Origin of the sequence: Rhodococcus sp. 05-340-2 (genome assembly GCF_002258915.1) — a bacterium.
In the GTDB taxonomy this organism is placed as follows: domain Bacteria; phylum Actinomycetota; class Actinomycetes; order Mycobacteriales; family Mycobacteriaceae; genus Rhodococcoides.
In genome coordinates, this window is record NZ_NOYU01000038.1 from 1 (window position 1) to 219901 (window position 219901).

General features: G+C 65.0%; 223 protein-coding genes, 1 tRNA gene, 3 pseudogenes and 1 riboswitch. Of the genes and pseudogenes, 98 read left to right on the forward strand and 129 right to left on the reverse strand.

The window, feature by feature from the left end:
• The 9 genes from CH271_RS22565 to CH271_RS22605 all read right to left on the reverse strand — a co-directional run.
• A partial coding sequence (locus CH271_RS22565) for a TerD family protein (RefSeq protein ID WP_256986508.1) occupies positions 1–546 on the reverse strand: 546 nt, incomplete at its 3' end.
• 90 nt (positions 547–636) lie between these two features.
• Positions 637–864 (reverse strand): helix-turn-helix domain-containing protein, encoded by a 228-nt coding sequence (locus CH271_RS22570; protein ID WP_032378705.1) that lies wholly within the window; start codon positions 862–864, stop codon positions 637–639.
• Complete coding sequence (locus tag CH271_RS22575) at positions 864–1463, reverse strand: hypothetical protein (protein ID WP_256986509.1); 600 nt, start codon at positions 1461–1463, stop codon at positions 864–866. Before CH271_RS22575 ends, CH271_RS22570 begins: the two co-directional genes overlap by 1 nt.
• An 84-nt stretch (positions 1464–1547) precedes the next feature.
• Positions 1548–2279: an ESX secretion-associated protein EspG gene (locus tag CH271_RS22580; protein WP_179274774.1), complete on the reverse strand. Its 732-nt coding sequence runs from the start codon at positions 2277–2279 to the stop codon at positions 1548–1550.
• A 17-nt stretch (positions 2280–2296) separates the two neighbouring features.
• A complete protein-coding gene (locus CH271_RS22585) occupies positions 2297–3679 on the reverse strand; it encodes a PPE domain-containing protein (protein WP_094634936.1) in 1383 nt (460 codons plus the stop codon).
• A 39-nt stretch (positions 3680–3718) separates the two neighbouring features.
• Positions 3719–4522: an HAD family hydrolase gene (locus CH271_RS22590; protein WP_179274775.1), complete on the reverse strand. Its 804-nt coding sequence runs from the start codon at positions 4520–4522 to the stop codon at positions 3719–3721.
• Positions 4519–6852, reverse strand: coding sequence for a phosphoribosyltransferase (locus CH271_RS22595; protein ID WP_094634937.1), 2334 nt, complete (start codon positions 6850–6852; stop codon positions 4519–4521). The genes CH271_RS22590 and CH271_RS22595 overlap by 4 nt, the downstream gene beginning before the upstream one ends.
• Entirely contained in the window at positions 6849–7997 is a 1149-nt protein-coding gene (locus CH271_RS22600) for an HpcH/HpaI aldolase/citrate lyase family protein (RefSeq protein ID WP_094635079.1), read from the reverse strand. The genes CH271_RS22595 and CH271_RS22600 overlap by 4 nt, the downstream gene beginning before the upstream one ends.
• A 23-nt stretch (positions 7998–8020) precedes the next feature.
• Positions 8021–9106 (reverse strand): hypothetical protein, encoded by a 1086-nt coding sequence (locus CH271_RS22605; RefSeq protein ID WP_037195637.1) that lies wholly within the window; start codon positions 9104–9106, stop codon positions 8021–8023.
• A gap of 220 nt (positions 9107–9326) precedes the next feature.
• Between CH271_RS22605 and CH271_RS22610 the strand changes: the two genes are divergently transcribed.
• Positions 9327–9902: a TerD family protein gene (locus CH271_RS22610; protein WP_027495074.1), complete on the forward strand. Its 576-nt coding sequence runs from the start codon at positions 9327–9329 to the stop codon at positions 9900–9902.
• Between the two features lie 92 nt (positions 9903–9994).
• Positions 9995–11092 (forward strand): DUF475 domain-containing protein, encoded by a 1098-nt coding sequence (locus tag CH271_RS22615; RefSeq protein WP_037195213.1) that lies wholly within the window; start codon positions 9995–9997, stop codon positions 11090–11092.
• A 9-nt stretch (positions 11093–11101) separates the two neighbouring features.
• Here the strand turns inward: CH271_RS22615 and CH271_RS22620 are convergent, their stop codons facing one another.
• The 3 genes from CH271_RS22620 to CH271_RS22630 all read right to left on the reverse strand — a co-directional run bounded on the left by CH271_RS22620 (position 11102) and on the right by CH271_RS22630 (position 13762).
• Complete coding sequence (locus CH271_RS22620) at positions 11102–11467, reverse strand: helix-turn-helix transcriptional regulator (protein WP_094634938.1); 366 nt, start codon at positions 11465–11467, stop codon at positions 11102–11104.
• 171 nt (positions 11468–11638) lie between these two features.
• The gene (locus CH271_RS22625) at positions 11639–12337 is read right to left on the reverse strand and encodes a response regulator transcription factor (protein WP_094634939.1); all 699 of its coding nucleotides are present in this window, start codon (positions 12335–12337) and stop codon (positions 11639–11641) included.
• A gap of 21 nt (positions 12338–12358) precedes the next feature.
• Positions 12359–13762, reverse strand: a complete 1404-nt coding sequence (locus CH271_RS22630; RefSeq protein WP_094634940.1) for a glycosyltransferase family 87 protein — start codon at positions 13760–13762, stop codon at positions 12359–12361.
• 161 nt (positions 13763–13923) lie between these two features.
• Between CH271_RS22630 and rpsF the strand changes: the two genes are divergently transcribed.
• The 7 genes from rpsF (at position 13924) to CH271_RS22665 (ending at position 21584) form a co-directional block, all read left to right on the forward strand.
• A complete protein-coding gene (rpsF, locus tag CH271_RS22635) occupies positions 13924–14211 on the forward strand; it encodes a 30S ribosomal protein S6 (protein ID WP_008711385.1) in 288 nt (95 codons plus the stop codon).
• Between the two features lie 57 nt (positions 14212–14268).
• Positions 14269–14820 carry a single-stranded DNA-binding protein gene (locus tag CH271_RS22640; RefSeq protein WP_037195207.1) on the forward strand — a complete coding sequence of 184 codons (552 nt, stop codon included), beginning with the start codon at positions 14269–14271 and terminating at the stop codon, positions 14818–14820.
• A 42-nt stretch (positions 14821–14862) separates the two neighbouring features.
• Positions 14863–15105, forward strand: coding sequence for a 30S ribosomal protein S18 (gene rpsR / locus CH271_RS22645; protein ID WP_032396926.1), 243 nt, complete (start codon positions 14863–14865; stop codon positions 15103–15105).
• Between the two features lie 15 nt (positions 15106–15120).
• Entirely contained in the window at positions 15121–15576 is a 456-nt protein-coding gene (rplI, locus tag CH271_RS22650; RefSeq protein ID WP_032378698.1) for a 50S ribosomal protein L9, read from the forward strand.
• A gap of 231 nt (positions 15577–15807) precedes the next feature.
• On the forward strand, positions 15808–18087 hold the full coding sequence (locus tag CH271_RS22655) for a SulP family inorganic anion transporter (RefSeq protein WP_094634941.1): 2280 nt from the start codon (positions 15808–15810) through the stop codon (positions 18085–18087).
• 616 nt (positions 18088–18703) lie between these two features.
• Complete coding sequence (gene dnaB / locus CH271_RS22660) at positions 18704–21250, forward strand: replicative DNA helicase (RefSeq protein WP_373453597.1); 2547 nt, start codon at positions 18704–18706, stop codon at positions 21248–21250.
• 76 nt (positions 21251–21326) lie between these two features.
• Entirely contained in the window at positions 21327–21584 is a 258-nt protein-coding gene (locus tag CH271_RS22665; RefSeq protein WP_037195199.1) for a DUF3297 family protein, read from the forward strand.
• Here the strand turns inward: CH271_RS22665 and CH271_RS22670 are convergent.
• The 4 genes from CH271_RS22670 to CH271_RS22685 form a co-directional block, all read right to left on the reverse strand.
• Entirely contained in the window at positions 21544–22083 is a 540-nt protein-coding gene (locus CH271_RS22670; protein WP_170945827.1) for a cysteine hydrolase family protein, read from the reverse strand. The two genes, CH271_RS22665 and CH271_RS22670, sit on opposite strands and share 41 nt — an antisense overlap.
• Before the next feature lies 1 nt (position 22084).
• A complete protein-coding gene (locus tag CH271_RS22675; protein WP_094634944.1) occupies positions 22085–23077 on the reverse strand; it encodes an aldo/keto reductase in 993 nt (330 codons plus the stop codon).
• Positions 23058–23543, reverse strand: coding sequence for a MerR family transcriptional regulator (locus CH271_RS22680; protein WP_094634945.1), 486 nt, complete (start codon positions 23541–23543; stop codon positions 23058–23060). The genes CH271_RS22675 and CH271_RS22680 overlap by 20 nt, the downstream gene beginning before the upstream one ends.
• Positions 23544–23658: 115 nt before the next feature.
• On the reverse strand, positions 23659–24216 hold the full coding sequence (locus CH271_RS22685; protein ID WP_094634946.1) for a TetR/AcrR family transcriptional regulator: 558 nt from the start codon (positions 24214–24216) through the stop codon (positions 23659–23661).
• Positions 24217–24247: 31 nt separating this feature from the next.
• Here CH271_RS22685 and CH271_RS22690 point away from each other — a divergent pair, with 31 nt between their 5' ends.
• On the forward strand, positions 24248–25498 hold the full coding sequence (locus tag CH271_RS22690) for a KasA/KasB family beta-ketoacyl-ACP synthase (protein WP_373453594.1): 1251 nt from the start codon (positions 24248–24250) through the stop codon (positions 25496–25498).
• Here CH271_RS22690 and CH271_RS22695 read toward each other — a convergent pair whose 3' ends face one another.
• The 9 genes from CH271_RS22695 to CH271_RS22735 all read right to left on the reverse strand — a co-directional run bounded on the left by CH271_RS22695 (position 25499) and on the right by CH271_RS22735 (position 31998).
• Positions 25499–27679 carry a heavy metal translocating P-type ATPase gene (locus CH271_RS22695; protein WP_094634947.1) on the reverse strand — a complete coding sequence of 727 codons (2181 nt, stop codon included), beginning with the start codon at positions 27677–27679 and terminating at the stop codon, positions 25499–25501.
• Between the two features lie 19 nt (positions 27680–27698).
• Complete coding sequence (locus tag CH271_RS22700) at positions 27699–27983, reverse strand: DUF1490 family protein (protein WP_037195626.1); 285 nt, start codon at positions 27981–27983, stop codon at positions 27699–27701.
• Positions 27984–28073: 90 nt separating this feature from the next.
• Positions 28074–28829, reverse strand: a complete 756-nt coding sequence (locus CH271_RS22705; RefSeq protein WP_094634948.1) for a class I SAM-dependent methyltransferase — start codon at positions 28827–28829, stop codon at positions 28074–28076.
• Between the two features lie 23 nt (positions 28830–28852).
• Entirely contained in the window at positions 28853–29326 is a 474-nt protein-coding gene (locus CH271_RS22710; protein ID WP_094634949.1) for a GNAT family N-acetyltransferase, read from the reverse strand.
• A gap of 14 nt (positions 29327–29340) precedes the next feature.
• Positions 29341–29676, reverse strand: a complete 336-nt coding sequence (locus tag CH271_RS22715) for a hypothetical protein (RefSeq protein ID WP_094634950.1) — start codon at positions 29674–29676, stop codon at positions 29341–29343.
• A 39-nt stretch (positions 29677–29715) separates the two neighbouring features.
• Positions 29716–30225 (reverse strand): putative immunity protein, encoded by a 510-nt coding sequence (locus CH271_RS22720; RefSeq protein WP_094634951.1) that lies wholly within the window; start codon positions 30223–30225, stop codon positions 29716–29718.
• 1 nt (position 30226) lies between these two features.
• Positions 30227–30547 carry a hypothetical protein gene (locus CH271_RS22725; RefSeq protein ID WP_143546101.1) on the reverse strand — a complete coding sequence of 107 codons (321 nt, stop codon included), beginning with the start codon at positions 30545–30547 and terminating at the stop codon, positions 30227–30229.
• Between the two features lie 21 nt (positions 30548–30568).
• Positions 30569–30940, reverse strand: coding sequence for a VOC family protein (locus tag CH271_RS22730; RefSeq protein WP_094634953.1), 372 nt, complete (start codon positions 30938–30940; stop codon positions 30569–30571).
• Between the two features lie 125 nt (positions 30941–31065).
• Positions 31066–31998 carry a helix-turn-helix transcriptional regulator gene (locus CH271_RS22735; RefSeq protein ID WP_094634954.1) on the reverse strand — a complete coding sequence of 311 codons (933 nt, stop codon included), beginning with the start codon at positions 31996–31998 and terminating at the stop codon, positions 31066–31068.
• Between the two features lie 102 nt (positions 31999–32100).
• Between CH271_RS22735 and CH271_RS22740 the strand changes: the two genes are divergently transcribed.
• Genes CH271_RS22740 through CH271_RS22750 form a run of 3 tightly spaced genes read left to right on the forward strand, consistent with a single transcriptional unit; the run spans position 32101 to position 34319 of the window.
• Positions 32101–32694, forward strand: a complete 594-nt coding sequence (locus CH271_RS22740; RefSeq protein ID WP_179274776.1) for a TIGR03086 family metal-binding protein — start codon at positions 32101–32103, stop codon at positions 32692–32694.
• A 45-nt stretch (positions 32695–32739) separates the two neighbouring features.
• The gene (locus CH271_RS22745) at positions 32740–33420 is read left to right on the forward strand and encodes a thiamine pyrophosphate-dependent enzyme (protein WP_094634955.1); all 681 of its coding nucleotides are present in this window, start codon (positions 32740–32742) and stop codon (positions 33418–33420) included.
• A complete protein-coding gene (locus CH271_RS22750; RefSeq protein ID WP_094634956.1) occupies positions 33420–34319 on the forward strand; it encodes a transketolase family protein in 900 nt (299 codons plus the stop codon). Before CH271_RS22745 ends, CH271_RS22750 begins: the two co-directional genes overlap by 1 nt.
• On the opposite strand, the gene CH271_RS22755 is transcribed toward CH271_RS22750, so the two are convergent.
• Positions 34320–34778: a DUF6194 family protein gene (locus CH271_RS22755; protein ID WP_094634957.1), complete on the reverse strand. Its 459-nt coding sequence runs from the start codon at positions 34776–34778 to the stop codon at positions 34320–34322.
• 39 nt (positions 34779–34817) lie between these two features.
• Positions 34818–35249: a PaaI family thioesterase gene (locus CH271_RS22760; RefSeq protein ID WP_094635082.1), complete on the reverse strand. Its 432-nt coding sequence runs from the start codon at positions 35247–35249 to the stop codon at positions 34818–34820.
• 24 nt (positions 35250–35273) lie between these two features.
• Here CH271_RS22760 and CH271_RS22765 point away from each other — a divergent pair, with 24 nt between their 5' ends.
• Both CH271_RS22765 and CH271_RS22770 read left to right on the forward strand, forming a co-directional pair.
• Entirely contained in the window at positions 35274–35783 is a 510-nt protein-coding gene (locus CH271_RS22765; RefSeq protein ID WP_256986510.1) for a TetR/AcrR family transcriptional regulator, read from the forward strand.
• 170 nt (positions 35784–35953) lie between these two features.
• A complete protein-coding gene (locus CH271_RS22770) occupies positions 35954–36229 on the forward strand; it encodes a PLD nuclease N-terminal domain-containing protein (protein WP_094634959.1) in 276 nt (91 codons plus the stop codon).
• Here CH271_RS22770 and CH271_RS22775 read toward each other — a convergent pair.
• Positions 36222–37616: an aminotransferase-like domain-containing protein gene (locus CH271_RS22775; RefSeq protein ID WP_094634960.1), complete on the reverse strand. Its 1395-nt coding sequence runs from the start codon at positions 37614–37616 to the stop codon at positions 36222–36224. The genes CH271_RS22770 and CH271_RS22775 overlap by 8 nt on opposite strands.
• Here CH271_RS22775 and CH271_RS22780 point away from each other — a divergent pair.
• Together CH271_RS22780 and CH271_RS22785 are read left to right on the forward strand one after the other, a co-directional pair.
• Entirely contained in the window at positions 37615–38556 is a 942-nt protein-coding gene (locus CH271_RS22780) for a DMT family transporter (protein ID WP_094634961.1), read from the forward strand. The genes CH271_RS22775 and CH271_RS22780 overlap by 2 nt on opposite strands.
• Positions 38553–39773, forward strand: coding sequence for a pyridoxal phosphate-dependent aminotransferase (locus tag CH271_RS22785; RefSeq protein WP_094634962.1), 1221 nt, complete (start codon positions 38553–38555; stop codon positions 39771–39773). The genes CH271_RS22780 and CH271_RS22785 overlap by 4 nt, the downstream gene beginning before the upstream one ends.
• A 3-nt stretch (positions 39774–39776) precedes the next feature.
• On the opposite strand, the gene CH271_RS22790 is transcribed toward CH271_RS22785, so the two are convergent.
• Together CH271_RS22790 and CH271_RS22795 are read right to left on the reverse strand one after the other, a co-directional pair.
• Positions 39777–39974 (reverse strand): helix-turn-helix transcriptional regulator, encoded by a 198-nt coding sequence (locus tag CH271_RS22790; protein WP_094634963.1) that lies wholly within the window; start codon positions 39972–39974, stop codon positions 39777–39779.
• Complete coding sequence (locus CH271_RS22795) at positions 39971–40378, reverse strand: hypothetical protein (RefSeq protein ID WP_094634964.1); 408 nt, start codon at positions 40376–40378, stop codon at positions 39971–39973. The genes CH271_RS22790 and CH271_RS22795 overlap by 4 nt, the downstream gene beginning before the upstream one ends.
• 174 nt (positions 40379–40552) lie before the next feature.
• Between CH271_RS22795 and CH271_RS22800 the strand changes: the two genes are divergently transcribed.
• A complete protein-coding gene (locus CH271_RS22800; RefSeq protein ID WP_094635083.1) occupies positions 40553–41716 on the forward strand; it encodes an NADH:flavin oxidoreductase/NADH oxidase in 1164 nt (387 codons plus the stop codon).
• A gap of 112 nt (positions 41717–41828) precedes the next feature.
• Positions 41829–42770: a DUF808 domain-containing protein gene (locus tag CH271_RS22805; RefSeq protein WP_037195149.1), complete on the forward strand. Its 942-nt coding sequence runs from the start codon at positions 41829–41831 to the stop codon at positions 42768–42770.
• A 12-nt stretch (positions 42771–42782) separates the two neighbouring features.
• On the opposite strand, the gene CH271_RS22810 is transcribed toward CH271_RS22805, so the two are convergent.
• From CH271_RS22810 to CH271_RS22820, 3 genes are read right to left on the reverse strand one after another with little or no spacing between them, the layout of a single operon-like run.
• Positions 42783–42995 carry a hypothetical protein gene (locus tag CH271_RS22810; protein WP_094634965.1) on the reverse strand — a complete coding sequence of 71 codons (213 nt, stop codon included), beginning with the start codon at positions 42993–42995 and terminating at the stop codon, positions 42783–42785.
• Positions 42996–43003: 8 nt separating this feature from the next.
• Positions 43004–43591, reverse strand: a complete 588-nt coding sequence (locus CH271_RS22815) for a winged helix-turn-helix domain-containing protein (protein WP_256986511.1) — start codon at positions 43589–43591, stop codon at positions 43004–43006.
• A 48-nt stretch (positions 43592–43639) separates the two neighbouring features.
• A complete protein-coding gene (locus CH271_RS22820; protein ID WP_094634966.1) occupies positions 43640–44011 on the reverse strand; it encodes a VOC family protein in 372 nt (123 codons plus the stop codon).
• A gap of 62 nt (positions 44012–44073) precedes the next feature.
• Between CH271_RS22820 and CH271_RS22825 the strand changes: the two genes are divergently transcribed.
• On the forward strand, positions 44074–44508 hold the full coding sequence (locus CH271_RS22825; protein ID WP_037195145.1) for a MarR family winged helix-turn-helix transcriptional regulator: 435 nt from the start codon (positions 44074–44076) through the stop codon (positions 44506–44508).
• A 2-nt stretch (positions 44509–44510) separates the two neighbouring features.
• Here CH271_RS22825 and CH271_RS22830 read toward each other — a convergent pair whose 3' ends face one another.
• Genes CH271_RS22830 through CH271_RS22840 form a run of 3 tightly spaced genes read right to left on the reverse strand, consistent with a single transcriptional unit; the run spans position 44511 to position 46013 of the window.
• A complete protein-coding gene (locus tag CH271_RS22830; RefSeq protein WP_094634967.1) occupies positions 44511–44828 on the reverse strand; it encodes an alpha/beta fold hydrolase in 318 nt (105 codons plus the stop codon).
• Between the two features lie 13 nt (positions 44829–44841).
• Positions 44842–45564: a pirin family protein gene (locus CH271_RS22835; RefSeq protein ID WP_094634968.1), complete on the reverse strand. Its 723-nt coding sequence runs from the start codon at positions 45562–45564 to the stop codon at positions 44842–44844.
• Positions 45561–46013 (reverse strand): MarR family winged helix-turn-helix transcriptional regulator, encoded by a 453-nt coding sequence (locus tag CH271_RS22840; protein ID WP_094634969.1) that lies wholly within the window; start codon positions 46011–46013, stop codon positions 45561–45563. Before CH271_RS22840 ends, CH271_RS22835 begins: the two co-directional genes overlap by 4 nt.
• 85 nt (positions 46014–46098) lie before the next feature.
• Here CH271_RS22840 and CH271_RS22845 point away from each other — a divergent pair, with 85 nt between their 5' ends.
• Both CH271_RS22845 and CH271_RS22850 read left to right on the forward strand, forming a co-directional pair.
• The gene (locus CH271_RS22845) at positions 46099–46590 is read left to right on the forward strand and encodes a VOC family protein (RefSeq protein WP_094634970.1); all 492 of its coding nucleotides are present in this window, start codon (positions 46099–46101) and stop codon (positions 46588–46590) included.
• A 35-nt stretch (positions 46591–46625) separates the two neighbouring features.
• Positions 46626–47408: a pirin family protein gene (locus CH271_RS22850; protein ID WP_094634971.1), complete on the forward strand. Its 783-nt coding sequence runs from the start codon at positions 46626–46628 to the stop codon at positions 47406–47408.
• 6 nt (positions 47409–47414) lie between these two features.
• Here CH271_RS22850 and CH271_RS22855 read toward each other — a convergent pair whose 3' ends face one another.
• Complete coding sequence (locus tag CH271_RS22855) at positions 47415–48218, reverse strand: SDR family oxidoreductase (RefSeq protein ID WP_094634972.1); 804 nt, start codon at positions 48216–48218, stop codon at positions 47415–47417.
• Between the two features lie 35 nt (positions 48219–48253).
• Here CH271_RS22855 and CH271_RS22860 point away from each other — a divergent pair, with 35 nt between their 5' ends.
• Together CH271_RS22860 and CH271_RS22865 are read left to right on the forward strand one after the other, a co-directional pair.
• Complete coding sequence (locus tag CH271_RS22860) at positions 48254–49054, forward strand: ABC transporter ATP-binding protein (protein ID WP_052048061.1); 801 nt, start codon at positions 48254–48256, stop codon at positions 49052–49054.
• Positions 49051–50634, forward strand: a complete 1584-nt coding sequence (locus tag CH271_RS22865) for an ABC transporter permease (protein WP_094634973.1) — start codon at positions 49051–49053, stop codon at positions 50632–50634. Before CH271_RS22860 ends, CH271_RS22865 begins: the two co-directional genes overlap by 4 nt.
• Here the strand turns inward: CH271_RS22865 and CH271_RS29135 are convergent.
• Together CH271_RS29135 and CH271_RS29430 are read right to left on the reverse strand one after the other, a co-directional pair.
• Positions 50626–51186 (reverse strand): sugar O-acetyltransferase, encoded by a 561-nt coding sequence (locus CH271_RS29135; RefSeq protein WP_218828529.1) that lies wholly within the window; start codon positions 51184–51186, stop codon positions 50626–50628. The two genes, CH271_RS22865 and CH271_RS29135, sit on opposite strands and share 9 nt — an antisense overlap.
• A gap of 162 nt (positions 51187–51348) precedes the next feature.
• Positions 51349–51702: pseudogene (locus tag CH271_RS29430) on the reverse strand (GNAT family N-acetyltransferase); the annotation flags it as partial.
• A gap of 32 nt (positions 51703–51734) precedes the next feature.
• On the opposite strand from CH271_RS29430, the gene CH271_RS22875 reads away from it, so the two are divergent.
• Both CH271_RS22875 and CH271_RS22880 read left to right on the forward strand, forming a co-directional pair.
• The gene (locus CH271_RS22875; RefSeq protein WP_143546102.1) at positions 51735–52685 is read left to right on the forward strand and encodes a D-2-hydroxyacid dehydrogenase; all 951 of its coding nucleotides are present in this window, start codon (positions 51735–51737) and stop codon (positions 52683–52685) included.
• A 53-nt stretch (positions 52686–52738) separates the two neighbouring features.
• Positions 52739–53182 carry an SRPBCC family protein gene (locus CH271_RS22880; protein ID WP_037195120.1) on the forward strand — a complete coding sequence of 148 codons (444 nt, stop codon included), beginning with the start codon at positions 52739–52741 and terminating at the stop codon, positions 53180–53182.
• Here CH271_RS22880 and CH271_RS22885 read toward each other — a convergent pair.
• From CH271_RS22885 to CH271_RS28535, 5 genes are all read right to left on the reverse strand, one after another.
• On the reverse strand, positions 53179–54429 hold the full coding sequence (locus CH271_RS22885) for an Nramp family divalent metal transporter (RefSeq protein ID WP_094634976.1): 1251 nt from the start codon (positions 54427–54429) through the stop codon (positions 53179–53181). The two genes, CH271_RS22880 and CH271_RS22885, sit on opposite strands and share 4 nt — an antisense overlap.
• A gap of 87 nt (positions 54430–54516) precedes the next feature.
• The gene (lppU, locus tag CH271_RS22890) at positions 54517–55119 is read right to left on the reverse strand and encodes an LppU family putative lipoprotein (protein ID WP_441347154.1); all 603 of its coding nucleotides are present in this window, start codon (positions 55117–55119) and stop codon (positions 54517–54519) included.
• 118 nt (positions 55120–55237) lie between these two features.
• Positions 55238–56482: a molybdopterin-dependent oxidoreductase gene (locus CH271_RS22895; RefSeq protein WP_094635085.1), complete on the reverse strand. Its 1245-nt coding sequence runs from the start codon at positions 56480–56482 to the stop codon at positions 55238–55240.
• 311 nt (positions 56483–56793) lie between these two features.
• Entirely contained in the window at positions 56794–57633 is an 840-nt protein-coding gene (locus CH271_RS22900) for a DUF692 domain-containing protein (RefSeq protein ID WP_094635086.1), read from the reverse strand.
• Complete coding sequence (locus CH271_RS28535; protein WP_143546103.1) at positions 57630–58526, reverse strand: TIGR04222 domain-containing membrane protein; 897 nt, start codon at positions 58524–58526, stop codon at positions 57630–57632. The genes CH271_RS22900 and CH271_RS28535 overlap by 4 nt, the downstream gene beginning before the upstream one ends.
• A 171-nt stretch (positions 58527–58697) precedes the next feature.
• Here CH271_RS28535 and CH271_RS22910 point away from each other — a divergent pair, with 171 nt between their 5' ends.
• The 3 genes from CH271_RS22910 to CH271_RS22920 are packed head-to-tail and all read left to right on the forward strand — an operon-like array spanning position 58698 to position 62338.
• Positions 58698–59981: an HNH endonuclease signature motif containing protein gene (locus CH271_RS22910; RefSeq protein WP_179274777.1), complete on the forward strand. Its 1284-nt coding sequence runs from the start codon at positions 58698–58700 to the stop codon at positions 59979–59981.
• A gap of 60 nt (positions 59982–60041) precedes the next feature.
• Positions 60042–61340, forward strand: a complete 1299-nt coding sequence (locus tag CH271_RS22915) for a lipase family protein (RefSeq protein ID WP_094634979.1) — start codon at positions 60042–60044, stop codon at positions 61338–61340.
• Between the two features lie 14 nt (positions 61341–61354).
• Entirely contained in the window at positions 61355–62338 is a 984-nt protein-coding gene (locus tag CH271_RS22920) for an endonuclease/exonuclease/phosphatase family protein (protein ID WP_094634980.1), read from the forward strand.
• On the opposite strand, the gene CH271_RS22925 is transcribed toward CH271_RS22920, so the two are convergent.
• The 7 genes from CH271_RS22925 to CH271_RS22955 are packed head-to-tail and all read right to left on the reverse strand — an operon-like array spanning position 62331 to position 65080.
• Positions 62331–62909, reverse strand: coding sequence for a hypothetical protein (locus CH271_RS22925; RefSeq protein WP_052048059.1), 579 nt, complete (start codon positions 62907–62909; stop codon positions 62331–62333). The two genes, CH271_RS22920 and CH271_RS22925, sit on opposite strands and share 8 nt — an antisense overlap.
• Positions 62906–63448: a DUF6286 domain-containing protein gene (locus CH271_RS22930; RefSeq protein ID WP_094634981.1), complete on the reverse strand. Its 543-nt coding sequence runs from the start codon at positions 63446–63448 to the stop codon at positions 62906–62908. Before CH271_RS22930 ends, CH271_RS22925 begins: the two co-directional genes overlap by 4 nt.
• A complete protein-coding gene (locus CH271_RS22935; protein WP_037195612.1) occupies positions 63445–63825 on the reverse strand; it encodes an Asp23/Gls24 family envelope stress response protein in 381 nt (126 codons plus the stop codon). Before CH271_RS22935 ends, CH271_RS22930 begins: the two co-directional genes overlap by 4 nt.
• Positions 63818–63997, reverse strand: a complete 180-nt coding sequence (locus tag CH271_RS22940) for a hypothetical protein (protein WP_027495126.1) — start codon at positions 63995–63997, stop codon at positions 63818–63820. Before CH271_RS22940 ends, CH271_RS22935 begins: the two co-directional genes overlap by 8 nt.
• A 15-nt stretch (positions 63998–64012) precedes the next feature.
• Complete coding sequence (locus CH271_RS22945) at positions 64013–64297, reverse strand: hypothetical protein (RefSeq protein WP_094634982.1); 285 nt, start codon at positions 64295–64297, stop codon at positions 64013–64015.
• Between the two features lie 4 nt (positions 64298–64301).
• Positions 64302–64577 carry an Asp23/Gls24 family envelope stress response protein gene (locus CH271_RS22950; RefSeq protein WP_094635088.1) on the reverse strand — a complete coding sequence of 92 codons (276 nt, stop codon included), beginning with the start codon at positions 64575–64577 and terminating at the stop codon, positions 64302–64304.
• A gap of 11 nt (positions 64578–64588) precedes the next feature.
• The gene (locus CH271_RS22955; RefSeq protein WP_037195609.1) at positions 64589–65080 is read right to left on the reverse strand and encodes an Asp23/Gls24 family envelope stress response protein; all 492 of its coding nucleotides are present in this window, start codon (positions 65078–65080) and stop codon (positions 64589–64591) included.
• Positions 65081–65199: 119 nt separating this feature from the next.
• Here CH271_RS22955 and CH271_RS22960 point away from each other — a divergent pair, with 119 nt between their 5' ends.
• The 4 genes from CH271_RS22960 to CH271_RS22975 are packed head-to-tail and all read left to right on the forward strand — an operon-like array spanning position 65200 to position 69356.
• Positions 65200–65757 (forward strand): RNA polymerase sigma factor, encoded by a 558-nt coding sequence (locus CH271_RS22960; protein WP_052064936.1) that lies wholly within the window; start codon positions 65200–65202, stop codon positions 65755–65757.
• Positions 65742–66200, forward strand: coding sequence for a hypothetical protein (locus tag CH271_RS22965; protein WP_037195107.1), 459 nt, complete (start codon positions 65742–65744; stop codon positions 66198–66200). The genes CH271_RS22960 and CH271_RS22965 overlap by 16 nt, the downstream gene beginning before the upstream one ends.
• A 28-nt stretch (positions 66201–66228) precedes the next feature.
• The gene (locus tag CH271_RS22970; RefSeq protein ID WP_094634983.1) at positions 66229–68682 is read left to right on the forward strand and encodes a sensor histidine kinase; all 2454 of its coding nucleotides are present in this window, start codon (positions 66229–66231) and stop codon (positions 68680–68682) included.
• Positions 68679–69356, forward strand: coding sequence for a response regulator (locus CH271_RS22975; RefSeq protein ID WP_094634984.1), 678 nt, complete (start codon positions 68679–68681; stop codon positions 69354–69356). Before CH271_RS22970 ends, CH271_RS22975 begins: the two co-directional genes overlap by 4 nt.
• A 19-nt stretch (positions 69357–69375) precedes the next feature.
• Here the strand turns inward: CH271_RS22975 and ggt are convergent, their stop codons facing one another.
• Together ggt and CH271_RS22985 are read right to left on the reverse strand one after the other, a co-directional pair.
• Positions 69376–71307, reverse strand: coding sequence for a gamma-glutamyltransferase (gene ggt / locus CH271_RS22980; RefSeq protein ID WP_094634985.1), 1932 nt, complete (start codon positions 71305–71307; stop codon positions 69376–69378).
• A 21-nt stretch (positions 71308–71328) separates the two neighbouring features.
• Positions 71329–73560 (reverse strand): putative bifunctional diguanylate cyclase/phosphodiesterase, encoded by a 2232-nt coding sequence (locus tag CH271_RS22985; RefSeq protein WP_094634986.1) that lies wholly within the window; start codon positions 73558–73560, stop codon positions 71329–71331.
• A 198-nt stretch (positions 73561–73758) separates the two neighbouring features.
• On the opposite strand from CH271_RS22985, the gene CH271_RS22990 reads away from it, so the two are divergent.
• Positions 73759–74469: a Clp protease N-terminal domain-containing protein gene (locus tag CH271_RS22990; protein WP_179274778.1), complete on the forward strand. Its 711-nt coding sequence runs from the start codon at positions 73759–73761 to the stop codon at positions 74467–74469.
• Here the strand turns inward: CH271_RS22990 and CH271_RS22995 are convergent.
• Entirely contained in the window at positions 74466–75440 is a 975-nt protein-coding gene (locus tag CH271_RS22995; protein ID WP_094634987.1) for an NAD(P)/FAD-dependent oxidoreductase, read from the reverse strand. The two genes, CH271_RS22990 and CH271_RS22995, sit on opposite strands and share 4 nt — an antisense overlap.
• A gap of 237 nt (positions 75441–75677) precedes the next feature.
• On the opposite strand from CH271_RS22995, the gene CH271_RS23000 reads away from it, so the two are divergent.
• Positions 75678–75920: a hypothetical protein gene (locus tag CH271_RS23000; protein ID WP_256986512.1), complete on the forward strand. Its 243-nt coding sequence runs from the start codon at positions 75678–75680 to the stop codon at positions 75918–75920.
• Here the strand turns inward: CH271_RS23000 and CH271_RS29000 are convergent.
• Positions 75917–76084: a hypothetical protein gene (locus tag CH271_RS29000; RefSeq protein WP_176460679.1), complete on the reverse strand. Its 168-nt coding sequence runs from the start codon at positions 76082–76084 to the stop codon at positions 75917–75919. The two genes, CH271_RS23000 and CH271_RS29000, sit on opposite strands and share 4 nt — an antisense overlap.
• A 253-nt stretch (positions 76085–76337) precedes the next feature.
• On the opposite strand from CH271_RS29000, the gene CH271_RS23005 reads away from it, so the two are divergent.
• Together CH271_RS23005 and CH271_RS23010 are read left to right on the forward strand one after the other, a co-directional pair.
• Positions 76338–77228 (forward strand): SGNH/GDSL hydrolase family protein, encoded by an 891-nt coding sequence (locus CH271_RS23005; protein ID WP_256986513.1) that lies wholly within the window; start codon positions 76338–76340, stop codon positions 77226–77228.
• A gap of 62 nt (positions 77229–77290) precedes the next feature.
• Positions 77291–77932, forward strand: coding sequence for a LysE family translocator (locus CH271_RS23010; RefSeq protein ID WP_094634989.1), 642 nt, complete (start codon positions 77291–77293; stop codon positions 77930–77932).
• On the opposite strand, the gene atzF is transcribed toward CH271_RS23010, so the two are convergent.
• Genes atzF through CH271_RS23035 form a run of 5 tightly spaced genes read right to left on the reverse strand, consistent with a single transcriptional unit; the run spans position 77882 to position 84561 of the window.
• The gene (gene atzF / locus CH271_RS23015) at positions 77882–79615 is read right to left on the reverse strand and encodes an allophanate hydrolase (RefSeq protein ID WP_094634990.1); all 1734 of its coding nucleotides are present in this window, start codon (positions 79613–79615) and stop codon (positions 77882–77884) included. The genes CH271_RS23010 and atzF overlap by 51 nt on opposite strands.
• Positions 79605–81617, reverse strand: coding sequence for a 5-oxoprolinase/urea amidolyase family protein (locus tag CH271_RS23020; protein ID WP_094634991.1), 2013 nt, complete (start codon positions 81615–81617; stop codon positions 79605–79607). The genes atzF and CH271_RS23020 overlap by 11 nt, the downstream gene beginning before the upstream one ends.
• Positions 81614–82246, reverse strand: coding sequence for an urea amidolyase associated protein UAAP2 (locus CH271_RS23025; protein ID WP_170945820.1), 633 nt, complete (start codon positions 82244–82246; stop codon positions 81614–81616). The genes CH271_RS23020 and CH271_RS23025 overlap by 4 nt, the downstream gene beginning before the upstream one ends.
• Entirely contained in the window at positions 82228–83010 is a 783-nt protein-coding gene (locus CH271_RS23030) for an urea amidolyase associated protein UAAP1 (RefSeq protein ID WP_094634993.1), read from the reverse strand. Before CH271_RS23030 ends, CH271_RS23025 begins: the two co-directional genes overlap by 19 nt.
• 3 nt (positions 83011–83013) lie before the next feature.
• Positions 83014–84561 carry an amino acid permease gene (locus CH271_RS23035; RefSeq protein WP_094634994.1) on the reverse strand — a complete coding sequence of 516 codons (1548 nt, stop codon included), beginning with the start codon at positions 84559–84561 and terminating at the stop codon, positions 83014–83016.
• A 187-nt stretch (positions 84562–84748) separates the two neighbouring features.
• On the opposite strand from CH271_RS23035, the gene CH271_RS23040 reads away from it, so the two are divergent.
• From CH271_RS23040 to CH271_RS23055, 4 genes are read left to right on the forward strand one after another with little or no spacing between them, the layout of a single operon-like run.
• A complete protein-coding gene (locus CH271_RS23040; protein WP_094634995.1) occupies positions 84749–85450 on the forward strand; it encodes a TetR/AcrR family transcriptional regulator in 702 nt (233 codons plus the stop codon).
• Positions 85447–86112: an SDR family NAD(P)-dependent oxidoreductase gene (locus tag CH271_RS23045; protein ID WP_094634996.1), complete on the forward strand. Its 666-nt coding sequence runs from the start codon at positions 85447–85449 to the stop codon at positions 86110–86112. The genes CH271_RS23040 and CH271_RS23045 overlap by 4 nt, the downstream gene beginning before the upstream one ends.
• A gap of 14 nt (positions 86113–86126) precedes the next feature.
• Positions 86127–86567: a cupin domain-containing protein gene (locus CH271_RS23050; protein WP_094634997.1), complete on the forward strand. Its 441-nt coding sequence runs from the start codon at positions 86127–86129 to the stop codon at positions 86565–86567.
• Positions 86560–87378, forward strand: a complete 819-nt coding sequence (locus CH271_RS23055; protein ID WP_094634998.1) for a spermidine synthase — start codon at positions 86560–86562, stop codon at positions 87376–87378. Before CH271_RS23050 ends, CH271_RS23055 begins: the two co-directional genes overlap by 8 nt.
• Here CH271_RS23055 and CH271_RS23060 read toward each other — a convergent pair.
• Genes CH271_RS23060 through uraD form a run of 5 tightly spaced genes read right to left on the reverse strand, consistent with a single transcriptional unit; the run spans position 87375 to position 91318 of the window.
• Entirely contained in the window at positions 87375–88151 is a 777-nt protein-coding gene (locus tag CH271_RS23060; protein WP_179274779.1) for an IclR family transcriptional regulator, read from the reverse strand. The two genes, CH271_RS23055 and CH271_RS23060, sit on opposite strands and share 4 nt — an antisense overlap.
• A 31-nt stretch (positions 88152–88182) precedes the next feature.
• Positions 88183–89586: a nucleobase:cation symporter-2 family protein gene (locus CH271_RS23065; RefSeq protein ID WP_256986514.1), complete on the reverse strand. Its 1404-nt coding sequence runs from the start codon at positions 89584–89586 to the stop codon at positions 88183–88185.
• Between the two features lie 10 nt (positions 89587–89596).
• Positions 89597–90487, reverse strand: a complete 891-nt coding sequence (gene pucL / locus CH271_RS23070; protein ID WP_094635000.1) for a factor-independent urate hydroxylase — start codon at positions 90485–90487, stop codon at positions 89597–89599.
• Positions 90488–90492: 5 nt separating this feature from the next.
• Positions 90493–90831, reverse strand: a complete 339-nt coding sequence (gene uraH, locus CH271_RS23075) for a hydroxyisourate hydrolase (protein ID WP_094635001.1) — start codon at positions 90829–90831, stop codon at positions 90493–90495.
• The gene (gene uraD, locus CH271_RS23080; RefSeq protein WP_256986515.1) at positions 90824–91318 is read right to left on the reverse strand and encodes a 2-oxo-4-hydroxy-4-carboxy-5-ureidoimidazoline decarboxylase; all 495 of its coding nucleotides are present in this window, start codon (positions 91316–91318) and stop codon (positions 90824–90826) included. Before uraD ends, uraH begins: the two co-directional genes overlap by 8 nt.
• 278 nt (positions 91319–91596) lie before the next feature.
• Here uraD and CH271_RS23085 point away from each other — a divergent pair, with 278 nt between their 5' ends.
• From CH271_RS23085 to allB, 7 genes are read left to right on the forward strand one after another with little or no spacing between them, the layout of a single operon-like run.
• Positions 91597–91992, forward strand: coding sequence for an allophanate hydrolase-related protein (locus tag CH271_RS23085; protein ID WP_094635095.1), 396 nt, complete (start codon positions 91597–91599; stop codon positions 91990–91992).
• A gap of 12 nt (positions 91993–92004) precedes the next feature.
• A complete protein-coding gene (locus CH271_RS23090; protein WP_094635003.1) occupies positions 92005–92829 on the forward strand; it encodes a hydroxypyruvate isomerase family protein in 825 nt (274 codons plus the stop codon).
• 9 nt (positions 92830–92838) lie between these two features.
• Complete coding sequence (locus tag CH271_RS23095) at positions 92839–93735, forward strand: 2-hydroxy-3-oxopropionate reductase (RefSeq protein ID WP_037195075.1); 897 nt, start codon at positions 92839–92841, stop codon at positions 93733–93735.
• Between the two features lies 1 nt (position 93736).
• Positions 93737–95536 carry a glyoxylate carboligase gene (gcl, locus tag CH271_RS23100; protein WP_094635004.1) on the forward strand — a complete coding sequence of 600 codons (1800 nt, stop codon included), beginning with the start codon at positions 93737–93739 and terminating at the stop codon, positions 95534–95536.
• A 2-nt stretch (positions 95537–95538) separates the two neighbouring features.
• A complete protein-coding gene (locus tag CH271_RS23105; RefSeq protein WP_094635005.1) occupies positions 95539–96690 on the forward strand; it encodes a glycerate kinase in 1152 nt (383 codons plus the stop codon).
• On the forward strand, positions 96687–97730 hold the full coding sequence (gene alc, locus CH271_RS23110) for an allantoicase (RefSeq protein ID WP_094635006.1): 1044 nt from the start codon (positions 96687–96689) through the stop codon (positions 97728–97730). The genes CH271_RS23105 and alc overlap by 4 nt, the downstream gene beginning before the upstream one ends.
• The gene (gene allB, locus CH271_RS23115) at positions 97681–99036 is read left to right on the forward strand and encodes an allantoinase AllB (RefSeq protein ID WP_094635007.1); all 1356 of its coding nucleotides are present in this window, start codon (positions 97681–97683) and stop codon (positions 99034–99036) included. Before alc ends, allB begins: the two co-directional genes overlap by 50 nt.
• Here allB and CH271_RS23120 read toward each other — a convergent pair.
• The 8 genes from CH271_RS23120 to CH271_RS23155 all read right to left on the reverse strand — a co-directional run bounded on the left by CH271_RS23120 (position 99033) and on the right by CH271_RS23155 (position 110543).
• On the reverse strand, positions 99033–101444 hold the full coding sequence (locus CH271_RS23120) for an HNH endonuclease signature motif containing protein (protein WP_094635008.1): 2412 nt from the start codon (positions 101442–101444) through the stop codon (positions 99033–99035). The two genes, allB and CH271_RS23120, sit on opposite strands and share 4 nt — an antisense overlap.
• A gap of 998 nt (positions 101445–102442) precedes the next feature.
• Positions 102443–102772, reverse strand: a complete 330-nt coding sequence (locus tag CH271_RS23125) for a hypothetical protein (RefSeq protein WP_143546104.1) — start codon at positions 102770–102772, stop codon at positions 102443–102445.
• 85 nt (positions 102773–102857) lie between these two features.
• Positions 102858–103934, reverse strand: a complete 1077-nt coding sequence (locus CH271_RS23130) for an XdhC family protein (RefSeq protein WP_094635010.1) — start codon at positions 103932–103934, stop codon at positions 102858–102860.
• Between the two features lies 1 nt (position 103935).
• A complete protein-coding gene (locus CH271_RS23135; RefSeq protein ID WP_094635011.1) occupies positions 103936–105378 on the reverse strand; it encodes an NCS2 family permease in 1443 nt (480 codons plus the stop codon).
• A 122-nt stretch (positions 105379–105500) separates the two neighbouring features.
• The gene (locus CH271_RS23140) at positions 105501–107825 is read right to left on the reverse strand and encodes a xanthine dehydrogenase family protein molybdopterin-binding subunit (RefSeq protein ID WP_256986517.1); all 2325 of its coding nucleotides are present in this window, start codon (positions 107823–107825) and stop codon (positions 105501–105503) included.
• Positions 107822–109174, reverse strand: coding sequence for an 8-oxoguanine deaminase (locus CH271_RS23145; protein ID WP_170945817.1), 1353 nt, complete (start codon positions 109172–109174; stop codon positions 107822–107824). Before CH271_RS23145 ends, CH271_RS23140 begins: the two co-directional genes overlap by 4 nt.
• Positions 109171–109644: a (2Fe-2S)-binding protein gene (locus tag CH271_RS23150; protein WP_094635012.1), complete on the reverse strand. Its 474-nt coding sequence runs from the start codon at positions 109642–109644 to the stop codon at positions 109171–109173. Before CH271_RS23150 ends, CH271_RS23145 begins: the two co-directional genes overlap by 4 nt.
• A 2-nt stretch (positions 109645–109646) precedes the next feature.
• Entirely contained in the window at positions 109647–110543 is an 897-nt protein-coding gene (locus CH271_RS23155) for an FAD binding domain-containing protein (protein WP_230596455.1), read from the reverse strand.
• A gap of 149 nt (positions 110544–110692) precedes the next feature.
• Here CH271_RS23155 and CH271_RS23160 point away from each other — a divergent pair, with 149 nt between their 5' ends.
• Both CH271_RS23160 and CH271_RS23165 read left to right on the forward strand, forming a co-directional pair.
• Positions 110693–112198 carry a PucR family transcriptional regulator gene (locus tag CH271_RS23160; protein ID WP_256986518.1) on the forward strand — a complete coding sequence of 502 codons (1506 nt, stop codon included), beginning with the start codon at positions 110693–110695 and terminating at the stop codon, positions 112196–112198.
• A gap of 13 nt (positions 112199–112211) precedes the next feature.
• Positions 112212–112508: a putative quinol monooxygenase gene (locus CH271_RS23165; protein WP_094635013.1), complete on the forward strand. Its 297-nt coding sequence runs from the start codon at positions 112212–112214 to the stop codon at positions 112506–112508.
• A gap of 27 nt (positions 112509–112535) precedes the next feature.
• Here CH271_RS23165 and CH271_RS23170 read toward each other — a convergent pair whose 3' ends face one another.
• From CH271_RS23170 to CH271_RS23185, 4 genes are all read right to left on the reverse strand, one after another.
• The gene (locus tag CH271_RS23170) at positions 112536–114380 is read right to left on the reverse strand and encodes a bifunctional diguanylate cyclase/phosphodiesterase (protein ID WP_256986519.1); all 1845 of its coding nucleotides are present in this window, start codon (positions 114378–114380) and stop codon (positions 112536–112538) included.
• 92 nt (positions 114381–114472) lie between these two features.
• Positions 114473–116842, reverse strand: coding sequence for a lysylphosphatidylglycerol synthase transmembrane domain-containing protein (locus CH271_RS23175; protein WP_037194916.1), 2370 nt, complete (start codon positions 116840–116842; stop codon positions 114473–114475).
• 9 nt (positions 116843–116851) lie between these two features.
• On the reverse strand, positions 116852–117439 hold the full coding sequence (locus tag CH271_RS23180; protein WP_094635014.1) for a GNAT family N-acetyltransferase: 588 nt from the start codon (positions 117437–117439) through the stop codon (positions 116852–116854).
• Positions 117408–118691: an MFS transporter gene (locus CH271_RS23185; RefSeq protein WP_094635015.1), complete on the reverse strand. Its 1284-nt coding sequence runs from the start codon at positions 118689–118691 to the stop codon at positions 117408–117410. Before CH271_RS23185 ends, CH271_RS23180 begins: the two co-directional genes overlap by 32 nt.
• 91 nt (positions 118692–118782) lie before the next feature.
• On the opposite strand from CH271_RS23185, the gene CH271_RS23190 reads away from it, so the two are divergent.
• A complete protein-coding gene (locus tag CH271_RS23190; protein ID WP_037194912.1) occupies positions 118783–119097 on the forward strand; it encodes an ArsR/SmtB family transcription factor in 315 nt (104 codons plus the stop codon).
• A 34-nt stretch (positions 119098–119131) separates the two neighbouring features.
• The gene (locus CH271_RS23195) at positions 119132–120280 is read left to right on the forward strand and encodes a macrolide family glycosyltransferase (protein WP_094635102.1); all 1149 of its coding nucleotides are present in this window, start codon (positions 119132–119134) and stop codon (positions 120278–120280) included.
• On the opposite strand, the gene CH271_RS23200 is transcribed toward CH271_RS23195, so the two are convergent.
• From CH271_RS23200 to CH271_RS23225, 6 genes are all read right to left on the reverse strand, one after another.
• A complete protein-coding gene (locus tag CH271_RS23200) occupies positions 120281–120802 on the reverse strand; it encodes a hypothetical protein (RefSeq protein WP_037194911.1) in 522 nt (173 codons plus the stop codon).
• 257 nt (positions 120803–121059) lie between these two features.
• Positions 121060–121386 (reverse strand): hypothetical protein, encoded by a 327-nt coding sequence (locus CH271_RS23205; RefSeq protein WP_037194906.1) that lies wholly within the window; start codon positions 121384–121386, stop codon positions 121060–121062.
• Between the two features lie 85 nt (positions 121387–121471).
• Entirely contained in the window at positions 121472–122215 is a 744-nt protein-coding gene (locus CH271_RS23210; RefSeq protein ID WP_094635016.1) for an AIM24 family protein, read from the reverse strand.
• 12 nt (positions 122216–122227) lie between these two features.
• Positions 122228–122905 carry an AIM24 family protein gene (locus tag CH271_RS23215; RefSeq protein ID WP_037194904.1) on the reverse strand — a complete coding sequence of 226 codons (678 nt, stop codon included), beginning with the start codon at positions 122903–122905 and terminating at the stop codon, positions 122228–122230.
• 1 nt (position 122906) lies between these two features.
• The gene (locus CH271_RS23220) at positions 122907–123515 is read right to left on the reverse strand and encodes an AIM24 family protein (RefSeq protein ID WP_037194903.1); all 609 of its coding nucleotides are present in this window, start codon (positions 123513–123515) and stop codon (positions 122907–122909) included.
• Between the two features lie 67 nt (positions 123516–123582).
• The gene (locus tag CH271_RS23225; RefSeq protein WP_179274782.1) at positions 123583–124560 is read right to left on the reverse strand and encodes an LLM class F420-dependent oxidoreductase; all 978 of its coding nucleotides are present in this window, start codon (positions 124558–124560) and stop codon (positions 123583–123585) included.
• A gap of 59 nt (positions 124561–124619) precedes the next feature.
• On the opposite strand from CH271_RS23225, the gene CH271_RS23230 reads away from it, so the two are divergent.
• Entirely contained in the window at positions 124620–125000 is a 381-nt protein-coding gene (locus CH271_RS23230; RefSeq protein ID WP_094635017.1) for a VOC family protein, read from the forward strand.
• Between the two features lie 6 nt (positions 125001–125006).
• Here CH271_RS23230 and CH271_RS23235 read toward each other — a convergent pair whose 3' ends face one another.
• Complete coding sequence (locus tag CH271_RS23235) at positions 125007–126107, reverse strand: S1C family serine protease (RefSeq protein WP_094635018.1); 1101 nt, start codon at positions 126105–126107, stop codon at positions 125007–125009.
• A gap of 95 nt (positions 126108–126202) precedes the next feature.
• Between CH271_RS23235 and CH271_RS23240 the strand changes: the two genes are divergently transcribed.
• Positions 126203–127036 (forward strand): DUF72 domain-containing protein, encoded by an 834-nt coding sequence (locus CH271_RS23240; protein ID WP_037195523.1) that lies wholly within the window; start codon positions 126203–126205, stop codon positions 127034–127036.
• A 41-nt stretch (positions 127037–127077) separates the two neighbouring features.
• Here CH271_RS23240 and CH271_RS23245 read toward each other — a convergent pair whose 3' ends face one another.
• A complete protein-coding gene (locus CH271_RS23245) occupies positions 127078–127884 on the reverse strand; it encodes an IclR family transcriptional regulator (RefSeq protein ID WP_037195521.1) in 807 nt (268 codons plus the stop codon).
• A 109-nt stretch (positions 127885–127993) separates the two neighbouring features.
• Between CH271_RS23245 and CH271_RS23250 the strand changes: the two genes are divergently transcribed.
• The 5 genes from CH271_RS23250 (at position 127994) to CH271_RS23270 (ending at position 133063) form a co-directional block, all read left to right on the forward strand.
• Positions 127994–128869, forward strand: a complete 876-nt coding sequence (locus CH271_RS23250; protein WP_037194900.1) for an isocitrate lyase/PEP mutase family protein — start codon at positions 127994–127996, stop codon at positions 128867–128869.
• Positions 128870–128874: 5 nt separating this feature from the next.
• Positions 128875–130140, forward strand: a complete 1266-nt coding sequence (locus CH271_RS23255; RefSeq protein ID WP_371828458.1) for a 3-isopropylmalate dehydratase large subunit — start codon at positions 128875–128877, stop codon at positions 130138–130140.
• A complete protein-coding gene (locus tag CH271_RS23260; protein ID WP_094635020.1) occupies positions 130137–130685 on the forward strand; it encodes a 3-isopropylmalate dehydratase in 549 nt (182 codons plus the stop codon). Before CH271_RS23255 ends, CH271_RS23260 begins: the two co-directional genes overlap by 4 nt.
• Positions 130682–132001 carry an MFS transporter gene (locus CH271_RS23265; protein ID WP_094635021.1) on the forward strand — a complete coding sequence of 440 codons (1320 nt, stop codon included), beginning with the start codon at positions 130682–130684 and terminating at the stop codon, positions 131999–132001. Before CH271_RS23260 ends, CH271_RS23265 begins: the two co-directional genes overlap by 4 nt.
• Positions 132002–132082: 81 nt before the next feature.
• On the forward strand, positions 132083–133063 hold the full coding sequence (locus CH271_RS23270; protein WP_094635022.1) for an NAD-dependent epimerase/dehydratase family protein: 981 nt from the start codon (positions 132083–132085) through the stop codon (positions 133061–133063).
• Positions 133064–133244: 181 nt separating this feature from the next.
• Here CH271_RS23270 and CH271_RS23275 read toward each other — a convergent pair whose 3' ends face one another.
• Positions 133245–133811: a TetR family transcriptional regulator gene (locus CH271_RS23275; protein ID WP_143546105.1), complete on the reverse strand. Its 567-nt coding sequence runs from the start codon at positions 133809–133811 to the stop codon at positions 133245–133247.
• 81 nt (positions 133812–133892) lie between these two features.
• Between CH271_RS23275 and CH271_RS23280 the strand changes: the two genes are divergently transcribed.
• Complete coding sequence (locus CH271_RS23280) at positions 133893–135512, forward strand: MFS transporter (protein ID WP_256986521.1); 1620 nt, start codon at positions 133893–133895, stop codon at positions 135510–135512.
• Positions 135513–135578: 66 nt separating this feature from the next.
• Here the strand turns inward: CH271_RS23280 and CH271_RS23285 are convergent, their stop codons facing one another.
• The 3 genes from CH271_RS23285 to CH271_RS23295 form a co-directional block, all read right to left on the reverse strand.
• Complete coding sequence (locus CH271_RS23285; protein WP_052048086.1) at positions 135579–136343, reverse strand: GTP pyrophosphokinase; 765 nt, start codon at positions 136341–136343, stop codon at positions 135579–135581.
• Positions 136344–136758: 415 nt separating this feature from the next.
• Positions 136759–136914, reverse strand: coding sequence for a DUF6131 family protein (locus CH271_RS29005; RefSeq protein WP_094608853.1), 156 nt, complete (start codon positions 136912–136914; stop codon positions 136759–136761).
• Positions 136915–137007: 93 nt separating this feature from the next.
• Positions 137008–138957, reverse strand: coding sequence for a helicase-related protein (locus CH271_RS23295; RefSeq protein ID WP_256986522.1), 1950 nt, complete (start codon positions 138955–138957; stop codon positions 137008–137010).
• Positions 138958–139005: 48 nt separating this feature from the next.
• Between CH271_RS23295 and CH271_RS23300 the strand changes: the two genes are divergently transcribed.
• The 3 genes from CH271_RS23300 to CH271_RS23310 are packed head-to-tail and all read left to right on the forward strand — an operon-like array spanning position 139006 to position 142202.
• Entirely contained in the window at positions 139006–139719 is a 714-nt protein-coding gene (locus CH271_RS23300; protein ID WP_094635109.1) for a type 1 glutamine amidotransferase, read from the forward strand.
• 9 nt (positions 139720–139728) lie between these two features.
• Entirely contained in the window at positions 139729–140907 is a 1179-nt protein-coding gene (locus CH271_RS23305; protein ID WP_094635024.1) for an alpha-hydroxy-acid oxidizing protein, read from the forward strand.
• Positions 140907–142202: an alpha-amylase family protein gene (locus tag CH271_RS23310; protein ID WP_094635025.1), complete on the forward strand. Its 1296-nt coding sequence runs from the start codon at positions 140907–140909 to the stop codon at positions 142200–142202. The genes CH271_RS23305 and CH271_RS23310 overlap by 1 nt, the downstream gene beginning before the upstream one ends.
• Here CH271_RS23310 and CH271_RS23315 read toward each other — a convergent pair.
• Positions 142195–142506: a hypothetical protein gene (locus CH271_RS23315; RefSeq protein ID WP_094635026.1), complete on the reverse strand. Its 312-nt coding sequence runs from the start codon at positions 142504–142506 to the stop codon at positions 142195–142197. The genes CH271_RS23310 and CH271_RS23315 overlap by 8 nt on opposite strands.
• A 105-nt stretch (positions 142507–142611) precedes the next feature.
• Positions 142612–142704, forward strand: a riboswitch (TPP riboswitch).
• Positions 142705–142752: 48 nt separating this feature from the next.
• Here CH271_RS23315 and CH271_RS23320 point away from each other — a divergent pair.
• Together CH271_RS23320 and CH271_RS23325 are read left to right on the forward strand one after the other, a co-directional pair.
• Entirely contained in the window at positions 142753–143514 is a 762-nt protein-coding gene (locus CH271_RS23320) for a 3-oxoacyl-ACP reductase (RefSeq protein WP_094635027.1), read from the forward strand.
• A 1-nt stretch (position 143515) separates the two neighbouring features.
• Positions 143516–144784 carry an LLM class flavin-dependent oxidoreductase gene (locus tag CH271_RS23325; protein ID WP_094635028.1) on the forward strand — a complete coding sequence of 423 codons (1269 nt, stop codon included), beginning with the start codon at positions 143516–143518 and terminating at the stop codon, positions 144782–144784.
• Here CH271_RS23325 and CH271_RS23330 read toward each other — a convergent pair.
• Positions 144778–145365, reverse strand: coding sequence for a TetR/AcrR family transcriptional regulator (locus CH271_RS23330; protein WP_094635029.1), 588 nt, complete (start codon positions 145363–145365; stop codon positions 144778–144780). The genes CH271_RS23325 and CH271_RS23330 overlap by 7 nt on opposite strands.
• A gap of 87 nt (positions 145366–145452) precedes the next feature.
• Between CH271_RS23330 and CH271_RS23335 the strand changes: the two genes are divergently transcribed.
• Positions 145453–146388, forward strand: coding sequence for a quinone oxidoreductase family protein (locus tag CH271_RS23335; RefSeq protein ID WP_094635030.1), 936 nt, complete (start codon positions 145453–145455; stop codon positions 146386–146388).
• On the opposite strand, the gene CH271_RS23340 is transcribed toward CH271_RS23335, so the two are convergent.
• The 3 genes from CH271_RS23340 to CH271_RS23350 all read right to left on the reverse strand — a co-directional run bounded on the left by CH271_RS23340 (position 146377) and on the right by CH271_RS23350 (position 149303).
• Positions 146377–147288, reverse strand: a complete 912-nt coding sequence (locus CH271_RS23340) for an alpha/beta fold hydrolase (protein ID WP_094635031.1) — start codon at positions 147286–147288, stop codon at positions 146377–146379. The genes CH271_RS23335 and CH271_RS23340 overlap by 12 nt on opposite strands.
• 12 nt (positions 147289–147300) lie before the next feature.
• Positions 147301–148320, reverse strand: coding sequence for a PDR/VanB family oxidoreductase (locus CH271_RS23345; protein ID WP_252341973.1), 1020 nt, complete (start codon positions 148318–148320; stop codon positions 147301–147303).
• A gap of 83 nt (positions 148321–148403) precedes the next feature.
• Positions 148404–149303: a metal-dependent hydrolase gene (locus tag CH271_RS23350; RefSeq protein ID WP_037195510.1), complete on the reverse strand. Its 900-nt coding sequence runs from the start codon at positions 149301–149303 to the stop codon at positions 148404–148406.
• Positions 149304–149418: 115 nt separating this feature from the next.
• Here CH271_RS23350 and CH271_RS23355 point away from each other — a divergent pair, with 115 nt between their 5' ends.
• Positions 149419–149934, forward strand: coding sequence for a hypothetical protein (locus tag CH271_RS23355; protein ID WP_094635033.1), 516 nt, complete (start codon positions 149419–149421; stop codon positions 149932–149934).
• A gap of 140 nt (positions 149935–150074) precedes the next feature.
• Here the strand turns inward: CH271_RS23355 and CH271_RS23360 are convergent, their stop codons facing one another.
• Entirely contained in the window at positions 150075–150542 is a 468-nt protein-coding gene (locus CH271_RS23360) for an alpha-isopropylmalate synthase regulatory domain-containing protein (RefSeq protein ID WP_094635034.1), read from the reverse strand.
• A 228-nt stretch (positions 150543–150770) separates the two neighbouring features.
• On the opposite strand from CH271_RS23360, the gene CH271_RS23365 reads away from it, so the two are divergent.
• Complete coding sequence (locus tag CH271_RS23365) at positions 150771–151973, forward strand: ATP-binding protein (protein ID WP_094635035.1); 1203 nt, start codon at positions 150771–150773, stop codon at positions 151971–151973.
• A gap of 7 nt (positions 151974–151980) precedes the next feature.
• Here the strand turns inward: CH271_RS23365 and CH271_RS23370 are convergent, their stop codons facing one another.
• Positions 151981–153165 (reverse strand): alkane 1-monooxygenase, encoded by a 1185-nt coding sequence (locus tag CH271_RS23370; RefSeq protein WP_094635036.1) that lies wholly within the window; start codon positions 153163–153165, stop codon positions 151981–151983.
• 166 nt (positions 153166–153331) lie between these two features.
• On the opposite strand from CH271_RS23370, the gene CH271_RS23375 reads away from it, so the two are divergent.
• Positions 153332–154186, forward strand: coding sequence for an alpha/beta hydrolase (locus CH271_RS23375; protein WP_094635037.1), 855 nt, complete (start codon positions 153332–153334; stop codon positions 154184–154186).
• Positions 154187–154214: 28 nt separating this feature from the next.
• On the forward strand, positions 154215–155063 hold the full coding sequence (locus CH271_RS23380) for a patatin-like phospholipase family protein (RefSeq protein ID WP_094635038.1): 849 nt from the start codon (positions 154215–154217) through the stop codon (positions 155061–155063).
• Positions 155064–155072: 9 nt separating this feature from the next.
• On the opposite strand, the gene CH271_RS23385 is transcribed toward CH271_RS23380, so the two are convergent.
• Both CH271_RS23385 and CH271_RS23390 read right to left on the reverse strand, forming a co-directional pair.
• On the reverse strand, positions 155073–155981 hold the full coding sequence (locus CH271_RS23385) for an amidohydrolase family protein (RefSeq protein ID WP_094635039.1): 909 nt from the start codon (positions 155979–155981) through the stop codon (positions 155073–155075).
• Positions 155968–156651 (reverse strand): dienelactone hydrolase family protein, encoded by a 684-nt coding sequence (locus CH271_RS23390; protein ID WP_094635040.1) that lies wholly within the window; start codon positions 156649–156651, stop codon positions 155968–155970. The genes CH271_RS23385 and CH271_RS23390 overlap by 14 nt, the downstream gene beginning before the upstream one ends.
• A 105-nt stretch (positions 156652–156756) precedes the next feature.
• On the opposite strand from CH271_RS23390, the gene CH271_RS23395 reads away from it, so the two are divergent.
• Entirely contained in the window at positions 156757–157734 is a 978-nt protein-coding gene (locus CH271_RS23395; protein ID WP_037194869.1) for an NADPH:quinone oxidoreductase family protein, read from the forward strand.
• Between the two features lie 35 nt (positions 157735–157769).
• Here the strand turns inward: CH271_RS23395 and CH271_RS23400 are convergent, their stop codons facing one another.
• Together CH271_RS23400 and CH271_RS23405 are read right to left on the reverse strand one after the other, a co-directional pair.
• Entirely contained in the window at positions 157770–159110 is a 1341-nt protein-coding gene (locus CH271_RS23400; protein ID WP_094635041.1) for an ABC1 kinase family protein, read from the reverse strand.
• Positions 159107–159670, reverse strand: a complete 564-nt coding sequence (locus tag CH271_RS23405) for a TetR/AcrR family transcriptional regulator (protein WP_179274783.1) — start codon at positions 159668–159670, stop codon at positions 159107–159109. The genes CH271_RS23400 and CH271_RS23405 overlap by 4 nt, the downstream gene beginning before the upstream one ends.
• 65 nt (positions 159671–159735) lie before the next feature.
• Between CH271_RS23405 and CH271_RS23410 the strand changes: the two genes are divergently transcribed.
• Positions 159736–160392 (forward strand): DUF998 domain-containing protein, encoded by a 657-nt coding sequence (locus tag CH271_RS23410; RefSeq protein WP_094635042.1) that lies wholly within the window; start codon positions 159736–159738, stop codon positions 160390–160392.
• Here CH271_RS23410 and CH271_RS23415 read toward each other — a convergent pair.
• A complete protein-coding gene (locus CH271_RS23415; protein WP_094635043.1) occupies positions 160375–161154 on the reverse strand; it encodes an enoyl-CoA hydratase/isomerase family protein in 780 nt (259 codons plus the stop codon). The genes CH271_RS23410 and CH271_RS23415 overlap by 18 nt on opposite strands.
• Positions 161155–161233: 79 nt before the next feature.
• On the opposite strand from CH271_RS23415, the gene CH271_RS23420 reads away from it, so the two are divergent.
• Positions 161234–161307: transfer RNA gene (locus tag CH271_RS23420), tRNA-Met, on the forward strand.
• 52 nt (positions 161308–161359) lie between these two features.
• Here CH271_RS23420 and CH271_RS23425 read toward each other — a convergent pair.
• From CH271_RS23425 to CH271_RS23445, 5 genes are all read right to left on the reverse strand, one after another.
• The gene (locus CH271_RS23425) at positions 161360–161998 is read right to left on the reverse strand and encodes an LON peptidase substrate-binding domain-containing protein (protein WP_037194867.1); all 639 of its coding nucleotides are present in this window, start codon (positions 161996–161998) and stop codon (positions 161360–161362) included.
• The gene (locus CH271_RS23430) at positions 161995–162909 is read right to left on the reverse strand and encodes an alpha/beta fold hydrolase (RefSeq protein WP_094635044.1); all 915 of its coding nucleotides are present in this window, start codon (positions 162907–162909) and stop codon (positions 161995–161997) included. The genes CH271_RS23425 and CH271_RS23430 overlap by 4 nt, the downstream gene beginning before the upstream one ends.
• Before the next feature lie 99 nt (positions 162910–163008).
• On the reverse strand, positions 163009–165582 hold the full coding sequence (locus CH271_RS23435) for an alpha/beta fold hydrolase (RefSeq protein ID WP_094635045.1): 2574 nt from the start codon (positions 165580–165582) through the stop codon (positions 163009–163011).
• A 183-nt stretch (positions 165583–165765) separates the two neighbouring features.
• Positions 165766–168288 carry an ABC transporter permease gene (locus CH271_RS23440; protein ID WP_094635112.1) on the reverse strand — a complete coding sequence of 841 codons (2523 nt, stop codon included), beginning with the start codon at positions 168286–168288 and terminating at the stop codon, positions 165766–165768.
• Positions 168289–168356: 68 nt separating this feature from the next.
• Positions 168357–169091: an ABC transporter ATP-binding protein gene (locus CH271_RS23445; protein WP_037194862.1), complete on the reverse strand. Its 735-nt coding sequence runs from the start codon at positions 169089–169091 to the stop codon at positions 168357–168359.
• Between the two features lie 75 nt (positions 169092–169166).
• On the opposite strand from CH271_RS23445, the gene CH271_RS23450 reads away from it, so the two are divergent.
• Positions 169167–169931, forward strand: a complete 765-nt coding sequence (locus CH271_RS23450; RefSeq protein WP_037195492.1) for a deoxyribonuclease IV — start codon at positions 169167–169169, stop codon at positions 169929–169931.
• Here the strand turns inward: CH271_RS23450 and CH271_RS23455 are convergent.
• From CH271_RS23455 to CH271_RS23475, 5 genes are all read right to left on the reverse strand, one after another.
• Entirely contained in the window at positions 169909–170604 is a 696-nt protein-coding gene (locus CH271_RS23455; protein WP_141216979.1) for a hypothetical protein, read from the reverse strand. The two genes, CH271_RS23450 and CH271_RS23455, sit on opposite strands and share 23 nt — an antisense overlap.
• Positions 170605–170710: 106 nt before the next feature.
• The gene (locus CH271_RS23460) at positions 170711–171187 is read right to left on the reverse strand and encodes a DUF309 domain-containing protein (RefSeq protein ID WP_094635047.1); all 477 of its coding nucleotides are present in this window, start codon (positions 171185–171187) and stop codon (positions 170711–170713) included.
• Positions 171188–171223: 36 nt separating this feature from the next.
• Complete coding sequence (locus tag CH271_RS23465; RefSeq protein WP_052048028.1) at positions 171224–172489, reverse strand: multidrug effflux MFS transporter; 1266 nt, start codon at positions 172487–172489, stop codon at positions 171224–171226.
• Positions 172490–172550: 61 nt separating this feature from the next.
• Positions 172551–173495, reverse strand: a complete 945-nt coding sequence (locus tag CH271_RS23470) for an aldo/keto reductase (protein ID WP_094635048.1) — start codon at positions 173493–173495, stop codon at positions 172551–172553.
• 51 nt (positions 173496–173546) lie between these two features.
• Positions 173547–174479 carry a DNA-3-methyladenine glycosylase family protein gene (locus CH271_RS23475; protein ID WP_094635049.1) on the reverse strand — a complete coding sequence of 311 codons (933 nt, stop codon included), beginning with the start codon at positions 174477–174479 and terminating at the stop codon, positions 173547–173549.
• A gap of 175 nt (positions 174480–174654) precedes the next feature.
• Here CH271_RS23475 and CH271_RS23480 point away from each other — a divergent pair, with 175 nt between their 5' ends.
• The gene (locus tag CH271_RS23480) at positions 174655–175848 is read left to right on the forward strand and encodes an MFS transporter (protein WP_037195488.1); all 1194 of its coding nucleotides are present in this window, start codon (positions 174655–174657) and stop codon (positions 175846–175848) included.
• A pseudogene (locus tag CH271_RS29655) lies at positions 175731–176369 on the forward strand (ribonuclease H family protein); the annotation flags it as partial. The gene CH271_RS23480 and the pseudogene CH271_RS29655, both read left to right, overlap by 118 nt.
• Here CH271_RS29655 and CH271_RS29660 read toward each other — a convergent pair.
• Positions 176339–176584: a pentapeptide repeat-containing protein gene (locus tag CH271_RS29660; RefSeq protein WP_373453595.1), complete on the reverse strand. Its 246-nt coding sequence runs from the start codon at positions 176582–176584 to the stop codon at positions 176339–176341. The pseudogene CH271_RS29655 and the gene CH271_RS29660 sit on opposite strands and share 31 nt — an antisense overlap.
• A 184-nt stretch (positions 176585–176768) precedes the next feature.
• Here CH271_RS29660 and CH271_RS23490 point away from each other — a divergent pair, with 184 nt between their 5' ends.
• Both CH271_RS23490 and CH271_RS23495 read left to right on the forward strand, forming a co-directional pair.
• Positions 176769–178175 (forward strand): hemolysin family protein, encoded by a 1407-nt coding sequence (locus CH271_RS23490; RefSeq protein WP_094635116.1) that lies wholly within the window; start codon positions 176769–176771, stop codon positions 178173–178175.
• Positions 178172–179185: a hemolysin family protein gene (locus CH271_RS23495; RefSeq protein ID WP_037194853.1), complete on the forward strand. Its 1014-nt coding sequence runs from the start codon at positions 178172–178174 to the stop codon at positions 179183–179185. Before CH271_RS23490 ends, CH271_RS23495 begins: the two co-directional genes overlap by 4 nt.
• A gap of 9 nt (positions 179186–179194) precedes the next feature.
• On the opposite strand, the gene CH271_RS23500 is transcribed toward CH271_RS23495, so the two are convergent.
• The 4 genes from CH271_RS23500 to CH271_RS23515 form a co-directional block, all read right to left on the reverse strand.
• Positions 179195–180082, reverse strand: a complete 888-nt coding sequence (locus CH271_RS23500) for a pirin family protein (protein ID WP_094635051.1) — start codon at positions 180080–180082, stop codon at positions 179195–179197.
• Positions 180079–180552: a MarR family winged helix-turn-helix transcriptional regulator gene (locus tag CH271_RS23505; RefSeq protein ID WP_256986523.1), complete on the reverse strand. Its 474-nt coding sequence runs from the start codon at positions 180550–180552 to the stop codon at positions 180079–180081. The genes CH271_RS23500 and CH271_RS23505 overlap by 4 nt, the downstream gene beginning before the upstream one ends.
• Complete coding sequence (locus CH271_RS23510) at positions 180539–181630, reverse strand: LLM class flavin-dependent oxidoreductase (RefSeq protein WP_037194848.1); 1092 nt, start codon at positions 181628–181630, stop codon at positions 180539–180541. The genes CH271_RS23505 and CH271_RS23510 overlap by 14 nt, the downstream gene beginning before the upstream one ends.
• Before the next feature lie 85 nt (positions 181631–181715).
• Positions 181716–182090: a hypothetical protein gene (locus tag CH271_RS23515; RefSeq protein ID WP_094635053.1), complete on the reverse strand. Its 375-nt coding sequence runs from the start codon at positions 182088–182090 to the stop codon at positions 181716–181718.
• A gap of 538 nt (positions 182091–182628) precedes the next feature.
• Here CH271_RS23515 and CH271_RS23520 point away from each other — a divergent pair.
• Positions 182629–183666, forward strand: coding sequence for a GGDEF domain-containing protein (locus CH271_RS23520; protein WP_176460674.1), 1038 nt, complete (start codon positions 182629–182631; stop codon positions 183664–183666).
• A 4-nt stretch (positions 183667–183670) separates the two neighbouring features.
• Positions 183671–183886, forward strand: a pseudogene (locus tag CH271_RS29435) (glycerophosphodiester phosphodiesterase); the annotation flags it as partial.
• A 10-nt stretch (positions 183887–183896) separates the two neighbouring features.
• Here CH271_RS29435 and CH271_RS23530 read toward each other — a convergent pair.
• On the reverse strand, positions 183897–184784 hold the full coding sequence (locus CH271_RS23530) for an oxidoreductase (RefSeq protein ID WP_094635056.1): 888 nt from the start codon (positions 184782–184784) through the stop codon (positions 183897–183899).
• 35 nt (positions 184785–184819) lie between these two features.
• Here CH271_RS23530 and CH271_RS23535 point away from each other — a divergent pair, with 35 nt between their 5' ends.
• Positions 184820–185029, forward strand: coding sequence for a DNA-binding protein (locus CH271_RS23535; RefSeq protein ID WP_094635057.1), 210 nt, complete (start codon positions 184820–184822; stop codon positions 185027–185029).
• 12 nt (positions 185030–185041) lie between these two features.
• Here the strand turns inward: CH271_RS23535 and CH271_RS23540 are convergent, their stop codons facing one another.
• Positions 185042–185848, reverse strand: coding sequence for a pentapeptide repeat-containing protein (locus tag CH271_RS23540; RefSeq protein WP_094635058.1), 807 nt, complete (start codon positions 185846–185848; stop codon positions 185042–185044).
• A gap of 32 nt (positions 185849–185880) precedes the next feature.
• Positions 185881–187518, reverse strand: coding sequence for a 2-isopropylmalate synthase (locus CH271_RS23545; protein WP_094635059.1), 1638 nt, complete (start codon positions 187516–187518; stop codon positions 185881–185883).
• Between the two features lie 222 nt (positions 187519–187740).
• Here CH271_RS23545 and CH271_RS23550 point away from each other — a divergent pair, with 222 nt between their 5' ends.
• From CH271_RS23550 to CH271_RS23570, 5 genes are all read left to right on the forward strand, one after another.
• Entirely contained in the window at positions 187741–188394 is a 654-nt protein-coding gene (locus CH271_RS23550; protein WP_037195483.1) for a FadR/GntR family transcriptional regulator, read from the forward strand.
• 95 nt (positions 188395–188489) lie between these two features.
• On the forward strand, positions 188490–189272 hold the full coding sequence (locus CH271_RS23555) for a putative protein N(5)-glutamine methyltransferase (protein WP_094635060.1): 783 nt from the start codon (positions 188490–188492) through the stop codon (positions 189270–189272).
• Positions 189273–189317: 45 nt separating this feature from the next.
• Complete coding sequence (locus tag CH271_RS23560; RefSeq protein WP_094635061.1) at positions 189318–190019, forward strand: type 1 glutamine amidotransferase domain-containing protein; 702 nt, start codon at positions 189318–189320, stop codon at positions 190017–190019.
• Positions 190020–190127: 108 nt separating this feature from the next.
• The gene (gene lon / locus CH271_RS23565) at positions 190128–192455 is read left to right on the forward strand and encodes an endopeptidase La (RefSeq protein WP_094635062.1); all 2328 of its coding nucleotides are present in this window, start codon (positions 190128–190130) and stop codon (positions 192453–192455) included.
• A 111-nt stretch (positions 192456–192566) separates the two neighbouring features.
• The gene (locus CH271_RS23570) at positions 192567–194432 is read left to right on the forward strand and encodes an ABC transporter ATP-binding protein (RefSeq protein WP_094635063.1); all 1866 of its coding nucleotides are present in this window, start codon (positions 192567–192569) and stop codon (positions 194430–194432) included.
• 37 nt (positions 194433–194469) lie between these two features.
• Here CH271_RS23570 and CH271_RS23575 read toward each other — a convergent pair whose 3' ends face one another.
• From CH271_RS23575 to CH271_RS23585, 3 genes are all read right to left on the reverse strand, one after another.
• Complete coding sequence (locus CH271_RS23575) at positions 194470–195462, reverse strand: iron-siderophore ABC transporter substrate-binding protein (protein WP_094635064.1); 993 nt, start codon at positions 195460–195462, stop codon at positions 194470–194472.
• Positions 195463–195548: 86 nt separating this feature from the next.
• Entirely contained in the window at positions 195549–196763 is a 1215-nt protein-coding gene (locus tag CH271_RS23580) for a lipase family protein (RefSeq protein ID WP_037194829.1), read from the reverse strand.
• A gap of 225 nt (positions 196764–196988) precedes the next feature.
• On the reverse strand, positions 196989–199292 hold the full coding sequence (locus tag CH271_RS23585; RefSeq protein ID WP_094635065.1) for an ATP-dependent DNA ligase: 2304 nt from the start codon (positions 199290–199292) through the stop codon (positions 196989–196991).
• Between the two features lie 59 nt (positions 199293–199351).
• Between CH271_RS23585 and CH271_RS23590 the strand changes: the two genes are divergently transcribed.
• Positions 199352–199780, forward strand: coding sequence for a type II toxin-antitoxin system Rv0910 family toxin (locus tag CH271_RS23590; protein WP_032396781.1), 429 nt, complete (start codon positions 199352–199354; stop codon positions 199778–199780).
• Positions 199781–199865: 85 nt separating this feature from the next.
• Here CH271_RS23590 and CH271_RS23595 read toward each other — a convergent pair whose 3' ends face one another.
• The 3 genes from CH271_RS23595 to CH271_RS23605 all read right to left on the reverse strand — a co-directional run bounded on the left by CH271_RS23595 (position 199866) and on the right by CH271_RS23605 (position 202506).
• Positions 199866–201266, reverse strand: coding sequence for an HNH endonuclease signature motif containing protein (locus CH271_RS23595; protein ID WP_094635066.1), 1401 nt, complete (start codon positions 201264–201266; stop codon positions 199866–199868).
• 462 nt (positions 201267–201728) lie between these two features.
• Positions 201729–202133: a hypothetical protein gene (locus CH271_RS23600; protein ID WP_037194821.1), complete on the reverse strand. Its 405-nt coding sequence runs from the start codon at positions 202131–202133 to the stop codon at positions 201729–201731.
• Entirely contained in the window at positions 202126–202506 is a 381-nt protein-coding gene (locus tag CH271_RS23605) for a hypothetical protein (RefSeq protein ID WP_094635067.1), read from the reverse strand. The genes CH271_RS23600 and CH271_RS23605 overlap by 8 nt, the downstream gene beginning before the upstream one ends.
• Before the next feature lie 272 nt (positions 202507–202778).
• Here CH271_RS23605 and CH271_RS23610 point away from each other — a divergent pair, with 272 nt between their 5' ends.
• Genes CH271_RS23610 through CH271_RS23645 form a run of 8 tightly spaced genes read left to right on the forward strand, consistent with a single transcriptional unit; the run spans position 202779 to position 210179 of the window.
• The gene (locus CH271_RS23610; protein ID WP_027495238.1) at positions 202779–203303 is read left to right on the forward strand and encodes an MSMEG_0572/Sll0783 family nitrogen starvation response protein; all 525 of its coding nucleotides are present in this window, start codon (positions 202779–202781) and stop codon (positions 203301–203303) included.
• A gap of 9 nt (positions 203304–203312) precedes the next feature.
• The gene (locus CH271_RS23615) at positions 203313–204368 is read left to right on the forward strand and encodes an MSMEG_0568 family radical SAM protein (RefSeq protein ID WP_094635068.1); all 1056 of its coding nucleotides are present in this window, start codon (positions 203313–203315) and stop codon (positions 204366–204368) included.
• 1 nt (position 204369) lies between these two features.
• On the forward strand, positions 204370–205785 hold the full coding sequence (locus CH271_RS23620; protein ID WP_094635118.1) for an MSMEG_0567/sll0787 family protein: 1416 nt from the start codon (positions 204370–204372) through the stop codon (positions 205783–205785).
• Positions 205782–206675 carry a carbon-nitrogen hydrolase family protein gene (locus CH271_RS23625; RefSeq protein ID WP_094635069.1) on the forward strand — a complete coding sequence of 298 codons (894 nt, stop codon included), beginning with the start codon at positions 205782–205784 and terminating at the stop codon, positions 206673–206675. The genes CH271_RS23620 and CH271_RS23625 overlap by 4 nt, the downstream gene beginning before the upstream one ends.
• Positions 206668–206958, forward strand: a complete 291-nt coding sequence (locus CH271_RS23630; protein WP_094635070.1) for an MSMEG_0570 family nitrogen starvation response protein — start codon at positions 206668–206670, stop codon at positions 206956–206958. Before CH271_RS23625 ends, CH271_RS23630 begins: the two co-directional genes overlap by 8 nt.
• Before the next feature lie 11 nt (positions 206959–206969).
• Complete coding sequence (locus CH271_RS23635; RefSeq protein WP_256986525.1) at positions 206970–208262, forward strand: MSMEG_0569 family flavin-dependent oxidoreductase; 1293 nt, start codon at positions 206970–206972, stop codon at positions 208260–208262.
• Positions 208263–208269: 7 nt separating this feature from the next.
• The gene (locus CH271_RS23640; RefSeq protein WP_094635072.1) at positions 208270–209121 is read left to right on the forward strand and encodes a carbon-nitrogen hydrolase family protein; all 852 of its coding nucleotides are present in this window, start codon (positions 208270–208272) and stop codon (positions 209119–209121) included.
• On the forward strand, positions 209118–210179 hold the full coding sequence (locus CH271_RS23645; protein WP_094635073.1) for an MSMEG_0565 family glycosyltransferase: 1062 nt from the start codon (positions 209118–209120) through the stop codon (positions 210177–210179). Before CH271_RS23640 ends, CH271_RS23645 begins: the two co-directional genes overlap by 4 nt.
• On the opposite strand, the gene CH271_RS23650 is transcribed toward CH271_RS23645, so the two are convergent.
• From CH271_RS23650 to CH271_RS23660, 3 genes are read right to left on the reverse strand one after another with little or no spacing between them, the layout of a single operon-like run.
• Positions 210161–211192 (reverse strand): adenylate/guanylate cyclase domain-containing protein, encoded by a 1032-nt coding sequence (locus CH271_RS23650; protein WP_094635074.1) that lies wholly within the window; start codon positions 211190–211192, stop codon positions 210161–210163. The genes CH271_RS23645 and CH271_RS23650 overlap by 19 nt on opposite strands.
• Positions 211185–212612, reverse strand: a complete 1428-nt coding sequence (locus CH271_RS23655) for an HAD-IB family hydrolase (protein WP_037194802.1) — start codon at positions 212610–212612, stop codon at positions 211185–211187. The genes CH271_RS23650 and CH271_RS23655 overlap by 8 nt, the downstream gene beginning before the upstream one ends.
• Positions 212609–214906 (reverse strand): glycerol-3-phosphate 1-O-acyltransferase, encoded by a 2298-nt coding sequence (locus tag CH271_RS23660; protein WP_094635075.1) that lies wholly within the window; start codon positions 214904–214906, stop codon positions 212609–212611. Before CH271_RS23660 ends, CH271_RS23655 begins: the two co-directional genes overlap by 4 nt.
• Before the next feature lie 397 nt (positions 214907–215303).
• Between CH271_RS23660 and CH271_RS23665 the strand changes: the two genes are divergently transcribed.
• On the forward strand, positions 215304–216050 hold the full coding sequence (locus tag CH271_RS23665) for a DUF6319 family protein (RefSeq protein WP_037194797.1): 747 nt from the start codon (positions 215304–215306) through the stop codon (positions 216048–216050).
• Between the two features lie 66 nt (positions 216051–216116).
• Positions 216117–216773 (forward strand): hypothetical protein, encoded by a 657-nt coding sequence (locus CH271_RS23670; RefSeq protein ID WP_037194795.1) that lies wholly within the window; start codon positions 216117–216119, stop codon positions 216771–216773.
• An 85-nt stretch (positions 216774–216858) separates the two neighbouring features.
• Here CH271_RS23670 and CH271_RS23675 read toward each other — a convergent pair whose 3' ends face one another.
• Positions 216859–217476, reverse strand: coding sequence for a TetR/AcrR family transcriptional regulator (locus tag CH271_RS23675; protein WP_037194793.1), 618 nt, complete (start codon positions 217474–217476; stop codon positions 216859–216861).
• Between the two features lie 192 nt (positions 217477–217668).
• Here CH271_RS23675 and CH271_RS23680 point away from each other — a divergent pair, with 192 nt between their 5' ends.
• On the forward strand, positions 217669–219792 hold the full coding sequence (locus tag CH271_RS23680; protein ID WP_094635076.1) for an MFS transporter: 2124 nt from the start codon (positions 217669–217671) through the stop codon (positions 219790–219792).
• Positions 219793–219901 lie beyond the last annotated feature (109 nt).

The following is a 219901-nucleotide window of genomic DNA, read 5'->3' on the forward strand; positions in this document are numbered from 1 at the left end:
GGCGGGAGGTGGTGTCGGGGCAGGAGCAGGAGCGTCGTCCACGGACACACCGTGGTCGGTCACCAACGCGGCGAACCCGCCCGCGTAACCCTGCCCCACGGCTCGCACCTTCCAGCTTCCCTGTCGGCGGTAGATCTCCAGCGCGATCACGATCGACTCCGAGCTCAAACCGTCGATCGTGTACTCGTACAGCACATTTCCGCTTGCGTCGCTCACTCGCGCGACGGGAGCGGCGGATCGACCGAAGTTGCTCGACGCGTCGTCGAGGGTGATGACGGCGCGGATCTGCTCGATGTCGGCGGGAACTGCAGCGAGCGATACGGCGAGCCGGGCCGGTCCGCCCTGACCGGGCTCGAGGCGCACGCCGGGGCCGGTGGGCTGGTTGAAGAACACGAAATCGGCGTCGGTGCGTACTTTTCCGGCGTCGGTGACCAGCAGCGCAGACAGGTCCGCAGGTACGGCCAATGCGATGGAGACGACGACGTCACCGACGGTGAGGGGGCCGTTCTGACCCTTGGACAACGGTTGACCGGCCGGAGCAGACAATGTGGTGGACTCTCTCTCGAAGTGCTGGTTACCGTCATCCAATGTACTTGTTCGATTTGTCCGACTGGTGTGGCTGCGATTCGGTGGCGGTCAGATCTGGCGGAGCGTGAACAGGTCGCCCGGTGTGCAGCCGAGGACGCGACAGACGGCGGTGAGTGTCGAGAATCGGATGGCCTTGGCGCGGTCGTTCTTGAGCACCGACAGATTGACGACGCTGACCCCGGCGAGACGCGAGAGCTCGGCGAGCGTCATTCCGCGGGCGTCGAGAATCTCGCCCAGATGGCAGACGACGAGGTGGTCGACGAATTCCTCCGCCATCAGACCAAACCATCGGCATCGCGCGCGAGCTTGGTGCCTTGGGTGATGGCGGCGTAGGCGAACTGCAGGAAGGTCGACACGGCGATTGCGATCCAGAGACCGGTGACAGGCCGCGCAGTGTCGATGGTCGTGCTCAGCTCGAGCGCACCGACGACGCTGTTGGTGCCGAGCATGTTCATGAACCCAGTGATGATGGGGTACGCGAGAATGCACACGCCGATCAGCACGACGTCGGTGCGCGCGGCGTTGGTGAAGGGATTCCCCGCAATCACGCGGTTGCAGAAGCGGTAGAAGAACAGCAGACCCACCAGGATGATGACCAGACCGACGACGGTTGCGCCGTAGCGCATCACGTCGATGAAGCCCAGCAGCCGCGTGATCTCGGCCTTCGGAACACTGAGCTCGACCGAGTTTCCCGGTTGCAACTGGCCCCCGAACAACTCGACGGGCGGTGTGTTCGATTCGGGTTCGACCGTGGCGACGACGTAGTCCGAGGAGTGGTATTTCCACATTTTCCAGCCGGACCAGCCCACGGCCAGTGCCGCATAGAACACCATCGACCATTTGTTCGTCCGCATCGAGCTCAGTCCGTATGCCATCCCGCCGCCTCCATATCGATAGTCGATAACAACGAATATCGATAACCTATCGCTTATCGATAGGGTGTCAAGGGCCGGCCGTGTTCACCGCCTCAGAGCAGCCGCCACATGTCGCTCGATTTCCGACGCCAGGCCGGCGGTATCGGCCGGCGCAATGTCGATCGTCGGTGCGGAGTGCACGATGTACCGGCCGTCCTGCTCGAAGTCCATCCAGAAGAACGAGACGGCATCGGTGTCGCGGCGGTTGTCGTAGGTCTTGCCACGCGCGACGATGATCTCGCCGACTGCAGACCGTGGGCGGTCGAAGAACGACCGGAACTGCTCGTCCGCCGTCGCACCCCGGGTCGCGGTGGACAGATGCGATCCGCCCGAAGTCGCTGCAGCAGTGGCACGTTCGAGTCGCTCGGCCGGTCGGTGGCCGGCAGTGACAGTGGGTACGGATCCGAGAGCTACGGCGGGGGCGTGGGCGGGTTCGGTCAGTTCGATGGTGACGGCACCGCCGGAGGAGGCGTCGGGCCCCGGCTCCTGGGTGAGTACCGCGGCCGTGTCGTGACGAATCGCTGCGTGGCTGCGGACGATTCCGTAGCGGGAATCGGTTGTCTCGCCTCGACATTCGATACGAACGATCGGGTCGACGATGGTCCGAACAGCTGCGCCGAGCTTCTCGTCCATCATCGCGTCGATCCTCGCCGACGCCTCCCGCCGCAGTTGTCGGAGTTCGTCCACGGTCTCGACGTCGATGGTGACCGCCAGGGGATACGGCAGTCGGTCGCGTCCGAATCGACTGCACAGCAGCATGAAGTCGATGCCGGGCATGGTCCAGCTCGTCATCGTCAGCCGCCGAGTACCGGAGGTGCAACCAGAGGCAGATCGCCGATCAATTCGCTGCCGTTGCTCACGTCGACGAGGTAACCGGGAGTTGCGTGTTCGCCGTCGTTGTCGCCGGCACCGCGCGCACCGCCCATGGCACCCATTCCCGGCATGCCGTGCGCTCCCGCGCGCCCGGCCGCCGCAGCTGCGCTGCCGGGACCACCGGTACCGCCTGCCCCGCCGCCCGCCCCGCCACCGATCGGAGGGCCGAGAACCGATCCGCCGTAACCCGATCCGGCACCGGAACTGCCTCCGGATCCGACTCCGTATCCCGCACCGCCGCCGTAGCCCGATCCATTGGATCCGGCGAAGCCGCTGCCGCCCGGTCCTGTTCCGCCGTAGCCGCCGCCGGGACCAGCGCCGACCCCGGAACCCGTACCACCGCCGGAAGCACCCGGCCCGGTGGCCGCTGCGGCACGTGTTTCACCGGAGTTGTCGGCCGGAGGCAGGGAACCCGAACCGCTCGACCCGGGCTGCTCCGACGCAGCAGTACCGCTCCGACCCGCTTCGGTAGCCTCGGCGGAGCCGGCCTGCGCCTGTGTTGCAGCCGTCCGGGCCGCCGAATCTCCTCCGTCCGCGCCGGTGGTGCCGGAGGTCGACCCGACACCGCCACCTCCGCCTCCGGCGGAGGTGCCGAGTCCCCAGCCTCCGCTGGAACCGCCACCGTCAGCGACCGGGTTGTGCGCCGCCGGTAGCACGGGGACCTGGGAATCGGACTGCAATACCCCTGGTACGTAGACCGAGCGCATGATTCGGCGTGCTTCTTCCTGCTGCTCCTCTCGGGCCGACACTGCATCCTTCGCGGCGAAGGGAATGGGCAGAAGGGCATCGATCATGCTGCTTCCGGGCGCAACCACCGGTGGCATCCGCGACTGTGTCTGCGTGAAGCCGGAGTGCGCCTCGAGCAATTTGTTGCTGATCAAGCTCATCGAGGTGGACAGCGCGGTCGCGGACGAGACGTAGTTGCCCACACCGCCGCGGACGGCGTCGGCTGTCGGTCCCGACCAGCCCGACGTCATGGCCGCCTCGATGCCGGAACGGAATCCGTCGGATCCGGTGGTTGCGGCAGCGGACAAGTCGTTCCAGTTCTTGGACGAGTTCACGATGGTGGCGGTTCCCAGCGATTCGACCATGGTCACGATCTGCTCGTGCGGCATCACCTCGAACGCCTCGGTGATGACCACTTCGGTCGGCTCGAACTCGCCGCGGTAGTCGAGGGCCACGTTCGCCTTCTCGAATGCCGCGTCCAGAACGGAGTCGAGAAATTCGGGACCCACCGGCGTCACGAACGTACTGGTGACGATCTTGTCGATCGTCGCTGCGAGTTCCTCGTACGGATCCGTCATACCCACCCCTTGCCCCGCGTCTGTCTCCCCGACGAACAGTTAGACGCGGCGCACGGCGGTTCGGTTCCGCAGCCACTCGAGGATTTCCTCGGTGGCCCGGACGCCGGAGGAGTCGGTGACGGTCAACCCGGGCCGGGTGAAGCCGAGCAGCTCCAGTTCACCGTGCCGAGGACGGATCGCAGCGTCGGCCGCGATGAGCATCTCGGCGTCGAGCGCCCCGTCACCGGCGGCGAAGACTCGGGCATCGGCGTCGAGGGTGCCGTCCTGAATCAGCCTGGTCCGAACCTCGGCCACCGCAGAGCTCTTGCACACCGCGTTGGGCATCGTGTAGATCTTGCGCCCCTGTTGCGAGACGTTCCAGTCCCGAGCGGCGCACCACTGCGACCACTCCGCGACGAAGCCCTCGGGCACAGCGGCCGTGTTCACCACCAGGTAGCAGAACAGGCCGTCGGCCTCGCGGTACTTGAGGACCCAGTCCTCGGAGACCCGCGATCTCAACTCTGCACCGATGCCCGCCAGATCCAACGCGAACCCGTTGCGCCAATGCATGTCCGGCTCACCGTCGACGAGGATGTTGCCGCCGTTGCTGGTGATGGCGTATCGCCAGGGTGCGCCGGGCAGCGCGATCCGTCGAAACTGTTCGATGGTTCGCGTGGTGGTCGGCACCACGATCACGGTCTCGCTCAACTCTCGAAGAAGTGCAATCGAGCGAGAGCTCATGTAGGACAGTGGCTTTCCCTCGTACATCTCCACGCACTCGAACGAATCGTCCAGGGGGACACCGAGTGCGCCCTCGGAGAAGATCATCGTACGGTCGAGATCCACCGCGACGAGAGAGCTCACGACGCGTCCGCGTTCGAGACGTTCTTGATCAGCCCCATGCAGGAGTAGGCGAGGTCGGGAACCACGTCCACCGGTACTCCCCTGGCCGCGGCGAGCATCCGAATGTGTTCGTGCTCGGGCGCATCGGCGTCCCGCACCAGCACCCGCCACGGGACACGGCGCAGCAGCACCCGAGTGGTCTCGCCGACGCCGGGTTTGACGAAATTGACGTGCGAGATGCCGTACTCCTCGCGGACCTTCTCCACCGATGCCCATCCCGTCCAGGTGGGGGTTCGGTCGGAGGCGAGCACGGCGGTCACCGAGGCGGCGACCTCCTCCCGGACGTCTTCGAAACGTGCAGCGACGGTGTCGAGCAGGTGACGCGAGACGTCGTCGGGCGCGAGATCGGCGTAGTACTTCGCGCCGTGGAAGTCACCGGGGCGAATCAGTTCGTCGTTGAGCACGGTACGTGAAACCAGGCCCGACACAGTCGAATTGAGGCAGGCCGACGCAATCAGGAAGTCGTCACGGGTGCCGTACGTGCGCGCGCAGTTGCCCGGATCGGCGAGCACGGCGAGGTCGTCGTCGAACTCGGCTCCGGGAAAGTCGCGGAGTGCGGCGGTGAGTTCGCGGGCGATCGCACCCTTGCCGGTCCAGCCGTCGACGAACACCACCGAGCGTGAGTCGTGGTGCTCGGCAAGGTAGCGCAGTGCGACGGCGTCGATACCTCGATCGCGCACGATCGAGACGGCGTAGTGCGGAATTTCGATGCCGTGGGCTGCGAAGGCCCAGCGGCGCATGAGAATTCCGACGGGGGTGCCCGCGCGGGCCAGCGAGGCTAGTGCGATGTCGTGGCCGCGCTCGGCCAGCACGACCTCGGTGACGGTTCCGACCGCGACCGCCAGCCGCGATGCACTGTCCTGCAGCACCTTCTCGAACAGTTCGCGGTAGGCGAGATCCGGTTGGTACTCGACCGGGAGCGATTCGGCGTAGTGGGCGTCACCGGCCTGAATGCGCTTCTCCCGCTCTTCGATTCCTGCTTCGAGCGAGACCGACGAGAGGTCCTTGAGCAGCCAGGTGACTTCGTCCGCTGCGTAGGAGCCGAACTCGGGTCCGCGGAGTGGTTGTGCCCGCCGCGAGACCTCGAGCGCCACCGGGTCGGCTCCGGTCACGACCACGAGGAGCACGTCGGTGCCCGACGCGGCGAGAGTCTCGGCGGCTGCCGCGAGGGCGTCGGTGTCGGCGGGGGCGTCGGCGACGAGCACCAGTGTCGCCTCGTGCGGCCCGGACGCGTTGTAGAGGTAGCGCAGTCCCGATTCGTCCTCGGGCGCGGCGAATTCGAAGCCGCGGCGCAGGGGGTAGTCGGGCACGTCGAGAACGTATGCCGGTGACCGGGTGGTGGTCTGGAACAGGGCACGGTGTCCCCGCTTCTGCAGTGCCGCCGCGAGTCGAAGCGGCAGATACATCAGCTCCTCGTGGCCGATGACGACCACCGGTGCCGATTCGGGGAGCGCTGCAGCGACGGTGGCCGACAGATCGTCGATCGCGGAGTCGAAACCTGCCGCGTCGGATCGGAGGAATCCGTGGCGGCCGCCGTCGGGCAGGGTCGCCGGCCAGTGGGCGTCGACTCGACGAACCGAACCAGGCTGTGCAGCAGTGGGATTGAACACCGGATCGGGTAGGTCCAGCACCGTCTCCACCAGACCCTGCTCCAGCTCGACCGATCCCTGCGCCAGGCTCACGTTGTCGATTCGAACGCCGAGTTCCGTTGCCACCGCAGCGGCAGCAGCGAGATGCTCGGCGGTGCGCATGTCCACCAGGGAGGCGATGACGTAGTGCGCGCGCTCGGCCGACGCGTGAATCTGTCGCAACGCATCCAACGCGGTCGCTCCGGTCGAGATCTCGTCGTCGACGAGTATCAACGGCAGGTCGCCGGCGAGCAGGTCGGCCGATGTGGGCATCAGCAGGTGGTCGGTGGCGTGCGAGTGACCCTCCTCGAACTCGCCGTGCACGGTCATGCCGGGAACGGGGCGACGCGTCGAGTGCAGGTAGCAGTGTGCGCCCAGAGCCGTCGCAACCGTATGGCCCAATCCCGTTGCCGTTTCTGCGAATCCGAGAACGTCGACATCGGAACCGTTCACCGCGGTGCGCACCAGAGCGGCCAGTTCGTTGCCGGCGGCGATCACGACGTCCGGGTCGACGGGTATGTGTTTGCCGAGCACCGTCGAGACCAGCAGGTGGGCGCGGCGGGGGTTGCGACGCAGACCGGGACGCACCAATTGTGTTGCCGTCCAGGACGACGACGAGCCGGTGTCGGTGAGCACGATGCCGTCGGCCGGATTCGCGTTCATCGCTGTGCCAGTGCGGTCAGTAGATCCACGAACGTGATCCCCTCGTTGGTGACGCCGAACGCCTTGGCGCGCACCATCGTCTGCTTCGCCCAATTGCGGTGCGGGCCCAGTTCGTTCATCTTGTTGCGGTAGCCGGATGCCTGGACGCCGCCCTGGTCGGACGAGAGAATGTCGAGTGCGTCGTGGTACTCCTCGTGCGTCACTGCGGACAGTGCGTGCACCGCAGGCACGTGCGAGGGGTGGATGACGGTCTTGCCCTGAATGCCGTTCGCACGGTCGAGTGCCACCTCGCGCAGGAGGGCGTCGAGGTCGCTGCTGACCAATTGCTGGCGGAAGCGTACGGCCTCTTGGTCGACGAACGGCGTCTGACGCAGCAGGGGGCGGAACATGCGTTCGTGGTCTGCGAAGTACTCCCACACCGGTCCGGTGATGACGAATCCCGATCCGTCGTACCGGCCCAGGTGATTGACGATCGCGCTGATGACGTCGGCGACGACGCGGACGTCGTAGATCGTCAGGTCGCGGTCGCGGCGGATGCCGAAGGTCCCGCACATGTCGGTCGCCCCGATGCGCACCGCCAGCACCGTGTCGCGATAGCGGCCGAGGAGTTCACGGATGGCAACGAGTTCCGCGTCGCGCGTCTCCCGGTGCACCACCTCCGTGGATTCGAGGACGGGCATGGCGAACAGACGGGTGCCGTGTGCCTTCGATGCGGCGACGATCTCGTCGAGGGACTCGGCTCCGCGTGCTGCCGTGAACTTCGGTACGACGAATCCCGCGAGCCCGGCGGCACCGTGGTCGAGGCCGGCGCAGATGCTGCGGATGTGCGCGGCGGTACGAGCCCGAACGAACACGAGCGATCTCGAACCCGAGAGTTCGTTCAGAGTTCGCACGGTGTTGGCCAGCGCTTCTTCCAGATTATGGTCCGCCACAGCGTCTTCGAGATCGATGACGATGGACCGCACACCCTCGTCGGTGCGTTTGTTCACCGTCGCGGTCAGGTCGGGACGCGTCGCCGGGATGTACAGCGTTGCGCCGAGAGCCGTTGCCACGAGGTCGTTTCCGTCGCTCGTCTCGATGTCCTCCGGCTGCAGGAAGAACACTCGGTCACGGGTGTCTGCGTCGAGATGGCGAAAGTGTTGCACCACTGTCCTTCGTGTGAATGTGATCAGTGCGAGGTACGCATGCGGTCGATCACGCCTGCGATGAAGTCCGAAATGGTATCCAGATCCTGCAGATATGACCAGTAGTCGGGATGGGTACCCGTCAGCGCCGTGCTCGCCCTGTCGATCCGGGCGAGCTGAGCATCCAACACCGAGCCCCATTCGGCAACCAGACCGCGATTGATCGCGAGTTGTTGAGCGTCACGAAGTTTGAACCGCACTTTGTTCTCGGTCTCTTTCGGATCGGCCTTGACCGCGCGCAGTAGCCGAACTCGGTCGGTGACCGCGTCGACCAGCTGTTCGGCATCGCTCAGGTGTTGGCGCGCCTGGGTCACCAGATCCAGTGCGTGTTCGGGATTGCCCGCACCGAGTGCCGAACGCGCCGCGCTCAGATCCTCGTCGGCCTGCTCGATGTGACGCGCACTCGACCGTTCGTTGCGAGACAGGTCTGCCGAGCTCTTGGCGTTGAACTCCCGAAGCAGACTCGAGAATGCCGGGGCAATGCCCTCGGATCTCGTTCGCACGGCTTCGATTCGGGTGCGCACCGAGGCCAGTGCCGTCTTGGCCTCCTGAAGACGTCCCGGGGCCGAGTCCACGGCAGCCCGCAGTGCGGCGGCTCGGTCACGGACCAGGGCGGCGTGCTCTCGGGCACGCAGGGGGTCACGCTGGTCGGCCTGTAATTGCGTTGTTGCCGAATCGAGTTCGCGCCACGCCTGCCGGAGTGATGGGTAGCCGGCAAACTGTTCGTCGACGGTGGATCGGGCTGCGTCGGCCTCGGCCAAGGCGTCCTGGACCAGGCGCGGGGTGGCGGCGAACTGAGCGGAGGCCTGCTCGAGGGTGCCTCGATGAGCGTCGTAGAACCGGTCCACGGCAGTGCTGGCATCGTGCAGAAGCGCGGTCGCTCGGTCGAAGGCCGATCTGGCGGCCGGGGTGGTGATTCCGTCGAACTGCTCGACGGCAGCGAGGTAGGCGGCTCCGGCGTCGAAACACTGCTTCTCGGTGTCGGTCCATCGGCCCGCGAGTCGATCCTGGGGGCGCAGTGCGGTGGAGGCCTCGACGCCCGCCGAGGCGATGGACTGACGCTTGTCCATGTCGAGAAACGCGGCGACAGCGTTGTCCTGGGAACGACGCGCGGCGGCGTCCGCTTCGGCACCCCGGCGGAACACCCCAGGCCAGCGACTTGTCACCTGTTCGATAGTACTGACGGGAACCCTGGCGATGTCGTACTCGTTGGCGGAGTACGTCCAAGAACCGGACATTCCCACTACGGTTGAACCCGTAACGGGAAACCAATTGCGAAAGGACCTCTCCATGGGCGTCAGCCTCAGCAAGGGTGGCAATGTCTCGCTCACCAAGGCAGCTCCGAACCTGACCGCGGTTGTGGTCGGTCTCGGATGGGACATCCGCACGACGACCGGCACCGACTTCGATCTCGACGCCAGCGCCATCGCTCTGAACTCGACGAAGAAGGCCCTGAGCGACGGGCACTTCGTGTTCTTCAACAACCTGAAGTCTCCCGACGGCTCCATCGAGCACACCGGCGACAACACCACGGGTGAGGGCGACGGAGACGACGAGCAGATCAAGGTCGATCTCGCCGCTGTGCCGCCGGAGATCGAGACCATCACTTTCCCCGTATCGATCTACGATGCGGACGCACGCTCGCAGTCGTTCGGTCAGGTGCGCAACGCGTTCATCCGCGTCATCAACCAGGCCGACAACTCCGAGCTCGCTCGCTACGACCTCAGCGAGGATGCCTCCACCGAGACCGCGATGGTCTTCGGTGAGCTGTACCGCAACGGCGCGGAGTGGAAGTTCCGCGCAGTCGGTCAGGGATACGCGTCCGGACTCGCAGGAATCGCACGCGATTTCGGAGTAAACGTGTAGTAAAGACCCTCTCAAGATTGGGAGTACCCCCGCCTCGTCATTCATGATGGGCGGGGGTTTTTCCGTCTTTAGTCTCGAGAAGGGCCACGACTGTGGTTGTGAAGATCTTCGGATGGTCGATCGCGGTCACCATCGTGTCCGTCATCGTGGCTTTCCTGTACGGCGGGATCGAGGCGATGATCCTCGTCCTCATCCTCGGTGTGCTCGAGGTGTCGCTGTCCTTCGACAATGCCGTCATCAATGCCACCGTGCTGCGACGCATGAGCGAGTTCTGGCAGAAGATCTTCCTCACCATCGGCATCATCATCGCCGTGTTCGGTATGCGGCTGCTGTTCCCGCTGGTCATCGTCTGGGCTGCGTCGGGCCTCGGTCCGGTCGCCGCCATCGATCTGGCGCTGAATCCGCCGGCAGACGGCGCCGCGACCTTCCCGGACGGTTCGCCCAGCTACGAGACGCTCCTCACCGACGCGCATCCGCAGATCGCTGCATTCGGCGGCATGTTCCTGCTCATGCTCTTCCTCGGCTTCATCTTCGAGGACCGCGACATCACCTGGCTGAGCTGGCTCGAGAAGCCCCTCGCTCGCATCGGCCGGCTCGATCAGCTGTCCGTGGTCGTCGCAGGCCTGCTGCTGGTACTGAGCGCCGAATTCCTCGCCGACGACGACAAGATCTCCACCGTCATGGTCTCCGGCGTGCTCGGCATGATCACGTACATCGCGGTCAACGGACTCGGTGAGCTCTTCCACGTCGAAGAAGAGGGCGAGGAGTCCTCGAACGGTCCGAGCGAATTGGCGAAGGCGACGGGTAAGGCCGGGTTCTTCCTGTTCCTCTACCTCGAGGTGCTCGACGCGTCCTTCTCGTTCGACGGTGTCATCGGTGCCTTCGCCATCACCGCGGACCCCATCATCATCGCGCTCGGCCTCGGCTTCATCGGCGCGATGTTCGTCCGCTCGATCACGGTCTTCCTGGTTCGCAAGGGAACGTTGTCCGACTACGTGTACCTCGAGCACGGTGCGCACTGGGCGATCGGTGCGTTGTCCATCATCCTGCTGGTCTCGATCGGTGTGCACATCAACGAGCTGATCACCGGTTTCGTGGGAATCCTGTTCATCGGAGCCGCTCTGCTGAGCAGCATCCGACGCAACAAGCGTCTCGAGAAGGAAGGCGTGGAGACCGCCGTCAGCGTCTGACCGGCGGTCTCACAGCTCCGAGATATCCACCAGTCCGTCTTGGAGGGCCCGTGCCACCAGCCCTGCCTTGGTCGGTGCCGGGCGCCCGACAGAGGTGTACTTGGCCCGAATGCGGGTGAGGTGGGTGTTGACGGTGCCGAGCGAGAGAAACAGTGCTTTCGCCACTTCGGTCTTCGAATCGTGTCGAATCCAGCAGAGCAGGACCTCGATCTCGCGGTCGGTCAGATCCGGTCGGGGCGGGAACGGGCTCGCGGCGGCGGGAACGGGGTGTATCTGCATGGGGGGTGGAACCAGGCTGATGGGGCCACGTGAGCGAAGCGGTACCGGGAGCGATGAGCCGCTCTCGGAGGGCATGGGGTCGAGCAGAGCGGACATCAGATCTCCCGGGCGCCGAAGTGGGTTGAGACCAACTAAACCAATGAGAACGATTCTCACAGGTAATTGGCAGGTTTTCTGCCCTGACTATTAGGGGCATTGAACCGTCAACCATGCGTTCCCTCGTGCCGAGACTGTGGGATGAACCACAGCAGGGCCGCCGTCGTCGAGTCAATCCTGCGGAGGTAGCTCGGGCATCGGGAGCCAGCCGTCCTCGACCGCTCGCTTGTACAGATCGGTTTTCGTCGGTGCCGGACGCCCCGCCTCGGCGTATTTGTTGCGGATCCGAACCAGATAGTCGTTGACGGTCTGCTCGGACAGTCCGGCCAGGCGGGCGACGCGTCCGGCCTTCTCGCCCGACGCGTAGAGGGCGAGTACCTCGCGCTGGCGTGGACTGAGTCCGACGTCGGGGAGCTGCGGATCGCCGTCGATCGCGGCAGCCCAGTCCGTCGTCACGACCTGCCCGCCGCTCGCTGCGCGTCGGATCGCGGAGACGATCGCCGCTGCGGGTGCGGACTTTCGGACCACGCCCAGCACGCCTGCACGGGCTGCCGAGCGAACCAGGAAGGCGTTCTCGGCACCGGTGTAGACGAGGACGCGCGCGCCTGCATTGTGCAACTGCTCCACGTTCGAGCGGGGTGACGAACCGTCACCGAGACGAAGATCGAGCACGACCAGATCGAATGTCTGCTGCTGGGCGAGCAACTCAGAGACCGTGGCGGCGGTGGACACCAGTTCCAGATCGGGTTCGTCCGCGAGCATTGCCTTGAGTCCGAGCGCTACCGATTCGTGGTCCTCGACGAGGCCGACGCGTCGTACTTCGGTGATCTGCTCCCCGGTGTTCCCCTGCGATCGTGACGCCTGCGTCATGTCCCCGCCCCACTGTGCGTCCTACTGCCCCGATGATGTCGTCAACGATGTCGATGCCGGCCGGCGAGACGTTACCGACTCGGGGTCGGTTTCGTCGCTCGACGGGATCCGCGCGTGCGCTCGGATGAACAAGACGAACAGCACGATCAGCAGCAGCGCTCGTCCCCACACCCCGACGAGAACGAAGAACTCCTCGTCGTTGGCATCGGCACCCGAGGCCAACGCGGCGAAGTACTTGAAGACGCCGATTCCCATCGACAGATCGACGAGCAGATACGCGGCGACGAGTCCCCACGGGACGCGAAGCAGCACCAGGAAGGGCAGCAGCCACAGCGTGTACTGCGGCGAGTGCACCTTGTGCAGCAGCATGAACCCGCACAGCATCGATCCGCTCACAGCGACCCACGGGTACGTCCCGTCGACCTTTGCGCGACGCCAGCCGAGCCACAGCGCAAGAGCGAACGCGGCGAACACCAGCAGCGGCGACGCGACGTCGACCACGTCCTGGAAGGATGCCTCGGCCTCGGCGTAGGCATCGGGAGTCATCTGGTCGCTGATGTAGAAGTGGCGCAGCCCCCAGTACCAGATGGAGTTGGTCGTCAGGTCTGCCTGCCGCAGCGACTGGAATGTGAAGGATGCGCGCCACCCCTCGTAACCGAGCACTGCGAACGGCAGATTCACTGCGACGACGGTGCCGATCGCAGCGCCGGCAACCATCAGGCCGCCGCGGATGTCCCAGCGACCTTCGGCGGTGTCGGCGGACTCGCGCCCGTCGATGCCGCCGGTGACCACGTACGCGATCAGGGGCAACACGAATGCTCCCGGATAGAGCTTGAGGCAGAAGCCGACGGCCAGCAGCACCGACGCGAGAATCGCTCTGCGCCGCAGTGGCATCGGCAGCGTCATGACGAAGATCGCGCCGACGGCGGTGGCCACGACGGGAAGCTCCCAGTTGTGGAAGGCGTACATCACCAGCGGCGGTCCGATCGACCACAGCAAGGCGGACCAGCCCGCCATTCGGCCGAGCATCCAGGCGGTGAGCAGACCGAACGGCGCAAGAATCAACGCCGAGGTCAACAGGAACTGTGCATCGGTGTGGGCGGGAATGGCTCCGAGCCACATCAGCAACCCGCTGAGGACGGGGTACTCCACCGTCCCGCCCGTGAGGATCCCGTCGCTGGTGATGGCCCCGTGGATGTAGGGAAAGATGTGATTGTCGATGTCTCGGCCGAGCCACAGGAACTGGATGTCGGAGTAGCAGACCGAGGAATCCTTGATGGCGTCGAACACCGTGCTGCGGCCGGAGGCGTCGAACGGCGCGACCGCGCATCGGGCCTTGTTCAGATACCCCAGAATCAATCCCACCGCAGCCATCGCGACGACCACGACGACCGTCATCGGATTGGCGCGGACCCCGGATCGCATGGTGCAAGACTATGACGCGCGAACGCCGGACCGTGCGCCCGACGCGAATTAGCAGGTCAGGGCCCTGTCGTGTATCTTCGAGGGGTTGCTGACGCAACGACCCTCCTGCCACGGACAGTCCGTGGCCGTTTTCACTAGTCCACAGGAGGTGATGAGGTCTTATGCGTCATTACGAATTGATGGTCATTCTCGACCCCAATCTGGACGAGCGCACTGTCGCTCCGTCGCTCGATACGTTCCTCAACGTCGTTCGCAAGGATGGCGGCACCGTCGACAAGGTCGATGTGTGGGGCAAGCGTCGTCTGGCCTACGAAATCCTCAAGCATGCCGAGGGCATCTACGCCGTTGTGAACCTCAACGCCGAGCCTGCCACCGTCAGCGAGCTGGATCGTCAGCTCGGACTCAACGAGTCCGTTCTGCGTACGAAGGTCCTGCGACAGGGCAAGTAATTGTCGTTGCCCGCCTCTAGGCTGGCATCTACAACGCTTACTACTGAAAGAGGAACCATGGCAGGCGAGACCGTCATCACCGTCATCGGAAACTTGACGGCTGATCCAGAACTTCGATTCACCCCCGCCGGTGCGGCGGTTGCCAACTTCACGGTTGCATCGACCCCGCGCACATTCGATCGTCAGACGAACGAGTGGAAAGACGGCGACGCGCTCTTCATGCGCTGCAACATCTGGCGCGAGGCAGCGGAGAACGTTGCCGAGAGCTTGACCCGAGGCTCGCGAGTGATCGTGAGCGGACGGCTGCGGCAGCGCTCGTACGAGACGCGTGAAGGTGAGAAGCGGACAGTCGTCGAGCTCGAAGTCGACGAGATCGGACCTTCACTTCGCTACGCCACCGCAAAGGTCAACAAGGCCAATCGCGGTGGAGGTGGCGGCGGAGGCGGCTTCAACTCCGGCTCCGGCTCCGGTTCCTCCGGCGGATCGGGCGGCGGCCGCTCGAACTCCTCGTCCAACTCCGGTTCCGGTGGAGACGATCCCTGGGGCAGTGCCCCGGCGGCGTCGGGCTCCTTCGGCGGACGTGGCGGAGACGAAGAGCCACCGTTCTAGATCCTTCGATCGAGAACAACCAGATGTAACGGAGAAAGACCCATGCCCAAACCGCCATTGCGCGACAAGGTGCTCAAGAAGAAAGCGTGTTCCTTCTGCAAGGAAAAGAACACGTCGATCGATTACAAGGACACGACGTTGCTGCGTAAGTACGTCAGCGATCGCGGAAAGATCCGCGCTCGCCGTGTCACCGGCAACTGCGTCCAGCATCAGCGTGACGTGGCCGTTGCCGTGAAGAACTCGCGTGAGGTAGCACTGCTGCCTTACGCCGCGACGGCTCGATAGAAAGGGGCGATTGGTATGAAACTGATCCTCACCGCTGATGTGGACAACCTCGGTGCGCCTGGCGACACCGTAGAGGTCAAGGACGGCTACGGCCGTAACTTCCTGCTGCCCCGCGGACTGGCCATCCAGGCCACCCGTGGAGCTCAGAAGCAGGTCGACGGCATCCGCCGCGCTCAGGAAGCTCGTGCCGTCCGCGGCCTCGAGCACGCCAACGAGCTCAAGCAGGCCATCGAAGGCCTCGAGGCCGTCACGCTCTCCGTGAAGACCGCGGGCGACTCGGGCAAGCTGTTCGGCTCGGTCACCGCGTCGGACGTCGCTTCTGCTCTGAAGGCTGCCGGTGGCCCGGTCGTCGACAAGCGCAGCATCGATCTGCCGAAGGCTCACGTCAAGAGCACGGGCAAGCACGACATCGTCGTGAACCTGCACCCCGACGTGACCGCCAAGTTCAAGCTGGAGGTCGTCGGAAGCTGATTTCAGCTTTCGGCCCGTTACGGCACCGGAAAGCCCCACGAACCAAGGGTTCGTGGGGCTTTTTCGTGTCTTCTCACAAAATTCAACTGCCGCAACGGTTTCCGAATTGTGAAGGATCTCTCTCTAGGAGCCTATGGGCAGAGCTTTGCGTAACCTTTGCTGAGGGGCGACACAACAGCAGGACCAGCTCGACGAATCACCTGACGCCTAGACGCCCGGAGGAACGCCGCCGTGACCACGACCGTGGAACCCGATTCCGACCCCAGTCCCGAGACCCGATCCGAGTCGCAGTCTCGCTTCGGGTCGATCCTGAAATACGACGTACCGGCCTCGCTGGTCGTTTTCCTTGTTGCAGTGCCACTTTCGATCGGTATCGCCGTCGCATCGGGTGCGCCGATCATGGCCGGTCTCATTGCCGCGGTGGTCGGCGGAATCCTCGCCGGGATCCTCGGCGGATCACCGCTGCAGGTCAGCGGCCCGGCAGCAGGCCTGACCGTCGTCGTTGCCGAGCTGGTCAACCAATTCGGTTGGGGCGTAACGTGCGCCATCACGGTCCTGGCCGGTGCTGTGCAGATTCTTCTGGGAATGAGCCGGATTGCGCGCAGTGCGCTGGCCATCTCGCCGGTCGTGGTGCATGCGATGCTCGCCGGAATCGGTATAACCATTGCACTGCAACAGATTCACGTACTCCTCGGAGGAGAATCCGAAAGTTCGGCGGTCCAGAACATTCTGGCCATCCCCACGTCCGTCGCGAACGGTCAGTGGCCGTCGATCATCGTCGGCGGAATCGTCGTCGTGCTGATGTTCGCTTGGCCACGGTTGGGCGGGTTGTCCGGCGTGCTGGCCAAGGTCACCAAGGTGCCGGCCGCACTGGTCGCGGTGGTCACCGCCACCGCGGTCTCGATCTTCTTCTCCCTCGATGTCGAACGAATCGAGTTGCCCGGCAACCTGATCGAATCGCTGAGCTTCCCGATCATGCCCGACGGGCAGTGGAGTGCTTTCGCGACCGGCGTCATCACTATCGCGTTGATCGCCAGTGTCGAGAGTTTGCTCTCCGCGGTGGCCGTCGACAAGATGCACAGCGGTGAGCGCACCAACTTCGACCGGGAACTGATGGCTCAGGGCGCAGGCAACATGGCCTCCGGTGCCATCGGCGGTCTGCCGATCACCGGCGTGATCGTGCGCAGTGCCACCAACGTCAAGGTCGGTGCCAAGTCTCGTGCATCGGCGATTCTGCACGGCGTGTGGATTCTGATCTTCTCGGTACTGTTCATCTCGATCGTCGAACTGGTTCCGTTCGCCGCTCTGGCCGGACTGCTGGTGATGATCGGTGTGCAGCTGATCAAGCTGGCGGACATCAAGATTGCCAACAAGACCGGAGACATCGCGGTCTACGCGGTCACGGTCGTCGGAGTGGTGGCGCTCAACCTGCTCGAGGGTGTGTTGATCGGTTTGGCACTGTCGATCATCCTCGTGCTGCGCCGTGTCGTGTGGGCAAAGGTCAGGGCCGAGGAAACGGTCGACGGCACCTGGCGCGTCACCACCGAGGGTTCGTTGAGCTTCCTTGCGCTCCCTCGATTGACGCACGTGCTCTCCACAGTGCCCGCAGGCACCGCCGTCACCGTGCATCTGGGCGTCGACTTCCTCGATCACGCCGTGCACGACGCCCTGAACGAGTGGATGCGTCAGCACGAACTCGGCGGCGGCACCGTGAAGGTCGAAGAGGTGGGCACCGCCTCGATGGCGGCTGCTGCGCAGGGTCCGCCCAAGCGCGGATCCGCGACGGTACGCAGCTCGTTGGCGCCGTGGCGCGCATGGCAGCTCAAGAGCGATGTTGCGCAGGAAGATTCGCCTGCTGCTCTGCGGCCGGTGTTGAGCGGGGTGGCGGAGTACCACCGCACGCACGCCCCCAACATACGTCCGCACCTCGAGGGTCTGACCGACAACCAGGATCCCGACACTCTCTTTCTGTGCTGTGTGGATTCGCGCGTCATGCCGAACACGATCACCAGCAGCGGCCCAGGAGATCTGTTCACCGTCCGAAACATGGGCAACCTCGTGCCCACTCAGGGGCAGGACTGCTCGGTGGAGGCGGCGCTGGCCTTCGGTGTCGATCAGCTGGGCACCTCGTCGGTTGTGGTGTGCGGGCACTCGGGCTGCGGTGCCATGAAGGCGGTGCTGAGTGGGCCGGAGAACGCTGCGGACGCGTCCGTCGCGGAATGGTTGGGGTACGGGATGGCAAGCCTCGACGCGTACCGCAGCGGGCATGTGGTGGGTCGTCAGGCGGCGGAGCTCGGCTTCGGTGAGGCGGATCAACTCGCGATGGTGAACGTGGCGGTGCAGTTGCAGACGCTCACTCGTCATCGCGTCGTAGGCCGAGCCAACGCCGAGGGGCGGTTGCGAATCACCGGACTGTTCTTCGACATTCCCTCGGCACGAGTGCTTCAGATCGGTACCAAGGAGGTCACCGTGCTGGACCCGGCGAAGTGCCCGCAGGAGACGGTCGGCTGAGTTTCGTCGGCAGTATCGAGAGGCCCGATTCCAAGCCCGGAATCGGGCCCCTCGGGCTTGAACGGGACGTTGGTCTGTTTCTGTGAGGCTTCCCAGTCGCTGTGACCCAGTTCACCCTCGGGTTCACCTGGTATTTACTCAACACGCCCGAGCTGTCAATTCGGCCGACACGCCGATCCAGAATCGATGCACAGGAAGAAAACTTTATGTACACGCTCTGACCTGCCGAAAAGGGAGAAACTCGGAAAGTTATACCCAGGTTATCCCCAGACGGTCAACACGGTTGTTCAACACCATCCACATTTCATGCACAGATTCGTCCACAAGCCATGTTGTGACTCCTGCCGATAGCGCTTAACGTCCGTGCAGCGTCTCTCTCGATGCCGTGCAGCGGCGACGGGACAGTGCGAATCCGGTGCCGAGAAAGCTTGTCGGTGCCCGGGGGTAGAACTTGCTACACCGCACCGCCGGGTGATATCCGACGATGCCGACGACAATGGGGAGAGGACGGCCGGTTCGCGTGGCAGTTGTGGACGATCGAGGACAGTCCGACTACTCCGGCCCCTCGTCCAGCGAGGGACCCGGCGAGGATTTCGGTCGCCAGCCCCCGCAGGACATGGCCGCGGAGCAGTCCGTGCTGGGCGGCATGCTGTTGAGCAAGGACGCCATCGCCGACGTGCTCGAGGTGCTTCGTCCCGGCGATTTCTATCGGCCGGCTCACCAGAACGTGTACGACGCGATCCTCGACCTCTACAGCCGCGGTGAGCCTGCCGACCCGGTGACCGTATCGGCCGAGCTGGATCGTCGCGGTGAGCTCAAGCGCATCGGCGGCCCCCCGTACTTGATCACCCTCACACAGACGACGCCGACGGCAGCCAATGCCGGGTACTACGCCGAGATCGTCGCGGAGAAGTCGATTCTGCGCCGCCTCGTTCAGGCCGGGACTCGCATCGTGCAGTTCGGTTACGCCGGAGCAGACGGACAGGACGTCGCCGAGGTCGTGGACCGCGCGCAGGCCGAGGTGTACGAGGTCACCGAACGCCGCACCTCCGAGGACTTCCTCCCCCTCGAGGAACTGCTGCAGCCCACGATGGACGAAATCGACTCCATCGCCAGCCGTGGCGGCATATCCCTCGGTGTACCAACAGGATTCGCCGAACTCGACGAAATCACCAACGGCCTGCACCCGGGTCAGATGATCATCGTGGCGGCTAGACCTGGCGTTGGTAAGGCGCTCGCCCTCGACACGCCGCTTCCGACGCCCGACGGCTGGACCACGATGGGCGAGGTGGCGGTGGGTGACCACCTCATCGATGCCCACGGCATGCCGACCAGAGTCGTGGCGGCCACGGACGTCATGCTCGATCGACCGTGCTACGAAGTCGAATTCTCCGACGGCACAGTCATCGTCGCCGACGCTGAGCATCAGTGGTTGACCGAGACCAGGGCGTCACGCAAGTCGGCACAAGCTGCGGCGGTCAACTACAACCGGACTCGTAATCAGAAAACCTTCGCTGCTGTGCGCACCACCGAAGAAATCGCGAACTCGGTGCGCTGTCCGACGAAAGATGCACGCATCAATCACTCGGTCACCAATACCGAGGCCGTTCAGCTGCCCGAGCGTGAGCTTCTGGTGCCGCCGTACACCATAGGTGCATGGCTGGGAGATGGAACGTCGGCCTGCGCGCAGATCACCAGCGCTGACCCTGAAATCATCGCCCGAATAGAGGGCGAAGGTCTGCACGTGGTGGCGTCGGAGAAAGCCGCACTCCGATACTCGATCAAACTTCCTGCCGAGGTCGTAGAGGCAAAGGACTGTGTCGTCTGCGGCAAGCAGTTCGTGCCGTTTCCGCTCAATGTGCGTACCTGCGGCCAATCGTGCGGAGGCAAAGCGCGCTTCATGTCCGCTCCGGTCGCTGCACCGACATGCATCGACTGCGGCAAGGTGACGACCGGTTTGCACCGCTGCCAGGCATGCCGCAGCTCGATCGGGACCGTGCAGGCGCGACTACGGACGATCGGCGTACTGGGCGACAAGCATGTACCCATCGACTACCTCCGTGGTTCCGAGGCCCAACGACGTGCGTTGTTGGCGGGACTCCTCGACACCGACGGCACGGTGACCGCGGGCGGATCGGTTCAGTTCTCGGTGACCAGTGAACGACTCGTTCGTGGCGTGCGGGAGCTGATCGTCAGTTTGGGCTATCGCGTGCAATTGTCGACCAAGAGGGTCCGAGGTCGGAGCGAAGCGTCGTCGACGGCGTTCACTCTGACGTTCGCGACGGACGATGTGGTGTTCGGTCTGCACCGGAAGCAGATACTGCACAAGGAACGTCGCGCTGCCGGATCTACCGTGAGGTCGGGATCCCGATTCATCGTCGACGTTCGCCGAGTCGATTCGGTTCCGGTTCGCTGTGTCGAGGTCGACAACGCAGAGCATCTGTATCTCGCCAGCGAGTCGATGATTCCGACTCACAACTCCACGCTGTCTATGGACTTCATGCGTTCGTGCTCCATCAAGCACGGCATGCCCAGTGTCATCTTCTCTCTGGAGATGAGTCGTACCGAGATCGTCATGCGACTGTTGTCCGCCGAGGCGAAGATCAAGCTCGGCGACATGCGTTCGGGAAAGATGACCGACGACGACTGGACCAAGCTGGCCCGTCGAATGAGCGAGATCAGCGAAGCGCCGTTGTTCGTCGACGATTCTCCGAACCTGACGATGATGGAAATCCGCGCCAAGGCCCGTCGCCTCAAGCAGCGCAACGGCCTGAAACTCATTGTGGTGGACTACCTTCAGCTGATGTCGTCGGGCAAGAAGGTTGAGTCGCGTCAGCAGGAGGTCTCGGACTTCTCCCGTCAGCTCAAGCTGTTGGCGAAGGAACTCGAATGCCCGGTGGTCGCGGTCTGCCAGCTCAACCGTGGCCCGGAGCAGCGAACCGACAAGAAGCCGATGGTCTCGGACCTTCGTGAGTCCGGCTCACTGGAGCAGGACGCCGACATGGTCATTCTGCTGCACCGCCCCGACGCAATCGAGCGCGACGACCCCCGTGGCGGTGAGGCCGACTTGATTCTCGGCAAGCACCGTAACGGTCCGACCGCGACAATCACTGTGGCGCACCAGCTTCACCTGTCGAGATTCGTGGACATGGCGCGGGGCTAGGGCCGACAGCGCTGGGTCGCGTATTCTCTCTGTGGATCCAACCAAGCACCCAACGCAGCAATCGAAGAAAGTAATCATGCCCGAGGACCAGAACGCAGACGTTCCACCGAATCACCTCGCGATCGATCCGCGGAGCCCCTTCTACAACGAAGAGGTTCTTCGCCGGGACGTGGGTATTCGCTTCAATGGCGTCGAGAAGACCAGTGTTCGCGAGTACAACGTGACCGAGGGTTGGGTGCGAGTCGAAGTCCCCACCGCGAAGGATCGCTACGGCAATCCCATGCTCGTCAAGCTCAAGGGCACTGTCGAACCGTACTTCCGCGACGCGAAGTAGCGGGCTTCGCCGGGGTCCCGTCGAGGGTAGCCCCGGCTGCCGCTATGGATTCGAGGGCCCGCTGATGCTCGTCTTCGGACGATCCCGCGCAGGCAGCGGAGTGCACCGTGACGCGGTAGCCCAATGAACACGCGCGTTCGGCGGCAATCCGAACCCCGAAATCTGTGAGGTACCCGGTGATCATCAGGTGCTGCACTCCGACAAGTCTCAGCTGAGCGTCCAGATCCGGGTTGGACCAGATGTCGCGGTCGAACTTCGTTGCGATGAGGTCTCCCGGCAGAGGCGTCATCGACGGGTGAAAGCGGGCACCGTCGCTCGCCGGGTCGGAACGCAGCGGATCGGCAGCATCGCGGCTCAGATATCGAGTACACACCACCAGTGCGCCCGCCGCACGCTGAGCGTCACGGACCGATCCGGCGCGAGCCAATGCGCCGGGGTCGTGTCCGAGCTCTATGATCCAGGGCTGAAAGTCGATCTCCAACAGCGCCGTTCGCGTCATGTCAGTAGCGAGATCCGACTGCGGTGGGTGCATCGTCGAGCGCGATGAGATCCTGCGCGGTGAGCTGAAGCTCGAGTGCCGCGAGGTTGGCGTCGAAGTGTCCGATATCGGTGGTTCCGGGAATAGGAATCACATGGGGACCTTGGGCGAGTACCCAGGCCAATGCCACAGCGGCAGGGGTGGAGTCGTGTGTCGATGCAACCGCGGAAACCACCTGGACGATCGATCGGTTCTGTTCGGCCGCAACTCCGGAGAATCGGGGAAGCGCCAACCGCATGTCGGTCGCCGGAAGTGCGGCGGTGTCGAGTGAACCGGTGAGGAATCCTCGACCCAGAGGCGAGAACGGCACGAACACCGCGTCGTTCTCACCCGTCCACTCCACGATGTTTCCCACGGGGTCACCGTCGTGTGTAGTGCCCTGCCCCAATGCGTTTCGAGTCCACAAAGATAGTTCGGACTGCACCGCAGCGACCGGATGAATACTGTGGGCCACCCGTGCTTGCTCGACGGTGACCTCGCTGAGACCGAGGGTGCGCACCTTGCCCGCCGCCACCAATTCGGACAGGGCTCCCCAGGAGTCCTCGATCGGCACCTGGTCGTCGACGCGGTGGAGGTAGTACAGATCGATGGTGTCCACACCGAGGTTCCGCAGGCTCGAGTCGCAGGCCTGCGTGAGGTGTTCCGGCGTCCCGTTTCGGGTGAGGACAGGCGCACCGCCGTCGGTGTTCCCGACCAATCCGGCTTTCGTGGCGATCACTGCATTCGTCCCGGCCAGAGCGCGGCCGACGACCCTCTCGTTGTGTCCGGCGGCGTAGGCGTCGCTGGTGTCGAAGAAGTCGATACCCGACGCGAGGGCGTGCGCCAGGATCGGTGCACCGGCAGTGTCCGAGGAGGTATCGGCACCGGTATAGGCCCAGCTGATACCCATGCAACCGAGGCCGATGGCACCGACATTGCGTCCGAGTGCCGGGACGTTACGAGTGGGAATCGACATGAATGCTCCTGTGCTCGTTGACTGATGGGGGTATGACCGCAAGACCATTACAGTCGCGACCCTGTGCGATCAGGTCCTCGTAGTGCGAGATCTTCGTTTCCAGCGCGGACCGCGCTTCGGCGAGCCGACGTTGCTTCTCGTCGACCCGTACCCGGTGCGCGCTCAGAATGTCGATCCTTTCCTGATGCGTGGACGCGCCAAGGTTCACCAGAATCACGAATCGGCGCATATCGGCCGTGGGCATCCCAGTCGACCGAAGACGAACCAGAAGTTGCACGAGTGCGACCAGTCGCGGGCTGAACGCGCGTCTACCCATCGCCGTGCGAGGGATCTCGGGTATCAGGCCCTCCCGCTCGTACCAACGCAGCGTGTCCTGCGTCAGCCCCGAGGACTCGGCCATCTCGGCGATTCCGATACTCACGTCCTCGGTATCGGTCGCGGCCGGTGAATGCGGTGCTGCGGTCATGGACCAGACGCTACGTCTTCGAGTGCACTCCAACGCAAGCCGAAATCGGCAACGATCACACACTTGTCCGGTGGATCGAGTCGTACTTTTCTCGCGAGAGCTGCCTCGTCCACGCTCAGGTGTGCCCGCGAAAGAGCATGGCGGCGGCCGCATCGGTGCGTTCGGAATCCCCCGTGGTGAAACGGTCGAGCAGCAGCCCTCGGAATCCGGCCCCCACGGTTGTCGCCTGCACTGAGGCCGTGGACGAGTCCATCCCACAACGGGCCATCGCTGCGGCCAAAGCGTCGGTCAGTGCCCGAACGCTGTCGCGCGCGACGTCCGCGAGTACGCCGGACTTGATGGACGCAATGCCGATGACCTGCATCAGGATTCGTGAGCTGACCTCGTCGCCACCGTCGGACATGGACTTCCACAACTCGAGCAATCGTGTCTCGAGCTGGTCGGCAGTGTCGACGTCGCCGAACATTTCGGCGAACGCCGGTCGCTGGCTGGTCAATGCCTGCACGATCAAGTTCTCACGAGAATCGAAGTAGTAGATCAGCATTCGAGAGCTGGTACCGAGTTCGGCGGCGAGCGGGCGAAGTGTCAAGTCGTCGAGACCATGGGTGCCGATGTAGTCGACGACGCGGCCGAGCAGCTCGGCACGCTTGTCATGATCGAGGGGACGGGCCATGAGTTGACTGTACCGGTCGCTACATGTATTCATGAACACCATGAGTGAACCGATCGCTACACAAACGCGGCGCAACGTAGTCATCACCGGGTACGTTGCGACGACGGCGCTGGCGGACGACGCCGACACCACCTGGGAGTGCTTGCTCGACGGTCGCAGCGGGATCGGCCCCCTCGAGAGTGCGTTCGTCTCGGATTACGACCTTCCTGTTCGCATCGGCGGGGTGTTGCAGATGGCACTGGCCGATCATCTGACCCGCGTGGAGCAGCGGAGACTGTCCTTCGTCGAGCAGCTGGCGGTAGTGCTCGGACGACGACTCTGGCGTGATGCAGGGCTGAAGGATATGGATCCGGATCGACTCGCCGTGGCAGTGGGCACCGGGTTGGGTGGCGGTGACGCGTTGATCGGGGCCGTCGATGCGATGCGGGCAGGTGGATACCGAAAGGTGTCGCCGATGTCGGTGCCGATGGTGATGCCGAATGGGCCTGCAGCTCACATCGGGCTCGAGGTCGGAGCCCGTGCGGGGGTGTTCACGCCGGTATCGGCGTGTTCGTCGGGTTCGGAAGCTCTGGCTCACGCGTGGCGGTTGGTTGCAACAGGCGAAGCGGACGTCGTGATCGCGGGCGGCGTCGAGGGGAATATCGATGCCGTACCGATCGCGAGCTTTTCGATGATGCGTGCCATGAGCACTCGCAACGACGAACCGACTCGCGCGTCGAGGCCCTTCGATCGTGATCGCGACGGGTTTGTGTTCGGGGAGGCCGGAGCGCTGTTGATCGTCGAGTCGGAACAGCATGCCGTGGCTCGTGGTGCACAGATTCAGGGCCGGCTGCTGGGTGCCGGCCTCACCTCGGACGGGTTTCATATCGTGGCACCCGATCCGGAGGGTCGGGGAATTCGCAAGGCAATGGAAAAAGCAATCAGCGCAGCGGGTTTGAGTGCTCGGGACATCGGTCACGTGAATGCACATGCAACCGCGACTCCGATAGGTGATCTGTCGGAGGCCAAGGCCATTGCCGCCACTGTCGGCCATGCGTGTGTCTACGCACCGAAGTCCGCACTCGGTCATTCCATCGGTGCAGTCGGCGCACTGGAGGCGATTCTCACGATGCTGTCGATCCGTGATTCGGTGGTACCGCCCACGCTGAACCTTGACAATCAGGACCCTGCAATCGATCTCGATGTCGTTCGTTCGAGGCGCAGCAAGAAGATCGACTACGCGTTGAGCACGTCGATCGGGTTCGGCGGGCACAACGTCGCCCTTGCCTTCGGACGTTACTGATCAGATTCGGTATCGGATCAGTCGTGAGCTGTTGCCGACCACCGCGACCGAGGATGCGTTGTGCAGAATCGCGGCGAGCACCGGAGACAGTGCTCCACCGGCGCTGACCACGAGGCCCAGCGCGTTCACTGCGATCGACATTCCGTAGTTCTGTCGGATGACGGACACCGAGTGTCGGCCGAGATCGCGAACGTCGAGCAACCGTGTCAGATCATCGCTGGCCAAAGCTACATCGGCCGTTTCGACGGCAACATCGGTGCCCGCCAATCCCATTGCGATTCCGATGTCGGCGACGGCCAGGGCGGGAGCGTCGTTGGTGCCGTCTCCGACCATGGCGACGACGTATCCCTCTTCTTGGAGCTTGCGGACGGCCTCGAGTTTGTCATCGGGCATCACCTCGGCTCGCCACTCGGCGATGCCCAGTTCGGCGGCTACGGCCGCAGCGGTCTCGGGGTGATCTCCGGTGAGCATGACGATGCGTTCCACACCGTCGGCGCGGAGCGCATTCAACACTTCCAGAGCATTCGACCGGACCTCGTCGCGCAGGCTGATCAACCCGACCAACACCCCGTCGACTGCGAGCAGCAATGGGGTCTCGGCCTGCCGCTGAAGTCGCGAAACCCAGTCGGCCGCATACTCGGACACGTCCACACTTTCGCCGCGCAGTAGAGAAGGACTGCCCAGCAGCAAGGTCCGGCCATCTGCGACCGTGCGCATCCCGAGCCCCACGAGCACCTCACACTCCTCGTGCGGAGGGATGACGATGTGGCGTTCCTCGGTACTGCGAATTACGGCCTCGGCCAGCGGATGCCGTGAGTGGATCTCGGAACTGGCGGCGTACGCCAGCACCTGTTCCGGCTCCCAGTCGTCCTGGAAGGACACGACATTGGTGACGACGGGGCGTCCGACTGTGAGAGTTCCGGTCTTGTCGAACACGAAGGCGTCGACCCTGCCTGCTTGTTCCAGATGCGATCCACCCTTGATGAGAATCCCTCGGCGAGCACCGTTTCCGATGGCGGCGCTGATGGCCGTCGGAGTCGACAGGCCTACCGCGCACGGGCATGCGACGAGCAGCATGGTCATCGCTCGTCGGACATCGCGGGTGACAAGAAGGGTGAGGGCCGACAGGATGAACGACGCGGGCACGAAGCGACGCGAGAAGTTCTCTCCTACAGTCTGAATCGGAGCGCGGTCTTCCTGTGCCTCCTCGACGCGGGAGATGATGCGGCCGATCGTCGTATCTCGGCCTACCGCAGACGCGCGGATGACTATGCGGCCCCTGACGACAACGGATCCGGCATGGATGCGGTCGCCTGCGACGATCGCCACCGGCAATGTCTCGCCGGTGATCGCCGACTGGTCGACCACCGCGTCCCCGTCGACGACGGTCCCGTCCACCGGAACGCCGACGTGATCGTGCACGACGACCTCGTCGCCGATCTCCAACCGATCGACATCGACGGAGATCTCGGAACCGTCGGGAAGCCGAATCCACGCGGTGTCCTGCGTGCCGGTCAGAAGATCCGAGATGGCGCGGCGAGTGCGCTTGAGCGTCAGCTCCTGCAGGTACTCGCCGATGTTGAGCAGCCACAGCACAGTCAGGGCAACGACATTCTCGCGGAGTACGAGACTGGCCACGGTCGCCGCACTGACGAGCGCGTCGGTGCCGGCCGATCGGCTTCCGGCCAGCGAGCGGAGTGCTCCTCTCAGGAACGGATAGCCGGTGAAGATGGTGGCTCCGGTGGCCACGACACGGCTGGTGGGGCCGAGGATGGGTGGTCGCCGGAAGGCGTAGCGACGGAAGCCGAGCAGGACCAGGGCCGCCCCGCCTATAGTCATTCGCAGGACGTCGCCGCTGGTGACGTCCGCAGACCGTGGGCTACGTACGGGTACCAATCCCCAGTCGGTCGTGCGACCCGCGTTCACCGCGTCGAACAGCTCGGCCCGGTCGATGCGGGAGCGGGAGTACCAGACGACAACCGACGCGGTGCGGGGGTACGCGTGGACGGCCCGCACGCCGCGAATCTTGTCCACATGGTCTTCGACGGCGACCGCGCGGCCTGGACTCGACCTCAGCCAGTCGACGCGAATCCGCATCCGGCCGGCAGCGTCGGACAAGACTTCGATGCCGTCCGCGCGGTCGGGAGCCACACGGAGCGGGTGTTCGACGAGCGTCGTCATAGTCGGTCGACTGCCGTGGTCAGTGCGAGTGACCGTGGCCGACTTCGGTGGCCGAGGGCGGCGGTACTTCTTCGCCGAGCCGGTCGCGTGCCTCGGCGACGACATCCGACACGGCCAAACGTGCGGACTCGGCGTGGATCTCGGCCTTCCGTGCGGCGCGAAGTCCGAGTTCGGTTGCCGATACCGCAGCCTTGCGGACGGGAGTCTTCTCGTACAGCTTCTTGGCACCGTTGTACGCGGCGACGCCGACTGCGCCTGTCACGACCGTCGATACTGCCTTCGCGACGATGATCGGAAACGCCATGTTGTAGCTCCTCGAACTCGAACCGATACCCACTTATTGGGAATCATATTCGTTTTGCTCGGCTGTGGCGACTCCGGAGTGGGGGAAGAATTATCGGATCGGCCGTGTGGCGCGGAACGCCCTTGTTGCATAGGGCAGTTCGATCGTCGTCGATCCCGTCAACCCCACATCGTCGAACAGTGCGGTGAGATTCCGATCGATGCCGTTGCGCTCATCGGTGGTCGCGGTGATGTAGAAGCTGCGCGACTTGACCAGGTCGGTCAACTGGGACCGGGTCACCGTGCGCGACCACGTCCACCGCTCTTCGTCGAGCTGATGGAAGGGTTCTGCGACCGGTGGTGGACCGTCGTCGAACATGGCCAGCGCTCCACCGCGCGAGACCACCGAGTTCAGTCGCCGAACCCACGGCACCGATTCGTCTCGAATATTCCAGATCAGTCCCAGGGTGCCGCCCGGGCGGAGGACCCGGCCGATCTCGGCTGACGCGGCCACTGGCTCGACCCAGTGCCAGGCCTGTCCGAGCAGAACGGCATCGACGCTCCCGTCGTCCAGCGGGAGGGATTCGCCAGTGCCGACGTGGGCGGGAACGCCGGGCACCGCGTCGCGCAAGGCGTCGAGCATGGCGGGATCAGGGTCGATGGCGACGGCATCGCACCCGGCGGCGGTGATGATGCGGGTGAGCTTGCCGGTCCCGGCTCCGACATCGGCGACAAGAGGACGCTCGCCGGCCTCGAGAACGGATTCCAGCAGCCATTCGACCGCGGCCGACGAGTAGTCGGGGCGAGCAGATTCGTACACGTCGGCGACGGCCCCGAACGACGTCGAGCTGTTATCTCGGCTAACCATATGACCAGGCTACATCTCCTGCGTCAGTCCAGTTCGAGTTCGTAGTACAGAGCCTTGGGTCCCTTGTTCTGGCCTTCGTGACAGTCGAAGCCACGCTTTTCGTACACGTGTCGCGCCGCCTCGTCGTCCTCGGAGGTGTTGAGGTCCATGTAGGTGGCACCCCTGCCGCGCGCGTGCTCGATGACGGCGTCGAGAAAGATTGTGCCGTAACCCTTCCCGCGCAGACCGGGCTGGACGTAGAACTCGGCGAGATAGGCCTCCAGGTCTGCGCTCAGCGTACCGATCCGAAATCGCAGCACGGCCACCCCGATGGCGGGAGCCCCGAATGTCAGCACGCTGGTGTCGCCGGACTTCACCAGAGTGTCGAGATGTGTGGCAAGCCAATCAGTTTCGGGCACCGGGTAGTCGTATTCACGATTGAAATCGATCAACAGAGTTGCGGCCTCGATGAATTCGGCGGGATCCTGCACTGCACGTGTGCCGCTGGCCGATGTCATCGCCTTGTCCTCCGTCAGTGGTCCGGTTGGACGAGATTCTTCGCATCGAGCAGACCGAGACCGGGATGCATCTCTCGCAGCGCTTTGATGGCGTGGACAGTTCTGCCGGACTCTGCGACCACTGCCTCGACATCCCCGGCGGGTACAGCTTCGGGTCCGATCTTCTCGGGCATCAGCCAGGCCCGGCCGTGTCGGTGCCAGAGCCACGGGGCGGCAATCGCCAGCACTGCCAGCTTTGTCCAGTTCCACAATGATGGTTCCGTCACGATGTCGGCGATCGTCGAGAACACGAGCAAGGTCAGCCAGATACCGAGCAGATATCGAGTCCACCGACGTTGACGGTCGTTCATCTTCCCATGCTGTCACCGCACCCCGATATGGGCAACGGCTCAGCGTCGCAATTCGGTATCGAGTCGAACCATGGCGATGCCGAAACTCGAGCGCCCGGCAAGCGGTGGCGGAAATCTTCCCAGAACCGCTCGAACGGCGGGGTCGGCGTGGTTGCGAACCCATTCGATTTGCTCTGCAGCAGCTTTGGGGTCGGCGAGCACCAGATGCACGGCAGATCCGAGAATGTGTTTGACCTGATGTGGGCTGTACAGCGGATGGAGAAAGGCAGCACCGGCGGCGTGCATTGCGGACAGTGCGGCGTCCGTGGCCGCAGATGCCGGCACTTCGCGGGCAGCTTTGTGTGCTGCCCAGGCGAGTTGGCGTAGTGCTGCCGTGCGCTGGCCGGTTTCGGCAAACGTCTCGGCACCGTCGATCGCCGCGCGTGGACGCACATCGTCGGGGTGGACAATCTCGTAGATCGGCAATGCCCGTCGGGCGCAGGTAGCTGCGAAGGCCGTCACGCGGCGAATGTCGTCGAGGCTCAGTTCGACTTCTGCAGTCCCTGCCACCTCAGACCTCTCTAGTTCGTCTGCGGGTGAGCGCGAATCCGAACTTTCCGAGAACGATTCCGGTCAGCGCACCGAGAGCTGCGGTAGCAATGGGGACTACATACAGCCACGTGGAAGACACTCCTTGCGACCGGCAGGGGAACTGTCTATTCAACTTGTCCATGGCTTGATCGCTCATCGTGGCTCCGTACAGCGGCTCGTAGCTTCCGTAGTAAACGACGTCGCTCGGGTCCGTCGTCATTTCGCCGATCAGGTACCAGCCCAACGGCACCAATCCGACTATGAATCCGAACAGGAGCAGAACGACGACGAGATTGCGCACCATCTCAGGCTATTGCCCCCGTCAACTGTCGTACACCTCCGTGGTGATGCAGAAAGGGTGGCCGGCGGGGTCGAGGAGAACTCGCCATCGGGGGTCCGGCTGCTCTGCAGCTTCCCTGGCACCGCATTCGACTGCGTAGGCGACGGATCCGGCAAGGTCCCCTCCCGCATACACGTCGAAATGCACGATGGAAGTCGAGGGCCATACGGGCGGGATGTAGTTCTCAACTTTCTGCGCAACGATGCACAGGCCGGATTGTGTGCGAAGCCCAACGCTCTCGGAGTTCTCCCACAACAACTCACCGCCGAGTAGCGCGAGATAGAAGTGCGCGAGTTGCACCGGATCGGCGCAGTCGATGGACGTCCCCGCTACAGCGAGGTGTGTTCGCGGCATGTCATGAGAATACGGTCGGCGGTGACCTCAGTGTCCACAACTCGGCTCGAGAATCGGAAAAGCGTATCGGCGTAGAAATAGTGGACACCGATCGCACATACCGAGAAGAGCCCGGCCGCGAAATGTCAGCAGTACAACTGCGCAGTAGCCCTCGCGTGTTGGGCCAGTTCGTCTCGAAGTGAATTCGGCTGCAACACAGTGACGCCGGGCCCGCAGTGCCACAGCGCTCCCGTCGCGTGATCGTGTCCGGAGAACTCGATGACTGCGAGGTGCCGTCCGTCGTCCTGCATGTCGTCGCTGATCACTCGAACCACGTTCTTCGTCAACGATATCCACTGCGAATCGTCCACGAGGCAGGTGATTTCGATGTGGGCCAAACTCGCGCGAAAGGATTTCCAGTGTGCTGTGAACGCCGCTTCCAGATCCACGACATCACTGCGGTCAGCGAACTCGTCGAGCATGTCCAGACTGTCGATTCGTGATACTCGATAGACACGTTCGGTGCCGTCGCGCGCGGCGAGCAGGTACCAATGATCACCGGCGTACACGAGTCCGATGGGGTCCAGGATTCTCTCGGCTACCGCACCGACACGATTGCGGTACGACACGCGTATCCGCTTACCGTCGACGACGACACGCTGCAATTCCGGCAGATGGTCCTCGGGTTCGTGGGGGTAGGCAAACCCGTCGGGCCGGACCAGAATCCGTTGTGATGCAGTGCTTGCCGCTGCTCGGTGCGCCTCGGGTATCGCGGCGGCGACTTTGCGCATCGCGCGCGCGAACGCCGGGGTCGCCACTCGTCCGGAGCCGGAGGCCAGCAATGCCGTTGCCTCCTCGGCGGTCAGTCCGGTCAGCTCGGTCCGGTAGCCGGGCAGCAGACTGATGCCGCCACCGCGACCGCGATCGGTGTAGACCGGGATGCCCGCCGAGGACAACGCTTCGATGTCGCGCAATACGGTCCGCGTCGATACCTCGAGCTCCGCTGCGATGTCGGCAGCATTCAGTCTGCCCCGGTGTTGGAGCAGCATGACGATGGACAACAAGCGGTCTGCGCGCACCCGAAAAGTCTCTCACCAAAACATGACAGAAGGTGTCATGTTCACCCGATTTACTTCTGTCCAGGAGGCCGCAACGGCGGCCGCGGAACGGAAGGCCGAACAATGAACACCATCGAGACCACGCAACAGACAGATCCGCGCGAGGTGTATTTCACGTCCGCCGCATGGGTGAGCGGGCTACTCGGTGCGGTGCGAGCCGAACAGCTCGACCTTCCCACCCCGTGCGACGAGTTCGACGTCCGGACGCTGGCAGGTCACCTCGTCGCGACGGTGGCGAGGCTGATCGCGATCGCCGAACTGGGTAGCCCGGACTCGGTGTCGCCGTACTCCGCCGATCACGATGTGACAGCGTTCGACCGGCTTGTGGTCGAGGCGCGCGCGGCGTGGGCCGACGACGCAAGGCTCGACGCCCCCGTCGTGGTTCCGTGGGGCGCGGTGCCGGGTCGATCTGCGGTGTGGGGGTACGCCCGGGAGCTGTTGCTGCACGGATGGGATCTTGCGGTGGCAACAGGCCAGTCGGCCCAAGTCGATGCCGCTCTCGTCCATCCGGTGGCCGAAGAATTCAGAACGATGCTGCCGGCGGAGGCCCGGGTTCCGGGAGTGCCGTTCGGACCTATCGTGGAGTCGCGCCCGGACGCAGGGCCTTTGGAGCGCCTTGCGAACTTCTCGGGCCGCTCCTCGGAGGGTTGGGTGTAACCGAAAGCTTGACCTCGAGTGCGCTCGAGGTTGCAGGGTGGGGTCATGCAGATGACTTTCGACGAGTTGCCGCAACTCATGACACTGATGACGGGCGACGAGAAGCACAGCACCAGTGCCACTTCGACACTGGATGTGCTGTGGGTGCTGTACTCCGACATTCTGCGGCTCGACCCAGCGAATCCCGACGACCCGGACCGTGATCGGTTCTATCTGTCCAAAGGGCATGGCCCGATGGCGTACTACGCCGTGCTTGCGGCGCGCGGATTCTTGACGCCGAACGAGCTCTCGTCGTTCGGCAGCTATCACTCTCCGCTGGGCAATCATCCGGATCGCACGTTGGTTCGCGGGGTCGATATCGGTTCGGGATCGCTCGGACACGGTTTGGCACTGGCCGCAGGAACTGCTGTCGCGCTGCGTATTCAGAAGAGAAGGGCCCGGGTCTTCGTACTGATCGGAGACGCGGAACTCGACGAGGGCAGCAATATGGAGGCCATTCAATTCGCGGCGCGCTCGAACTTGGGCAATCTGACGGCCGTGGTGATCGACAACGACTCTGCCGGGCTGGGGTGGCCCGGCGGCATCGCGTCGCGGTTCGCGGTCGAGGGGTGGTCCACATCCGACGTCGACGGTCGAGATCACGATGCTCTCCGCGAGGACTTTCGCACCGATCACACAGACCGGCCGCACGTGATGGTCGCTCACGTCGAAAAGAAGGAGAGCTGATGAGCGCATCGCTGGACCAACGTGAGTACTTCTACCGTCTGCTGCCCCCACTGTTGGCGCAGAACGAGCGAACAGCGTTGGTGTTGGCCGAGATCGGGGTCGGATATCTCGAACCGCACCTCACTCCCGACATCAGATCGCGGGTGATCAACGTCGGGATTCGAGAGCAGGCGATGATCGGTGTTGCGGGTGGTCTGGCCCTGGCCGGAATGCGTCCGATAGTGCACACCTTCCCGCCGTTCCTGATCGAGCGGCCCTTCGAACAGGTGAAACTCGATCTGGGGCATCAGGACGTCGGAGCGATCCTGGTGAGCTCCGGCGGGTCCTACGGGTGGCCGCAGGGCGGCGAGACTCATTTCGGTCAGCAAGATGTCGCTCTCCTCGACACCCTGGGCGGGTGGACGGTCCACGTTCCTGGGCACGTAGACGAGGTCGAGTGGATGATGCGCAGCGCGGCGTTCACCGACGATCGCGTCTACATCAGGCTCGACGGGGTGTCCAACGATCGTCCGTACGGACAGCCCGATGGGACGTTCACCGTTCTGCAGCGGGGACATTCGGGAACGGTGATCTCCGTCGGTCCGATGACGGACCGGGTTCTGGCCGCAGCCTCGGGGCGCGACGTGACGGTGCTGCAGGCGTCGACGATCAGGCCGTTCGACAGTGCCACTCTACGAGAGACGCTGACGGCGCCGGACATCATGATCGTCGAGCCGTATCTCGCGGGAACGTCAGTGCTGCAGGTCGATCGGGCCTTGGCCGATGTGCGGCATCGCGTGCTGGGAATCGGGGTGGAGGCGGGAGAGCGCCGCAAGTACGGCACAGTGGCCGAACACGATCGGGCCAACGGCCTGGATGTCGATGGGCTGTCCCGATCGATGGACGACTTCTTCGCCTGATCAGCCTCGGCGTCGCTCGTATCTGCTCTTGGCAACGTTGTAGGCGGAGTCCAGTAGTTCCCGAACATGTGTCTCGGTGTGCGAAGACGGGTTGACCACCGACAGCCAGCCGGCAGTGCCGTACTGAGGGTGGGCGGCGATGGCGTCGTCGCGGTCTGCCTGGGGTGCGTCGGCCGCCTCGCGGGGCGTCACTCCCAGGATCTCCTCGAATTCCTGCTTTCCTGCAACGATATTGACGCGGAACGCGCCTGGCCTGTTCAGTTGGGACATCTCGTCACCCGGGTAGTTCTTGGTCACGATCGTTGCGAACGGCTGAGTGGTCGGGATCGTCCCGTCGGGTGAGTAGTAGAAGAACGCATCGCCCCAAGCGAGTTCGGGAGTTCCATCACCCTCTCGAGGGCGCTGCGTCACGGTGCCCTCGAAGCTGCCGACCAAGTTCACGATGTCGTCGAGTGTCATTCATCGATCGTCACATGTTCGGGAGCTTCTGCCCAGAGTTCAGCCCACTTTGTAGGTTCCCGTACCGGTTGCGACGAGGCGGCCGGATTCGGTCCCGACGATGTCGACTCGACACGTCTTCAGGCTCCGGCCCGCGTGTATCCTAGTACCGACGATGTCGACACCCTCGGCATACACCGGCTCCATGAACTGCACAGACATGGAGACCGTGACGCCCCGAAGCTTTTCGGGCACTGCGGGTCCGGCCCATGCGGCGGTCATGATCCCGATATCGATGCAGCCGGCGATCACGCCACCGTGCAGCATCCGGCCGACGGTGGACAGCTCGTCGCGGTACGGCAGCCGCAGTCGAGCTGTGCCCTCGTCGATGTCGACCAGCTCGATGCCCAGTTGCTGCACGAACGGTGACTGCGGAAGCGTCGAACGCACAACGCTGTGCTCGACGCCGGTCGGACGCTCTTCCTTCGGCACGGCTATCGCGGAACGACGATCGAGATGCTCACTGCAACAGCAGATGTGGCAGTGAGTTCGATCTACGCCAACTTCGGGGCAGGCAAGGTCGACGTCTACGCGGCTTTGGCGTGGCGAACGGCGCTCACTCACGTCGAGCAGATGTCTGCACCCGTCGACGCGGTCGACCCCGTCCGTGTGGTTGCCGAGTTCCTCGATCGGTACATCGCGTTCCACCGCGAGAATCCACTTGCGCTGCGACTGCTGGCGCTGACGGATGTGGACAAGTCCGAGTCCGCATCGGTCGGCGAGGCGAAGAAAAGGATCGACACAGCACTCGGAGAACTCATCGATTCGGTGACGCGAGCGGTGGAGGACGCCGGTACCGACGTCGTCCCCCGGGCATTGGTTCTGAATGCCTGGGCGGCAATGAACGGCGCTGTGTCACTGCGGCAGCGACGCATCGTCGATCAACCGATGCTCGACGCGATGCTCGCCATCACGCGGGCAGATATGCTCCGTCACCTGACAGGCGCGTCCGATGAAAACCGGTGACCGCCCGCCCGGGCGGAGAGTCAGGCCCTCGCGGTGGAGACCGCGCGTCGGTCCGACCACGTGTACATCTCGAGATGTACGAGGAGATACTCACGCAGACCGATGTGGCGCGACCTGCTGATTCGTAAAGTTGTTCAGGTCAACGACACAGCGATATCGGAGGAACCGTCATGCACGCCGCAACACTTCTGTCTCAGCAACCGTCCACCACCGAACAGGTGCTGGGGTGGGGGTTGGGAACCGTCGTTCTGGTGGCGGTGCTCGGCGCGGTCGTTCTGTTCGTTGCTGCGCTGGTCAGCATCATCGGCTCGCCCAACTACACGGTCGCAGGCCGGGCCGTGTGGATCTTCGTCGTACTGGCGTTCCCGTTCCTCGGTCCCCTGGTCTGGTTCGTGTGGGGTCGGAAGTCGACGTTTGCCGTCGATGCCTCGAACGCTCTCAGATGATCGACCCGATCGTGCGTGCCGCATCGGCGAACTCTCCGGGGTCGGGGCCCGCGTAGTTGAGTCGAAGATATTTTCCGGCGGGTTCGGCGGGAAAGTAGTCGTCGCCGGCCCCGACGATCACACCCGCCGACTTACATTCCTGCACAACATGTTCCAGATCGGAGTCGTCGCGCAGGCGCATCCAGAGATTGAGTCCACCGCGCGGCACCGCATCGAGATGGCCTCGGGGTGCGAACTCGATGAGGCTGTTCGCCAACAGGTCTCGCCGTGAAGCCAACTGAGTGCGCAGCCGCCGCAGATGAGTACGCCAGGCGGGTTGAGTGACGACGTCCAAGGCGACGGACTGCAGAATCCCGCTGACATACATCGATTCGGCTCCCGTATCGGCAAGGATGCGCTCGTGTGCGGGCCCGCGAGCGATCAGGCCTGCCAGGCGAACCGAGGGCGACACCGTCTTGGTGAGTGAGCGAAGGTACACGACATGCCCGGCGTCGTCTCGTGCAGCCAGCGGACTCGGCTCCGAGGTGATGCCGAAATCGTGGGCCGAGTCGTCCTCGATCAGAAACGCGCCGTGGCGTCGAACAGTGGCGAGGACCTGCTCGGACAATGCGGGCGACCACTGTGCACCGGTGGGGCTGGCGAATGTCGGTTGGGCATAGAACGCCCGAGCTCCGGTGTGCGCGAATGCCCGGGCGAGCGCGTCGGGGTCCGGACCGTCGACGCCGCTGGGTATCGGTACGACGCGGACACCTGCCTGGGTGGCGGCAAGGATCGCGCCCCAGTACGTCGGGGACTCCATGAGCAACGGCCGACCGGCACCGACGAGCGCCCGAAATGCAGTGCTGAGTCCGGTCTGGCTGCCGGGAATGATGACGACGTCACTGGCCGACGGTGGCGTGATACCCAACGGTGTCGACGCCCCCAACTCGGCTGCGAACCATGCCCGTAATTCCGGCAGTCCGGCGGTGGGTGGCCGAGCGATCACCGCGTCGGTGCGGGACGCCCGAGTGAATGCCGCGTGAACGAGCCGCTCCGGCAACAACTCCCGAGCCGGATAGCCCGAGTGCAGTGCAATCACGTCGCTCGATGTCGACTGCAGAGCCGCCGGAAGTTGCAGGCGATTGTCCGGCGCTCCCAGCGCTGCAGTCTGCCACCCGTAATCGTTGGGGCGGGCCGTACGCACCGTCCTGACGAATGTGCCGACGCCAGGCCTGCTTTCGATGACGCCTTGCGCGATGAGCGTGCGGAGAGCCTTCTGTACCGTGACCGGGCTTGCCGAATGCTCGGCGACCAGGGCGCGGGTGGACGGCAGCCGGGCTTCCGGTGGCGCGGTCGCAATCCAGGTTCTCAGTGCAGACACGATCCGGGAACTGCTATCGTCGGACATGACACAGCATAGTAGCGCTACTCGGTCTGGGCCGGGTCTGCTATCCCGCGCCGGACTGCTCTGGGGCCTGGCGGGCGTCACCGCGTTCTCGTTCACGGTGCCGCTGACCCGCGTCGCCGTCACCGGAGGCCTGTCCCCGCTCTTCGTCGGCTGTGGTCGCGCTGTGGTCGCCGCCGCACTGGCTGCTGTAGCGCTCGCCGCCACCGGGCAACGACTCCCGCAGGGGCGGCAGTGGATTCGGCTCGCGGTGATCGCAGCCGGTGTTGTCATCGGCTTCCCGGTGCTCACCTCGTACGCCCTCACCACTGCATCGGCGGGACACAGCGCCGTCGTCATCGCATTGCTCCCGGCCGCCACCGCCGCCACTGCGATCATCCGCGAACGGCAACCGGTCCGGCCGATGTTCTGGGTGGTCGCAGGCGTGGGTGCCGCCGTCGCGGTCGGGTTCGCTGCCGTGCAGGGCGGGCAGTCGACGGGTTTGCAGTGGTCGGATCTGTTGCTGCTCGGAGCAGTGGTCGCCGCAGCGGTGGGATATGCCGAGGGCGGCCTGTTGTCCCGCGAACTCGGCGCGTGGCAGACGGTGTCGTGGGCGCTGGTCGTGTCCGTACCGGTCACCGGCGCGTTGGCCGCGTTCGCGTGGTGGCAGCAGCCGTCGACAGCAGGGGCATCCGAGTGGGCCGCCTTCGGCTACCTGGCGGTGGTGAGCATGTACCTCGGGTTCTTCGCCTGGTACCGGGGACTGGCGATCGGTCCGATGTCCAGCGTCAGCCAGGTCCAGTTGATCCAACCTGTGCTGACCATCTGCTGGGCCGCGATCATCCTGCGCGAGGGCTTGACGTGGCCGGTGCTCGTGGGTGGAGCGGCGGTCATCGTGTGTGCAACAGTGGCGGTCCGGACCCGGATGTCGCCGACCGTTCGGCGGGAGGAGTTTTCGAAATGACGAAATCGATCGATCAGGCGCGCAAGCTCGAGAACGTGCGCTACGACATTCGTGGACGCATTCTGGACAAGACCGAAGAACTCGAGGAGCAGGGGCACACGATCCTGCGGCTGAACGTCGGCAATCCTGCCCCGTTCGGTTTCGAGGCACCGGACGAGATCATGATGGCGATGATCCGCAACCTTCCCACCGCACAGGGCTATTCGGACTCCCGGGGCCTGTTCTCCGCCCGCACAGCGGTGGTCCAGTATTACCAGACCAAAGGCCTGACCGATCTCGATGTCGGTGACGTCTACCTCGGCAACGGGGTATCGGAACTGATCACCATGACGATGCAGGCCCTGTGCAACCCGGAAGACGAAATATTGATCCCGTCGCCCGACTATCCGCTGTGGACCGGCTCGGTGGCCCTGGCCGGAGGCGTACCCGTCCATTATCTGGCCGACGAAAGCCAGGATTGGGCCCCGGACTTCGAGGACCTCGAAGCCAAGATCACACCCCGCACCCGCGCGATCGTGGTGATCAATCCCAACAACCCGACGGGGGCTGTGTATCCACGCGAGGCACTGCAGCGATTCGTCGATCTGGCCCGCAAGCACGATCTGATTCTGCTGGCCGACGAGATCTACGAGAAGATCGTCTACGACGGTGCGGAGATGATCAATCTCGCGACTCTGACGGGCAAAGATGTTCTGTGCCTGACCTACTCGGGTCTGTCGAAGGCGTACCGGGTATGCGGATTTCGGGCGGGATGGCTGGCGATCACCGGTCCGCGTCGACGCGCGGCGAGTTTCATCGAGGGCATCACCCTGCTGTCCAACATGCGGATGTGCGCGAATGTGCCGGCGCAACACGCGATACAGACTGCGCTCGGCGGCAGGCAGTCGATCGAGGATCTCCTTCTTCCGGCGGGCAGGCTGACCGCGCAACGTGACCTCGCGCATCGCATGCTCAACTCGATCGACGGAATCAGCTGCGTGCAGGCAGCGGGTGCGCTGTACATGTTCCCCAAGCTCGACACCGACCGCTTCGGGATCGTCGACGACGAGAAATTCGTACTCGACCTCCTCGAATCCGAGAAGATCCTCGTCAGCCACGGCCGCGCCTTCAATTGGGATGTGCCCGATCACTTCCGGCTCGTGACCTTGCCCAACGTCGACGATCTCGGAACGGCGCTGGAGCGGCTCGGTAACTTCATGAGCTCGTACACGCAGTAGCGATCAACCCGGGTCCGGCTCGAACAGTTCCTCGATCGAGCAGTCGAATGCCGCGGCGAGGCGGAAGGCGACGGGCAGGCTCGGGTCGAATCGCTCCTTCTCGATGGAGATGATCGTCAGACGGGTGACGTCGATCCGTTCGGCCAGTTCGTTCTGCGACCATCCCTTTTCGGTGCGACGCCGTCGAACACTGTTCTTCACTCGGACAGGGCTCGGTGTCGTGCGAGGGCATACCGCGCGGTGAACGACGCGAACGCAGCCAACAACAGGCCCGTCAGCAGCAGGGTTGCCGGGGGGTCGACGCGGGTGATGGCTACCACGGCCAGAGTCAGGCCGAGGACAGTCACGAGATCGGTGGCGGTACCGCTGGACGCCGATGTCGTCCAATGGCTCTCGACGCTGTCACCCGAAGTGTAGGTCTGGTCGGCAGTGACCGGTGCGATGATCAGTATCCAGCCCAGCATCGCCCCGAACGGGAGGGCGGTGAACCCGAACACCACCGCCGCGATCCCCGGTGCGACGGGCGATACCAGCCAGGCCAGCAATGCCGTTGCCGACGCGGTTGCGAGGCCGATTGCGGCGACCGATACCCATCTGAGTGCCATGTGAATGCTCCGATCCTAGGTATAGCTCACTATACGTATAGGAAACCATACATCGGGCCTCACACTCGGGTCGGATGGACGGTGAGAAAACTGTCACCGATGTGCAGCATCGATGTAGTCGGTCGAAACGTGCCAGGTGATGAGGTGGTTCTACCCAGGGAAAGGACCATTGTCATGCCGGATCTCTTCAGCCCGTTCACGCTCAAAGGTGTAACTCTTCGAAACCGCATCGCCATGTCGCCGATGACGATGTACCGCGCCGTCGACGGAAAGATGAACGACTTTCACCTCATGTATCTGGGTGCGCGCGCAGCCGGTGGATTCGGGATGGTGTTCCCGGAACAGGTTGCGATCACGCCCGACGGACGCACCACTCCCGGGTGCGCCGGAATCTACGACGACGATCAGATCGAGGGTCACGCTCGCGTGACGGAGATGATCAAGCAGATGGGTTCGGTCCCGGCGATTCAGTTGGGTCACACCGGACGCAAAGGCAGTGAAGTGCCACCGTGGCAGGGCGGACACCAGCTTCCGGCAGACCATCCCGACGGTTGGGAATGTGTTGCGCCGTCGGCCATTCCCTACGGCGGCGACCACTCGTTCCCTGTCCACGAACTCACCGTGCCCGAGATCAAGGCCATCCACCAGAGCTACGCCGACGCAGCCGTCCGAGCGGCGGAGGCCGGGTACGAGTGGCTCGAGATGCATTACGCCCATGGCTATCTCGGTGCCAGCTTCTTCTCCCCGCTGGCCAATCAGCGCACCGATCAGTACGGCGGCAGCCTGGAGAACCGGGCCCGGTTCCACCTCGAGGCACTCGACGCTGTGCGCGAGGTGTGGCCCGAGAAGTTCCCGCTCACCATGCGATTGGGCTCGGACGACCACCACCCCGACGGGGTTCAGTTCGACGAATCCATGGTCGCCATCGGATGGATGAAGGAACACGGCCTGGACATGGCCGATGTCAGCCTCGGCTTCAACACCGACGACATGGTGGACCCGCCGTTCGGCGACATGGGGTTCATGGTCGAGCGGGCTGCACGGGTCAAGCGTGAGCTGGATATCCCGGTGACCTGCAGCTGGAATCTGGGCGTTCCGGAAAATGCGGACGCCGTCATCCGCGAGGGCAAGATCGACGTGGTGTTGCTCGGTCGTCCGGCGTTGGCCAACCCGCACTGGCCGGTGTGGGCTGCACGCGAGCTCGGCCATGGTGACCCGTTCTCGCTGGTGCCCGAGGACTGGAGCTGGTGGCTGAAGAATTTCCGAGGACACGACCCGAGCATCGGATTGCCGCCCGCGAAGGTCGTCGAGGCCGAGCAGGAGCGCAAGATCGCGTAGCAACCAGGAGAGGGCCGGACGGCGATCACAGACCACCTGCGGACGGTAGGGTTCCAAGGGCTCGCATCATGAGGAGCCCAGCGGTGTTCTCGTATCGAAGCGGAGGTTTGTGATGGCCGGCGGACTCGTAGCCCTGCTCGACGACGTGGCAGCGCTGGCTCGTCTGGCAGCTGCATCCATCGATGATGTCGGTGCAGCGACCGGTAAGGCGACGGCGAAGGCAGCGGGTGTCGTGATCGACGACGCCGCGGTGACGCCGCAATACGTCCGCGGACTCGCGGCGGAGCGCGAACTGCCGATCATCAAACGCATTGCCGTGGGTTCGCTGCGGAACAAGCTGCTGATCATCCTGCCGATCGCGTTGCTTCTCAGTCAGTTCGTGCCGTGGCTGTTGACGCCCATTCTGATGCTCGGCGGCTGCTACCTCAGCTACGAGGCGGCGCACAAGATCTGGGGCGCACTGTTCGGCCACGGCGACCATCACGCCGCCGCCGAGGACGAGCCACGCGACGAGGACACCGTGGTCTCCGGCGCAGTGCGTACCGACCTCATTCTGTCCGCCGAGATCATGGTCATCGCGTTGGACACCATTGCCGGTGAGGGCTTCTGGAGTCGATTGATCATCCTCGCGGTCGTCGCCGTGGTGATCACGATCGTGGTCTACGGAGTCGTCGCGCTGATCGTCAAGATGGACGACATCGGTCTGAAACTGGCCGAGGGGTCCACCGGGTTCGTCGAGAAGTTCGGCCGTGGTCTGGTCAAGGCGATGCCCAAGGTCATGTCGGTGCTCTCGGTCGTCGGCACCGCAGCGATGCTGTGGGTCGGTGGACACATCCTGCTCGTCGGCATCGACGAGCTCGGATTCCATCCCATCTACGAACTCGTCCACCACGGCGAAGAAGCGGTGCGCGGCGTCGCCGGCATCGGCGGAGTGCTGGCGTGGATCGTCAACACGCTCGCGTCAGCGGTCATCGGCGCGATCGTCGGTTGCATCATCGTGGTTGCGCAGCTGGGGATCTCGAAGACGCTCGCCAAGCGGGCTGCCGCGAAGTAGTGGCGGCTTTCGTCACCGACGAGCCAGCTCGAGTACCCGTCGCTCGGACATGGAGACATCGGCGAGCGATGCCGTCAATTCGTCCCACGCCCTCTGAACGCGGAGTTCGTCTCGGCGGAGGCGTTTTTGCGCAGCAGCGAGTCTGCGGCGCTCGGCCAGAAGCAGATGTCGATCGCGATCCTGCTTGACCATGAAGAGATACGTGTGCGGATCGAACGGATACATGCCAACTCCTATGGTGTCGTGGGGAATCCGTGCATCAGGACCATGACGTGCTCGCGCTCCCCCGAAGTCGCGTTCTCTCCGTGTCGACGCCACTTGTCGATGACAGCGCGCATTTCCGTGCCCATGGTCTTCGTTTCCTCCGCTGTGAGTCGCAGAACGTCGTCGCTGCTGAATGCCGCGCTTACCCAGTCCTGGCCCCAGGATTCGCAGGTTCGGCCGAAGTCGTGCAGACGTGACCATTGATGAGCCAGCCATGTATCCATGGATGCCTTGGCAACCGACAATGACTCGGGTGAGTCCGAGAAGTCGTTCTCCGACCAGCTGAACCCTCCCTCGTTGGCCTCCGACCACCAGCGCTGACGCTTGTCCGATCCGTTCTCGACCTCCTTGACGAACCCGTGCTCGGCGAGTTTGCGCAGGTGATAGCTCATCGAGGCGGGTGACTCGTCCACCAGATCGCCCAGCTGGGTTGCCGTCATCGACTTGTTGGCCCGCAATGCGTACAGCATGCGCAGTCGAATGGGATGCGTCAGCGCCTTGAGCTCGGACATGTCCGTCAGCTTCCGGGGCATCCGGTCGGGAGGTGGTGGGCTCATGCGACAACCATAACCCGAAAGGAATATTTCGCAATAGTTCTTTCGGAACTAGCTGCTGTGCACGGTCACGGCATATCCGTCCGGGTCTTGCAGGACGAAGGTCTTTCCGAAGGGGCCGTCGAAAGGTGCGGTCAGGATGGTCACGCCGGCGGCGACCAGTGACTCGTGCAGCGCCTCGGCGTCGTCACAGACGAGCCACAGTGCGACTCCGAGTCCCGCCTGTCCGCTGTCAAGATCGGTTCCGGGAGCTGGGTTTCGGACGGCGAACGGGATGGGCGAGGTTGTGAACACCACCGCTCCGGGTGGTGCCTGGGGTGCGCGGACCAGGCCGAGCCGGCTTTCGTAGAAGTCTGCGCTGGCGGCGAGGTCGCGTACTTGCAAGGAGAGGAAGCTCGGTCCGGAGACGGTAGCGGTGGTCATGGTGGATCCTTTCGTCGGGTTGTCAAGAACTTGACGAGACAAAGGTATGTCAAGATGTTGACATGAGTCAAGTGGACCTCGACACCTCGATCGGCTACGCCCTCAAGCGGGCCACATCCGCCCTGCGTTCGGCGATGGACGATCGCCTACGCGAACTCGACATCACCGTCTCGCAGTACTCCAGCCTCGAACTCCTCGCGCACAAGCCGGGATTGTCCAACGCCGAGCTCGCTCGCGCGGTGTTCGTCAGCAGGCAGGCCACCCATCAGCTGCTGGCCGGGCTCACGCGAGACGGCCTGGTGGAGATCGAGGGCACCGGTCGAGATCAACGCCTGCACGTGACGGCACGGGGAATCGAACGACTGCGGCAAGCGTCGGCCGCAGTGGCCGACGTCGAACGTGACATGATCGCGTCGCTCTCCACTCAGGAGCGAGAAGTGTTGCATCGCAATCTGGTTGCCTGCGCGCAGGCGTTGGATGGGCACAGGCAGCCGTGACCTCACTCGATCGAGTCGAGGAACTCCAGCATCGCCGCGTTGAATTCGTTCGGCCGGTCCATGTTCGCGGCGTGACCGCACTTGTCCAGCACTACCGATCGACCGCGGGGATTGTTGTCGACGGACTCGGAAGCGTGTGCAGCAGGCCAGAACTGGCTCTCACGCCCGGCAACCATCAGGTACGGCTTGTCGGTGCCCGCGATGGTCGAGCGCCAGTCCTGCGCAGCATGATCGGCCAGCAGAGCCTTCATCGGCGGGGTGTCGGGCGATGCAATCTTCGGAATCAGGGTGACGGCATCGTCGGTGGCGACGGTCGGCATGGTCGAAACTCCCTCAGGCGAAGGTGGCGTGCATTTCCCAGATCATGATTTCGCTCGCGGTCGATGCTGTCACACGGTGTCCGCCGGTGGAGGTCAGTCGCACCGCGTCACCTTGGGCGAGATCGCCGATGTCCTCGAACGTCGCCGAACCGTCGGCGACGAAGACATGACCGAACGGCGCGTCGGGAACGGTGATCGACTGTCCCGGCTGGAGTCGCGCAACATGCAGTGCCGCAAAGCGATTGCCGATGCGTATTCCGTTTCGGTCGGGCATTCCCGATGCCACACAGACCAGCTCGCCGGATGCCAACTCGTCGCGCACGTCCAGTTCGTCGTACGAGGGCACCCGTCCGTCGGCATCCGGCGGAATCCACATCTGCACGACGCGGAGCTTGTCGCGGCTGGTCAGGCTCGACGCGTTGCGTTCGGTGTGGCGAATGCCGGTGCCCGCACTCATGCGTTGGATCAGCCCGGGGCGGATCCGCCCGCTGTTGCCCTCGGAATCGGTGTGTTCGAGCGTGCCGTCGAGCACCCAGGTGAGGATCTCCATGTTCCGGTGCTCGTGCGAGTCGAACCCTTCACCGGGAAAGACGGTGTCCTCGTTGTGCACCATCAGCAGCCCGTGCGCGTTCGCCGCCAGGTCGTAGTTGCCGGTGGCGGGGAAGGACTGTTTGGAGTCGAGCCATTCGTTCCACCAGTGGTGCCGCTGCTCGCCGGGAATGTACGTGAGGGTCACGACGCGTGGTTCCGCATTGCCGAGAAGGTACGGGTGAGGGCCGCGAGATCCTTCGGGTCCACCAGGTCGAACATGTTCTCCCGCACCGCCGCGGCGTGCCCTGGACTGGCCTCGGCGAGGGTGCTGAGGCCGGCCTCGGTGAGTTCGGCCGACATGCCCCGCTTGTCGTCGTCGCATTTGACGCGCCGAACCCAACCGCACTCGACCAACCGGCTGATGGCCCTCGTCACGCCGCTGCGCGTCGTGGTGACGGCGTCGGCGAGTTCGCTCATGCGGCGTCGGCGATCGGGCGCTTCGGAGAGCACCACCAGCAGCTCGAAGTCGGTGAACGAGATACCGGAGTCACGCGTGAGCTGGTTGTCGAGATCTCGAAGCAGCAGCCGCGTCGCGTCGAGGTATGCGCGCCAGGCCAGCTGTTCGTCCTGGCCGAGCCACCGTGGGGAGTCCATGAACCCATAGTAGTTGACAACGCAACTACTTGGTGTACTGTTCTTGGTAGTTGACGAAGCAACTACTTGACCGAAGGGTAGAGCGATGACCGAGGCAGATCAGCACACCATCGAGCGTGACCGCATCCGCGCCCAGCACCTGAAGCCGGCAGGCGAGCGGCCTGCTTCCTCGGCCCGCGGACTCCATCACACCGCGTTGGTCAGCAGCGACGTCGAAGCGACGGTTCGCTTCTATCAGGACGTACTCGAGTTCCCGCTCACCGAGCTCATCGAGAACCGTGACTACCCAGGCTCTTCGCACTTCTTCTTCGATATCGGCAACAGCAACCTGTTGGCATTCTTCGACTTTCCCGGACTCGACGTCGGACCGTATGCAGAGGTGCTCGGCGGCCTCCATCACGTGGCGATCAGTGTCGAGCCCACCAGGTGGGAACACCTGCGTACCAAGCTGATCGACGCCGGAGTCGAACTGATCGAGCACAGCGAGGTCTCGCTGTACTTCCGTGACCCCGACGGTGCGCGCCTCGAGCTGATCGCCGATCCACTCGGTGAGATGTACGGCTCGCACGTTCTGTAGTCATCCACTCACTCGAAGATTCGAGGGCACACGTAATGACCTCTGCAGCAGCTCGACTCGACGTCCGGCGAGCCGACGACCGTTTCAAGACGCGGATCGGCTGGCTCGACTCCAAGCACTCCTTCTCTTTCGGCAACCACTTCGATCGTGCCAACACCCACCACGGCGTCCTGATGGTCAACAATGACGACATCGTCACCCCCGGGCAGGGATTCGACACCCACCCACACCGTGACATGGAGATCGTGACCTGGGTTCTGCAGGGTTCGCTGGTGCACCAGGATTCGATGGGTCATTCCGGCGTCATCTACCCCGGTCTCGCGCAGCGCATGAGCGCGGGCACAGGAATCCTGCACTCGGAGAAGAACGACTCGTGGCGACTCGGTGAGACCGCCGGCACGTACTCGGGCAAGCACGGAGATCCGGTTCGATTCGTCCAGATGTGGGTCGTCCCGGACGAACAGGGCATCACCCCGGGCTACGAACAACTCGAGATCGACAGCGAATTGCTCAGTGGTGGTTTGGTTCCCGTGGCATCAGGGATGGCTCGTCACGCCGACCACGCGGCGATCCGAATCAAGAACAAGTACGCCGCCATGCACGCCGCACGCCTGCAACCCGGTCAAGCCGCAGTCGATGTTCCCGACGCGCCGTTCGTGCACATCTTCGTCGCCGAGGGGGAAGCGATGCTCGAAGGTGTCGGTGTACTCGCCGAGGGTGATGCCGTGCGGATCTCCGGAGGCGGCGGGCAGAAGCTGAGCACCGTCACCGGAGCCGAAGTGATCGTGTGGGAGATGCACGCCGCGATCGCCGGGTGACCTCGGCTACCGCTTCAGGCCGAACATCTTCGCAATCGTCTTCTCCATGAAGGTCGCCGGGAGCAACCGCCGCGCCATGAACACGACCGGTGCGTTGCTTCCCCTGGCGTACAACGGTTTCGGCTTGTCGGCCTCGATGGCCTTCAGCACCACCTCCGCGACATCCTCGGCGGAGATGCCGGTTCCCTCCTTGCGATCCAGGGACGAAATCGCGGTGTGGAAGTCGTCTCGGTGTACCGAATCCGGTGCGATGTACTTGGTTCGCCGCTCACTGATCCCGGTGTTGATCGACCCCGGCTCGACGGTGGTCATCCACACCCCGAAGGGTGAAAGTTCCAGGCGCGCCGCGTCGGAGAAGCCCTTGATGGCGGCCTTCGTCGAGGCATAGGACGAGCGGTAGGCGAGCGGGAAGCTCGCCAGCATCGATCCGACCATCACGATGCGCCCGTATCCACGCTCGCGCATACCGGGAATGACGCCCTGCGACAGCGTCACTGCGCCGAAGACGTTCAACTGGAAGAGCCGCTCGATGGCATCGGTCGGCAGCTCCTCGAACGGCCCGGACTGACTCTCACCGGCATTGTTGACCAAGACGTCGACGTCACCGAGATCGGTGACGAAGGTGCGGATCGAGTCGGCGTCGGTGAGGTCGAGGGCGCGATACTCGACGCCGGTGGCGCGTTGCGCGTCGGTCATCGAGGCCGGATTGCGGGAGGTGCCGATCACTCGATAGCCCCGGGCGACGAGCGCCTGCGCAACTGCGCGTCCGATACCCGACGAAGCTCCGGTGACCACTGCCGTGCGATTCATGCCCAGATGGTACCGGGACGGGCGATTCGTACCGGATGACGAACCCGCCCATACCGGTTAGTCTGTTACCCGTGCAAACGAATTCTGCTGCCCTGCTGATCGAGCACCTCTGCATGGCCTTCGGCCCCAAGGTTGCAGTCGACGACCTGTCGCTGATGGTTCCACCCGGGTCGATGTTCGGCCTCGTCGGCCCGAACGGCGCAGGAAAGACGACGTGTCTGTCCATGGCGGTCGGTCTGCTCAGGCCACAGTACGGACGAAGTCTGGTGTTCGGACGAGACGTCTGGGCCGATCCCATCGCCGCGAAAGAGCTACTCGGAGTACTGCCCGACGGGCTGGCTCTGCCATCCCAGTTCACCGGCCACGAGCTCCTGACGTATTTCGGACGACTGCGCGCGATGCCCGAGGACGTCATCGCGCAGCGTCGAGACGAGCTGTTGAACGCGTTGGATCTCGCCGACGCCGGCGGAACCGTCATCGCCGACTACTCCGCGGGCATGACCAAGAAGATCGGACTGGCCTCGGCGCTGCTGCACGGACCCCGACTGCTGGTGCTGGACGAGCCCTTCGAGGCGGTCGACCCCATCTCCTCCACCACCATTCGCAACATTCTGGTCCAGTTCGTCAGGTCCGGCGGGTCCGTGATTCTGTCGAGCCACGTGATGGCCCTCGTCGAGCAACTCTGCACCCACGTCGGCGTCATCACCGGCGGCCGCGTCGTGGCGGTGGGAACGGTGGACGAGGTCCGCGCCGGCGGAAGCCTCGACGACGCCTTCGTTCGCCTCGTCGGTACTCGCGAGCAGAACCCCGACGGTCTGTCCTGGATGCGCTCGTGACGTCCCTCGGTCGCACCGCGCTGCAGATGCGAATCACGCTCTACCGCAGACAGTTCAAGGGCGGGCAAGCAGTGGTGAAGACCGTGTTCGGGTTGTTGGGCCTGGTCTTCGCCGTCGTGGCATGTGTGTTGTCTGCGCGCAGTGGAGCCTCGCAGGTGTTGGTCGGTGGCACCGTGAGCCTCGGGCTGACACTGATGGGTCTGAGCTGGGTACTGTTTCCGGTGCTCTCGGGGATCTCCGACGACAACATCCAGCCCCGCCACTTCCAGATACTGTCGGTGGAACCCGCACGCCTGGCGCGGGCGTTGTTGACCACGTCGGCGTACGGCATGGTGGTGCCGTTGACGGCCATCGCAACCGCGTCGATTCCGATCTATGCCGTGTCCCGTTCTCTTGCAACGCTTCCGCTTGCCCTGGTGGCCTGGCCTGCGACCGTCGTTCTCTTCGTGACGCTGTCCAGGGTGGTCACCGTGGCGATGTCTCAGCTGTTGAAGAGTCGGCGCAGTCGAGAGTTCGCTCTGCTCGCGTTCGGTGCGGTGTTCGGCGGCCTGTACTTCCTGCAGTTCCCCATCACCCAGAACTTCTCTCGGGTGCTGTCGGGTGAGGTGACATGGCCGTTGACGCTGGCACATTCGATTCCGTTCAGCTGGGGAATCACCGGAGTCGATGCTGCGCTCGACGGTAATTGGCCGACGGCGATCGGCGCGGTGGCGGGGCTGCTGCTGCTCGATGCCGTCTTGGTGTGGTCGTGGCAGCGACTCGTGCTGCGGCTCTTCGAGGGACGGGTGTCCGCCTCGTACGGCGCGTCGCGCAAGCAGATGGCAGCGAACGGCCGCAACGGCGATACCGGCTGGCGTGCAACCCGTGTCGGCGCGGTGGTGACGCGCGAGCTGTCGCTGTGGCGCGGCGATATGCGTCGTCGAAGTCAGTTGCTGTCGGTCCTGATCTTCACGGTGCTCGGAGGCGTCGGTCCGTTGGTGACCGACTCGATTCCGTTCAGTGCCGCATGGGGTGCCTGGATGGTGATCTTCATGGCGATGGGCGCGGGCTCGAATCTGTACGGCCTCGACGGTGGTTCGATGTGGCACCTGGTGATGATTCCGCAGGCTCTGCGCGACGACGTTCGCGGTCGACAGATCGCATGGCTGATGGTCGCTGCACCGTTTGCGATCGTGTCCACGGCTGTCGTCCGAGTGTTCGGCGATCTCGGACTCGACCGGCTGGCGGTCCCCGTCTCGGTGACGTTGTCGATGCTCGGCGTCAGCGCTGGGCTCATCGTCGTGATCTCGGTCCGTGCCGCCTATCCGGTCCCCGAACCCACCAAGGCCTTCTCGCTGAACACCCGAGGGTCGTTCAACGGAGGGTCGTTCGCGTTGGTCCTGCTGTCGATGGTCGTGCTCGCAGTATCGGTGGTACCCGGTCTGCTGCTGGCACTACTGCTCCCCGGTGCCTTCGCGTATCTGTCCGTTCCCGTGGCCGCGGCGATCGGGTGGCTGGGGATGTGGTGGGGTGCGAGGATTGCCGTCGACACGCTGGTCGGTGACTCCGACAAGATCTTGCACGACGTGATCTCACGGTAGAGCGCGGATTGCCCGACACGGGTTGCCCGCAGCGAAGGTGTGCGACGGCACGTCGCGGGTGACGACGCTGCCTGCACCGATCACCGAGTTGTCGCCGATCGTGACTCCCGGGCAGACGATGACCCCGCCGCCCAGCCACACGTTGTTCCCTATGGTGATGGGAAGCGCGCTCTCCCATCGTGTTCGGCGCGCCTCGTGATCCTCCATGGGGTGCAGCGCCGTCAGCAGTTGTGCTCGTGGCCCGATCGATACATCGTCACCGATGGTGATGGGGGCGCAGTCCAACAGGATTGCGTCGTAGTTGAGGAAAGTGTTCGACCCGATGGAAATGTATGTGCCGTAATCGCATTGGAACCTGGGCATGATCCACGAATCCTCTCCGATGGATCCGAGCAGCTCGCTGAGCAGTTCACGCCTTCCTGCGTTCCGGTCTGCCGCGGTCGCGTTGAACCGGTCGAGCAGCTTCCCGCACGACAACCGGGACGCCACCAGGTCGGGGTCACTGTCTCGGTAGAGTTCGCCGCGCAGCATACGATCTCGGTTCTCGCCCATGGACGAGAGACTACCGATCGGTCGACTTCTCGAACAGGGCCACGCTGAACCACGCACTGCCGTCGGCGAACTCGCGGCGGCCGACGTGGCGGACCCCTGATTCAGGTAGTAACTGCGCAACTCACCGTTGGTCTCGGCGCAGTCCAGACGCAGCAGCGAGCGTCCTGCCCGACGAGTCTGCTCCGACGCCCAGTCGAGCAGCAACGTACCGAGGCCGGTGCCCGCCTCGCTTCTGTCGATCACCAATCCGTGTACGTAGCAGGCCGGTTCGTCGCGCTCGGTCCAGATGATCGGATCGGATCCGATCAAGCGTAGTGCTGCGACTATCGGGCCGCGGGGATCGCGTCGGGCGACGTGGAACTCTCCTGCCTCGATCTGCGCAGCGACCGTGGTGAGGGGCACCTCGCGTGGCGTCCACTGATCGATGCCGCGAGCGAACAGCCAGTCCTCGGCGGCGTGCCGGAGGCCGAGTATCGTTGCCGCGTCGGCGGCAGATGCGAGTTCTACGGTGAGCACGGTGTCATGGTACGGAGGTGGCGAGTCCTGTGGTGAACGTGCTTGTGGTCGAGAGTGGTTCGGACCGAAGGTCGTTCCCGGCGATCGATGGAGTCGACTTCCGAAGCTGCTCGACGGGTGAACTCGCCGACGCGGTGTCGTGGGCCGAGGTGCTGCTGTTTCGGACCTTCGAGACCGCCGATCTGCGGGCCGTCTGGCCCGATGCCGAGAACCTTCGCTGGATCCACGCGTCGAGCGCCGGCGTCGATCGACTGCTGGATCCGGTTCTGCGCGAGGGCCCGTGGATGCTGACGAACTCCGGCGGAATCCTCGACCGGGCCATCGCCGAGTATGTCGCAGCCGGCATTCTGGCGTCGGTCAAGAAGCTGCCCCGCGCGCTTGCTCGGCAGCGCGATCGAGTCTGGGAGCACAGAGTCACCAGCGGAATTCATGGTCGCGCCGCTCTCGTCGTCGGTCCCGGTTCCATCGGACGCGAAATCGCCCGGGTACTCGGCGCGCTCGGGATGCGCGTCGACGCCGCCGCAACGTCCGAGCGGGCGGGCGATGCGGAGTTCTCGCGAATCCGAAACGTCCGACAATTGCCGACGTATGCAGGCGAATACGACGTGATCGTGCTGGCGACACCCTTGACCGACGCCACGCGCGGACTCGTCGACGCGGAGGTGCTGGCGGCCATGCGGTCCGATTCGGGCCTGGTCAACGTCGCCCGCGGACCCGTCGTCGACGAACACGCCCTGTGTGACGCCCTGGGATCCGGCAGCATCGGGTGGGCGGTGTTGGACGTGTTCGAGGTCGAACCACTGCCGGAAACGAGCCCACTCTGGGGCATGGACAACGTCATCCTGACCGCGCATCTGGCGGGCGACGCCGACGACTTCGCCGAGCGTCTGTGGGCGCTGTTCGAGGACAACCTGCAGCGATATGTCCGCGGTTCGGCACTGGTCAACGTCGTGGACATGCGGTTGGGTTACGTACGCCGCTGAAACGGGCCGCGAAAGTATGCGTAACACTGCGTAGCGTGTACTAGGGTGCACTGGTGCGTGAAATAAATCGTTCGGCCGTGGCATCGACCAGTCGCGACGCGGCGTTCGCCTACATGGACGACTTCAGGAACGTTCCGCAGTGGATGTTCGGCATCACCCGGTTCGAGCCGAAGAGCGACATCCTGTCCGGTCTCGGTGCCACGTACGACGCGACGATGCAGATCGGTCCGAAGGCCCTCACCTCCGTTGTGCACGTGACCGAATGGGTCCACAACGAGAGGCTCACACTCGAATCGGTCGAGGGCCTGTCCAACTCGTCCACGTGGTCGTTCTCCGATACGGCAGACGGCGGTACCCGTCTGGACGTGGTGTTCCGCTACAGCCTGCCCGGCGGCATCGCGGGCAAGGTGCTCGGCGCTGTGGTCGAACCCGTTGTGGGTCAAGCGATCAAGCACACGGAGTCGACTCTGCGTTCCCGCCTGGAAGCGGCCGACTAGTACACGTACTTGTCGAGTGCATCCAGTACCTGGTCGACGGCGAGCCACGCGAACAGGAATGCGCAGACACCGAGCGTGAGGTTGGTGAACCAGCCGTTGCGCCACTGCCGCGGCACACGGTCGCTGTTGAGCAAAATCAACAGCGTCACCGCCAGGAACGGCATGAACACCGCCCCGAGGACGCCGTAGGTGAGCACGAGCCCGATCGGTTGGTCCAGCCACAGCAGCGCCATGGGCGGGAACGTCAGCCACGCGACGTACCAGCGGAAGTACTTGCCGCCCACTCGCGTTTCCGGGTGACCCTGTTCGAGGCCCTTCAGATTCCCGACGAAGTCCGCGAACATCAGGCTCACGCCGTTCCACACCCCGATCAGCGACGAGAACGACGCCGACCAGAATCCGATGAGGAACACGTAGCCGAACACCGTGCCGTAGCGGTCGGCGAGTACGTCGGAGAGTTGGATCAAGCCTTGATCGCCGGTGGAGATCGCGATCTGCGACGAGTACAGCAGTTCGGCACCGACGATGAGCATCGCGAGGACGAAGATGCCGGAGATGACGTAGGCCATCGAATTGTCGATGCGCATGACACGCATGAATTTCGGTGTGATCCAGCCTTTCTCGCGTAGCCAGTAGCCGTATGCGGCGAGCGTGATGGTGCCACCGACGCCACCGGCGAGGCCGAGGACGTACACGATCGAGCCGTCGGGAATGGTGGGGACGATGCCCTTGACGATCGCGGGAACGTTCGGAACCGCCACCACTGCAGCGCCGATCACGGTGACGAACATGATCCCGACGAAGACGGTGATGATCTTCTCGAAGAATCCGTAGCTGCCCAGCCAGATCAACGCGAACCCGAGGAGCCCGGATGCGATGGCGACGACCTTGAGATCCAGTGCCGGGAACAGTGCGACGATCGGTAACGCGCTCGACGACATCGCCGCCGCACCGTAGACGAATCCCCAGATCACGATGTAGGGCGCAAAGTACACCGTCGTCCATCTACCCAGCGAACGCCAGCCCTGGAAGATCGTGTTGCCCGACGCCAACGTGTAGCGGCCGGCACCTTCCACCAGAACGACTTTCATGACGACGCCGACGATGATGACCCAGAGCAGTGCGTAGCCGTAGCGCGAGCCGGCCACCAACGTGGCGACGAGGTCGGCGGCGCCGATGCCGGTTGCGGCGACCACCAGTCCGGGGCCGACCACCTTCCATTTCGGAGGTGCAGTGGTCTCGGTCATCGGTTCTCCTCGCGTGCCGGCGGGTGCTCAGTGACCTGTCTCACTCTTTACGAAACGCATGGTCTCTGGCAAGTCGGCTCGGCGCGACTAGGAGATCGTCGTGGTGCAGACGACGAATTGCCTTGATTCGTAGGCGAATCCACCTTCGGGGCATTCGTTGGGATCGGCGGTACCGGTTTTGATCTCGGTGACCTGTTCGACGTCGGTCGCACTGGGGTCGCTGCAGTCGACTCGTGATGGCTCGTCCATACCCATGGTGGGGACGCTCATGCAGCCGTCGACAACCCAGTCGACGTCGAGGCACAGAGCGCCCTGCTCGACCCCGTCGAGCGTCTCGTAGTAGGTCTGATTCACGTCGGTGGGGCACTGCTCGTTCTGCTCGGCCTTGGCGATGACCTTGTAGTTCGACTCCATGCTGCCGCATTCGGCGTTCTCGATGGTGGCGGCCGTCATCGTCCCGCCGAGCTGGACGCATTGACCGATCTCGACATCGATGTCGGTGGAGCCGCCGGCGTCGATGCCCTCTTGGCCCGAGACGTCGTCGGTCGTGCTGGGAGCGGTGGACGTCGAGGAGGCTGTGGTGGTATCTGCGGCGACCGCGTTGCCGGCTTCGGACGACGAACAGCCTGCGGCGAACAGCAGAGTGAGAGCTGCACCTGCGGCGAGGAGGCCTCTGGACAAAGCAAGCATGGCGACATGACCTTCGGAACTCATCCAGGCGAGGGCATACCCTCGTCGGCAGCCCCGCGGGCCACCGAAGAAAGATTCTTTACCATTCGCGGGGGTTTGAAAAGCGCACAGCTGGAAGTCACGAACGGAACACGATGCCGGCGACCCATTTGGTGTTGTGGACGCCTGGGAGGGCAGGAACGATGACGCGCGCGGGAAATCCGTGATCGAGCGAGAGATCGACACCGTTGACCTTCAAGGCCAGCAACGAGTCCGGATGCGCCGCTTGATTTCCCTGCAGCACCGCACGGGTGAAGGCTCCGTTCTGCTCCAGCGAGCTCACCTCGGCCGAGCGCGGTGCGGGGACGCCTGCCAGCGCGGCGAGTTCGGCCAACGGGACGCCGGTCCACGTCTGCGTGGTGGACCATCCTTCGACGCACGCGATCGGAAGTTCGGCAGTGCGCTGCGGCATCGACAGCAGCCTGCCTCGGGTCAACACGATCGGGACGGCGTCCTCGGCTGCGCTGCTGATCGTCAGTTGCCAGTCGGCTCCGGTCTGCGCCTCGGTTATCCCCGCGGCTTCGGCCGTTCGGTTGATCTGGAAGTCGTTGGGGCCATCACCGTAGGAGCGTCCGCGGGGTAGCAGAATCGCTGCCTTGCGCAGCACACCCCCGATCGTCTGTCCCACCGTCAGCACGGCGATGAAACCCATTCCGGCAGCGACCAATCCGATGGCGCCGCGTCGACTCATGGTCGACGGAGGGTTGTCGTCGGTCTGCTGGTCCGGCGCTTCGTTGCGGGCGCGCAGAACGTCCATCAGCGACTCGGACCGCAGGGTGCGCCACATCAGCGGGACCTTGAGACCCAGGTGGACGAGAAATCCTGAGATGAACACCCAGGCACCGAAGTAGTGAGCGGCGTAGAAGTCGAAACCGAACACGTAGTCGTACTGGATGTTGAGAACACCGGTGACGATCTCGAACAGCAATCCACCGACCAGTGCCAACAGCGACAGTCGTTCGAGCGCATGTGCAGGCGATCGAACTGGTGGCAGCTCGACGAGCTTGGGCATTACCGACCACAGTTTGGCGATCACGAGCGGCACGATGATCAGCCCGAGCCCGACATGCAGGCCCTGCGTGAGTTGGTACAGCCAGGCAGGGTCGGTTGGCCAGTCGAAGTACGGCAACCGCAGCCACCCCACGGCACCGGGTTTGGCCTGGTCGAACTGCGGCCCGTAGGCGCTGTACGAGAGCAACCCCGTCACCGTGACGATCGGCAGCGCAACGAGAAGCACCGCACCGAACAGCGACGTCAACCACGTCCCGCGCAGCGGACTGCGAAAGCGCACGAGAGAGTTGCGGGCTTCGGCCATGTAGGGCATTCGCTGCCCAGGCAGTCCCGGATGTGTCGCGTCCAACTCCCCTGCCCGACGCATCGCCTCGTAGAAGGCTTTCGCATCGGCGGCGGTGGACGTCTTGGGTCGGTCGGACGCCCATCGGTCGAACAGCTCGTCGTACCTTTCCCCCAGCGCCGACGGCACCGCCGGGTACCGAGCTGCGATCTCGGCTGCCCGCTTGCGCAGCAGAGCTGTTCGGGTGGCGTCGATGGTGGCCGAATCGAACCCCGGGGGCAGCGGGTCTCCCGCGACGAGTGCGCGGATCAGCTCCTTCTGTCGTCGCGCCAGGTTCTCGTTCACGTGGTCCGGCCCAGCAGCCGGTTCGGGGTGATTCGTGTCAGGCCGGCGGAATCGGAGATCGCATCGAGTTCGTCGAACAGCTCGTGTTCGGGCGGGTAATGGCCGTCGCGTTCGAGCATCAACGGCGGGCGGTGCCCTGCCGCGGTGAACGTGCGGAGCAGCTCGAGCACTTCCTCCGGTACGGATGCAGTGTGCGTGTCGTGGTAGAGACCGTCGCGAACGGTGCCACCGGCGATGTGGCAGTAGGCAATTCGTTCCAGGGGCAGTCGTGTCAGTTCGGTCCAGGGGTCACGGCGTCGGTTGCGCGCGTTGGCATGGACGTTGGCGATGTCCAACACCAGACACACGCCCGTGCGTTCGACCAGCTCGGTGAGAAACTCGCTTTCGGTGAGCTCGTCGTCCGGCCAATCGAACAGTGCCGCAATGTTTTCCACGGCCAGCGGGACGGAGAGGCCGTCCTGGGTCCGCGTGACGTTGCGAGCCAGCACCGTCAGGGCTTCACGAGTCCGCGGCACCGGTAGCAAGTGACCGGCCTCGATTCCGTCGGCGCGGACGAAGGCGACGTGCTCGCTGACGATCGGTGAGCCGAGCATCGACGCCACCCGTTCCAGGTGCGCAATTCGGTGCGGCTCGACCGGCTCGGCACCGCCCAGGGACAGGGCGATTCCATGAGTGACGACGGGGACGCCCAACGCGGTGAGGCGCTCCGGTGCGTGGTCCCCGATCGATTCGGCGATCACCTCGCAGAACGCGAGACCCGGCAATTGCGAGATGATCCCCGAAATCTCGGAGCGCCAACCGATTCCGAGGCCCGCAGGCAGGGCATCGATGCTCACCCGCCGCACCCGCCGCCGCAGCCACCACCGCCACCGCCGTCACCGCCACCGCTGTCGCCACTGCTTCCGCTGTCGCCGCCGAATCCGAACGATGCAGCTCCGCCGGCGTGAGCGGATCCGTAGCTCAGCGCGCCCGCCATCGCCGGATCGAGCAGCATCAGTGCTCCCGCTCCGAAGAGCGCGGCCGACATGCCAGCGCGCGACGGACCGTAGGCGGTGAAGGACGGGCGAGAGCGTGGCGAGAGATAGTCGTTCTCGGTGCGGAGGCGTCGAAGTTCGGCATCGCCGAGTGCGGTTCGACGTCGTCGGCGAACTGCGAACGGAAGTGCCACGAGCAGCAGGACGACGATGCCGACGAGGAAGCCGACCGGCTTACCGTTCGCGATGCCTGCAACGATGCGTGCGACCCCGAGGGCTGCGACGAAGAGGATGGGGAACGTTCGGGGCAGCATGGGCTGCGCGGCGGCGCCGTGCATCAAGCCTTCGTCGACGAGAGCGTTGCGCAGCTGCGCACACGAACCGGACATGTTCGTCACCAGCCGGGATCGAACCAGGGGTGCCTTTCCGCTGCCGAGTCGTTCGAGGACGGCGCGCGTGAACCAATCCAGCTGCATGCGCTCGGAATCGGTCAGGGTGCGCCGCCGACTTCCCCGCGAATCGATCACGTCGGCACCGCGCAGGATTGCCAACGACGCCATCACCGCCTGGTCGTCGCTGGTGAGCGCCCCGACCTCGGGTGGGGTGAGGACTCGTCCGGTCGGCGATGCCGAAGCGGACCGATGTGCAGCGAGCCGGTTACTCACCAGCGTCAGGGCCACTGCGAGGACGGCTGCGAGCAGATACCACCGCAGGAACTCCGCGCCGGCAATGCCCCAGGTGTCGGTACTCTCCACGGCTGCACCACCCTTCGGTCGGAACCAGCATCTGGTGTCAGTATCGGGCCCACCGGCCAGAAAGCAAGCCCGAGACGTCCCCGCGGGGACGCGTCGAACCCCGTCGAGAAGTTCTTGTCGGTGCCCCACCGTACGGTTCGTCGAACATGTATTCGATGAATGGGGGCGTTCATGATCGACATGGCCGAGACGGGATCCGAGGCGGGGCGGATCGAGACGAGAGAGATCGAAACCGAGATATGCGCTCTGGCCGGTCAGATCGCTGCGGCGTCGGCGCAGTATCTGATCTTGGTGGGTGAGTTCGACGTGCGACGCGGATGGGCGGGCTGGGAAGTGCGGTCGTGTGCGCACTGGTTGTCCTGGCGTGCGGGAGTCGACCTGCACACGGCCCGTGAGCAGGTGCGGGTTGCCAAAGCGATGCGAGAGCTGCCGCTGATCACCTCGGCGTACCTGAGCGGCACGGTCTCGTACTCGAAGGTACGGGCGATGACGCGGGTGGCGACGGCCGAGAACGAGGCGTCGCTGCTGCAGAAGGCGCTCGACGCTCCCGCCGCACATATAGAACGGCTCTGCCGTGGTCTGAAGAAGGCGATGCGTCCCACTCGGCAGAACGGTGTGGATCGAGATCCGTGCGTCGGACGGTGGCGCTGGGACGAGGACGACGGCTCGCTCGTGCTGACGGCGCGCTTTCGGCCCGAGGACGGTAAACGGATCATGGCTGCATTGACCAGGGCGGAGTACGAACGCACCCGCACGGACGAGGAACGCGGCGCAGATCGGGCCGCCCCCGCGCCCATCGATCCGGTGCCGGCGATGATCGCCATGGCCGAGATGGTCTGCGCTGCGCTGGATTCGCCGGTTGTCTCACCGGCAGCGGAAGTGTTGGTCCACATTGGCAACAGCGCCGAAGCCGGATGCGATCACGCCCATTTCGACGACGGCCCGGGTCTGGACGACGAAACGTTGGCTCAGGTGCTGTGCTCCGCAGTCATGCGGACGGTCGGTCACGGCCGCCTCGGCAAGACCGTGCGTTGGAGTGCCACTGCCAAGGCTCCGAGCCGAACCCAGTTGCGTCAGTTGATCATTCGCGACCGATGCTGCGCGGTGCCGGGATGCGGCCGTACTCGCTTCATGCATGCGCATCATGTCACCTATCGGTCACGCGGTGGTGAGACCACTCTCGACAACCTGGTCCTGCTGTGCGGCGAACACCATCGAGCGCTGCACGACGGTTACTTCTTCATCGAAGCCCGTGGAGATCAACGCTTCTCGTTTCGTCATCCGTCGGGAACCGAGGTCATCCACGCTCCCGCGATGTCGGGAGTCGCCGACGAGATGAGGCGACGGTACGGCGGCATCGCGCCCGACGCCATCGTCCCGAACTGGGGTGGTGAAGGCCTCGACCTCAGCTACGCGACCGATGTCCTGATCACCAATTGGCAGCAGGCTGCATGAAATGGGGTCGTCGAGGGCAAGTTAGTGTGACGGCGAGACTCGGACAAGAAGCGGTGGCACATGAGCGTCGACAGATCATTGGGGGACGAACAGCCCTGGCCGGTGGAACGAGCACCGAGCCGGAGCGACGCGACCAGGCCCGAGGACGACCCTTTCTACACTGCGCCCGAGGGGTACGAAGCAGCTCTACCGGGCACGATTCTCAAGGTGCGGCCGGTCGAGGTCGCGATGTTCGGTCGCGTGCGCCAGCGAGTCGACGCCTGGCAGCTGCTCTATCGCACCGCTGATCTCGGTGGTTTTCCGCAGGCCAGTGTCACGACTGTGCTGCGCCCGCGGGATGCCCAGCCGGTGCTGCTGTCTTATCAGTGTGCGATCGACGGCGTCGCATCCTCGTGTTTCCCGTCCTATGCGCTTCGGCGTGGCTCGCGGGCGTTCGGTGCGGTTCCGCAGTTCGAGTTCCTGCTGGTACTGCACGCCCTGCGCCGTGGTTGGACCATCTCGATCCCGGACCACGAGGGTCCCGACGGTCATTGGGGTTCGCCGCAGGAACCCGGGTTCTGCACGCTCGACGCCGTTCGCGCGGCGCTGTCGTTCGAGCCGCTGGAACTGCATTCGACCACGCCGGTAGCGCTGTGGGGCTACTCGGGCGGCGGGCTCGCGACATCCTGGGCGGCGGAGATGGCGCCGGAATACGCTCCGGAGATCGAAGTGGTCGGTGCCGCCCTCGGCTCGCCCGTCGGAGATCCCGGTTCGGCGTTCACCAGGCTTAACGCAACGTTCCATTCGGCGTTGCCGACACTGGTGGTTGCGGGTCTGCGACGCACCTATCCCGAGCTGGACCGGGTCATTCGCCAGTACGTCGACGAGGACGGAATGCGCATTCTCGATTCCGTCGAGAACATGACGACCGTCCGCGCTGTCACCCGCCTCGCGCGGCACGATCTGGACCGCTACATCGACGTTCCGTTGGCAGACTTGCTGGCTCTGCCCGAGATCGTGCAGGTGTTCCAGGACATTCAGCCGGGCCGAACGGCTCCGACGGCACCGCTGCTGGTCGTTCAGTCGGTGCACGATCAGATCATTGCCGTCGACGACGTGGACGGGCAGGTGGATCGGTACATCGAGGCCGGTGCCCACGTGACCTATCTACGGGATCGGCTGAGCGAACACCTGTCGCTGCACCCGCTCAGCGCGCCGCTGACACTGGACTGGCTGGCCGATCGATTCGCCGGCCTGCCGGTCGAGGAACCGTCGACGCGAACGGTGTGGTCCACAGCGTTCTCGCTCTCGGCGGTGCGCGGGTTGTTGTCGCTGACCTGGACAACCATCACAGCGTTGGTCGTCGGCATCCGGGCGTAGCTACTCTCGGGCTGATGCGACGAACCTGGATACGAATACTCACCGGCACGATCGCCATTCTGGGCATCGTCACCGGGCTCGTGGCGATGGGCGTCTACTACACCGACACCCGGGTCAACGTGCTGATCGCGCTGGCGTCGTTCGCTCCGTTGATGTTCGTCGCCGTCGTGGTCGGTGCCCTGGTGGCGTTGATCGGTCGACGCTGGGTTCTGGCAGGAGTCTCCGCGCTGGTGCTCGCTGCAGGCGCATTCGCGTACGCACCGCTCTACGTTGCGGACGCGGCACCCGAGGACGGGACGAGCTCCGACGGCGTACGACTGCGAGTGATGCAGGCGAATCTGATGATCGGGCTGGCCGATCCGACTGTCGTGGTCGGGCAGGCCCGCGACAGCGCCGTCGATGTCGTCACGATTCAGGAATTGACCGATGCGTCGGTCATCGGTCTGCGTGACGCCGGCATGGAAGAGCTCTTTCCCTACCGCTACCTCCAGCCGCACGTGACAGGCGGCGGTGGGGCCGGAATCTACAGCCGATTCCCGATCTCGGACAACCGTGAGCTCGACGGGTACGGCCCGGTGAATCTCGCCACCGAGGTCGAGATCCCCGGTTCCGAGCCGGTCACGCTGCTGGCCGTGCATCCCGGTCCCGCCTACATCACCCCGGCCGATATCTGGACCGCCGAATTGGACACGCTCCGAGACGATTTGGAGGCAGCGGCGGGCAGCGGTCCGGTGATCGTCAGCGGCGACTTCAACACGACGTATTCACACAAGAAGTTCCGCAACCTGCTCGATGCCGGATATTCCGACGCCGCAGCGCAATTGGGGAAGGGACTGATTCCCACGTATCCGACGGACAAGGGCACACCGGCCGTCGTCGGGATCGACCACATCCTCACCAACACCGGTCACGCTCGGTCCTTGGAGCGAATCGATCTCCCCGGATCGGACCACCATGGGTTGATCGGGGAGATCGAGTTCTCCTCGAGCGTCAGCTGACGCGAACGACCTGCTTCCGAGACTTGCCGCATTGCAAGAGGATTCGCACCGCGGCGGGAGTGCCGTCCAGCGACGTCACGATGTCGTTGCGGGTTTGTGCCGCCGCGCTTGCCACCTTGTCGAGCGACGTGACTGCGGGGTCGAGCGTCGCGGTGATCTCGACGACTCTCTGACCACGGTCTGACACCGAACGACCGGTCGCCGAGACGACACCTTCGTGCGCGGCAAGTGACTTCGCGGCGCTTCGAGCAGCGGTTCCCAGGTCGACACTGAGCCGGCCGTCGACATCTGCATCCGCAGTGGACGCGAAAGCGACGGTGCCGACCGAGCGGCGCGGCAGGTGGGCGAGTAGCCACCACAGACCGAGCAGAACGAGGACGATGGCTGCTGCTCCGAGAGCCCAGGGCCACCAGCCTGCGTCGACGGCGGTGTCGACGAAGGCCGCGTCGAGACGTTCGCGGCCGGGAAACTGTCCGCGCTCCCAGGCGATTGCTCCGCCGCCCAGAGCGATCAGGGCAAGGCCGACGACGGCGGTGCTGGTTCGGTCGACCGAAGCGGTGGCGCGTTTCACGATGGTTGTCCTGTCGTTCGCACTCGGGTGCGGACCTTGGGAGCCGACGCGAGTGGGCGGAGGGCGTCGTCCACGGAGGTGACGACGGAGGACTTCAGCTGGGAGGTGTCAGTGCCTGCGACGGTGGACACGGCGACGGTGACCTTCTTGTTGCCGGCCTTGGCGGTCGCAGAATCGACTCCGACGCTGTCGAGAGCGGCGGTGCGGGCAACGGCTGCGACGTCGCCCTTGCGGAGCCAGACGTCCTGCTCGGAGAGGGCGCGGTGGGTGCGCCGACGGGGGCGGATCGCGGCGAAAACCAGAACGAAGCCCACGACGACCGCGGCGATGCCTGCGGGCAGCATCCACTGCTGCGCGGTGAGTCCGTCCAGGTTCGTGGCGGCGGGGCCGACCCACTCGGGGCCGTCGATGGCACCCAGGGCGAGCAGTGCCTCGCGGCCGAGGACCACTCCGGCACCGATGAGGACGAGTGCGAACAGGATTGCGGGTACGGCTGCGGTGGGGTTCGCCACAGGCTTCTTGCCTGCCTTCTCGATCACTGCACTCTCCCTTCTTCATGGGTGGCCTCGGCGGGTACGCATTGGACGGTGACGTCGACACGGTCGACGGTGTAGATGCCCAGCTCGGACAGATCCCGTGCCACGGCGGCACGGACGTCGGCGGCCACCTTCGCCAGCGGCGAGGGCCACGTGACCGCCACCGCTACCTGCGCGCGGACACGGGAGCCGTTGACCGTCACGTCGGCCTTGGGCAGATCGCGCCCACCGAGGACGCGTAGACCCGGCTGAGGTCGGGCGACCGCGTCGGTGCTGCGGGCAGCGAGGACGGCGAGACGCTCGACGGCCTTGTGCTTGATCTCCAGCGATCCGCGTTGACCGGCGTCCCCGAGCGTGTCGGTCGTCACTGTCTCAGTCACGACCGCGACCACGCATGATCGAGTTCAGGTCCAGCTCGCCGTCGATATAGCGGCCGACGAAGAAGCCGAGGCCGCCGAGAACGATGGCGATGAGGAAGCCGGTGAAGCCGCCTGCCGCTGCGGCGATGGCCAGCAGAAGTCCCACGAACAAACCGATGGTCGCTGTGGTCATGGTCTTGATCTCCACTCAGAGTTCGAAGTAGTTGCGCCTGGTGACGCGTTTGCGGATGCGAGCGATCCGCTTGGGAAGTGTGCGTATCGGGGACGGAATCGAGGACGCGCGGAACGCCGTCGGCGCACTCGCTGCGTTGGCAGGGGCCGAGGGCAGCACCGCGAATCGTCGGTCGACGGCGGCGAGTTCGGCCATGTACTGCGCCGGATCCCCACCGATGTCGGGGTGGTGTTCGCGTGCCACAGCGCGCCGAGCCGCCTTGTACGCGGCGGCTCGGTCGTGCGCTGCATGCTCGTTCACCTGGTCAGACTCGCACAATGTCCTCGACGGTGACGTGCACGGGCCCGTCGACCATCGTCGCTACTGCGCGACGCACGGCGTCGGCGGTCTCACGTACCGCAACCCCGAATTCGAGAGTGACGTGAACCTCGGTTCCGTCCTCCCCGATTCGAATGCCGGCGATCCGGCGTCCGGGCAGGTACGTAGCGGCTTCGCCGAACATGCCTCCGTGCAGGCCGACGACACCGTCGATCGCCAGAACGGCGTCGGCGATGTCCTCGGACCTGTCACGTTCCGTCATGTGCGGATCGGTCACTGCACTCGGGTGGTGGCGGGCTCGGTGGCGGTGTCGTCGTCGTCCGAGCCGTCGTCGAGGTAGATGTCGTGGACGACGATGTTGACCTCGGTGACCTCGAGGCCGGTCATGCGCTCGACGGCGTTGATGACGTTGCGACGGATGCCTGCCGCGAGGTCTGCGATCGAGACGCCGTAGTCGGCGACGATGTCGATGTCGACGGCTGCCTGACGCTCGCCTACCTCCACCGAAACGCCCTGCGACTGGTTGACGCGTGCGCCGGGGATGCGCTCACGGAGTGCGCCGATTGCGCGGCTCGCTCCGCCGCCGACGGCATGCACTCCCTGAACCTCACGGGTGGCGATACCGGCGATCTTGGAGACGACGGTGTCGGCAATGGTGGTGCGGCCCTGCGAACTGACGAGCACGGAATCCGACTTGGTGGTGATGTCGGTCTTGCCTTCGCCGGTTGCGGATACGGTTGCCTTGGTGTCCGTCGTGGAGCTCATGAATGCCTCTCTTCGTTGAGTGTCGTGCAGAGTGTGTGTCAGGAGTTGGTCGTAGCTCGATCGCCGAAACGCACGTACCAATAAAGTGAGCTACGTCATAGATTACGTCTGGGGGCTCGATGGAGTGGGTTGATGCATCGGACCGCGTACTCGTCGGCGCAGCCGCGCTCGGTGAGACGGATGCGTTCGAGGAGATCGTCCGGCGCTACGGCCCGGAGATGTTCCGGTACGCGCGGAACATGTTGTCCGATCAAGGTGCAGCCGAGGAGGTGGTGCAGGACGCCTTCGTGGCAGCGTGGAAGGGCCTCGACAACTTTCGAGGTGACTCGGCTCTGCGAACATGGTTGTTCTCGTTGGTCTCGCACAAGGTGATCGATCATCGACGCCGTCGCAGCGTTCCGCCCGCAGAAGATTGGGTATTCGAGCGAAAGAGCACCGGCGCGGGCAGTGATCCCGAGGCGGATGTCGAAGCCGACAGCTTCATGACCGAGCTGGGCACAGCGCTCGCCGAGCTGCCCTATCGGCAGCGGGCCTGCTGGCTGCTTCGCGAGGTGGAAGGCCTGACGCACCCCGAGATCGGGGCGATCATGACCCTGTCCGCCGGAGCAGTACGTGGTCAGTTGACCAGAGCACGAGCAACATTGAGCGAAAGGTTGGCAACATGGCGAACCCACTAGAGCCGGACTCGGTTCTCGCGCGTGCTGCCACCGAACTTCGGGACGCACCGCAGGAACCCAATTGGGTGGACATCAGCGCGTCCATCATCTCGAAGGTACGCAACACCACCAGACGCACGTGGCCGATCGACAGCGCGTTCCCCTCCGGCTCCACGGCCGGACCGGAGGACTCGCTGCGGGTCAGCGACCACATCGTCAAGACGACGCTTCGCCGTGCGCTGGCAGGCGTGCACGGCGCACAGCCGACCGAGATCGACCTCGATCTCGACGACCACGCCTGCATCGGTCTGTTCGTCGCGGTGATCGGGGTGTACGGCGACGACCTGCAGGCCGCCGGAGACGAGCTGGCGACCATCGCGATCGGTACCGTGTCGGACCTGTTGGGCGTCACCCTCGGGCGCGACGTCGTCGAGATACGCGTCGACGACATCGAGGAGCGCTAGCTGTATCGGCCGGGTGAGGAGACAGGCTGTGGCGGACAGGGGTGAGCTGAGGATCTACCTCGGCGCAGCACCCGGCGTCGGCAAGACCTTCGCCATGCTCGGCGAGGCGCACCGATTGCGCAGCCGGGGCTGCGACGTCGTGGCCGCGGTGGTCGAGACACACGGCCGAGCGCGGACGATCGACGCACTCGACGGCATCGAAGTGCTGCCGATGGCGACCGTGAACTATCGCGGGTCCTCGGCGCAGGAACTCGATCTCGACGCCGTCCTGGCCCGAAAGCCGCAGGTGGTGCTCGTCGACGAACTGGCGCACACCAACACCCCGGGGAGCGTGCACGGCAAGCGGTGGCAGGACGTCGAGGTGCTCCTCGACGCGGGTATCGACGTCATCTCCACCCTCAACGTGCAGCACCTCGAATCGCTCAACGACGTGGTGCAGCAGATCACCGGAGTGCCGCAACGGGAGACGGTGCCCGACAGCGTCGTTCGAGCCGCCGACGAGGTCGAGTTGGTCGACATCACCCCCGAGGCGTTGCGCAGTAGGTTGCGGCACGGCAACGTCTACGCCGCCGAGAAGGTCGACGCGGCACTGAGCAACTACTTCCGCGGCGGCAACCTCACCGCTCTGCGCGAGCTCGCGCTGCTGTGGATCGCCGATCAGGTCGACGCGGCACTGGTGAAGTACCGCAAGGACAATCGCATCACCGACACGTGGGAGGCCCGCGAGCGCGTGGTGGTGGCAGTGACCGGCGGCCCGGAATCGGAAACCCTGCTCCGCCGAGCGAGTCGGATCGCCTCGAAGTCCAGTGCAGAGCTGATGGTGCTGCACATCGTCCGCGGTGACGGGCTCATGGGCGTCTCGGCACCGCAGATGGGCTCGGTCCGCACGCTCGCCGCCGGCCTCGGTGCCAGCGTGCACAGCGTCGTCGGTGACGACGTGCCGTCGACCCTGCTCGACTTCGCCCGCGGGGTGAACGCGACCCAGCTGGTGATCGGCACCTCGAGAAGGTCCCGCGCGGCGCGAATCCTGGACGAGGGAATCGGCGCGGCAGTGGTGCAGAACTCGGGAAAGATCGACGTGCACATGGTCACTCACGCCGAGCAGGCTCGGCGACGGGGAGTGCAGGTCGACTCGGGACGGCGCCGCATTCTTGCGTGGGTTGCCGCTGTACTGGTGCCCTGCCTGGCCGCGGCAGTGCTGAGCACGGTCGGGCCCGACTTCGACTCGAGCGGCGAGAGCGCCCTGTTCTTCATGGTGGTGCTGTGCGTCGCGCTGCTGGGAGGGGTTGCGCCGGCGGCACTCTCGGCGTTGATCGCGGGCTTCCTGCTGAACTACTTCTTCACCACCCCCAGATACAGCCTCACCATCGCCGAGCCCGACAACTTCGTCGTCACCGTCGTACTGCTCCTCGTCGCCGTCGCCGTCGCAGCCCTCGTCGACGCTGCCGCCCGGCGGACGCGTCAGGCACGCCGGGCGACGCAGGAGGCCGAACTGTTGACGCTGTTCGCCGGCTCGGTGTTGCGCGGCGCGGACCTGACCGCACTGCTCGAACGCGCCCGCGAAACGTACCGACAGAGCGGGGTAGCGCTGTGGGACAACCAGTCCGGATCGATCGTGGGTAGCGCGGGTGCGCAGGCTCCTGGCGATCGAGCCGGGGCGGACACCGAGGTCGACGCAGGCGACTTCACGTTGTTGCTCGTCGGCGAACGCACACACGCGCACGATCGGCGGGTACTCGCTGCAGTGGCCAATCAGGCCGCCGGCATGGTCCGGCAGGCGCGCCTCGCCGAGGAAGCCAGCCGCGCCAACGCTCTCGCCGAGGCCGACGCGTTGCGTCGAGCATTGCTCTCGGCCGTCAGCCACGACCTGCGGACGCCGTTGTCCGCGGTCAAAGCGGCATCCTCGTCGTTGCGCAGCACCGACGTTCAGTTCTCGCCCGAGGACACCGACGAGTTGCTGGCCACCATCGACGAGTCTGCCGATCAGCTGACCGCCCTGGTGAGCAATCTGCTCGACTCCTCGCGGTTGCAGGCCGGTGTGGTGCAGCCGAGCCTGCGGCCTGTGTTCGTCGACGACGTGCTCAGGGGCGCGTTGGTCGGAGCGGACGACCGAGTACGCGTCGAGGTAGGCGATGTCGAGGTACTGGCCGACCCGGGTCTGCTCGAACGGGTGCTCGCGAATCTGGTGAACAACAGTGCCCGCTACGCCCCCGTCGGCGACATCACCGTCAGTGCCGTCGCGCACGGCGAATGGGCGAGTATCTCCGTCGCCGACCACGGACCAGGCATCACCGAGGGAGCCGAGGAGACCATGTTCGACGCGTTCCAGCGCCTCGGTGACCGCGACAATTCGGTGGGCGTCGGGCTCGGGTTGTCGGTGGTGCGGGGATTCGTGCGGGCGATGGGCGGTACCGTCACGGCATCGAACACCGTCGGCGGCGGGCTGACGATGACGGTCGAGTTGAAGGCGGCGAGCAGGTGAAGGTGCGGGTGCTCGTCGTCGACGACGAGCCGCAGATCGTGCGAGCGTTGAGGATCAACCTCAACGTGCGTGGGTTCGAAGTGGTCAGTGCGGCGAGCGGCGGCGAGGCGCTGCGGGTGGCTGCGAACTTCCACCCGGACATCGTGATTCTCGACCTCGGCCTGCCCGACATCGACGGAATCGACGTCATCGCCGGTCTGCGCGGCTGGACCGACGTACCGATCCTCGTGCTCTCGGCGCGAACCGATTCCGCCGACACCGTCGAAGCACTCGACGCCGGTGCCGACGACTTCGTCACCAAGCCGTTCGGCATGGACGAGCTGCTGGCCCGATTGCGCGCAGCCCTGCGCCGTGGACCGCACACCGTCGCCGACCCCGTTGTCGTCACCGAGGACTTCACCGTCGACCTCGCCACAAAAACCGTTGTGCGAGACGGTGCGAGCGTGCACCTGACCCGTACCGAGTGGGGTGTGCTCGAACTACTGGTACGCAACGAGGGCAAGCTGGTGTCGCAGAAGGACATACTGCGCACCGTCTGGGGGCCCGGCCATGAGCGCGAAACACATTATCTACGAATCTATCTCGGCCAACTGAGGCAGAAGCTCGAACGAGACCCGGCGTCCCCGGTGCATCTGATCACCGAAACCGGTATGGGTTACCGATTCGTGAGCTGACCCCTATCCACGCTCGCACCTATCCACCCAGTACCTCACCCTCACGGCGTGGGTCGGCTCCACCGATCCAGCCGCCGTCGGTGCGCTGCAGCGCGCTCAGTCCGCTGGACTGATCTGCGACCGACACCTCGTGGCCCATCTCGCGGAGCGCCGCGACCACCGGATCGTCCTCGCCCGAGACGTTCGGGTGTTCACCGCCGTAGTTGGTCGACGGCGTGTTGGCCGCTCCGAAGTCGACCATCGACACCGCCTGCTGCGGATCCATGCCCCAATCGAGCAGTCCCACCAGCGTTTTGACGACGAACTGGATGATCACCGAGCCGCCGGGAGAGCCGGCGACGAGCACGAGGTCTCCGCGCTCGCCGTCGTCGTTGCGGTCGAAGACCAACGTCGGGGCCATCGAACTGCGCGGACGCTTCCCCGGCTCGACGCGATTGGCCATCGGAGTTCCGTCCTCGGCCACGGGAGCCGCGGAGAAATCGGTGAGCTGATTGTTGAGCAGGAAGCCGTCGACCATGTGGAACGAGCCGAAGGCCGACTCGACGGTCGTCGTCATCGAGGCCGCATTGCCCTGACTGTCGACGACCGAGATGTGGCTGGTACCGAACTCTGGATCGGTGGACGAGGCGAACTGCACCGGGCCGAAGTCGCCGGGCTGCGCGGTACCCATCGACTTGCCCTCGTCGATCAGTCCGGCTCGCTCGCTGAGGTATTCGGGATCGAGCAGCGCATCGGGTGAACCGCCGGGCAGGGGAACGAAGTCCGGATCTGCGACGTACTTGTCACGATCGGCGTAGGCCAGGCGCTCGGCCTCGGCGATCAGGTGTACACCCTCGGCCGTCGGGGTTCCGCCGTTGTCGTCCATCCCCGTCGGCGCGTACTGCGACAGGTCGAAGTTCGACAGAATCCCCATCGCCGACGCCACCGCGATACCGCCCGAGGACGGGCCTGGCATGCCGCAGATGTCGTGGTCGCGGTACTCGGTGCATACGGCCGTGCGGGTCTTGGGTTCGTACGCGGCGAGATCCTCCAGCGTGATCTGCCCGGGAGTGCGGCCTGCGGTGGTGTCGGCGGTGGCGTCGACGATGGCCTGTGCGATGTCACCGGTGTAGAAGGCGTCTGCCCCGTCGGTTGCGATGGCGGACAGCGTCTTCGACATCGCCGGGTTGTTCAGCACCGTCCCGGCCGGCTTGCCGGTGCCGTCGGGCTGCAGGAAGTAGTCCTTGGACGCTGGGTCGAGGGCGAGCTTCGGTGCCGAGTCGGCGATGGACGAGGCCATCCGTGGGCTGATCTCGATTCCGGTGTCGGCGAGGTCGATTGCGGGTTGGAAGAGCTCACCCCATTGCTCGGTGCCGTGATCGTCGTGGGCCTGCTCGAGCATCCGCAGCACCCCCGGGACGCCGATCGAGCGACCGCTGGACCGGGCATCGGGTTGCGGCAGAGTGCGATTCACGTCGTCGATGTACCGCAGGTAGTCCCCGGTGGCGCTCATCGGGGCGGTCTCGCGGCCGTCGTAGCTCTGCACTTCACCGGTGGCTGCGTCGTAGTACATCAGGAATGCCCCGCCGCCGATGCCGGAGGACTGCGGCTCGACGAGGCCGAGCACCGTCTGCGCCACGATCAGCGCGTCGGCCGCGGTGCCCCCGTCCCGCAGGACCGCGCACGCGGCCTCGGTGGAGACCGGATTGGCCGTCGAGACGGAGTACGAGGCCGTCTCCACCGGGGTCATGTTCGATCGATACCCGGTCGCCACTTCGGGATTGGTGGAGATGTCGCCGGAATTTGCGCTCGGTGTCGCTCCTACCGGGGTGCCGCCACTGGCACCGAGGACACAGCTGTTCTCGGCCGCGGAGTCGGGATCGGTGCTCTCGCTGCTACTGCACGCGGCGAGCGGCACCAGCAGCAGGGCACATGCAAGGACAGTCGAGCGGTGCACTCCGATTACAGACACCGACCGACGCTAACATCCGGCTCACCTGCCGGCACGGGTCTCGGCAGATTCGAGAAGCCAGTGTGCGACGGGTGCAGGTCTACCGAACAGAAAGCCCTGCGCGAAGCGGCATTCGAGAGCCTCGATGATCTCGGCCTGTTCCTCGGTCTCGACGCCCTCGGCCACCGTCGCGACCGGCAGCGCCGACGCCATGGCGACGATCGCGCGAATCAGCTGAGTGTCGGATTCCGAACTGCCGATCTGGTGGACGAAGGACTTGTCGATCTTGAGCAGCGCGATCGGCATCGCGCGCAACCTGCTCAGCGAGGAGTAGCCGATGCCGAAGTCGTCGAGAACGATGAGCACACCCATCGCGGCGAGTCGGTCGAGAACGCTTTTCGCCGTGCCCATGTCGTCGATCAGGACGCTCTCGGTGATCTCGAGGGCCAGATCCGCTCCGTCGAGCTCGTACGTGTCGAGCAGTCGCCCGACGATGACCGGCAACGAATCGTCCCGCAATTGCATCGGGGACACGTTCACCGACATGGTGACGTCCTGCCCGTTGGACCGAAGTGTCACCAGGTCCGACATCGCGGTGCGCAGCACCCATTCGCCGATTTCCTTGATGAGATTGGTCGATTCGGCAATCGAGATGAACTCGTTGGGGGTACGCACTCGCCCCTGCCAGTTCCAGCGCACGAGTGCCTCGTAGACGACGGTGGTGCGCGAGACGGTCTCGATGATCGGCTGGTAGTACACCTCGAGTTCGCCGCGTCTGATCGCGCCGCGCAGCGCGGTGGCGGTCTCGATCGCGGATGTCGCTCGCGCACGCAGGGACTCATCGAAGAATGCGTAGCGCGCTGCGCCGAGAGACTTGGCGTGATACATCGCGGTGTCGGCCTCGCGGATGGCGTCGTGCAATCGGTCCGCGTCGGCGATCCCCACCGAGGCCGTGACGTATGCCGTTGCGGCGCTCAGGGGGAACGGTTCGTTCGTCCGATCGATGATGCGGCGGGCCAACGCCTCTGCTCCGCCGCGATCGCGGCGGGTCAGCACGACGAACTCGTCACCGGCGTACCTGACCACGGTGTCGGCGGCACCGAGTGCGGCGCGGATGCGTCGTGCCGCGGCCACGATGAGTTCGTCACCGACGCGGTGACCGTACGAGTCGTTGACCATCTTGAAGTTGTCGAGGTCGACGAACAGAACGCATGTGCGTCCCGGAGTCTGGATGCGCTCGAGCCGGGTGAATTCCTCGTCGAGCATCGTGCGGTTCGGTAGGCCGGTCAACAGATCGTGAGCGGCCAGGTATTTCGCGTGCTCCTCGCCGACCTGCACTCGGGTCAGCGCGCGTTCGCCGCGCAGGAAGGCGCCCACCAGGATCGACGCGAGCAACAGGGACCGGACGATCAGATCTCCGGTGGACACGGCCGAGCCCAGCAGCGGCACCGTGGCGCAGACGACCAGCAGCGTCACCACGAACACGACGCGGCGGCTGCTGTGCGCCGGTGCAGGAGTCTGCCGTTGGGAGACGGTGCGCATCGACGGATCGAGGGCCGCCATCGCCAGGGAGAGATACGCGAACAGGTAGATGCCGTCGAGCAACCCCGAGGACGGCGCGTCGTCGGTGGTGGCAGCGAATGCGTACGAGATGTCGCCGACGAGTGTCGCGACGAGTGCGATCAAGGCCCACTGCAGCGCTGGGGTACGGGGCTTGGACGAGAACAGTAGGTAGGTGGTCAGGGTGATCAGTGCTGCGTCTATCGCCGGATACAGCCCGTTGACCACCGTCGATGCCGAGGAACGAGGAGATTCGAGGGCCGGTGAGATGAACAGCAACCACGACAGGAAGAGGGTGCCGAGGAAGATCAGGCCGGCGTCGACGAGTGGAGTGATGTCGTCGATCGACTGCCGATCTCGGATCCACCGCGAGAGTGCGTACCCGACGAGTGCGTACCCGGTCAGTGTGAACAGATCCGGCAGCAGCGGGAACGAGTGATTCAGTGCGGTGGGATCGCTGCGGAGCGAGACCCCGAACATGAACAGCACCGAGGCACCGAACAGTGCCCACCAGCATCGAGAGTCGTCGGGGCGGTATCTACGGATCGCGGCGCTGATGGTGAGTACCGATCCGACGGCAACGGTGGCGAGGACACCGGCCCGCACTCCGGCGTCGCCGAGAACGAAGACGGTGCTCGCGACGACGACCACTGCCACCAGACCCGCGGTTCTTCTGGTGTGCATGGGGAAGGGCGCAGCGACCTTCGTGTTCATCGAAGGACCTACTTCCTTCTCGCTCGTGGCGTTCGCATGGCTGTTCGCGACGCCTCCATGGGTGAATATACGTCTTTGCGCAGCGCACACGGGGCCGAAGTTCGCCGCCGTCGGTGAAGAAGTTCAACAGATGTTGCAACGGCACAGTGTCGTCAACCGAGGGTTGACGGCTGCACATCGTCAACCTACAGTTGACGCATGACGCAACCACTGAAGATGACGAACCCCGTCCGTCTCGACGATCTCATCGACGCCATCGAGAAAGTGCACACCGATGCGCTCGACCAACTCTCGGGTGCGGTGATCGCGGCCGATTCCCTCGGCGAGGTCGCCGACCATCTGATCGGGCATTTCGTCGATCGAGCCCGCCGCTCAGGGGCGTCCTGGACTGCGATCGGAGCATCCATGGGAGTCAGCAAGCAGGCGGTGCAGAAGCGCTTCGTTGCGAAGGGCGGCGACGATCCCGCCGATCTCGATGCCAGTCAGGGCTTCTCGCGCTTCACCCCACGGGCGCGCAACGTGGTGGTCGGAGCGCAGAACGAGGCTCGGGCCACTGCCAACGACTGCATCACCACCGGGCATCTGATCCTCGGTCTGCTCGGCGAACCCGAGGGATTCGCAGCGAAACTGCTGGGCGCGCAGGGCCTCACGCCCGAGCAGATCCGTTCTGCGGTGACGGCGACGCTGCCGGAACCGACCGACCCCGTACCCGATCTCGTGCCGTTCGACGCCGGTGCCAAGAAGGTGCTGGAACTGACTTTCCGTGAGGCGCTTCGGCTGGGGCACAACTACGTCGGTACCGAGCACATTCTGCTGGCACTGTTGGAGAACGAGGACGCCACGCTCGCCTCGCTCGGCGTCCGCAAGGACACCGCCGAAGAGGGGCTGGCGGCGGCGCTCGGTATCTAGGAAGCGATGGCCTTCGCCCGTTCGAGAGCGATGCGGACATCCTCCTCGATCAGGTCACCGTTGATCGCAGCGCCGGCCTTGACTCCAGCCGCGGACGCCGCCACCACGGTGTCCATCGGTGCAGACACGTTGCCTGCAACCCATACGCCGGGAACGGATGTTGCACCGACGGGATCGGCCTCGACGTACGTGCCGAGGACGTGGTCGTTCATGACCATCTCGGTCGTGGCCAGCCCCAGCGACATCAGGATGTCCGCGCGCGAGGTGAAGTTGGGTCCTACGACCAACGCGTCGAGCGGGATCTGCGTGCCGCTCGCGAGTGTCACTCCCACGATCGCGTCGCTGTCGACATCGACCCGAGCGATCTCCTCGCCGACGACCTCGATGCCACGTGCGGCGAGTCGCGCGAGGTCCTCTTCGGCCAGTGTCGGTGCCGTGTGCGCGAACACCGTGACGTGCTCGGTGAGCTGACGCCACATCTGTGCCTGGTGTCCGACCATGGCGCTGCCGATGATTCCGATCCTGCGATCGCGTACCTCCCAGCCATGGCAGTACGGGCAGTGCAATACATCGCGCCCCCACCGATCGGCGAGGCCGGGGATGTCCGGAAGAACATCGGTGAGGCCGGTGGTGACCAGGAGGCGGCGGCCGCCGACGACGGAACCGTCGGCGAGAGTCACCTCGAACCCGGTGTCGGTTCGACTCGCGGATGCGGCGACGCCCTCGACGATGCGTACGCCGTAGTGCCGCGCCTCGTCTCGGCCGAGTCGAACCAGCTCGAGAGGCGACTCCCCGTCGCGGGTGAGGTAGTTGTGGGAATGCGCTGCCGGTGCGTTGCGGGGATCGCCCGCGTCGATGATCGCGACGGATCGTCGGGAACGGCCGAGGGCCACGGCGGCGCTGAGTCCGGCGACTCCGCCGCCGACGATGATCGCGTCGACCTGAGTGTGTCGATCGGTGTCTGTAGTCATGTGGAGAGTGTCCGGCAGAGGCCGATTATTGGCAAGAAATCTTGCCAATGCAGCAAATGGTCAAAGCGGAAAATACCGTGTACTGGGATTGGAGGCGCAGATTCGGCCATTCGCCGAATTGTGATCGTGCCGACTGGCGTCGAGGCTGCCAGAGGTCGATGTAAGCGCGGATCTACCGCTTGAACAGGGCGTTCACTCGAGGTCTACTGGTCGGTAAGAATCGAGCCGGGGGGGCATGTGGGGCACTTCGAGATCGGCGAGACCGTGATCACGGTCCGCAACCTGGGACATGTGCGATGGCGCAGCGGAATCCCCAAAGGGACCGTGGGAATCGTCGTCGGAATCGATTGGCTCGGTGACGCTCGCGTGAACTTCACCGTCGACGAGTCGATGCTCACCCGAGGTGAGACGGTGGAACACATCGTCGCCGACGGCGACGTTCGCACGCTGCGGGCCGCTCCCCGTCGTTTGACCGGCTAGTTGCTGTCGGTTCGCTCGTCGTCGGTCGCGGGACCGGTTTCGATCGCTCCGCCTTCGCTCGACCAATCGTTGTCTTCCGCCGCTGCGGCCGGATCAGACGTCACGTCTTCCTTGGCGGCGGGGGCAGTGTCGTCGTTCTTCGAGTCGTTGTCGTTGGTAGTCATGACTCCGGGGTACCCGCGCGGAACCGAAGCAATCGTCGGCCCCGCGCGGGCGGGCGTTCCGGCGGTCTCTACAGCCCGAAGGGCAGCGTTCCCGGTGCCAGCTCGAAGCCGCTGCTGCCAGCGGAAATGGAGCCGAAGCCGCTGAGGATCTGGTTGATGAACGCGGTGATCATGTAATTCCTCTGTTCGATGCGATGGACGTTCTGTCCTGGACAACCAGGTCGAGGTTACCGGCAGCTGTAGCGTCGAAGCTGTGAGGAGCCAGGGAATTCTCGTCGGTCTTGCTGTGTCCGCCTGTGTACTGGCGGGCTGTTCGTCGGACTCGTCGGTGCCGGAATCGCCTGCTCGGCCGTCGAAAGCCCCGGCTTCGGCGAACTACGTCGCGTTGGGTGACTCGGCCGCATCGGGCCCGCGAATCCCCAACCAGGTCGGCGCACCGGGATGCCAGCAGTCCGACGCCAACTACCCGCACGTACTCGCCGAGGATCTGGCCGTCGGTTCTTTCGACGACGTCACCTGCTCGGGTGCCGTCACCGAGAACATCGTCTCCACTCCGCAGAGAACGTCCAGTGGCGAGGTTCCGCTGCAACTCGACGCAGTGACCCCCGAGACCGATCTGGTGACCGTCACGATCGGCGGCAACGACATCGGGCTGGTCTCGACGGCCGTGCAGTGCCTCACCTTCGCGGACACCTCCGCCACCAACGTCTGCAAGGACCGCCTCACCGCAGGTGGCGTGGACACCGTCGCCGCTGCCATTGCAGACAAGGCCCCCAGCTGGGGTGCCATGCTCGACGCGGTGGCCGAGCGTGCGCCCGACGCGCGAATCCTGGTTGTTGGCTACGGCACCTATCTGCCGAGCGGTGGCTGCTTCCCCACTCAACCCATGCTGCCCGAGGACGCCGACTACATCCAGGGCAGCATCACCGCCATGAACGAGGCCCTGCGGACGCAGGCGAACGAGCACGGAGCGGAGTTCGTCGACACCGAGCCGTCGAGTGTCGGCCACGATGTGTGCGTGGCTCCGGACCAGCGGTATTTCGAGGGCGTCGTCCCGCAGAATCCCGCTGCGCCGCTGCACCCGACGGCGGCGGGGATGGCAGCCATCGCCGATGCGGTGGCCTCTGCAGTGCGTGCCGGGTAGGGAACCACAAAACCGTAACTGGCTCTTCTCGAGCGGGACGGTCGACGTGAAGTCTTGACCGCATGGTCTCGTATTCCGCAGTTCTCGGAGTGTTCGCTGTGGCTCTCGCGTTGGTGCTGACGCCGGGGCCGAACATGATCTACCTTGTCTCGCGCAGCATTTCGCAGGGCCGACGAGCGGGAATGGTGTCGCTTTCCGGAGTCGCGATCGGCTTCCTGATCTATCTGACGGCCACCAATCTCGGCCTGGCCGCGGTGTTCACCGCCGTGCCCGCGCTGTACACGGCGGTCAAGCTCGCCGGCGCGGCCTACCTCGCCTGGTTGGCGGTGCAGGCCTTGCGCGGCACGGTCTCGGCCTTCGAACCGACCGAGCTCCAACAGGATTCGACGGGGCGGCTGTTCACGATGGGATTGGTGACCAACCTGCTGAACCCGAAGATCGCGATCATGTACATCTCGGTCATCCCGCAGTTCGTCGATCCCACGGCCGGACACCTTCTGCTGCAGGGATTCGCGCTCGGCGGCGTGCAGATCGCGGTGGCGGTGGCGGTCAACCTGGCGATCGTGGTGCTCGCCGGTTCGATCGCGCAGTTCCTGGCCGTTCGCCCGACGTGGCTGAGAGTGCAGCGCTATCTCATGGGTACGGTGCTCGGACTACTTGCGGTGCGTGTCGCCACCGACGGCAGCAGGCCCGTCTCCGCGTGAGCGGTAGGCCCGCCAGCCGCCGAATTCGGTGATGTCGGTTCCGGTCTCGGCCGCGTCGTGTGCGCAGCAGAACCCGGTGACCCAGCGACCGTCCGACAACTCGACCGGACCCAGACCCATCGGTGACGGTAGCCCGGCGAGGAACGTGCCGAGCGCCGCAGCGGACATGCGGTAGAGCTCCCCGGAGATGGGAGCGCCGTCACCCGCGCGCCGTACCAGACCGGGCTTGGGCGGGGTGGTGTGCAGATCCACCAGCCGGTAGTCCGCCGTGGTCGTCACCTCGCCGCCGAACCGTGCACCGCGATCGGTCAATTGGTGATGCACCGGAAAACCGCGCAGATGGGCACCGACGGCCAACACCTCGATGCCGTCGTCGATCAACGACGGTGAGGCTGTGCCTGCCAGCCGAGCAGCGAGGTCGATCGCGACCTGATCCTCGAATGCGGGCACGACGAACATGACGCCGAACGGGGTGCCCTCGTGCGTCGGGGCACCGGGAACCGCCACCGCGGCCATGTCGAGCAGGTTGCAGAAGTTGGTGAACGTGCCGAGGCGTCGATTGATGCTCATCGGATCCGACTGCACCGCAGCGATAGTGGGATGTTCGGTGGTGGTGGGCAACAGCAGGCCGTCGAACTCGCTCAGGAGCGTACGGACCGCTGTCTTCGCTCGCGCGAGGGCATCGAGATCGTCGACGTATCGGTGGGCGGACGGCTCGGCAGCCGAGCCGACGATCGCGGCCACCGTGGGATCGGCACCGGCAGGAGCGGCGTCGAGAAACTTTCCGACGGCCGAATAGCGCTGCGCCACAATCGCTCCGTCGTACAGCAGTGTTGCAGCGTCGAGCAGGGCGGAGATGTCGACCTCGACGTGGGTGAACCCCTTGTCGGCCAGTCCCGCGACCGTGTCCTCGAATGCCCGACGGTATGCCGGGCTCAACGACGCCAAGTCCTCACCTCGCGGGATGGCAACGCGGGGATCCGGTGACGCGGCGAGCCGGACGTCGGCAGGCCAGGCCCGGCTGCGTGGATCGGTTGCGGTGGGCCCGGCCATGACGTTCATCGCCGCCGTGGCAGTGTCGAGATCGTGAGCCAGTACGGTGACGCAGTCGTAGTCGGCGCACGCAGGAACGACGCCGGTGTTCGGCACGATTCCCAGTGAGGCCTTGATACCCACCAGGCCGTGGAAGGCTGCAGGAACTCGTCCCGATCCTGCTGTGTCGGTGCCGATTCCGATGTCCGCGATGCCCAGTGCCACCGCGACGGCGGAGCCGGAACTCGAGCCTCCCGAGATCAGTGTTGGGTCCCAGGCGCAGCGCACCGCGCCGTAGGGGCTGCGGGTGCCGACCAGTCCGGTGGCGAACTGGTCGAGATTGGTCTTGCCCAGGACCAGTGCGCCCTGGCTTGTCAGTCGCTCGATTGCGACGGCGGATACCTCGGGTGTGTAGGCGAACTCGGGACATGCTGCGGTGGTGGGTAGACCGGCCACGTCGATGTTGTCCTTGACGGCGACCAGTGTGCCCGCGAGCGGTAGATTCGCACCGGCCGCGAGTGCCTCGTCGAGTGCGACGGCGTCGGCCAGCACGTCGTCCTCGTCGCGCAGGGTGATCCACACCTCGGGCCGATCGATCTCGGCGATCCGCTTGTAGGCCTGCAGAACTCGTTCTCGTACCTCAGGCTGCATCGGTTCTGCCCTTCGTCGTATCGAATTCGCCTGCTGCCGACCACGCGTCGCGCTCGGCACCGAAGGCGACGGCTTGTCTCGCGCGGAACTCGGCGATGGAGTCCGAGTTGGTCTCAAGGAAGTTCTCGTGCTCGGCCAGTGAGAACTCACCGTCGGTGATGTCCACTCCGCCGCCGCGGCCGGCCGCCAGATCGGCGCGCAGGTCCATGAGTTCCTCGGGTTCGACCGAGTACCAGGAGATTCGGTCGAAGAACCGGAGCAACCACGGGGTGCCTTCCTCGAACGGTCCGTCACTGTAGGAGGCGCTGTGGTTCCACACCTGCGTGGTTCGACCCACGAACTGGTATCCGCCGGGGCCTTCCATACCGTAGATACACAGGTACGCCCCGCCGATACCGACGGCATTTTCCGGCGTCCAGGTGCGGGCCGGGTTGTACTTCGTCGTCACCAAGCGGTGTCGCGGGTCGAGCGGTGTCGCCACCGGAGCGCCCAAGTACACATCACCGAGTCCGAGCACCATGTAGTCGGCGGCGAAGACGGTGTCGAACACGTCGGCCACCGAGTCGAGTCCGTTCATGCGTCGGATGAACTCGATGTTCCAGGGACACCATGGCGCATCGGCACGCACGCCGTGCATGTACCGCTGGATGGCTTCCCGGGTCGAGGGGTCGTCCCACGACAGTGGGAGCCGAACCTGGCGGCTGGGAACCACGAGTTCCGAGGCTGCGGGAAGATCGTCCTCGACCTCGGACAGCAGGCCCATCAACGAATCGATGGACAGCACATCGGGATTCACCTTCACCTGCAACGAGCGGATGCCGGGGGTCAGGTCCACCAGACCGCGCGGCGCGAGGGCCTCGACCCGCTGGTGCAGTGCGTGCACCCGAGCTCGTAGGGCCAGGTCGAGCTTCATGTCGCCGTATTCGACGAGTACGTTGTCGTCGCCCGAGCGGCGGTACGTGACGCACGTATCGGCGTCGCGTCGGGCGATCACGCCGTCGTCACCGTCTCCGCCTGCGGAGAACACGGCGGGCAGCGATGCGCGGCGAGCGAGCCCGAGTGATCCCAGCGGCGCGGTGGCCGCGGCCTTCACGGGAACGAAGCGGATGGTGTCCCCGGGCCGGAGCTGGCCGAGCTTCCACCGTTCGGCCGCGACCACGGTGACAGGACAGACGAATCCGCCGAGACTGGGGCCGTCGGGGCCGAGCAGGATCGGGGTGTCGCCGGTGAAGTCCAATGCGCCGACGCTGTAGGCGTTGTCGTGAATGTTGGACGGGTGCAGTCCGGCGTCGCCGCCGTCGGCTCTGGCCCACTGCGGCTTGGGCCCGATGAGCCGGACTCCGGTGCGATCGGAGTTGAAGTGCACCTCGTAGCGGGTGGCGTAGAGGGTGTCGATGTCGTCGCGGGTGAAGAACTCCGGTGCGCCGTGTGGGCCTTCGGTGACGGCGATGTCCCAGTTGGACGTCAGCACCGGCAGGTGTTCCATGGGGATGGGACCGAGGACCGCGGAATTGTCGGAGCGTCCGGCCAGGCCGATGACGTCGCCCTCACCGAGGGTGCCGCCTCGATGTCCGCCGAACTTGCCGAGCGTGAAAGTCGCTGCGCTGCCGAGATAGTCGTCGACGTCGAGGCTGCCCTGGATCAGCACGTACACCCGTAGACCCGACCCGGTGGTGGTGCCGACATCGAGAGTCGACCCGGCGGGTACCAGAACCGGCTTCCACTGCGGGACCGGTGTGCCGTCGATGTGTACCGGTACCGCAGCACCGGTGACGCAGACGTAGGTGTCGGCGTCGAACGTCAATGCAGGCCCGGCCATGGTGGATTCGAGGCCGGGTGCGCCCTCGGGATTGCCGAGCGCGGTGTTGCCGAGCCGGAACGACAGATCGTCCATCGGCCCCGACGGCGGCACGCCCACCTTCCAGTAGCCGATGCGTCCTGGCCAGTCCTGCACCGTGGTGAGCATCCCGGGCCGGTGCACGGTCATCTTGGTCGCGGTCATGATCGCGTCACGATCATGCGCACTGCGGTGGGGTCGAATCCGTTGCAGGGATTGTTGATCTGCGGGCAGTTGGACACCAGCACCAGCGTGTCGATCTCGGCACGCAACGACAGCTTCTTGCCGGGAGCCGACAGACCGTCGACGATGCCGAGGGTGCCGTCCGCGTCGACGGGGACGTTCATGAAGAAGTTGATGTTGGGCACCAGGTCTCGCTTGCCGAGTCCCCACTTGGATCCCTCGATGAGGAAGTTCTCGACACACGCGTGTTGATGCTGGGTGTGGTGGCCGTAGCGGAGGGTGTTCGATTCCTTGGAGCACGCTCCTCCGACGGTGTCGTGGTTGCCGACCTCGTCCTCGACGATCGTCATGATCGGCGTCGAATCATCGCTGCGGAGAACGGTTCCGGTGGTCAGGAACAGGTTCCGCTGCGCGGCGACGGTGGCGGGGGCCGAGTATCGGATCGAGTGATCGTGTGCGCCGTACATCAGTGTGTCGACGGCCTGATTGCCGTACAGATCGACGATGGTCAGGATGTCACCGGCCTCGACGACGGCGGACCAGGGGCCGAATGCGGGGGCGATCTCGTCTTTCACAATCACTGCACTGGTAGTCACTGTGCTGCCTTCCATGCGTCCTCGGTGTTCTGCACTGCGCGCTGGTATTCCGGTTCGGTGTTGTCGAGGGCGAGTAGCTCTTCCGGGGCACGCCACGCCAGCACGTCGAGGGTGGTGGTGGGGTACTCGGGGCTGGGGTCCAGTGGGTGAGCGGTGTTGGCCAGCAACACGATCACCGGCAGGTGGATGAGCAGGTCCACCGAGCGGCCCGGTCCGGCCGAGCCGGTGCTGACGAGGCCCCCGTCCGCGGCGACGGTGACGCCGTGGAAGAACGACAGGGACGGCGCGACGTCGCGTGGTTCGAGCCCGTGCTTGGCTGCGGCGAGGGTGAACAGTTCGCGTCCGGCCGGAGCCGACGAATGTGGTCCGCTGACTCCGTATTTCGCGGTGTTGGTCGCCGAGGACGTCGTGCCGCACAGTGCGTCGTGGCGACCGGAGGTGTCGTCGACGATGGTCGCCAGCACGCGGCCCTGGTCCGAGAGCAGGGGGTGGCCTGCACTCAGGTAGGCCTGCCACGGAACCTTGACGGTGTCGGCGGTGTTGAGTCGCTCCCACGGGGCGTCGGCGCGGTAGAGCAGCAGATTGGCGCAGGCGGCACCGTCGACATCGACGAGGCGTAGCCGGGTTCCGCGAGCGAGCACCTTGGTGGTGTAGCTGCCGCCGGGTACCGACTCGGCCCACGTGAGCTCCGAGATGCCCGCCGGTGCAGTGGGTGCCGGCGCGACGGTCGCTTGAGATCGTGCGTGTTCCTTGGCGGAATACGTTGTTGCGGTGCTCATGGTTCAGGCTCCGATCGTCACGGGCTTGGGGTGGACTTTGCCGCGGGGAAGGCAGGCGATGCCGACCACGATCACGGCGAGGACGGTCAGTGGTGCGGCCCATCGCAGCAGTGGGAATTCGCCGGTGGGGTCGAAGATCTCGGCCCGCGGCCACGACAGGTTGATCACCATCAGGCCGCCGTAGAGAACTGCGGCGATGTTGACGGGCAGGCCGAGGCGTCCAAGGGTGAAGAGCTTCTCGCCGTCGCTGTCCTTCTGTACTCCGCCGTGCGGCCAGCCCTTGAGTCGCTGGATCAGCAGTGGGACGGTCACCATCATGTAGGCGAGGTAGATCAACACGATGCAGACGCTCGAGAGCGTGGTGAAGATCGCGGAGTTGCCGACGTTGACGGCCAGGATCGCCACGCAGGCCAGACCGATGAGCACCGACGGTGCGATGGGAGTTCCGGTGCGCGAGTTGACCTTCGCCAGCGCTGTCGAGGCGGGCAGGCGACCGTCGCGGGCCATGGAGAACATCAACCGAGATGCCGCGGTCTGGATCGCGAGGGTGCAGATGAACACGGCGATCGCAACGTCGATGAGCAGGACCTTGCCCCACGGCGAGGTGAGGATCGAGTCGATGACGTACGGAAGTCCCTGCGTCGCAAGCTGACCGTCGGTGAGGCTGGGTGCGGCCATCAGAGCGCCGACGATCATCAGGCCACCGCCGAGTGCCGATGCCGAGAGGGCCAGGCGGATGGTGCGCGGCGCGACGCGTCGGGGATTGCGGGTCTCCTCGGCGAGTTCGCCTGCCGAGCCGAAGCCGACCATGACGTAGGCGGCCATCAGGCCCGAGACGATCCAGGCACCGATGTAGCCGGGATCTGCTCCGGCGCTTCCGGTATCGAAGACGACCTGCGGTCCGCGCTCGGCGTGGGTGAAGAACACCAGGACGAGGGCGATGACGCCGACGATCTCGCAGGTCACGCCGATGCTGTTGATGCGCGACATCCAGTTGACGCCGATGCAGTTGATGGTGGTGGTGAGTACCAGCAGAATCGATCCCAGCACAACGGCATTCGCAGCTCCGCTCGACGAGGTGAGTGCGGTGTCCTCACCGATCAGTTGGAAGCCGCCCCAGATGCTGGGTAGTACGACCTGCAGTGCGATGGCGGCGGCGGAGGCGGTCACGATCTGCGCGATGATCATGAACCAGCCGGCGAACCACCCCACCAATTCGCCGCCCATACGCCGCGACCAGTGGTAGATCGCGCCCGAGATGGGATAGCGGGCAGCGAGTTCGGCGAAGTTGAGGGCCACCATGAACTGACCGAGAAACACCAGCGGCCAGGTCAGGAAGAAGGCCGGGCCGCCGAAGCTGAAGCCGAGGCCGAAGAGCTGGAAGATGGTGGTGAGGATCGAGACGAACGAGAAGCCGGCGGCGAACGACGCGTACTTGCCGAGGCTGCGGTGCAGTTGCTGGTCGTAGCCGAGGGCCGCCAGATCCGAATGGTCGGTGGTGGACGACGGTTCCGAACCCGCGCCGGGGGCCGGCAGTGTTGTCGAGCTCATGTTCTCTCCTACAGGCGAGGTGGGTGGTGAGTGACCGCCCGCTGCATCGCCGAGGCGGGTTTCTGTCAGTTGATAGTTTTCGGCACCGCCGTTCCCGGGCGGTGACCGTCGTGCAACAAGCTCGTTTCGTCTATTTCGATCAGATGACAGAAATCTCACCGACACGTCGACCTGACAAGATGAGGCCATGACCGGCGCAGGCAGACCCAGGCTGAGCACGAAGAAGCGGCCCGGCGACACCGCTCGCGAGGAAATTCTGGACGCCTCGGCCGAGCTCTTCACCACCCGCGGCTTCACCAGTACGTCGACTCGCGTCATCGCCGACGCCGTCGGACTGCGTCAGGCCTCGCTCTATCACCACTTCGGCACCAAGGACGACATCCTCGACGCGCTCCTCAGCGGCACCGTCGATGCACCGCTGGCCGTCGCGCAGCGCATCCGCAGCGCCTCGGCCGATGCCGCAACCCAGATGTACGCGCTCGCCTTCTTCGACGCCGAGCAACTCGCCGCGTCCACCTGGAATCTGGGAGCGCTGTACCTACTGCCCGAGCTGCGCAGCGAGCGATTCGAGACTTTTCGCGACCATCGGTACACGCTGATGAGCCTGTATGCGGCTATCGCGTCGGACACTCTCGTTCAACTCGGTTCCGAGTGCCGACCTGGCACCGAGGACCTACCGTTTCGCCTGGTGGAGACCGTGGTGAATGCGCGGGCCGATCGTGAGAACGGGCGCGGTGACCCCACCGCCGACGCCGCGGGGATCGCCGCAGCCGCCGTGCGCGTGCTCGGTTGGGCCGGAGATGTCACTGCGCTGCACCGGAGTGCGGAGGCCCTGCTCGAGACGGTCGTCGGAATAGTCTTCGATCGTCGGTCCTTGCACGGGACATGACTTCCATAGCAATTGTCGGAGCAGGTGCAGGTCTCGGAGCGGCAGTGGCGCGAAAGTTCGGCGCGCAGGGCTTCTCGGTCGGCCTGATCTCCCGCAACCAGGCTCGTGTCGACGTCCTCGCAGATCAGCTCGCTGGCGACGGTATCTCCGCGAAGGGCTTCGTCGCCGATGTGCGCGACCCGGCCTCGATCGCCGCGGCCTTGGAGCAGGTCACCGAAACGCTCGGTCCCATCGAGGTGCTGCAGTACAGCCCGCTTCCGCAGAAGGACTTCATGCGGCCCGTGCTCGAGACCACCCCGGCCGACATGGTCGGACCGGTCGAGTTCTCCATCTACGGTCCCATCGCCGCCGTCCATCAGGTCCTGCCGGGTATGCGATTCCTCGGCAAGAACAAGGGCACGATCCTGTTCGTCAACGGCGGCTCTGCCGTGAAGCCCGGTCGCACCGTCACCGGCACGTCCATCGCCTTCGCAGGCCAGGCAGCCTATGCGCAGCTGCTCAACGAGGAGTTGGCCGAGGAGGGAATCCAGGTGTCGCAGTTGATCATCGGTGGTGCCATCGACGGCAGGGATCCGAAGAAGAGCCCCGAGGCTCTCGCCGAGCAACTGTGGAGCCTGCACACCGAGCGCGACAGGTTCCGGGTTCAGGTCTCCACGGACTGACTAGGGTTGCGTGCATGACGTCGCTGCCCGACTGGGCTCTGAGCCTGGACCTTGCACCCCATCCCGAGGGTGGCTGGTTCCGCGAGACCTGGCGCAGCGAGGTCACGATCCCACAGACATCTCTGCCCGACGGTTATCCCGGTCCCCGGGCGGCAGGCACGGCGATCCTGTTCCTGCTCATGCCCGGTCAACAATCGGCGTGGCACACCGTCCGTGGCACCGAGATGTGGCTGTATCACCGCGGTAGTCCGGTGCAGCTCGACCTCGGTGGGGCCGGGGACGGGCCGGGCACCGTGACCTCGCTGCTGGTCGGACCGCAGTCGCCGCAGCAGATCGTGCCACCGTCGGTGTGGCAGCGGGCGCGTCCGATGGGTGACGAGCCGAGTCTGGTCAGCTGCACCGTCACCCCGGGATTCGATTTCGAGGACTTCCGGCTACAGGACTCCCATGGGTAGGAAGCGGGAGTCCGCCGGGGGACTGAAGCCCGGTCTGTTCGAAATCGATTCGGGCACCTGTGAATTGGTCCGTGACACATTCTCCGACGACGGCTGGGTCGTCAACGTCAACGACGTCCCCAGTTCGCACATCGACATGAACGACCCCACCGTGCTCGAGTTCGAGTACATGCGGTGGATCTCGGGACTGGTTCGGGCGCAGTGGGATTCGAGCTTTCCATTGCGAGCGCTGCATCTCGGGGGCGGGGCCTGCACGCTGGCCCGCTCGTTCACCGCCGAATTCCCGGGTGCGCGTCAGGTGGTGGTGGAGCTCGACGGCAAGCTCTCGGAGCTGGTGCGCGAGTGGTTCGACCTACCGCGTGCACCGTTGCTGCGCATCCGCGTCGGCGAGGCACGGGCCGTCACCGAGACGCTCAACGAGAACAGTCGGGACCTGATCGTGCGAGATGTGTTCGCGGGAGCGGTCACTCCGGAGCCGCTACTGACGGCCGAGTTCACCGCGCATGTTCGACGCGTCCTCTCGCCCGGCGGCATGTACGTCGTCAATTGCGGTGACCGACGCGATCTCTCGCTCGCGAAGCAGGAGGCGGCGACTCTTCGCAGCGTCTTTCCGCATCTGGCGATCGTCGCCGATCCGGCGATGCTCAAAGGCAGGCGCTACGGCAACATCATCATCGCCGGCAGCGACGTGCCGATCGGGGATTCCCCGTCGTTGGCCCGCGAACTACTCGGCGGAGCGGTTCCAGCGCACGTGTGGTTGACCGAGCAGGTCGAGTCCTTCGCTCGTGACGCGAGGGTGTTGAAGGATTAGGGCGCTGGAACGTTGCCCGCGAGGTCTTTCGCCAGTCGCTCGGCGGCCGAGATCAGCAGGGGCACGAACTGCTCGGCCGACTCCAGCGTGACCCGGGCGGTGGGCCCGGCGATGGACATCGCTGTGAGCGTCGGCGCACCGATCACCGGTACGGCGAAGCAGCGCACTCCCACCTCCTGCTCACCGTCGTCGATGGCATAGCCGCGTTCGCGGATCGTCGCGAGGTCCGCCAGCAGTGCGTCGAGGGTGGTGATGGTGTTGACGGTACGAGGGGCCATGCCGAGCCTGCCGACTATGGCGCGGACGGCGTCGTCGTCCAACTGCGACAGCAGTGCCTTGCCGACACCGGTGGAATGCGGCAGGACGCGCTGGCCCACCTCGTTGAACATCCGCATCGCGTGTTCGGACGGCACCTGCGCCACGTAGACCGCCATGTCGTCCTCGAGGAAGGCCATGTTCGACGTCTCGTGGGTTATCCGGACCAGCTCGGCGAGGTACGGCTTCGCCCATCCGCCGATCAGCTTGCTTGCGCTGTCACCCAGGCGAATGAGTTTGGTGCCCAATGCATATCGGCGGGACGGCAGTCGCCTGACGTAGCCGAGAGACACCAGGGTCCCGATCAGTCGGTGCACGGTCGGCATCGGCAGATCGGTACCCTCGGCCAGTTCGCTGATCCCGATGGATCCTCCCGAGGCGGCCATGATGTCGAGCAGCTCGAACGCGCGCTCCACGGACTGCACCCCGCCACCTGCCGCCACAGTCCCACCTCGCATGCTCGTAGCTCCTACCGATCTCGATAGAACACTACTGGTGATGCCGCGTCGCCACCGGTGGTGCAGCGGTCACCACCGAGGGCGAGGGTTTCTGGCCGATCGTGACGACGTTGAACAGGATGTTCAGCACGACGGCAACGATGCTCGCGGCACTGATGCCCGAGTCGAGCACCACGTGTACCCAGTCGGGGAACGCGGCGTAGAAGCCCGGCACCGCGATGGGAATGACACCGAACCCGATCGCCACCGCCACGATGACGAGGTTGAGGTTGCCGTCGAACTCCACCTTGGAGAGCGTCCTGATGCCGCTGGCGGCCACCGAGCCGAACAGCACGATGCCTGCCCCGCCGAGCACCGGCAGCGGAACCGATGCCACCACCAGCCCGAGGATGGGAAAGAGTCCGAGGAACAGCAGCACCGAGCCGCCGGCCGCGACGACGTAGCGACTCTTGATTCCGGTGACGGCCACCAGGCCGACGTTCTGGGCGAACGCACTGGCCGGGAAGGTGCCGAACACAGGAGCGATGGTGGTGGCCACCATGTCTGCGCGCAGCCCGTCGCCGACGCGTCGCGCATCGACGTCGGTGCCGACGATCTCGCCGACGGCCAGGATGTCCGCGGTGGTCTCGGTCATGATCACCAGGATGACGACGACCATCGACATGATGGCCGCCACCTGGAACGTCGGCGCTCCGAATGCAAACGGCTCGGGGAAGCTGAAGATGGCACCGTCGCTCACACCGGAGAAGTCGGCCTTGCCGACGAGGACCGCGAACAGGGTTCCGACAATGATGCCGATCAGAATGGACAGGCGCGAGAGCGTGCCCTGCACCAGTCGACTGACGAGCAGCACCACCACGAGGCTGAACGCCGCGAGCCCGATGTTGGACATCGAGCCCCAGTCGGCGGCTTGCTGATCACCGCCCATGGCCCACCGAACCGCAACGGGCAGTAACGAGATGCCGATGACGGTGATGATCGTGCCGGTCACCACCGGTGGGAAGAAGCGCACGATCTTGCTGAAGAACGGGGTGATGAGGATGCCGATGGCACCGGCGGCGATGATGGCACCGAACACCGAGTTCAGTCCACCCGGTCCGCTCGCGATGGCCACCATCGTCGACACCGAAGCGAACGAAATACCCTGCACCAGCGGAAGTTTTGCACCGAAGTACGGCACTCCCAGTGTTTGCAGCAGGGTGGCCGCTCCACTGACGAACAATGCGGCCGTGACCAACAGGGCGATCTCGGTTCCGGTCAGTCCCGCTGCGCCACCGACGATCAGGGGTGGTGCGATGACGCCGCCGTACATCGTCAGGATGTGCTGCAATCCATAGAGATACGACCTGCCGATCGACAACCGCTCGTCCTCGGGACGGGCGGGATCGTGCGGCGCATGAGTGCGTTTCGTCAGCTTCGGGGTCGTCAGTTTCACGGCGGTGCTCCTAGCAGAATCCGGGAACGGTATCCCAGGCGCGGCCTGCGTCCGGGGCATCGTCGCGCTGCACCGTGGCCTCGATCAGACCGTAGGGACGATCCGCGACGTAGAAGACCTCACCGGGGTTGTCGAGTCCGAACGGCTCGAGGTCGACGAGGAAGTGGTGGATGTTGGGCATCGAGAACTTGATCTCGCCGATCTCCGGGTGCGCTTCGAGAACCTGCTTGCCCATCTGGAACAGACTCTGCTGCAACGCAAGAGAATGCGTGGAGGCGAACGCGTCGAGCATGATGGAGCGGACATCGTCGAAGGTCTTGTCGAAATCCAGCTCGGTGGTGAGGTACCGCCAGCGGGCGCTGACCGAGGTGGCGAGGATTCGGTCGGTGGTCTCCTTCAGCGTGGTGTACCGGTCCTTCGGGTATCCCCAGAACTCCGACGCCGTCGAATTGAGGACCACGAGGTCGCTGATTCCGGAGACGATGGAGATGTTCTCGCCGTCGACGGTGACGATGGTGTTCCGCTTCTCGTCACTCGCCTTGACGAACGAGTGGTCGTAGCCGTCCTGACCGTTCGCGATACGCGACCACTGGTACTGCTCGATTTCCCAGCGCCCACCGGTGATCCAGTCGAAACTGCCGGTGAAGTGCGCCCCGAGACGAAGTGCGAAGCTCTCGATCGCGCCGATACCGTCCCGCGCGAACGCGTACACGGTGTTCTTCTGAGTGTCGGTCGCGACGACGTGGGCGTTGTCGCCCTCGGTGTGGACGGCCTCGAGGTCGCCGCGCAGCTGCGAGGTGACGCTGACGTCGGTGATGCGGTGGCGAGGAGTCTCGCGGTCGATGCGGACGAGTCTGCATTCGGCTTTGCCGTACTGGTTTGCTCCGAGCACGATGGTCATGGGTTCTAGCTCCCTCGATAGGTGGTGAAAGCGAACGGGCTCAACAGAAGTGGGATGTGGTAGTGCTGGTCGGGTGCGGTGATCTCGAAGGTGACGACGACCTCGGGGTGAAAGCATTCGGTGTGCTGGGCCGCGAAGTACGCACCGGTTGCGAAGGTGAGGCGGTAGGTGCCCGGTTCCAGTTCGGTGGGGCCGAGCGCTCCGACCCTGCCCTGCTCATCGGTGACGGCGTCGGCAACGTGGATACCGTGGTGATCGGCGAGGACGATCGAGACACCCTGCGCAGGAACGCCTCTCGCCGCATCGAGTACGTGGGCGGTCACATGGCTCTTCGGGTCAGACATCGCCGAGACTTCCTGTTGCGCGAATCTCGGCGATCTCTCGCAGTTCGTGTTCGACGACGACGGCCTCGGTCTCGGCGTCGTTGGCGAGCCTGCTGTGCAGAGCATCGAGAACTGCGTGGGCATCCCGGCCGGCGGCCCTGATCAGAAACACCTGCCCGAACCGGTTCTCGTAGGCCAGATTTCCTGCTCTCAGTCGCTGTTCGACGGTCGTGTCGGAGATGTCGACGCCGGATTGCTCGTTGCTCGCGTGCCGAGCGCTTGCGTCGTCGCCGTCTGGTCTCTCGCCGATGCGCGGATGCACGGCAAGTGCGCGGTGCACTTCATCGGTTGTCAATGGTGCGGCAGCGCGATGAATGGCGTGGCGCAGAGCCTGCACGTCGGTGAACGGCCGGGCGCTCAGGACTCCCTCGACCCAGCGAGGCACGTCGAGGCAGAGCGAGAGTGTGCGTGCCGCTTCGGTCTCGGAGGCCGTGTTCAGATCGGCCACGACCCCGGCTGTGTCTAATTCCGCAATACGAAATGATGATTCCACTGAATGAGCGTGACACCGATCACATCCACTGTCAAGGGTTGATCCGAGGCTGCTCGCGTCGACCCCTGCAGCGTTGCTGCACTGCGGTATTGGGCGCTTCGCTTGAGCTGTCCAGGTGCCCGGGTCTTGACAGATCCGCGTGGCGCACGCCACACTCGAACCACAAAACGGAATTGTTATTCCGTATGGCGGACTTTCAGTCCGGACCGTTCGAGCCCGAGAGGAACGACTTCATGGCGGAGCTTTTCTGCAACGGTGGTGCGATGCGCGGCGGCAGCCTGCACCACAACGTCTCGTCCCACCCGTTCGTGGGGACAGTGCGCACCACCCCGAACTACCGCTTCTTCTCGGTGCGTGACGAGTTCCCGGCACTGTTGCTCGACCACACCGCTGGTGCGGCCATCGAGGGCGAGCTGTACGACATTCCTCTCGACGACATCCGAACCGCATTCCTGCCGGACGAACCGCCGGAACTCGAACTCACCGTGGTGGCGCTCGAGGACGGGCGCTCGGTCCTGGGCGTCGGCCTGCGTCCCGGGGTGCTCGATGCGCAACCGGACGAGCTGACCGACATCACCTACGCAGGCAGCTGGCGTAGATACCGCGGACTGCCGCAACCTCAGAACTGAAAGGTACTGTGCATGAATATCTTTGCTGATTCTCGACTCCGATACACCGTCAACTGTTCCATCCTCTTCACCGACGTGCCTCTGCTCGATCGACCGCAGCGCGCGCGAGATGCCGGCTTCGACGCCGTCGAATTCTGGTGGCCGTTCGGGGGCCCGGTGCCCTCGGACGCCGATGTCACCGCATTCGTGTCCGCCATTCGCGATGCCGGGGTACAGCTGACCGGACTGAACTTCGCGGCCGGCGACATGTCTGCAGGCGATCGTGGGATTCTGTCCGATCCAGCGCAGAAGCAGGCCTTCCGAGACAACATCGCCGCCACCGTCGGCATCGGCGAACAACTCGGCACCACAGCGTTCAACGCCCTGTACGGAAACCGCATCGATGGCGTCGATCCGCTCGACCAGGACGAGGTCGCGATCGAGAACTTGGCCGCCGCCGGGAAGGCCGCGGCGAAAATCGGTGCGGTCGTGTTGATCGAGCCCGTGAGCGGCGCACCCGCCTACCCGTTGAAGTCCGCCGCCGGAGCCGTCGCGACCATTCGCCGCGTGGCCCGTGAACAGGACGTACACAACCTCCGCCTGCTCGCCGACCTCTACCACCTCGCCGTCAACGGAGAGGACGTTCCCGCAGCGCTCGAGGCACACCACGACCTGATCGCGCACGTACAGATCGCCGATTCCCCCGGCCGCGGAGAACCGGGCACCGGATCGCTCGACCTCGGCGGACAACTTGCCGGCCTCGCAGCGCGGGGTTACGACGGCTACGTCGGACTCGAATACAAAGCCACCCAGCCGGATCCGTTCGCGTGGCTCGAACTGGCCACCACTACCAAGTAGGGATTTCTCATGAGCACCATTGCATTCATCGGCCTCGGGATCATGGGCAGTCCCATGTCCGTTCATCTCGCCAAGGCAGGCCACCAGGTGGTCGGCTACAACCTGACGCCCGACCGCACCGGTCCCCTCGTCGACGCCGGCGGCACCGCAGCCGACTCGATCGCCAAGGCCGTCCACGACGCCGACATCGTCGCGATCATGGTCCCCGACTCCCCGGATGTGCAGGACGTTCTCGCCGGTGAAGGCGGCGTGTTCGACAATGCTCGACGCGACGCGCTGATCATCGACTTCTCCAGCATCCGTCCCGACGTCACCGCCACCTTGGCTGCCGACGCGTCCTCACGCGGATTCCGGATCCTCGACGCCCCGGTCTCCGGTGGCCAGGCCGGTGCGGAGAACGCGACTCTGTCGATCATGGTCGGTGGCAGCGCGGACGACTTCGCCACGGCCAAGCCGATTCTCGACGTCGTCGGCAAGACCGTCGTGCATGTGGGTCCCAGCGGATCCGGGCAGACTGTCAAGGCGGCCAACCAGCTGATCGTGGCAGGCAACATTCAGGTGCTCGCCGAGGCGATCGCGTTCCTCGAGGCGTACGGCGTCGATCTGGCCGCGTCGGTGGAGGTTCTCGGCGGCGGCCTCGCCGGTTCGGCCGTGCTGAACCAGAAGGCGCAGAAGATGTTGGACCGCTCGTTCGAGCCCGGCTTCCGCATCGACCTGCACCACAAGGATCTCGGGATCGTCACCTCGGCAGCGCGTGAAGCGGGCGTCGTGATTCCCATGGGCGCAGTGCTGGCGCAGCTGATGGCCTCGGCCCGAGCCAACGGCGATGGCGGCCTGGATCATTCGGCGTTGTACCGGGGTGTCGCTCGGCTCTCGGGATCCCCGATCACAAGCAAGGACAACTGACATGGCCAGGATGCGTGCGGCCGATGCCGCAGTGAAGATCCTCGAACTCGAAGGTGCAACAACCGCATTCGGTCTCCCCGGTGCGGCCATCAACCCCTTCTACGCGGCGATGCGCAATCACGGTGGCATCCGCCACGTGCTGGCCCGCCACGTCGAAGGTGCCTCGCACATGGCGGAGGGCTTCACCCGGGCCGCACCGGGCAACATCGGAATCTGCATCGGAACCTCCGGCCCGGCCGGCACCGACATGATCACCGGGCTGTATTCGGCCATGGCCGACTCGATTCCGATCCTCGCCATCACCGGCCAGGCCCCGGTGGCGCGGCTGCACAAGGAGGACTTCCAGGCCGTCGACATCGCGTCGATCGCAGCACCCGTCACCAAGATGGCGATGACGGTGCTCGAGCCGGCTCAGGTTCCCGGTGCCTTCGCGCAGGCGTTCCATCTGATGCGCTCCGGTCGCCCCGGTCCGGTGCTGATCGATCTGCCCATCGACGTGCAGCTGGCCGAGATCGACTTCGATCCCGAGACGTACCAGTCGCTGCCCGTGCACAAGCCCGTCGCCTCGCGTGCTCAGGCCGAGAAGGCCATCGACATGCTCCTGGCTGCCGAGCGCCCGTTGATCGTGGCCGGCGGAGGCATCATCAACGCCGACGCGTCCGACTTGCTCGTGCAGCTCGCCGAGATCCTCGACGTGCCGGTCATCCCGACCCTGATGGGCTGGGGCACCATTCCGGACGATCACCGCCTCGCCGCAGGCATGGTCGGTTTGCAGACCGCACACCGGTACGGCAACGCGACCATGTTGGCCTCGGACTTCGTGCTCGGCATCGGAAACCGTTGGGCCAACCGGCATACCGGCGGCCTGGAGACCTACCGCAAGGGCCGGAAGTTCGTCCACGTCGACATCGAACCAACCCAGATCGGACGAGTCTTCGCACCCGACTACGGCATCATCTCCGACGCCAAGGCCGCACTCGAGCAGTTCGTGGCCGTCGCCGAGGAGCGCCGTGCCGCAGGTACCCTCCGCGATCTCTCGGGTTGGGTGGAGGACTGTGCGACCCGCAAGCGCACGATGCATCGCCGCACTCACTTCGAGAACGTGCCGATCAAGCCGCAGCGTGTGTACGAGGAGATGAACAAGGTCTTCGATCGCGATACCCGCTACATCAGCACCATCGGCCTCTCCCAGATCGCGGGCGGTCAGTTCCTGCACGTCTACTCCCCGCGCAACTGGATCAACTGCGGGCAGGCCGGCCCGCTCGGCTGGACCATTCCCGCGGCGCTCGGTGCGGTGGCTGCCGATCCCAAGGCGAATGTCGTTGCACTGTCCGGAGATTACGATTTCCAGTTCATGATCGAAGAGCTGGCCGTCGGTGCGCAGTTCAATCTGCCGTACGTGCACGTGGTGGTGAACAACTCGTACCTCGGGCTGATCCGTCAGGCGCAGCGCGCGTTCGACATGGACTTCTGCGTGCAGTTGGGATTCGACAACATCAACCACCAGGACACCGTGGACACTCAGCCCGGTATCCCCAAGGGCTACGGCGTCGACCACGTGCAGGTGGCAGAAGGGCTGGGCTGCAAAGCGCTTCGCGTCACCGAGCCCGAGCTCATCGGTGAGGCGCTCGTGCGGGCCAGGACTCTGGCCAACGAGCACAAGGTTCCCGTCGTCGTCGAGATCATCCTCGAGCGGGTCACCAACATCTCGATGGGCACCGAGATCGACAACGTCGGTGAATTCGAGGAACTGGCCAACACCTCGGCGGACGCACCCACCGCGCTGCTTCTGCTGGACTAGAGATGACACGAATTCTGCTCGCTCCGGACAAGTTCAAGGGCTCGCTGTCGGCAGCCGAGGTCGCTCGGGCATTGGCCGAGGGTCTGGTGGCGGTCGACCCGTCACTCGAGACGGTGTGCCTGCCCGTCGCCGACGGCGGTGACGGCACCGTCGATGCTGCCGTCGCCGCCGGGTGGGACCGAGTGGCAGTGACCTGCTCGGGACCGACCGGTGAACCGGTCGACACCTCGTACGCTCGCCGGGGTGATACCGCGGTCGTCGAACTGGCGTCGGCGGTCGGGCTCGAGCTCCTGCCCGACGGACGGCCGGATGCTCTGGGATCCAGCACATTCGGGCTCGGCACCGTCATTGCACACGCACTCGAGGCAGGTGCAGGGTCTGTTTCAGGTGCGCGGCGAATCGTCGTCGGGCTCGGGGGCAGCGCATCCACCGACGGCGGTGCCGGAATGCTCGTCGCACTCGGTGCTCGGATCCTCGATGCCGACGGCAACGACGTCGCGCTCGGCGGTGGTCCGCTGCGCGGTGCAGTCCACCTCGATCTGAGCGGCTTGTTGCCTTCGGCTCGGAATGCGGTGTTCGAGCTGGCCTGCGACGTCGACAATCCGTTGCTCGGTGTCACCGGAGCCGCGGCCGTCTACGGCCCGCAGAAAGGTGCCGGACCGCAGGAGTTGCTGTATCTGGAACACGGCATGCGGCAGTGGGCACATCTGGTGCGCAACGCAATCGGCCGTGACCTCAGCGGTCTGGCGGGCACCGGGGCGGCCGGCGGAACCGCCTTCGGTGCCATGGCCGTACTCGGTGCTGCGGCCAAGCCGGGGATCGAGACCGTGCTCGAGTTGATCGACTTCGGCAGCGCTCTGGCGTCGGCCGATCTGGTCGTCACCGGCGAGGGGTCGCTGGACGAACAGAGCCTGCACGGCAAGGCACCGATCGGTGTCGCGCACGCTGCGCGTGCAGCCGGTGTTCCGGTGATCACCGTTGCGGGACGCAGCGTGGTCGGCATGGATCGATTGCGCCCCTACGGAATCACCGCCTCCTATGCACTGACCGACCTGGAGCCGGACGCGCAGATCTCGATGCGTGACGCGGCCAGGCTGTTGCACGAGGTCGGCCGAACCTTGGCCACCACACACATTTTGGAAGGAACTTCATGACCGGAACCGATTTCACCACGCTCACCGATCTGGCTTCCCGGGCGCTCGGCGGCAGCGTCTCGGCGGCGAACGACGAGCTGTTCGCCCAGCGCGAGAACCTGATCAAGCCCGATGCTCCGCTGTTCGATCCCGCGGACTTCGGCCACAAGGGAAAGGTGTACGACGGGTGGGAGACTCGGCGTCGTCGTGACGAAGGCGGTCACGACTGGGCGATCGTGCGACTGGGCTCCCCGGGAATCGTGCACGGCGTCGTCGTCGACACCGCTCACTTCACCGGTAACTATCCGCCGTTCGTCTCCGTGGAGGCGGCGTCGATCGACGGCTATCCCTCCATCGAGGATGTGCAGAATGCGGAGTGGCACAGCATCGTCGACAAGTCCCCCGCAGTCGGTGACACTGCAAATACGTACGCGGTGGCCGATCGGCACCGGTGGACGCATGTGCGGCTGTCGATCTACCCCGACGGCGGCGTCGCCCGGTTCCGTGTCCACGGTCAGGTGGTGCAGGATCCGCGGTTCCTGGCAGGCACCGTCGACCTGCTCGCCGCCGAGAACGGCGCTCGGCTCACCGACTGCTCCGATGCGTTCTACTCCTCGCCGGCCAACATCATCCTGCCCGGGCGGGCTCGCAACATGGGCGAAGGTTGGGAGAATTCCCGACGACGTAACGGCGGCAACGACTTCGCAGTGTTCGCGCTCGCGTCGCCCGGCACCCCGCGCCACGTCGAGGTCGATACGAGTTACTACGTCGGCAACGCACCGGGGTGGATCCGGCTCAGCGCCATCGATTTTCGTCGTCGGCACATCACGGACCCGACGGCGTGGAGCGAGATTCTGCCCCGCACCGCTGTTCAACCGGATACGCGCCACCGGTTCCTGTTGAGCGAGGCCGACGCGTACACGCACCTGCGACTGGACGTGTACCCCGACGGCGGACTGTCCCGATTGCGATTGTTCGGGGAGCTCGACGCCGAAGCCCTCGATGCGGCAGATGTCGCTTGGAAGTCGTCCGAGCTCCAGAGTGTCTCCAGTGCAGTCTGATCTGGTTGTTCTCGCTTCGCGGGCGGTGATCGGTGGACGGGAGGTTGCGGCCTCGATCTCCGTGTCCGACGGGCGCATCGTGGCAATCGACTCCGTGGATGCGCGCGTATCTGCGGCGGCGGTGGTCGAGCTCGGGCCGGATGAGGTGCTGCTGCCGGGTTTGGTGGACACCCACGTTCACGTGAACGAGCCAGGACGTACCGAATGGGAGGGGTTCGCCAGCGCCACCCGGGCTGCCGCGGCTGGTGGCATCACCACCATCGTCGACATGCCGCTCAACAGCATCCCCCCGACGGTTGACGTTGCAGCCTTGGAGATCAAGCGTCGGGTGGCGGCGGATCAGTCGGTGGTGAACGTCGGATTCTGGGGCGGTGCCGTGCCGGGGAATGTCGACCAGCTGAGACCACTGCACGATGCGGGTGTCTTCGGCTTCAAGTGCTTCCTGCTTGCGTCGGGGGTGGACGAGTTTCCGCCGCTGACGATTCCGGAGCTCGAGAAGGCTCTGATCGAGATCGCGTCGTTCGACGGGCTGATGATCGTGCACGCCGAGAACGCCGAGGTGATCGCCGAGGCACCGTCGGCGGCGGGCCGTGAGTACTCGGGATTCCTCGAATCGCGCCCACGTGCGGCCGAGAACCGGGCCATCGAGCAGGTGATCGAGTTGTCTCGTCGGACCGGGTGTCGGGTGCACATTCTGCATCTGTCGAGCGCCGATGCGTTGCCGATGATCGCGGCGGCGAAGCGGGACGGGGTTCGGGTTACCGTCGAAACATGTCCGCACTACCTGTGTTTCGACGCCGAGGCCGTGCCGGCGGGGGCTACCCAGTTCAAGTGCTGCCCGCCGATCCGCGAAGCCGGCAACCGAGAGTTGTTGTGGCAGGGTTTGTCCGATGGCACGATCGACACCATCGTGACCGATCACTCCCCCTGTACTCCCGATCTGAAGAGGTTCGACACCGGAGACTTCGGTGATGCGTGGGGTGGGATCGCGTCGTTGCAGGTGTCGCTGGCTGCGGTGTGGACGGAGGCGCGTGCCCGTGGGTTCGCGCTGACCGACATCGTGCGGTGGATGGCCACCAACACCGCCGACCAGGTGGGCATGACAGATCGCGGACGCATCGAAATCGGAAGCGCTGCAGACCTTGTGGCGTTCGCTCCCGACGAGAGGTTCACCGTCGACGTTGCGCACCTGTACCACCGCAACCCGGTGACTGCCTACGATCGACTGGGTTTGTCGGGTGTGGTGCGACGGTCGTGGATCGCGGGGTCGGAATCCTCGACCGGGCGATTGCTGGCGCGCAACTAGAACGGCGGTGTTGCCGTGTCGTCTGTCTCGGGCTGTCGGTTGTCGGGTGGGTCGGGGTAGGCGATGATGCCGGATCGTTTGGGTCTGGTGGGGATGTGTGGTGTGAGGTCGTTGCCGAGGATGGGGATTGCTGTGCCGTTGGTGGGCAGGGTGATTCGGGTGGTCTTGGATGTCGATGTCCAGAGGATGGCTCCGCCGGGGAGCATGGTGGCGGTCCAGTAGCCGGCGGTTTTGACGCTGTGGTGGTATTCGCAGAGGCATTGGAGGTTGTTGACGGTGGTCCAGCCTCCGCCGAGGGGGTTGGTGTGGTCGAAGGGGGTGATGTGGTCGAGTTGGCAGCGTGCGGCGGGTCGGTGGCAGCCGGGGAAGCGGCAGTGTTTGTCGCGGAGTCGGACGGCTGCGGTGGTGAGGGTGTCGGGTCGGTAGATCAGGACGCGGTCGGTGAGTGGGTCGCGTGCGACGGATGTGCCGAGGGTGGGGTCGGCGGCGATAGCGGCTTCGAGTGCTGCGGCGAGGGAGGCGTTGCCGAGGTAGATGCCACTGGCTGTACAGCTACCGCGGTTGCCCGAACGACCGAGGCCCGACTGGTTCAGGGCTGTGCGGTTCAGTGTCGGGAGGTCGAGGGCAGAGCTGTGCCGTGTGCCCCTCCCTACGGGGGTGTGGGTACAGAACAGGGCTGCGGCGGAGGTCAGCGATTGGGTCCGTCGTGGCCTGTCTTCACCTCCGCCGGTGTCGGGTGGGGGTGTGTCTGCCGTTGAATGGGCAGAGGTGTCCCCTGTCTGACCCTCGAGCGGAGCCGGTGACGCCGTAGTCCCGGGTTCCGACGCCGGAGCTGTTCCTTGCGTGGGGCTTGTTGTCGGCGGTGGTCCAGGTGTCGGTGTGACTGTCCTGGTGTGCTCGGGTTGATCTGGAGCAGTGTGGGTTTCGGTTTGACCGGATGCAGTGTTGGGCATCGGCGCAGATGCAGGTGCTTGTGCTGCATCGGGTGTTCGATGTGATTCGGCGGTCGGGTCTGGTGTCGAACTCGATGTGTCGACCGGACCTCTCGCCGATGCTGCATGCGATGGTGCTGGATCGGAGCCACGGCCGGGATCTGTTTCCTTGCCGGAAGCGGAGTCCGCTGCTGTCGCAGTGGCCTTTGCCGCCGCGCTGGTCGGCGCGGGATCGGGCGATGGTGCGGTGGTTGATTCGGTGGCGTGGCCACCGCTTGTGGCGGATTCGTGGGTCGGTTCCGCCTTCGGTACAGCAGTCGCATCGGTGGCGGTGCCGGTGCCGGTGCCGGTCGCGGCGGTGTCGGCGTCAGCGGAAGTGTCTGTGGTCGTGCATGATTCGCTCTCATTGCCCTGTGCGGGGTCGGTGTCGTCGCGAGTCGCGGGCTCGTCTGTTGCCGAAGCAGCGTTCGTCTCTGATTTCGTGTCCGTGTCGTTCGCCGGATCCGACCCTGAGGCCGACTCCTGCTTGTGATTTTTCGGTGTTCGTTCCCATTCCCCCGTCTCCGGGTCCTGGTGTGCGAGGCCGAGGGATTCGGCGAGGGTGATTGCTTCGGTGAGCAGGATCTGCCAGTGACTGTTCCGCGACAACTCCCGGGCGAGGTCGGGATCGATGGAACCATGCCCGGCCAGGTAGGCGGGGTTGGTGAGTAGTCCGATGAGGGTGGCGATGTCGACGGTGATCATCGTCAACGGAACCCGCCGATCCGGCAGCACTGCGTCTTTCTTCGGGCAATCCTCGCGGTGGCACAGGCATGCCAGTCGGGGTTCGCCGTGCATGCGGGCCATGAACGCATCACACAGGCGCTCTTTCTTCCCTCGCGGGTCTTTCGGGCAGAGCGTGTCGGCCATCTCCTCGAGGAGTTGCCATGCGGCGGCGGCTTCGGGTGCGGTCAACTCGGCTCGGATGCGGGCGAGTTCGCCGCCGGGACTGTAGGTGACGGTGCGGAACTTCTTCGCGAACTCCCGCAGCGCTGCTGCTTCCTCCGGTGCGACGCGCAGCAGGATGTCCCAGATCGCCTGCTCGAGCGGGCCCGGGGACGACCTCCGCGCCGCCTCGACGACCTCGGCTTCGACGCGCTTCACGATGGCGTCGGAGAGGTTGTCGAGGATCCGGCATGCGGTCCGCACGCGGGGGAGGTCGATCTCCCCGGTCTCGAACGCTGCTCGTAGCAGTGGGAGTCGGGTGTGCAGGGCGACTCCGACGGATACATACGATTCGGCGACGGTGGCGGAGCAGCCCAACGCGACAGCCATTTCGGTGCGTCCGTATCGGCTGTAGTGCTTGTGCTTGGTGTCGCGGGTGATCCAGTCGCAGTGCACGGTGTAGCAGGCGGTGATCTTGCGGGCCGCGTGGCGATTCTCCTCACGCGCGGCAGCGGTCAACGCCTCCAGTGACACGGTCGGTACTGCACCCACTTTTCACCCCCCGGTGACCCGAAACAAGAACGCCTGTTCGAACAAGAAGAACAGTAACCCGGACCACCGACAAGAAACGCTGGACATTTCAGGATGTTCGCCACTACACCTCTGAGCTGGGTATTCAACGACGAATCATCGAACTCGAGCAACAAGCCATCACCTTCACCGACTCCTCGGCTGAGTCCACTGCCGAGCTCGACGCCGCCCGGGCAGTCGGCCGAGAGACGTTCGCACGTGTCAACACCGCCTCGTAGCTACAGAGCCAGAGCGTCCAGACGCACCGCTGCGGTAGCAGATATAGCCCACGAAATTCCGAGGTGATCTTTGAGGGAGGCAACTCTTCTATGTCGCAATTCGGTTGAATCGAAATGTTTTCCGAAAGGTCCGTCATGCCGGCCCCACGACGTCCGTCACTCGGCGCATCACACAGAGAACGCGCAACTCAGGCAACTCGAACAACGACTATGCCGGAACCCCTTGTCGATGAGGGATCGAAATGGCAGCCCTCGACGCAGAGGTGATACTCCCTACGGATTCATGAGTCCATGCTCGTTGCCACTTCTGCGGCGAAATATACGAAGCCCGGTCAGGACTGCGGCCGCAGCAAACAAACAAGTAGCCACCCATGCCCAGACCGCAAATTCACCGTCCTGAGTTCGAATCACCGAAACAACGGCCCACAGCAACGCCTGCGCTGACCAGAAGAGAACCCATCTCTTCCCGCTCGGGAAATTCACCGCCACTCCTCGCATTCGAAAGGGAGCCTGTGCACCGGTAACACCGAAATGTGGTCGTTCCATCGCAACAGGCAGACGCGAGTGCTATCAGGCTGATCGGGGTCAGCACTCTCGTCAGACCGAATGGTTTTGTTTCTCCCTCAGTGCAACACGATGCGTCGGCACACGCAACCGTCCACGCGCCAACCTAGTTCGCATGGACAAGGGATATTCGCGACTACACCTCAGAAACTGTGTGTAGCACCTGTCCTGGCCAGATCAGAGTGCTTCGAACCGAAACCGGAAGAGGCGGTTCCACCGTTCGTCGGTCAACAACATCGGGGCGATGACTGCCATGATTGCGCCGGTCGTGGCTGGTAGGTAGTTCCCAGCTACGAGTGATGCGAAGCATCCGAGCGTGAAGCAGGCGAGCGCCATGCGAGGAAGCAGCCAGGTGGGCTTGCGGCCAGCGTGGCGGACTCCGTACACAACGGCCGCGCTCACGCACACGAGGATTGCGACATGCGCGAGGAGCCGACCGACGTGGGTCGGGTCGAGTACCTGAAGCGTGGCGATCGCAGCCATGGTGCCCAGAAGAGCAATGCTCACCAGGTTCAGTTGTCGGTACCGAGGCAGGGCGCGAATCAACTGAGGTCCTTCACTGGAGCGGACGGCGTGTCGAGAACCAGGGTACCTAAGCGTATTTCGCATTCACTCCGTCGTGATGGATCGGACCCGCAGTTCGGGTCAGTGGCAACGCACTACCCCCACGTCGCACGGCGACGAATTCCGCCGCGATGGCCAGCGCAGTTTCCTCCGGAGTTCTCGCACCCAGGTCCAGGCCGATCGGCGACTTCAAGCGTGCGAGCTCCTGCTCGGTCAACCCGACGTCGCGCAACCGGGCCGCGCGATCGTCGTGGGTCCGACGCGATCCCATGGCTCCCACGAACGCCACCGGCAGTCTCAAAGCAACCTCGAGCAGAGGCACATCGAACTTGGCGTCGTGCGTCAGAACGCAAATCACCGTCCGGGCATCGACTGCCGTTCGCGCCAGATAGCTGTGCGGCCATTCGGTGACCACCTCGTCGGCATCGGGAAACCGTGCAGCAGTGGCGAAAACGGGGCGCGCATCACAGACCGTGACGTGATACCCGAGGAACTTGCCCACGCGGGCGAGTGCGCCGGCGTAGTCGATGGCCCCGAAGATCAGCAGCCGCGGGGCGGTTGCGTAGGACTGTACGAACACGTCGAGATCCGGCCGGCACCGCACCGACCGGATGCCGGTGCCCCCGGAGTCCAACATCGCCAGCGCCTCGCCCACGACCACCGCGTCGACGTCGGCGAAACCGGTCGCGCCCATGGTCGCCGAAGACGAAACCGCAAGTGACTGTCCGGAGCCGTCGAGCATCGTGACCGTGGCCACCGCAGTATCCGACGCGATGGCCGCGAGCACGGCCCGCGGAGGACCGAGGCGCACGAACACCTCGATCACTCCCCCGCAGGTCAGGCCGACCGCAAAGGCATCGATGTCGCTGTAGCCGAACGACTCTCGCTTGGACTCGCCGGTCTCGAGAACCTCGCGGCACAGCTCGTACACTGCGCCTTCGACGCAGCCACCGGAGACGCTGCCGACTGCCTCGCCGTCGGCGCACACCGCCATCGCAGCACCCGGAAGCCGTGGAGCACTTCCGGATACCGCGATGACCGTCGCCACCGCGTAGGGAACACCTGCGTGGTCCCAGGCGGACAGACGATCGACAATTTCTTTCATTTTACGAGATTCCCAACGCTTCTTCGATCGGGTGCAGGGCGAAGTAGACCAAGAAGATACCCGACATCAGGTACAGCAGCCAATGCGTCTGGCGTGCTTTGCCTTTGGCGAGGCGAACCAGGGTGTACGAGATGACGCCTGCTGCAACACCGACGGTGATCGAGTAGGTGAAGGGCATCAGGACGATGGTGAGGAAGGCCGGGATCGCGATTTCGGTGTTCTCCCAGTCGATCTTGCGTACGTGCGTCATCATCAGCGCGCCCACCAGAACCAGGGCCGGTGCAGCGGCACCGACGGGGACCACGCCGGCCAGCGGGGTGAAGAAGATCAGGCTCGTCAGCAATCCGCCGGTGACAACGCTGGCAAGACCGGTCCGGGCACCTTCGGTGACGCCTGCCGCAGACTCCACGACGGCCGTGTTGGCCGATCCGTTGATCGCGCCTCCTACGATGGCACCGATGCCGTCGACGGTGAGGATGCGGCTCAATCCCGGCATCCTGCCCTGCTTGTCGACCAGGCCTGCTTCCTCGCCGACACCGAGGATGGTGCCCATGGCGTCGAAGAAGCCCGAGAGAACGAGAGTGAACAGGACGACCGACGCCGTGACGATTCCGGCCCGTGCGAAGCCGCCGAACAGGTCGACGTTGAACAGTAGGTCGAATTGTGGTGTGGCGACGATGGAATCGGGCACCTTCGGAACGACCGGTCCCCACGCCTCCGGTTCGATGTCGAACACCGAGTTCAGGATGATCGCCAGGTTGGTGGCCACGAAGATGCCGATGAGCATCGCGCCCGGCACTTTCCGCACGAACAGCATGATCATCAGGACCAGGCCGACGCAGAAGACGAACACGGGCCAGCCGGCGAGCTTGCCGAACGTGCCGAGGGTGACCGCGGTTGCTGCTGACTCGTGGTGCCCGACGAACCCTGCGTCGACCAGGCCGATGAGCGCGATGAATGCGCCGATCCCGACGCCGATCGCCTGCTTGAGTACGAGCGGTATGGCATCCATGATGAGTTGCCGAATGCCGGTGAGAGCGAAGACGACGATGACGACGCCCTCGAGAACCACCAGCCCCATCGCCTGCGGCCAGGTCATGTACGGGGCCGCCTGGAACACCACGATCGGGGTCACCCCGAGGCCGGCCGCCATGGCGAGGGGCGCGTTTCCGACGACGCCCATCAGGATGGTCGTCAGACCGGCTGACAACGCCACCATGGTCGACAGCTGCGCCGGATCGAGCGTTGCCCCGGTGACATCGCGGGCGTCACCGATGATCAGCGGAATGAGAACGATCAGGTAGGCCATGGCCACAAATGTGGTGACACCACCGCGAATTTCGCGGGAGAGCGTGGAGCCCCGGCCGCTGATGTCGAAGAACTTGTCGATCTGGGATCGACCTCGTCCACTTTGGCGAGTGCTGGATGTGCGTACGTCGGTCATGATCGGCCCTCCCAGGGCGTGATCAACCTCGTCGAGCGTGGGGCCGGGCCGACGTGCCGGGGGAGTTGGCGTCGGTGCGGTTGTGCCGGAGAAGGTTTCGTCGAATGGGGATGGAACTCGGATCAGCTGTTGATGATGTGTTCGGGTCGGACGGGCACGCGGGTCAGCGCGAGCCCGGTGGCGTTGCGGATGGCCGCGACCACGGCGGGGGTCGAGGAGAGGGTGGGTGGCTCGCCCGCCCCGCGAAGACCGTACGGTGCCAGGGGATCCGGGTTCTCGAGGATGTCCAGCTTCATGGGCGGCATGTCGAGAATCGTCGGAATGAGGTAGTCGGTGAACGACGGGTTCTTCACGAGACCGTCGACGACGACGATCTCTTCCATCACCGCGAGACCGAGGCCCTGCGCTGTGCCGCCGTGGATCTGGCCTTCGAGCGACAGCCGGTTGAGGATCTTGCCGACGTCCTGCACGGCCGCCATCTCGACGACCTTGACCAGACCGAGTTCGACGTCGACGTCCACCACGGCGCGATGGACACACAGTGCGAGCTGGGTGTGGCTCGCTCCCTGTCCGGTGACCGGATCCATTCCGCTGGTGGGGCGATGGTGGAATTCACGCGTCTGCTCGATGACTCGGTCGCCGAGGACATCCTCGATCGTGGCCAGTACACCGTCGGTGGCCGAGACGATCTTGCCGCCGTCGAGGCTCAGGTCGGCAACCGCGCGGCCCAGGTAGAGGCCGGCCAGGACGAACACTGCCTCGCGGACAGCCTCGCACGCGGTCTTGACTGCGCCGCCGGTCATGTACGACTGCCGCGACGCGGACGAGGAGCCGGCATTACCGACCTTGGTGTCGGCGGGATGGATGACGACCTTGGTGACGCCGAGCTCGGTGCGTGCGATCTGCGCCTCCAACGTCACCAGGCCCTGACCGACCTCGGCAGCGGCTGTGTGCACCAATGCTGTTGCCTCACCGCCGATCACCTCCAGTCGAACGCGCGCGGTGGAGTAGTCGTCGTAGTTCTCGGAGAAGCAGATGTTCTTGATGCCGACGCCGTATCCGATTCCGCGTACGACGCCTTCGCCGTGGGTGGTCTGCGACGCCCCGCCCGGTAGATTACGGATGTCCGACGCGTCCACGGGGGCAGGCAGTTCCATCGCCTCGGCTCGGGCGAGCATCTCGGCCAGTGGGGCAGGTGCTTCGATGACCTGGCCTGTCGCGAGGATCGAACCCTGGCTGACGGCGTTGATCTGCCGGATGGCCACGGGGCCGATACCGCAGGCCTCGCCGAGCTTGTCCATCATCGACTCGTATGCGAAACATGCTTGCACTGCGCCGAATCCACGCATCGCGCCGCAGGGTGGATTGTTCGTGTACACGCCGTAGGCGTCGATCTCGATGTTGGGAATGACGTACGGTCCGACGCCCAGCGAGGCTGCGTTGCCCACGACGTTGAGGGTTGCCGAGGTGTACGCGCCACCGTCGAGGATGATCTCGACATCGGCGAACACGAGCTTGCCGTCGCGGGTCGCGCCGTACTCGTAGTGCATCTGCGCGGGGTGGCGGTGAACGTGTCCGAAGAACGACTCGTAGCGGTTGTAGACGATCTTGACGGGCTTGCCGGTGTGCATGGCGAGCATCGCGGCGTGAATCTGCATCGACAGGTCCTCGCGGCCACCGAATGCCCCACCGACACCGGCGAGCGTCATCCGGATCTTCTCCTCGGGCAGTCCGAGGCACGGTCCGATCTGGGCCAGATCGTTGTGCATCCACTGGGTTGCGACGTAGAGGTCGATGCCGCCGTCTTCGGCCGGAACTGCCAGTCCCGATTCGGGTCCCAGGAATGCCTGATCCTGGATCCCGACGGCGAAGTCGCTGCTGACGATGACGTCCGCGGTGGCCCGGGCGGCGGCGACGTTGCCGACACGCACCGGCTGATGGCGCGCCACCCCGCCGCGTTCCTGCACCTTCGGGTAGTCCGGGTCCAGTGCTGCGCGTCGGGCGTCGGTCAGAGGTTCGAGAACGTCGTACACCACAACGATCTTTTCCATTGCGCGCCGGGCGGTCTCGGGATGATCGGCCGCGATCAGCGCGATCGGTTCACCTTCGTGCCGGACCTCGTCGAAGGCCAGAACAGGCTGATCCCACGTGTGGTCGAGTCCGAAGCACTTGCGTCCCGGCACGTCGTCGTGGGTGAGTACCGCCTCGACGCCGGGTGTCGCGAGAGCCTGCGAGATGTCGACCGAGACGATCTTGGCGCGCGGATGCGGACTGCGGAGCGTTGCGCCCCAGAGCATGCCGTCGATGAACAGGTCCGACGAATATGCGAACTCGCCCTTGACCTTCAGTGTTCCGTCGGGTCGCAGGGGACTGTCTCCGACTCGGCCGCGTCCCGGTGCGGGGATGTCGGCGGGAGCTTGCCGGGGTGTGGTGGTCGGGGCGCTCACAGCACGTCCTCCGCGAGTTTCATCAGGCGACGGTGCGCGTCGGCTCCGGCGCGGCCTATTTCGTCCTGCGGTGCGCTGGTCAACACATCGTTCTCGACGATCGTCCGACCACCGACCATCAACCGCGCGAGCGGCGGTGTCTGTCCGTACGCGAACGCGACGACGGGATCGTCCACCGCCGAATAGAAGCCGTCGGTGCGCCAGATCGCGATGTCGGCGAGCTTGCCGACTTCGAGTGAACCGATCTCGCTCTGTCGGCCCAGTACCGTTGCACCGCCGAGCGTTCCGATCTCGAGTGCCTGACGCGCCGTCAGGGCTGTCGGACCGTACTTGGCCCGCTGCATGTACATCGCCTGACGGACCTCGCCGGCCAGCGGCACCATTTCGGCCGAGGCCGAGCCGTCCACTCCGAGGCCGACGGGTGCGCCGGCGGCGAGCAGGTCGGAAATACGGGCGATGCCCGCACCGAGCCGAGCGTTGGAACTCGGGCAATGGGCGGTACCGGTACCGGTGGCTGCCATCTTCGCGATATCGGAATCGTGCAGGTGTACCGCGTGGGCGAACCACACGTCGTCACCGAGCCAGCCGACCTGCTCCATGTATTCGACCGGGGTGCAGTTCATCTGAGCGAGGCAGTGCTCTTCTTCGTCCAGCGTCTCGGCCAGATGAGTATGCAGCCGAACACCTTTGGCGCGAGCGAGGGTGGCGGACTCGACGAGCAGCTCCTTGCTGATGGAGAACGGGGAGCACGGCGCGACCGCGATTCGGAGCATCGAACCGAAGGAGGCGTCGTGATAGGTGTCGATGGCCTCGGCCGTGGCGGTGAGGATGTCGTCGAGCGATTCGACCACCTCGTCCGGTGGCAGACCGCCGTCGGACACACCCCGGTCCATCGAGCCGCGGCACGGTTGGAACCGCACGCCGATCCGCTGTGCGGCGTCGATCTCGGCCGCGAACAGGTCGCCTCGGCCCTTGGGGAAGATGTAGTGGTGATCGGTGCTGGTGGTACAGCCCGATTTCGCGAGCCAACCGAGACCGGCAGCGGCGGCACCGCCGACGACCTCGGCGTCCATCTTGGACCACGGCTTGTAGAGTGCGACAAGCCATTCGAAGAGCGTGTTGTCCTTGGCCAGGCCCTGGGACGCCCACTGGTACAGGTGGTGGTGGGTGTTCACCAGGCCTGGGGTGACGAGGCAGCCGGACGCGTCGATCGTCTCGGCCCCGGCGATCACCGGTGCCGGGCCCGAACCGATGGCGCTGATCGTGGTGCCCTCGACGACGAGGTATCCGGAGGGGATTTCGTCCCCGACGATGGGAGCGATGTAGGCGCCCGAGATCACCGTGGTCATTTGGCTTCGGCCTTTCGAGTTGCTGCGAGCCGCGCGGCATCCAGGATCTTTTCGTATCCGGTGCAGCGGCAGAGGTTTCCGGCGAGAGATTCACGGATCTCTGCGTCGGACGGATCGGGAACACGTTCGATCAGATCGTGAGCCTGGACCACCAGTCCCGGGGTACAGAAGCCGCACTGGACGGCTCCGCACTCGACGAACGCTTCTTGCATCGGGTCCAGCTTCTCGCCGTCGGCGAGGCCTTCGACGGTACGAATCTCGCGGCCCTCGACCTGACCGGCTGCCACCAGGCAAGCGCACGCCGGAATGCCGTCGAGATAGACGGTGCACGAACCGCATTCGCCTTGTTCGCACGCGTTCTTGGATCCGGGTAGTCCCATGCGTTCGCGCAACAGGTACAGCAGACTCTCGCCCTCCCAGACGTCGTCGGCTTCCATGTCTTTTCCGTTGATGGTGCAGTTGACTCGCATGTTCAGGCCACCTTCCGTGCGGCTGTGAGGTCTCGCCATGCCCAACCCAGTGTTCGCCGGGCCATCACGGACAGGGCGTGCTTGCGGTAATCGGCAGTGCCTCGTACGTCGTCGATGGGACTTGCTGCCGCACTGACCAATCGGCCGAATTCCTCCGACACCCCAGGATCGAGGGCACCGTCCCACTCGAGTTCGGCCGCGAGGTAGTTCTCGGCATCGTAAGCCCGGCGCGGCGTCGGCGCAGCGGAGCCGAGACCGGTACCGACGCGACCCTCCTGTGGAAACAGCGCGATCGAGAACGAGCAGACGGCGATGACCATGGCGTTGCGGGTGCCGATCTTCGAGAAGTACTGCGGTCCCGCTGCCGGTGCCACGTGGAAGGCGCGGATGAGTTCGTCCGGCCGGCAGGAATTGCGCTTGACGCCGAGGTAGAACTCGGTCGCGGGAATCATGCGTACACCGCGCTCGGCCGATTCGACCTCCACGGTTGCGCCCGCCGCGAGCAGAGGCGCGTGCAGATCACCTGCGGGTGACGCGCCACCGAGGTTGCCGCCGACGGTGCCGCGATTGCGGATCTGCGGTGAACCGACGGTGCGGGAGGCCTGGGCGATGCCGGGAAGCATGTCTCCGAGCTCGGCGATGATGCGAACGTAGGGCACGCCTGCGCCCACCCGTAGCGTCCCGTCGGGAAGCTGTTCCCATTCGGTGAGTTCGGTGATCGGGTTCAGATCCAGCAATGCGCCCGGCCGGTGCAGGTCGAAGTTCATCTCGACCATGACGTCGGTGCCGCCCTGGATGGGCACCGCGTCGACATCGTCGGCCTTCGCGGCCAACGCGTCGCCCCAGGTCTGTGGTCGCAGAAAATCCATATTCGGTACTCCGCTCGCTGTCTTCTTCATCGGGTCGTTCCTGCAGGCTCCACTCCTGCTTCGTGTTCACCCAGTACAGCGGCCTGGGGCGTTGGGAACGAGAGACAGGAACGACGAAGTATGACGCCGATCACAGTGTAGGTTTTGGAGGATCCTACGAAGAGGAGGTCGATGTCACCGTGAGGCTGCGTGATCTGGCTGGTCTCGCCGATCTGAAACTGCAGCCGATCGTCACTCCCGAGCACTTCGATCCGACCATCCGATGGGTCGTGACCACCGACATGCTCGATCCGAGCCGCTACCTCAGCGGGGGCGAACTGGTCTTGACCGGCCTGATGTGGCGGACGGGCCCCGAGGACTCGAGGACGTTCGTACGGGCGGTGTCCAAGGCCGGGATCTCGGCGCTGGCGGCATCCGACGGCGGCGTCGTGCCCGACGATCTGGTCGACGCCTGCCTCGAGCACGGGCTGCCGCTCTTTCGTGTACCCGCCGACATCGCTTTCGCCACGGTCACCGAGAGCGTCGTCCGGCAACTGTCGACGGCGAGAGCCTCGGACCTCAGTCTCGTGCTCGACCGGCATCGACGCCTCGTGGCAAGTGCCGGCCCGGGCGGCGGGCTGGGTCCGCTGCTGGAGATGGTCAGCTCCGATCTGGGCATGAACTGCTGGGTCGTCACTGCGTCGGGACGGGTACTCGCCGGATCCGACAATCCGCCGGACACCGAAGCCGTGGCGCAGGAATTCATGTCGTCCGTGCGGCTGCCGCGGTACTGCCGAGAGCAGAGAGTCTCGGTGTTCGCCGTCGATGGAGAGTCCGCGCCGCGGGTCGTGGATTGGTTCGTGGCCTTCGAAAGCGATTGGCAGACATGGGATGCGCCGAGGCTTTCCCTGGCCGGGCAGCTGGCGTCGATCGTGGCCGTGGAGCGCAGTCGCGTCGACGATCGCCTGTCGGGGTCGGGAATTCTGGCGCAGGAGTTCGTGCGCGCGATCGTCGGGGGCGCGACGGCCGCAGACATCCTCGCCCAGATGCACGTCATCGGACTCGATATCGAAACACGTTACGCTGCAGTGGCTGTGGCCACATCCGGCGAGACCCTGCGCCTCGGTGAGTTACGCCCGCTGCTGCGAGAAGTGCTGGCACCGTTGGAGATCACGGTCGGAATCGTCGACGACGAGGCCATCGCGTTGGTGGAGGCGAGAACCGATCGAACCGATTCGGTTCGGCGGGCCGTCCACACGCTGGCGCCGGGACTGATCGGTAGCGGCACCTCGATCGGTGTCAGCGCTCCGACCGCGCCCGCCGACATCCGAAGCGCGATCGAGGAAGCGCGCTACGCCCGCCGGCTCGCCGAGCGCCGTGGCTCGGACTGCAGCGTCGTCGGGCACGATGAATTGGCCACGTTGACAATACTTCTCGCCAACGTTCCCGATGACGTGCGACGCATGTTCACCTCGAGGCTGCTGACTCCCCTGGTCGACTACGACGACCTGCACAACAGTGATCTCGTGGAGACATTGTCGGTGTACCTCGACACCAACGGTGCCTGGACGCGATGTGCCGAACAACTGCACATGCACGTCAATTCCGTCCGATATCGCATCCAGCGCATCGAGGAACTCACCGGCCGCGATCTGTCGCGACTGGAGGACAGAATCGAGTTCTACTTGGCACTTCGGCTGAGATGACTAGTGTGAAGCCATGGCACTCATCGCTCTGTTGGATCTGACGTTCAAGCCCGAGTCCGTGGCCGATGCCCGCGCGTTGCTGCGGACGGTGCTCGCCGATACTCGCGCATTCGAGGGTTGCCTCGGTGTCGAGGTGTGGGTCGACGAGGAGAACGAGGCACACGTGATCGCCTACGAGACGTGGGAGTCGGCCGAGGCCGATGCGAAGTACCGCGAGTTCCGCGCCGGACCGGGCAAGATCGCCGAGTTGCCGCCGCTGCTCGCCGCCGCGCCGACTCTGACTAAGTTCACCGTCGATTCGTCGATCTGAGTTCTCTGCGAGAGCGGCGGTGCAGCGCTACCTGCTGATGTCCGACAGCGGTAGAGGTCGTCCGGTGAGAAAGCCCTGCACCATGTCTGCCCCGAGTTCGACGGCCACCCGCAGTTCCGCTTCGGTTTCGACGCCTTCCATGATGACCGTCGAGCCGATCTCGTGTGCGAATCCGATGACCGATGCAGCGGCGGCCCGTCGAATCGGGTCGGTGTCGATTCCGTGCACCAGTGCGTAGTCGACCTTCAGGGTGTCGGGTCGCAATTCGACCACCTGGCGAAGTCCGGCGAAGCCTGCACCCACGTCGTCGACGGAGATGGAGATGTCTGCTCCGCGCAAGGATTCGATGGTTCGGGCGACCGCGCGGTAGTCGTGGACTCGCTCGTGTTCGGTGATTTCGATGTGGAACTGTCGGTTCTTCTGGAACGGCCGCAGTACGGCAGCCAGATCGGTGGAGCGAATGGTGTCGGCAGATGCGTTGAGTGAGATGAAGATCCCGCAGGGAAGTGATTCGGATGCGGCCAGCGCGCGGTCGATGGCCGCGACTTCGAGAAGCGGTCCGATTCCCGCATCGGTGGCGTCGCGGAACCACATCGACGGCGGGCCGTAGCCGAAAGGAAAGCGAGAGAGCGCCTCGTACCCGACGACCGTCGTGGTGGCCGCGTCGCAGATAGGTTGGAACACCACGTCCGGCCCGCCTCGCGAGATCAGAGTCTCGATGCGCGTGCGGATGGCCGCTCGCGTTCCGGTGCCGCTGCCCCGTGCACTGCCGTCGTCCTCGGACAGTCGAGACTTGTTGCGATACATCTCGATATCGGCCAGTGCGATCAGTGTGCGCACGATGGTAGGGGTGACGGGTTCGCTCCCTAGGAGCTCCGAGGCCGAACCGACACTGGCGGTGAAGGGCGGCCCGGAGAAGCTCTCGTCGAGACCGGCCCGGATCCTGTGATCGGTCGATTCGATCTCGCCGGGCGAACCGACGTGCACGATGACGAACTCGTCGCCGCTCAGACGCGAGACCACCGATGTCTTCGGAACCGCGGCGGTGAGTCGCGAGGCGACCTCGATCAGTACTGCGTCGCCGGTGGGGTGCCCGAATCGGTCGTTGATGTCCTTGAACCGATCGATGTCGAGAACGGTGACCCCGAGGGTTCGATCCGAGGCGCAGTCGGTGGACGCGGTACCGACGTCGTCGATCGCCTCGAGCAATCCGCGCCGGTTGTACAGGCCGGTCAGCGAATCGACGACGGCACCCGATGCCCGAGAACGTAGATGTCGGATGTACGCCCGCATCATCAGGGGGGTGAGGTACAACGTGGCGACTGTGACTGCGGTTGCTGCCACCAGCCACGGGTTCTTTCCCTGACCGACCGCGAGTACGCCGAGCGCAAGTACCGTCGCCACCGAGACTGCCAGGTGAGCCCACATGACTCGGAACGAGCTGGCGATGACGGTGAAGACGGCCACGATCGTGAACATCATGCACCCGGCCAGCGGTACGTAATGGTCGGTGCTGCTGAACAGGATGCCAACGATGCCGACGTCCGCGTAGAACACGAAGGCATTGGCCAGACGTGTCGACGGCCATGGTCTGACGAACCACGCGATCGCGACCGGAATCGTCGTCAACGCCCCGATGAGGACGAATACCGCCAAGCCGTCGTAGTGGATGCCGGTGGGAACCATCAGGATCCCGGACAGGCCGAACAACAGTGTCAGGGTTCCGATGAAATACCGCACCCAACGCTCGCGCGCGGTGTTCGCGAAATACGTGTAGTCGTCGTCGACACTCGAGTGTGTGGCGTCGAGGCCAGGTCTGTACCGTGTTCGGCCCTCGGCCGTCACCGTAATCCCCGGTCTGGAAATGGGCATACCTCTCATGGGCAGATCCCCGGCCGACTGAACGCTACCAGCGCCACCTGGAGCTGGGCCGGAATCGGGCGTACTCGCTGGCTACCGGTGCGTCAGACCATGTCTCGCTTGGTGAGCCACCGTAATGTCGGCCACCCGAGAAACACCGGCAACCAGCAGGTCAGGACACGGTAGAGCAACACCGACGGTACGGCGATGGAGGCGGGCACGCCGAAGGCGGCCAGACCGCCGATGAGTGCGGCCTCCACGGCACCCACACCGCCCGGCGTCGGCGCGGCGGAGGCAAGAGTTCCGCCGATCATGGTCACCACCGTCACGGTGACGAACGTGGTGCCGCCGCCGAAGGCCTCGATGCTGGCCCACAGTGCAAGCGCGGCACCCAACGTCGTCGCCGCGCAGCCGAGAATGATGATCGAGAAGCGTTTGGGGTCGCGGGCGAGCTCGCCCAGTTCGCCGAGGACCTCCTTGATCTGCGGCCGGACGGCGACCCGCAGCCAGCGGCGCAGCTTCGGGACGAACATGAACGTCCCGACGACGCCGAAAGCAGCACCGGCGATGAGATACAGAACAGTGTTGCCCGGCACCATGTTCGACAGTCCGGACGAGGTGCCCGCGACGACGCTGAAGAAGATCAGCAGGCTCACGTGCGTGATCACCTGGACGGATTGTTGCAGCGCCACAGCGGCCGTCGCGCGAACCGTTCCCAGCCCACCCTTCTGCAGGAAGCGCACGCTCAGGGCAAGTCCGCCGACGCCCGCTGGTGTCGTCGTCGCCGCGAAGGTGTTGGCGACCTGCATCACCGTCAGATTCCAGAAGCTGACCTTGCCCAGCGCGCACGCCCACAACGCAGCTCCGGCACCGATGTACGTCAGTGCGGACACCGCGAGACCGAGCAGAGCCCACCACCAGTTGGCCGAACCGAGTTCGGTGACGAATGCGGGCACCGCACTGATGAACGGGTATGCGACATAGACCAATCCGATCAACAGCACGAGCGAGATGATCTGGTTGCGGCTGAATCGGGTGACCTGTTCGGCCTCGATCTTGGCGGTGCCGGTCTGCTCGAGAACTTCGAGCCGGACAGCCTTCATCGTCTTGTCGGCGTCGCGCACCGACTGGCGAATGCGAGGCGGGATGGCGGACTTGGTCAATCGACCCGAGGCCGCGACCACGGTCTCGAAGCCGAGTACGTCGATGGCGGTCGCGACGGCGCGCTGGGAGCCGAACAGGTCCGCCGTGGTGAGCAACAACTGCGCGACGTCGGATTGCATCTGGGAAGCCGAGGCACCGAGTTCGGCATGGCCGAAACCGCAGAACAGGGCATTGCCGTCGTGGATCCTCAGTTCGCCGCGGTGCAGATCGCCGTGGGAGATCTGGTTCTCGTGCAGGGTGTTCAGGGCCGTCCACAGGGCACCGAGGGTGGCGTCGTCGTGCTCCGCCTCGACCGGATCACCGATGGGCAGGCTGTGCGCGTACAGGGTCCATCCCCTGTCCAGCGCTGCCACCGCCAGCGGATGACTGCCCGCCGCACCCAACCCCTTGATGGCCAGACCCATCAGGGCGCGATGCTCGACGGCCCTGCGCATCGACGCGTGCAGTGGCGCAGTTTCGCTGCCACGCAGCGTGAACCACCGCCAGGACTGGCGCAGTGCGCCGCCGCTGCGCTGATTCTGCCCGTACAACTCGACCACCACATCGGCGTCGGGAGTGTGCGCGTTCAACACCAACGGGCCGGGGCCGGCCGGACGGACGACGGTGAAGCTGCGAACGGTGACACCGCGACTGTGGAACAGGCGAACAGCCGCGTCGAGTGGAACCTCCAGTGCCGGTGTACCGACGAGCAACACGATGACGGCTCCGACGAGCCAGCCGACCGCCAGTCCGAGCATCGAGCGAGCCGGGACCACGGTGGAGACGACCAGGTGTATCGGTACGAACGCGAGCAACAACGTCCACCATGCCCGACGCCATCGTGCGGGCAGGCCGGGACCGGACACCGTCAGGGCCGCGGCCAACATGGCGATCCAGCGCGAATCGTCGAGGAATTGCGAGAGGAAGGTGTCGAGTCGCTCGGGAACGTCGAGGTCCCAGGTGGGAGTGGAGATCCCGGTTCCGGTGATCGACAGCGCCAGGGCGGCCAGCAGTGCCGCGGCCGCGTACCCGGCGAGCAGTTTCCATTTGCGGCCGGCGATCAGTCCGATCAGGACGCCGAACGGGAGCGCGAGAATGGCGACGCCGTAGACGATGTAGACGGCATTGGACTGGTCGGGACTGAGCACGCCGACGATGTTCGAGACCGATTGCTCGAGCGCATCCCACTGATTTCTGGTGATCAGCGAACCGGCGATCACCACGCCCAGCAGTGCCGCGGCCGATACGACCCGAATGATGTCGCTGGTTCTCCGCACCAGCGGCTGAAGCAGGTTTCCCGCTACGGGAATGTCCCGCCCATCCACACGCATGGGGTCAACCTACCGTGAGGTACGCCTGCGGAGTTCGTTGCGGACGGTGGGCCATTCGGATTCTATGATCGAGAACACGACGGTGTCGCGCAACGAACCGTCGGACATGCGTTGATGATTGCGCAGAATTCCGTCCTGCTTCGCACCCAGTTTCGCGATCGCCGTCCGCGACTGCATGTTCATCCAGTGGGTACGAAATTCGACGGCGATGCATCCCAGTTCCTCGAATGCATGCGTCAACAGCAGCAGTTTGCTCGCGGGATTGGTGCCGGTTCCGTGCGCGGAGCGGGCATTCCAGGTGTATCCGATTTCGACGCGGCGGTTGCTGGCGTCGGCGTTGCAGAACGTCGTCGCTCCGATGATCTGCCCGGTGTCGTTGCGGCGCAGCGTGAACGGAAGCATGGTGCCCGCGTCGAGCAGTCCGAGTCGACGGTCGATCTCGGCGGCCATCTCCTCGGGCTTCGGCACGCTGGTGTACCAGAGATTCCACAGCTCGCCGTCGCGGGCGGCGTCGCACAGACCTTCGAGATGATCGTGGCTCAGCGGCTCGAGGGTCACGAGATCGTCAGTGAGGGTCACCGGTTGCAGAAAGGACATTCGCCGACGATACGTCGGACCTGCCCGTCCGGGAAAGCACGACGATCAGCGCTGCGGTGACGGCCACGGCCACCACCACCAGGGCGATGACTTCGGTGAAGGCGTGGGCGTAGGCGTCGGCGAACCCCGGTTGCCCGGCCGCCGCTGCCTCGGCGTCGGCCTCGCCGGGCACACGTCCGCGGACGAGGATCGTCAGCAGCCAGGCGTAGCCGGCGACCATCACGGCCTCGCTACCGATGCGGAAGAGATTGAGTACTCCTGCTGCGGTGCCGCTGCTGCGCGGCGGAACTGCAGCGAGTGCTTCGCCGTCGACCAGCCCGATCGGGAGCCCGAATCCGAGCCCCAACAGAATCATCGGGACCACGACGGCGGCGAGCGAGACGCCTGGTTGCAGGGCCAGCATGCCGAGATTCCCGAGAACCAGGAGGCCGAGACTCGTGCCGATCACACGGTTCGGGGTGACGGCCTCGAAGGCGGTGATCGCTCTGGCGACCGTCAACGGAGCGATCAGTACCGGAATCGTCATCGCCAGCATGAACAGTCCGGCCCGTCCCGGCGTCAGAGACGCGACGGCGCTGAGCGCAGCGGGCAGATAGGTGAGCAGGGTGACGAATCCGACGGCTCCGGCGACCGGGACCAGGCACAGCGCGAGGAAACGACGGTTACGAAGTAGGCCGAAATCGAGCAGTGTCGATGGTGTGGTGGGGGTGCGTAGTGCCGGCAGGGCCAGGGTGCCGACGGCCGCGACGACAAGGACGAGAGCCTGAGCGGCGAACACTCCACGCCAATCGAGCACGGCGATCAGCAGTCCGGAGATGGTCGGCCCGAGTGCCAACCCCAGTCCGTTCACGGTGCCGAACAGGGCGAACGCCGTCGCTCGTTCGGTCCCCTCGAAATGCAGCGAAAGAATGGACGTCGAGCCCACCAGTACTGCTGCGGCACCGATGCCGGCGAGGACTCTCGCGGCGTCGAGCAGGAGCAAGGAGGGTGCCAGTGCACTGGCCAGGCTGGCGACAGCCGTGAGCACGACGCCGATGCGAAACGACGTGCGGTGGCCGATGCGATCCGAGACCGCACCCCAGACGACGGTGAACAACGCGAAGGCAACGTTGAAGCCGTTGACGACCCATTGCAGCGGTGTCGGATCGGAGCCGAGATCTGCGGCGATCACCGGGAGCGCGATGGCGGTGCCCGAGATGGACATCGGTACGACGAACTGTGCTGCGAGTACGACCGGCAGAACTGCTCTCATGGATCCCCCCTTGGCTTAGGTACGATGGTTTTCGTACTAGACCAGGTTTGAAGGTACGGCGCAAGTCGTACCTTGTTGTGGGGAGGAGCTCATGGCAGACGAGAACGGGCATCCGGAGCCCGAGGAAATGCAACTCGGCGCGGTGATGTCTGCACTGGCGGATCCACTGCGGCGCAAAGTGGTCACCGAACTCGTCGGCGACGACGACGGTGCCGAGCGAACCTGCATGTCGTTCGAGCTCGGCGTCACCAAATCGACTCTGACGCATCACTTTCGAGTGCTGCGGGAAGCCGGACTGGTGTTCCAGGTCGATCGCGGAAACAGCCGCAAAGTGACGCTGCGACGCCAGGAGCTGAACGATCGATTTCCCGGCTTGCTGGATCTGATCGCCAACGAAATCCACTAGCTCTCGGCACGCGATGCGCCTTACGGTGGGCACCATGCACATCGCCATGATCGGCACGACGGCCCCGAGTCATATCTATCCATCGCTGGCCGTGATAGCCGAGCTGGTCCGGCGCGGGCATCGCGTCACCTATGCCGTCGGTGATTCTCTGCGACACGTGGTCGAACCCGCAGGAGTCGAAGTGGTGCCGTTCACCTCGATACTTCCCGACGGAGAGGCGTCGTGGCCGGACGATCCGGCGGCGGCGATGCAGGTCTTCCTCGACGAGGCAATTGCGTCGTATCCCGTGCTCACCGCGTTCTACGACGACGATCAGCCGGATCTGTTCCTGTACGACATCGGCGGAATGACGGCACCCGTCCTCGGTGTGCGATACGGCGTTCCTGCGGTGCAACTGTCGCCGACGTACGTGGCGTGGGATGGATACGCCGAGGATCTCGGTGATGGGATGACTTCTATTCGAGAGTCGCCGACCGGCGTTGCGTATCGCGAAACCTATGCAGCCTGGTTGCGAGAGAACGACATCGACGCCGATCCGTGGGAGTGGATCACCTACCCGCAACACTGTCTGTCGCTGATCCCGAAAGTGATGCAGCCCCATGCGGATCGGGTACCGGATTCGGTGCAGTTCGTCGGGCCGTGCGTCGATCCGGTACGTCTGCAGGACCGAAGCTGGACGGCACCCGACGCGCCTGTCCTGTACATCTCCCTCGGCACCGGATTCAACGAGCGACCGGAGTTCTACCGCCTGTGCATCGAGACGTTCGCGAACACAGACTGGCACGTGGTGATCTCCATCGGCCGACGCGTCGACCCGGCCGTGCTCGGAGAGCTACCCGCGAATATCGAAGTACACGAACATGTTCCGCAGCTCGCGGTGCTGGACGCTGCCACCGTGTTCATCACCCACGCCGGGATGGGTGGCTGTACCGAGGCACTGTGGTTCGGTGTGCCGACCGTCGCGGTCCCGCAGGCCGTCGATCAATTCGGCAACGCCGCGATGCTCGCCGAACTCGGGGTAGGCGTGCACCTGGAATTCGAGAAGGTCACGGCTGCGGTCCTGGCCGACGCCGTTGCCAAAGCTCGCGAATTCGCACCACGCGCAACGGGGATCAGTGCAGAGGTGCGGGCGCACGGTGGCGTCGACCAGGCAGCGGATGCGGTAGTCGCGTTTCTTGCGTGATCAGTTGGCGGCGCTACCGCTGTCCAGTATGGATCCGAGATCGGGGGCCGGCGTACTCGGCTCGACGGTGACGACAGTGGAGGACTGCTCCACCTTGTATGAAGTCCAGGGAAGCCCGTTCAGAAATTCGTCGAGTCCGGGGTAATCCGAGATCCATGCGGTGGTGGTGTCCCCGTCGACGGAAGTGCACGACGCCAGCGCGACATAGGAGCCGGCCGGGACGTCGGTAATCGTCTGGACCGTCGAACCCGGCTGGGTGTCTCCGTTGGTGTACAGGGACTGCCCGTTGCCGATCACCTCGAGGACCGGAGGAAGAACACCGTTCGGCGCAGGTGCGAGCGATGTTCCACAGCCGATAACCGTGCCCGAGGAATTGGTGATCGTATTGGTCACGCTGGTTCCGTCGACCGCGAACGAGAATGTGATGTCCCCGGGTTCGGCCGCGAGGGCCGACGCGGGTGCAACGAGGGCGAGGGTGGTGCAAGCCGAGGCAATGGTCAAGGTGCGCAATGTCGTTCGCATGAAGGTTCCTCGTCGTCGAGTGGCATCGTCCGCATCAGAGTCTGCCTCAAAATAGACCGTTTGGCACTTTTCGGGCGCGGCGCAGCAAAGCCATCGTGAAACCTGCGAATCTGCTGTTCGAGACCGACTCGCACTCCTACATCGCGGTTTGCGGCACCGATCGGTACCCGTGAGGTCCGGGTATCGCCGCAGTCCGAGTCGAGCATGCACGAATCCGGTGCAGCCAGCCGCGCTGAGCGCGGTCCAGTGCACCCGATTCAGTCCTCCAGAACGCTGACGCTCACGCCGTAGGGCAGGAAGCGGACGCGTCGACGCGGGTCGGTGTTGTCCTTGTGTGCACGGAGAGCATCGAGTTCGGTGGCGTAGAGCTGGTCGATCTGGGGTGATCCGGCGTCGTCGACGCTGTAGATCGCCCAGACTCCGTCACCCTTCTGACCTGTGGTTTCGGGCTCAGGCGGAGCTTTGGGTGCCCCGGCGTTGGATGCGAACAGTGAGCCGACCACCTCACGCAGTCCCTCGGTTGCCTCACGAGCGAACTTGTCGAAGTCGTCGGATCCGAATCCGAAGGGTCCTTGATTGGCCATGACGGTACCTCCTCAGGTGAAACTCCAGTATGCGCGTTTTCTCCGAACAGCCGCCGCGCATACCGTCGAGGTGCTGCGAGCCGCGCTACTGCTGTAGTTGGGCACCGATGGTGTTGTGCAGCGCTCGCAAGGAGTTCTGGCCCAGCGAGACCGTCTGCGATTCGATGTAGCGCAACAGATGCGAATCGTTGAGCACCTTTTCGCTGGACTGGATCAGCACTGTGCCGGCACCGGTGAAGTCGAACTGCCGCTCCTCGCCGCTGTTGGCTCCGAGAAATCCGCGGGCCGCACCGAGGAAGTTCTGCATCCAGTCGGCGTCGAAGTGATGCGACGGTGATGGGCAATCTGCCCATCCCACAAGGGCTTCCGGGTCGATACGCAGCGGTGGCTCGGCGAACATGACGGGGCCGTTGGACGAGGCCAGGAACTTGCCCGTACCGAGCAGAGTCAGGAATCCCGGGACGATGGACTGCTTGAGATCCAGAGTCGGCTCGAACGCGAGCAGGTTCGCGGCCCGGATGGTGAGGTTGCCGTCGTCGAGGTCGTAGCTGTTGATGTTGAACCCGCGATCGCCGAGGATCAGCTTGCCCTGGCCCTGCGCGAGTACCCAGTCGTTCGAGTACAGCGGCGACGAGAACCGCGCCGCGACGATGGCGGGCATCGACGTCTGCCCGAGCGGTTCGAAGCGAACATTGCCGTAGTACGCGATCATCGCGCCCTTCGACGTGAACCACGGCTGGCCGGCGAGTTCGACGCAGAACGCGTAGTCGTTGCCGGGGACGTTGTCGTTGACCGGCAGCGTGTACGGGGTGTGAATGTCCAGACCCATGGGGTGTCCCTCCTAGAACTTCTGCTCGGACGCCTGCACCCACACGGTGCCCATGCCGGTCATCTTCAACTGGATCGCCTCGCCGCTGCCCTTGCCGACGGCGTCGCGCCATCCGACGTTTGCGGAGATGTCGACGTTGATGTTGCCGATGTGGCAGACGTACGCCTGCGGATCCACCACGACCTGAGGGTGATCGGGCCCGACCTGCAGCGGAGTCGCGCCGCCGTGCGACAGAACCGCAACGCTGCCCTGGCCGGTGAGCTGCGTCGTGAACAGGCCCTGCCCGGTCATCGCGCCGCGCACTGCTCCACGGACGCCGCCCTGCGAGGTCAGGGCAACGATGGAACTCTGGAGGTAACCGTCGTGCACCAGGAGCCGATCGGCTTCGACGGTGAGCATCGACGAACCGTCGAGGTGGATCACCTCGATGTACAACCCGGCATGACCGTAGAAGACCTCGCCCTGCCCCTCGGCTGCCATCATCGCCACGTGCTCGCCCGCCATCATCCGCCCGGCCATGCCTGCAACGCCGCCCATGCCCGGCATGGCACCGGCCGAGCCGCCCATCGAGTGCGGAACGAACCGGACGTCGCCGGTGTAGTAGAGCATCGCTCCACGACGCGCGAGCACGTTCTGATTCGGTGCCAGAACGGATTTCACGACTTTGCTGTTGACGAGTTCGAGCGGCACGTCAGCGCTCCTCGGGTTGGATGTAGACGACGCCTTGGCCGTCGAAGCGGAGGGAGAACGCCTCGCCGCTACCGCCGCCGATGGCGGAACGCCACGTGACGTCGGTGACGAAGCTCTGGTTCAACTGGCCGCGATGGGCGACGAAGGCGTCGGGATCGACGACGAGTGGGTACTGCGGATCGACGGCGAGGGCGATGATCGGCCCACCCTTGGACAGCAATGCCACAGTGCCGGATCCGCTGACGACGGTGGTGAACAGTCCCTGGCCGGAACTCGCGCCGCGTAGACCGGAGAATTTGATGTCCGTCTTCAATTGCCCTGTTAGAGCGAGTAATTGGGACGACTCGACGTGAAGGTTGTCGCCCTGGACCTCGACGAGAGTGATGTCCTGAGCGTCGACGGCGAAGTACACGGTGCCCTTGCCGGACACGTCCATCAGAGACAGCGACTCGCCGGTCACCTTCTGTTTGAGTGCGGCGCGAAGTCCGCCGCCACCACCCATGCCGGCACTCTTGAAGGCGACATCACCCTCGTACGCCACCATCGAGCCCGACATTGCGCGCAGGGAGTCGCCGGTCAGGTCGGCGACCAAGACGCGGTGCCCGTTCATCCTCAGCTGAGCCACGGGGGAACTATGCCACTGCACGCGCCCCCGCGGCTACTGCTGGAGAAAATATCTAGACGAGCGGCTTCAGGGCTTTACCTGCCAGTTCGACGGCTCCCGGCTGGTGTCCGTTGGTGATCAGGTTGATGATGATGCCGTCGACGCCCTGATCGAGGACGCGCTTCTGCACCTGCTCGGCAACGTCGTCGGGGGTTCCGCAGAAGTGGCGATCGGTGGCCTTCGCCGCGTCCTCCTCCGACAGGTTCGTCAGATCGAGGCCCTGCTTCAGTACGAACTCGCGCTGCAACTCCTTGGCCTTGTCGCCGTCCTCGTCGATGATGACGAAGGCGAGGAAGCTCGTTTCGAGATCCTTGGGGTCGCGGTCGACCTCCTCGCATCGGGCCTGCACGGCAGCCATCTTGCGCGGCAGTTCGTTTGCGTCGCAGATGATGTTGAGATGGTCGGCGAACTGGGCAGCCAAGCCGAACGTCTTCTTCTCGCCGCCACCGCCGAGCATGATCGGCAGATCATCGCGGATGCGCGGCTCGTTCATCGCGTTCTCGACCTGGTACCAGAGGCCGTCGAACGTCGGACGCTGGCCGCGCAGCATGGGTTCGATGATCTGAAGTGCCTCGTCGAGTCGCTCGAAACGGTCGGTGAAGGTACCGAACTCGAGTCCGAAGCTCTGGTGCTCGAGTTCGTACCAGCCGGCACCGATCCCGAGGATCGCGCGACCGCCGCTCACGACGTCGAGCGTGGTGACGGTCTTGGCCAGGATCGCCGGATTGCGGTAGGTGTTGCCGGTGACCAGGGCGGAGAGCTGAATGGTGTCGGTGGCCGTCGCAAGGGCGGACAGTGCGGAGTAGGCCTCGAGCATCGGCTCGTCGGGCTTGCCGATTCCGGGAAGTTGGTAGAAGTGATCCATCACGAATGCGGTGTCGAACCCGGCCGCTTCGGCCTCGCGCGCCTGCGCGATGACCTGGGGAAAGAGCTCTGCGACCGAACCGTCGTAGCTGAAGTTGGGCATCTGGTAACCGAGGCGAATAGTCACGAGATCCACGCTACTCGGATATCCGCCCGCGGCACGTGCGAGAGCGCGATAATTCGACGATGACAATTCTGGAGCTGACCAGGCAACCGTTCTCGGGGTTCGCCGTCGACGACCTGCAGGCGGCGCGCGCGTTCTACGCCGAGACGCTCGGACTGACGGTCACCGAGAACGAGATGGGCATGCTCGAGCTGCACCTCGGGACCGGGGCGATCGTGCTGATCTATCCGGGTCCCGGGCACGTGCCCGCGCAATACACCATCCTGAACTTCCCGGTGACCGATATCGAGAGCGCAGTCGACGCACTGACTGCGAAAGGGGTTGTGTTCGCACAGTATCCGGAGATGGGCACCGACGAGAAGGGGATCTTTCGACACGGTGGACCGCTGATCGCCTGGTTCACGGACCCGGCGGGCAATGTGATGTCGGTGCTGCAGGATTGACGACCCCTATGCAGTCGGTGTTCCGGCGGCGAGTGTGACTGTGCCGGAGCTGGTTACACCGGCGTCATCGACCCATTCGACGACGGCGGATTCGCCCGGGCGACGTCCGAGCAGCGCCTCCGCCAGGTCCGATGAGGATCCGATCTCGGAGCCGTCGAACGTCACGATCACGTCCCCCGCAGACAATCCCAGCACCTCCGCCGGGGAATCGAACGTCACCGTCACGACGGCCGCCCCGATCGCCGGCTTGTTCTCGAAGACCGACACATCGCGCACCGAGACTCCGAAATACGGTGTGGGGCCGACATGTACGGTGCCACCCGACCGGCCGGCGAGCACTTGATCGAGGACCGAGACCGCCTCGGCGATGGGGACGGCATACGCCTCGGGCGCCTGTGGGGGTGAGAACTCGGTGCCGTTGCGTGCCTCGTCGGACAGCCCCGCGGTGTTCACGCCCACCACACGACCCCAGGCGTCGAAGAGAGGTCCGCCCGAATCCCCCGCTCGCACATCGGCATCGACGCGAATCATTCGTTCCAACGTATTTCCCGATCCGTCCACCGAACTGCGCGTACGCACCTGCTGATCGAGGGCCGTCACCGCACCGGGAGCAGGAACCAATACCCCGGCACCCGAGGCATTCCCGACGGCGGTCACCGCATCACCCACCTCGGGAAGTGGGTCCGGGGCCAGCTCGACCACCGGCAGGTCGGCCGCGGTGATCAACTGCACGACCGCCACGTCACGAGATTTGTCGTAACCCAACACGGTGGCGTCGTAGATCAGTCCGTTCCCCATGTGTACTGCGCTGATCTCGGTGGCGTTCTCGACGACGTGGAAGTTGGTGAGCACGATTCCGTCGGGGGCGACGACGAAGCCCGTGCCCGCGACGCCGGAAAATCCTGCGGACGCCGAGAGGGTGACGACGGTGGGGTCGACGCGAGTCGACAGCTCGTCGAGTGTCAGCGGTGGCGGTTCGACGACGGGTGCGACGGGTGCCGGGGTGGCGACGAAATCTGCGGTTCCGGGATCGAGCGGTGGCGTCGCGAAGAGCCACACGCCGGCAGCGACCAGCGTCAACACCACCGCTCGTCCACCCGACCGCATAGAGACCGATTATGGTCCGGTGGCGATGGTGGTGCCAGCTAGTTGGCGATCACGGCCTGGCGGTACCTCTCCGTGCGTCCGTCTACAGTCTGTCCATGCCCGCGTCGCATCGACCCCGAGTCCTGATCGGCATCTCCGGTTGGACGTACGCGCCGTGGCGAGGTGATTTCTATCCGGCGGGCTTGGCCCACCGCAAGGAGCTCGGGTACGCGTCGGAACATCTGACGTCGATCGAGATCAACGGCACCTTCTACGCGATGCAGAAGCCGTCGAGCTTCACCAAGTGGCACGACGAGACGCCGGACGACTTCGTGTTCTCCATCAAAGGCGGTCGATACGTCACCCACATCAAGCGGCTCGTCGGTGTCGAGGCAGCCCTCGCGAACTTCTTCGCCACCGGGGTCTTGACGCTGGGCGACAAGCTCGGACCGTTCCTGTGGCAGTTGCCTCCGAACCTCGAATTCGACGCGCAGAAGATGTCGGACTTCTTCGCCGTGTTGCCCCGAACAGTCTCCGCTGCAGTCGCTCTGGCGCAGTCTCGCGATGACAAGCTGACCGAGGATCGGGTGTTGTTGCCGCCTCCGTCGTCTCGTGTCCTGCGGCACTGCGTGGAGGCCCGGCATCAGAGCTTCGCGACCGACGAGGCCGTGCACTTGTTGCGCGAGAACGACATTGCGTTCGTGGTTGCCGACACCGCCGGCAAGTATCCGTACGTCGACACTCCGACAGCCGATTTCATGTATGCCCGCCTGCACGGTGACGAGGAGCTGTATGCCAGCGGCTACACGGATGCGGCGCTCGATCGGTGGGCGGCGAAGATCTCGGACTGGACGGCCACGGGCCGAGACGTCCACGTGTACTTCGACAACGACGTCAAAGGATATGCACCTTTCGACGCCATGAAACTGATCGAGCGAATCGGTAGATGAGTATTCGGCTCTCTAGCCCACCTGGTAGATGTACGTATAGTTCAATGTTCTCGCCCCGGCGCAGGTAGCGCCTCTGCCACACGGGACAGGCCCTTTGCGGAGGCAAGAATCGTGGACACCTTCTCTCTCAGGGCATCGCCCTCGAATGTCTCCGCTCGGCCGCCCACGCTGATCGATGCAACGACCGCGCCGCCTCGCCCGAGGATCGGTGCTCCGACCGCCGCGACGCCGGTGAGGTAGTCCGAGTTGCTCAATGCGTACCCCTGCGCTCGGATCTGTTCGAGACGTGTCAGCAACTCGTCCGGCGCGGTCGGCGTTCGATCCGTGAACGCAGGTAGGTCTTCGGTGAGCCATCGGTCGCGAATCCGAGCGGAGAACGCCAGCATGGCCATCGGGCCTGCGGTGGCGTGATACGGGAGAACCGAACCGATCGAAATGCCAGCGACCACAAGAGGATTGCTTCCTTCATGGCGATCGATGCAGACGGCGCCCTCGTCCGCAGGTACCATGAGATACGCAGTGTCACCGAACTTTTCGGCTATCTCCGACAGGTACGGTTGCGCGGCACCGCGGATGTCGAGTTGCGTCAGTGCCGACGATCCGATCTCGAAAACGGGCATGGCAATTCGGTACGAGCCCTCGGGCGTTCGGTCCACCCAGCCGGCGTGGATCATCGTGGTCATCAACCGGTGCACGGTGGTCTTGTTCATTCGACTTGCTGTCGTCAAGTCGTTCAGTGTCCATACCGGATGCAAGGTGTCGAAGTGCTCGAGCAGCCTGCACGCCTTGACCACCGCTCCGACGATGTCGCGGCCGGCGTTGGCGTCGGACTCGATGGGCGATGCCACGTGTGCTCCTTCGATCGGACTGGGAAGTGCTGCCGCCATCCTACGAACCCCCCTTGACTTGTGATCGCCACCACTCTAGTTTCGGAATGCGTTCCGCAATACGAAATGGATGGTGTGTATGACTGCGACACTCAGAGAACTGACCGAACAGGGACTCGTGTACGCCCCCGGCGTGTGGGACGGGCTGACCGCCAAGCTCGCCGAGCAGGCCGGATTCTCGGCCCTGTGCGCCTCCGGATTCGCAGTGTCGGCTGCCCTCGGACTCCCCGACGCCGAGCTGTACACGATGACCGAGAACCTTCAGGCGGTACGCACCATCGGCGAAGCGTCTTCCCTCCCCCTCGTGGCGGACATCGATACCGGCTACGGCAACGCCGTCAACGCGGCGCGGACAGCAGCCCGGTTCGCCGCCGCAGGTGTTCAGGGCGTCTTCATGGAAGACCAGCTCTCGCCCAAGAAGTGCCCCATCTGCGTGGGCGAGCCGGTGGACCTCATCAGCATCGAGGAAGCGTCGGGCAAGGTGCGCGCGGTACGGGATTCGCTTCCGGACCACGTCCTGATGATCGCCCGCACCGATGCGCGTGGCGACGACGCGATCCGACGCGCCACCGCATACGTCGACGCCGGTGCCGACATGATCATGCCGGTCACGAAGACTTTCGAGACCGCCGACGAGTGGGCTCGCTGTCACGACGCCGTAGGCGTCCCGCTGATGGCGACGTTGACCGCATCGACGTGGACCGAGCGGGAGTTCACCCCGGACGTGTTGCAGCAGATCGGTGTTCGACTCGCTCTCCTGCCCACTCAGGTGCTGATGGCCGCCACCGGCGCCGCTCGTGAGGCCCTGCGACGACTGGCCGGCGGCGAAGCGCCGGCCGACGTGAGCGCCGACGCGTTGCAGCACCACGAGTTCGTCGATCTGATCGGCTTTCCGGAAGTGGAAGCAGCGCAACGCAAGTACCTTCCCGCCGACGCGAAGGTGTGATCGGCATGAGCTCCGACGCACTGACGATGGTCGAGAAGATCCTCGGCCGAACCTGTGATGCCGATGTGGTGCATGCCGGAGAGAATCACGCCGTCAGGCCCGCTCGCATGATCGCCTACGACTTCCCCGGCTACACCGACGTGATGTTCCGGCAGATGCGCGAGGACTTCGGCATCACCGAACTCGTCGACCCCTCCCGGTACGTCGTCTTCATCGACCACATGCTCACCAAGAAGAACGCCAAAGAGCAGGAGGTGCATCAGGTCACGCGAGACTGGTGCGAGTTCTACGGCATCGAGCTGCACGAGGGGCGGGGCATCGGCCACCAGCTCACTGCCGAACTCGGACTCGCGACGCCAGGAGACTTCCTTGTCCACTTCGACGGGCACATCAGTGGAATCGGTGCTTTCGGCGCACTGGGTTGGGGCATCCGCCGCGATCTGATCGAGGCCTGGGTGACGGGTCAGCTGTACGTCGACATCCCGGCCACCACGCGGTTCGACCTCGTGGGTGAGTTCGGCGCCGGCGTCGACAGTCGCGATCTCGTTCACACGATCATCGACCTGGTCGGTGCCGACGGATGCGCCCACCAGGTCATGGAGTTCGGTGGCCCCGGAGCGCGGTCGATGAAGATCGACCACCGTCAGGGGCTGTGCGGAATGGCGATGTTCACCGGAGCGGTCTCGGCGATCTTCGAACCCGACGAGCTGTCGCTCGCCTACGCCCATGACGTCGCCCGGCGGACGTTCACCCCCGTGCTTCCCGATGGGGGTGCCACCTACGCGGCGCACCACACCATCGACCTGTCGACCATCGTGCCGCAGGTGGTGCAGCCCGGTTCGGCCCGTGCTGCCAACACGCACACCGCTGCCGATCTGGCCGGAATCCCGATCACGAAGGCCTTCATCGGCTCCTGCGCCAGCGGCCGCATCGAGGACCTACGCGCAGCGGCTCTGGTGCTCGACGGGCGAACCGTCGCTCCCGGCGTCGAGCTGAACGTCGTGCCGACCTCCCAGAAGGTGCACGATCAGGCCGAAAGCGAAGGGCTGCTGGACATCTTGCGATCGGCGGGCGCACACATCGCGGTGTCGAGCTGCGACTTCTGCTTCGGCTACCAGAAGCCCCTCGCGGCCGGCGAGAACTGCATTTCCACCGGGGTGCTCAACATCTCCGGGCGAATGGGTAGCTCCGACGCCAACATCTACATGGGTTCGCCCTTCACCGTCGCGGCCAGCGCCCTCGCCGGGACGATCGCGCAGGTGGGGTCATGAGCGCGTACCCGCCCCCGCCCGACGTCATCGACGGCGCGGTCGCGTGGATATTCGGTGACGACTTCGACATCGATCTCGTCGTGGGAGTGGCCAACATCAAGTCATACGACCCGGACCACCTGCGGTCGGTCTGCATGACGGCGTACGACCCGGGCTTCGTCGATCGAGTCCGCCCCGGAGACATCATCGTCGGAGGACGCAACTTCGGTTATGGACATCCGCACTATCCACCGATGGTGGCGCTTCGCAACCTGGGTATCAGTGCCGTTGTGGCGGAATCCTTCTCACCGGGATTCTGGCGCGGCGAGACCTTCAACGGTATGCCCCTGATCACCGTTCCCGGAATATCCGACGCGGTGGCCGTCGGTGACGATGTCAGACTCGACTGGCGGCGTGCAGAGGTGTCGAAGCAGGACGGCACCACGATCGCCGGCCGTCCACCGAACGCCCGAACCGTCGCTGTCATCGAAGCAGGCGGTTCGTACGAACTTCTTCTCTCCGAACACCGAAGCACGCAACCACTCACAGAAGGATCAGCGCGATGACGAACACCGAACACTCCCGCGCAGGAGTCGCTCCGCCCAAGGCGGACACCACGACTGCGCGTCGAGCTGCGATTGCCGGAGGTGTCGGTACGCTCATCGAGTACTACGACTTCGCGGTCTACGGCTTTCTCGCGGTGATCATCGCGCCGCTGTTCTTCCCATCCACCAGTCCCGGCGTGTCGATTCTCGCGACCTTGGCCGTATTCGGCGTCGCCTATGTCGCCCGTCCGCTCGGCGGAATTTTCTTCGGTCGGCTCGGGGACCGCAAGGGTCGTCGGCACGCTCTCGTCATCACCGTGGTGTGCATGGGTGTCGCGTGCGGAATTCTCGGCCTGCTGCCGACACACTCGAGTGTCGGGGTGCTGGCCCCCGTTCTGCTGGTCATCATCAGGCTCGCCCAGGGATTCTCTGCGGGCGGTGAGATCGGAGGTGCCGCAACGTACATCGCGGAGTCGGCACCGCCGAACCGTCGGGGATTCTTCGGGTCCTTCACGCCGGTGGGATCGACTCTCGGCTTTGCCGTCGCTGCGGCCGTCGTCGGGCTCGTGGCTCTGATCACGACCGACGAACAGATGTCGTCGTGGGGATGGCGCATCCCGTTCCTACTGGCCCTGCCCCTGGCGTTCGTATGTCTCCGTGTGCGACTCAAGCTCGAGGACAGCCCGGAGTTCGAGGAAATGGCAGCCAAGAACGAGGTCGCCAAGAGCCCGTTGAGTGACGTGGTGAAGAAGCAACCGTGGTCGGTGCTCCGCGTCGTCGGCATCGCGATCGCCATGAACGGATCCGGATACATCGGACTGACCTACTTCAGTGTGTATCTGATCAACGACCTCGGCTTCTCGAAGGACTCGGTGTACTGGACGTCGGCCGTGGCAATTGCATTGGCCTGCGCCACATTCCCGCTGAGCGGGATGCTCACCGACAGGTTCGGCCGCAAACCCGTGCTGCTGTTCGGCTACGTGGCCTACGTGATCATCGCGCTGCCGGTGTTCATGATTCTCGGTGCGACGTCGAGCATTCTGATCGTCGGCGTCGTCTACTTCGTCTACATGGTGCTCAACGGTGTGGTGCAGGTCCCGGCTTTCCCGCTGTTCACCGAACTCTTTCCTCGGGCAGTTCGCTACACCGGAGTGTCGTTGGGCTTCAACATCGGAACGATCGCGGCCGGTGGAACGGCCCCCTACGTAGCGGCCCAGTTGGTCGAATCGACGGGCAATGCCATGTCACCGGCGTATTGGGTCATGGGCGTGTGCGTCATCGGTGTAGCGACGGTACTGACCATCAAGGAGACGGGACACAGCAAGCTTCCTGTGTAGCTCGAGCCGCTCTGCTGTCAGCAGAGATCCGAACCCGGCGTTCGGCAGAACAGACGGACTGCTCACCGGCACAATGGATTCATGAAGCTATTGGTCCTCGGCGGCAGCGACTTCGTGGGGCGAACTGCCGTCGAACATGCTCTCCAGCTGGAGTGGGATGTCGCGGTCCTGAACCGCGGCACAACCGCGTCGGATCCTCGTGTCACGCAACTTCGGGGCGACAGGCGCTCGTCCGACGGATTGGATGAGACCCGAGAAGGATACTGGGACATAGTCTTCGACACCTGGTCGTGGGAACCGGACGTGGTGGCGCAGTCGGCGACGATGCTCGACGGCCGAGTCGGCAGCTACGTCTACGTTTCGAGTCGATCGGTGTACGACGCGCCGCGAGCGGGAGCGACCGAGGCGTGGCCGACAGTGCAGGGGCCCGGCGAGGACTATGCGCGGCAGAAGTTGGGCGGTGAGCGAGCGGCAGTTGCGGCTTTCGGCGATCGAACGCTGCTGGTCCGCGCCGGGCTGATTCTCGGGCCGTACGAGAACATCGGCCGACTTCCGTGGTGGCTGAACAGAATTGAGCGCGCCGGTGAGGTGCTGGCACCCGGTCCGGTCGATCTGGCGCTGCAGTACATCGACGTCCGCGATCTTGTTGCGTGGAGCCTTGATGCTGCCGCGCGAGGGCTGGGCGGTGCGTACGACGTGGTGAGCCGGCCCGGTCACGCGACCATCGGCGAGCTGTTGCAGTGCTGCATCGACGCCACCCGGTCCGACGCTCGCCTGTGTTGGGTGGAGCCGGACGTCCTCAGCGCTGCGGGGGTGCAGCCGTGGACGGAGCTCCCGATCTGGATTCCACCCGGTGCAGATCATGATTCGCTGCATGCATCCGACGTTTCGAAGGCATGTGCCGCAGGTCTTCGGACGCGTCCGATTCAGGAGACCGTCGCGGATACGTGGACGTGGTTGCAGTCCCTGGGCGGGCGGACGCCGATGAGGGGTGATCGGCCGCCCGTCGGACTCCCGGCAGAGCGTGAGGCGGCAATTCTGGCGGGCCGCGGGCTCACGTGAGTCTGCGAGGTGGGCGAAGGGAACAGACGCGCGCGGAATCGTCAGACGCGTTCGGAATTGCCAACGGATCGGTGTCGAATTCGCGCGCGTATGGCAAACGCGCGCGCGTTTGCGGGGAAGCCGGCCCCGCTACCCCACTATTCGTCACTCTTGCCCGAAAGTTAGAGGGTGATAGACAACGCTATGGAGTGCAGAGCCGTCGCACCGCACCCTCGATGATCGACGCCCGACGCTGGTGTTCCGCGTCGTCGACGGGTCCGCAGTCGCTGCCGGGAGCCGTCATCCAGGACGAGGTGATGCCGAAGATCATGGTGAACAGGTCGTCGACGGTGAAGGCGTCGGATATCAGACCGTCCTGCTGTGCAGTTGCCATAGCGCGTCGCCGTTCGGCGATCACTGTGCGGATGTCGTCGGCACCCGCGACCACCATGCCGCCTTGAAGCTGTGTCCACAGCAGCAGTCGGTGTTCCTCGGGATTGGCGGCGAGGTGCAGGTACTCGCGCGCGGCGTATCCGCCGAGATCGTCGACAGTGAACGGGACCGACTCCAGGAAGCGCGCGAATCCGTCTTCCACTACTGCCCGGAAGAGTGCTTCCTTGTCTCCGAAGTAGGCGTACAGGCGTTCCTTGCTCGCCTTTGCCGAGACCGCGATGCGATCCACCCGTGCTCCGGCCAGTCCGTGCTCGGAGAACTCCGTGCGTGCGGCGACGACGATGCGGGCGCGGGTTGCGCTGGCGTCTGGCTTCATGTCGGCCACCCTACCGCCAACCAACTAGTTCGTTTGACACGGTCGTTCGAGTGGCCTACCTTTTCGGTCGGGACATTTTTCGTGCCCAGAATCAACGAGTACGAGTGGGGTAGAAACATGTCGCAGGTCTCCGAACACGGGGCGCTGGCCGAGAATCCGAATTACGAGCGCCGTTGGTTGGTGCTCTGCATCGTCGCCATCACACAGCTCACGATCGTGCTGGACGGCACCATCGTCAACATCGCCCTGCCGCAGGCTCAGATCGACCTCGGCATCAGCGACACCAGCCGCACCTGGGTGATCACCGCCTACGCGTTGGCGTTCGGTGCACTGCTGCTGCTCGGTGGCCGCATCGCCGACTACTGGGGACGCAAGCGGTCGTTCATCGTCGGCATGGCCGGCTTCGCCGTTGCCTCCGCAGTCGGCGGACTCGCCCAAGAGGGCTGGCAGCTGTTCATCGCACGCGCAGGTCAGGGCGTCTTCGCTGCATTGCTCGCACCTGCAGCACTGGCCATCCTGACGATCACCTTCACCGACACCAAGGAACGAGCCAAGGCATTCGGCGTGTTCGGAGCGATCGCCGGTGGCGGCGCAGCCGTCGGCCTGCTCCTCGGCGGAGTGCTCACCGAATATGCGAACTGGCGCTGGTGCCTGCTCGTCAACATCCCCGTTGCCGTCATTGCCATCGCCGCCGCAGTCCCGCTGGTCAAGGAAAGCAAGGCGCACGGAGACACCCGCTACGACCTGCCGGGCGCGATCCTCGTCGCACTCGGACTGGCCTCACTGGTCTACGGCTTCACCGAAGCCGAAAACGGCTGGGCGACGGTACCCACCATCTCCTTCATCGCACTCGGCCTCGCGTTGCTCGCCGCGTTCGTCGTGGTCGAATCCAAGTCCGCCAACCCGCTGCTCCCCCTGAGTGTGTTGCTCGACCGCGACCGCGGTGCCGCATACATCGGGTCGGCCGTCATCGGTGCGGCATTGCTCGGTGGCACGTTGTACCTGACCTTCTACTTCCAGATCGTGCTCGAGATGAGCCCGGTGATCGCCGGTGTCGCGTCACTGCCCATGACCGGCGGCATCCTGATCACCGCTGCGATCGCGTCGGCTCTCGTTCCGAAGATCGGGCCCAAGCCGATGATGGCCGTCGGCCCGGTGGTTTCCGCGATCGGCCTGCTGCTGCTCACGCAGATCGGCGTCGACACCTCGTACTGGACGCACGTGCTGCCCGGCGTCGTGCTGCTCGGACTCGGCCTCGGTCTGCTGATGGTGCCGATGCAGAACGTTGCGCTCATCGGCGTCCCCGATCACGACGCGGGTGCGGCATCCGCTCTGATCAACGCCACTCTGCAGGTCGGCGGCGCACTCGGTGCCGCGGTGTTCACCACGGTCTACACCTCGTCCAAGACGTCGTACCTGGCCGACAACCCGGCCCCGACTCCGCCCGCAGGAGTGCCGGCCGAGGCCCTCGCCGGCCAGGAAATTCCCAGCGACGAGGTACTGGCCGCGCTGCCGGAGCCGATCCGCGACTTCGTGCTGGCCACCATCGATCACGCCTTCGCAGCCGAGGTATCGGGCTATGCGTGGGCCTTCGGAACCGCTGCGATCCTGGTCGCACTGGTGTGCCCGGTCGTGCTGGTGCTGGTCCGGGCGAAGAAGGACGACCTGCCCGTCGGCGACACTCCGGTCCACATCGGTTAGACGCACACGAGAAAGGAACCCCGCTGCTCACCGTCGAGCAGCGGGGTTCTTCGTTGTGGGTGACTTTCAAGCCCGGTCTGGGTCGATCGCCTCGGCCTGTGCAGTGAGAAGCATGTGCAGTAGCTCGGGAGGCAAGGCCATGGGAGGCAGAGCGCCGAGAGCGATGGAGTTCTCTGCCTCGCCGCCCAGCTCGACCACCTCGTCGTGCAGGCTTTCCATCTTCTCGTCGAGCTTGTTGGCGCTCTCGGCTGCCTCGGTCAGCTCCGCCAGCAGAGTGTCCGGGATCTGCCCGCGGTACTTGTAGAAGATCTTGTGCTCGAGGCTCGCCCAGAAATCCATCGCGATGGTTCTGATCTGCAGTTCGACGAGCACCGGCTGGACGCGGTCGGACATGAACACCGGGATCTCCACCAGCAGGTGCAAGCTCTTGTAGCCGTTGGGTTTCGGGTTCGCGATGTAGTCCTTGACCTCGACGACCCGAATGTCGGTCTGGCTGCTGAGCATGTCCGCGATGCGGTAGGTGTCGGAAATGAAGCTGCAGGTGATGCGCACTCCGGCGACGTCGAAAATGTTCTCGCGAATCGCATCGAGAGTCAGGGCGCACTTCTTCCGTTGCGCCTTGTCGAAAATACTTTCCGGGGTCTTCAACCTCGACGAGACGTGCTCGATGGGGCTGTACCGGTGAATATGGGTAAATTCCTGCTTCAAGATGTTGATCTTCGTGATCAACTCGTCGATCCCGAACTTGTAGCTCATCATGAATCGCGTGAAATCTTGTCTCAGTCGACCCAGGTCGACCGCAGTCTCACCGTTCTTCATGACCTCGCTCATGACTCCGATTGTCTACGACGGCAGGCCGAGCGCGCGCGGCGCGGGAGTCGAAGCTCGCATCACTGCACGACGGGCCCAGCTCCGGTGTGAATCTCACGACGCCACAGGACTGGCACTGATGCGTGCGGTGATGCCCCAGCTCGCACGAACAGGCTCGTGACCCGACGAGAACCGAACCGGCGACGAGCCGATGACCGTTGCCACATCGCGTCGGTGCTCTCTCGGCCCACCGATCCCCGACGCGGTACAGAGAGCCGGCCGCGGGCTCGGGTTCGAGTGCCATCGCGCGCGCCCACTTTCGACGAATCCGCCGCATCCGATATGGACCGCCCGAAGTGGCTCCGCTGGCCGCATCGCCAACTCCGGGGGGCGCGTTCACACTAGCAGGAATCGAACGTATGTTCTAACTCGTATGTCAGAACCACGTCTTGCGGCCACCGACTGCGCGCCCCATCGAACCGAGCACCGTCAGAACCGCGCCGACGACCACCAGAATGATGCCGACAGTCGTCAAGATCGAAATGCCGGCGAAATAGCCGATGAGGGCGAGGATGATTCCGAGAACGATCATGACTACTCCTGGTGCCACTGTGAGCCCGTTACCGGCGAATGCCGATGGGACCGAAGCTACGCCACCGAGATGGAGGAATGGTCACATTTGTCGCTATTTACCGGCATCCACTTTCGCTGCGAGGAATGCCTCGGGGTCGATCAGATCTGCCTGCCCCACGATCGACCCGAGATCCGCGATGCGTTCGATGCCGGTGAGCACCATCTCTTCTTCCACCGTGCCCTCGGCGTAGCCGTAGTAACAGGTCGACGTCGTGTGGTTGTGGTCCTTGTCTATTCGGTTCGCCCGACCCTCGATCTGCCGGATGTCGATGGGTGTCCACCGAGGATCGTGGATCAGCGTCACGCGTGGTGCGAGGGTGGAGACCGTGCCCTCCGGGAGCAGTAACTCGTTGGTGTGCAGGTTGATCGCACTGGTGGTTGTCGAGACGATGACCGACGCGTCGCCGGTCTGGAACCGTCTGATCGACGCCTCCTGATCGGGGCTGCTCATACTGCCGTCGACGACTGCGACGTCGAGGCCCTCGTCGCGCAGTGTCTGCGCCAGCGCCGCGACGGACTCGCGGTAGAACATCGAGACGAACACCTGATTGCCGGCCTTGACCCACGTCCGTACCTGATCGGCCGACGCGGGAATGCGCAAGTACGAACACTTCTGGCGGAATCGCAGGGTCGCGGCACGGGTGCTCGGGTTCTTCTGCAGTACTCGCTTACCGCCGACGGCCTTCCAGATCGGTAGCCCGACTTCCTTGCGATAGTCCACCCATGCCGAGTTGTACAGGCGCTTCTGCGCGGCAGTGAGTTCCTGGCCGAGTGGCTCGCGCGGAGTCGGCGGCGAGGGGCGCGAAATGGACCACGGCACAGCACCTCCCGACAACCAGCCGTGTACGGACGCGATATCGCGGGCGCGTCGGGCCGCGTCCTCGGGCTCCCACCGCCACGTCGTCAGCCCCGTCGTCGCCTTACCTGCCTTGACGGCGAACCCGGATTCGATGAGGAACTCGGCCCACTTCATCGTCACCGCATAGCCGAGATACTCCTCGTCACCGAGGATCTCGACCCCGCGGCTGCGCTCGACCGCACGAGCCATGTACGCGAAGTGCAGGGGCTGATAACCGGGCGTGGCGGACATCCACACCACCGAGCGCGCCGCCTCCTGATATCGCCAGAGGATCTGCGACTGCTGCGATTCGATGTTCATCAGCGCATGCGATTCGTCGGCGATCACCACATCGATGTCGAATCGAAGCTCGCCGAGCGAGATGGTCCGTTTGTTCTGTGTCCGTTTGCGTTTGCCCAGGTCGGTTTCGGGAGGAACCGACAGCAGCTTCTTCGTCGACTGGTAGGTGATCAACAGCCAACGCTTGCGCTCGGACGGCTCGATGTCCGCCTCGCTGTCCGCGATGGTGCGACGCCACCCCGGCAACGCACCCTTGGGGGCCACCACCAGCACCGTGCCGATCTCGGCCGCCGACATCTGCCGAACGGCCTCGCACACCGCCAACGTCTTGCCAAGACCCGTCGAATCCATCTGCGCGAAGTAGGGGAACCCGGCCTCGAGCGCGGCGAGATGGCGTCGAACGGATTCGAGTTGAGTCTCACGCGGCTGCATCGCGCGCTCGCGCACCACCTCGTCACGCCAGTTCTCGTTGGCATCGTCCTCGAGCCACCGCTGCAGGCTGTACGGCATCGACTCGTACGGCTGCAGATACTCCGGCAGTTCGGTGCCGTAGTACGCGAACACCCGAGGCCCGGGATACCAGCGCGCCCCGGCCGCGCCCGCCGCCGACCGATCCTCGAACGGCACGTCCAGCACCCAGACGCGCTCACCGGGATCGGGAACCCGCAGATCAGGGGCAGCAGTCTTACGAGGCGACGTCTTGCGCGGCGCTGCCCGCTTGCGTGGTGCGGCCTTCTTCGGGGCAGCTTTCGTCGTTGGAGGCTCACCGTTCTTGGCGGCCGCGAACTTTCGGGCAGCGCTGCTCTGCCCGGCCTTGACGGTGCGGGCAGTGGTGGATCGGGCTGTGCGTCTACGAGGTGGCATCGGATCCAGTCTGTCGTACGGTGTGCACGAACACCGTAAAGGAGCCCTGTGACATACACGAACGACCCGCGTGCCGTAGTACTCGTCCACGATCAGGACCCTGCTCTCGCGCGACGCGACATCGGCACCCTCGACGCCGAATTGCGCACCAGGGGTTTCCAGTTGGACGTGCACTCCTTCGACCACAGCCCCGACCTCGCGCCGCCGCCGCTGTCCGACGCGCAGCTGCTGCTCGTCATGGGCTCGCCCGACGCCGCGTACGACGACACGCTGACCTGGCTCGCGCCGGAGATCGCCTACGTGCAGGACGCGGTCGACGCGCAGGTCCCGATCCTGGGTGTCTGCTTCGGTGGGCAGTTGCTCGCTCGGGTACTCGGCGGCACCGTTCGCAGGTCCGAGCGTCCCGAGTACGGATTCGTCGACGTCGAGACGTCCGCCCCCGAGCTCATCGCCCCCGGACCGTGGATGGAGTTCCACGGCGATACCTTCACCGCTCCTCCGCAGGCCACGGTGATCGCCCGCAACGAGGCCGCGCAACAGGCCTTCGTCCTCGGACCGCACCTCGGACTGCAGTTCCACCCCGAGATCGACCTCGACACCTACGACGCGTGGGCCGCTGCCTGGGACCGCGACGGCGTCGAACACGGTGTGGACGTGCACGAGATTCGCCGGGCCATCGCCGACGCCGAACCTGCCGCTCGGGTGCGTTGCTCGGCTCTGCTCGACGCATTTCTCGCCCGATCCTCGGCGGTGCCCCGGTAGGGTCGAACGATGACCGAGGCCAGGCCCAGCAACTTCAGCGATCACCAACTCGGCATCTACGCCGCCGGGATGTTCGCCCAGCAGACACCGTCGATCACCACCAACCTGGCGAGGCTGGAGGACCAGGCTGCCAAGACGCTCTCGCCCGAGGCTCTCGGCTACATCGTCGCCAGCGCGGGCAGTGGCTCGACGGCTCGTGCGAACAGGGCTGCCTTCGACCGATGGGCCATCACGCCGCGGATGCTGCGCAGCTCGGCTGCCCGCGACCACGCGTGCACCGTGCTCGGTACCGACATGCCTGCACCGCTGCTGATCGCTCCGGTGGGTATTCAGACTCTCGCGCACCCCGACGGAGAGCTCGCCACCGTCCGTGCAGCCGCGGAACTCGGTGTGCCGTACATCCATTCGACGCAGGCCTCGCACTCGTTCGAGCAGATCGCCGAGGCGGGCGGCGACGCGCCCCGCTGGTATCAGTTGTACTGGCCGACGGACGAATCGGTTCTACTGAGCTTCCTGCAGCGCGCGAAGGACACCGGGTTCACCACACTGGTGCTGACGCTCGACACGACATTGCTGGGCTGGCGGCCCGCCGATCTCGACCGCGGCTACCTTCCCTTCCTGGCCAACCTCGGCATCGAGAACTACCTGACCGATCCGGCGTTCCAGGCCGGCCTGGGGCAGCCGGTCGAGGAGAATCCTGTTGCAGCGGCCATGCATTGGGCGCAGATGTTCCCCAACCCCGGTCTCTCGTGGAAGAACCTGGCGTTCCTACGGGAGCACTGGAGCGGCCCGATCGTGCTCAAGGGAATCTGCACCGTGGGCGACGCCAGGGAGGCGGCCGCCCACGGAGTCGACGGCATCGTCGTCTCCAATCACGGCGGTCGTCAGATCGACGGGGCCAGAGCATCACTCGACGCGTTGCGGTCCATCGTCGAGGCTGTGGGCGGGGAACTGACGATCCTGTTCGACTCCGGTGTGCGCACCGGTGCCGACATGGCCAAAGCGCTGGCGCTCGGGGCCGATGCGGTTCTGCTCGGCCGACCGTTCCTCTACGGCCTGGCACTCGGCGGGCAAGAGGGCGTCGCGCACGTACTACGTTGCCTGCTCGCCGAATTCGATCTGGTGACGAGCCTCTCGGGTCACACCGGTGCGGGCGAACTGGGCCTCGACTCGATCATGGAGTCCTGATGGAGTGGACGAAGCACGCCATCTGGTGGCACCTGTACCCGCTCGGCTTCACTGGAGCGCCGGTGCACGGCTGGGACGGCGAATCCCAGTCGGATCTGCACCGGCTGAACAGAATCGAGAAGTGGCTCGACTACGCACTCGAGCTCGGTGCGTCGGGTATCGCCCTCGGTCCGATCTTCGAGTCCGAGAAGCACGGCTACGACACGGTCGACTACTACCATGTCGACGGTAGGCTCGGCACCGACGAGGACATCGACTCGCTGATCGCCGCTGCGCATTCGCGCGGCCTGAAGATCATGTTCGACGGCGTCTTCAACCATGTGGCGCAGAGCTTTCCGAAGTTCCGACAGGCTCTCGACGAGGGCCCGGACTCCGAGGCCGCGCAGTGGTTCCACCTCGATTGGTCCGGTGACGAGCCCACGCATCGCAACTTCGAGGGCCACGACGAACTGGTGGCACTCAATCACGAGAGCCCGCATGTGCAGCAGTATGTCGTGGACGTGCTGTCGCACTGGCTGGACCGTGGCGTCGACGCCTGGCGGCTCGACGCGGCCTACGCAGTGCCGCCGCGCTTCTGGGCCGCGGTACTGCCGAAGGTCCGCGAGAAACATTCGGACGCATACTTTCTCGGCGAGGTCATCCACGGCGATTACGACAGGATCGTCTCGGCGTCCACACTGGACTCGGTCACCCAGTACGAGCTGTGGAAGGCGATCTGGAGCGGTCTGAGCGAGAAGAACTTCTTCGAGCTCTCCCATGCGCTGGAGCGCCACAACGGGTGGCTCGACGCCTTCGTGCCCGCCACGTTCGTCGGAAATCACGACGTCAATCGCATTGCCAGCGTCATCGAGGACGAGCGACATCTGGTGCATGCGTTGGTGGTTCTGTTCACCGTGGGCGGTATGCCCATGGTCTACTACGGCGACGAGCAGGCCTTCCGCGGTATCAAGGAGGACCGAGTCGGCGGCGACGACGAGGTGCGTCCGGAGTACCCCGACACGTCCGACGATCTCGCCCCGTACGGCTGGCCGGTCTTCCGTATTCATCAGGAGCTGATCGGTGTACGGCGTCGAAACCCGTGGTTGTACTCCGCGCGCACCGAAACGCTCGAACTGACGAACACCGCACTCGTCTTCCGAGCGTCTGCCGACAACGAATCCATCGCTGTGGCACTGAATCTCGGCGACGACACCATCGACTACGCGGTCGAGGGTAGCGACGTGATCGCCGGCGAGGCACATCTGGACGGCGGCAGGATCACGGTGCCCGCGCACGGCTGGGCGATCGTCAGCTGAGTGCTCTGGCCGCCTTGGCGCGGTCGAAGAACGCCAGCAGGTACGGCAACTGCTCGTCGGTGACGGTGAACTTCATTCGGTCGCCCGCGTAGCCGATGCTGCCGTCGGATGCTCGCAGACCGAGGACGATCTTGGTGCCGTCCCGGGTCGGCTTCGCGTCCACACCCAGATGATCGACGTGCCAGCGACAGCGCCCGCCCGATGCGATCCTCACGGCGGCGTCGAACACCTCGACAGTCCGGTGGTCGAGAACGAAGATGACGTTCTCGTCGAGGCGATACTCCAGGTAGACGCGTTCGGCCATGGCGGCACAGTAACTTGTCATCGTCGTATTCGGATATCTATCGACTGAGCTAGAGAGCCGTATCGACGGCAATGCAGCGCCATATCGAGGCCTGTGGGTACAGTCGAGCGCGACACGGGGTGCCCCCAGGGGCTGAGAACACACCCGTCGAACCTGATCTGGTTAGGACCAGCGAAGGGAATGTCGTGACGTTCGGTATTCCTGTCCCCTCGTGACGGTCCCGACCTCGAACGAGAGGCGAGGCGCATGAAATTCGACGAGCAGACGGTGTTGATCACCGGCGGTGGACGCGGACTGGGAGCGGCCATAGCCGCAGCGTTCGCGGGTCAGGGTGCACGTGTGGTGATCGATTACCGCAACAGCAAAGATGCTGCCGAGGCGCTGGCAGACCGGCTCGGCGAGAACGCGATCGCAGTGCAGGGTGACGTCACCGACGAGTCGGCCGTCGCCGCGCTGTTCGGCACTGCACGTGAACACTTCGGCACCCCGATCACCACCGTCGTCAACAACGCGTTGGCCGATTTCTCGTTCGACGGAGATGCGCGGCCCAAGGCCGACACCATCACCTGGGAGCGCTTCGATACCCAGTTGCGTGGCAGCGTCCGCGCGGCGTTGCTCACCACCCAGGCCGCGCTGCCGGGTATGCGCGAGGCGGGGTTCGGCCGAATCATCAACGTGGGCACAAACTTGTTCCAGAATCCAGTGGTGCCTTACCACGACTACACGGCCTCCAAGGCGGCGCTGCTCTCGCTGACCCGCACTCTGTCCGCAGACCTGGGCGCAGACAACATCACCGTCAACATGGTCTCGGGTGGACTGCTGCGCACCACCGACGCCAGCTCCGCGACCCCGGCCGAGGTATTCGACTTCATCGCCGCCTCGACCCCGTTGCAGCGCGTCACCACCCCCGAGGAATTCGCCGACGCACTGCTGTTCTTCGCTTCGCCGTGGGCGCGGTCGGTGACCGGCCAGAATCTCGTCGTCGACGGCGGCCTGGTCAAGGACTGACATGCACCTCAACGCTTTTCTCTACGGTTGTGGCCACCACAGTGCGGCGTGGCGTCATCCCGAGTCGCGAGTGGAGGACCTGGGCGATATCTCGTACTACGAGGAACTCGCCCAGCTCGCCGAACGGGGAAAGTTCGATGCGGTGTTCTTCGCCGACGGACATTCGGTGCGCGACCCCGCCGGAGCCGGAACCTGGTTCCTCGAGCCGATCACCGCTCTGTCGGCCATGGCCAGGGCCACCACGCATATCGGTCTCGTCACCACGGTGTCGTCGACGTTCTACACCCCGTTCCATGCTGCACGGATGTTGGCGTCGCTCGATCACATCAGCGGTGGCCGTGCCGGCTGGAATGTAGTCACCTCCATGTTCGACGCCGAAGCACGCAACCACGGGATGGACGTCATCCCGGCTCGCGAGGAGCGCTATGCGCGCGCCGAGGAGTTCGTCGATACGGCTTTGGCGCTGTGGGATTCGTGGGACGCCGACGCGTTGACGCTCGATCGCGCCGGGGCCTATGCGGACCCGACCAAGGTGCATGCCATCGACCACGATGGCAAGCACTTTCGGGTCGACGGCCCGCTGACGGTGCCTCGTTCACCGCAGGGGAGGCCGGTGTTGTTCCAGGCCGGGGCGTCGGGTCCGGGTCGTGATCTCGCTGCCGCGTACGCCGAGGCAATCTATGCCGTCGCCTACGATCTTGTTGCCGCGCAGAGCTATTACGAGGACGTGAAGACGCGAATCCGCCACGCGGGCCGCGACAGCGCGGCAGTGGGAATCATGCCGGGGCTGGTGACGTACATCGGGTCGACGATGGACGAGGCCCGACGCAAGAAGGCCGAACTCGATGAGCTGCTGCCCACCGAGCAGTCGCTGGCGATGCTGTCGACGTTCACCGGACAGGACTGCGCTGCATGGGAACTCGCTGCTCCGGTACCGCCCCTGCCGCCGGCGGCCGAGTTCACCGGACCGCAGGGCCGCTACGAGACGATCCTGCGGATCGTCGAGAAGGACGCCCCCACCGTGCGGGAGTTGCTCGGCACCCTCGCGGCCGGCGGCGGGCACGCCACGATGATCGGCACACCGGAGTCCATCGCAGACGAGATGCAATCGTGGATCGGCCGCGGCGCAGACGGATTCAACCTGATGTGTCCGCGTTACCCGGACTCATTGGAGGACTTCGTGGACCAGGTGGTTCCGATCCTGCAGCTGCGCGGGGTCTTTCGCGCCGAGTACACCGCGTCGACGCTGCGCGGGCACCTGGCTCACTGAGTGGCAGATCCGAAGACTCCCCGATCGACGAATGTCACCAGAGCGTCGAGACCGTCCTCGGGCGAGCCCTGCCACAGCCGGGCGAAGTTCTCCGCCGCGCCGCCGATCAGCATCGCGGTGGTGGCAGGGGATGCCGGTAGCTCGACGCCTGCCTTCTCGAAATTTGCGAGGCGGTCGACCCACGGCTCGAACTGAACCTGCGTGAATCGCTGTACTCGCTGAGCGAAGTCCGCATTGACCAGCGCTGCATCGCGGAGGGCATCGATCACCACACGGTGTCGAGTGAACAACTGCCAGAACACCTCGATGTGGGGACGCATCGTCGGATGCTTGCGCGCCGCCGGGTCCTGGGTGGCGACGATGGCGTCGGCATCGACGCCGATCTGCTCGGCGAGCGCCAACAGCAGTTCGTCCTTGCCGGAATAGTGGTTGTAGAACGACCCCGCTGCCCGGCCCGCCTGTCTGGTTATGTCGACGATCTTGGAGTTGAGATAGCCGGAACGGGCGAACACGATGCAGGCCGCGCTCTCCAGCTCGTTTCGTGTTTGTTCGGCCTGCTGCGCCCTTGTGGTGACTGCCACCGCTTCCTACCTCCTGTTGACACCTCTGCCGTCACGATACACACTGAATCGAAATTCAGTGAATACAGATTCGTCGAAGGGGTGGATATGAGAGCAGCAGTCCTGACCGAGTTCGGAGTGCCGAGGTACGCCGATCACGCCGAGCCGCCGCCGGCCGAGGGTATGGAGGTCATCGACGTAGCGGCCGCAACGCTCAATGCAGTCGACGTGGTGATCGCCTCCGGCACACACTATTTGAGCCCGAAGTCCCTTCCGGCCGTGAGCGGCATCGAAGGCGCCGGTACGACGTCGGACGGTCGGCGCGTGTACTTCTCCCCGCCCGTCCCGCCCTACGGTTCGATGGCTCAGCGAGCGTTGGTACCGACGACGTCGCTGATCCAATTACCCGACGGCCTGGACTTCTCGACCGCCGCGACGCTGGGCAATGCCGGCCTTGCGGCGTTGATGCCACTGACCCATGGGGGTCGAATGGAGCCAGGGGAGAATGTGGTGATCCTCGGCGGGACCGGGGTGGTCGGGCGTCTTGCGGTGCAGACGGCGCGGTTGCTCGGCGCAGGATCGATCACAGTCGTCGGACGTGATCAGAACGCGCTCGAATCCACCCGTGATCTCGGGGCCACGGCCACGGTTGCCATTGGCGACAAGGGTATCGACGAGATGAGCTCGGCGATTCGACAGGCATCGTCCGGCGCTGATGTTGTCGTCGATTATGCCTGGGGCCCAGTGGCTCTGGCGGCATTGCGTGCAGGAAACAGGCTCGTTCGCCTGGTGCAGATCGGCGACCGAGCGGGTTCCGAGATGACAGTACCTGCTCAGTTGATGCGGTCGCTCGGTGCGAGCATCGTCGGGTTCATGCCGATGCACTACGGACCCGATGCAACCTCCCAGGCGTATCGCACCCTGACCGACTGGGCCGTCACCGGGCAGATCGCGGTGGAGTACGAGAACGTGCCACTGGCCGAGGTCGCGAGTGCATGGGAACGGGCCCCACGCACTCGTCACAAACTGGTGCTAGTTCCGTGACCCGTCGGTGCGGTCCAGCGAGTCGATGAACTCCCTCGTCAATCGAGCGATGTCGTCGGCATGGGAGATCGGAGACCAGTGTCCGGCCGGAATATCGTTGCGGGTCAAGTCTTCCACCCACTTGCCGGTGTCGTCGTAGTGATACGGACGCACTGCGACGTCCTCGGTGTTGACGATGAGGTGCACCGGGATGTCGATGTACCGCTCGCGTGGATTGCCCAGGAGCGGAATGATGTTCGCGCGGTACAGTTTGGTGCCGTTGGTGGCATCCGACCACAGCGTGGGGTTCTGAGTGACGAGCTTCGGGTCGACTCCCGAGAACTCCTGGAGGAACGCAGGCCAACCCTTGGCGAACTGCCGCTTGATCCGCAGCGTGGAGAGCCCGGGGATATGGAAGGTGACGGTGTACCACGACGCGCGGACCTGGGCGAGCACCTGCTTGATACCGGTGAGCGTGGGTTTGCGAAGCCGCGACTGCGACCACTTACCGAGGTGATCGAGGTTGGGTCCCGAAATCGATGTGTACGAGCGGATTCGGTCCTTCGCCTGCGGTTGAGCAGCGGCTTCCCAGACCTCCACGGCGCCCCAGTCGTGGGCGAGCACGTGAACCGGGGCGTCGGGGCTGACGGCGTTGGCGACAGCGTAGAAATCCGAGGCCAGACGGGCCAGCTTGTACGCCGACTGCTCGGCGGGAACCGAGCTCTCGCCTGCACCACGGGAGTCGTAACTGATCACCCGGAAGCGGTCCTCGAGCTGGGGCACGATGTGGCTCCACAGCTCGTGGGTATCGGGCCACCCGTGGACGAGGACGATCGGGTCACCCTCGGGGTTGCCGCTCTCGAACACCGCCAGTCGGATTCCCTCGTTGACGACCGTCGTACGAACCGCGTTGCTGCTCAACAGTTTTCCGTTCTATAGATCGAGTACGAGGCGTGCGCTGCGTGCGCGGGAGACGCAGATGAGCATGTGATCGCGTTGCTCTTCCGGCGTCAACCGTGTTTCGAGGTGCTCGGGTTCGCCCGAGAGCACACGAACCTTGCAGGTGCCACAGAAGCCCTGCTGGCACGAGTACGCGATGTTGGGCTTCTGCTGCTTGACCGCCGTCAGCACGGAGGCGTCGGCGGCGACGTCGAGCACGGCACCCGTGCTGATCAGCTGCACCTCGAACGGCGTGCCGTCGAGAATCGGCGGCGGCCCGAAACGCTCGAAATGCAGTGCGGTGGCGGGGCACTGGCGAAAGTCGCGGCGGACGGCGTCGAGCATGGGGGTGGGGCCGCAGCAATAGACGGCACCGCCTGCCGGGGCGCGCTCGAGCAGTTCGCCCTCGGTCGGGTAGCCGTACACATCGTCGGTGCGGACGAACACGCGGTCCGATTCCCAACTCTCGATTTCCTCGAGGAAGGGCATCGTGTCGCGGGAGCGACCGCAGTACACGAACTGCCAGTCCATACCGAGAATCCGTGCCGCACGGACCATTGCAATGATGGGGGTGATACCGATTCCGCCCGCGATGAACAGGGCGCTGCCCTCGCCGACGAACGGAAACCCGTTGCGCGGCCCGCGGACGGTGACCTCGGTGCCCGGCTGCAGCCCGTGCATCTCGATGGATCCGCCTGCGCCGGTGGGGATTCGGCGCACCGCGATGCGATAGGAACTACGGTCGGATGGGTTGCCGCACAATGAGTACTGCCGGCGGCGGCCCGAGGGTAGGTGCAGATCGAGGTGACAGCCCGGATGCCAGATCGGCAGCTGCTCCCCCGTCGGCGACGCGAGGGTGAGAGCGGCGACATCGTTGTCCTCCGCGACGATCTCGCGCTCGGTGACGACCAACTTCAGCGCGGAATCGGGATTGTGGCCTGCCACGGCATCGTTGTACTCCGCACCGGCAGCCGCCTGCATGTACCCGTTGAGGAACGTACCGAGCAGCTGCATCGAGCGGTCGGGACGTGCTCGTCCGCGCAGGTCGGGCGGTGCATCCTTGGGAAGCAGCCGCGGGACGCGTCGTGCGTTGAGCTTCACCGTGCCGCAGCCTGCGCGGCAGGCGAGGACGCGAGGTACCGGACTGCCTGTGCGGTGGAGCCTTCCTGGCTGGGGTGGTACGACTTCTTGAGGTAGCGCGACATGCTGCGGCCGACGTGCGTCAGCGCGGGAAGGGTGCCGCGTTTGACCGACTTCCGCCACAGAGCCGACCGAGGCTTGCGGACGGACTTGGGTGCAGACTGCAGCTCCGGATCGTTCTTCATCAGGAAGATGATCCCGCGCATCCAGATGTAGGCCATCAACGGCACGACCACCACGAAGGTGCGCAGGCGACGGACCTCGCGCTTGTCGAAGTAACGGAGCGTGTCGTATGCGACCGAGCGGTGCTCGACTTCTTCGGCACCGTGCCAGCGCAGCAGATCGAGCATGGTGGGGTGAATGCCCGCGCGATCGAGACCGTCGGCGTTGAGCACCCAGTCGCCGAGAAACGCCGTCACGTGCTCGATGGCGGCGATCAGAGCCAGTCGCTCGACCAGGTTGTTCTTCGAGCGCAGGCTCGTCACCGAGTCGGATCCGAGGACCTTGCCGAAGGCCCATTCCATCTGATCGGTGAACGGTGTCGGGTCCAGGCCCTTGGTCTGGAGGTGCACGAGCACGCCGGTGTGCGCCTCGGCGTGAACGGCTTCCTGCCCGATGAAACCGATGACGTCGTCGCGCAGCTTCTCGTCGTCGATGTACGGCAGAGCTTCCTTGAAGGTGTCGACGAACCAGTGCTCGCCGGCCGGAAGGATCAGGTGCAGCACATTGAGTACGTGCGTGGTGTACGGATCGCCCGGCACCCAGTGCATCGGCAGGTCGGTCCAGTCGAACTTCACGTTTCTGGCCTGCAGCATCACTTCGCCGGGATCCGACGCGACGGTGTTCCGTTCGGTCATCGAGCCCACCTCCTCCACATCCGCATGTGTGGCCGATGCCACAGTGCGCGCTTTAGTATAAACACCAGTTACAGGTAATAGGAACCGTGTCGGCGTCGAGTGAGAGACTGCTGTGATGACCGACCCCTCCCCAGCGGCTGTTCCCCCGAGCACCGTCCCCATCACCTGGCCTGCCGAATGGCCCGCCGAGGTGCGAAGGATCGCCGATGCCACGAACGATGCCCTCGCCGCTGTGGCGGCGCGGGATCCGATCGCGTTCGACGACGCCGTCGAACTTCTGGGCCGCTCGGACTCGGCACAGGCCGGTCGAGTGCATGCCGAAATGGTACGCACGTTGCTCGAAGAGGTATACAGCGATGGATTGACCGGCGAGAACGTCCAGGAGGTGCTGGGCCGAACCGTGCGCGCCGCGGACTGGCTGCCGAATCTGGACATCGCCGGGTTCGTCGAGGTGCTCACCGGGGCCCTGGGGGTTTCCGACGTCGAAGAGCAGTCGCGTATGAGGCCGCGTCCGGCGCATGCACTACTGGTGGTCGCCGACCTTCTCGCAGTGCGCCGCGGCCGCGCCGAGACCTACCTGCGGTACGCACTGGCCGAAGTGCGCCGCGCCGAGACGATCGAGATGCCCTAGCGAGATCTGTGCCTGTCTGGCATGAATGCTAGACGGGGATAGAAAGTGCTACCGATGCAGGAGATTGTGCGCGTCGAGTTCGCAGTTGTGCGGACAACGAGGGTCTTTATTGCTGCACAACTGCGAACTCGGAGTTTTGGCTACCGATGCAGGATGTTCGCCCCGGCGAGGATGGCCCTGATCGACGACAGGTCGGCGTCGGCATCCATGCCCATCGACCATTCGCGGCGACCGTCGTGCTCGGCCAGGACGAAGGTGGCGGTCTCGTCGCCGATGATCTGCTGGTGGAACGAGAGGATCTCGATGCGGAATCCGGCGTCGTGGAGCATCGACGTCAATGCTTCGATCGGCCCGTAAGTCGTTGCCGCACAAGCGATGATCGTGTCGCCGACGCCAAAGGTCGCGTCGAAAGCAGTCCGACCGCCAGTTGCGCTGTCGGCAGTCCATGACCCCAGTCGAAGCGGTCCGGTGGTGGGCGAGAAGCGGTCGGCGAAGTGTGCCCACGACATGTGTTGCCAGGTGATCTCGTCGCGCATCGTGCGCGGCAGGGCGCAGCCGAAGCGGGCATGGAACGGATCTGTGGCAAAGGTGGAAGCAAGTGAATTCATGAGGGTGGTCTTCCGAATGTGAAGGGAGGACCGAGAGAGCACGACGACCCGCAGCGAGGGGTCGGTCCGAATCAGACCCCGCTACGGCGGCGTACTACGAGAATGCGCTTCACACCCCAGAAAGTAGCCCTTCGCCGCAGCCGCGCGCAAGTATCGAGTGAATTCCGATCTCTAGGACACGAACTAGATGTCCGCATATATCGCACGATTCGTTGTAACTTTGGCCCCATGGACCCCGTGCGTAACCCCTACGCTCCCGGCGCCGGCCAGCGCCCACCCGAGCTCGCAGGCCGAAAGAAGCAGCTCGACGCCTTCGACGTCGTGCTCGAACGCATCACCCGCGGCAGACCGGAGCGCAGTGTCGTACTCACCGGGCTGCGAGGCGTCGGGAAGACGGTGTTGCTCAATCAGCTCCGATCCGCGGCCATCGCCCGTGGATGGGGCACCGGGAAGATCGAGGCCCGCCCGGACCAGGAACTGCGTCGACCGCTGTCGTCGGCGCTGCACATGGCGGTCCGCGGCATCGCGGCCTCGCATCGCGATCCCGAACGCGTCGACGAATTCCTCGGTGTGCTCAAGGCCTTCGCCCTGCGCTCCACGGCCGACAAGGGCATGCGGGAGCGGTGGCAGCCCGGCATCGACGTTCCGGCGAAGACAGGCCGCGCCGACTCCGGCGACATCGAGATCGACCTCGTGGAACTGCTGCTTGACGCCTCCGCGCTGGCCGGCGACGTGGGCGTGGGCATCGCCATCTTCATCGACGAGATGCAGGACCTGGGTGCCGCGGACATCTCCGCACTGTGCGCCGCCTGCCACGAGCTCAGTCAGGACACCGCGCCGCTGATCATCGTCGGGGCGGGGCTGCCGCACCTGCCTGCGGTGCTGTCGGCGTCCAAGAGCTACTCCGAGCGCCTCTTCAGCTACCACCGGATCGGCCGACTCGAACGAGCCGCGGCCGACCTGGCTCTGATCGCCCCGGCCGATCGCGAGGACGTCGAATTCACCCCCGACGCGCTCGACGCGCTGTATGCGGCCGCCGACGGCTACCCGTACTTCGTGCAGGCCTACGGCAAGGCGACATGGGATCTCGCCGCCGACACCCCGATCACCGTCGAGGACGTGCGTGTCGCTGCCCCGACGGCGGAAGAGGAACTGGCCGTCGGATTCTTCGGTTCCCGCTACGAGCGTGCGACGCCTGCCGAGCGCGAATACATGCGTGCGATGGCCGAACTGTCGGTGGACGACGGCTCGGTGCCGACCTCTGCCGTAGCGACCGAGCTGGGGCGCAAGCCGGCGTCACTGTCTCCCGCCAGGGACGGACTGATCAAGAAGGGCCTGATCTACTCGGCCGAGCGGGGCACCATCGCCTTCACGGTGCCGCACTTCGGCCGCTATCTGCGCGCACAGACCGACGAACCAGCAGCGGTGTGACGGCCGCCTAGTGTGCCTCGGCTCGCTCGACGCACAGTCGCTCGAGTTTCCGCACTGCCTTGGGGTCGGAACGGTCGACGTTGACGAGCTCCGGGTCACCGTCGTAGAAGTCGATCAGCCGTTGATCCATCACCTTGCGCCACAGTGGCGGTACCAGCGCGCAGAAGATCATCACCGCATAGCCGGCCGGTAGCTGCGGGGACTCGTCGACGGTGCGCAGAGCCTGGTATCGACGCACAGGATTCGCGTGATGATCGCTGTGACGTTGCAGGTGATAGAGGAACAGGTTGCTCCAGAGGTGATCGCTGTTCCAGCTGTCCCGGTGGGTCGGCTTTCCGTATCGACCGCTGGGACGCTTCTGTCGCAGCAATCCGTAGTGCTCGAGGTAGTTGGCCGCCTCGTACAGGACGATGGCGATCGCGGCCTGAATCAACAGATACGGCACGATCACCGTGCCGAAGACGGCGATCAGGACGCCGAACAGCAATACGCTCATGGCACCGGCATTGAACAGGTGATTCTTGTGGGTCCACCTCGACATGCCCTGCCGAGCGAGGCGTCGGGACTCGAGGTCCCAGGCCGAGTGCAACCCGTGGACGATCGTGCGCGGCAGAAACTTCCAGAACGACTCGCCGAACTTCGCCGATGCCGGATCGTCCGGGGTGGCAACGCGGAGGTGGTGGCCGTGGTTGTGCTCGACGTAGAAGTGGCCGTAGAGCGTCTGCGCCAGCGTCACCTTGGAGAGCAAACGCTCGCGGAGCTCGCGCTTGTGCCCCAGTTCGTGGGCGGCATTGATGCCGACGCCGCCGACGATGCCCACCGTGATGGCCAGGCCGATTCGCTCGGGAACGCCCAACGGCCCGTGCGCCCACAGATAACAGGCGGCGACGAGCCCCGCGTACTGCAGCGGCAGGAACAGGTACACGCACCAGCGGTAGTACGGATCCTTCTCCAGTGCGGCGATCGCCTCGTCCGGGGGATTGCTGCGGTCCACTCCGGCGAACTTGTCCACCAGTGGCAGTGCGACGCCCATGATCATCAGGCCGAGGGTCCAGAACGCACCGGGGCCGAGGAGCGACACCAGACCCCAGGCCAGGAACGGGCTCAGGGGAATGATCAACCCCAGCGGCCACAGATAGCGCTTCGGGTCGCGCCACCGCGGCGACGTGCTAGTGGCGGACTCATCACGCATTCTGGATTCGTAACTCCTGGGTTGTGGCCGAGCCTCGGGCCGAGGCAGGGCGGTAGTGGCGTCTCACAATGACATCGCCCGCTCGACCAGGATAGTTACTCGAGCGAATCTTTGCGGGTTCGCCGATGGGCCGTCGCACGACCCGCTGCCCTTGTACGGTGACCGAATGAAGCATGTCGAGTCGTCGTTCGTCGGAGTCCACGGAACCCGAATCGTCTACGACGTCTGGACCCCCGAAACCACGTCGACCGGGATCGTGGTGCTGGCCCACGGCCTGGCCGAGCACGCAGGCCGGTACCGGCACGTCATCGAAAGGCTGGGCTCGCTCGGTCTCGTCGTCTACGCGCCCGACCACCGCGGACACGGGCGATCCGGGGGCAAACGGGTGTCGCTGGAGAAATGGTCCGACTTCACCGACGACCTGCACACGCTGTTCGGCATCGCAGCTGCTGAGCATCCCGATCAGCGCACCTTCCTGCTCGGCCACAGCATGGGCGGTGCCATCGCACTGTCGTACGCACTGGACCATCAGGGCGACCTCGACGGTCTGATGCTGTCCGGGCCCGCGGTGGCTCCCAGTGTGGGTCAGCCGAAAGCCCTGGTGGCGGTCGGCAAGGTCCTCGGACGATTCCTACCGGCAATGCCCGTACTGAAACTCGACCCCAAGCTCGTCTCGCGCGACAAGAGCGTCGTCGACGCCTACGTCGCCGATCCGCTGGGCTACCACGGCACCGTTCCGGCGGGCCTGGCCGCAGCGATGCTCGGCGTCGGGGAGACCTTCCCCGCGCGGTTGCCGTCGCTGAAGATTCCCGTGCTGCTCCAGCACGGGACGGCAGACGGATTGGCCGATGTCTCGGGCAGCGAACTCGTCGCCGAACTCGCCGGATCCGACGACCTGACCCTGAAAACGTACGACGGGCTGTTCCACGAAGTGTTCAACGAACCGGAGAAGGAGCGCGTACTCGACGATCTCATCGACTGGCTGCGTCCACGTGTACACACCGGCGCTGTAAGTTCCTGACGGATCTTTTCGAAGAAGGAGTACGACCATGACCAGGCGAGCACTCGTATTGGGCGGCGGCGGAGTCGCAGGTATTGCGTGGCAGACGGGTGTCCTACTGGGATTGGCAGAATCCGGAGCCGACGTCACAGATGCCGAGATGCTGCTGGGAACATCGGCAGGCTCCTCGGTGGCAGCGCAGATCTCGAGCGGAACCGCGTTGGCCGAACTGTTCGAGCGTCAGGCAGACGAGGCGAAGCAGGACCACGAACCGCATGCCGAGGCGACCATCGACGAACTGGTCTCCATGTTGGCTCGAGCGGCTCAGAACTCGGACGGCAGTGCCATCGACACTCGCAGGCGCATCGGTGCCGAGGCACTGGCGGCCTCGACGATCACCGAGCGTGAGCGCAGGGCCATCATCGAACGACGGCTGCCGTCGCACTCGTGGCCGAGCCGCGATCTGCGGATCGTCACCGTCGACGCGCTGACGGGCCGGCATCGAGTTCTCGACCGTGGCTCGGGCGTTCAACTGGTCGACGCGGTGGCCGCGAGCTGCGCCATCCCGGGAATGTGGCCCCCGGTGACGATCGGCGATCATCGTTACGTCGACGGAGGTATCCGCGCGAGCGAAAACGCCGATCTGGCAGTCGGTTTCGAGAAGGTACTGGTGTTCAGAGTCGGCGCACTCGACCTGGAGCACGATCCCTTCGACATCGAACGAGAGCGGCTGGTCAAGGGTGGCTCGAAGGTGGAAGTGATTGCACCCGACGCCGATTCGTCGGCTGCCATCGGACCCGACGCCACCGACATCGCCGTCCGATCGGCCGCGGCCGTGGCCGGACGTGCGCAGGGCAATGCCATCGCCGAGCGTATTGCCGAGTTCTGGGTCGGCTAGAGAACTGCTCTAGCCGAACAGTGCAGCCCCGTTTTCCCAGCACACTGCGCGAACCCAGTCGTCTCCCAGGTCGAGTCGGCTTACTGCCTGCAGGGCGTGCAGATACGGGTACGGAATGTTCGGGTAGTCGCTGCCGAACAGAATGCGATTCTGCAGATCGAGCAGTCGTGGCAGCTCGTGTCTCGGAAACGGTGCGCCCGCCTCCGAGAAGTCGGTGAACGACATCGTGGTGTCCAGTCGAACGTTCTCGTAGCGATCGGCCAGGTCGAGGAAGTCGACGTACTCGGGCATGCCCATGTGCGCGATGATCAACGGGAGCTGGGGGAACCGTTGCAGCAGTGCGGCAATCGGTTCCGGTCCGGTGTGGGTGCCGGGTGCCGGACCGGACCCGCAGTGGATCACCACGGGTACCTGTGCGTCCGAGAGTGCGCCCCAGACGCCGTCGAGCAGGGGATCGTTCGGTGAGTAGTTACCGACCTGAATGTGCGACTTGAAGATTCGAGCGCCGTTCGTCAACGCCTGCTCGACGTACTCGGTGGCCCCGTCCTCGGGGTAGAAGGTGGCGGTCTGCAGGCAGTCGGGGGTTCGGGCCGCGAAGTCGGCACCCCACGAGTTGAGCCACGCGGCCATCGACGGCTTGTGCGGGTAGATCATCGAGGTGAAGTGCCGTACCCCGAAACCTCGAATGACCTGCAGCCGTCGGTCTTCGGCGAAACGATACGAAATGGGCCAGACGCTGCCCGTCAGCGGCCCTGCGCTGTCGAAGTAATTCCACACCTTGTCCATCACGTTCTTCGGCATGAAGTGCGTGTGGACGTCGAACAGTCCGGGCAGCGACAGCTCGGTCCAGAAGGCGACGACATGTTCCGTCTCCTCCGCGAGTTCGGCGTCGGAGCGGGGTGGCTCAGCGTGCGACATGGGCGTCGAACCACTCGAGAGTCTTGCCCCAGGCGTCGGCCGCGGCATCGGCGTCGAACACCGCGGGGCGGTCGTCGCAGTGAAACCCGTGCTTGCCGTGGGCGTAACGGGTGATCTCGGTGTCGACCGGGGACGTTGCGGTGATCTCGCGCAGCGTTTCCACCTCCTGGAAGGGGATGCCCTCGTCCAGGTCTCCGAAGAAGCCGTGCCAGGGTGTCGCGAGGGCGTCACCCACCGACGCCATCGCGGGGTAACCGAAGCGGCCCTTGGTGATTCCGCCGCCGTAGAACGTCGCTGCCGCACCGAGTTGCCGTCGGACAGCGGTCTGGAACGCAACGGTGCCGCCCATGCAGAAACCGACGATGGCGATGGACGAGGGCTCGAATCCGAGCTCGGCGAGGGCACTGGCTGCCGCGTCCACGTCGGAGTCCACCTCGTCCGCCTTCAATTTCCCGATGGCCGCCATGGCCGAGTCCATGTCCGTGTAGTCGAGCACGGTGACGCCCTCCTGCCGGTGGAACAGATGCGGAGCGACCGCGACCCAACCTGCGGCCGCGACCCGATTGCAGACGTCGACGATGTGGTCGGTGACGCCGAAGGCTTCTTGGATGACGATGACGCCGCCGCGGGCGTCACCCTCGGGCCGCACGACGGTGAGGGGAGTGTTCATCCGTCGATTGGAGCACACCCCTGTTCGCGCATGCCGGTAGCCACGGTGAGTTCTGTTGTTTTGTACGGTGGCGTGAGGGAACGATCCCGACCGAGAGGACCATTCATGCGCGCGGTACAGATCTCCAGCCTCGACGGACCCGACTCGGTGAGTGTGGTGGACATCGACGAACCCGCCCCGCGTGACGGGTCGGTGGTCATCGAGGTCCATGCTGCGGGCGTCGCCTTTCCCGACGCGTTGCTCACCCGCGGGCTCTACCAGTACAAGCCCGAGTTGCCGTTCGTACCCGGCAGCGAGATCGCCGGCATCGTTCGGTCGGCACCGCCGGAGTCCGGCTTCTCCGCAGGTGATCGAGTAGCCGCACTGACGGGGCTGAGCGACGGTATGGCCGAGGTCGCCGTCGTATCCCCGGACACGGTGTTCGCGCTGCCCGAGTCGGTGTCCCTCTCCGCAGGCGCTGGGCTGTTGTTCAACGACCTGACGGTGCACTTCGCGCTCCGGGAACGTGGCCGTTTGGCGCCGGGCGAGACGGTTCTGGTGCACGGCGCAGCAGGGGGCATCGGAACCTCCGCGCTGCGAATGGCTCCGGTGCTCGGCGCATCTCGCGTCATCGCCGTCGTGAGCACGGAGGCCAAGGCCGACATCGCGCGATCCGCCGGAGCCACCGACGTGGTGCTGGTCGACGGTTGGAAGGACGCGGTCAAGGAACTGACCGGCGGCCGTGGCGTCGACGTCGTCGTCGATCCGGTGGGTGGTGATCGGTTCACCGACAGCATCCGCTCGCTTGCACCGTCGGGCCGAATCCTGGTGCTGGGCTTCACCGGTGGCGAGATCCCGACGGTCAAGGTCAACCGATTGCTGCTCAACAACGTCGATGTCGTCGGCGTCGGTTGGGGTGCATGGTGGATGACGCGCCCGGGCTACCTCGCCACCCAGTGGGCCGAGATCGAACCGCTCCTCGCCGACGGATCGCTCAGTGCGCCGGAGCCGTCGGTGTTCCCGGCCGCCGATGCGGCTGCCGCCATCGCATCTCTGGAAAACCGCACTGCGGCAGGCAAAGTGGTGCTCGACTTCACTCACTGACTCAGCACCCGTTGACGCTGTGTCGAGCTGCCGGTTCACTCCGGCAGCTCGACGCCCCTCGCCTCGGCCAGTGCCGCGATCTCGGCGGGGAAGACGTTCTTGAACACGAACGGATCGGTCCCGAGCGCCCAGTTCGGGGCGAGTTCGATGGCGTATCGCTCGAAGTAGCCGAGTTGTTTGGCCACCAGGATCAATTCCTCCGGGCTCGATGTCTTGTACTGCTTGCCCATGTTCACCAGCGCTCGGATGAAGTCCGCCAGGCTGAAGTGCGCGAGAGTTGCCGAGAGCATCGGAGCGAACACCGACTGCAGGATCGCGCCGACCTCGGCGTCGGAACCCATCTGCGGGGCAACGATTCCCAGCCGCTTGACGGTACCGGCGAGCCGGGTGAAGTCGCCGTCGATCACGGTGGCGTGAAAGAGATCGAGCAGAAGCGCGCGCCACTGCTCGTCCACCTCGCCCATGACTCCGAAGTCCAGGAATGCCACTCTGCCGTCGTCGAGGACCCACACGTTGCCCGCATGCACGTCGCCGTGGAAGAGGCCGTGCAGCACAAGGGCTTCCATCCAGACCTTGGCGGCGCGGCGGACGATGAGCTCGGACTGCTCTCCTGGCTCGTAACGGTCGAGTGGGGAGCCGTGCATGCGTTCCATGCAGATGACGCGCCCACCGCAGTAGTCGAGAAACACCTCGGGCGCGGTGACGTGGGCGTTGTCGTCGAACGCACCGATGGCCGCGCGAAAGCTGTCCTGGCGCTTGGCTTCCACGGCGCTGTCGAGTTCGGCGAAGGTAGCGGCGTGCAGGTCGACGATGATCGCCGACGCGTTGGCCGTGGCGAAGAACGGAATGAACTTCTCGAGTCCGCGGGCGATGAGGTACGCGATGCGCAGGTCGATCTTCATGCGGTGGTAGATGCCTCGCCGCTGCACCTTCATGACCACTTCACGGCCGTTGTCGCGGCGCACGCACAGATGCACCTGAGCGACCGAGGCGGACGAGAGCGGTACGTCGTCGAACGAGGAGAACAGGTCGTCGATTCCGCGACCCAGATCGGCCTCGATCACCGCGCGCGCCTGCGAACCGGGGAACGGTGGCACCTCGTCGAGGCAGCGCAGACAGGTATCGGCGAGAACCTTGGGAAACAGTCCGGGCGAGGACCCCATCAACTGACCGACCTTGACGAAGGTGGGTCCGAGTACGAAGAAGGCGTCGACGACGGCCTCCGAGGCGTGCAGTGGCCACCCGCGCCGTGGCGCGCGCACCCAACGGCCGATCGCGACGAGCTGGAAGTACGCCAACACCGATCCGATGACGATGAGCCGCAGCAGTTCTCGTATTCCGAAAGTCTTCAGCTCGGGTGCCGGCTTCGGTGTCATACGTGCACCCCCGCAGGCACCCGTGCTGCCGAGGCTTCCAGGCGTGCCAGCAGTCGATCGAACCGCGTTGCATCGTCCGAGGCGCGTGAGAGCACCAACGCGCCCTGAATCCCGGCCACGATCTCCTCGGCCAGTTCGGCTGCCGAGTCGCCGTGTCCCAGCCGGCGCAGTACCGGCGTGAGGGCGTCGATCCAGTGGGTGAAATGCGCTGTGACGCGGCCCGAGAACACCGCACGTTCGAGACCGAGCGTGAACGCTCCGAACAGGCACACCAGACGATTGGACCGGAAGTATCGCGCGGTCTGCTCGAACATCTCGTGGGTGGTCGACGCGGCATCGGTGCCGTGTCGCAGCGGCTCGAACACGTTGTGGTGAAACCACCGCTCCACGTCGTCGAGGACGGCCTCGGCCATCTCCTGCTTTCCACGCGGAAAGTAGTGGTAGAGGCTACCTTTCCCCAGGCCGGTCTGTTTGCTGATGACCGCGAGGGTCGACCCGTCGAATCCGTGGTCGCGGAACACCCCTGCGAGTACCGGCACCACGTCGTGGCGATCGCTCATGAGCCGGTACTGTACCAATCGGTACACGACGGGTGTATCGGGGCTCCGGGAGTGGAGCCTGCGAAATGACCCATCGGGGTCGAGCCGAGATGGGTCATGCAGCTGTGAAGAGAACTACCGTCCTGGCAGCCGGAGCCTTCCTCGTCGGCGGGGTGACGTATCTGGCCGCCGAAGCCGTGGCCGCGCTCGGTTGGACGGACCGGCCGTACAGCTACGCCCGCAACAACATCAGCGACCTCGGAATCCCCGACATCTCGCCGCTGCACGCGGTGATGAACACCGGCTTCGTCGTCGACGGCACGTTGTTCCTCCTGGCGGGGCTGGGACTGTCCGTGCTCTTCGAAGGCCGGGCGCGGTGGATCCTGGCCGGCACCTCCGTTGTGCACGGTGTCGGCAGCATCGTCGTCGGGCTCGCCCACGCCTCGGTCGACGGGGCATCGACGCCCCATGCGGTGGGTGCAGGCATGGCGATCGTCGGCGGCAATCTGGTGCTGCTGGCCGCGGGACGATACGGCGGCCGCGTCGGTGCGCCGCGCTGGTACACCGTGGGCAGTGCGACTGCAGGAGTGGCAGGACTGGTGGGGCTGGCGCTGTTTCTCGCCGACACCGGAATCCTCGGCGGCGGAACATTCGAGCGCATCTCGGTCTACACCATCATCGGATGGGAGATCGTCACCGGCGCAACGATTCTGGTCAAGCGCCGCCTATCCGAACTCGGGTGACTCCTTGGCGAGAAAGGCGCGCACGCCTTCCTTGCCGTCGGCCGACTCGAACGCCTCCTCGAACACCGGCAATGCCCGTCGTGCGGGCAGGCCTGGGGACTCGCCGAACGTGAGCGCGAGGGCGCGCTTGTTCGCCCGAACAGCAGAGCGGGATTTTCGCGCCAGCGCCTGCGCCAATCCCAGAGCCACCGACAAGGACTGTCCGCGCGGCGCGACTCGATTGATCAGGCCCCACTCCAGAGCGGTCTCGGCCGGGATGGGCTCGCCGAGCAACACCAGTTCGGCGGCGCGCGCCTGACCGACCCGCCGCAGCGCACGCATGGACCCGCCGCTGCTGGGGATCACACCGAGGTCGATTTCCGGGAGTCCGAGTCGAGCCCCCTCGTCGGCGACGACGAGATCGCAGCACAGCGCCAGTTCGAGGCCGCCGCCCAACGCGAATCCGTCGATTGCCGCGACCGTGGGCAGCGGTAGATCGTCGAGCATCTCGAGGGTGGCGTTCTCGAGAATGCTCTTGCGGGCGAGCACGTCACCGCCGTCCTGCATCTCGGGCATCTCGGAGATGTCCGAGCCGGCACTGAACACCCGGTCGCCGGTGAGAACGACCGCCCGGACCGCAGCATCGTCGATCAACTCGAGAAGGAGGGCGCGCAGTCGCCGCGTCGCCGGACGGGTCAGTGCATTGACCGGTGGGTTGCTCAGCGTGATCTGCGCGACGCCGGCGTGCGGAAAGGTCAGGACGGGAGAAAGCGCGGTGGTCATACTTCGGAACCGTAGAGCCTGCGGCTGACCTGGCGATTGGGAGACTGCCGAGATGGCATGTAGCGTGGTGAACACCCGACGCGGGGTGGAGCAGCTCGGTAGCTCGCTGGGCTCATAACCCAGAGGTCGCAGGTTCAAATCCTGTCCCCGCTACTACGCACGTCAGGCCCGACATCGATGATGTCGGGCCTGACGTGTTTCTGTCTCAGGGTTGCAATCGGAATTGCACGACGGCGGTGACATTCTCGATGGCGTCGTCGAGAGCGGTCATGCGTGCTCTGGCGTCCGGCGCGGACAGGATGTCGAGTCGATCGGACTGACCCATCGGAATCAGTGCTGCCAGCGACCAGATCTTCTCGGCGGCCGAGATCGGCAGGCCCAGGAAGTCCGGAACACCCGGTGTGGCCACGTTCTCCGCCGATTCGAGTCGGCCGATCAGTTCGTAGAGATCCTCGATCCGCGCCCAGGTGGCGTCGAATTCGGTGTCGGCGATCACCGCGTCCGTGTCTTCGTCCGGCCATGCTCGAACGTCGGCCAGTGGGTACGGGTCGTCCGGGAGCCAGGCGTCGATCCTGATCCGTTCACCGCCGACGCATTCGAGTAGATAGCGGCCGTCGCCGATGGACTCGTGACCGATGATGTGTGCGGTCGTGGCCACATCGTGCCGGACGTCGCCGCCGCCGGCTTCGTGCCCGCGCGCGATGAGTACTACGCCGAAGCTCGGATCGTCCTGCTTCAGGCAATCGTGCACCAGGGCTTGGTAGCGCGGCTCGAAGATGTGCAGTGGTAGTCGTTCGCCGGGGAGCAGCACGCTGCCGAGCGGGAACATCGGTGTCACGCTCACGGGTGCTGCAACGGAACAGCCGCCGGGGTGATCGCCGCAGGCGCGCTCTTCTCGGTCCGGTTGGAGTCCAGGAATTCGTCGAGCAGTCGGAAGAAGAAGTCCGGCTCGTCGAGCTGGGGAAAGTGGCCGGCGTCGGGAAAGATCTCGACGCGACTGTTCGGAACCTCGCGTCGAATGTTGTCGGCGTGCTTGGCGGGAATCATCCGGTCCTTGCCGCCCCAGACCAGCAGCGACGGAATGGACTCGAACTTCTCGAAGTGTTGCTTCGCGCTGACCGTCTGCCCCCGCGGGCCCACCACGGCCCGCGTCGACGCCAGGAACGCCCCACGGGTGGAGCGGTCTGCGACAGACCGGAACGACCTCCAGGTCTCGGCCATGCTGGGTCCCGGCGCGACCGGCAGACCCCATTTGCCCAACTGCGCCAGCGCGCCTTCGGTATTCCTACGGAACCAGTCCGATGCGAGCAGCGGCAACACCAGCTCACTGCCGGGCAGCGTCGCTGCCTTGAGCACCAGGCTCACCTCCGGACCGAGGCCGCCACTGCTGACCAGCGCCAGGCGATCGACTCGCTCGGGAAAGAGATACGTCAGCTGCATGACGATGCCGCCGCCGAGCGAATGACCGACCATCGGTGCGGAGTCGATGTTCAGGTGGTCCATCAGGTCGCGAATGGTGGCCGCGTGCGAACTCAGCGAGTAGTCGCCGGTCGGCTTGTCGGAGTCTCCGTGCCCGAACAGGTCGGGCGCGATGACCCGATACTTGTGCGACAGACGTTCGAGCTGCGGGCCCCAGGACCGATGCGATCCCAGCAGGCCGTGCACCAGAATCACGGGCGGGCCGTCGCCCATGTCCACGTATCGCAGGACGTCCTTGTGTAGTTCTACCGACTGCAATTCGTACGATGAACTCATGGTCGACCTCCTCGTCGTGTGATTCCCGGGTCGTCGCGTGGCTCGGTGAGCCTCGGTCACAAACGTACAAGCTGAGCCGACACTGCGACAGACCGTCGGTCAGCGTGCGAGGCCCGCGTCGTCGAAGGTGTTCGTGATCGTCTCGGCCAAGTACGCGGCCATCGGTTCCCGCAACATGTCGACGTGATCCCCGGAGATGTCGACGAAGGTCAGCTCACCACGACCGACGGTCTGCCACGACTCGAGATCTTTCACGTTCTCTGCTGTGCGAACCACGGTCATCGAACCCGACCATGGTGTCGGAACGTGCTTGTTCAACGCCACGTACCCGATGCTTGCGAAAACCAACCATTCCATCGTCGTCGGGTACCGCAGCAACCCGGCGAACTGCATCCGTAGCCAGAGGGCAGCGGTGCCGATGCGGCCGAGGTGGAAGCCTGCGTCTTCGCGCGTCCGAGCCGGCGGAGCAGCCGGAACTTCGCGACCCCCGGGCAACCTGTCCAGCAGATGCCGAAACAGTCGCGTGTCGAGGAGCAGCAGGTGGGGAGTTCCGAGGCCGGAGTCTCGGATCTCCTCCGCCATCGCGATGGCAATCCAGCCACCGAGCGAATGACCGACCAGATGGAACGGGCCCTCGGGCTGGACTGTGCGAACGGCGTCGACGTAGCGCTTCGCGGTTCGCCGAATCGTGCGGTCCGGGCGTCCGCGCTTGCCGCGGCCGTGCGCCTGCAACGCATACACGGGGCGGTCGTCGTCGATGTGTTTGACGAGATTCAGAAACGCCATCGCACCGACGCCTGCTCCGCCGACCAGGAAGATCGGTGCCTTGCTTCCCTCCGTGCGCAGCGGCACGAGCACATCGTGTTCGCCGGTCGTGCGCCGACGCGCAGTTGCCGCGTCCTCGAGGCGGGCATCGACTGTCACGGCCAGCGCTCGAACAGTGGTCGCCGCGAACACATCCTCCGGCGTCAGATCGATCTTCAGGCTCTCGCGAAGTTGGGCAAGCATCGCCGTGGTGGTCAGCGAGTTGCCGCCCAGCGCCAGGAAATCCTCGTCCCGGCCGATGGTGTCCAGCCCGATCGCGGTGCGCGCGGCCTCGGCCACGATGTACTCGGTCGGGCCGACTGCCGTGCGTTCGACGCGTCGATCGGCGGGCTCGGGCAGTGCACTTCGGTCGACCTTGCCGCGTTCGTTTCGCGGCATCGCGTCGAGCGCGACGATGTGGGTGGGCACCATCCATTCCGGCAGCGTCCGGCGCAGTGACGCTCTGATCTCGCCCACGGAGGGTCGCCGACCGGAACGAGCCGAGCACACGTAGGCCACCAGGTCGGTATCGGTGCCGGAGGTCCTGCCGATCACCGCTGCGTCGCCGATCTCCGGCATGGCGCGCAGCGCTGCCTCGACCTCGGCCGGCTCCACCAGGTAGCCACGCACCTTGACGGCGTCGTCGATGCGTCCGGCCAGGTGCAGTGTCCCGTGTTCGTCGAGTCGTCCCAGATCGCCGGTTCGGTACCGGAACAGACCGTCGCCGAGCGCGGCGAATCGTTGGGAGTCCAGACCGGCACCGCCGAGGTAACCGTCGGCCAAGCAGCTCGACGTCACCCGTACTTCGCCGATCACGTCGGGTGCACACGTCGAACCGTCGGAGGCGACGACCTCGACGAGCTTGCCCGGGATGGGTCTGCCTGCGGGGAGAAAGCCCGACGGCAGCGCTCGCTCGAGCGGGTATTCGCCGTAGGCGACGGCACCGGCCTCGGTGGTCGCGTACCAGTTGACCACCGTCGCTCGGCTGTCGAACCGCCGCCGGAAGCCGTCGGCATCGTCGGAGTGCAGGGATTCCCCGTAGGTGATGACCACCCGCAGCGTCGGTACGGCCCCGCGCCCGCCTGCTGTGTGCTCGGTGGGTCCGTGATCGACTGCGGAGACTGCGCGCAGCAGCGACGACGAGCAGTGCAGCGTCGTCAGGGAATGCGCGGCAGTCCACTCGACGGTGCTGCTGGGGACACCCGACCTGGGGTCGCGGCAGTAAACGGCGGCGCCGCTGAGCAGGCCGGCGAACAACGTGTTCAAGCCGGCACCGAAGCTGACCGGAAGCGAGTTTCCGACGCGGTCGTGTGGGCTCAGTGCCAACGCGTTGGCAACCTCGTATGCCTTGGTCAGACACATGCGGTGGCTCAGGATCACGCCCTTGGCGGTGCCGGTGGATCCCGAGGTGTAGTTGATCACCGCGGTGTGGTCGCCCGACAGTGTCGGCAGCGGAACACAGGAGTCCATGGCGGCGGCCACGGTGGCGGAGTCGATCGCCGTCGCGGCTGCTTGGTCGATGATCGTGGCGCGGCGTTCGGCCGGAAGCATGGGGTCGAGCGGCACCAGGGGATGGCCCGCGGCGACGACGGCCAGCATCAGCACGATCGAATTCGTCGTCGCGTCGGTGTCCACGGCGAGCGGCCGAGAATCGGCGGGGAAGAGAGTGGCGATCTTGCGAGCCAGAGAGTAGGCGCGGTGGAGGAGCTCGTCGAAGGTCAGCGAGGTGCCGTCGACGTCGAGTGCGACGGCATCGGGCAGGGCGTGAGCCACCTCGCGGTAGCGGGCCATCAGGGTGTCGCGGCGTTCGGGCCGGCACAACGGGGCCAGAGAAAGTCGGGTCGGCGCATCGATGTCCTGAATCGACATGATTCTCCTTGCACGAGCCCGACCCGTGATGACGGAGTCGGTTTGTGACTCACAAACCGTCTCTGAGACTGTTTTACCGACTCAAAGGTAGACGCGCATGGCCTTTTTACGCAAGCGGAAAACCGGACATTCCACAACAATCGGGTGACGTTGCGGAATGCCCGGTCTGTTTCGGGCCTGTCCCTACAGGTCCGCGATGGCCTCCAACGGCTTCGTGCGTGCGGCTCGAACGGCTGGCCACAGCGCCGCCAACACACCGACGACGGCCGATCCGAGCAGCATCGCCACCACCTGGCCCCACGGCACGGTCATGGTGCCCAGGCCCTCGTCGCGCAGAGTCTGCACGAATCCCCACCCGAACGCGATGCCGAGGACGACGCCCACGATCGCGCCGAACAGTGCGATGAGCAGCGACTCGAGATAGATGATGCGACGAACCTGTGGACGCTGCATTCCTATGGCCCGCAGCATGCCGATCTCCCGACGCCTCTCCACGACGGACAGGGCCAGCGTGTTGACGATGCCGAGCACGGCGATGACAACGGCCAGAGCCAGCAATCCGTACAGCACGGCGAGCAGGGTGTCGATCTGCTGACCCTGGCTGCCCTTGAACTCCTCGACGTCCTGAACCTGGACGACGACGAACGGCGTGGTCGCCGCTTCGAGATCGGTTCGCAGCGTGTCCAGGTCGGTACCGGGCGTGGCCTTGATCAGAACCAGAATGTCGGACCGGGTGATGGACGGCGTCACCTCCTGGTAGATGTCGCCGGAGACGATCCAATTCCCGATGAGCGGATTGTCGGTGAACACACCGGTGACGGTCACGGGGACCGACGCCCCGTCCACGGTGTCGAAGGTGACCTCGGTTCCGACCGTCCATCCGCGGTTGGCCGCTTCGGTTTCCGACACCGAGAATCCGTCGCTGTCCAGGTCCGCCGTGCCCTGGACCATCGACAGCTCGAGCAGTCCCTCGGGAGAGCCGTCGATGGCGGCACCGTACTCCTCCTGGCCCGCGATGGTGACGAACACCGGGTGCAGTACCGCGGTGCGGTCCACGCCGGTCACCTCTTGTGCAGCGGTCGTGGCACCGGTCGGAACGCCGATCGACTGCGGACCGGAGAGGATGTAGTCCGCCTCGACGCCGGTGTCGACGAGTGAGTCGACGCTGGCCTTGGCAGTGGATCCGAGCACGCCGATGACGGTGACGAGCATGAGGCCGAGCATCAGGGCGAAGGCGGTGGCCGCGGTGCGTCGTGGGTTGCGTACCGAATTGGTCCTGGCCAAGCGCCCGATCGCTCCGAACGGACGGGTGATGACGGCACCGAGCGCGCCGACCACCGGCCGTGACAGCGACGGCGCGGCCAGTGCGGTGGCGACGATCAGCGCGACGGCTCCCGCGCCGACCGTGGCAGCGGCCGCCCCGCCGGTCGACTGCGCGCCGATGATCAGTGCGGCCGCGCCTGCGATTCCCAGGCCGACGCCCACGAACGTCCTGGTGCGCAGGGTGTCGCCCGCAGAGGCGAACTCCTCGCGCATCGCGGCGACCGGTGGAATCTTGGCCGCCCGCCGTGCCGGGGCGTACGCGCTCAGCACGGTGACGACGATGCCGACGGCGAACGCGACGACAACGGTGCGCGGCTCCAGTGCCAGCGGTCCCGACGGTAGGCCCAGGTCGAAGGCGTTGAGCAGCGCCCGCAGCCCGTAGGCCAGCCCTACTCCGCCGACGAAGCCGAGGATGCTGCCGATGACGCCTACGACCAGAGCTTCGAGGACGACCGATCGGCTGACCTGTCCGCGGCTGGCTCCGATGGCGCGCAGCAGTGCCAGTTCGCGGACGCGCTGAGCGACGATCATCGAGAACGTGTTGTAGATGATGAAGGTGCCGACCAGCAGGGCGATCCCGCCGAAGGCGAGCAGGAAGTAGTTGATGAACGACAGTGCCGACTCGACCTCGGCCTGAGTCTCGGCCTGTACGTCCGCGGCGGTCTGGACCTTCAGATCGGGAAACGCCGCGGCGATCTCGTCGCGAAGATCGCTCTGGGTCAGCCCTTGCGCGGCCAGATCGTTGCCCGCGACGTCGATGTACTGCACGTGGGCACCGTCGGTGAACAGCTCGTTCGCCTGGCTCTGCACGAATTGGATTCCGATGTAGCCACCGGATTCGGTTGCCGTCGAATAGATTCCGCTGATCGTGACGTCGGTGATGCCCTTGGACGGCACGAGGACCTGGGTGGCGTCGCCCACCTTCAGTCCCGCGCGCTCGGCACCACCTTCGTTGATCGTGACCTGACCGGGAGCGGTGGGAGCCGAACCGTCGACGAAGGTGGTCGGATCACCGAGTCGTTGGTCGTCCGGGAGGTACGACTCACCGATGGTCGGTGCGCCGCCGGACTGTACGGCGGCACCGTCCGAGCCGAGCAGCACCAACTGCCCGCCGACGTACGGCGACACGGCGCGCACGTTCGGCAACGTCGAGATCGCCGCGATGTCCTCGTTCGGTACGCCGGACGAGCGTGCGTCCTCGGGGCTCACGCGAACGTCCGCGCCCTGCGCGGTATCGGCGAACAGGGAGGAGAAGGTGCGCTGGAGGGTATCGGTGAACACGAAGGAACCCGCGACGAATGCCGTGCCGAGCACGACGGACAGCACGGTCAGAGCAAGGCGAACCTTATGTGCAGCAAGGTTTCTCAGCGAAACCTTGCGCATGGGATTGCCCGACGCGGCCCGGCGTGGGGCCTTGTCGGCGACCGAGTGTTTGGAGGCCGAGTGCGCCATTATCGGACCGTCTCCAGCTTCTTCATCCGCTCGAGTACGGCGTCGGCCGTGGGCGCGTTGAGCTGATCGATGACTGCGCCGTCGGCGAGGAACACGACGCGGTCGGCGTAACTGGCCGCGCGCGGATCGTGCGTGACGATGACGACGGTCTGATCGAATTCGTCTGCGGCAGTGCGCAGAATCGACAGCACCTCGCCGGACGAGCGGGAGTCGAGGTTGCCGGTGGGCTCGTCGCCGAACACGATGTCGGGTCGACCTGCCAGTGCGCGGGCGCATGCCACTCGCTGCTGCTGTCCGCCCGAGAGCTCGCTGGGGCGGTGATCGAGGCGGTCGCGCAGGCCCAGTCGGTCGACCACGGTGTCGAGCCATCCCTGATCCGGCGTGCGGCCGGCGATGTCGAGGGGCAGCGTGATGTTCTCGAGCGCGGTGAGCGTCGGCACCAGATTGAAGGCCTGGAACACGAATCCGATTCGGTCCCTTCGCAATCCGGTCATCTCCTTGTCGGAGAGTGCCGTCAACTCGGTGTCGCCGATGGTCACCGTTCCCGAGGATGCGTTGTCCAAGCCGGCCAGGCAGTGCATGAGCGTGGACTTCCCCGAACCCGACGGGCCCATGATGGCGGTGAATTCTCCGCGAGCGAAGTCGACGCTCACCCCGGACAGTGCGTGGACCTGGGTGTCCCCTGATCCGTAGACCTTCGATACGTTGACCGCACGTGCGGCGATGTCGCTCATGGGTGCCAGTGTTCCAGCGTTCTGCGCCCGTCGCTATCAGGGGAGACCCTGAACACCACCCCTATGATGGGCGTCATGCGCATCGGAGCCCACGTCCGCGACAGCAGCGACCCTCTCGGCACGGCCGAGGCCCTCGGCGTCGACCTCGTCCAGATGTTCCTCACCGATCCGCAGAAGTGGAACAAGCTCTCCCCGCACCCTCAGGGCGAGGCGTTGCTGACCGGCGACGTCGACGTGGTGGTGCACTCGTCCTACGTCCTCAATGTGGCGAGCCTGAACAATCGGATCCGTATTCCGTCGCGCAAGGCCGTCATCGAGCAGGCCGCTGCTGCGGCCGAGATCGGGGCCATCGGGTTGGTCGTCCACGGCGGCCACGTCCGTGAGGGCGAGGACACTGCCAAGGGAATCGACAACTGGCGCAAGCTGTTCGAGCGCCAAGCGGAGCAGGGCGGCTTCGCGGTGCCGATCTTCGTCGAGAACACCGCGGGCGGAGACTCCGCGATGGCGCGCCACTTCGACGACATCGCCCGGTTGTGGGACGCGATCGGTGAGTTCGGTGCCGGATTCTGTCTGGACACCTGTCACGCGTGGGCCGGGGGCGAGGATCTCGTCGACGTGGTCGACCGAATCAAGGCCATCACCGGACGAATCGATCTGGTGCACCTGAACAATTCGCGCGACGAGTTCGACTCGGCGCGAGACCGGCACGCGAACCTCGGCACGGGAACGATCGACGCCGAGATTCTGACCGCCGTCGCACTGGCTGCCGACGCGCCGGTGATCCTCGAAACTCCCCCCGAGGGGATCGAGGACGACGTCAGGCTGCTGAAGAGCCTGTAGTGGCGAGTGCGAGGCTGTGCACGGCCGCCGACCACAGTCGGATCAGTTCGTCGACGCCGTGCAGGTTCGCAGCCCAGGTGATGCGCGCCGTCGCGGTACCCGCATCGGTCACGGAGATCCCGAAGTCGATGGCGTGATCGCGGCTGGGCTCTGCCAGTGCATCCTCACGCACGATGATCTGAGCTCCTGCGCGCGAGGCCAGCGCGGGATAGTTGCGAGTCAGTGCGTAGTCGCGGCCGCCGTTCGGCACCGAGCCCAGCCGCCTCGAGACGTCGTCGACGAGGTGCTCGCGGAGAGAGGGGACGGCGAGAGCGTCGGTGCGAAGCGCAGGAAGCCGGACCGGGTGCACTGCACCGGTGTTCTCGAGATCGAGGTCGACCAGCACGCCGGCCGAGGAGCCGCGGTGGTTGTTCGCCTGCCACGTGGACACGGCCGAACCCAGGGCCGCGAGCAGCAGAACGCGGCGGCGGTGTGCGCCGTCGGGCAACGCGAACGTCACCGATGCCTGCTCGAATTCCGTCGACCGTTCGGTGAGCAACGGTCGCTCCGCCGGGGTCAGGACTGCGACCCAGTACGGAACCTGTTCGGCTACCTCGGTGCAGAGAGTGCGTCCGAGCTGGGCCGGGCTGATCGTCTCGCGGTGCACGAGTCTGAGCGGTGCGAACACGGTCACGCCGACGAACCCCACTTCCGAAGCAGATTGTCCTAGCCTTACCTAACCTTCACCAGGCTAGCTCGAGTCGGGATCGGACGCCAGGACGCCCCCTGTCGGGATCGGTTCAGTCGATAGCGCGCAGCGCCGGAATACCGGGGGCCACCGGCAACCGTCCGGTCTCGAGCTCGACGAGCAGGCCCTCCGACCAGGTCAGCAGGCCGGTGACGTCGACGTGATGCGGAGGATCGCACTCGAATCCGATGAGTCGGTCGTGTCCCTGCCGGAGCAGCGAACCGGCACCGACGCGATTGCCGCGCATCAGATGAGTCAACCCGACGGCGAGTTGGGCGAGGCCCTGCCACAACGGACGCTCGTCGGGCGAGCAACTCTTCCACGTGCCCTCGAGTACCTCGTGCGCATGGAACGGCATGTCCGCGTCGAGGAATCTCTGCGCTTCGACCAGAGCAGCAGTGGGAGGAAGCCGGAGGTCGTCGGGCACCCGTGGGGTTCCGTTGCCACCGCGCGCGAGGGGCCGCCCGAGACCGTCACGAGGCCTGGCATTGAGGGGTTTACCGTGCGCATCACGTTCGCGTTCGGCCATGGCGAAAACCCTAGTGTGTGGTGGCCCCCACCGAGCTCATAGGCGCGAAGACGAGCGCGCGGTGATGACACCCAGTGCTACCAGTGCGGCGGCGGAGGTCGCGACCATCGTGGTGGACACGGCCACCGCGTCGTTTCCGAGTGCGCCGACGACAGGCGCAACGATGGCACCGAGCCCGAATTGCGCTGCTCCGAGGAGGGCAGCGGCTCCGCCTGCAGCCTCACCGTGCCGGGACAGCGCGAGCGCAGGCGCGTTGGGCATCACGAACCCGACGGCCCCGAGCACGAACCACAGCGGGACGACGAACCCGGCCATGCCGCCGACCCCGGTGATCGCCAGGACCGTCATGACGGCACCGGCGAACACCGCGAAGGACAGCGCTGTCAGCACGATCTGCACCGGTGCGAAGCGTCCGAGCAGAAGGACGTTGAGCTGGGAAGCCCCGATGAGGGAGATGGCACCGGCGGCGAAGACGATCGCGAACTGCTGCTCGTCGAGGCCGAACTCCTCCTGCAGAACGAACGACGACCCGGCGATGTAGGCGAACAGCGAGGCCATCGCCAGTGCGGCCACCAGGACGAGAACGACGAACTGGGCGTCACGCAGCAGTGAACGGTAGGTGCGCAGTACCGGCAGCACTCCACTGGCGCGGCGACGCTCGGGTGGAAGCGTTTCGCGCAGCGACACGATCGCCAACGTCATCAGAGCAACACCCATGATCGCCAGAGCCGCGAACACGAGACGCCAGGATCCGACCAGCAGCACGGCACCGCCGAGCGATGGGGCCAGCACGGGAGCGACGCCCATGACCAGCATCAGGCGTGAGAGGACGGTCGCGGCGGCGCGGCCACTGAACAGGTCGCGCACGATGGCCATCGCGACCACGGCTGCGGCTGCAGCACCGAGACCCTGCACGACGCGGAGGCCACCGAGAACGGCGATGTTGGGAGCCACGATGCACGCGACCGAGGCCAGGATGTGCACTCCGGTGCCGACGATCAGGGGCAGGCGTCGGCCGACGATGTCCGAGAGCGGCCCGATGATCAGCTGACCGAGGGCAAGACCGACGAGGGTGCCCGCGAGGGTGAGCTGCACAGCGGACGAGGACGTGTTCAGGTCGTCGGCGATGGCCGGAAGGGCCGGCAGATACATGTCGATGGTCAGTGGGCCGAGCGCGATGAGCGCGCCGAGCACCAGGATCACCCGCAGGCGTTCCCTGGACGTCGGCTCGGGGGACGTGTTCGTTGCCGGTGCTTCGGCTACGGCTGTCTCGGCTGCTGACGTGTTCGGTGCTTGGGCCACCCGAGGTTCAGCAACCGGGGTACACGTTCTGTTCCCGGTTGCTGACTACAACTTTCGTGTTCTATGCCACGGCGTCGGACAGTACGGTCAGCTTCTCGACTTCCTGGCTGGTCAGAGCCAGTGCCGGTGCGTCCAGCAGAGCCGGTAGCTGAGATATCTTGCTCGCGCTGGCAATCGGCGCGGTGACTCCCGGCCGGGCCAGCAGCCAGGCCAGCGCGACGCTCGAGATCTCTGCCGAACGGGATTCGGCGATCTCGCGCAGACCCTGCACGACATCCAGACCGGCGTCGGAGAAGTATCCGGTGGTCAGTCGTTCGCGCTGTTTGCCCGCGAGGTCCTCGCGGGTGCGGTACTTGCCGGTCAGGAAGCCTGCGGCGAGGGAGAAGTACGGGAACACCCCGAGGTCGTTCTCGACGGCCAGGTTCTGCAGCTCGCCCTCGTAGTCGCCGCGGGCGACCAGGTTGTAGTGCGGCTGCAACGCGATCGGGGCGGCGAAGCCGTTCTCCTTGGCCAGTTCCAGCCACTCGCGCACCCGCGCGGGGGTGTAGTTCGAGATGGCGACGTGCCGGACCTTGCCCGCTGTCACCAGCTCGTCGAACGCGGCGAGAGACTCCACGAGCGGGGTCTTCTCGTCGTCGTAGTGCGCGTAGTAGACGTCGATGTGGTCGGTCTGCAACCGGCTCAGCGACGCGTCGGCGGCGGCTCGAATGTTGTCCGCGGCCAGTCCGCGGAACTCGGGATGCTGGCTGACCTTGGTGGCGATGACGACGTCGTCCCGGTTTCCGCGGGCTCTGGTCCAGTTGCCGATGATGGTTTCGGACTCGCCGCCGGAGTTGCCGTCGGCGAATGCCGAGTACGAATCCGCGGTGTCGACGAAGTTGCCTCCGCCCGCGACGAAGGCATCGAGAATCTCGAAGGACGCAGCCTCGTCGCTGGTCCAGCCGAAAGTGTTCCCGCCGAGAGCGAGCGGAAAGACATCCAGATCGGAACTACCGATGGCAACCACAGACAAACCCCTTACGTCGGCGAACAACTCGACTGTACGAGCAGCGAGGGCTCAGTGCCACGTGTGATCCACCAGCGCGGTTCGCGGACCGAACTTGGGCTTGGTGGCCTTGCCGCTCAGGTACAGCAGCCGAATCGCGCGATGCCTGTGCGGTGCCAAGGGCTGCAGATACTCGACCATCTCCGCGTCGTCGATCGGTCTCCCCAACAGCGACCAGCCCACCACCGACGCCAGGTGGTAATCGCCCACCGACAACGCGTCGGGATCCCCGAGGGCGCGTTGCGCGGTCTCGGCCGCCGTCCAGACACCGACGCCCGGGATCGCCCGCAGCCTGCGTTGCGCGTCCTCGGGTGTCATTCCCGACGCTTCCTCCAGCCGCCCGGCTGCGCAGGCAGCGCGGACGATGGTCTTGGACCGGGCCGGGTCCACGTTGGCGCGGTGGTACTCCCACGACGGGATACGACGCCACACGTCGGGTGTCGGGAAGACGAACATCGGCTTCGGCGTCGGCCCCGGTGCCTTCTCGCCGAACTTGCTCACCAGGTGGCGCCACGATCCGAAGGCCGAAATTCCGTGGACGCGTTGCTCGATGATCGCCGGGATCAGGGCCTCGAGGACCAGTCCGGTTCTGCCCAGACGCAGGTGCGGTAGTTGCCGATGGGCTTCCTGGAGAATCGGATGCTCCGGTGCGAAGGCGGCTGCATCGTCGTCCTTGCCGAGCAGAGCGGGCACGGCGTCCAACAGTTCGGGTGCACCGGGGCCCCAGGCTCGAACCTGCGCGCTCGTCGGCGACACCTGCGTCAGGCGGTACGTCACCGGGCCGGAGCTCATCCGCGACGTGCGCCAGATCCCGCCGTCCGGCGTCGACTCGTAGGTGGGATCGCCGCGGCCACGGCGTAGCGGCGACACCGACATCCGCACGTCGAGCCGTTGCTCGGACGTGACCAGGCGCGCGATCCCGTCGGAACCGGCATCGTCGGGCATCGGTTCGTCACCTCCGAACGGTCGTGGCCATGCGGACCGAGTGGGTCCCCTTCAGGGCTCGGTCGACACTGTTGCAGCGCCGACGGCAAGATACATAGTGCCTCGCGGAGCGCAGGAGTACCGCACGGACTCTCTCGCCGCCTCTGGTCGGGTCGACAGCATCAGGAGGATCTTCGTGGCTCGATCGAGTGCAGCATCGTTCGTCGGAGTCGCCTACGCGTTCGTCGTGGCGATGATGGGTACGACCATGCCGACGCCGCTCTACGCGTTGTACGAGGTCGAATTCGGCTTCTCGGTATTCGTCGTCACGCTGGTGTTCGCCGCGTACGCCGTGGGTGTGCTCGGAGCCCTGCTGGCCTTCGGGCGGTGGTCCGATTCGCTCGGTCGTCGTCCGATGCTGTTGGCGGGCATCGCGTTCGGATTGATCAGTGCCGTGGTGTTCGTGACTGCGGATTCGCTCACGGCCCTGGTGATCGGGCGAGTGCTGTCCGGGTTGTCGGCCGGGATCTTCGTCGGAACGGCGACGGTGACCCTGATCGAGCTGGTACCGGACGCGTGGCGGGATCGTGCTCCGGCGATTGCCACGGCGGCCAATATCGGCGGACTCGGCCTGGGCCCGCTGGTGGCCGGGTTGCTGGCCGAATACCTTCCGCAACCGCTACGCCTGACCTTCTACGTCGACATCGGCCTGCTCGCGGTGGCTGCCCTGGCGGTGTTTCTCGCTCCCGAAACCGTTCGGGTCGCAGCGGGGGCGCGCCCGCAGATGCAACGACTGTCTGTTCCGGCGGACGTCCGTGGCACTTTTCTGCGCGCGTCGATCGGTGGTTTCGCCGGGTTCGCGGTGCTCGGCCTGTTCACCGCGGTATCGCCGGGTTTCATCGCGGGTGTGCTGCAGATCGACAACCATGCCGTCACCGGAGTCGTGGTGTTCGCGGTCTTCGCTTCGTCCGCGACCGCGCAGATATCGATACGCCGGGCCGATCCGACGTCGGCGCAGCGCTGGGGTTGCTTCGTTCTGACGGTCGGGCTGGTGGTCCTGGCTCTGTCGTTGGTACTGACGTCGCTGCCGGTCCTGGTGATCGCGGCACTGCTGTGCGGCATCGGGCAGGGCGTGACGTTCAGCAACGGTATGGCGGCCATCGCCGCGGGGCTTCCGCCGGAACGTCGAGCAGAAGTGACCTCAACGTTTTTCGTGGTGCTGTACGTGGCCATCTCGGTGCCGGTCATCGGGGCCGGGGCTGCGGCGAACGAATGGGGATTGGTGACCGCGGGACTGGTGTTCTCCGCGCTCATCGCAGCGCTCGCGGCGGTGGCGTTCGTGCTGCTCACCCTCGACGGCAGGAAGGCCGGGGCGTCCCACTACTCCTGACCCGGGTGGCGTTGCGCCGGAGTCGATTCGCGGTGCCGCGCAGTCGATCGCCAAGTACCTCGGTGTTCGTGCGCGAGTCACCCGGAGTTTGTCGGTGCCCCGAAGTAGGGTCTGAGACCGTGATCATCGTGAGTACGGACGGCTCGTGTCTGCGTAACCCCGGCGGAGCAATCGGGTGGGCGTGGGTCAACCACACGGGGCCGAGCAACTCCGGTGGTGAGCCCTCGGGCACCAACCAGGTCGCGGAGCTCAGGGCCCTGCTGGAGGCGGTTCTGGCTCACCCCGGCCCCGAGCCGTTGTTGATCGAATCCGATTCGCAGTACGCCATCAAGTGCGCGTCCGAGTGGCTCGCGGGCTGGAAGCGCAAGGGCTGGAAGACAGCGGGCGGTACCCCGGTACGCAACCTGGAGCTGGTGCAGAGCATCGAGCGGGCCATCACCGAACGTGAAGGCCCGGTCCGGTTCCGGTGGGTCCGCGGACACGTCGGCAATCACTTCAACGAAGCAGCCGACGCCCTGGCCGGGGAGGCCGCGCGAGCCGTGGCTGCAGGGGGTGCGGTGTCCACTGCCGCAACAGCACCCGCGAAGAAGGCACCTGTGAAGACGGCACCTGTGAAAACGGCACCGGTGAAGACGGCACCCGCCCCGGCAACTGCCGCCCCGACAGCCTCGGCCCCGACGGCGCGTGAGGCGTCGACGTCCGACGACGCGGTTCCGACGCTGTTCTGATCGCTCATTCCGCCTGGTCGTGGGAATTACGCGCCGGCAGTCGATAGAATCACGACATTCCACTCAATTCGGATTCTCTGACACCGGAGGCGTCGAGCGCACTGTGCACGCCATCGATCCCCCTCGGCCGCCCATGGCCACTGCTTCGTCGGAGGGCACTGCTCCGGCCGTTCGTTGTCGAGTGATCGCATGGTGATCACCGCGATACTCTCCTTGCTTCTCGGCTTTGTGCTCACCGCCGCGATCATCGCGGCCAACGGATACTTCGTGGCCCAGGAGTTCGCCTACATGTCCGTCGACCGGGCGACGCTGCGTACCGGAGCCGAGAAGGGCGACGCGTCGGCCGAGCGAGCACTGAAGGTCACCAAGCGCACCTCGTTCATGCTGTCGGGCGCGCAGCTGGGCATCACGGTCACCGGTCTGATGGTCGGCTACGTGGCCGAGCCGTTCATCGGCGAATCGTTGGGCGAGTTGCTGAGCAGTGCCGGAGTTCCCATCGCGGTGGGTATTTCGATCGGCACGGTGGGCGCTCTCGTGCTTGCGACCGTCGTGCAGATGATCTTCGGCGAGCTCTATCCGAAGAATCTCGCGATCGCCAGCCCCGACCCGCTGTCCCGACGCCTTGCCCGCTCGACGCTGATCTACCTGGCCGCGTTCGGTTGGCTGATCACCTTCTTCGACAAGTCCTCCAACGCGATGCTGCGTCTGCTGCGCGTCGAGCCGGTGCACGACGTGGACAGCAGCGCCACCGCGAAGGACCTCGAGAGCATCATCGAGGACTCCCGCGCGAGCGGGGATCTCACCGAAGATCTCTCGTTGTTGCTCGACCGCATCCTGGATTTTCCGGAGCGCGATGTCGCACACGCGATGATTCCTCGCACTCGGGTGGACGCGGTCACCCCCACCACTGCCATCGGTGAGATGCGGGCGCGGATGGTGCGTGCGCACACCCGGTATCCGGTGATCGGGGACCGTGAGGAGCCGATCGGTGTGGTGCAGCTGGCCGAGGTGTTGGCTGCCGCGCCCGACGACCGGCGTCCGGTCACCGAGATCATGCGGGCACCGCTGATCGTGCCGGAGCTCATGCCCCTGGAGGATGCCCTGGAGTTGTTGTCCAGCACCAAGAACGAGCTGGCCTGTGTCATCGACGAGTACGGCGGATTTGCCGGGGTGCTCACCATCGAGGATCTTGCCGAGGAACTGGTCGGTGAGATCACCGACGAGCACGACGACGAGGACATCGCAGGCGTGCACGATCAGGAAGACGGAGTGTGGCTCATGGACGGCGACGTCCACGTCGACGAGGTCGAACGCACCATCGGTCGCGACATGCTGTTGCCGAGAGGCGATTACGAGACGCTTGCCGGCCTGCTCATCGCGGAGGGCGGGAATCTGCCCGAGGTCGGAGAAACTGTGCGTATCGACCTCGCGGTGTTCGGGGCCGACCTGATGGAAGACGAACCGCCGCGTCCGTCCCTCGAAGTCGAGGTGCTCGAGGTGGATCGGCACGTGCCGAGTGAGCTGAGAATCAGACTGCACGAGAACTCACCGGACGGCATCGAGAATTCGCCGGAGTCGGACGAGGAGACGGACCGATGAACGCGTGGGTCGTCGTCGCGGTGACGGTACTGCTCATCGCGCTGAGTGCGTTCTTCGTCGTCATCGAGTTCGCGCTGCTCGGTGCCCGCAGGCATCGACTGGAGGAGAAGGCAGGCACGAGCCGATCGGTGCGGGCGGCGCTGCGCGGAATGAACGAGTTGACGATCATGCTGGCGGGCGCGCAGCTGGGCATCACGGCCTGCACCTTCGCGCTCGGTGCCGTCACCAAACCCGCCGTCGATTCCTGGCTGGGTCCGGTGTTCACCTCGTGGGGTGTGCCGGGTTGGTTGGCCGGAACCGCCGCGTTCGCGCTGTCGCTGTTGGTCGTCACCTTCCTGCATCTGGTGATCGGTGAGATGGCCCCGAAGTCCTGGGCCATCGCGCACCCCGAACTCGCTGCCACCATCATCGGGTTGCCGTCTCGGGCGTTCATCCGCCCCTTCCGGCTGTTCCTGGTGTGGGTCAACAAGATCGCCAACACGCTCGTCCAACGGTCGGGAGTGGAGCCGGTCGAGAACGCCGCGGTCGGCGGTCGCGATGCGGAGACCATCCGCAACCTGGTCGAGTACTCGTCGCAGGTCGGTGTGCTGGAACCTGAACTGCAGACCCAGATCACCCGGGTGATCGAACTCGAGACACTGACCGTCGACAAGATCACGGTGCTCGACTCCGAGGCGACCTCGGTGCCGCACGGTGCCACTGTCTCCGATGTGCAGGAGGCGGCGTTGCGCTCCGGTCACCTTCGGGTACTGCTCACCGACAGCTCCGGCGCGACGCCCGGCGTCGTCCACGTGCGGGACACGTTGCTGGCCGACGTCGGTGAACCGGCCGCCGATTACGCACGGGAGGCCTACTCGGTCGACGGATCGACACCGGTGTACGAATTGCTACGGCAGATGCGCAACCGCAGCGTGCAGCTCGCGGTCGTCGAGACCGGCGGGCAGTTCCTCGGCATCGTCACGCTCACCGACGTCATCAAACGGGTACTGCCCACGGCTCCTGCTGCGTAGCAGAACAATTCAGCCGCGCGGTTGCATCCGGCTGTTGGGTAGCGGAGGTGCGTGCAGTCGAGATCCCGGATAGCCCTCGACGGTGCCGAACTGTTCGCTGCCGCGCTCGTAGGCGGCCCGATACTCGACGACGTCCTCGTGGCTGCGGCCGACGAAGTTCCACCACATGACGATCTGCTCGCCGAACGGCGGTCCGCCGAGCAGCAGCATCCGCACCGGCTCTCGGGTCGGATTGTGCAGATCGAGCGTCGAGCCGCCCGGTTCGCGGTAGCCGAGATCGGCTGCGGCGAGCACTGTCTCGTCCATCGTCACGGTGCCCTGACCGACGATGACGCCGTGCTCGAACGTCGGGTCGACGTCGAGGGTGACGCGGGCTCCTGCGTCGAGCACGATCTCGGCTCCGAGGAGTGGGGTGAACGTGGCCACCGGCGAGGTCTCGCCGAGCAGTGAGCCGAGGAACACTCGTGCGGTCAGCCCCTGGCTCGTGTGGGTCTGTGGCACGTAGTGCTCGAAAGTCGGTGCGGTGAAACGAGATCGAGCCGGAAGTGCAACCCACAGTTGCATACCGTGCAGAATCTCCGTCTGCGGGGTCGAGGTCTCGGAGTGACTGATGCCGTGGCCGGCCGTCATCAGGTTCAGCTCGCCGGGCCGGACCATGGCGTGTGATCCGACGCTGTCGCGGTGTTCGATCTCGCCGGAGAAGAGCCAGCTGACGGTCTGGAGCCCGGTGTGCGGGTGTGGCGGCACGTCCATCGGTGAGGTGTCGGGACCGTAGTGGTCTGCGAAGCACCACGCACCGATCAGTGAACGCTGCCGCTGCGGGAGCGTACGCCGAACCTTCAGTGCGCGTGGACCGCCCAGGGGAACCTCGCGTGGGGTGAGAATCTCGATGGTCATTCGATGCCTGCCTGTGTGGTTCGGAGCCCTGCCTGTGTTTTTCGGAGCTTGGTGCAGAGCCGGTCGAGCTCGGCGAGTTCGTGGCCGTCCAGTGCGCCACCGACCAGTCGTGCGATCTGTGTCGCATGCTTGCGGCCGATCGATTTCTGCAGGTCCGCCCCTGCCTCGGTCAGGCAGATCACCGTCCCGCGCTTGTCCGACGGATCGCTCTGTCGGACAATGTAACCCATCGTCGTGAGCCGGTCGCACATCCTGCTCAACGACGGTTGACTCAGGAGGATCCGCTCGTTGAGTTCGTGCAGTCGGAGTGCGCGAGTGGGGCTGCTGCTCAAGGTGAACAACACGTCGTACTCGCGCACGCCGATCGGCTTCCAGATGTCCTCGGCGGTGAAGCGTCGCATCAGCGTCACCTGGGAGCGGAAGAGTGACTCCCAGGCATCGACTGCCGCCTCGGTTCTAGATCGAGACACGGGCGTTTCGTTCGGCCAGGGTGCTCGCGTGAGTCGGAGGATTCTCCGGAACACCCTCCGGGCGTCGGGCAGCGAATTCCTTGCGCAGCACCGGCACCACATCTGCGCCCAGGATGTCGAGCTGCTCGAGCACGGTCTTCAGCGGCAGTCCGGCGTGGTCCATCAGGAACAGTTGGCGCTGGTAGTCGCCGAAGAAATCCGCGAAGGCCAGGGTCTTCTCGATGACCTGCTGCGGAGATCCGACAGTCAGCGGAGTCTGTTCGGTGAACTCCTCCATGCTAGGGCCGTGGCCGTACACCGGAGCGTTGTCGAAGTACGGTCGGAATTCCGTTACCGCGTCCTGGCTGTTCTTGCGCATGAACACCTGTCCGCCCAGGCCGACGATCGCCTGGTCTGCACGCCCGTGCCCGTAGTGCTCGTAGCGTTCGCGGTAGAGGTCGATCAGCGCGATGTAGTGCTCCTTCGGCCAGAAGATGTTGTTCGCGAAGAATCCGTCACCGTGATAGGCGGCGATCTCTGCGATCTCGGGGCTGCGAATGGAGCCGTGCCAGACGAACGGCGGAATGCCGTCTAGCGGTCGCGGCGTGGAGGTGAACCCGTCGAGCGGGGTGCGGAAGTTGCCCTTCCAGGTCACGACGTCCTCGGTCCACAGGCGTCGGAGCAGTTGGTAGTTCTCGAGCGCCAGCGGGATGCCCTGACGGATGTCCTGGCCGAACCACGGATAGACCGGACCGGTGTTGCCGCGGCCCATGATGAGGTCGACGCGTCCCTCGGCGAGATGCTGCAGCATCGCGTAGTCCTCGGCGATCTTCACCGGATCGTTGGTGGTGATCAGCGTGGTCGACGTCGAGAGAATCAGCTTCTCGGTCTGCGCGGCGATGAAGCCGAGCATGGTCGTGGGAGACGACGGCACGAAGGGCGGGTTGTGGTGCTCGCCGGTCGCGAAGACGTCGAGCCCGACGTCTTCGGCGTGCTTGGCGATGGTGACCATCGACCGGATGCGCTCGTGTTCGGTGGGCGTCACTCCCGTCGTGGGGTCGGTGGTGACGTCTCCGACGGTGAAGATTCCGAACTGCACAGTGTGCTCCTACCCGAACAAAGTTCATGCGTTTGCATCGACTGCGTCGTACAACGGTGGGGCGTCACGCGCTATTCCACGTCGTTCACCGGACGAGTGACGCGGTTCCGCTCAACAGTCGCACGTCGTAGGCCTCGACCGCACCGTGCACCTCGGTCGATCCACCGTGGACCGTGTACAGCACCGCGTAGGAGGTGAACGTGACCGGTTGGCCGTCGTCGGGGTCGATAGTGACGCGTGGCAACACGACCAGCAGGTGGGTCCGGTTACCGTCCGACAGATTTTCTACGACGGTGCGAACCTCGAATCCCAGGTCCGATCGGGTGACGTCGGTGGACTCCAGCGTCTGCCCGCTCAGAACGAGTTGCGCCGCCCAGACGCCGGCGGATCGGTGGGCATCGAGGGTCCCGGTGATGTCGTCGCCGGTGAAGTCGTAGTGATTCGCTGCTGTGAAAGGCATGGTCACAGGCTATTCCTCGGGTCGTGAAAAATCTTCGGAAAAATTTCCCATCCGGTACCCATCCACCTCGAGGGGGGCTGCGAATGAACAGTGAGACACCCGCTACTGCTGTCGCCCCCGACCGCCGTCAGTAGTGGGTGTCTCCCTTTGTCTGTAGGGGAAAGGCGTGCATCGGTCGCGGGAACGACGGGCGAGCGCTCCGCAGGCCGGGCGAGACCGGATCAGGGGATTTCGGGCGAGCCGAAACGGTGATCGGTACGCTTTCGGACCTGGGCAGTTCGTTTCACAAGGGAGCCCCATGCACGAAGACTTTCGATCGCCCGTAGCGCGGCACAGCGAGCGATCGAATGCGTCCCTACGACCACGTTCGGTGCGGGCGCACGGCGCGACACGGAGTCGCCACCGCAAACGGTCGACCCCACTCCTGCCTCCGAGGTCGATCCCGAGTACCACCGTTCCGCCGCTCGGACCCCAGCCCAGTGCAGCTCAGGTTCTTCGCCACTGGTTCGCTGCTCCGCACGATTTCGACTGGATCTTCGTGCACAAGTCGACTCGTCCGCTGCACCGATTGATCCGAGTCGTGTTCGCCAGCTGTGTGGCCCTGTACGCCGTCGTGTCGATCCTGATGCTGGCCTCGCCGAACGGGCCGACCGGATCGGGTCCTGTTGCCTACGTACTCTTCATCCTGGTTCTGCAGTTCGCCACGATCGTGTGGTTGCTCGTCGGGCCGCTGCCGGATCGCAAGTGGCAGTTGGTGGCGTTCCTGGTGTTCGGCGACGTCGGGCTTGCGTCGGTGATTCTTCTCGATGTACCCACGTCGGCGCTGATCGGCACGTTCCTCTTCGCGCTGACAGGGTCGATGTGCACATTCTTTCTCGGACCGAGGCTGCTTGTCGCTCACCTGGTGTTCGCCAATCTGGTGATCGTCTACATCGGGGTGGCCGCGTACACGCAGGGTTTGTGGGGGCCGTGGGATGCGATCGCCGCAGTGCTGGTTGCAGGAGGTGCGACGTCGGGTGTCCCGATCTTCGCCCAGATCGCCTGGTCGTTGGTGTGCGAGGACGCACGGCAATCCGAGATCGATCCGCTGACCCGCTTGAAGAACAGACGCGGACTGCAGAATGCCATCGAAGACCTGTGGACGGTCGCTCACGGCGAGCAGCTGGCGCTCGTCCTCGTACTCGTCGACATCGATCGGTTCAAGAGCGTCAACGACCGCTACGGACACGACCAGGGCGACGCCGTCATCGTCCTCGTTGCCGACCGTCTCCGCGACCACCTCGGCACGTCGGGGGTGGTGGCGAGAACAGGGGGCGAGGAGTTCGTAGCCGTCCTCGTCGGCGAGGCAGAACAACTGTGTGAGCTGGTGGCGGAGGTGAGCGGCACTCTGACGAATCGCTCGGATCCGATACCGGTCACAGTGAGCGCCGGCGCCGTCGTGATCGCTCCCGATTCCGATGCGTGGACCGCAGGGGTCGACGTGGTCAACGATGCGACGCGCGTGGCGGACTCCCTCATGTACCGAGCGAAGGCGGACGGCGGAAATCGAACGATGCTCGAGACGATGTGGCCGTAGCCATGTCGGCGACCCCGACTTCGAGCTCTACGTCACCCAGGACATGGTGGACGCCGCGCACGAACGCGGGATACGAGTCATTCCGTGGACCGTCGACGATCCCGACACCATGCGTGCACTGATGGATCTGGGCGTCGACGGCCTGATCACCGATTACCCCGACCGGGTTCGTGCCGTCATGAGCGAGCGCGGACTTCCTCTGCCCGAGCCCGCTCGGTGACGGTCCCTCGTCAGAACGGGTAGCCGACCCCGGTCAACTTCTCGCTGGCGTCCCACAGCTTCGCAGCCAGAGCGGGGTCCTGTGCGGTCTTGGTCATGCTCGCCGGGCCCGGCTTACCGCGCGTCTCGAACAAGGACTTGGGGCCGCTGTACGTGCCGCCACCCGCAACGTCGACGGCGTAGAGCGTGGGACGTGCTCCGGCACTGGCAGATTGCGAAAAGATCTTCAGTCCGATCGGAGCGAGAGTGGCCAGGATCTTGTTGCTGCCCAGACCGTCGGGGCTCGAGTACAGCTCGGTGGCCGAGATTCCGGGGTGCGCGGCATTGCTGGTGATCTTCAGTCCGGCCTTGTCGATCCGGCGCTGGAGTTCGAGCGCGAACAGGATGTTCGCAAGCTTGGAGTTCGCGTACCCGCGCTGGGGGTTGTACCCACGCTCGAGCTGGAGATTGTCGAAATCGAGCTTGGGGCCCTGCCGGTGCGCGACGGAAGCGATGGTGGTGATCTTCGCGTCCGCAGCGAGCTTGGGGAACAGCAGGCCGGTCAGGGCGAAGTGGCCGAGGTGATTGGTGCCGAGCTGGAGCTCGAACCCGTCCGCCGTCTCGTTCCGCAATGCAGGCATCATGACGCCCGCATTGTTGATCAGCACGTCGATCGACTCCGGTGCCGACTCTGCGTACGCACGCACCGAGGCCAGGTCGGCGAGGTTCAGGGTGGCGGTGTCGACGGTTCCGCGGGGTGCCTCCGCCGATATCTTCGCCGCGGCGGCATCGGCCTTGTCCTTGTTGCGGCAGGCGAGCGTCACGTGGTCGCCTCGCTTCGCCAACTCCAAGGCGGTGTAGTAGCCGATGCCGGTGTTCGCACCGGTGATGACAACGCGTCTCTGCTTGGTTTCGGGCACGCCGCCAGGCTACCGGTCTGTTTTAGACTTTGCCCGTGAGCAGAGCAGAAGCCGACGAGCACGCGGACTTTCCGAAGGGCACCGGACTTCCCGCGTCTCGGGCATTCCGCGCGGCGGGGTACACGTGCTTGGACGATCTCGCAGGGGTGCCCGCGGCCGAGCTGAAGAAGTTGCACGGTGTCGGCCCGGCATCGCTGACGGTAATCCAGGCTGCGTTGGAGCAGACCGGTCGATCGCTCGGCTGAACCGGTCGAGTCTCAGGCCCAGTGACTCGGACGCGTCACCGATTGTGGGAGTCGCGTCGCCTCGTCACCCTTCGCCGCATCGATCTGGAACTGTGTCGCGAAGATGCTGCCGCGTAGATCCGTACCTCGGAGGTCGGCACCCCGGAGGTCTGCACCGATCAGGTCGGCCAGGCGCAGGTCGGCACCACGCAGGGTGGCCCCGATGAGGTACGTGCCGCGCAGGCTCGCGCCGCGCAGATCCGCGTCGGCCAGTTGTGCGCCGATCATGTCGCGGCCACGGTAGTTCTTCTTCTCGCCCTTCACTTCGGCACGAACCAGATCGCTTGCTGCGAGCAGCAACTCGTTGATCCGTGCACGCAGACCGGAGACGTCGACCGAGCGCAGAACGTCGGGTGCCGACTCGGTCAGCGCATCCAAGTCTGCGTACTCGCCGGACAGTCGATCGTGCAGTGTCGCGGTCGAATCCCGGTCACGCGCATCCGCCAGATACCAGAGCAACTCGTGCAGATCACGCATGATCGGGAACACCGCGAACATCTCCGACGAGTTCGACGGCTGCTGCCGCCAGTCCCGTCCGGCGAACGTGGACTGCGACACCTTCTGGCCCGCACCGAAGCAGTCGTACACCGTGCACCCGGGAAAGCCCTTCTCCCGCAGCGTCGGGTGAATGCCGCACCGTGAGTCCTGCCGAAGATTGCGGCACGGCTCACCGGCGGCCTTGTCGACGGCGAAGTCCGAGGACTTCGCGAAGGGCAGAGCGACGCAACAGAGTCCGAAACAACTGCCGCAGTCGGCCAGTAAGTTCTCGGGCGCGTGCATGCGTCCACTCTGTCCCTCGGCGCGGGGCAGCGTCAAACGAGATTGTTCGCGGCCGACAGCAGTGCATTCAACGAGGAGGCGACGACGGATCCGTCGATCCCCACTCCCCACGCCGACTTCCCGCCCCGACGAACCTCGACATACGTTGCCGCTCCACTGTCCGAGCCGTGAGTGGTGGAGTGCTGAGACAGACCGAGCACCTCGACTCCGAGAATCTGCGCCAATGCGTCGACCGGCCCGGTTCCGGCGGCGCTGTGGTGATGCTCGCCGTCGTCGTCGGCGAGGGTGACCGACAGGGTGGAGTCCGCATCTATCGACCACGCCACCAATGTGCGACGGCCGGTGCGAATGTAGTTGTCCTCGAACAGGGTCCAGATCTCCTTGGAGCTGATCTCGGTCCCCGTCGAGTCGGTGTCGTGCTGGACCACCCGGGCGAAGTCGATCTGCAATCTGCGGGGGAGTTCCAGGCCGTGGTCCACCGACAGCAGATACGCGATCCCACCCTTTCCGGATTGGCTGTTCACCCGGATGACTGCGTCGTAGTCGCGTCCCACGTCGGCGGGATCTATCGGCAGGTACGGCACCGCCCATGGCGCGAGGTCGGGGTCGACGCCGAGGCGGTCGGCCTCGATGCGGTGGTGAACCATGCCCTTCTTGATCGCGTCCTGATGCGTTCCCGAGAACGCGGTGTAGACGAGGTCGCCCGCGTACGGGTGCCGTTCGTGCACGTCGATTCGGTTGCAGTACTCCACCGTTCGGCGAATCTCGTCGATGTCGGAGAAGTCGATCATCGGGTCGATACCCTGGGCGTGCAGGTTGAGGGCCAGCGTCACCAGGTCGACGTTCCCGGTCCGCTCCCCGTTGCCGAACAGGCACCCCTCGACGCGTTGCGCGCCGGCCAGCACCGCCAACTCTGCGCACGCGACTCCGGTGCCTCGGTCGTTGTGCGGGTGCACCGACAGGATCACCGAGTCTCGGCGGTCCAGGTGTCGATGCATGTACTCGATCTGGTCGGCGTAGACGTTTGGGGACGAGATCTCCACTGTGGCAGGGAGATTGTGGATAACCGGGCGATCGGCGCTGGCATCCCAGATCCGCGACATGCCGTTGCAGATCTCGAGCACGTAGTCGGGTTCGGTCAGGTTGAACACTTCCGGCGAGAACTCGAAGCGAACCCCGCTCCTGTCTCCGGCTGTTCGTGCTATCCGCTCGCCGGCCTCGAAGATCAACCGGCGCAGTGCATCACGGGAATGTCCGAGCACCACCTCGCGCCAGGTCGGTGCCGTCGCGGTGTAAATGTGCACCACCACGTCGGGTAGTCCTTCGACCGAGGCGAAGGTCTGTTCGATCAGATCGGCTCGGGCTGCGGTGAACACGACGATCGTCACGTCCTCGGGCACGGTACCGACGAGAGACCGAACGAAGTCGAAGTCGGCGCGACTCGCCGACGGGTACCCCACCTCGATCTCCTTGTAGCCCAAGTTCACGAGCAGGTCGAACATGCGGCGCTTGCGGTGCGGATCCATGGGCTCGGCGAGCGCTTGGTTGCCGTCCCGGAGATCGACCGGAACCCACAGCGGGGCGGCGGTGAAGGTTGCTGTGGGCCAGCACCTTTCCTGATCGATGACGGTGACACGGCGGTGCACGTCGCGGTAGCGGTGCGAGGGCATCGGGCTGGGTTGTTGGCGGTTGCTGAACACGGTGATCGTCGTCCTCGGGTGTGTGGGTCTCTGCTATCGGCGACCGGCGCGGTGTCGTACCCCGCGACGGGGTGCCGGTCGGCGATCGACCCCGTCGCGGCGTGGAAGAAGGAGCACGCACCCAAACATGTCTGAGGACTGTAATGCAAAAGTTACTTCTCAGACAAGTGGTGACGGGGGATACTGGTGTCCGTGTCCACCGAACATCTCCGTCCCGCAGATCGCGCAGTCACCGAACTGGGTCGCCGCATCGGTGCGGGCGAATGGCCGGTGGGCGCGAAATTGCCGGGTGAGACGTCCCTCGCGCACGAGCTGGGGGTCGGCCGATCCACCGTGCGCGAGGCCGTGCGGGTGCTCGCTACCCGAGGGCTGGTGAGATCGCGGCAAGGCGCCGGGGTGTTCGTCGTCGCAGACTCGGTTCCGATCGACGTCTCCGCATCGGTACAGCGTGCCGGCCTGGCTCAGGTGCAGGAGGTGCGTCGCATCGTCGAGATCGACGCCGCAGGCTTGGCCGCCGAGCGTCGTACGGATGCCGACGTCGAGCGGATGCGGCGCGCACTCGACGCGCGGCACGCCGCCGCGAGCGAGTCCGACGCGGCGTTCGTGAACGCGGACATCGACTTCCACGTCGCAGTGGTGGCCGCCGCCCACAATTCCCTGCTCTCGGATCTCTTCGAGTCCTTCCTGCCACGACTGCGGGCCGAACTGCTGGCCTACACCTCGGAGGTACTCGCACGGCCACGTGGAACCGAGCCCGACGTGGACCTGCACGAAGCACTGTTCGACGCCATCGCGGCGGGAGACCGGGCCGCGGCGGTCTCGGTGGCACGCGAGCACCTGGGCTGAGCTACTGCCCCGTCCTGTCGTGCGACATACCGCGCTACAGTGTTTCCGCGGGCGAGTGAGCGGGCGGGCGAACAGCACTCCGGAAGGCACGATCGATGTCGGAACTCGAGTACGGCCAGGTGGTGTCCGCGTTGCGCGGTGCCGGGTGCGTGTTCGCCGAAGAGGAAGCCGACATCCTCGTCGAGTCCGCGTCGACGCCGGCAGAGCTGACCGCGATGCTCGCGCGCCGCGTCGCCGGTGAACCGCTCGAGCATGTCGTCGGCTGGGTCGCGTTCTGTGGTCGACGCATCGCCGTCGCACCGGGCGTGTTCGTACCTCGCCGTCGAACCGAATTTCTCGTCGAATGTGCTGCGGCGCTGCATCCTTCGGTGTTGCTCGACCTGTGCTGCGGTTCGGGGGCGATAGGCCTGTCGGTCGATGGTGTCACCGAGTTGCACGCTGCCGACGTCGACGCGGTGGCGGTGGAGTGTGCATCGCGCAATGTCGCACACGTAGGGGGCGCGGTCCCGGCCGGTCACGTTCATCGCGGTGACCTGTACGACGCCGTGCCGCCGGAGATGCGCGGCAGATTCGATGCGATCGTCGTCAACGCGCCCTACGTCCCGACGGGCGACATCGGGTTGATGCCACGAGAGGCGCGCATCCACGAGCCGCACATCGCACTCGACGGCGGTACGGACGGTGCCGAGATTCATCGTCGTGTCGCCGTCGGCGCTCCGCAATGGCTGGCTCCGGGTGGCCATCTGCTCATCGAAACCAGTGCAGCACTGGCGCATTCGACGCTGCGTGCCGTGATCGACGCCGGCTTCGCCGGTCGTATCGCCGAATCCGAGGCGCTCGATGCCGTCGTGGTGATCGGTTCGATGGACGAGCAGTGATCGACCGGGTGTTTCGATCGTGGGTCACCGTGGCATCCCCCGGGCATGACTACATTGCTGTTTGCGGTAACCGCTGCCGACCACTGGACCCTGAACGACGGAACGAAGCACCCCACCGGGTACTGGGCCGAGGAGCTCGTCGAGTCCCATCGCACGTTCGTCGACGCAGGCTGGGACATCACCGTCGCGACGCCGGGCGGTAAGGCTCCGGTCGTCGACGAGGGCAGCCTGGCCGTCGATGCCAACGGCGGCGACGAGGAGAAGGTGGCGGATCAGAAGAGCTACCTCGCCTCGATCGAGTCGATCCTGTCCTCACCCGCAAAGTTGGAGGACCAGAAGGCGTCCGACTTCGACGTCGTCTTCGTTCCCGGCGGTCACGGACCGATGGAAGACCTCGCGGTCTCCGAGAGCTTCGGGGCACTGGTGGTCGACTTCCTCGACTCGAACAAGGTCGTCTCGGCGGTATGCCACGCGCCTGCCGCCTTGCTGCCGGCGGTCCGCAGCGACGGAACCTGGGCGTTCGACGGGTACGAGCTCACCGGATTCACCGACGAGGAGGAGACCCAGGCCGGTCTCGCCGAGAAGGCCCCGTGGTTGCTCGAATCCCGGTTGCGCGAGAACGGCGCGAAGTTCGATTCCACCGACGCATGGGCACCGAACGTCGTCGTCGACCGAAACCTGTACACCGGCCAGAACCCGGCATCGACGCGTCCCCTTGCGGAGAAGCTGGTCAGCGCGCTGAAGTAGTCGTTGTCAGCGGCCGGTGTTCTGCCCACGGAGAACACCGGCCATCGGTGGGAACATCACTACTGCTTTCGAAGTTGAGCCCCTATAGCTCAATCCTTTGGAGGAGAAGTGACCGAAACCGTTCGTGTCCCCGTGCTGTTCCTAACCGACCCGATCGTCCTGCCCGGGATGGTGGTGCCCGTCGAACTCGACGAGGCAGCGCGTGCCGCCGTCGACGCCGCGAAGGCGAGCAACGACGGCACGCTGCTCGTTGCGCCGCGTCTCGAAGACCGCTACGCCGCGTACGGAGTCCTCGCCACGATCGTCCAGATGGGACGCCTGGCGGACGGTCGACCGGCCGCTGTCATCAAGGCCGGTCGCCGCGCGCACATCGGCCACGGCGTCAGCGGCCCCGGTGCCGCCCTGTGGGTCGAGGCGGAGCCCGTTCCGGATGTACTCACCGGCAGCCCCGTCGACGACGGTCTCGATGCGCTCGCGGCCGAGTACAAGCGTCTCGTGGTGGCGATGCTGCAGCGCCGCGACGCGTGGCAGGTGATCGACTCGGTCAACAAGCTCACCGACCCAGGCGCGATCGCGGACACGGCGGGTTACGCGTCGTATCTCACCGACGTGCAGAAGCGGGACCTTCTCGAAACCCCGGATGTGGCAACGCGTCTGACGTCGCTCATCGAGTGGACCAAGGCCCATCTCGCCGAAGTCGAGGTCAACGACAAGATCTCCGGCGACGTCCGCGAGGGTATGGAGAAGACTCAGAAGGAGTTTCTGCTCCGGCAGCAGTTGGCGGCCATCCGCAAGGAACTCGGCGAGGACGAGCCCGACGGTGCGGACGACTACCGTGGCCGCGTCGAGGCTGCGGACCTGCCCGAGAAGGTGCGCGAACAGGCGCTGCGTGAGGTCGGCAAACTCGAGCGGGCCAGCGATCAGAGCCCCGAGTCGGGCTGGATCCGCACCTGGCTCGATACCGTGCTCGATCTGCCGTGGAACAACACCACGACCGACAACAACGACATCGACTCTGCACGTGCGGTTCTCGATGCCGACCACCACGGGCTCGACGACGTGAAGGATCGGATCGTCGAGTACCTGGCCGTCCGGGCGCGTCGCTCCGAGCGTGGTCTGCAGTCGGTCGGTGGGCGTGGGTCCGGTGCCGTCATGGTGCTCGCAGGTCCGCCCGGAGTCGGCAAGACCTCGCTCGGTGAGTCGGTGGCCCGTGCGCTCGGTCGGAAGTTCGTGCGCGTCGCGCTCGGCGGCGTCCGCGACGAGGCCGAGATCCGTGGGCACCGTCGTACCTACGTCGGCGCGCTGCCGGGTCGGATCGTGCGGGCCATCGGTGAGGCGGGATCGATGAATCCCGTTGTCCTGCTGGACGAGATCGACAAGGTCGGCTCGGACTATCGCGGTGACCCCAGTGCCGCTCTGCTCGAGGTGCTCGACCCCGCGCAGAACCACACGTTCCGCGATCATTACCTCGATCTGGATCTCGACCTGTCCGACGTGGTCTTTCTCGCTACGGCCAACGTGATCGACCAGATTCCCGGGCCACTGCTCGACCGCATGGAATTGGTGACCATCGACGGCTACACCGAGGACGACAAGGTCGTCATCGCCCGGAACTACCTGCTGCCCCGTCAGATGGACAGGGCGGCAATCACATCCGAAGAGGTGACGGTCACCGACGCCGCGCTGCGCAAGATCGCGGCCGATTACACCCGTGAGCCGGGAGTGCGGCAACTCGAGCGACTGCTGGCCAAGGCGCTTCGCAAGGTTGCGACGAAGTTGGTGGGCATCACGGATGGCCTGGAGATCGGCGAGCCGGACCTGGTGACGTACCTCGGTCGCCCACGGTTCACGCCCGAAGCGCACGAGCGAACCGAAGTACCGGGTGTGGCAACGGGTCTCGCGGTCACCGGACTCGGCGGCGATGTGCTGTTCATCGAGGCTGCGGCGACCGAAGGTGACTCCAGGCTCGAGCTCACCGGCCAGCTCGGCGACGTGATGAAGGAGTCCGCACAGATCGCGCTGTCCTACGTGCGCTCGCACGCAGCACAATTCGGCGTCACGCAGGAATCTCTCGATCGCCGCATTCACGTGCACGTTCCGGCGGGCGCGGTGCCGAAGGACGGTCCTTCGGCCGGTGTGACGATGGTGACGGCCCTGGTGTCGATGGCCACCGGGCGGCCGGTGCGCTCGGATGTCGGGATGACCGGTGAGGTCACGTTGAACGGACGGGTGCTGCCGATCGGCGGGGTGAAGCAGAAGTTGCTGGCTGCGCAGCGTGCGGGACTGAAGACGGTGTTCATTCCGGCGCGCAACGAACCGGATCTGGACGACGTACCCGCAGAGGTGTTGGAGGCGTTGGATGTTCGCCCGATGACCGACGTCGCCGACATCCTGGCGCTCGCGCTGGAGCCGGCGGAGGCAACTGCTGCGGCGTAGTACCACGGTGAGCGCCCAGGGAGGGGCAGGCGGCATCGGTCGCCTGCCCCTCCCGTCGGTCTCGGGTGCCGCGCTTGACCTCGAGCTATGTCGAGGTTCTACGTTGGTGGGATGAGTATGGAGATGACCGCCTGGAACCAGATGTATCGCACGATGAACAGGCCCGACACCCAGTCGTCGTTCTCCAAGGAGACGGCCCGCAGGATTCTGACGTTCGCGGCACCGCATCGCCGCGCCCTCGGTGGATTCCTGGTGCTCAGCGTGGCCCTGGCCGTCCTTGCGGTGGCGACGCCGGTGCTGGCGGGCCGGGTGGTCAATGCCATCGTCGACGGGCGAGAGCTGCGTGTGGTGGTGCTGCTGGCCCTGGCGATCGCGGCGATCGCTGTGGTGGACGCAGTGGTCGGTCTGATCAATCGATGGCTCTCGGCGAACATCGGCGAAAGCTTGATTCTGGATCTGCGGACGGCAGTGTTCGACCACGTGCAGCGGATGCCGATCGCATTCTTCACGCGAACCCGCACCGGTGCGTTGGTGAGCCGACTCAACAACGACGTGATCGGGGCGCAGCGCGCATTCAGCACCACGCTGTCCGGTGTCGTCAGCAATCTCGTGACCCTGGTGCTGACGTTGGTGGTGATGATCGGAATCTCCTGGCAGATCACCCTTCTCGCATTGGTCCTGCTGCCGGTGTTCGTGCTTCCCGCGCGTCGGATGGGTCGACGCCTCGCGCGGCTGCAACGCGAAGCGGCAGCGCACAATTCGGCGATGAGTACGCAGATGACCGAGCGGTTCTCGGCTCCGGGAGCAACACTGGTGAAACTGTTCGGTCATCCCGACCAGGAATCGGTCGAGTTCGCGGTGCGGGCGGCCAGGGTGCGCGACATCGGAGTGCGCAGTGCCATGGTGCAGACGGTGTTCGTGACGGCGCTGACGCTCGTCTCGGCACTGGCTCTCGCCGTGGTGTACGGATTGGGCGGCTTCTACGCCCTCAGTGGGAGCCTGGACCCGGGTTCGGTTGTGGCACTGTCACTTCTGTTGGCTCGGCTGTACTCGCCGTTGACCGCGCTTGCCAGTGCCCGGGTTGAGGTCATGAGCGCGTTGGTGAGCTTCGAGCGGGTCTTCGAGGTTCTCGATCTCGTTCCGTTGATCACCGACAAGCCCGACGCGAAAGCTCTACCGGCCGGTCCGGTGGCCGTCGAACTCGACGATGTCAGGTTCGCGTACCCGTCCGCGGACAAAGTGTCGCTCGCGTCGCTCGAGGAGGTCGCAACCCTGGATTCGCGCGGGGGAGAGGAGGTTCTGCACGGGGTGTCGTTCCGAGCCGAACCCGGCCAGATGGTCGCGCTGGTCGGTACGTCCGGCGCGGGCAAGTCCACGATCGCGCAGTTGATCGCACGGCTGTACGACGTCGATGGCGGTGCGGTCCGGCTCGGAGGCGTCGACGTGCGGGACCTGACGGCCGAATCCGTCCGCGGCACAGTGGGAATGGTGACCCAGGACGGGCATCTGTTCCACGAGAGCATCCGGTCGAATCTGCTGCTGCCGCGGCCCGATGCCACCGACGACGAACTGTGGGACGCGCTCTCGAGGGCGCGGCTCGCGGACCTCGTGCGTTCCCTGCCCGACGGCCTGGACACCGTCGTCGGCGAGCGCGGGTACCGACTCTCCGGTGGTGAGCGTCAGCGACTGACGATCGCACGGTTGCTGATCGCGCAGCCACGGGTCGTCATCCTCGACGAGGCAACGGCATCGTTGGATTCGACGTCGGAGGCCGCTGTGCAGGCCGCGTTGGCCGAGGCTCTGGAGGGTAAGACGTCGGTGGTCATCGCGCATCGACTCTCGACCATCAGGGCTGCGGACGTGATCCTGGTGATCGAGGACGGGCGAGTCGCCGAACGCGGCACGCACGACGAGCTCCTCGCGGCGGGTGGCCGCTACGAGGAGCTGCATCGGACGCAGTTCGCGCAGGTGGAGTGACCTTCACGAAACCGGGAGCGGAGCCTGCGGAGTGACCTTATGCCGGGTCGGGGACCACGGTCGCTGGGTCGTTGTCGGTTGCGGCGGCGAGCATCGGGGTGAATCCGTCGATCGCGTAGTCCAGCGACAGTGGGCTCGAGTAGCCGAGGGCCGAGGGTAGGTCCGTACTGAAGGAGCCGATGTAGACGGTGCGGTCCTGCCGAACGACGTCGAGGGCGGCGAGTAGTGGGTTGGCCTGCAGCTGCTCGCGGCCCTGGCCGGCGATGACGAGGACGTCGGTGTCGAGTCGGTCGAGATTCTCCGGGCTGATGGTCTCGGAGGCGTCGGGAATCTCGAAGCCGAGGTCGGTGAAGAACAGGGCGCGGATGTCGTCCTTGCCGAGAAGCAGGTAGCTGCCGTCGTCCATGACGAACGCGAGGGACAGCGACTTGCCGGTGAACTGAGGGTTCTCGGCCTCGGTGGTGGCGAATTTCTGCTCGAGCTCGGCCGTCTGGTCCTGGGCTTCCTGCGACTTGCCGAGCGCTTCGCCGACGACCGCGAATTCCTGCTGCCACGTTGCCGCGGGCACGTTGTCGTAGCCGCCGATGTCGGCGATCGTGGGAGCCATCCCGGTTAGGGTGTCGTACTGGCCCTGGTCGATGAAGGAGTACGGGCCGAGAATCAGATCGGGTGCCTGTGCGGCGATCTGCTCCAGGTTGAGATCGGTGCTGCCGACTTCGGGAATCTCGGTGCCGCCCAGCGCCTCCTGGGCCCAGGGGCGCTGCCGGTAGTCGTAGCTCAGGTTGCCGCGCGTTGCGACGGGCTTGACGCCCAGCGCGAGTGCGAAGTCCTGTTCGTTGAATCCGATCGTCACGACGCGGGTGGGCTCGGTGTCGATGACCGTCTCACCGAATCGGTGATCGATGGTGACCGGGAAGCCGGCGGCGCTACCGGGGCTACCGGATGCGTCGGTGTCGGCATCGGACGAACAGCCGGCAGCCAGTGCCAGAACGGAGGCACCGGCGGCGACGAGCTGGACGGTCTTCTTCATGGGATCTCCTCGCAGCAGAACTTAGCGAGGTTAGCCTAACCGACCCATCGAAGCTTGGATCAGGTGCCAGGCGTCGGGCGACCCGATCAGCAGTTGGAGGTAGCCGGTACTCCGGCGAACCGCTGGTCGATCCACTCGAGCGCCTGAGGCAGGCCGAGTACTGCCGCAGTCAGGTGATCGTTGCTGGGCACCTTCACCTCGGTCACCAGCACTCCGGCGCGGCAGTATCGGGCGATCGTGTTGTCGATGGCGCTGACCGGGATCAACGCATCGGAGGGGCTGTGCCACTCGAAGTACGGTGCCTTCGGTACGCCGGGGTACAGCTCGACGCTGTTGTCGTTGACTGCGGCGATCGCCTCCGGGCTGCTGATCAGGTCCAGCGTGCCCGCGACCTCCATGGCACTCTTGCCCGCGCCTGCCGCGATGATGTCGTTGGTGCACCCGTTCTGGATCTGGCTCTCGATCTGCTTACCGAGCGGGTTGAGCTGAGAGCTGATCGGGATGCGGGTGGGGTACTCGCGTTCGATACCGAGCGCGGCAGCGAACGCCAGACCGAACATGGGGTGCGGAGCGAAACCGAGATCACGGGCCATGCGCTCGAGGTTCATCGGAGCGCCACCGTTCGCGCTGCCGACGATGTTCAGCTCGGGGGCGTAGTCGTTCTGAAGCGCAGCAGCCCATGCCGTGGCCATTCCGCCACCGGAGTAGCCGGCCAATGCAACCGGGCTCTGCTGAACCTGGATGGGATCGAAGCGCTGAGTGGCGCGAATGCTGTCCAGCACGATCTGCCCGCCGAGCTTGGCGGCACCGTATGCGCTGTTCGGTCCGAGGTGATCGGCGATCACTACCGTCCAGCCGCGCTGCAGCACCGCGTTCAGAGCTGGTGCTTCACGAATCTGAAGATTGGGGTCGTTCGACCAGAGTGCTTGTGAAGGTGCACATTCGAGACCGAGTGCATTGATGATGTGTTGGTAGGAAAGTAATGGGCCATTCGGTGCTTTGTTCTGCGGAACCAACACGGTATTGATTGCGGCGATGGGATCACCGGCCGAATTGGTGGAGCGGAAATTCAGCTGCCACACGTCCACGCCGAAGAATCCGGGGGGCGGTGGCATCGGGCGGCTGGAGATCACGTCGCCCGGTGCGAGCGCGTCGAGATCCACGGGCGGAGAGTAGAAGCCGTCCGCGATAGGCGTCGGGTACAACGGCGCAGCAGCAGCGTGACCTGCGCCGACGAGCGACGAACACAGAACTGCAACCGCCGTCATGCTGACAGCGCCTGCCAACTTGAGAACCCGCATGTCGAAAACCCCTCCGTGCCTGAACCGAAGCGACGAGCGCTGCGGCGATCTGGCAAGCCCCCGTAGAGCCGGCCCGCAAACCGATATAGCTGATGATGCGTGACTTGTTACGCTCCCCCAGAAACGATGGGCGCAACGGTACGCATCCGCTCATTTTATGGCAACCGTACGTTCCCTATCCTTGTTTCTTCGATCGGGTCCAAGTTTTTCACCCGGGCATTCTCGTCATTCCTGACGCACCGCCTTCGGTTCCTTGTCCGGGCGCAGACCACGCCAGCTCGGATGCCGCAGATGGCCCGATTCCGTCGCCTCGTAGAACCGCACCTCGCCGACGAGTACAGGCTCGACCCATACCGCTCCGTTCCGATCGGCCGCAGGCAGTACCGAAGAGAAGGGACTGTCCGACGCCTCGAGCGGGGCGAGGAGGGCAGCGAGTGTATCGAGCGCACGGTCGTCGAACCCGGTTCCGACGCGTCCTACGTAGCGCAGTCGGTCATTGTCGGGTATCCCCATCAGCAGGGAGCCGAAGCCGCCCGCACGACGACCCTGGCCTCGACGCCACCCACCGATCACGACCTCCTGCGTTCGCCAGTTCTTGTGCTTGATCCACGTATGGGCGCGCTTGCCGGGTTGGTAGACGGAGTCGGTGCGTTTGGCGACGACGCCTTCCCAGCCCCGTTCTCGGCTCTCCGCGACGGCGTCCGCGGCGGAACCGGTCAGTCGCGGAGGCACCAGCACCGAGTCGAGTCCGGTGGTCAGTAGTTCGAGCAGCCGTCGTCGATCCGAGTACTTCTTGCGCAGCAGTGACGTGCCGTCGAGGTAGAGCAGATCGAAGGCGATGAATCGGATGTCGTCACGGGTGGCGTTCTGCAGTTTCTCGAAACTGCTGACGCCGCTGTCGTCGAACACGACGACTTCCCCGTCGACGACGGCGTCGTGCTCGGCCAGGTCGTCTGCGAAAGATTGGAGTGCGCCGAACTTCTCGGTGTAGTCGTTTCCGCTGCGCGTGCGCAGCGTCATCGAACCGTGCGTGAGTTCGGCGACGATGCGGAACCCGTCCCACTTGCCCTCGAACGACCACTCGTCATCCGGGAGGTCGAGGACGTCGCCGGCGGTCGCGAGCATCGGTGAGATGTTCTTGGGTGTGGGATTTTCCGGCGTGTGTTCTTCCGGGGTCGTTCGGGCGTCGGGTGCGCCTTTCATCAGATGCATGAGCCACTGATTGCCCTTGGTGCGGATCAGGGCGAAGCGCCCGGTCGCCTTCTTTCCGTGCAGGACGACGATGACCTCGTCGTCTCGCCACTTCTCGAGTTCGTAGGTTCCGCTGTCCCAGATCGAGACGTCGCCGCCGCCGTACTCGCCCTTCGGTATCCGACCGGAGAACGTCGCGTACTCGAGTGGGTGGTCCTCGGTGTGCACCGCCAGCCGGTTCTGCTTCGGATCGTCCGGGATGTTCTTGGGGACGGCCCACGAGACCAGGACGCCGTCGTGTTCGAGTCGAAAGTCGTAGTGCAACCGTCGGGCATGATGCTCTTGGATGACGAACGTGTCGTTGTTGCCCTGCGGCTCGGTGGTGGTCGGTATCGGCTCGGGCGTCTTGTCGGCGCTGCGCATGCTGCGGTACTTGACCAGTTTGTCTGTGGCAGGGCTACTTTCGGATGCCGACTGCATGGTGGGGTCCAGTTGTGCCAGTAGATCGCCGAGGTCGTGGAATCGCTCCAGGACCTCCTCGAACCGAAGCTGTTGCAGCCCCGACGCTTCCAGCTCGTCCCAGGTACGTGGTGCCGCGACGGTGGGGAGCGTTCGCCCGCGGAGCGAGTACGGGGCGACCGTCGTCTTCTTGCCGTTGTTCTGGCTCCAGTCGACGAACACCCGTCCGGTTCTCTTCGCCTTCGCCATCGTGGCCGTAACCCGGTCCGGGGAGCGCTCTTCGAGCAGCGTGGCAACACGTTTGGCCACCGTGGACGCCCCTGAGGTCGACAGTGGTTTCTCCAGCGGCACGTACAGGTGAATTCCCTTGCTGCCGCTGGTGACCGGAAATGCGGTCATCCCGATATCGCCGATCAGATCCCTTATCTCGCAGGCCACTTCGGCGCACCGGGCGAGATCCACGTCGTCACCGGGATCGAGATCGAAGACCATGCGGGTGGCAGGGCCGGGTTCGGTGCCGTCGAACCGCCACTGTGGCACATGCGCTTCGATGGCTGCCTGTTGGCCGAGCCACGCCAGATCGGCTGCGGTGGAGAACAGTGGGTAGGTGACGACGCGGTCGGAATGCTGCATCGAACGCCGATCGAGCCAGTCGGGGGCAGACGCGGCGAGGTTCTTCTCGAAGAACGACGACTGGTCGACGCCGTTGGGCCAACGCTTGCGGGTCACGGCTCGGCCGACGAGGTGCGGCAGCATGGCGGGTGCGATGGCAACGTAGTACTCGATGATGTTGCCCTTGGTGGTGCCGGTTTCGGGGAACAGCACTTTGTCGAGGTTGGTGACGGAGACCTTCCGATCTTCGATCTCGAGCGTGGCCATCGTCTCAGGTTAACGGCCGCCGTCTGAAGATGCGGGAGAGTTGTGACAGGCTCGATCTCATGGCAACGATCAGTGTCTCGGTACAGATGCCCGAGAATCCGCAGGGCGCGTGGGACAAAGCGTCCGCGCTCGACCGGTTCGACGAGTGGATGACCATCCACGGTGGGTGGTGCAGTCCACCGCCGAAAAAGGTCGGCAAGGGTACCGAGGTGGAGTCGTTGGTGAAGGTGAAGGGCTTCAAGAACACGATCAACTGGACCTTCACGGAGTACGACGAGCCGAAGCTGATCGAGATGTCCGGCCGCGGCAAGGGCGGGGTGAGAATTTCGCTGACTGTCCATGTGCGTGAGGCCGAGGGCGGATCGGAACTGACGCTCGATGCGAAATTCGGCGGAGGTGTGCTCTTCGGTCCGGTGGGATCGGTGGTGGCGCGGGCACTGGACACCGATGTGAAGAAATCCGTTGCGAACCTGGCGGCGTTGAGCTGATAGGTCTCTGCTGAAGTAGCTGCACGACAACCCCTTCCAGCCCCGAACCGGTGTTTCGGTGCGGGGCTGGTCTCGGTTTCGATGGTTATGCGATGTGGGGGCCTGCGCGGGCGTGCGATTGCCTGGGTTGTCGGTAGGGATCCACTGATGCTGGTGGTACGAACCAGGGGTGGTTGTCGGTGCCGATGAACACTTCCCAGTCACTGTGGTGGATCAGGCGGTGGTGGAATCCGCAGAGGAGGACGAGGTTGTTCATGTCGGTGGGGCCGCCGTCGCCCCAGTGCCAGATGTGGTGGCCTTCGGTCCAGGCGGCGGGTTTGCCGCAGCCGGGGAAGGCGCAACCGTGATCGCGGGCGGTGAGGGCTGTGCGTTGTTTGGCGGTGATGGTGCGGGCGGTGCGGGCGAGGTTCAACGGGTTGCCGTTCTCGTCCATCACGATGGCGGTGAGGACACAGTCGCAGGCCAACTGACGGGAAGTGTTGCGGGACAGTGGTCCCATCCACGGCAGCCGCCCGACCGAAGTGCCGTCGCCGAACAGGTCGCGATACGCGCCACGATCCGCTGCACAGCCTTCGCTGCCGTTTTCGTGGCCCAGCTCGGTTGCGGTGTCAGGGGTGACGGGGTTTCCAGTGTTGATATCGACCGGATCGACGGTGTCGGTGTCGGATTCGGCTGTTGCGCGTGAGGTTTCGTCGTCGGTGATGTCGTCGGCGTCGCCGCGGCTGTGGAGGTCGGTGAGGTCTTGCAACCGGATGTGCAGGTTCAGGTGCGGTCGTTCACCGCCTTCGATGGGGCGATCACTCGAGGCGAGGTAGTGGTCGAGGATGTGTCCGAAGGCGTCGGCTCTGCGTTTGGCGGGGCTGCGGTCGTCTTGGGTGCCGTCGGCCGCGGGGTGGGGTTCGGTCAACGGCGAGAGCGCGGTGAGCAGCTTTTCTCCGGTGATCGCATCGAAGTCGCCTTTGAGTACCAGTCGCCCGTTCAGGGTTGTGGAGGCGAAGAGTTCGTTGCGGTCGGTGTTCTCGGCGGGTGGTTTCTTGGTGCCGAAGCTGTCTTCGAGTCTGGTGATCGCTGCTCGGATCCGGCCGGTGCGAGCGTCGGGTCCTGTCGCAGCTTTGATCAAGGCGGCGCGGGCCATATCGCGACCCTCTTCCGGCAGGTTCTCCGGTGGGGTTTCGGCGAAGGTGAGGATCAACGCGGCGTGATCGACGGACATCACCCCGGTGTTCACGGCGTCGGCGATGTCGGGAAACGCAGCCATGCCGCGGGCGAGGGCGACGATCTTGGTGGCCTTGGACGGTGAGAGAAGGGTGGTGGAGGTCAGCCAGCCGGCGGGTCCGGGGAAGCCGAGTTTCTCCCGGCTCACGCGGGTGTCGATCTCGGCGACGAGAGCAATCCGCCGGGCCTCCAACAACTGGATCTGGTGGGAGACCGCAGCGGCATCGGCGAGGAGTTCGCTCTCGCTCAGTTGCCAGATCTTCGTGGTCATGAGAGCAAGTGTATCGAACGCGCGTTCGACTGGCAACCATAGTGCAATCGAAAACTATTGCCCTGCATAACTATTCGATGCTCGGGACCTGTCGGACGTATGTGATAGGGCGGCCGCCGCCGTGTTGGAATGATGGTCGCCGCGGTTCCGATCACGATCACGAGCAGCGCGGCAAGTATCTCGATGTCCTGTCCGAAGTCGACGAACAGCGGTGCATAACTCGAGCCCATCGGCCGGCCCCCTGCGTCGCGATGAACGGCCGACTTCGCGGCCGGGCCGGTGGGGGGGAGCGTCACATACATACGTCAGCTGCGAGGGCGGCTACGACCCGAGGGGACGGTTCTGCCTCGCCTGTTCGGCATGTCGTCCATGGCGAGACTGATCGTCGTGCGAGTACTGAGCGGAGATCGAAACCGTGGTGTGTCGACACTTCAGCCAATAGGGCGAAATTAGAACAGACCCCTACTGCTGTCGAGTCTTTCGCAACCACCACAGTCCCGCGATGGGGAGGATGACCGGGATGAAGACGTATCCGGATCCGAAGTGCGACCACACCGTCGGCTCCGGGAAGTCCTGCGGCTGGATGTAGCTGAGGGTGCCGATGCCGATGACTCCGACGAGTTCGATGATGCAGGACACCGTCACCACTCGGCGGGATGCTTCTGTTGCTCGCGCCAGTCCTACGGTGGCGACGATGTAGACGACTGCCGCGAAAGCCGACAGCAGATACGCCACCGGTGCGTCGTCGAATCGAGTGGTGAGCTGCACGATCGAGCGCGCTGTCGCGGCGACGGCGAACACGGCGTAGACGGCGATGAGGAAGCGCCCGAATCCGGTGCGCGTGGCTTGCTGGAGGTTGTCAGGCATATCCGGCCCAAATCTGGCTCAGGCGCAGCACCATGGCCGCGAGGGTGAGGACGGCAACGAGGAGAACCGCTGTGCCGCCGCGGGAGCGGTCGCCCAGGGACCACCACGTGCCGAGGGGGAGCAGGAACAGCAGCCCGACGAGGTAGGACCCGAACGTCAGCCGGTGTATCTCGCGGTCCGAGGTGAACATCATGACGAACCCGATGACGGCCTGCAGCGCGACGACGGCCTCGGTGGCGGCGATGGTCCAGAACAACGCTCGATCGGACTTGTTCTTCAACAGGACCGGTCGGTTCATGGCGAGCTTCGCGAGCACCCAGATGCCCACTACCAGCGACAACGCATACAACAAGCCGGTGACGGCGCCGATCATCGAGTTCCTCGTCCTGCTCGCAGTGGATAGGTGGACCGGTCTTCACAGTAGTCGCGTAACACCACGTCAACACTGTGAGGCCCTGGCAACACGGAGTTGTTCCGAGCGTGACCAATCGGAAATGGATGGGGCTTGTACTTGTTCCATGGCCGAAGAGGATCTGCTCTTTCGCCGGACATGACCTCTCTTCCTCAGGTGGCCATCGGTGTCCACCGCATCTCGAGTATTTGCCCACTGCATTCAGCCAGCTCTGCGAACCTCAGGAGACACCCGTGTCAGACCTCGACCAGTCCATCGCCGAGAACATCAAGAAGTCCCTCGAAGAGATCCCGCACCCTTCACTCCCCAAGGGCAGCAACATCTACGGCTCCACCAAGATCTTCCCCGACTACAAGGCCGAGAACGGCGAGAGCTACTTCACGCTGGTGCACGGCATCGCGCACGAGTCGTCGGTCTCCTTCGTCGCTGTGCTCCAGGCAACGCGCGCCCTGCGTAAGGGCTTCGAGTCGGCTATGTACTTCTACGGCCCGGGCGCTATCAATTGCCTTGCCACTCGCGGCTTTCCGACGACCGGTGACTCCGGCTTCCCAGGCGAGCAGAACATCAACGATTCGCTCGCGACGTTCATCGCCGAAGGTGGCACCGTGTTCTGCTGCCGCTTCGGGCTCGCGCTGCACGGTGGCCGCGAAGAGGACCTCATCGAGGGTGTCATCCCGGCCCACCCCCTCGACGTGCAGGACGCGCTGATCCATTACGCGCGCAAGGGTGCCATCATCAATTCGACCTACATGGTCTAGGGGATCCCGATGTCCATCTCTACGCGTGTGGATCTGGCGTTGCTCGGAATTCGAGGAGCAACGCCGGTGTCCAGAACTGCCGGTGCCGGCCCGAGTGACGATGGACATGTCCGCATCGATGGCCTCGGCGCAGCCATCCCGCGCAATCCGCTCAGCCCGTACGTACTCGAAGAGGGTCGAGTGTTGTTCGACGGCAACGACATCGGTCTCGATGTCGAGGCCGTCGACCGGCCGAAGTTCTACGACCTCACCACCGCCGACGGGATCGCCTACGAGAAGATCGCCAAGCTCCACGGCTCCAGTGTTCTCGCTACGACCGTGGTGCAGACGTGCATCCGTTACGACGCCGATCAACGCTGCCGCTTCTGCTCCATCGAGGCCTCGCTCGACGCCGGCGACACCATCGCCGTCAAGACCCCGGCGCAACTCGCCGAGGTAGCCGAGGCTGCGGTGCGGCTCGACGGCGTCACCCAAATGGTCATGACGACAGGCACTTCGGCCGCGAAGGATCGCGGTGCCCGTCATCTGGCCCGTTGTGTGCGCGCCATCAAGGCGGTGGTTCCGCAGTTGCCGATTCAGGTGCAGTGCGAACCTCCCGGCGACCTGCAGACCATTCAGGATCTGTACGACGCCGGGGCCGAATCCATCGGTATCCACGTCGAATCTCTCGACGACGACGTTCGACGCCGGTGGATGCCGGGCAAGGCGTCGGTCTCGATGGACGAGTACCGCGCTGCGTGGAAAGAAGCGGTTCGTATCTTCGGACGCAATCAGGTCTCGACGTACATCCTGGTCGGCCTCGGCGAGGATCCGGACGAATTGGTAGCCGGGGCAGCGGAACTCATCGAGATGGGTGTCTACCCCTTCGTCGTTCCGTTCCGTCCGCTCGCCGGAACGTTGGCGGTGGACGTCGACCGCGCGACGGCCCCCGGCCGGGACGTTCTCGAAAACGTCACCCGACGCGTCGCCAAGGAACTTCAGGCCGCGGCGATGCTCGGATCGGAACAGAAGGCAGGCTGCGCGGCATGCGGTGCGTGCAGCGTTCTGCAGAACGCGGGAGGCTGACATGTTCGGTGTCGTAGAACCGGGCGACCTTGCCGGATTGTCGGGTACCGCAACCACTGTCGTCGAGCCCGGTTTCATCGTCCAACCGTGCGGAAGCGCAGTGCAACTCGACGCCTATCGTGCGCTCCGGAGAGCGACCTTCGTTGCCGAACAGGGCTTGTTCGCCGGCACCGATCACGACGACGTGGACGACGATCCGCGAGCAGTCGTTCTGGTCGCCACCGACCGGGACGGCACTGTGCTCGGCGGAGTTCGGCTAGCACCATACACGGCAACGGATTTGGGGTGGTGGGCCGGAAGCCGTCTCGTGGTCTCTGCCGCGGCGCGCACTGCCGGTGTCGGGCCTGCCCTTGTTCGGGCAGCCTGCGCCCACGCCGAGAGTCGAGGCGTGCTTCGCTTCGACGCGACGGTGCAGAAGGGCAACGAGCACTTGTTCACCCGCCTCGGGTGGATTCGCCGCGGCGACGTCGTGGTGGCCAACACGCCGCACGTGGCGATGTATTGGCCGATCGACCGCATCGAACGGCTCGTCTCCTCGACCAAGGCGATGCTCGCCGGGGTACTCGCACCCCTTCGTGCACAGCCGCTCGGCCTCGGTGCCAAAGGCTTTCGCGGAGACGACGGCGTTCCGGTACCAGGCAGCGACATGATCGCAGCGTGTGATGCCATCATCCCGTCCATGGTCGATCGCGACCCGGAGTGGGCAGGCTGGTGTGCCGCGCTGGTCAATCTGAACGACCTCTCGGCGATGGGGGCAGGAGCCGTCGGCATGCTCGATTCCGTCGGAGCGCCCACACAGTCCCGACTGACTCGCATCATTCGCGGTCTCGCCAATGCCTCTGCAGCGTGGCAGGTTCCGGTGCTCGGTGGCCACACCCAGGCCGGGGTGCCGTCGTCGTTGTCGGTCACCGCGCTCGGCCGGACCTCGCAACCGGTACGGGCGGGCGGCGGAAGCGTCGGCGATCGGTTGAGGCTGACTGCAGACATCGAAGGGGAGTGGCGACGCGGATACCATGGCCAGCAATGGGATTCGTCCTCTCGTCGGAACTCCGACGAACTGACGGCAATGGCGTCGTTCGTCGCCCGCACCGCACCCAAGGCCGCCAAGGACGTCTCGATGGCAGGCTTGGCCGGCACCACCGGAATGCTCGCCGAGGCGAGCGGAACCGGCGCCGTACTCGACATCGCCTCGATACCGAAGCCCGACGCAGCGTCGATGGGCGAATGGATCACGTGTTTTCCAGGGTTCGCGATGATCACCGCGGACCGTCCCGGTGCACCTACTGCACCGTCCGGACCTGCACTGTCCGCAGTCTGCGGAGAGCTCACCGACATTCCGGGCGTCGCGCTGCGATGGCCCGACGGAATCACCACTCGCGCGGTCACGTCCACCGTGACCGGATTGGGAGAAGCATGACCACCCACCCGAAGCCCGTGACCATTTCTGTCGCCGCAGCCGAATTCGGTCGCGACATGGAACAGGGTTACGCCACCATCGCCGCGTTGCTCGAGGAATCACGCAATCGCGGCAGCCAACTGCTCGTCCTGCCCGAGGCCTGCCTCGGCGGCTACCTGCCGACCCTCGGCGGCGGCGACGAGACCGAGGAATCGCGACAGCGGCGGCTGAAGGCACTGCCTCCCGCTCTCGAACTCGACGGGCCGGAGATCAGGCGCGTCATCGACATGGCGGGCGACACCGTCATCACCTTCGGCTTCTGCGAGAAGGACGGGGACACCCGCTACAACGCCGCTGTGACGGTCGACGGCAGCGGCATCCTCGGCTCGTATCGCAAGGTGCACCAGCCGCTGGGTGAAAATCTCTGCTACGACGCGGGAGACAGCTACTCCGCTTTCGACACTCCGATCGGCCGCATAGGCATGCAGATCTGCTACGACAAGGGATTCCCCGAGGCAGCACGGGAACTGGCGCTCGACGGTGCCGAGATCGTCGCCTCCATCTCCGCCTGGCCGACGGCACGCACCGCCACTGTCGAGAACATGGAGGAGGACCGGTGGAAGCAGCGGTTCGACATCTACGACAGAGCCCGCGCTCTCGAGAACCAGATCATCTGGGTCGCAGCCAATCAGGCAGGTACCTTCGGATCTCTCCGATTCGTCTGCAGCGCAAAGATCGTCGGGCCGGGAGGAGAGATCCTCGCGGGCACGGGCGTCGAACCGGGCCTGGCGACGGCCACCGTCGACGTCGCTGCCCTCATCGGCGCAGCACGGGGCGGCGGGATGTACAACCTTCGCGATCGTCGGCCGTCCGTATACCGGACCATCACGAAGGAGCCGATCCATGCCTGAGATGTCGTTCCTCGTTCGATGGCCCGACGGACGCGAACAGTCCTGCTATTCACCGTCTCTGGTGATGCACGACTACCTGACGCCCGGCGAGGAGTACCCGGTGGCGGAGTTCGTGCAGCGCACGTCGGAGGCACTGACGATCGCCAGCGATCGAGTGCTCGCCAAGTTCGGCATGCGGTGCACCTCTGCCGCACAGCAGATGGAGGAGATTCACGGTGTCAGTACCTCGTACGAGGCCGGTGCCGTTCGCGTACTGAGCATGTCGGGAGCTGAATTGCTATGAATCCGAACAGTGTGACAGAGAACCACTCCGTGATCGTCATCGGCGGCGGCCAGGCGGGCCTGTCCATCAGCTGGCATCTGACGCAGCGTGGCATCGAACATGTTGTGCTGGAGCGCGACACGATCGCGCACGAGTGGAAGGACTCCCGCTGGGACAACTTCACACTCGTCACGCCCAACTGGCAGTGCGCACTTCCCGGATACTCCTACGACGGTGACGATCCCGACGGGTTCATGCAGCGCGACGAGGTCCATGCCTTCGTACGCCGCTACGCCGAAAGCTTCGCGGCGCCGGTACGAGAGCATGTTTCGGTCGATCAGGCACTCCAGTCTGCGGCAGGTGGCTTCGATCTGCAGACCTCCGCCGGCCCCATGCATGCCGATCAGATCGTCGTCGCCGTCGGTGGGTACCACATCCCCACCATCCCGAGGTTCGCCGAAAAGCTGCCACGTGACATCGTCCAGATCCACTCCTCCGAATACCGCGGGTCACACCAGTTCCCGGACGGAGACGTGCTTGTGGTCGGCACCGGACAGTCCGGAGCCCAGATCGCCGAGGACCTGCACCTCGACGGCCGACGCGTCCACCTGGTGGCAGGCACCGCTCCCCGCGTCGCACGCTTCTATCGTGGGCGCGACTGTGTCGCCTGGTTGCACGACATGGGGGTTTACGATGTCTCCATCGAAGATCAACCCGGCGGCGTCGGCAAACGCGAGAACACGAACCACTACGTCACCGGACGTGACGGTGGTCGAGACATCGACCTGCGCGCATTCGCCACCGAGGGGATGCAACTCTACGGCCGACTGCTCGGAGTCGAGGACGGCGTTCTGCAGTTCGCACCCACTCTCGGGGCATCTCTCGATGCAGCGGATCGGGTGGCCGAAAGCATCAAGGACAACATCGACGCCTACATCGAGCGCGAGGGAATCAGCGCTCCCACCGAGGATCGCTACGTGCCGGTGTGGCGTCCGGAGATCGAGACCACCGAACTCGACCTCGCTACCGAGGACATCAAGGCCGTCGTCTGGTCGGTCGGCTTCCGGACCGACTACCGATGGCTGAAGGTCGGTGCCTTCGACGGTGAGGGTCACCCGACGCACAACCGCGGCGTCACCTCGGTGCCGGGCCTGTACTTCCTGGGCCTGCCGTGGCAGCACACCTGGGGCTCGGGTCGTTTCGCCTCGGTGGCCCGAGATGCCGCGTTCCTGGCGGATCAGATCGGCCTCGAGATCAGTGCCGTGCAGTCGCGAAACACCGAGCAGTCTCAGGGCTCGGCGCAGCCGCAGAGTCAGATGGTCTGAGAGTTCCGTGGCCCCCATCAAGATCGGCGCGCTGGCAGCGCATTTCGGCAGAGATGTCGATCGGGCCGTACTGAAGATCACCACGATCATCTCCAGTGCGGCGCGAGAAGGCATCGATCTCCTGGTGCTGCCCGACGCGTCCCTCGGGGGCTACATCAACAGCCTGAGCAATCCGGATCCCGCGGAACTCCCGCCCACCCTCGATCCCGACGGCCCGGAGCTGGCGGCGATCATCGCCGCGGCCGGGAACATGACGATCTGCATCGGGTACACCGAGCTGTCGAAAGGGTTGCGGTACAACGCTGCCGCCTGTCTGACGGGAGACGGCATTCTGGGTAGTCACCGCAAGGTGCACCAGCCGCTCGGGGAGTCGCTCGCCTACGCGGCCGGTGACCACTTCGAGGCGTTCGATACCCCGGTGGGGCGGATGGGGATGCTGATCGACTACGACAAGACATTCCCGGAGTCGGCGCGGACGTTGGCACTGGACGGCGCGAGAATCATTGCGGCGCTGTCTGCGTGGCCCGCAAGCGTCACAGATCGGGCATCGTCGTTGCCGAACGATCGGCAGTCCCGTCTGTTCGATCTGTACGACGCAGCCCGGGCCGCCGAGAACCAAGTGGTACTGGTCTCGTCCAATCAAACCGGAGTGATGGGTTCCCTGCGCTTTCTCGGGCAGGCGAAGATCGTCGGGCCCGGTGGCGACGTCCTGGCGCGGACCTGGTCCAAAGGTGGCCTTGCGGTGCACGAGATCGATGTCGACGCAGAGGTCGACCGGGCCCGCCGGGGGCTACATCACCTGGCGGAGCGTCGCGTGGACGCGTATCCGAATCTGTTGCAGGAGAAGCCGAGTCAGTGAAGATCAGTCTGTCGACCTACTCGTCCAAGCCGCGCGGTGGAGTGGTGCACACACTGGCGCTGGCCGAGGCGTTGGCGCGCGCCGGACAGGACGTGTCGGTGTGGTCTCTCGGCCGCGGTGGCGACAGTGCGTTCTTTCGTGACGTCGACCCAGCGGTGACCGTGCGAATGGTGCCGTTCGAGCAGCGCGAGAACGAGAGCGTCGGAGAACGGATACTGCGGTCCATCGATGTTCTGCGGCAGGCCTTCACGCCGGACGAGTACGACATCGTCCATGCGCAGGACTGCATCTCGGCCAATGCAGTTGGCCGCTGCATCAGGACCATCCACCACCTGGACGAGTTCACCACGCCCGAGCTGGCCGCGTGCCACGAGCGTGCGATCACCGCCCCGTACGCGCGGATCTGCGTGTCGGCAGCGGTGGCGAGCGACGTTCACCGTGGGTGGGGATTCGATCCCACGGTCATTCCCAACGGCGTCGACGCCGAGAGGTTCACCGCAGCCGAGCAATCGGGCCGTACGCACTGGCGCGAGAAGCTCGGCCGATACGTGCTCGCAGTCGGAGGTATCGAACCACGCAAAGGCAGTCTCGATCTGCTCGACGCCTTCGACCGGCTGCGGGCGCACGATCTACGACTGGTCTTCGCCGGCGGCGAGACGCTGTTCGACTATCGAGACTATCGGTCGGAGTTCGACCGCCGCGCAGCCGAACTCGGTATCGAGCCGGTGATACTCGGAACCGTCGACGACGACGAGTTGCCGCACCTCGTGGCGCAGGCCGCCGTGCTGCCGTTCTTCTCCACCAAGGAGGGCTTCGGACTGGCCGCCATGGAGGCTCTCGCCGCATCGACTCCCGTCGTCGCGCGAGATCTACCGGTACTGCGGGAAGTGTTCGGAGACAGCGTCACCTACGCGTCCACAACGACGACCATGGCAGCCGAGCTCGAACGTGCCGTGCGGGAACCACGGAATCCGCAACCGGGCCTGACGCTCGCACACAGCCTCACGTGGGACGAGGCCGCCCGTCGACACCTGGAGTTCTACTCCTCGCTCCGGTGACCGCCTCGTTTGTTGCGCTTGAGTCGATGGGGCTTGAGCTTGTGGAAACCCTTGACTCGTAGTGAGCGAATCGATTTGAGGTAGAACTCGGAATCGTGACGCAGTTCCTCGGTCATGACGGTATCGACGAGAGTGGTTCCGGGATTGGCCGAACTGGTAAGGCGCGCAGCGATGTTGACAACCGACCCGTACAGGTCGCCGTAACGGGCGAGAACCGGGCCCCAGGCCAGCCCGACCCGCAGGTCCGGCATGTCTTCCTGCTCGGCGAAGGCGTCCTGCAGATCGAGGGCGATGTGAGCAGCGTCCTCGGGGGTCTGCGCGCTGAACATCACCTCGTCGCCGACGTTCTTGATCACCGAACCGCGGCCGCGGGCAATGATATTGGTGGCCAGAGACTCGAACTCCTCGAGGAGAGTCGTGAGTTCGCCGATATCGAGTCGACGCGTCAGGCTGGTGTAGCCCACCATGTCGGCGAAGCCGACGGCCATGACGGGGCTGTCGGTGACGTCGTCGGGAGCGGCGATGGACCGTCCGGCCGCCGCGGCCAAGTGTCGTCGCCAGGTGTACGCCTGGAGTGCTTCGAGGGTGGGGACCGTCTCGGCTGCGATATCCCTGGCGTTGCGCCGGATGGCGACGATGTCGTTCTTGTCCTCGTCGCTGCTGGTGATGCGCTCGAGGATGTGAGAGTTCACAACGCCCACTTGCCATTCCGCGAGCCTGGACATCGACTGACCGAGGGTGCGCGCGATGGCGACCTCCATCTCGGGCTTGATGACCTTCTGCTCGGTGAGTCCGGTGATCAGCTTCAGTGCCTCGAGGTCCGCATCGGTGTAGACGACCGCCTCGGTGTCGGTGTGAATGGGAAAGCCCATGCCGATCCACAGCGCGATGACCCGTTCGAGCGGCAGCCCCGACTTGGCGACGATGTCGGACCGGGTGTACTTGGGGGTGCCCCCCAGGAGATTGCGTTCGATCTCCGCTTGCACCACCGAGTTGATCTGGTTCTCAGGCATATCCCAACGTTCTGTCGAAATAGGAACGGACATCGTCCACGTAGGCGTCGATCTTGTCGGGCTCCCAGTCCGTGGTGGGAATGGGCTCGCCGATGGTGACCTTGACGGTACCGGAATGGACGGTGAAATCCTTTTTCCACATCACGTCGCCTGCATTGTGGATGACGATCGGAACGATGGGCACTCCGGCCTGCATCGCCAGGTGGAAGCCCCCCTTCTTGAACCGTCCGAGACGCGACGTCGGCATCCGCGTGCCTTCGGGCGCGATGGCGACCGAAATGCCACTGTGCAACTTCTCGATGGCCGGACGCATCGCCTCCCGCGCCTGAGCGGGATCGCCACGGTCGACGTAGGCGACGTCGAAGATCCTCCCCAGCAGTGCGAATCGTGGGTCGCGTTCGAGTTCTCGCTTGGCGACCGCGGTGATGTCCCGTCGGAGAATGGAGGTGACGATGATCGAGTCGGCGGTGCTCTGATGGTTGAACATGAACACAGCAGGCCGAGCCGACCACGCGTTCTCGGTCCCGGTCACGTCGAGCTTGACGCCGGCGATGGTCAGCGCGATGTCCGGCGCAATGGTGCTCGTGATGTTCGCTCCGTTGCGGCGGCTGCGCGTGAGCAGTCCCAGCCCCAGTCCGATCGATGCACTGGCCAGCACCGACCCCAGTGCGGCGGTGCTGCGCACGGCGGAGGTCAGATCGGTGCCGCGCTTGGGACTCTCCAACGTCAGCGACGGCCACTGCTTCTTCGCTGCGTACCGCTGCAGCTCGGGATCCGGGTTCAGGGCGACGGGGCGGCCGACGGCCTCGAGCAGCGGCACATCTTCTCCGCCGTTGGAGTAGGCGAAGCAGCCGGCGAGAGCGATTCCCTCACGTTCGGCGTAGTCGATCGCGGCCTGTGCCTTGCGTGGTCCCCACAGCGAATCGCCGACCAGCTCGCCGGTCAGTATTCCGTCGGTGACCACGGGGGTGGTGCACAACAGTGTCTCGAACATCATGTCCTGCTGGACCGGCAGCGCCTGGTACGGCGTGGCCGAGGTGGCCATCACCAGTCGATGCCCGGCGTGGCGGTGGGCCTCGACGAGGATGCGGGCCTGCGGGTAGATCATCGGCGCGATCTCGTTGCGGAACAGCGTGTCTGCCTGTTCCATCAGATCCTCTTCCCGACGGCCCTCCAGACCGCGGACGGCCTTGCCCATCAGGTTGTCGACCGGGGAGTTGCGCATCCGCATCTCGACGACGGCGCTCGATATCTCCCACAGTTCCTTGACCGTCACGTCGAGGGTCTTGAGCCGTTCGAGAAACACTGCACGGGCCGAGAATCCGTTGATCAGGGTGCCGTCGAGATCGAAGAACGCAACGGTGTCGCGGCCGGGTGGAGCGGCGGCGATCGCGATCAGTCGATCGTCGAACTCGGTCATGAATTGTTCTCCTCGGGGGCCGAGATCGGTTCCACCTCGCGCAGCATGCGGTGGGCCATGTCGCGGATCGTACGCACCTTGCGTGCCCACTCGTCGATCTCGAGTGCAAAGTCTCGACGTCGGCGTGCGACACCGTCGGAACTTGAATCGACGAGATCGCGATTCTCCGCCAATTGCAGTGCAGTATCGAACAATTCGCCGGAGATCGACTCGCTGTGATCGAGCTGCTGACGGAGCCGTCTGGCCTGCGCAGCACCGAGGCACTCCGAGATGAACTTCGCCTTGTCGAACTCACCGCTCTGAGGCAGCAACATCAGCTGATCGGCAACCACCTGATACGCCTCGAAGATCGGCTGCAGAACGCGGTGGGCCAGATGCAGATCCTGTGACTGAAGTTGTCGCGCAGCGTAATCGGGGTCGCTGATGTGGGTCCGCCAGTCCGGATCGATGAGATCGACCTCGGATTCGAGCCGTTCGCCGAAGTCCTTCTTGTCGCCGAAGAAGAACTCGAACTTGAGCAGATCGCGCAACTGCAGTGCCGACTGCCACAGCGATTCCTGAGTCAGTGGTGCCGAATCGCCGCTGGTCGGTAGAACGACCAACTCGCCGATGGCGCGCATGACGAAGAAGTGGATTGCGTTGTTGCGGAAGAACGCTGCCACCAGATGCTTGTCCTGAGCCAGATAGAACAGGGGCTCGGGGCCGTCGTCGAAACGTTTGACGACGTTGGCGTTGACCTGCGCGATGACGGCCGAGCGCACGACGTCGACGTCGGCGATGTCCACGCCTCCCGCGGTGGGCAGGTTGCGGCGTTTGATGTACCGCGCGAGCGGGGCGATGATGGCCCACATCTCGTTGACGTTGAGGGCGCGATCCTCGATGCCGAGCAGGGCCATGGTCACCAGCGCTGCCGGCGTCACCGGAGTCGCGTCGTTGATCGCGTGGGAGACACCGAGCGCGATCTTCTGCACCGCCACTCGCTTGTCGGTGTTCTCGGCGACGATCGACGCCACCGACATCGGCTCTCCGAAGTTGAGATACACGTTGCCGCGCAACGTGCCCTGCGCGCGGATGTAGCCGATGGCCATCCGAATGCCCTCGGCCTGCTTCTTCGCGCCGTGCGATTCCTCGGCCATCGCGCCGACCTCGTGCAGACGGTCGTAGGTGATGGACGTCGGAACCAGATAGACGTCCTCTGCATCACTGGTCTCGAGTGCGTCGACCAGATAGGTCAACAAACCGAACCGCGGCGGGCGCAGCTTTCCGGTGCGGCTTCGGCCACCCTCGATGTACCACTCGAGGTTGAACCGCTTGCTCAGCAGGAAGCTCATGTACTGACGCAGCGTCCACTTGTAGATCGCGTCGGAGAACTTGCGCTGGATGAGTACGACGCCACTGCGTTTGGCGATCGGGCCCAGCGGCCAGAAGCCGACGTTGATGCCGCCCATGACGTGGTTGAGCGGCAGACCTTCGGCCAACAGTGCCGGACGCAGCACGAGCGGGTCGAGATAGGAGCGGTGATTGGGTAGGAACACCAACGGATAGTTCTTGTTGAGTTCGCGCACCTTCTGCAGCTGATCGCGGTCCACGTCCACCTTGTACGCCCGCGAGAAGTAGGCCCCGAGGGTTCCCCACATCTCGACTGCGCGGCGGGTCTCGGTTGCGACCATCTCGCCGAGGATGTCCTGGACGCGCTTGTCGACGGCCTCGCGATCCTGGCCGACCTCCTCCGCGAGTTCGGTGATTCCGTCCCGGAACTTCTTCTGCTCCGTCATGTCCTCGACGACGAAGCGCGGGATCTTGTACTCGGAGCCGATGACGCCGCGCTCGGCCTTGTCCAGAGCCAGACTGGCCTGACGCAGAATGAACGACGACAGGGACGTGCCGCCGCCGCGCTCGAACCGGTCCTGCAGATCACTGAGCGTTGCGGGCTCGCCGACGAGAACTGCGGAGTGGTCGGGGTCGTCGCCTGCCACCCATCGCTGCCACACCTGCGTGGGCTTGGACCGACCACGGGGCGCGAAGATTCGGTGCAGAATTCCGTTCTTGCGATCGGAGAGCGTCACCCGCAGTGGGATCAGCAGCGGATCGTCGGCGTATCCGCGAACACTGTCCGACAGTGACGTTTTCGCCTCACCGGAGAGCACAACCGAGGGCGGTCGGGGTTCCCCGTCCGGCGTGGTGGCGTCGATCCACTGATTCAGAGCCTGAACCTCGAGGGTGGATTTGGCATCGAGCAAATACACGTGCGGACCGTCGCTGAGCGACTGCTCGTCCGCGTCGAGGTGGTACATCGAGACTCCTGTTCCGTACCGTCGCAAGAAGGCACGCCGCCAGGCTACGCGGCAGAAACCGCGCGCGAGGGTGGTTCGGCGAGGGCGGTTCCCGGACGTCGATCTCACCGAGAGGCGCGCAGCTACCGACCGGTACTCGGTACGGGTCGACGGCAGTTCGGGTGGACTCGAGCGGCGCGCGCGAGGGCTGTCGTATAGAGTCGAAGACATCGGCCTTCTCGGCCAACCAGATCTAAGTGTTAATCGAAGTAACAGTTACTTGCGGTTACAGTTACTTGGATTAACAGATAAACCTTCTCGATGCGGCGATCCGACGCGCCCTGCGCTGCCCCGGCCACATCTCACCAGCATCTGTGCGACAGTATTCGCAAACACTTTCGAGAAAGGCCGGTAGTCGATGCCACCCCGTGGGCGCGCTGTGAACGATTCGTTGACTCCCGAGAATCTGACGACACTGGCCGCGGCGCTCGCCGAGGGACGTCGGGCCACCGTCTATCTCCGCGAACCGAACCCGAGCCTCGGCCTGCCCGACGGCACCTCGGCGAAGGTCGTGTCGATCGACGGCAACACGGTCACGATCAGTCCGAAGGGCGTCAACGACGAATTGCCCTACGAGGCCGAGGAACTGCGCATCACCCGCAATCCCGCCACACCGCCCGCGCCGGCGAAACGAGTGGCGGCCAAGCGAATCCCGCCGTCCGCGCCGGCACAGCCGCAGGCGTCCGCCCCGGCCCCGACCCCGACCCCGAAGCAACCGGCCGCAGCCGTTGCCCCGAAGGCGCCCGCAACGCCGACTGCGTCCACTCCTTCCACTCCTGCTGCTTCGACGGTGCCCGCGCCGAGCCAGGCGTCGCGTCGACCGAAGAAGGCTCCAGGGGGAATCAGTGTCACCATCCATGCTGGGGCCGACAACGATTGGTCGGTCACGGTCACCCAGGGCGCGAAGCGGCCCACCAAAGCGCAACCGGTGAGCCCTGAGTCGGTGAGCCGCGCTGTTCGAGAGTTGGGCGACCCCACTGCACGCGACGCAGTCGAGGCAGTGATCTCCCACGCGCGCGAGGAAGCCGCCCGACGCGTTGCAGAACTGAGCCGTCAACTCGAGGAGGCGCGCACGACGCTTGCCGCCCTCGAGCAGGACGTATGAACGACTCGCTCGTGTTCGTACACCTGTTGTTGCTAGGGTTCTGCCGACACCGCTGAGAGGGAGTACATGTTCAAGAAATTCATGCTCGTCGTCGTGGGGGCGGCTGCAATCGTAGCCAGCGTCGGCGTGGGGTCCGCATCCGCGGCCACTCCAGCTGCTCTCGGCGGCGGCTCGGGAATCATCGTCGGAGGCGCGGCCGAGTGCACGCTGACGACGATCGGTAACGACCGCAACGGAAACCTGGTCGGCTTCACCGCCGGTCACTGTGGCCAAGCGGGTGCCTCCATCGTCCCCGAGTACGACACCTCCCTCGGTGAGGTCGGCCGCATCGCGTTCTCCAACCCGGAATACGACTACGCCCTCATCGAATTCCAGCGTGACAAGGTCGCACCGATCAACCGCGTCGGCAACGTGACCATCTCGCAGGTCGGTCCGCCGACGGCGTTCCCGAACATCGTCTGCAAGGAAGGCCGTACCACCGGCAACACCTGCGGACTCGCGTACGGCGACGTGCTGCAGTCGCAGGAGACCTGGGCGCAGCTGTGTGTCGTCGAAGGTGACTCGGGCAGCCCGGTCGTCGTCGGCAACACCCTCGTCGGCATGGTCAACGCCTACCTCGGCGTGGCGTGCTTCGGACCCGAGGTCGGCACCAACTTCGACGCGATCCTTCGCAACGTCGATCAGGGCAACGGACTCGGCGCCGGATTCGTCCCGGCTCCCTAGATCCACCACGCTTCGGCCGAAGGCCCCGCTCGCGCACCACATCGCGCGAACGGGGCCTTCGTCGTTCGCGCGGTCCGCGCTGCTTTCAGCGGGCGCGAGCGGACGAGTCGGACGACCGAACGTCGGCGACGATGCGTTCCGCGTCCTCCGGCGCGATTCCCAGCAGCACCAGGCTCGACGTCGTCGCCGCTCCCGCCGGGTCGCCGATCAGTCCGGCGTTGGTGGCGTCGAGAATCGACAGCGCAATGGCCTCGATGTTGAGGATCAGTACTTCTGCCGCGAGGTACGAGGAGAACACACCCTCGCGCTGTCCTCGCCGGATGACTGCGGCGGCCGACTCGCGCATCGGAGTCAGTAGATCGTGAATGCTGTTGTGTCCCAGATCGGATCGTGCGACCGCGAGCAGTAGCCGGTACTGATCTCCGACGCGCGCCAGGGCCAGCGTCTGCCGAACGAACACCGTCACCGCCGATTCGTCCGCGGCTGGAACTCGGGTGAGCGCAGCCGAAATTCGTTCCGCTGCCTCGAGGGCGATACCGTCGATCAGGGCTTCGCGAGAGGCGAAGTGGGCGTAAACGGTTCGCCGGACAACTCCCGCAGCGGCTGCGACGTCGTTGATGGTTGCATCAGGATTGTCCGCCAGGACCCCTTGTGCGACATGCAGAATTCGCGCCCGGTTGGACCGGGCGTCACGTCGTTGCACGGGCGGCGCTGCTGCGTCCCGTGCATTCGAACTCGACTCCGTCGTCTTACGCACAGGACAACATCTAGCACGATCTCGGGCGGGGAGTGTGGTTGCCGCCACAAAAGATTGCCGATCCTAGCCGACGCTTCGTAAGCTGCACAGCACTGTGCAAGGTGTGTCTCGCACCTTGCCAACGGGGGGGAACACACGATGACACTGCTTGCGATGACGCCTGTCCAAGATATGCACAAACCGTACCCGCGACGCTGGTCGGCGCTGGTGGTGTTGTGCCTGAGCCTGCTGATCGTGGTCATGGCCAACACGTCCCTGTTGGTCGCCGCACCGTCGATGACACTCGACCTGAGCCTGACGAGCAGCGACCTGCAGTGGGTGATCGACGGCTACACCGTCCCCTACGCGTCGTTGATGTTGCTGTGCGGTGTGATCGGAGATCGCTACAGCCGCCGCGGCGCACTGATTCTCGGCCTGATCATCTTCGTCGCCGGTTCTGTGGCCGGGGCACTCACCGACGCCACCCTCGGGGTGATCCTGGCCCGCATCGTCATGGGTGTTGCCGCTGCCATCGTCATGCCCGCCACACTGTCGCTGTTGGTGGCGACCTTCCCCAAGCGGGAGCGCGCCACCGCTGTGACCGTATGGGCGGCCACCTCGGGACTGGCGATCGCGGCCGGGCCGCTGTTGGCGGGCTGGCTCCTCGAGAGCTTCACCTGGCACTCGACGTTCCTGATCAATGTTCCGATTGCGTTGGCCGCCATCGTCGGAGCCGTCGTGCTGGTCCCGCCGTCACGGGCCGTCGATCCGGGTGCGATCGACTGGATCGGTGGACTGCTGTCGGTGCTGGCCGTGTCGACCATCGTCTACGCCATCATCGAGGGGATGCACTTCGGCTGGACGGTCGGGCCGTTGTACTTCGCGCTCGTCGGACTGCTGTCCGTCCTCGGCTTCGTGGGATGGGAACTGCGCCATCCCAATCCGCTGCTCGACGTCCGGATGTTCTCTTCCCGCATCCTCAGCGGTGCCACCCTCGCGGTGCTGATCTTCTTCCTCGTCACCTTCGGTGCGATCTACTTCGTTGCCCAATACCTCCAGTTCGCTCTCGGCTACGGCCCGGTGTCCACCGGCGTTCACCTCCTGCCGTTGGCCGGTGCAGTCTTCGTCGGATCCGGAATCACGATGTGGCTCACGCCGAAACTGGGACCGCGCATCACCGTCACCGCAGGCATGATCGTCGGAACGCTGTCGGTCGTCTCGCTCATCGGAATCGATGCGACGGCAACGTACTCCGACTTTCTTCCCGTGCTGACGCTGCTGGGTCTGGCAATCGGCCTGTCCGTCTCGCCCTGCACCGACTCCATCATGGGTGAATTCCCCGACAGCAAGCTCGGGGTGGGCGGCGGCCTCAACGACACCGCCCTCGAACTCGGCGGATCGCTCGGCATCGCGGTGCTCGGATCGGTGCTCGCCGCGTCCTACCGTCAGGGAATCGAAGGATTTCTGCAGACCTTCCCCGGAAAGCAACCGAACGGCCAGTACACCGGTCAGGCTGCGGAAGGGCTTGCTGCATCACAGGATTCGCTGGCAGGTGCGGTGATCGTCTCCGACGTCATCCGCGACCAGAACGCATTCCTCAGTGGGTTCGCCGACAATCTCGAAGCCAATGCCGTCGCGGCGTTCGGTGACGCCGTGGTGCACACGAGTGTTGTTGCCGCCGTGGTGTTCGGCGTCGGCACCGTGATCGTGGCGCTGCTCATCCCGTCCAAGAATACGGCGCTGGTGACAACGTCGGAGAAGATCGCGTTCGAGCCGATCGTGCCCTTCGTCGCACCGCCGGCCAAGGACCCGGCAGCAGATCGGGAGGTCGCCGAGCTCGAGCAACTACTGGAGCGGCCGTCGGCGAAGCCCCAGAAATCCGGCTCACGGCACGCATTGCGAACCGTACAGGCATCTACGCACTTGGCCGAGCCTGCTCTGGTGGACGCCGAGCTCGGGCGTCCCAGCATCTATCAGCTCGCTTCGAAGGTGTACGAGCTCGACGCCTCCGTCGCCCGACAGGCCACGGTGGACAGCAAGTCCGGCGACCGCGTGACGATCCACCAGCTCGCGCTGTCCAACCTGGCGCGCACCCGACGCATCGAGGCCGAGGAAGCTCTCGACGCTGCGCTCGAACTGAGCGATCTTCCGGTTGCGCCCGCACCGGAGCCTGCCGAACCCACTGCGCCGTTGCAGACCTTCTACCAGCGGGCCAGCAAGCAACACGCGAACTGCACGGCATTCAAGGAGCGCTCGAGTTCCATGTGGGCAATGCCGCTGTAGTTCGGCCCTACCCCGCCCGCCCGCGTCAATGGACCATTGCACCGCCGAGACGTATGCAAAGTGCCATCGACGCGCACGGTGTCCTTGCGTGAATGGACTTTTGTCTCCC

What these genes read in the sequence shown, in the direction of transcription:
- CH271_RS22820 (WP_094634966.1), bottom strand. Translation starts at nt 44,011, where the DNA reads ATGACCACCGCTACCGTCTCCGGACCGAGCTTCCTCTCCTTGCAAGTA.
- CH271_RS22595 (WP_094634937.1), bottom strand. Translation starts at nt 6,852, where the DNA reads ATGAACGCGAATCCGGCCGACGGCATCGTGCTCACCGACACCGGCTCG.
- CH271_RS22885 (WP_094634976.1), bottom strand. Translation starts at nt 54,429, where the DNA reads ATGACCGAGACCACTGCACCTCCGAAATGGAAGGTGGTCGGCCCCGGA.
- CH271_RS23310 (WP_094635025.1), top strand. Translation starts at nt 140,907, where the DNA reads ATGGAGTGGACGAAGCACGCCATCTGGTGGCACCTGTACCCGCTCGGC.
- CH271_RS23285 (WP_052048086.1), bottom strand. Translation starts at nt 136,343, where the DNA reads ATGAGCGAGGTCATGAAGAACGGTGAGACTGCGGTCGACCTGGGTCGA.
- CH271_RS23435 (WP_094635045.1), bottom strand. Translation starts at nt 165,582, where the DNA reads ATGTCGATTCAGGACATCGATGCGCCGACCCGACTTTCTCTGGCCCCG.
- CH271_RS23660 (WP_094635075.1), bottom strand. Translation starts at nt 214,906, where the DNA reads ATGTACCACCTCGACGCGGACGAGCAGTCGCTCAGCGACGGTCCGCAC.
- CH271_RS23390 (WP_094635040.1), bottom strand. Translation starts at nt 156,651, where the DNA reads ATGAACACTCCCCTCACCGTCGTGCGGCCCGAGGGTGACGCCCGCGGC.
- CH271_RS22850 (WP_094634971.1), top strand. Translation starts at nt 46,626, where the DNA reads ATGACCTCTGCAGCAGCTCGACTCGACGTCCGGCGAGCCGACGACCGT.
- CH271_RS22920 (WP_094634980.1), top strand. Translation starts at nt 61,355, where the DNA reads ATGCGACGAACCTGGATACGAATACTCACCGGCACGATCGCCATTCTG.
- CH271_RS23010 (WP_094634989.1), top strand. Translation starts at nt 77,291, where the DNA reads ATGGTCTCGTATTCCGCAGTTCTCGGAGTGTTCGCTGTGGCTCTCGCG.
- CH271_RS23385 (WP_094635039.1), bottom strand. Translation starts at nt 155,981, where the DNA reads ATGTCGCACGCTGAGCCACCCCGCTCCGACGCCGAACTCGCGGAGGAG.
- CH271_RS23155 (WP_230596455.1), bottom strand. Translation starts at nt 110,543, where the DNA reads ATGAAGAAGACAGCGAGCGGAGTACCGAATATGGATTTTCTGCGACCA.
- CH271_RS22575 (WP_256986509.1), bottom strand. Translation starts at nt 1,463, where the DNA reads ATGGCATACGGACTGAGCTCGATGCGGACGAACAAATGGTCGATGGTG.
- CH271_RS23540 (WP_094635058.1), bottom strand. Translation starts at nt 185,848, where the DNA reads ATGCACGCGCCCGAGAACTTACTGGCCGACTGCGGCAGTTGTTTCGGA.
- CH271_RS22780 (WP_094634961.1), top strand. Translation starts at nt 37,615, where the DNA reads ATGACACAGCATAGTAGCGCTACTCGGTCTGGGCCGGGTCTGCTATCC.
- CH271_RS23415 (WP_094635043.1), bottom strand. Translation starts at nt 161,154, where the DNA reads ATGACCACCGCGCTTTCTCCCGTCCTGACCTTTCCGCACGCCGGCGTC.
- CH271_RS23580 (WP_037194829.1), bottom strand. Translation starts at nt 196,763, where the DNA reads ATGCGGGTTCTCAAGTTGGCAGGCGCTGTCAGCATGACGGCGGTTGCA.
- CH271_RS23265 (WP_094635021.1), top strand. Translation starts at nt 130,682, where the DNA reads ATGACGAACACCGAACACTCCCGCGCAGGAGTCGCTCCGCCCAAGGCG.
- CH271_RS23190 (WP_037194912.1), top strand. Translation starts at nt 118,783, where the DNA reads ATGGCAGACGAGAACGGGCATCCGGAGCCCGAGGAAATGCAACTCGGC.
- CH271_RS22915 (WP_094634979.1), top strand. Translation starts at nt 60,042, where the DNA reads ATGAGCGTCGACAGATCATTGGGGGACGAACAGCCCTGGCCGGTGGAA.
- allB (WP_094635007.1), top strand. Translation starts at nt 97,681, where the DNA reads ATGTCGCTTGGAAGTCGTCCGAGCTCCAGAGTGTCTCCAGTGCAGTCT.
- CH271_RS23220 (WP_037194903.1), bottom strand. Translation starts at nt 123,515, where the DNA reads ATGAACGGGCACCGCGTCTTGGTCGCCGACCTGACCGGCGACTCCCTG.
- CH271_RS23475 (WP_094635049.1), bottom strand. Translation starts at nt 174,479, where the DNA reads ATGCCCGACGATGCCGGTTCCGACGGGATCGCGCGCCTGGTCACGTCC.
- CH271_RS23665 (WP_037194797.1), top strand. Translation starts at nt 215,304, where the DNA reads ATGCCACCCCGTGGGCGCGCTGTGAACGATTCGTTGACTCCCGAGAAT.
- CH271_RS22840 (WP_094634969.1), bottom strand. Translation starts at nt 46,013, where the DNA reads ATGGACTCCCCACGGTGGCTCGGCCAGGACGAACAGCTGGCCTGGCGC.
- CH271_RS22675 (WP_094634944.1), bottom strand. Translation starts at nt 23,077, where the DNA reads ATGTCGATTCCCACTCGTAACGTCCCGGCACTCGGACGCAATGTCGGT.
- CH271_RS23345 (WP_252341973.1), bottom strand. Translation starts at nt 148,320, where the DNA reads ATGCAGCTGCTCGGTACGTTCCTCAACGGGTACATGCAGGCGGCTGCC.
- CH271_RS23585 (WP_094635065.1), bottom strand. Translation starts at nt 199,292, where the DNA reads ATGGCCACGCTCGAGATCGAAGATCGGAAGGTCTCCGTCACCAACCTC.
- CH271_RS23680 (WP_094635076.1), top strand. Translation starts at nt 217,669, where the DNA reads ATGACACTGCTTGCGATGACGCCTGTCCAAGATATGCACAAACCGTAC.
- CH271_RS22785 (WP_094634962.1), top strand. Translation starts at nt 38,553, where the DNA reads ATGACGAAATCGATCGATCAGGCGCGCAAGCTCGAGAACGTGCGCTAC.
- CH271_RS23145 (WP_170945817.1), bottom strand. Translation starts at nt 109,174, where the DNA reads ATGACCACGGTGATCTCGGGCGCCTACATCGCTCCCATCGTCGGGGAC.
- CH271_RS23655 (WP_037194802.1), bottom strand. Translation starts at nt 212,612, where the DNA reads ATGACCGAGTTCGACGATCGACTGATCGCGATCGCCGCCGCTCCACCC.
- CH271_RS23570 (WP_094635063.1), top strand. Translation starts at nt 192,567, where the DNA reads ATGAGTATGGAGATGACCGCCTGGAACCAGATGTATCGCACGATGAAC.
- CH271_RS23095 (WP_037195075.1), top strand. Translation starts at nt 92,839, where the DNA reads ATGAGCACCATTGCATTCATCGGCCTCGGGATCATGGGCAGTCCCATG.
- CH271_RS23230 (WP_094635017.1), top strand. Translation starts at nt 124,620, where the DNA reads ATGACAATTCTGGAGCTGACCAGGCAACCGTTCTCGGGGTTCGCCGTC.
- CH271_RS23460 (WP_094635047.1), bottom strand. Translation starts at nt 171,187, where the DNA reads ATGGCCGAACGCGAACGTGATGCGCACGGTAAACCCCTCAATGCCAGG.
- CH271_RS22680 (WP_094634945.1), bottom strand. Translation starts at nt 23,543, where the DNA reads ATGACCGCAGCACCGCATTCACCGGCCGCGACCGATACCGAGGACGTG.
- CH271_RS23670 (WP_037194795.1), top strand. Translation starts at nt 216,117, where the DNA reads ATGTTCAAGAAATTCATGCTCGTCGTCGTGGGGGCGGCTGCAATCGTA.
- CH271_RS22895 (WP_094635085.1), bottom strand. Translation starts at nt 56,482, where the DNA reads ATGCCCTACATGGCCGAAGCCCGCAACTCTCTCGTGCGCTTTCGCAGT.
- CH271_RS23450 (WP_037195492.1), top strand. Translation starts at nt 169,167, where the DNA reads ATGCGCATCGGAGCCCACGTCCGCGACAGCAGCGACCCTCTCGGCACG.
- alc (WP_094635006.1), top strand. Translation starts at nt 96,687, where the DNA reads ATGACCGGAACCGATTTCACCACGCTCACCGATCTGGCTTCCCGGGCG.
- CH271_RS22705 (WP_094634948.1), bottom strand. Translation starts at nt 28,829, where the DNA reads ATGGTTAGCCGAGATAACAGCTCGACGTCGTTCGGGGCCGTCGCCGAC.
- CH271_RS23410 (WP_094635042.1), top strand. Translation starts at nt 159,736, where the DNA reads ATGACCCATCGGGGTCGAGCCGAGATGGGTCATGCAGCTGTGAAGAGA.
- CH271_RS23625 (WP_094635069.1), top strand. Translation starts at nt 205,782, where the DNA reads ATGACCACCCACCCGAAGCCCGTGACCATTTCTGTCGCCGCAGCCGAA.
- CH271_RS23235 (WP_094635018.1), bottom strand. Translation starts at nt 126,107, where the DNA reads ATGCGGTCGGGTGGACGAGCGGTGGTGTTGACGCTGGTCGCTGCCGGC.
- CH271_RS23045 (WP_094634996.1), top strand. Translation starts at nt 85,447, where the DNA reads ATGACTTCCATAGCAATTGTCGGAGCAGGTGCAGGTCTCGGAGCGGCA.
- CH271_RS22570 (WP_032378705.1), bottom strand. Translation starts at nt 864, where the DNA reads ATGGCGGAGGAATTCGTCGACCACCTCGTCGTCTGCCATCTGGGCGAG.
- CH271_RS22855 (WP_094634972.1), bottom strand. Translation starts at nt 48,218, where the DNA reads ATGAATCGCACGGCAGTGGTCACCGGAGCTTCGTCGGGTATCGGACGC.
- CH271_RS23445 (WP_037194862.1), bottom strand. Translation starts at nt 169,091, where the DNA reads ATGAGCGACATCGCCGCACGTGCGGTCAACGTATCGAAGGTCTACGGA.
- CH271_RS23400 (WP_094635041.1), bottom strand. Translation starts at nt 159,110, where the DNA reads ATGACACCGAAGCCGGCACCCGAGCTGAAGACTTTCGGAATACGAGAA.
- CH271_RS22755 (WP_094634957.1), bottom strand. Translation starts at nt 34,778, where the DNA reads ATGACACTCGACGACATCGTGAACTTGGTCGGCAGCTTCGAGGGCACC.
- CH271_RS23575 (WP_094635064.1), bottom strand. Translation starts at nt 195,462, where the DNA reads ATGAAGAAGACCGTCCAGCTCGTCGCCGCCGGTGCCTCCGTTCTGGCA.
- CH271_RS22910 (WP_179274777.1), top strand. Translation starts at nt 58,698, where the DNA reads ATGATCGACATGGCCGAGACGGGATCCGAGGCGGGGCGGATCGAGACG.
- CH271_RS22995 (WP_094634987.1), bottom strand. Translation starts at nt 75,440, where the DNA reads ATGACTACAGACACCGATCGACACACTCAGGTCGACGCGATCATCGTC.
- CH271_RS23365 (WP_094635035.1), top strand. Translation starts at nt 150,771, where the DNA reads ATGGACCCCGTGCGTAACCCCTACGCTCCCGGCGCCGGCCAGCGCCCA.
- rpsR (WP_032396926.1), top strand. Translation starts at nt 14,863, where the DNA reads ATGCCCAAACCGCCATTGCGCGACAAGGTGCTCAAGAAGAAAGCGTGT.
- CH271_RS23615 (WP_094635068.1), top strand. Translation starts at nt 203,313, where the DNA reads ATGTCCATCTCTACGCGTGTGGATCTGGCGTTGCTCGGAATTCGAGGA.
- CH271_RS22990 (WP_179274778.1), top strand. Translation starts at nt 73,759, where the DNA reads ATGACGCAACCACTGAAGATGACGAACCCCGTCCGTCTCGACGATCTC.
- CH271_RS22830 (WP_094634967.1), bottom strand. Translation starts at nt 44,828, where the DNA reads ATGCCGACCGTCGCCACCGACGATGCCGTCACCCTGATTCCGAAGATT.
- CH271_RS29000 (WP_176460679.1), bottom strand. Translation starts at nt 76,084, where the DNA reads ATGACTACCAACGACAACGACTCGAAGAACGACGACACTGCCCCCGCC.
- CH271_RS23370 (WP_094635036.1), bottom strand. Translation starts at nt 153,165, where the DNA reads ATGCGTGATGAGTCCGCCACTAGCACGTCGCCGCGGTGGCGCGACCCG.
- CH271_RS23605 (WP_094635067.1), bottom strand. Translation starts at nt 202,506, where the DNA reads ATGATCGGCGCCGTCACCGGCTTGTTGTATGCGTTGTCGCTGGTAGTG.
- CH271_RS23320 (WP_094635027.1), top strand. Translation starts at nt 142,753, where the DNA reads ATGAAATTCGACGAGCAGACGGTGTTGATCACCGGCGGTGGACGCGGA.
- CH271_RS23430 (WP_094635044.1), bottom strand. Translation starts at nt 162,909, where the DNA reads ATGAGTTCATCGTACGAATTGCAGTCGGTAGAACTACACAAGGACGTC.
- CH271_RS23105 (WP_094635005.1), top strand. Translation starts at nt 95,539, where the DNA reads ATGACACGAATTCTGCTCGCTCCGGACAAGTTCAAGGGCTCGCTGTCG.
- CH271_RS23515 (WP_094635053.1), bottom strand. Translation starts at nt 182,090, where the DNA reads ATGCCTTTCACAGCAGCGAATCACTACGACTTCACCGGCGACGACATC.
- CH271_RS23630 (WP_094635070.1), top strand. Translation starts at nt 206,668, where the DNA reads ATGCCTGAGATGTCGTTCCTCGTTCGATGGCCCGACGGACGCGAACAG.
- CH271_RS22620 (WP_094634938.1), bottom strand. Translation starts at nt 11,467, where the DNA reads ATGTCCGCTCTGCTCGACCCCATGCCCTCCGAGAGCGGCTCATCGCTC.
- CH271_RS22610 (WP_027495074.1), top strand. Translation starts at nt 9,327, where the DNA reads ATGGGCGTCAGCCTCAGCAAGGGTGGCAATGTCTCGCTCACCAAGGCA.
- CH271_RS22800 (WP_094635083.1), top strand. Translation starts at nt 40,553, where the DNA reads ATGCCGGATCTCTTCAGCCCGTTCACGCTCAAAGGTGTAACTCTTCGA.
- CH271_RS23185 (WP_094635015.1), bottom strand. Translation starts at nt 118,691, where the DNA reads ATGAGAGCAGTTCTGCCGGTCGTACTCGCAGCACAGTTCGTCGTACCG.
- CH271_RS23030 (WP_094634993.1), bottom strand. Translation starts at nt 83,010, where the DNA reads ATGAGCACCGCAACAACGTATTCCGCCAAGGAACACGCACGATCTCAA.
- atzF (WP_094634990.1), bottom strand. Translation starts at nt 79,615, where the DNA reads ATGCAGCCTGAGGTACGAGAACGAGTTCTGCAGGCCTACAAGCGGATC.
- CH271_RS22955 (WP_037195609.1), bottom strand. Translation starts at nt 65,080, where the DNA reads ATGAGCTCCACGACGGACACCAAGGCAACCGTATCCGCAACCGGCGAA.
- CH271_RS22745 (WP_094634955.1), top strand. Translation starts at nt 32,740, where the DNA reads ATGCAGATGACTTTCGACGAGTTGCCGCAACTCATGACACTGATGACG.
- CH271_RS22710 (WP_094634949.1), bottom strand. Translation starts at nt 29,326, where the DNA reads ATGACATCGGCCAGCGGCACACGTGCAGTGCAGGATCCCGCCGAATTC.
- CH271_RS22810 (WP_094634965.1), bottom strand. Translation starts at nt 42,995, where the DNA reads ATGTATCCGTTCGATCCGCACACGTATCTCTTCATGGTCAAGCAGGAT.
- CH271_RS23085 (WP_094635095.1), top strand. Translation starts at nt 91,597, where the DNA reads ATGGCGGAGCTTTTCTGCAACGGTGGTGCGATGCGCGGCGGCAGCCTG.
- CH271_RS22860 (WP_052048061.1), top strand. Translation starts at nt 48,254, where the DNA reads ATGACGAACCCGCCCATACCGGTTAGTCTGTTACCCGTGCAAACGAAT.
- CH271_RS23200 (WP_037194911.1), bottom strand. Translation starts at nt 120,802, where the DNA reads ATGCGAACGACATTGCGCACCTTGACCATTGCCTCGGCTTGCACCACC.
- CH271_RS22765 (WP_256986510.1), top strand. Translation starts at nt 35,274, where the DNA reads ATGCTCACTGCAACAGCAGATGTGGCAGTGAGTTCGATCTACGCCAAC.
- CH271_RS23600 (WP_037194821.1), bottom strand. Translation starts at nt 202,133, where the DNA reads ATGCCTGACAACCTCCAGCAAGCCACGCGCACCGGATTCGGGCGCTTC.
- CH271_RS23170 (WP_256986519.1), bottom strand. Translation starts at nt 114,380, where the DNA reads ATGCCCATTTCCAGACCGGGGATTACGGTGACGGCCGAGGGCCGAACA.
- CH271_RS23090 (WP_094635003.1), top strand. Translation starts at nt 92,005, where the DNA reads ATGAATATCTTTGCTGATTCTCGACTCCGATACACCGTCAACTGTTCC.
- rplI (WP_032378698.1), top strand. Translation starts at nt 15,121, where the DNA reads ATGAAACTGATCCTCACCGCTGATGTGGACAACCTCGGTGCGCCTGGC.
- CH271_RS22775 (WP_094634960.1), bottom strand. Translation starts at nt 37,616, where the DNA reads ATGTCCGACGATAGCAGTTCCCGGATCGTGTCTGCACTGAGAACCTGG.
- CH271_RS22630 (WP_094634940.1), bottom strand. Translation starts at nt 13,762, where the DNA reads ATGCGATCCGGGGTCCGCGCCAATCCGATGACGGTCGTCGTGGTCGTC.
- CH271_RS23135 (WP_094635011.1), bottom strand. Translation starts at nt 105,378, where the DNA reads ATGACCGACGTACGCACATCCAGCACTCGCCAAAGTGGACGAGGTCGA.
- CH271_RS23250 (WP_037194900.1), top strand. Translation starts at nt 127,994, where the DNA reads ATGGTGTGTATGACTGCGACACTCAGAGAACTGACCGAACAGGGACTC.
- lppU (WP_441347154.1), bottom strand. Translation starts at nt 55,119, where the DNA reads ATGCTTGCTTTGTCCAGAGGCCTCCTCGCCGCAGGTGCAGCTCTCACT.
- CH271_RS23175 (WP_037194916.1), bottom strand. Translation starts at nt 116,842, where the DNA reads ATGCGTGTGGATGGGCGGGACATTCCCGTAGCGGGAAACCTGCTTCAG.
- CH271_RS23255 (WP_371828458.1), top strand. Translation starts at nt 128,875, where the DNA reads ATGAGCTCCGACGCACTGACGATGGTCGAGAAGATCCTCGGCCGAACC.
- CH271_RS23595 (WP_094635066.1), bottom strand. Translation starts at nt 201,266, where the DNA reads ATGACCACGAAGATCTGGCAACTGAGCGAGAGCGAACTCCTCGCCGAT.
- CH271_RS22690 (WP_373453594.1), top strand. Translation starts at nt 24,248, where the DNA reads ATGAACACCATGAGTGAACCGATCGCTACACAAACGCGGCGCAACGTA.
- CH271_RS23020 (WP_094634991.1), bottom strand. Translation starts at nt 81,617, where the DNA reads ATGACCGCGACCAAGATGACCGTGCACCGGCCCGGGATGCTCACCACG.
- CH271_RS22960 (WP_052064936.1), top strand. Translation starts at nt 65,200, where the DNA reads ATGGAGTGGGTTGATGCATCGGACCGCGTACTCGTCGGCGCAGCCGCG.
- CH271_RS22580 (WP_179274774.1), bottom strand. Translation starts at nt 2,279, where the DNA reads ATGCCCGGCATCGACTTCATGCTGCTGTGCAGTCGATTCGGACGCGAC.
- CH271_RS22795 (WP_094634964.1), bottom strand. Translation starts at nt 40,378, where the DNA reads ATGGCACTCAGATGGGTATCGGTCGCCGCAATCGGCCTCGCAACCGCG.
- CH271_RS22730 (WP_094634953.1), bottom strand. Translation starts at nt 30,940, where the DNA reads ATGCCGCGAACACACCTCGCTGTAGCGGGGACGTCCATCGACTGCGCC.
- CH271_RS22950 (WP_094635088.1), bottom strand. Translation starts at nt 64,577, where the DNA reads ATGACGGAACGTGACAGGTCCGAGGACATCGCCGACGCCGTTCTGGCG.
- CH271_RS22685 (WP_094634946.1), bottom strand. Translation starts at nt 24,216, where the DNA reads ATGGCCCGTCCCCTCGATCATGACAAGCGTGCCGAGCTGCTCGGCCGC.
- pucL (WP_094635000.1), bottom strand. Translation starts at nt 90,487, where the DNA reads ATGACCATCGTGCTCGGAGCAAACCAGTACGGCAAAGCCGAATGCAGA.
- CH271_RS23555 (WP_094635060.1), top strand. Translation starts at nt 188,490, where the DNA reads ATGTCGGAACTCGAGTACGGCCAGGTGGTGTCCGCGTTGCGCGGTGCC.
- CH271_RS22715 (WP_094634950.1), bottom strand. Translation starts at nt 29,676, where the DNA reads ATGAACGACCGTCAACGTCGGTGGACTCGATATCTGCTCGGTATCTGG.
- CH271_RS29135 (WP_218828529.1), bottom strand. Translation starts at nt 51,186, where the DNA reads ATGGGCGAGAACCGAGATCGTATGCTGCGCGGCGAACTCTACCGAGAC.
- CH271_RS23025 (WP_170945820.1), bottom strand. Translation starts at nt 82,246, where the DNA reads ATGGAAGGCAGCACAGTGACTACCAGTGCAGTGATTGTGAAAGACGAG.
- CH271_RS23335 (WP_094635030.1), top strand. Translation starts at nt 145,453, where the DNA reads ATGAGAGCAGCAGTCCTGACCGAGTTCGGAGTGCCGAGGTACGCCGAT.
- gcl (WP_094635004.1), top strand. Translation starts at nt 93,737, where the DNA reads ATGGCCAGGATGCGTGCGGCCGATGCCGCAGTGAAGATCCTCGAACTC.
- CH271_RS23305 (WP_094635024.1), top strand. Translation starts at nt 139,729, where the DNA reads ATGACCGAGGCCAGGCCCAGCAACTTCAGCGATCACCAACTCGGCATC.
- CH271_RS23620 (WP_094635118.1), top strand. Translation starts at nt 204,370, where the DNA reads ATGTTCGGTGTCGTAGAACCGGGCGACCTTGCCGGATTGTCGGGTACC.
- CH271_RS22740 (WP_179274776.1), top strand. Translation starts at nt 32,101, where the DNA reads ATGAACACCATCGAGACCACGCAACAGACAGATCCGCGCGAGGTGTAT.
- CH271_RS22805 (WP_037195149.1), top strand. Translation starts at nt 41,829, where the DNA reads ATGGCCGGCGGACTCGTAGCCCTGCTCGACGACGTGGCAGCGCTGGCT.
- CH271_RS29005 (WP_094608853.1), bottom strand. Translation starts at nt 136,914, where the DNA reads ATGATCGTTCTCGGAATCATCCTCGCCCTCATCGGCTATTTCGCCGGC.
- CH271_RS23650 (WP_094635074.1), bottom strand. Translation starts at nt 211,192, where the DNA reads ATGCCTGAGAACCAGATCAACTCGGTGGTGCAAGCGGAGATCGAACGC.
- CH271_RS23315 (WP_094635026.1), bottom strand. Translation starts at nt 142,506, where the DNA reads ATGGCCGAACGCGTCTACCTGGAGTATCGCCTCGACGAGAACGTCATC.
- CH271_RS23150 (WP_094635012.1), bottom strand. Translation starts at nt 109,644, where the DNA reads ATGCGAGTCAACTGCACCATCAACGGAAAAGACATGGAAGCCGACGAC.
- CH271_RS22585 (WP_094634936.1), bottom strand. Translation starts at nt 3,679, where the DNA reads ATGACGGATCCGTACGAGGAACTCGCAGCGACGATCGACAAGATCGTC.
- CH271_RS22640 (WP_037195207.1), top strand. Translation starts at nt 14,269, where the DNA reads ATGGCAGGCGAGACCGTCATCACCGTCATCGGAAACTTGACGGCTGAT.
- CH271_RS22965 (WP_037195107.1), top strand. Translation starts at nt 65,742, where the DNA reads ATGGCGAACCCACTAGAGCCGGACTCGGTTCTCGCGCGTGCTGCCACC.
- CH271_RS23260 (WP_094635020.1), top strand. Translation starts at nt 130,137, where the DNA reads ATGAGCGCGTACCCGCCCCCGCCCGACGTCATCGACGGCGCGGTCGCG.
- CH271_RS22605 (WP_037195637.1), bottom strand. Translation starts at nt 9,106, where the DNA reads ATGGACAAGCGTCAGTCCATCGCCTCGGCGGGCGTCGAGGCCTCCACC.
- CH271_RS23495 (WP_037194853.1), top strand. Translation starts at nt 178,172, where the DNA reads ATGAACGCGTGGGTCGTCGTCGCGGTGACGGTACTGCTCATCGCGCTG.
- CH271_RS22985 (WP_094634986.1), bottom strand. Translation starts at nt 73,560, where the DNA reads ATGAACACGAAGGTCGCTGCGCCCTTCCCCATGCACACCAGAAGAACC.
- CH271_RS23205 (WP_037194906.1), bottom strand. Translation starts at nt 121,386, where the DNA reads ATGGCCAATCAAGGACCCTTCGGATTCGGATCCGACGACTTCGACAAG.
- CH271_RS23060 (WP_179274779.1), bottom strand. Translation starts at nt 88,151, where the DNA reads ATGCGAGGTGGGACTGTGGCGGCAGGTGGCGGGGTGCAGTCCGTGGAG.
- CH271_RS23055 (WP_094634998.1), top strand. Translation starts at nt 86,560, where the DNA reads ATGGGTAGGAAGCGGGAGTCCGCCGGGGGACTGAAGCCCGGTCTGTTC.
- CH271_RS23270 (WP_094635022.1), top strand. Translation starts at nt 132,083, where the DNA reads ATGAAGCTATTGGTCCTCGGCGGCAGCGACTTCGTGGGGCGAACTGCC.
- CH271_RS22815 (WP_256986511.1), bottom strand. Translation starts at nt 43,591, where the DNA reads ATGAGCCCACCACCTCCCGACCGGATGCCCCGGAAGCTGACGGACATG.
- CH271_RS29660 (WP_373453595.1), bottom strand. Translation starts at nt 176,584, where the DNA reads ATGAGCGATCAGAACAGCGTCGGAACCGCGTCGTCGGACGTCGACGCC.
- CH271_RS23180 (WP_094635014.1), bottom strand. Translation starts at nt 117,439, where the DNA reads ATGTCCTTTCTGCAACCGGTGACCCTCACTGACGATCTCGTGACCCTC.
- CH271_RS23350 (WP_037195510.1), bottom strand. Translation starts at nt 149,303, where the DNA reads ATGACCGAACGGAACACCGTCGCGTCGGATCCCGGCGAAGTGATGCTG.
- CH271_RS23560 (WP_094635061.1), top strand. Translation starts at nt 189,318, where the DNA reads ATGACTACATTGCTGTTTGCGGTAACCGCTGCCGACCACTGGACCCTG.
- CH271_RS22940 (WP_027495126.1), bottom strand. Translation starts at nt 63,997, where the DNA reads ATGACCACAGCGACCATCGGTTTGTTCGTGGGACTTCTGCTGGCCATC.
- CH271_RS22825 (WP_037195145.1), top strand. Translation starts at nt 44,074, where the DNA reads ATGAGTCAAGTGGACCTCGACACCTCGATCGGCTACGCCCTCAAGCGG.
- CH271_RS23050 (WP_094634997.1), top strand. Translation starts at nt 86,127, where the DNA reads ATGACGTCGCTGCCCGACTGGGCTCTGAGCCTGGACCTTGCACCCCAT.
- CH271_RS23210 (WP_094635016.1), bottom strand. Translation starts at nt 122,215, where the DNA reads ATGGGTCTGGACATTCACACCCCGTACACGCTGCCGGTCAACGACAAC.
- CH271_RS23590 (WP_032396781.1), top strand. Translation starts at nt 199,352, where the DNA reads ATGGCAACGATCAGTGTCTCGGTACAGATGCCCGAGAATCCGCAGGGC.
- CH271_RS22770 (WP_094634959.1), top strand. Translation starts at nt 35,954, where the DNA reads ATGCACGCCGCAACACTTCTGTCTCAGCAACCGTCCACCACCGAACAG.
- CH271_RS23405 (WP_179274783.1), bottom strand. Translation starts at nt 159,670, where the DNA reads ATGAGCGATCGCCACGACGTGGTGCCGGTACTCGCAGGGGTGTTCCGC.
- dnaB (WP_373453597.1), top strand. Translation starts at nt 18,704, where the DNA reads ATGGCCGCGGAGCAGTCCGTGCTGGGCGGCATGCTGTTGAGCAAGGAC.
- CH271_RS22695 (WP_094634947.1), bottom strand. Translation starts at nt 27,679, where the DNA reads ATGACGACGCTCGTCGAACACCCGCTCCGTGTGGCTCCCGACCGCGCG.
- CH271_RS22750 (WP_094634956.1), top strand. Translation starts at nt 33,420, where the DNA reads ATGAGCGCATCGCTGGACCAACGTGAGTACTTCTACCGTCTGCTGCCC.
- CH271_RS23035 (WP_094634994.1), bottom strand. Translation starts at nt 84,561, where the DNA reads ATGAGCTCGACAACACTGCCGGCCCCCGGCGCGGGTTCGGAACCGTCG.
- uraH (WP_094635001.1), bottom strand. Translation starts at nt 90,831, where the DNA reads ATGTCTGACCCGAAGAGCCATGTGACCGCCCACGTACTCGATGCGGCG.
- rpsF (WP_008711385.1), top strand. Translation starts at nt 13,924, where the DNA reads ATGCGTCATTACGAATTGATGGTCATTCTCGACCCCAATCTGGACGAG.
- CH271_RS23395 (WP_037194869.1), top strand. Translation starts at nt 156,757, where the DNA reads ATGCGCGCGGTACAGATCTCCAGCCTCGACGGACCCGACTCGGTGAGT.
- CH271_RS22665 (WP_037195199.1), top strand. Translation starts at nt 21,327, where the DNA reads ATGCCCGAGGACCAGAACGCAGACGTTCCACCGAATCACCTCGCGATC.
- CH271_RS23040 (WP_094634995.1), top strand. Translation starts at nt 84,749, where the DNA reads ATGACCGGCGCAGGCAGACCCAGGCTGAGCACGAAGAAGCGGCCCGGC.
- CH271_RS23325 (WP_094635028.1), top strand. Translation starts at nt 143,516, where the DNA reads ATGCACCTCAACGCTTTTCTCTACGGTTGTGGCCACCACAGTGCGGCG.
- CH271_RS23440 (WP_094635112.1), bottom strand. Translation starts at nt 168,288, where the DNA reads ATGCGCAAGGTTTCGCTGAGAAACCTTGCTGCACATAAGGTTCGCCTT.
- CH271_RS23500 (WP_094635051.1), bottom strand. Translation starts at nt 180,082, where the DNA reads ATGACCATCGAGATTCTCACCCCACGCGAGGTTCCCCTGGGCGGTCCA.
- CH271_RS22845 (WP_094634970.1), top strand. Translation starts at nt 46,099, where the DNA reads ATGACCGAGGCAGATCAGCACACCATCGAGCGTGACCGCATCCGCGCC.
- CH271_RS23240 (WP_037195523.1), top strand. Translation starts at nt 126,203, where the DNA reads ATGCCCGCGTCGCATCGACCCCGAGTCCTGATCGGCATCTCCGGTTGG.
- CH271_RS22700 (WP_037195626.1), bottom strand. Translation starts at nt 27,983, where the DNA reads ATGGCGTTTCCGATCATCGTCGCGAAGGCAGTATCGACGGTCGTGACA.
- CH271_RS23165 (WP_094635013.1), top strand. Translation starts at nt 112,212, where the DNA reads ATGGCACTCATCGCTCTGTTGGATCTGACGTTCAAGCCCGAGTCCGTG.
- CH271_RS23375 (WP_094635037.1), top strand. Translation starts at nt 153,332, where the DNA reads ATGAAGCATGTCGAGTCGTCGTTCGTCGGAGTCCACGGAACCCGAATC.
- CH271_RS23295 (WP_256986522.1), bottom strand. Translation starts at nt 138,957, where the DNA reads ATGCCACCTCGTAGACGCACAGCCCGATCCACCACTGCCCGCACCGTC.
- CH271_RS22625 (WP_094634939.1), bottom strand. Translation starts at nt 12,337, where the DNA reads ATGACGCAGGCGTCACGATCGCAGGGGAACACCGGGGAGCAGATCACC.
- CH271_RS23545 (WP_094635059.1), bottom strand. Translation starts at nt 187,518, where the DNA reads ATGCCCTCGCACCGCTACCGCGACGTGCACCGCCGTGTCACCGTCATC.
- CH271_RS23195 (WP_094635102.1), top strand. Translation starts at nt 119,132, where the DNA reads ATGCACATCGCCATGATCGGCACGACGGCCCCGAGTCATATCTATCCA.
- CH271_RS23355 (WP_094635033.1), top strand. Translation starts at nt 149,419, where the DNA reads ATGACCGACCCCTCCCCAGCGGCTGTTCCCCCGAGCACCGTCCCCATC.
- CH271_RS22670 (WP_170945827.1), bottom strand. Translation starts at nt 22,083, where the DNA reads ATGACGCGAACGGCGCTGTTGGAGATCGACTTTCAGCCCTGGATCATA.
- CH271_RS23275 (WP_143546105.1), bottom strand. Translation starts at nt 133,811, where the DNA reads ATGAAGCCAGACGCCAGCGCAACCCGCGCCCGCATCGTCGTCGCCGCA.
- CH271_RS23360 (WP_094635034.1), bottom strand. Translation starts at nt 150,542, where the DNA reads ATGAATTCACTTGCTTCCACCTTTGCCACAGATCCGTTCCATGCCCGC.
- CH271_RS23380 (WP_094635038.1), top strand. Translation starts at nt 154,215, where the DNA reads ATGACCAGGCGAGCACTCGTATTGGGCGGCGGCGGAGTCGCAGGTATT.
- CH271_RS23130 (WP_094635010.1), bottom strand. Translation starts at nt 103,934, where the DNA reads ATGAAAGAAATTGTCGATCGTCTGTCCGCCTGGGACCACGCAGGTGTT.